Origin of the sequence: Shewanella halifaxensis HAW-EB4, assembly GCF_000019185.1 — a bacterium.
Lineage (GTDB): Bacteria > Pseudomonadota > Gammaproteobacteria > Enterobacterales > Shewanellaceae > Shewanella > Shewanella halifaxensis.
In genome coordinates this window covers 288357-519042 of record NC_010334.1, presented here as the reverse complement: position 1 = coordinate 519042, position 230686 = coordinate 288357, and the positions used below count along the sequence as shown (strand labels likewise).

At 46.0% G+C, this 230686-nt stretch carries 206 protein-coding genes and 2 pseudogenes (2 of these 208 only partly in view); 122 read left to right on the top strand and 86 right to left on the bottom strand.

The window, feature by feature from the left end:
* The 4 genes from leuD to leuA form a co-directional block, all read right to left on the bottom strand.
* Positions 1 to 503 carry the 5' portion of a 3-isopropylmalate dehydratase small subunit gene (gene leuD, locus SHAL_RS02225; protein ID WP_012275570.1) on the bottom strand. It extends 103 nt beyond the left edge of the window, so 503 of the gene's 606 nt are visible here — the first part of the coding sequence; the start codon lies at positions 501 to 503; the stop codon falls past the left edge of the window.
* A 9-nt stretch (positions 504 to 512) separates the two neighbouring features.
* Entirely contained in the window at positions 513 to 1913 is a 1401-nt protein-coding gene (gene leuC / locus SHAL_RS02220; protein ID WP_012275569.1) for a 3-isopropylmalate dehydratase large subunit, read from the bottom strand.
* A gap of 2 nt (positions 1914 to 1915) precedes the next feature.
* The gene (leuB, locus tag SHAL_RS02215; protein WP_012275568.1) at positions 1916 to 3010 is read right to left on the bottom strand and encodes a 3-isopropylmalate dehydrogenase; all 1095 of its coding nucleotides are present in this window, start codon (positions 3008 to 3010) and stop codon (positions 1916 to 1918) included.
* 78 nt (positions 3011 to 3088) lie between these two features.
* Entirely contained in the window at positions 3089 to 4660 is a 1572-nt protein-coding gene (leuA, locus tag SHAL_RS02210) for a 2-isopropylmalate synthase (protein ID WP_012275567.1), read from the bottom strand.
* Between the two features lie 587 nt (positions 4661 to 5247).
* Here leuA and SHAL_RS02205 point away from each other — a divergent pair.
* Positions 5248 to 7029, top strand: a complete 1782-nt coding sequence (locus SHAL_RS02205) for a nucleotidyl cyclase domain-containing protein (RefSeq protein WP_012275566.1) — start codon at positions 5248 to 5250, stop codon at positions 7027 to 7029.
* 304 nt (positions 7030 to 7333) lie between these two features.
* On the opposite strand, the gene recQ is transcribed toward SHAL_RS02205, so the two are convergent.
* Entirely contained in the window at positions 7334 to 9157 is a 1824-nt protein-coding gene (recQ, locus tag SHAL_RS02200) for a DNA helicase RecQ (RefSeq protein ID WP_012275565.1), read from the bottom strand.
* A 161-nt stretch (positions 9158 to 9318) separates the two neighbouring features.
* Between recQ and SHAL_RS02195 the strand changes: the two genes are divergently transcribed.
* Positions 9319 to 9783 carry a thioesterase family protein gene (locus SHAL_RS02195; protein WP_012275564.1) on the top strand — a complete coding sequence of 155 codons (465 nt, stop codon included), beginning with the start codon at positions 9319 to 9321 and terminating at the stop codon, positions 9781 to 9783.
* A gap of 165 nt (positions 9784 to 9948) precedes the next feature.
* Complete coding sequence (gene rarD, locus SHAL_RS02190) at positions 9949 to 10836, top strand: EamA family transporter RarD (protein WP_012275563.1); 888 nt, start codon at positions 9949 to 9951, stop codon at positions 10834 to 10836.
* 48 nt (positions 10837 to 10884) lie between these two features.
* Here rarD and SHAL_RS02185 read toward each other — a convergent pair whose 3' ends face one another.
* The 5 genes from SHAL_RS02185 to radC all read right to left on the bottom strand — a co-directional run bounded on the left by SHAL_RS02185 (position 10885) and on the right by radC (position 14504).
* Complete coding sequence (locus SHAL_RS02185; protein WP_012275562.1) at positions 10885 to 11391, bottom strand: PH domain-containing protein; 507 nt, start codon at positions 11389 to 11391, stop codon at positions 10885 to 10887.
* 93 nt (positions 11392 to 11484) lie between these two features.
* A complete protein-coding gene (gene argA, locus SHAL_RS02180; protein ID WP_012275561.1) occupies positions 11485 to 12807 on the bottom strand; it encodes an amino-acid N-acetyltransferase in 1323 nt (440 codons plus the stop codon).
* 474 nt (positions 12808 to 13281) lie between these two features.
* A complete protein-coding gene (gene rpmG, locus SHAL_RS02175; RefSeq protein ID WP_012275560.1) occupies positions 13282 to 13455 on the bottom strand; it encodes a 50S ribosomal protein L33 in 174 nt (57 codons plus the stop codon).
* Positions 13456 to 13461: 6 nt separating this feature from the next.
* Entirely contained in the window at positions 13462 to 13698 is a 237-nt protein-coding gene (gene rpmB, locus SHAL_RS02170) for a 50S ribosomal protein L28 (RefSeq protein WP_012275559.1), read from the bottom strand.
* Between the two features lie 128 nt (positions 13699 to 13826).
* Positions 13827 to 14504: a RadC family protein gene (radC, locus tag SHAL_RS02165; protein WP_012275558.1), complete on the bottom strand. Its 678-nt coding sequence runs from the start codon at positions 14502 to 14504 to the stop codon at positions 13827 to 13829.
* 148 nt (positions 14505 to 14652) lie between these two features.
* Between radC and coaBC the strand changes: the two genes are divergently transcribed.
* The 5 genes from coaBC to folE all read left to right on the top strand — a co-directional run bounded on the left by coaBC (position 14653) and on the right by folE (position 19992).
* Entirely contained in the window at positions 14653 to 15846 is a 1194-nt protein-coding gene (gene coaBC / locus SHAL_RS02160) for a bifunctional phosphopantothenoylcysteine decarboxylase/phosphopantothenate--cysteine ligase CoaBC (RefSeq protein ID WP_012275557.1), read from the top strand.
* On the top strand, positions 15846 to 16304 hold the full coding sequence (dut, locus tag SHAL_RS02155; protein ID WP_012275556.1) for a dUTP diphosphatase: 459 nt from the start codon (positions 15846 to 15848) through the stop codon (positions 16302 to 16304). Before coaBC ends, dut begins: the two co-directional genes overlap by 1 nt.
* A gap of 100 nt (positions 16305 to 16404) precedes the next feature.
* Positions 16405 to 16998: a nucleoid occlusion factor SlmA gene (gene slmA, locus SHAL_RS02150; protein ID WP_012275555.1), complete on the top strand. Its 594-nt coding sequence runs from the start codon at positions 16405 to 16407 to the stop codon at positions 16996 to 16998.
* Between the two features lie 133 nt (positions 16999 to 17131).
* Entirely contained in the window at positions 17132 to 19096 is a 1965-nt protein-coding gene (locus tag SHAL_RS02145; RefSeq protein ID WP_012275554.1) for an alpha/beta hydrolase family protein, read from the top strand.
* A 236-nt stretch (positions 19097 to 19332) separates the two neighbouring features.
* The gene (gene folE, locus SHAL_RS02140) at positions 19333 to 19992 is read left to right on the top strand and encodes a GTP cyclohydrolase I FolE (RefSeq protein WP_012275553.1); all 660 of its coding nucleotides are present in this window, start codon (positions 19333 to 19335) and stop codon (positions 19990 to 19992) included.
* Between the two features lie 326 nt (positions 19993 to 20318).
* Here folE and pyrE read toward each other — a convergent pair whose 3' ends face one another.
* Together pyrE and rph are read right to left on the bottom strand one after the other, a co-directional pair.
* Positions 20319 to 20960 carry an orotate phosphoribosyltransferase gene (gene pyrE / locus SHAL_RS02135; RefSeq protein WP_012157035.1) on the bottom strand — a complete coding sequence of 214 codons (642 nt, stop codon included), beginning with the start codon at positions 20958 to 20960 and terminating at the stop codon, positions 20319 to 20321.
* A gap of 119 nt (positions 20961 to 21079) precedes the next feature.
* On the bottom strand, positions 21080 to 21793 hold the full coding sequence (gene rph / locus SHAL_RS02130; protein WP_012275552.1) for a ribonuclease PH: 714 nt from the start codon (positions 21791 to 21793) through the stop codon (positions 21080 to 21082).
* 273 nt (positions 21794 to 22066) lie between these two features.
* On the opposite strand from rph, the gene SHAL_RS02125 reads away from it, so the two are divergent.
* The 7 genes from SHAL_RS02125 (at position 22067) to SHAL_RS02095 (ending at position 32911) form a co-directional block, all read left to right on the top strand.
* Positions 22067 to 22930 (top strand): YicC/YloC family endoribonuclease, encoded by an 864-nt coding sequence (locus tag SHAL_RS02125; RefSeq protein WP_012275551.1) that lies wholly within the window; start codon positions 22067 to 22069, stop codon positions 22928 to 22930.
* Between the two features lie 476 nt (positions 22931 to 23406).
* The gene (locus SHAL_RS02120; RefSeq protein WP_012275550.1) at positions 23407 to 23655 is read left to right on the top strand and encodes a helix-turn-helix domain-containing protein; all 249 of its coding nucleotides are present in this window, start codon (positions 23407 to 23409) and stop codon (positions 23653 to 23655) included.
* On the top strand, positions 23642 to 24949 hold the full coding sequence (locus tag SHAL_RS02115) for a HipA domain-containing protein (RefSeq protein WP_012275549.1): 1308 nt from the start codon (positions 23642 to 23644) through the stop codon (positions 24947 to 24949). The genes SHAL_RS02120 and SHAL_RS02115 overlap by 14 nt, the downstream gene beginning before the upstream one ends.
* A 363-nt stretch (positions 24950 to 25312) precedes the next feature.
* Complete coding sequence (locus SHAL_RS02110) at positions 25313 to 28513, top strand: DUF3427 domain-containing protein (protein ID WP_041415798.1); 3201 nt, start codon at positions 25313 to 25315, stop codon at positions 28511 to 28513.
* 459 nt (positions 28514 to 28972) lie between these two features.
* Positions 28973 to 29812 (top strand): 5'-methylthioadenosine/S-adenosylhomocysteine nucleosidase, encoded by an 840-nt coding sequence (locus SHAL_RS02105; protein ID WP_012275547.1) that lies wholly within the window; start codon positions 28973 to 28975, stop codon positions 29810 to 29812.
* A gap of 251 nt (positions 29813 to 30063) precedes the next feature.
* On the top strand, positions 30064 to 31332 hold the full coding sequence (locus tag SHAL_RS02100; RefSeq protein WP_012275546.1) for a NupC/NupG family nucleoside CNT transporter: 1269 nt from the start codon (positions 30064 to 30066) through the stop codon (positions 31330 to 31332).
* Between the two features lie 292 nt (positions 31333 to 31624).
* Positions 31625 to 32911: an ammonium transporter gene (locus SHAL_RS02095; RefSeq protein ID WP_012275545.1), complete on the top strand. Its 1287-nt coding sequence runs from the start codon at positions 31625 to 31627 to the stop codon at positions 32909 to 32911.
* A gap of 96 nt (positions 32912 to 33007) precedes the next feature.
* On the opposite strand, the gene SHAL_RS02090 is transcribed toward SHAL_RS02095, so the two are convergent.
* From SHAL_RS02090 to SHAL_RS02075, 4 genes are all read right to left on the bottom strand, one after another.
* Positions 33008 to 33643: a GntR family transcriptional regulator gene (locus SHAL_RS02090; protein ID WP_041416212.1), complete on the bottom strand. Its 636-nt coding sequence runs from the start codon at positions 33641 to 33643 to the stop codon at positions 33008 to 33010.
* A gap of 101 nt (positions 33644 to 33744) precedes the next feature.
* Positions 33745 to 34647, bottom strand: a complete 903-nt coding sequence (locus tag SHAL_RS02085; RefSeq protein ID WP_012275543.1) for a LysR family transcriptional regulator — start codon at positions 34645 to 34647, stop codon at positions 33745 to 33747.
* Between the two features lie 85 nt (positions 34648 to 34732).
* Positions 34733 to 35914 (bottom strand): UxaA family hydrolase, encoded by a 1182-nt coding sequence (locus SHAL_RS02080; RefSeq protein WP_012275542.1) that lies wholly within the window; start codon positions 35912 to 35914, stop codon positions 34733 to 34735.
* Positions 35911 to 36246 carry an SAF domain-containing protein gene (locus tag SHAL_RS02075; protein ID WP_012275541.1) on the bottom strand — a complete coding sequence of 112 codons (336 nt, stop codon included), beginning with the start codon at positions 36244 to 36246 and terminating at the stop codon, positions 35911 to 35913. The genes SHAL_RS02080 and SHAL_RS02075 overlap by 4 nt, the downstream gene beginning before the upstream one ends.
* 522 nt (positions 36247 to 36768) lie before the next feature.
* Between SHAL_RS02075 and SHAL_RS02070 the strand changes: the two genes are divergently transcribed.
* The 10 genes from SHAL_RS02070 to SHAL_RS02025 all read left to right on the top strand — a co-directional run bounded on the left by SHAL_RS02070 (position 36769) and on the right by SHAL_RS02025 (position 49558).
* Entirely contained in the window at positions 36769 to 38361 is a 1593-nt protein-coding gene (locus SHAL_RS02070) for a BCCT family transporter (protein ID WP_012275540.1), read from the top strand.
* 3 nt (positions 38362 to 38364) lie between these two features.
* On the top strand, positions 38365 to 39486 hold the full coding sequence (locus SHAL_RS02065) for a mandelate racemase/muconate lactonizing enzyme family protein (protein ID WP_012275539.1): 1122 nt from the start codon (positions 38365 to 38367) through the stop codon (positions 39484 to 39486).
* Positions 39487 to 39766: 280 nt separating this feature from the next.
* On the top strand, positions 39767 to 41548 hold the full coding sequence (locus SHAL_RS02060) for a sensor histidine kinase (protein ID WP_012275538.1): 1782 nt from the start codon (positions 39767 to 39769) through the stop codon (positions 41546 to 41548).
* Positions 41535 to 42203: a response regulator transcription factor gene (locus tag SHAL_RS02055; RefSeq protein WP_041415797.1), complete on the top strand. Its 669-nt coding sequence runs from the start codon at positions 41535 to 41537 to the stop codon at positions 42201 to 42203. The genes SHAL_RS02060 and SHAL_RS02055 overlap by 14 nt, the downstream gene beginning before the upstream one ends.
* Positions 42204 to 42354: 151 nt before the next feature.
* Complete coding sequence (locus SHAL_RS02050) at positions 42355 to 42978, top strand: DMSO/selenate family reductase complex B subunit (protein WP_012275536.1); 624 nt, start codon at positions 42355 to 42357, stop codon at positions 42976 to 42978.
* Positions 42979 to 42980: 2 nt separating this feature from the next.
* Entirely contained in the window at positions 42981 to 43820 is an 840-nt protein-coding gene (locus SHAL_RS02045) for a dimethyl sulfoxide reductase anchor subunit family protein (protein ID WP_012275535.1), read from the top strand.
* Between the two features lie 30 nt (positions 43821 to 43850).
* The gene (locus tag SHAL_RS02040; RefSeq protein WP_012275534.1) at positions 43851 to 46274 is read left to right on the top strand and encodes a DMSO/selenate family reductase complex A subunit; all 2424 of its coding nucleotides are present in this window, start codon (positions 43851 to 43853) and stop codon (positions 46272 to 46274) included.
* Positions 46275 to 46350: 76 nt separating this feature from the next.
* A complete protein-coding gene (locus SHAL_RS02035) occupies positions 46351 to 47013 on the top strand; it encodes a TorD/DmsD family molecular chaperone (RefSeq protein ID WP_041415796.1) in 663 nt (220 codons plus the stop codon).
* Positions 47014 to 47276: 263 nt separating this feature from the next.
* On the top strand, positions 47277 to 47945 hold the full coding sequence (locus SHAL_RS02030; protein ID WP_012275532.1) for an ERCC4 domain-containing protein: 669 nt from the start codon (positions 47277 to 47279) through the stop codon (positions 47943 to 47945).
* Positions 47946 to 48103: 158 nt separating this feature from the next.
* Entirely contained in the window at positions 48104 to 49558 is a 1455-nt protein-coding gene (locus SHAL_RS02025) for a permease (protein WP_012275531.1), read from the top strand.
* A gap of 160 nt (positions 49559 to 49718) precedes the next feature.
* Here the strand turns inward: SHAL_RS02025 and SHAL_RS02020 are convergent, their stop codons facing one another.
* The 3 genes from SHAL_RS02020 to SHAL_RS02010 form a co-directional block, all read right to left on the bottom strand.
* Positions 49719 to 50153 carry a hypothetical protein gene (locus SHAL_RS02020; RefSeq protein ID WP_012275530.1) on the bottom strand — a complete coding sequence of 145 codons (435 nt, stop codon included), beginning with the start codon at positions 50151 to 50153 and terminating at the stop codon, positions 49719 to 49721.
* A gap of 37 nt (positions 50154 to 50190) precedes the next feature.
* Positions 50191 to 51633 (bottom strand): pyridoxal phosphate-dependent decarboxylase family protein, encoded by a 1443-nt coding sequence (locus SHAL_RS02015; protein WP_012275529.1) that lies wholly within the window; start codon positions 51631 to 51633, stop codon positions 50191 to 50193.
* A gap of 214 nt (positions 51634 to 51847) precedes the next feature.
* Complete coding sequence (locus SHAL_RS02010) at positions 51848 to 53116, bottom strand: metal-dependent hydrolase family protein (RefSeq protein ID WP_012275528.1); 1269 nt, start codon at positions 53114 to 53116, stop codon at positions 51848 to 51850.
* A gap of 194 nt (positions 53117 to 53310) precedes the next feature.
* Here SHAL_RS02010 and SHAL_RS02005 point away from each other — a divergent pair, with 194 nt between their 5' ends.
* Positions 53311 to 54009: an SOS response-associated peptidase family protein gene (locus tag SHAL_RS02005; protein WP_012275527.1), complete on the top strand. Its 699-nt coding sequence runs from the start codon at positions 53311 to 53313 to the stop codon at positions 54007 to 54009.
* Positions 54010 to 54096: 87 nt separating this feature from the next.
* Here the strand turns inward: SHAL_RS02005 and SHAL_RS02000 are convergent, their stop codons facing one another.
* The 4 genes from SHAL_RS02000 to SHAL_RS01985 form a co-directional block, all read right to left on the bottom strand.
* Complete coding sequence (locus tag SHAL_RS02000; protein WP_012275526.1) at positions 54097 to 55383, bottom strand: acetyl-CoA hydrolase/transferase family protein; 1287 nt, start codon at positions 55381 to 55383, stop codon at positions 54097 to 54099.
* A gap of 460 nt (positions 55384 to 55843) precedes the next feature.
* Positions 55844 to 56914 carry a phosphotransferase enzyme family protein gene (locus SHAL_RS01995; RefSeq protein WP_012275525.1) on the bottom strand — a complete coding sequence of 357 codons (1071 nt, stop codon included), beginning with the start codon at positions 56912 to 56914 and terminating at the stop codon, positions 55844 to 55846.
* A gap of 91 nt (positions 56915 to 57005) precedes the next feature.
* On the bottom strand, positions 57006 to 57911 hold the full coding sequence (locus SHAL_RS01990) for a nucleotidyltransferase family protein (RefSeq protein ID WP_012275524.1): 906 nt from the start codon (positions 57909 to 57911) through the stop codon (positions 57006 to 57008).
* Between the two features lie 143 nt (positions 57912 to 58054).
* Complete coding sequence (locus tag SHAL_RS01985) at positions 58055 to 59185, bottom strand: hypothetical protein (protein ID WP_012275523.1); 1131 nt, start codon at positions 59183 to 59185, stop codon at positions 58055 to 58057.
* A 337-nt stretch (positions 59186 to 59522) separates the two neighbouring features.
* Here SHAL_RS01985 and gmk point away from each other — a divergent pair, with 337 nt between their 5' ends.
* The 30 genes from gmk (at position 59523) to SHAL_RS01845 (ending at position 88636) form a co-directional block, all read left to right on the top strand.
* Positions 59523 to 60146: a guanylate kinase gene (gmk, locus tag SHAL_RS01980; protein WP_041416209.1), complete on the top strand. Its 624-nt coding sequence runs from the start codon at positions 59523 to 59525 to the stop codon at positions 60144 to 60146.
* Positions 60147 to 60207: 61 nt separating this feature from the next.
* Entirely contained in the window at positions 60208 to 60489 is a 282-nt protein-coding gene (gene rpoZ / locus SHAL_RS01975; RefSeq protein ID WP_012275521.1) for a DNA-directed RNA polymerase subunit omega, read from the top strand.
* A 13-nt stretch (positions 60490 to 60502) separates the two neighbouring features.
* Positions 60503 to 62608 (top strand): bifunctional GTP diphosphokinase/guanosine-3',5'-bis pyrophosphate 3'-pyrophosphohydrolase, encoded by a 2106-nt coding sequence (spoT, locus tag SHAL_RS01970; protein WP_012275520.1) that lies wholly within the window; start codon positions 60503 to 60505, stop codon positions 62606 to 62608.
* A 30-nt stretch (positions 62609 to 62638) separates the two neighbouring features.
* A complete protein-coding gene (ridA, locus tag SHAL_RS01965; RefSeq protein ID WP_012275519.1) occupies positions 62639 to 63022 on the top strand; it encodes a deaminase RidA in 384 nt (127 codons plus the stop codon).
* 75 nt (positions 63023 to 63097) lie between these two features.
* Positions 63098 to 63784 carry a tRNA (guanosine(18)-2'-O)-methyltransferase TrmH gene (gene trmH / locus SHAL_RS01960; protein WP_012275518.1) on the top strand — a complete coding sequence of 229 codons (687 nt, stop codon included), beginning with the start codon at positions 63098 to 63100 and terminating at the stop codon, positions 63782 to 63784.
* 263 nt (positions 63785 to 64047) lie between these two features.
* Positions 64048 to 65703 (top strand): AMP-binding protein, encoded by a 1656-nt coding sequence (locus tag SHAL_RS01955; protein ID WP_012275517.1) that lies wholly within the window; start codon positions 64048 to 64050, stop codon positions 65701 to 65703.
* 178 nt (positions 65704 to 65881) lie between these two features.
* Positions 65882 to 66808, top strand: coding sequence for a calcium/sodium antiporter (locus tag SHAL_RS01950; protein WP_012275516.1), 927 nt, complete (start codon positions 65882 to 65884; stop codon positions 66806 to 66808).
* A 157-nt stretch (positions 66809 to 66965) separates the two neighbouring features.
* Positions 66966 to 69041: an ATP-dependent DNA helicase RecG gene (gene recG, locus SHAL_RS01945; protein WP_041415795.1), complete on the top strand. Its 2076-nt coding sequence runs from the start codon at positions 66966 to 66968 to the stop codon at positions 69039 to 69041.
* Between the two features lie 143 nt (positions 69042 to 69184).
* The gene (locus tag SHAL_RS01940; protein WP_012275514.1) at positions 69185 to 70051 is read left to right on the top strand and encodes a DUF3014 domain-containing protein; all 867 of its coding nucleotides are present in this window, start codon (positions 69185 to 69187) and stop codon (positions 70049 to 70051) included.
* Positions 70052 to 70309: 258 nt separating this feature from the next.
* Complete coding sequence (locus SHAL_RS01935) at positions 70310 to 71047, top strand: beta-ketoacyl synthase chain length factor (protein ID WP_012275513.1); 738 nt, start codon at positions 70310 to 70312, stop codon at positions 71045 to 71047.
* Positions 71040 to 71858: a lysophospholipid acyltransferase family protein gene (locus tag SHAL_RS01930; RefSeq protein WP_012275512.1), complete on the top strand. Its 819-nt coding sequence runs from the start codon at positions 71040 to 71042 to the stop codon at positions 71856 to 71858. The genes SHAL_RS01935 and SHAL_RS01930 overlap by 8 nt, the downstream gene beginning before the upstream one ends.
* A complete protein-coding gene (locus tag SHAL_RS01925) occupies positions 71855 to 72109 on the top strand; it encodes a phosphopantetheine-binding protein (RefSeq protein ID WP_012275511.1) in 255 nt (84 codons plus the stop codon). Before SHAL_RS01930 ends, SHAL_RS01925 begins: the two co-directional genes overlap by 4 nt.
* Before the next feature lie 9 nt (positions 72110 to 72118).
* On the top strand, positions 72119 to 72367 hold the full coding sequence (locus SHAL_RS01920; RefSeq protein ID WP_012275510.1) for an acyl carrier protein: 249 nt from the start codon (positions 72119 to 72121) through the stop codon (positions 72365 to 72367).
* Complete coding sequence (locus tag SHAL_RS01915; protein WP_012275509.1) at positions 72367 to 72915, top strand: COG4648 family protein; 549 nt, start codon at positions 72367 to 72369, stop codon at positions 72913 to 72915. Before SHAL_RS01920 ends, SHAL_RS01915 begins: the two co-directional genes overlap by 1 nt.
* The gene (locus SHAL_RS01910; RefSeq protein ID WP_012275508.1) at positions 72912 to 74291 is read left to right on the top strand and encodes an AMP-binding protein; all 1380 of its coding nucleotides are present in this window, start codon (positions 72912 to 72914) and stop codon (positions 74289 to 74291) included. The genes SHAL_RS01915 and SHAL_RS01910 overlap by 4 nt, the downstream gene beginning before the upstream one ends.
* The gene (locus tag SHAL_RS01905) at positions 74288 to 74674 is read left to right on the top strand and encodes an ApeI family dehydratase (RefSeq protein WP_012275507.1); all 387 of its coding nucleotides are present in this window, start codon (positions 74288 to 74290) and stop codon (positions 74672 to 74674) included. The genes SHAL_RS01910 and SHAL_RS01905 overlap by 4 nt, the downstream gene beginning before the upstream one ends.
* Positions 74674 to 76404: a glycosyltransferase family 2 protein gene (locus SHAL_RS01900; protein ID WP_012275506.1), complete on the top strand. Its 1731-nt coding sequence runs from the start codon at positions 74674 to 74676 to the stop codon at positions 76402 to 76404. Before SHAL_RS01905 ends, SHAL_RS01900 begins: the two co-directional genes overlap by 1 nt.
* Positions 76401 to 77963 carry an HAL/PAL/TAL family ammonia-lyase gene (locus tag SHAL_RS01895; protein ID WP_012275505.1) on the top strand — a complete coding sequence of 521 codons (1563 nt, stop codon included), beginning with the start codon at positions 76401 to 76403 and terminating at the stop codon, positions 77961 to 77963. Before SHAL_RS01900 ends, SHAL_RS01895 begins: the two co-directional genes overlap by 4 nt.
* The gene (locus tag SHAL_RS23545) at positions 77963 to 78097 is read left to right on the top strand and encodes a hypothetical protein (protein WP_263053410.1); all 135 of its coding nucleotides are present in this window, start codon (positions 77963 to 77965) and stop codon (positions 78095 to 78097) included. The genes SHAL_RS01895 and SHAL_RS23545 overlap by 1 nt, the downstream gene beginning before the upstream one ends.
* A complete protein-coding gene (locus tag SHAL_RS22990; RefSeq protein ID WP_398364052.1) occupies positions 78094 to 78225 on the top strand; it encodes a hypothetical protein in 132 nt (43 codons plus the stop codon). The genes SHAL_RS23545 and SHAL_RS22990 overlap by 4 nt, the downstream gene beginning before the upstream one ends.
* On the top strand, positions 78225 to 78671 hold the full coding sequence (locus SHAL_RS01890; protein WP_012275504.1) for an acyl-CoA thioesterase: 447 nt from the start codon (positions 78225 to 78227) through the stop codon (positions 78669 to 78671). Before SHAL_RS22990 ends, SHAL_RS01890 begins: the two co-directional genes overlap by 1 nt.
* Positions 78668 to 79435 (top strand): outer membrane lipoprotein carrier protein LolA, encoded by a 768-nt coding sequence (locus SHAL_RS01885; RefSeq protein WP_012275503.1) that lies wholly within the window; start codon positions 78668 to 78670, stop codon positions 79433 to 79435. The genes SHAL_RS01890 and SHAL_RS01885 overlap by 4 nt, the downstream gene beginning before the upstream one ends.
* A gap of 5 nt (positions 79436 to 79440) precedes the next feature.
* Complete coding sequence (locus SHAL_RS01880) at positions 79441 to 81876, top strand: MMPL family transporter (RefSeq protein WP_012275502.1); 2436 nt, start codon at positions 79441 to 79443, stop codon at positions 81874 to 81876.
* Entirely contained in the window at positions 81863 to 83170 is a 1308-nt protein-coding gene (locus tag SHAL_RS01875) for an NAD(P)/FAD-dependent oxidoreductase (protein ID WP_012275501.1), read from the top strand. Before SHAL_RS01880 ends, SHAL_RS01875 begins: the two co-directional genes overlap by 14 nt.
* Complete coding sequence (locus SHAL_RS01870) at positions 83158 to 83820, top strand: DUF3261 domain-containing protein (RefSeq protein WP_012275500.1); 663 nt, start codon at positions 83158 to 83160, stop codon at positions 83818 to 83820. The genes SHAL_RS01875 and SHAL_RS01870 overlap by 13 nt, the downstream gene beginning before the upstream one ends.
* A 22-nt stretch (positions 83821 to 83842) precedes the next feature.
* Positions 83843 to 85141 carry a beta-ketoacyl-[acyl-carrier-protein] synthase family protein gene (locus SHAL_RS01865; RefSeq protein WP_012275499.1) on the top strand — a complete coding sequence of 433 codons (1299 nt, stop codon included), beginning with the start codon at positions 83843 to 83845 and terminating at the stop codon, positions 85139 to 85141.
* Positions 85134 to 85655 (top strand): hotdog family protein, encoded by a 522-nt coding sequence (locus SHAL_RS01860; protein WP_049763864.1) that lies wholly within the window; start codon positions 85134 to 85136, stop codon positions 85653 to 85655. The genes SHAL_RS01865 and SHAL_RS01860 overlap by 8 nt, the downstream gene beginning before the upstream one ends.
* Before the next feature lie 109 nt (positions 85656 to 85764).
* Entirely contained in the window at positions 85765 to 86490 is a 726-nt protein-coding gene (locus SHAL_RS01855) for a 3-ketoacyl-ACP reductase FabG2 (protein ID WP_012275497.1), read from the top strand.
* Complete coding sequence (locus tag SHAL_RS01850) at positions 86487 to 87734, top strand: beta-ketoacyl-ACP synthase (protein ID WP_012275496.1); 1248 nt, start codon at positions 86487 to 86489, stop codon at positions 87732 to 87734. Before SHAL_RS01855 ends, SHAL_RS01850 begins: the two co-directional genes overlap by 4 nt.
* Before the next feature lie 566 nt (positions 87735 to 88300).
* Positions 88301 to 88636 carry a rhodanese-like domain-containing protein gene (locus SHAL_RS01845; protein WP_012275495.1) on the top strand — a complete coding sequence of 112 codons (336 nt, stop codon included), beginning with the start codon at positions 88301 to 88303 and terminating at the stop codon, positions 88634 to 88636.
* Between the two features lie 17 nt (positions 88637 to 88653).
* On the opposite strand, the pseudogene SHAL_RS01840 reads toward SHAL_RS01845, so the two are convergent.
* The 5 genes and pseudogenes from SHAL_RS01840 to SHAL_RS01820 form a co-directional block, all read right to left on the bottom strand.
* Positions 88654 to 89111, bottom strand: a pseudogene (locus tag SHAL_RS01840) (thioesterase domain-containing protein).
* A 39-nt stretch (positions 89112 to 89150) separates the two neighbouring features.
* Positions 89151 to 89588 carry a D-aminoacyl-tRNA deacylase gene (gene dtd / locus SHAL_RS01835; protein WP_012275494.1) on the bottom strand — a complete coding sequence of 146 codons (438 nt, stop codon included), beginning with the start codon at positions 89586 to 89588 and terminating at the stop codon, positions 89151 to 89153.
* A gap of 592 nt (positions 89589 to 90180) precedes the next feature.
* Positions 90181 to 90762 carry a M14 family metallopeptidase gene (locus SHAL_RS01830; protein WP_012275493.1) on the bottom strand — a complete coding sequence of 194 codons (582 nt, stop codon included), beginning with the start codon at positions 90760 to 90762 and terminating at the stop codon, positions 90181 to 90183.
* Positions 90763 to 90782: 20 nt separating this feature from the next.
* Entirely contained in the window at positions 90783 to 91715 is a 933-nt protein-coding gene (locus SHAL_RS01825; protein ID WP_012275492.1) for an alpha/beta fold hydrolase, read from the bottom strand.
* 5 nt (positions 91716 to 91720) lie between these two features.
* On the bottom strand, positions 91721 to 92716 hold the full coding sequence (locus SHAL_RS01820) for a virulence factor BrkB family protein (RefSeq protein ID WP_041415794.1): 996 nt from the start codon (positions 92714 to 92716) through the stop codon (positions 91721 to 91723).
* Between the two features lie 121 nt (positions 92717 to 92837).
* Here SHAL_RS01820 and SHAL_RS01815 point away from each other — a divergent pair, with 121 nt between their 5' ends.
* From SHAL_RS01815 to SHAL_RS01805, 3 genes are all read left to right on the top strand, one after another.
* Positions 92838 to 93062 carry a hypothetical protein gene (locus SHAL_RS01815; protein ID WP_012275490.1) on the top strand — a complete coding sequence of 75 codons (225 nt, stop codon included), beginning with the start codon at positions 92838 to 92840 and terminating at the stop codon, positions 93060 to 93062.
* A 31-nt stretch (positions 93063 to 93093) separates the two neighbouring features.
* Positions 93094 to 93741, top strand: a complete 648-nt coding sequence (locus SHAL_RS01810) for a DUF2959 domain-containing protein (protein ID WP_012275489.1) — start codon at positions 93094 to 93096, stop codon at positions 93739 to 93741.
* A gap of 182 nt (positions 93742 to 93923) precedes the next feature.
* Entirely contained in the window at positions 93924 to 95138 is a 1215-nt protein-coding gene (locus SHAL_RS01805) for a 4Fe-4S binding protein (RefSeq protein WP_012275488.1), read from the top strand.
* A 391-nt stretch (positions 95139 to 95529) separates the two neighbouring features.
* Here SHAL_RS01805 and pdxY read toward each other — a convergent pair whose 3' ends face one another.
* From pdxY to typA, 3 genes are all read right to left on the bottom strand, one after another.
* Entirely contained in the window at positions 95530 to 96393 is an 864-nt protein-coding gene (gene pdxY, locus SHAL_RS01800) for a pyridoxal kinase PdxY (RefSeq protein WP_012275487.1), read from the bottom strand.
* Positions 96394 to 96673: 280 nt separating this feature from the next.
* Complete coding sequence (locus tag SHAL_RS01795; protein WP_012275486.1) at positions 96674 to 98125, bottom strand: disulfide bond formation protein B; 1452 nt, start codon at positions 98123 to 98125, stop codon at positions 96674 to 96676.
* 654 nt (positions 98126 to 98779) lie between these two features.
* Entirely contained in the window at positions 98780 to 100591 is a 1812-nt protein-coding gene (typA, locus tag SHAL_RS01790; protein ID WP_012275485.1) for a translational GTPase TypA, read from the bottom strand.
* 702 nt (positions 100592 to 101293) lie between these two features.
* On the opposite strand from typA, the gene glnA reads away from it, so the two are divergent.
* The 4 genes from glnA (at position 101294) to SHAL_RS01770 (ending at position 105121) form a co-directional block, all read left to right on the top strand.
* Entirely contained in the window at positions 101294 to 102703 is a 1410-nt protein-coding gene (gene glnA, locus SHAL_RS01785; RefSeq protein WP_012275484.1) for a glutamate--ammonia ligase, read from the top strand.
* A 205-nt stretch (positions 102704 to 102908) separates the two neighbouring features.
* Positions 102909 to 104114: a dicarboxylate/amino acid:cation symporter gene (locus SHAL_RS01780; protein WP_041415792.1), complete on the top strand. Its 1206-nt coding sequence runs from the start codon at positions 102909 to 102911 to the stop codon at positions 104112 to 104114.
* A 222-nt stretch (positions 104115 to 104336) separates the two neighbouring features.
* Entirely contained in the window at positions 104337 to 104765 is a 429-nt protein-coding gene (locus SHAL_RS01775; RefSeq protein WP_012275482.1) for a hypothetical protein, read from the top strand.
* 41 nt (positions 104766 to 104806) lie between these two features.
* A complete protein-coding gene (locus SHAL_RS01770; protein ID WP_012275481.1) occupies positions 104807 to 105121 on the top strand; it encodes a helix-turn-helix domain-containing protein in 315 nt (104 codons plus the stop codon).
* 67 nt (positions 105122 to 105188) lie between these two features.
* On the opposite strand, the gene SHAL_RS01765 is transcribed toward SHAL_RS01770, so the two are convergent.
* Positions 105189 to 106199 carry a WD40/YVTN/BNR-like repeat-containing protein gene (locus SHAL_RS01765; RefSeq protein ID WP_012275480.1) on the bottom strand — a complete coding sequence of 337 codons (1011 nt, stop codon included), beginning with the start codon at positions 106197 to 106199 and terminating at the stop codon, positions 105189 to 105191.
* Positions 106200 to 106447: 248 nt separating this feature from the next.
* Here SHAL_RS01765 and SHAL_RS01760 point away from each other — a divergent pair, with 248 nt between their 5' ends.
* On the top strand, positions 106448 to 106753 hold the full coding sequence (locus SHAL_RS01760) for a hypothetical protein (protein WP_012275479.1): 306 nt from the start codon (positions 106448 to 106450) through the stop codon (positions 106751 to 106753).
* A 161-nt stretch (positions 106754 to 106914) separates the two neighbouring features.
* Here the strand turns inward: SHAL_RS01760 and SHAL_RS22980 are convergent.
* A pseudogene (locus tag SHAL_RS22980) lies at positions 106915 to 106977 on the bottom strand (hypothetical protein); the annotation flags it as partial.
* Positions 106978 to 107116: 139 nt separating this feature from the next.
* Between SHAL_RS22980 and SHAL_RS01755 the strand changes: the two are divergent.
* From SHAL_RS01755 to SHAL_RS01745, 3 genes are all read left to right on the top strand, one after another.
* Positions 107117 to 107569: an Lrp/AsnC family transcriptional regulator gene (locus tag SHAL_RS01755; protein ID WP_012275478.1), complete on the top strand. Its 453-nt coding sequence runs from the start codon at positions 107117 to 107119 to the stop codon at positions 107567 to 107569.
* A 146-nt stretch (positions 107570 to 107715) separates the two neighbouring features.
* Positions 107716 to 108873 carry an iron-containing alcohol dehydrogenase gene (locus SHAL_RS01750; RefSeq protein ID WP_012275477.1) on the top strand — a complete coding sequence of 386 codons (1158 nt, stop codon included), beginning with the start codon at positions 107716 to 107718 and terminating at the stop codon, positions 108871 to 108873.
* Between the two features lie 111 nt (positions 108874 to 108984).
* A complete protein-coding gene (locus tag SHAL_RS01745) occupies positions 108985 to 109662 on the top strand; it encodes a type 1 glutamine amidotransferase domain-containing protein (RefSeq protein ID WP_012275476.1) in 678 nt (225 codons plus the stop codon).
* A 186-nt stretch (positions 109663 to 109848) separates the two neighbouring features.
* Here SHAL_RS01745 and SHAL_RS01740 read toward each other — a convergent pair whose 3' ends face one another.
* Entirely contained in the window at positions 109849 to 110499 is a 651-nt protein-coding gene (locus tag SHAL_RS01740) for an MliC family protein (RefSeq protein WP_012275475.1), read from the bottom strand.
* Positions 110500 to 110729: 230 nt separating this feature from the next.
* On the opposite strand from SHAL_RS01740, the gene SHAL_RS01735 reads away from it, so the two are divergent.
* The 3 genes from SHAL_RS01735 to glnG all read left to right on the top strand — a co-directional run bounded on the left by SHAL_RS01735 (position 110730) and on the right by glnG (position 113895).
* On the top strand, positions 110730 to 111278 hold the full coding sequence (locus SHAL_RS01735; protein ID WP_012275474.1) for a DUF4124 domain-containing protein: 549 nt from the start codon (positions 110730 to 110732) through the stop codon (positions 111276 to 111278).
* Positions 111279 to 111427: 149 nt separating this feature from the next.
* A complete protein-coding gene (gene glnL / locus SHAL_RS01730; RefSeq protein WP_012275473.1) occupies positions 111428 to 112468 on the top strand; it encodes a nitrogen regulation protein NR(II) in 1041 nt (346 codons plus the stop codon).
* Positions 112469 to 112485: 17 nt separating this feature from the next.
* Positions 112486 to 113895 (top strand): nitrogen regulation protein NR(I), encoded by a 1410-nt coding sequence (glnG, locus tag SHAL_RS01725; RefSeq protein ID WP_012275472.1) that lies wholly within the window; start codon positions 112486 to 112488, stop codon positions 113893 to 113895.
* A 114-nt stretch (positions 113896 to 114009) separates the two neighbouring features.
* On the opposite strand, the gene fieF is transcribed toward glnG, so the two are convergent.
* Entirely contained in the window at positions 114010 to 114879 is an 870-nt protein-coding gene (fieF, locus tag SHAL_RS01720; RefSeq protein WP_012275471.1) for a cation efflux pump FieF, read from the bottom strand.
* 149 nt (positions 114880 to 115028) lie between these two features.
* Entirely contained in the window at positions 115029 to 115511 is a 483-nt protein-coding gene (locus SHAL_RS01715) for a Spy/CpxP family protein refolding chaperone (protein WP_012275470.1), read from the bottom strand.
* A gap of 228 nt (positions 115512 to 115739) precedes the next feature.
* On the opposite strand from SHAL_RS01715, the gene SHAL_RS01710 reads away from it, so the two are divergent.
* Positions 115740 to 116423: a response regulator gene (locus tag SHAL_RS01710; RefSeq protein ID WP_012275469.1), complete on the top strand. Its 684-nt coding sequence runs from the start codon at positions 115740 to 115742 to the stop codon at positions 116421 to 116423.
* Entirely contained in the window at positions 116424 to 117794 is a 1371-nt protein-coding gene (locus SHAL_RS01705) for an ATP-binding protein (protein WP_012275468.1), read from the top strand.
* Positions 117795 to 117808: 14 nt separating this feature from the next.
* Here the strand turns inward: SHAL_RS01705 and SHAL_RS01700 are convergent, their stop codons facing one another.
* Positions 117809 to 118456: a TetR/AcrR family transcriptional regulator gene (locus tag SHAL_RS01700; protein WP_012275467.1), complete on the bottom strand. Its 648-nt coding sequence runs from the start codon at positions 118454 to 118456 to the stop codon at positions 117809 to 117811.
* Positions 118457 to 118577: 121 nt separating this feature from the next.
* On the opposite strand from SHAL_RS01700, the gene SHAL_RS01695 reads away from it, so the two are divergent.
* Positions 118578 to 119465 carry a LysR family transcriptional regulator gene (locus tag SHAL_RS01695; protein ID WP_012275466.1) on the top strand — a complete coding sequence of 296 codons (888 nt, stop codon included), beginning with the start codon at positions 118578 to 118580 and terminating at the stop codon, positions 119463 to 119465.
* Between the two features lie 138 nt (positions 119466 to 119603).
* On the opposite strand, the gene SHAL_RS01690 is transcribed toward SHAL_RS01695, so the two are convergent.
* From SHAL_RS01690 to ardA, 4 genes are all read right to left on the bottom strand, one after another.
* On the bottom strand, positions 119604 to 120713 hold the full coding sequence (locus SHAL_RS01690; RefSeq protein ID WP_012275465.1) for a hypothetical protein: 1110 nt from the start codon (positions 120711 to 120713) through the stop codon (positions 119604 to 119606).
* Positions 120714 to 120929: 216 nt separating this feature from the next.
* Entirely contained in the window at positions 120930 to 122174 is a 1245-nt protein-coding gene (gene dddY, locus SHAL_RS01685) for a dimethylsulfoniopropionate lyase DddY (RefSeq protein WP_012275464.1), read from the bottom strand.
* Between the two features lie 262 nt (positions 122175 to 122436).
* The gene (ardB, locus tag SHAL_RS01680; protein WP_012275463.1) at positions 122437 to 122790 is read right to left on the bottom strand and encodes an acrylate reductase cytochrome subunit ArdB; all 354 of its coding nucleotides are present in this window, start codon (positions 122788 to 122790) and stop codon (positions 122437 to 122439) included.
* Between the two features lie 28 nt (positions 122791 to 122818).
* On the bottom strand, positions 122819 to 124339 hold the full coding sequence (ardA, locus tag SHAL_RS01675) for an acrylate reductase flavoprotein subunit ArdA (RefSeq protein WP_012275462.1): 1521 nt from the start codon (positions 124337 to 124339) through the stop codon (positions 122819 to 122821).
* 496 nt (positions 124340 to 124835) lie between these two features.
* Here ardA and SHAL_RS01670 point away from each other — a divergent pair, with 496 nt between their 5' ends.
* A complete protein-coding gene (locus tag SHAL_RS01670) occupies positions 124836 to 125768 on the top strand; it encodes a LysR family transcriptional regulator (RefSeq protein WP_012275461.1) in 933 nt (310 codons plus the stop codon).
* Positions 125769 to 126177: 409 nt separating this feature from the next.
* Here SHAL_RS01670 and acuI read toward each other — a convergent pair whose 3' ends face one another.
* Positions 126178 to 127158 carry an acrylyl-CoA reductase (NADPH) gene (acuI, locus tag SHAL_RS01665; protein WP_012275460.1) on the bottom strand — a complete coding sequence of 327 codons (981 nt, stop codon included), beginning with the start codon at positions 127156 to 127158 and terminating at the stop codon, positions 126178 to 126180.
* Positions 127159 to 127454: 296 nt separating this feature from the next.
* On the opposite strand from acuI, the gene exaC reads away from it, so the two are divergent.
* The 3 genes from exaC (at position 127455) to SHAL_RS01650 (ending at position 131702) form a co-directional block, all read left to right on the top strand.
* Positions 127455 to 128975 carry an acetaldehyde dehydrogenase ExaC gene (gene exaC, locus SHAL_RS01660; RefSeq protein WP_012275459.1) on the top strand — a complete coding sequence of 507 codons (1521 nt, stop codon included), beginning with the start codon at positions 127455 to 127457 and terminating at the stop codon, positions 128973 to 128975.
* Positions 128976 to 129228: 253 nt separating this feature from the next.
* The gene (locus tag SHAL_RS01655) at positions 129229 to 130752 is read left to right on the top strand and encodes a YjjI family glycine radical enzyme (RefSeq protein ID WP_012275458.1); all 1524 of its coding nucleotides are present in this window, start codon (positions 129229 to 129231) and stop codon (positions 130750 to 130752) included.
* A gap of 56 nt (positions 130753 to 130808) precedes the next feature.
* Entirely contained in the window at positions 130809 to 131702 is an 894-nt protein-coding gene (locus SHAL_RS01650) for a YjjW family glycine radical enzyme activase (RefSeq protein ID WP_012275457.1), read from the top strand.
* Positions 131703 to 132122: 420 nt separating this feature from the next.
* On the opposite strand, the gene SHAL_RS01645 is transcribed toward SHAL_RS01650, so the two are convergent.
* The 5 genes from SHAL_RS01645 to SHAL_RS01620 all read right to left on the bottom strand — a co-directional run bounded on the left by SHAL_RS01645 (position 132123) and on the right by SHAL_RS01620 (position 136955).
* Positions 132123 to 132371, bottom strand: coding sequence for a hypothetical protein (locus SHAL_RS01645; protein ID WP_012275456.1), 249 nt, complete (start codon positions 132369 to 132371; stop codon positions 132123 to 132125).
* 1516 nt (positions 132372 to 133887) lie between these two features.
* Positions 133888 to 134232 carry a hypothetical protein gene (locus SHAL_RS01635; RefSeq protein WP_012275455.1) on the bottom strand — a complete coding sequence of 115 codons (345 nt, stop codon included), beginning with the start codon at positions 134230 to 134232 and terminating at the stop codon, positions 133888 to 133890.
* 103 nt (positions 134233 to 134335) lie between these two features.
* Positions 134336 to 134557, bottom strand: a complete 222-nt coding sequence (locus tag SHAL_RS01630) for a hypothetical protein (protein WP_041415790.1) — start codon at positions 134555 to 134557, stop codon at positions 134336 to 134338.
* A gap of 88 nt (positions 134558 to 134645) precedes the next feature.
* Positions 134646 to 135419: a hypothetical protein gene (locus SHAL_RS01625; protein WP_012275454.1), complete on the bottom strand. Its 774-nt coding sequence runs from the start codon at positions 135417 to 135419 to the stop codon at positions 134646 to 134648.
* Positions 135420 to 136022: 603 nt separating this feature from the next.
* Positions 136023 to 136955: a LysR family transcriptional regulator gene (locus SHAL_RS01620; RefSeq protein WP_012275453.1), complete on the bottom strand. Its 933-nt coding sequence runs from the start codon at positions 136953 to 136955 to the stop codon at positions 136023 to 136025.
* A 215-nt stretch (positions 136956 to 137170) separates the two neighbouring features.
* Between SHAL_RS01620 and trmL the strand changes: the two genes are divergently transcribed.
* Entirely contained in the window at positions 137171 to 137632 is a 462-nt protein-coding gene (gene trmL, locus SHAL_RS01615; RefSeq protein WP_012275452.1) for a tRNA (uridine(34)/cytosine(34)/5-carboxymethylaminomethyluridine(34)-2'-O)-methyltransferase TrmL, read from the top strand.
* A gap of 136 nt (positions 137633 to 137768) precedes the next feature.
* On the opposite strand, the gene SHAL_RS01610 is transcribed toward trmL, so the two are convergent.
* Both SHAL_RS01610 and SHAL_RS01605 read right to left on the bottom strand, forming a co-directional pair.
* Complete coding sequence (locus SHAL_RS01610) at positions 137769 to 139166, bottom strand: M16 family metallopeptidase (RefSeq protein WP_398364906.1); 1398 nt, start codon at positions 139164 to 139166, stop codon at positions 137769 to 137771.
* A 65-nt stretch (positions 139167 to 139231) separates the two neighbouring features.
* Positions 139232 to 140563: a M16 family metallopeptidase gene (locus tag SHAL_RS01605; RefSeq protein ID WP_012275450.1), complete on the bottom strand. Its 1332-nt coding sequence runs from the start codon at positions 140561 to 140563 to the stop codon at positions 139232 to 139234.
* Between the two features lie 289 nt (positions 140564 to 140852).
* Here SHAL_RS01605 and SHAL_RS01600 point away from each other — a divergent pair, with 289 nt between their 5' ends.
* On the top strand, positions 140853 to 141521 hold the full coding sequence (locus tag SHAL_RS01600; protein ID WP_012275449.1) for a PilZ domain-containing protein: 669 nt from the start codon (positions 140853 to 140855) through the stop codon (positions 141519 to 141521).
* Positions 141522 to 141594: 73 nt separating this feature from the next.
* Here the strand turns inward: SHAL_RS01600 and SHAL_RS01595 are convergent, their stop codons facing one another.
* The 3 genes from SHAL_RS01595 to SHAL_RS01585 form a co-directional block, all read right to left on the bottom strand.
* Positions 141595 to 142566, bottom strand: coding sequence for a hypothetical protein (locus SHAL_RS01595; protein WP_012275448.1), 972 nt, complete (start codon positions 142564 to 142566; stop codon positions 141595 to 141597).
* An 87-nt stretch (positions 142567 to 142653) separates the two neighbouring features.
* Positions 142654 to 143289 carry a class I SAM-dependent methyltransferase gene (locus SHAL_RS01590; RefSeq protein ID WP_012275447.1) on the bottom strand — a complete coding sequence of 212 codons (636 nt, stop codon included), beginning with the start codon at positions 143287 to 143289 and terminating at the stop codon, positions 142654 to 142656.
* A 15-nt stretch (positions 143290 to 143304) separates the two neighbouring features.
* A complete protein-coding gene (locus SHAL_RS01585) occupies positions 143305 to 143697 on the bottom strand; it encodes a hypothetical protein (protein WP_012275446.1) in 393 nt (130 codons plus the stop codon).
* 369 nt (positions 143698 to 144066) lie between these two features.
* Here SHAL_RS01585 and SHAL_RS01580 point away from each other — a divergent pair, with 369 nt between their 5' ends.
* Positions 144067 to 146214, top strand: coding sequence for a putative bifunctional diguanylate cyclase/phosphodiesterase (locus SHAL_RS01580; RefSeq protein WP_012275445.1), 2148 nt, complete (start codon positions 144067 to 144069; stop codon positions 146212 to 146214).
* A 254-nt stretch (positions 146215 to 146468) separates the two neighbouring features.
* Here SHAL_RS01580 and SHAL_RS01575 read toward each other — a convergent pair whose 3' ends face one another.
* Together SHAL_RS01575 and SHAL_RS01570 are read right to left on the bottom strand one after the other, a co-directional pair.
* Positions 146469 to 147062 (bottom strand): tRNA-uridine aminocarboxypropyltransferase, encoded by a 594-nt coding sequence (locus tag SHAL_RS01575; protein WP_012275444.1) that lies wholly within the window; start codon positions 147060 to 147062, stop codon positions 146469 to 146471.
* A 169-nt stretch (positions 147063 to 147231) separates the two neighbouring features.
* Entirely contained in the window at positions 147232 to 148434 is a 1203-nt protein-coding gene (locus SHAL_RS01570) for a multidrug effflux MFS transporter (RefSeq protein WP_012275443.1), read from the bottom strand.
* A 100-nt stretch (positions 148435 to 148534) separates the two neighbouring features.
* Here SHAL_RS01570 and SHAL_RS01565 point away from each other — a divergent pair, with 100 nt between their 5' ends.
* Positions 148535 to 149503 (top strand): LysR substrate-binding domain-containing protein, encoded by a 969-nt coding sequence (locus tag SHAL_RS01565; protein ID WP_012275442.1) that lies wholly within the window; start codon positions 148535 to 148537, stop codon positions 149501 to 149503.
* 157 nt (positions 149504 to 149660) lie between these two features.
* Entirely contained in the window at positions 149661 to 149993 is a 333-nt protein-coding gene (locus SHAL_RS01560) for a hypothetical protein (RefSeq protein ID WP_012275441.1), read from the top strand.
* Positions 149994 to 150017: 24 nt separating this feature from the next.
* On the opposite strand, the gene SHAL_RS01555 is transcribed toward SHAL_RS01560, so the two are convergent.
* The 3 genes from SHAL_RS01555 to SHAL_RS01545 form a co-directional block, all read right to left on the bottom strand.
* Complete coding sequence (locus SHAL_RS01555; protein ID WP_012275440.1) at positions 150018 to 151295, bottom strand: hypothetical protein; 1278 nt, start codon at positions 151293 to 151295, stop codon at positions 150018 to 150020.
* Between the two features lie 145 nt (positions 151296 to 151440).
* The gene (locus SHAL_RS01550) at positions 151441 to 152865 is read right to left on the bottom strand and encodes a DUF4145 domain-containing protein (RefSeq protein WP_012275439.1); all 1425 of its coding nucleotides are present in this window, start codon (positions 152863 to 152865) and stop codon (positions 151441 to 151443) included.
* Positions 152866 to 152988: 123 nt separating this feature from the next.
* Positions 152989 to 153735 carry a hypothetical protein gene (locus tag SHAL_RS01545; RefSeq protein WP_012275438.1) on the bottom strand — a complete coding sequence of 249 codons (747 nt, stop codon included), beginning with the start codon at positions 153733 to 153735 and terminating at the stop codon, positions 152989 to 152991.
* Between the two features lie 183 nt (positions 153736 to 153918).
* Between SHAL_RS01545 and SHAL_RS01540 the strand changes: the two genes are divergently transcribed.
* Positions 153919 to 154437 carry a DUF2780 domain-containing protein gene (locus tag SHAL_RS01540; RefSeq protein ID WP_012275437.1) on the top strand — a complete coding sequence of 173 codons (519 nt, stop codon included), beginning with the start codon at positions 153919 to 153921 and terminating at the stop codon, positions 154435 to 154437.
* A gap of 101 nt (positions 154438 to 154538) precedes the next feature.
* Positions 154539 to 155000, top strand: coding sequence for a tellurite resistance TerB family protein (locus tag SHAL_RS01535; protein ID WP_012275436.1), 462 nt, complete (start codon positions 154539 to 154541; stop codon positions 154998 to 155000).
* 252 nt (positions 155001 to 155252) lie between these two features.
* Here the strand turns inward: SHAL_RS01535 and SHAL_RS01530 are convergent, their stop codons facing one another.
* From SHAL_RS01530 to SHAL_RS01510, 5 genes are all read right to left on the bottom strand, one after another.
* Positions 155253 to 155543, bottom strand: a complete 291-nt coding sequence (locus SHAL_RS01530; RefSeq protein WP_012275435.1) for a cytochrome c3 family protein — start codon at positions 155541 to 155543, stop codon at positions 155253 to 155255.
* Between the two features lie 21 nt (positions 155544 to 155564).
* Positions 155565 to 156506 carry a cytochrome c nitrite reductase subunit NrfD gene (nrfD, locus tag SHAL_RS01525; protein ID WP_012275434.1) on the bottom strand — a complete coding sequence of 314 codons (942 nt, stop codon included), beginning with the start codon at positions 156504 to 156506 and terminating at the stop codon, positions 155565 to 155567.
* A complete protein-coding gene (locus tag SHAL_RS01520; RefSeq protein ID WP_012275433.1) occupies positions 156503 to 157186 on the bottom strand; it encodes a 4Fe-4S dicluster domain-containing protein in 684 nt (227 codons plus the stop codon). Before SHAL_RS01520 ends, nrfD begins: the two co-directional genes overlap by 4 nt.
* A 13-nt stretch (positions 157187 to 157199) precedes the next feature.
* Complete coding sequence (locus SHAL_RS01515; protein ID WP_012275432.1) at positions 157200 to 157670, bottom strand: multiheme c-type cytochrome; 471 nt, start codon at positions 157668 to 157670, stop codon at positions 157200 to 157202.
* An 83-nt stretch (positions 157671 to 157753) separates the two neighbouring features.
* On the bottom strand, positions 157754 to 158245 hold the full coding sequence (locus SHAL_RS01510; RefSeq protein ID WP_012275431.1) for a DUF2726 domain-containing protein: 492 nt from the start codon (positions 158243 to 158245) through the stop codon (positions 157754 to 157756).
* Positions 158246 to 158801: 556 nt separating this feature from the next.
* Here SHAL_RS01510 and SHAL_RS01505 point away from each other — a divergent pair.
* Positions 158802 to 159767 carry a LysR family transcriptional regulator gene (locus SHAL_RS01505; RefSeq protein ID WP_012275430.1) on the top strand — a complete coding sequence of 322 codons (966 nt, stop codon included), beginning with the start codon at positions 158802 to 158804 and terminating at the stop codon, positions 159765 to 159767.
* Between the two features lie 67 nt (positions 159768 to 159834).
* On the opposite strand, the gene SHAL_RS01500 is transcribed toward SHAL_RS01505, so the two are convergent.
* Positions 159835 to 160806 (bottom strand): LysR family transcriptional regulator, encoded by a 972-nt coding sequence (locus tag SHAL_RS01500; protein WP_012275429.1) that lies wholly within the window; start codon positions 160804 to 160806, stop codon positions 159835 to 159837.
* A gap of 245 nt (positions 160807 to 161051) precedes the next feature.
* On the opposite strand from SHAL_RS01500, the gene menD reads away from it, so the two are divergent.
* The 4 genes from menD (at position 161052) to menE (ending at position 166347) form a co-directional block, all read left to right on the top strand.
* Positions 161052 to 162761, top strand: coding sequence for a 2-succinyl-5-enolpyruvyl-6-hydroxy-3-cyclohexene-1-carboxylic-acid synthase (menD, locus tag SHAL_RS01495; RefSeq protein WP_012275428.1), 1710 nt, complete (start codon positions 161052 to 161054; stop codon positions 162759 to 162761).
* The gene (gene menH, locus SHAL_RS01490; RefSeq protein ID WP_012275427.1) at positions 162761 to 163612 is read left to right on the top strand and encodes a 2-succinyl-6-hydroxy-2,4-cyclohexadiene-1-carboxylate synthase; all 852 of its coding nucleotides are present in this window, start codon (positions 162761 to 162763) and stop codon (positions 163610 to 163612) included. Before menD ends, menH begins: the two co-directional genes overlap by 1 nt.
* 18 nt (positions 163613 to 163630) lie before the next feature.
* Positions 163631 to 164692 carry an o-succinylbenzoate synthase gene (gene menC / locus SHAL_RS01485; protein WP_012275426.1) on the top strand — a complete coding sequence of 354 codons (1062 nt, stop codon included), beginning with the start codon at positions 163631 to 163633 and terminating at the stop codon, positions 164690 to 164692.
* 134 nt (positions 164693 to 164826) lie between these two features.
* A complete protein-coding gene (gene menE, locus SHAL_RS01480; protein WP_150102045.1) occupies positions 164827 to 166347 on the top strand; it encodes an o-succinylbenzoate--CoA ligase in 1521 nt (506 codons plus the stop codon).
* Positions 166348 to 167341: 994 nt separating this feature from the next.
* Here the strand turns inward: menE and SHAL_RS01475 are convergent.
* Together SHAL_RS01475 and SHAL_RS01470 are read right to left on the bottom strand one after the other, a co-directional pair.
* The gene (locus tag SHAL_RS01475; protein WP_012275424.1) at positions 167342 to 167818 is read right to left on the bottom strand and encodes a serine protease external chaperone; all 477 of its coding nucleotides are present in this window, start codon (positions 167816 to 167818) and stop codon (positions 167342 to 167344) included.
* A 3-nt stretch (positions 167819 to 167821) separates the two neighbouring features.
* Positions 167822 to 169612 carry a S8 family peptidase gene (locus SHAL_RS01470; protein WP_041415789.1) on the bottom strand — a complete coding sequence of 597 codons (1791 nt, stop codon included), beginning with the start codon at positions 169610 to 169612 and terminating at the stop codon, positions 167822 to 167824.
* A gap of 380 nt (positions 169613 to 169992) precedes the next feature.
* Here SHAL_RS01470 and SHAL_RS01465 point away from each other — a divergent pair, with 380 nt between their 5' ends.
* On the top strand, positions 169993 to 170352 hold the full coding sequence (locus SHAL_RS01465; protein WP_012275422.1) for a nuclear transport factor 2 family protein: 360 nt from the start codon (positions 169993 to 169995) through the stop codon (positions 170350 to 170352).
* Positions 170353 to 171288: 936 nt separating this feature from the next.
* On the opposite strand, the gene rpoH is transcribed toward SHAL_RS01465, so the two are convergent.
* The 4 genes from rpoH to ftsY form a co-directional block, all read right to left on the bottom strand.
* Positions 171289 to 172146: an RNA polymerase sigma factor RpoH gene (gene rpoH / locus SHAL_RS01460; RefSeq protein WP_012275421.1), complete on the bottom strand. Its 858-nt coding sequence runs from the start codon at positions 172144 to 172146 to the stop codon at positions 171289 to 171291.
* A gap of 225 nt (positions 172147 to 172371) precedes the next feature.
* Positions 172372 to 173337: a permease-like cell division protein FtsX gene (gene ftsX, locus SHAL_RS01455; protein WP_012275420.1), complete on the bottom strand. Its 966-nt coding sequence runs from the start codon at positions 173335 to 173337 to the stop codon at positions 172372 to 172374.
* Entirely contained in the window at positions 173337 to 174038 is a 702-nt protein-coding gene (gene ftsE, locus SHAL_RS01450; RefSeq protein WP_012275419.1) for a cell division ATP-binding protein FtsE, read from the bottom strand. The genes ftsX and ftsE overlap by 1 nt, the downstream gene beginning before the upstream one ends.
* A gap of 71 nt (positions 174039 to 174109) precedes the next feature.
* Entirely contained in the window at positions 174110 to 175903 is a 1794-nt protein-coding gene (gene ftsY, locus SHAL_RS01445) for a signal recognition particle-docking protein FtsY (RefSeq protein WP_012275418.1), read from the bottom strand.
* Positions 175904 to 176128: 225 nt separating this feature from the next.
* Here ftsY and rsmD point away from each other — a divergent pair, with 225 nt between their 5' ends.
* Positions 176129 to 176749, top strand: a complete 621-nt coding sequence (gene rsmD / locus SHAL_RS01440; RefSeq protein ID WP_012275417.1) for a 16S rRNA (guanine(966)-N(2))-methyltransferase RsmD — start codon at positions 176129 to 176131, stop codon at positions 176747 to 176749.
* Positions 176750 to 177034: a DUF1145 domain-containing protein gene (locus SHAL_RS01435; RefSeq protein WP_012275416.1), complete on the top strand. Its 285-nt coding sequence runs from the start codon at positions 176750 to 176752 to the stop codon at positions 177032 to 177034. It abuts the gene before it with no gap.
* A gap of 433 nt (positions 177035 to 177467) precedes the next feature.
* On the opposite strand, the gene SHAL_RS01430 is transcribed toward SHAL_RS01435, so the two are convergent.
* A complete protein-coding gene (locus SHAL_RS01430; protein WP_012275415.1) occupies positions 177468 to 178031 on the bottom strand; it encodes a NapC/NirT family cytochrome c in 564 nt (187 codons plus the stop codon).
* Between the two features lie 391 nt (positions 178032 to 178422).
* Here SHAL_RS01430 and SHAL_RS01425 point away from each other — a divergent pair, with 391 nt between their 5' ends.
* The 6 genes from SHAL_RS01425 to SHAL_RS01405 all read left to right on the top strand — a co-directional run bounded on the left by SHAL_RS01425 (position 178423) and on the right by SHAL_RS01405 (position 185715).
* A complete protein-coding gene (locus tag SHAL_RS01425) occupies positions 178423 to 178857 on the top strand; it encodes a hypothetical protein (protein ID WP_012275414.1) in 435 nt (144 codons plus the stop codon).
* A 287-nt stretch (positions 178858 to 179144) separates the two neighbouring features.
* Positions 179145 to 179564, top strand: coding sequence for a DUF2057 family protein (locus tag SHAL_RS01420; protein WP_012275413.1), 420 nt, complete (start codon positions 179145 to 179147; stop codon positions 179562 to 179564).
* Positions 179565 to 179681: 117 nt separating this feature from the next.
* Entirely contained in the window at positions 179682 to 180098 is a 417-nt protein-coding gene (locus tag SHAL_RS22470) for a hypothetical protein (RefSeq protein WP_012275412.1), read from the top strand.
* A 145-nt stretch (positions 180099 to 180243) separates the two neighbouring features.
* Complete coding sequence (locus SHAL_RS01415; protein ID WP_012275411.1) at positions 180244 to 180858, top strand: heavy metal-binding domain-containing protein; 615 nt, start codon at positions 180244 to 180246, stop codon at positions 180856 to 180858.
* A 24-nt stretch (positions 180859 to 180882) separates the two neighbouring features.
* A complete protein-coding gene (locus SHAL_RS01410) occupies positions 180883 to 182565 on the top strand; it encodes an efflux RND transporter periplasmic adaptor subunit (protein ID WP_012275410.1) in 1683 nt (560 codons plus the stop codon).
* A 12-nt stretch (positions 182566 to 182577) separates the two neighbouring features.
* Entirely contained in the window at positions 182578 to 185715 is a 3138-nt protein-coding gene (locus SHAL_RS01405) for an efflux RND transporter permease subunit (protein ID WP_012275409.1), read from the top strand.
* A 73-nt stretch (positions 185716 to 185788) separates the two neighbouring features.
* Here the strand turns inward: SHAL_RS01405 and SHAL_RS01400 are convergent, their stop codons facing one another.
* Positions 185789 to 186571: a VOC family protein gene (locus SHAL_RS01400; RefSeq protein WP_012275408.1), complete on the bottom strand. Its 783-nt coding sequence runs from the start codon at positions 186569 to 186571 to the stop codon at positions 185789 to 185791.
* Between the two features lie 165 nt (positions 186572 to 186736).
* Between SHAL_RS01400 and SHAL_RS01395 the strand changes: the two genes are divergently transcribed.
* Complete coding sequence (locus SHAL_RS01395; protein WP_012275407.1) at positions 186737 to 187915, top strand: GGDEF domain-containing protein; 1179 nt, start codon at positions 186737 to 186739, stop codon at positions 187913 to 187915.
* Positions 187916 to 187999: 84 nt separating this feature from the next.
* Here the strand turns inward: SHAL_RS01395 and SHAL_RS01390 are convergent, their stop codons facing one another.
* Both SHAL_RS01390 and SHAL_RS01385 read right to left on the bottom strand, forming a co-directional pair.
* Positions 188000 to 189223 carry an HlyD family secretion protein gene (locus tag SHAL_RS01390; RefSeq protein WP_012275406.1) on the bottom strand — a complete coding sequence of 408 codons (1224 nt, stop codon included), beginning with the start codon at positions 189221 to 189223 and terminating at the stop codon, positions 188000 to 188002.
* The gene (locus SHAL_RS01385; RefSeq protein ID WP_012275405.1) at positions 189216 to 189563 is read right to left on the bottom strand and encodes an MFS transporter; all 348 of its coding nucleotides are present in this window, start codon (positions 189561 to 189563) and stop codon (positions 189216 to 189218) included. Before SHAL_RS01385 ends, SHAL_RS01390 begins: the two co-directional genes overlap by 8 nt.
* A 137-nt stretch (positions 189564 to 189700) precedes the next feature.
* On the opposite strand from SHAL_RS01385, the gene SHAL_RS01380 reads away from it, so the two are divergent.
* Complete coding sequence (locus SHAL_RS01380) at positions 189701 to 190729, top strand: AraC family transcriptional regulator (protein ID WP_041415788.1); 1029 nt, start codon at positions 189701 to 189703, stop codon at positions 190727 to 190729.
* A 33-nt stretch (positions 190730 to 190762) separates the two neighbouring features.
* Here the strand turns inward: SHAL_RS01380 and mtr are convergent, their stop codons facing one another.
* From mtr to SHAL_RS01345, 7 genes are all read right to left on the bottom strand, one after another.
* Entirely contained in the window at positions 190763 to 192019 is a 1257-nt protein-coding gene (mtr, locus tag SHAL_RS01375) for a tryptophan permease (RefSeq protein ID WP_012275403.1), read from the bottom strand.
* Positions 192019 to 194442, bottom strand: a complete 2424-nt coding sequence (gene plsB / locus SHAL_RS01370; RefSeq protein ID WP_012275402.1) for a glycerol-3-phosphate 1-O-acyltransferase PlsB — start codon at positions 194440 to 194442, stop codon at positions 192019 to 192021. Before plsB ends, mtr begins: the two co-directional genes overlap by 1 nt.
* A gap of 259 nt (positions 194443 to 194701) precedes the next feature.
* Positions 194702 to 195913 (bottom strand): hypothetical protein, encoded by a 1212-nt coding sequence (locus SHAL_RS01365; RefSeq protein WP_041415787.1) that lies wholly within the window; start codon positions 195911 to 195913, stop codon positions 194702 to 194704.
* A 99-nt stretch (positions 195914 to 196012) separates the two neighbouring features.
* Positions 196013 to 196696, bottom strand: coding sequence for an ABC transporter ATP-binding protein (locus SHAL_RS01360; protein ID WP_012275400.1), 684 nt, complete (start codon positions 196694 to 196696; stop codon positions 196013 to 196015).
* A gap of 33 nt (positions 196697 to 196729) precedes the next feature.
* Positions 196730 to 197965 carry an ABC transporter permease gene (locus SHAL_RS01355; protein ID WP_041415786.1) on the bottom strand — a complete coding sequence of 412 codons (1236 nt, stop codon included), beginning with the start codon at positions 197963 to 197965 and terminating at the stop codon, positions 196730 to 196732.
* A 1-nt stretch (position 197966) separates the two neighbouring features.
* Complete coding sequence (locus SHAL_RS01350) at positions 197967 to 199205, bottom strand: ABC transporter permease (protein WP_012275398.1); 1239 nt, start codon at positions 199203 to 199205, stop codon at positions 197967 to 197969.
* Complete coding sequence (locus SHAL_RS01345) at positions 199205 to 200119, bottom strand: outer membrane lipoprotein-sorting protein (protein WP_012275397.1); 915 nt, start codon at positions 200117 to 200119, stop codon at positions 199205 to 199207. The genes SHAL_RS01350 and SHAL_RS01345 overlap by 1 nt, the downstream gene beginning before the upstream one ends.
* A 733-nt stretch (positions 200120 to 200852) precedes the next feature.
* On the opposite strand from SHAL_RS01345, the gene SHAL_RS01340 reads away from it, so the two are divergent.
* From SHAL_RS01340 to SHAL_RS01290, 12 genes are all read left to right on the top strand, one after another.
* Entirely contained in the window at positions 200853 to 201827 is a 975-nt protein-coding gene (locus tag SHAL_RS01340) for an autoinducer 2 ABC transporter substrate-binding protein (protein ID WP_012275396.1), read from the top strand.
* A 141-nt stretch (positions 201828 to 201968) separates the two neighbouring features.
* Positions 201969 to 203480 (top strand): sugar ABC transporter ATP-binding protein, encoded by a 1512-nt coding sequence (locus SHAL_RS01335; RefSeq protein ID WP_012275395.1) that lies wholly within the window; start codon positions 201969 to 201971, stop codon positions 203478 to 203480.
* Positions 203473 to 204471 (top strand): ABC transporter permease, encoded by a 999-nt coding sequence (locus SHAL_RS01330; protein WP_012275394.1) that lies wholly within the window; start codon positions 203473 to 203475, stop codon positions 204469 to 204471. Before SHAL_RS01335 ends, SHAL_RS01330 begins: the two co-directional genes overlap by 8 nt.
* Before the next feature lie 11 nt (positions 204472 to 204482).
* The gene (locus SHAL_RS01325; protein ID WP_223296231.1) at positions 204483 to 205430 is read left to right on the top strand and encodes an ABC transporter permease; all 948 of its coding nucleotides are present in this window, start codon (positions 204483 to 204485) and stop codon (positions 205428 to 205430) included.
* 8 nt (positions 205431 to 205438) lie between these two features.
* Positions 205439 to 207073 carry an FGGY-family carbohydrate kinase gene (locus SHAL_RS01320; protein WP_012275392.1) on the top strand — a complete coding sequence of 545 codons (1635 nt, stop codon included), beginning with the start codon at positions 205439 to 205441 and terminating at the stop codon, positions 207071 to 207073.
* Between the two features lie 626 nt (positions 207074 to 207699).
* The gene (gene lexA, locus SHAL_RS01315; protein WP_012275391.1) at positions 207700 to 208320 is read left to right on the top strand and encodes a transcriptional repressor LexA; all 621 of its coding nucleotides are present in this window, start codon (positions 207700 to 207702) and stop codon (positions 208318 to 208320) included.
* Positions 208317 to 208853, top strand: a complete 537-nt coding sequence (locus SHAL_RS01310; protein ID WP_012275390.1) for a cell division inhibitor SulA — start codon at positions 208317 to 208319, stop codon at positions 208851 to 208853. Before lexA ends, SHAL_RS01310 begins: the two co-directional genes overlap by 4 nt.
* Before the next feature lie 477 nt (positions 208854 to 209330).
* Positions 209331 to 210917 (top strand): cytochrome c oxidase subunit II, encoded by a 1587-nt coding sequence (gene coxB, locus SHAL_RS01305; RefSeq protein ID WP_012275389.1) that lies wholly within the window; start codon positions 209331 to 209333, stop codon positions 210915 to 210917.
* A 9-nt stretch (positions 210918 to 210926) separates the two neighbouring features.
* The gene (gene ctaD / locus SHAL_RS01300) at positions 210927 to 212531 is read left to right on the top strand and encodes a cytochrome c oxidase subunit I (RefSeq protein ID WP_012275388.1); all 1605 of its coding nucleotides are present in this window, start codon (positions 210927 to 210929) and stop codon (positions 212529 to 212531) included.
* Positions 212532 to 212533: 2 nt separating this feature from the next.
* Positions 212534 to 213118, top strand: coding sequence for a cytochrome c oxidase assembly protein (locus SHAL_RS01295; RefSeq protein WP_012275387.1), 585 nt, complete (start codon positions 212534 to 212536; stop codon positions 213116 to 213118).
* Complete coding sequence (locus tag SHAL_RS23540; protein WP_263053409.1) at positions 213115 to 213240, top strand: hypothetical protein; 126 nt, start codon at positions 213115 to 213117, stop codon at positions 213238 to 213240. The genes SHAL_RS01295 and SHAL_RS23540 overlap by 4 nt, the downstream gene beginning before the upstream one ends.
* Complete coding sequence (locus SHAL_RS01290; RefSeq protein WP_012275386.1) at positions 213230 to 214111, top strand: cytochrome c oxidase subunit 3; 882 nt, start codon at positions 213230 to 213232, stop codon at positions 214109 to 214111. The genes SHAL_RS23540 and SHAL_RS01290 overlap by 11 nt, the downstream gene beginning before the upstream one ends.
* A gap of 39 nt (positions 214112 to 214150) precedes the next feature.
* On the opposite strand, the gene SHAL_RS01285 is transcribed toward SHAL_RS01290, so the two are convergent.
* Entirely contained in the window at positions 214151 to 214369 is a 219-nt protein-coding gene (locus tag SHAL_RS01285; protein WP_041415785.1) for a DUF2909 family protein, read from the bottom strand.
* On the opposite strand from SHAL_RS01285, the gene SHAL_RS01280 reads away from it, so the two are divergent.
* The 5 genes from SHAL_RS01280 to SHAL_RS01260 all read left to right on the top strand — a co-directional run bounded on the left by SHAL_RS01280 (position 214368) and on the right by SHAL_RS01260 (position 218413).
* Complete coding sequence (locus SHAL_RS01280; RefSeq protein ID WP_041415784.1) at positions 214368 to 215105, top strand: SURF1 family protein; 738 nt, start codon at positions 214368 to 214370, stop codon at positions 215103 to 215105. The two genes, SHAL_RS01285 and SHAL_RS01280, sit on opposite strands and share 2 nt — an antisense overlap.
* Positions 215106 to 215232: 127 nt before the next feature.
* Positions 215233 to 215778 carry a redox-active disulfide-containing membrane protein gene (locus SHAL_RS01275; protein ID WP_012275384.1) on the top strand — a complete coding sequence of 182 codons (546 nt, stop codon included), beginning with the start codon at positions 215233 to 215235 and terminating at the stop codon, positions 215776 to 215778.
* A gap of 13 nt (positions 215779 to 215791) precedes the next feature.
* Positions 215792 to 216775, top strand: coding sequence for a COX15/CtaA family protein (locus SHAL_RS01270; RefSeq protein ID WP_012275383.1), 984 nt, complete (start codon positions 215792 to 215794; stop codon positions 216773 to 216775).
* Between the two features lie 13 nt (positions 216776 to 216788).
* Positions 216789 to 217694, top strand: coding sequence for a heme o synthase (gene cyoE / locus SHAL_RS01265; RefSeq protein ID WP_012275382.1), 906 nt, complete (start codon positions 216789 to 216791; stop codon positions 217692 to 217694).
* An 89-nt stretch (positions 217695 to 217783) separates the two neighbouring features.
* On the top strand, positions 217784 to 218413 hold the full coding sequence (locus SHAL_RS01260; protein ID WP_012275381.1) for an SCO family protein: 630 nt from the start codon (positions 217784 to 217786) through the stop codon (positions 218411 to 218413).
* Between the two features lie 214 nt (positions 218414 to 218627).
* On the opposite strand, the gene SHAL_RS01255 is transcribed toward SHAL_RS01260, so the two are convergent.
* Positions 218628 to 219674, bottom strand: a complete 1047-nt coding sequence (locus tag SHAL_RS01255; protein ID WP_012275380.1) for a polysaccharide deacetylase family protein — start codon at positions 219672 to 219674, stop codon at positions 218628 to 218630.
* Between the two features lie 18 nt (positions 219675 to 219692).
* On the opposite strand from SHAL_RS01255, the gene SHAL_RS01250 reads away from it, so the two are divergent.
* Positions 219693 to 221024, top strand: a complete 1332-nt coding sequence (locus tag SHAL_RS01250; protein WP_012275379.1) for an MATE family efflux transporter — start codon at positions 219693 to 219695, stop codon at positions 221022 to 221024.
* 90 nt (positions 221025 to 221114) lie between these two features.
* On the opposite strand, the gene nfuA is transcribed toward SHAL_RS01250, so the two are convergent.
* Positions 221115 to 221693: a Fe-S biogenesis protein NfuA gene (gene nfuA / locus SHAL_RS01245; RefSeq protein ID WP_012275378.1), complete on the bottom strand. Its 579-nt coding sequence runs from the start codon at positions 221691 to 221693 to the stop codon at positions 221115 to 221117.
* 210 nt (positions 221694 to 221903) lie between these two features.
* Here nfuA and SHAL_RS01240 point away from each other — a divergent pair, with 210 nt between their 5' ends.
* Entirely contained in the window at positions 221904 to 224444 is a 2541-nt protein-coding gene (locus tag SHAL_RS01240; RefSeq protein WP_012275377.1) for a M14 family zinc carboxypeptidase, read from the top strand.
* Positions 224445 to 224474: 30 nt separating this feature from the next.
* Here SHAL_RS01240 and SHAL_RS01235 read toward each other — a convergent pair whose 3' ends face one another.
* A complete protein-coding gene (locus tag SHAL_RS01235; protein ID WP_049763863.1) occupies positions 224475 to 225185 on the bottom strand; it encodes an amidophosphoribosyltransferase in 711 nt (236 codons plus the stop codon).
* A 105-nt stretch (positions 225186 to 225290) separates the two neighbouring features.
* Between SHAL_RS01235 and bioH the strand changes: the two genes are divergently transcribed.
* The gene (bioH, locus tag SHAL_RS01230; protein WP_012275375.1) at positions 225291 to 226061 is read left to right on the top strand and encodes a pimeloyl-ACP methyl ester esterase BioH; all 771 of its coding nucleotides are present in this window, start codon (positions 225291 to 225293) and stop codon (positions 226059 to 226061) included.
* 98 nt (positions 226062 to 226159) lie between these two features.
* Positions 226160 to 226654: a hypothetical protein gene (locus SHAL_RS01225; protein WP_012275374.1), complete on the top strand. Its 495-nt coding sequence runs from the start codon at positions 226160 to 226162 to the stop codon at positions 226652 to 226654.
* Between the two features lie 49 nt (positions 226655 to 226703).
* Here SHAL_RS01225 and SHAL_RS01220 read toward each other — a convergent pair whose 3' ends face one another.
* Complete coding sequence (locus tag SHAL_RS01220; RefSeq protein WP_012275373.1) at positions 226704 to 229061, bottom strand: Tex family protein; 2358 nt, start codon at positions 229059 to 229061, stop codon at positions 226704 to 226706.
* 164 nt (positions 229062 to 229225) lie between these two features.
* A complete protein-coding gene (gene greB, locus SHAL_RS01215) occupies positions 229226 to 229705 on the bottom strand; it encodes a transcription elongation factor GreB (protein ID WP_012275372.1) in 480 nt (159 codons plus the stop codon).
* 351 nt (positions 229706 to 230056) lie between these two features.
* Here greB and ompR point away from each other — a divergent pair, with 351 nt between their 5' ends.
* Positions 230057 to 230686, top strand: the 5' portion of a protein-coding gene (gene ompR / locus SHAL_RS01210) for an osmolarity response regulator transcription factor OmpR (protein WP_012275371.1). The gene runs 96 nt beyond the window's last position; the window shows 630 of its 726 coding nt (coding positions 1-630); it begins with the start codon at positions 230057 to 230059; its stop codon lies beyond the right edge, outside the window.

Here is a 230686-nt window from a genome sequence, read left to right as displayed (position 1 = left end):
GCCGACTGAGCAATTTCAAAATGGAATAAAGCGCCTGATGGACTCGTCACAGTCAATGCTTGTAGATCAACATCGATCTCAGCCCCTTCTTTAGCCTCAACCTCAGCCATAAGCTGTTTAACTTCGGCATCGGTTAACCTGACAGGCAACAAACCATTGTTGATTGAGTTGCCATAAAAGATATCGGCAAAACTAGGCGCAATAATCACCTTAAAACCAAAATCAGCCAATGCCCATGGCGCGTGTTCTCGGCTTGAACCACAGCCAAAATTTTCCTGCGACACCAGAATAGACGCCCCCTTATATCGAGGCTGATTCAGATTAAAATCTGGGTTTGGCTTATCGCCAGCCTCATCGAGATAACGCCAATCATGAAATAAGTGAACACCAAAGCCGTCTCGGGTCACCTTAGACAAAAATTGTTTAGGGATAATCTGGTCGGTATCGACGTTTGCACTATCTAAGATAACCGCAAGCCCTGTATGTGAAATAAATGGTTGCATGCTGCTCTCCTAGTATGGTTTACGAATATCAACAAAATGGCCTGCAACGGCTGCAGCTGCCGCCATGGCAGGGCTCACTAAGTGAGTACGGCTACCACGCCCTTGTCGACCTTCAAAATTACGATTACTGGTCGACGCGCAGCGATCGCCCACCTCTAACTTGTCATCGTTCATTGCCAAACACATAGAGCATCCCGGTAAGCGCCACTCAAAGCCCGCTTCCAAAAAGATCTTATCTAAACCCTCTGCTTCTGCTTGCTCTTTCACTAGGCCCGACCCGGGTACCACGATAGCTTTAACCCCGTCAGCAACCTTGCGGCCTTTGGCATGCACCGCTGCAGCGCGCAGATCTTCAATGCGAGAATTAGTACATGAACCGATAAACACCTTGTTAATACTGACATCTGTCATCAAGGTGCCTGCGGTTAAATCAACGTACTGTAAGGCATTTTCAATACTGGTACGCACGGTAGGATTGGTGGCATCTAACGGGTTAGGCACAAGCTGATCAATCGCAACCACTTGGCCAGGGTTAGTCCCCCAGGTTAATTGCGGGGCAATATCTTTAGCTTCAATCACAACAGTGGCATCAAATACTGCATCGGCATCAGTCTTTAACTGACTCCATGCTTCAACCGCCTGCTCCCAACTTGCTCCTTTAGGTGCAAACTCGCGACCCTCTAAGTACTCAGCAGTAGTGGTATCGGGTGCGATCATGCCCGCTTTAGCGCCCATTTCGATGGCCATATTACAAACCGTCATCCGCCCCTCCATCGACAAGGCTTCAATCGCCTCACCACAGAACTCGACCACGTAGCCTGTACCGCCGTCCATACCAATTTTACCAATAATCGCCAGCACGATATCTTTAGCCGTAATACCATCAGCCACTTTGCCACGCACCTCAATTTTCATCGTCTTAGCTTTAAGCTGACGCAAAGTCTGCGTTGCCATCACATGCTCAACTTCCGAGGTGCCAATACCAAAGGCAAGCGCACCAAAAGCGCCATGGGTTGCGGTGTGGGAGTCACCACAGACAATCACAGTGCCCGGTAGAGTAATACCTAACTCCGGCCCCATCACATGCACAATACCCTGGTTTTTATGGTGGATATCATAAAGACGCACGCCAAACTCTTTACAGTTTCGCTCAAGCGTTTCAACTTGCGTTCGCGCCATTGGGCTTAACGCATCTAAACTTGCACTTGTAGTTGAAGTATTGTGATCCATGGTGGCGAAGGTTTTTTCTGGCGCACGTAACTTGCGGCCCGCCACTTTTAAGCCACTAAAGGCTTGTGGAGACGTCACCTCATGCACTAAATGCCTATCTACATAGATGATTGGCGCCTCACCTTCGCCAGCAAACACAATATGGTTATCCCATACCTTTTCATACAATGTCTTCGCCATGGTTACACTCCTTCTCGCACAAGCTTGGCAATATAGTCACCCATCTCACTGGTTGATTTTGCATTATGGCGCTCTTCAATTGCGAGTAGCTCACCCGTTAGATAACCATCGCTCAAGGCTTTACCGACTGCATTCTCTATTACTGTCGCCGCCTCTTCCTGCTTGAGGCTATGACGTAGTAATAGCGCTGCAGAAAGGATTTGCGCCACAGGGTTAGCAATGCCTTGACCGGCAATATCAGGCGCACTACCACCCGCAGGCTCATATAAACCAAAGCCTGCGCTATTCATACTGATAGAAGAAAGCAAACCCATAGAGCCTGTTAGCATGGCAATTTCATCTGAGATGATGTCGCCGAAAAGGTTAGAGCACAGCATGACATCAAATTCATCTGGACGACGTAGTAACTGCATCGTCGCGTTATCGATATAGATATGCTCGAGCTCGACATCTGGAAAGTCTTTAGCAACCTCTTCAACCACTTCTCGCCATAAAACTGAACAAGCGAGTACATTGGCTTTATCGACTGAAGTGACTTTTTTACGGCGACCTTGCGCAGTCTCGAAGGCGATTTTTGCGATACGTCTGATCTCTTTGCGGCTATAGCGCATAGTATCGAACGCTTCTTCATTCTCACCTTCTCCTATGCGACCTTTTGGCTTACCAAAGTAAATACCACTGGTTAGCTCACGCACACAAAGCACATCGAAACCACGAGAAGAGATGTCGCTGCGTAGTGGTGACATATGCTCAAGACCCGCATGTAGCTTTGCCGGGCGCATATTACAAAACAACTCAAAGTGACCACGAAGAGGAAGTAGTGCACCGCGCTCAGGTTGATCGTTAGGCGCAAGGTGCTCCCACTTCGGGCCGCCAACAGAGCCAAATAAAATCGCATCGGCCGCTTCACACCCTTTAAGCGTGGCATCAGGTAGCGGGCAACCATGATTATCGATAGCCGCGCCACCCACATCGTACTCGGTATATTCAATAGACAGTGCAAAACGCTCTTCTGTTGCCTTTAGCACTTTGCGCGCTTCAACCATCACTTCTGGCCCTATGCCATCTCCCGCCAGTACTGCAATCTGATAACTCATACGTCAGCTAACTCCTGTAATTTGCTCTTTAATTTAATTTTCAATTTATAAGTATTGGGTGACATTAAATGGGCAAGCTTATACGCTGCCGAACTCTTGTTTATTCTGTTGGATACGCTGTTTGCAATCAGCCACTTTATCGGCGCGCCATGTCAAGTTCATCACATGGATTAAGGCCTTGGCAGAGGCTTCAACCACATCAGTTGCTAAGCCCACACCATGGAAGTTTTGCTCGCGATACTTGGCGGTAATATCCACTTGGCCTAACGCATTGTGACCTTCGCCTTTTGCACTTAACTGGTAACTGGTGATGTTGGTTTTACAGCCACTAGCACGGGCAACCGCCTTATACGCCGCATCGACAGGACCGTTACCCGTTGCGGCTTCGGTAATCGTCTCACCATTAACCGCCACTTTTACCGTGGCTGTTGCGCTGCCTTCGGTTGAGTCTGAATGCACAACCAATTGCTGCAGTTCAAAATGATCATCGTCTTCAGCCTGCGCCTCCATAAAGGCCAATGCTTCTAAGTCATAATCAAACACTTGACCCTTTTTATCTGCTAGAGCTAAAAACTCTTCATACAAAACATCCATATCGTAATCTTGCTCACCATAGCCAAGCTCACTCATACGATGCTTGATAACGTGGCGGCCTGAGCGTGAGGTCATGTTTAAGTTATTACGGTTAAGGCCAATACTCTCAGGCGTCATAATCTCATAGGTATTTTGCGCTTTTAGCATGCCGTCTTGATGAATACCCGATGAGTGAGTAAAGGCATTCGCCCCCACTATCGCCTTGTTTGCTTGCACTGGCATATTACAAAGCTGGCTCACTAAGCTTGAAGTGCGGTGGATCTCTTTAGCGTTGATCCCCGTCTCTAGGCCTAACTCACCTTTGCGGGTCGACAAGATCATGGCGATCTCTTCTAGCGAGCAGTTACCCGCGCGCTCACCAATGCCGTTTACGGTACATTCAATTTGGCGAGCACCGTGCTGCACTGCGGTAATAGAGTTTGCGACTGACAAGCCTAAGTCATCATGGCAATGCACCGAGATCACCGCTTGATCAATATTGGGGACGCGGTTAAACAAGGTTTGAATAATGCCGCCAAATTCGCTTGGCACCGTATAACCAACAGTGTCAGGAATATTAATGGTGCGCGCTCCAGCCTTAATGGCCTCTTCCACCATACGGCACAAATTATCGATAGGGGTACGACCGGCATCTTCACAAGAGAACTCCACATCATCGGTAAATCGGCGCGCGTACTTAACCGCTCCTACCGCCATATCGAGCACTTGATCGAATGAGCGCTTTAACTTGTTTTCAACATGAATGGTCGATGTCGAGATAAACGTATGAATACGGAACTGTTCCGCTACCGACAAAGCCTGAGCCGCGGCGTCGATATCACTTTCTAACGCCCTCGACAATGCACATACGCGGCTATTCTTAATCGTTTTTGCAATGGTTTGCACCGACTCAAAATCACCTGGTGAAGAGACTGGGAACCCCACCTCCATCACATCAACACCTAAACGCTCCAACGCCAGTGCAATCTGAAGCTTTTCTTTAACCGTTAAACTTGCTGCTAATGCTTGCTCACCATCGCGTAAGGTGGTGTCAAATATAATCACTCGGTTAGACATCTATCTTCTCCATTGAACATCATTGTTCGGTTATGCGTTCTCGTAGCTATTTGGCGTTTAATACCGATTGCTATAAATACAAAAAACCCCGCGTTATTAGCGGGGTTTATTAATGCAGGCTTATTTTCAAGCGTATAGCACTAAGTCCTCCGCGCAGAGTCTGCGAGAATGAGAATAAGGAGTCCTAGTAATACACGGTTATATTTCATCACTTTTTTCAGCCTAATCTGTTTTGCCACAACTTTTTATTTATCGTGATTTCTATTCACAATAATTGGATAAATATTCCCAACGCAATAGCTAGGATGGTTAATTTTTAACGTGCATCAGCATCGGTGTCAACCACAAATTCGCTTACTTCAGTTATTTTCAGGCTAATTATCGCTCAAAAAAGCGATATAAAGAGCGCAAATCAGCGCAAAAACATCCAAACCCGCCTTTTTATCGCAAAAAAGCATACATATGATCAACCTGTCGCAATATTCTCGCGCCATCAGCTTTTTTATGCATATTTTATTTAAATTCGCTATAATGCGGGTCTTATTCGAAGGAAAGTGGATAAGGGTTACCCTTAGGAGCGTTTTAAAATGGATTTTCGTATCATAGTCCTCAGCTTTTCGCTGTGGCTTTCACCTGCGTATTCATTAACCTTAGAACAACTCGAGCAACTTAATACCTCTGTCTTTCAGTATCCGAGCAAGGCATTAAATAACATCCACGATATAGAACAACAGCTTCACGCCTATTTAGATCCCAAAGTTTTACAGCTTCGAATGAGCGCATTTAAGTGTGAAACCTATCTACAGCTTGGTGAGAATGCAGCCGCTATCAACTTGGCTCGATTTAACGATGCTAAAGCCAAACGGTTAAAGCTAGAGCAAGCTCGACCTTACTTTCTCAACTGCATGGCGCAAGCCTACGTTAACTACGGTAATTACCAGCAAGCCCTACCGTTAATTCACTCTTCAATCACCCTGTCTCGTCGCTTAGAACAACCTCAAGCCTTGATTAATGGGCTATGGCTCAGAAGTCAGCTAGATGCCAAGGTTCAGCATAACGACACGGCGATCGAAGACTTACGCCTAGCGCTAGATCTTTACCCGCAAGTTGAACAGCAAAATGAACAGTGGCTGCTTACCCCAATCGCATACCTAAATGTCTCTATGGCTAAATTACTGATGGGGGAAAATGAACAAAAAGAAGCCAATGGCTTTCTAGATAAGGCGCTTAAAGATGAGGGCTCGGCAGGAAAAATAGCACTTAATTTGTCAATTGATGCCGCTAATCTAGCCCTATCGAATAATCACCCTAAGCTAAGGGATCATTATGTACAGATAGCACGAAGCAAACTTCCCGAGCTCGGCAGCCCTTTTGAATTGGCCGAAGCCTATAAGCAAATAGCTTTTATTGACTTTAGCAGCGGTAAATACAGTAGTGCAGAGCAACTGCTCCACTTAAGCATTAACACCTTTAAAAAAGAATCTAACGCTAGCGCAACCATCAGCGCCTTGCACCTGTTAGCCCAAGTGAAGTTAGCCCAAGGTCAAGAGAGCTTAGGCCTAGAGCAGATGACTGAAGCCATAGTGATTGCGGATCAAAAAAACCGCTATACAGATCTTAAACTTTGCTACGCCGTACTGGCTAAATACTTTGCCGAGAAGGGGAGTTTCGCTTTAGCCTATGATTACCAACTAAAGCAATTTCAGGCCGCTGAAAATGAAGCTCTTTTCATCCAAAACATCTGGTTATCTCATTTAAAATCAGACTTAAGCCGTCAACAGCAGGCATCAGAAGAGCTACAAAGTAGCGACGCCGTCGTCATGCCCAGGCAGCTAATTCCAAATTCATTCTTGCCGATTATTTTTGTTCTATTCAGCTTAGCTATCTTTATCACTTGGTATCACAGGCAAACGCCGAAAACATCGCCAGAAACTAAAGAGCCTATTCAGATAAAACCTAACGCAACAGGTAAGCAAAAACTGGAAGATATGCTTAGCGTTAGTAAACATGCACATTACCCACTGTCATTATTAGTACTAGATCCAAGTGGGGTTTTGAGTAGCGACATTGCGGTTATGATAGAGCAACTAAAGACCAAACTGAGAGAGCAAGATCTGTTATTTTTGCAATCAGAGCAGCAACTATTAATCATGTTACCGCATACTTCAGAGGATGCGGCGATCAATGTCATCGAGCAGCTATCGGGCATAGTGGCGGTGTGGCAAAATGACAGCAAGGTCAGCATCGGCCTTGCCAGTATGCAGCAGTTTGATAATTTACAATCTATGGTAAAGCGCGCCAATGTTAGTCAACTGAGGCGACTAAAACCTGTCAGTAAGCGTTTCTCAGTAACAACCGCCAATGAGTAATTAAGAACTGCAAGGCCGTTATTTCAAGCAAGGCGACTAAAACCTATCAATAAGCGTTTCTCAGTAACAACCGCCAATGAGTAATTAAGAACTGCAAAACAGTTATTTCAAGCAAGGCGACTAAAACCTATCAATAAGCGTTTCTCAGTAACAACCGCCAATGAGTAATTAAGAACCGTAAGACAGTTATTTCAAGCAAGGCGACTAAAACCGGTCAGCATGCGTCTCTCAGTAACAAGTGCCAATGAGTAATTAAGAACCGTAAGGCCGTTATTTCAAGTAATGACAGACTAAGAACGATCGATTAACCTTCTGCGAGGTAGTCCGCTATTTCATCAAGAAACTCACCACCAAAGCGTTCTAACTTGCGTTCACCTACGCCGTTTACAGCCAACATCTCGCCAGGACTGGTTGGTAGTATTGCAGCCATTTCAGCCAAAGTTGCATCATTAAACACTAAGTATGGCGGCACATCTAACTCCTCTGCCAGCGTGCGACGCAACAACTTAAGTCTTGCGAACAACTTACGATCGTAATTAAGCGGCGCACGTGAATTATTACTGCGGCGCTTAGTGGTTTGAATGACGATTCTTGGCTCAGCAAGCAGTAACTCAACTTCACCTTTTAGTACTGCACGTGCAGATGGGTTAAGCGTCACCGAAGAACCTCGGGTAATGTCCTGATTGGCAAGCCCTAGATGGATCAACTGTCTTATCACGCTGAGCCAATGCTCGTGGCTCTTCTCTTTACCAATGCCCCAGGTAGATAACTTGTCATGCCCACGCTCAATCACGCTCGCCGACTTTGACCCACGTAGCACTTCGATAAGGTGGTTAATGCCAAAACGTTGCCCAATCCGGTAGATGCAAGACAGCACTTTTTGTGCATCTTGAATACCGTTGTATTTTTTAGGCGGGTCGAGGCAAATATCGCAGTTACCACACGCCTTTAGCGCAGGTTCATCGAAATAATGTAATAACACTTGGCGACGGCAAGTCTGCGCCTCGGCAAAAGCAGCCATAGTATTGAGCTTGTGAAACTCAACTTGTTGCTGCGGCCCAGGCTCTGACTGCTCGATTAAGTGCCGCACTCGACCGATATCGGCAGGGTCAAATAGCATCAGAGCTTCAGAATCTAAGCCATCTCGCCCAGCACGACCAGTTTCTTGGTAGTAAGCCTCTACGCTCTTAGGGATATCGTAATGCACCACGTAGCGCACGTTTGACTTGTTGATCCCCATACCAAATGCCACGGTTGCCACCACAATATCGAGCTGGTCTTTTAAAAATCGGTCTTGAACATCAGCTCGCTCTTCTTGAGTTTTACCCGCATGGTAAGCTTCGGCTTGATGCCCCTGCAGACGCAAGCGCTCTGCGACCTCATCGACTCGACGTCGACTGCTACAGTACACAATGCCACTAGTCCCGTTTTGCGCATCGACAAACTGACGCAACTGATTCGCTGCATTGAGCTTTTCAGCTACGGTATAGCGAATATTGGGTCGATCAAAACTGGTCAGTAAAGAGTGCGGCGTAATGGTTAAACGCTCACAAATGTCGGCTCGGGTCGCTTTATCGGCCGTCGCCGTCAGTGCCATGATAGGGACTTGGGGAAATTGCTGGCGTAAGCGGCCTAATGCGGCATATTCGGGCCTAAAGTCATGACCCCACTGCGAGATACAGTGCGCCTCGTCAATCGCAAACAAAGAGACATTAAGCTCATGTAGCCTATCGATAAAACTTGCTTGTAGTAGACGCTCCGGCGATACATACAGCAACTTTAGCTCGCCATAGCGCATCTTTTGTAAGACTTGTAGACTCTCCTCTCTTGGCAGAGATGAGTTTAAGTAGGCCGCTGAGACGCCGGTTTGGATAAGGCTGTCGACCTGATCTTTCATTAATGAGATCAGCGGAGATACCACCACAGTCAAACCGGGCATGATTAATGCTGGCAATTGATAACACAGGCTTTTACCGCCACCCGTTGGCATGATCACTAGGCAATCTTGTCCCGCGCAGATCTGTTCAATTACCTCTCGCTGCCCCTCTCTAAAAGTACGATAACCAAATACCGACTGAAGGGTGGAAGATAACTGATCGACTGAATTATCGAGCGCGGCCTGATCCATAGTGAACCTGTGTTAAAAATAGGGTCGACTATTCTAAATGAGCGTGAGGCTATTGTCTCTCTCGATTGTCGTTACTGAATAAATTTTGAGCTTGCATCCTCCTATCCATTAGCGATAGATTAAATACTCTAATAGGATTACTTATGACATAGGGACGCTAAATGAGTCAGCAAATTCAGCAAGAAACATTACGTAGAGTCGCCGAAATTTTTGACCAACACGTGCCCTTTCACAACCTGCTGGGCATGGATATCAAGCGCTATGATATGGACGGCGTAGAAATTCAAGTGACCATGAAACCTGAACTAATAGGCAATATCCATCAGCAGATCCTTCATGGTGGAGTAACGGCAACGGTTCTCGATGTGGTCGGTGGTCTCACGGCTTTTTCTGGATTAGTCGCTAGCCGGGATGATTGGAGCCAAGAAGAGCTGGAAAACCGCATCAAAACACTCGGCACCATCGACCTTAGAATTGACTATTTGCGTCCGGGTCGTGGCGAAATATTTACAGGCACGGGCACAGTGATCCGCGCAGGTAATCGAGTTTCGGTATCACGAATGGAGCTTCATAACGAAAAAGGCGACCATATCGCTTTTGGAACAGGAACTTACATGGTTGGCTAAGTTTTGATAATAAGCGACTAGCGATTTTATCAGAAGTGGCAGCTAAGCTTTCCTAACTGTCACATTCAAACAACAGCGGGCCATTTCAATAAAGTCGTTCACTGCTTGAGTCTATTGCTTAGCAAGACTACAATCTGCGGCTACTTCCCTATTTAATACATTCCAATGCAAGAAACTGAATACCGTAAAGGCATAATCTATGCAATTTGCGCCTATACCCTTTGGGGATTTGCAGCGCTTTATTTCAAGCTGCTCGACAAGGTACCCGCAGCAGAGATCTTATTACACCGAGTACTTTGGTCATTTGTCTTTGTTACTATTTTAATCGCACTTTTCGGTGGTTTTGCCCGACTGCGCAACCTGCTTAAACAACCCAAGCAGCTCGCTGTACTGTGTGTAACTTCGGTATTGATTGCAGGTAACTGGCTACTATTTATCTGGGCGGTCAATAACGACCACATGCTCGATGCAAGTTTAGGCTATTTCATAAATCCGCTGGTGAATGTCAGTCTAGCCATGATATTTCTAGGTGAGCGCCTACGTAAACTGCAATGGGCGGCAGTTGCACTCGCAGCAACAGGTGTAATGATCCAGCTGATCTCATTTGGTTCAATTCCATTAGTGTCGCTAGGCTTAGCCTGTTCATTTGCTTTCTATGGCTTGCTACGTAAAAAAGTCAATGTCGACGCCAAGACAGGCTTACTAGTAGAAACCGCTATTTTGATGCCAATCGCGCTTATTTACCTGGTTACCAATATGGGAGATTCATTAACCCATCTGCTCACTAACGATTTGAATTTAAATCTACTCTTAGTTGCAGCGGGTATCGTAACGACCATTCCTTTACTGTGCTTTGCCTCCGCAGCCGTTAGGATCCCATTTTCAATGCTAGGTTTCTTTCAATATATAGGCCCAAGCATTATGTTTGTGCTGGCTATCGCCTTGTTCAACGAGCCTTTCGATGCGGAAAAAGGCATTACCTTCGCATTCATCTGGGCGGCACTGCTCCTGTTTACGGTAGATATGTTCTATAAACGAAAACCTAAGCTATAACGCCTAACAAAAAAAGCGAACCTTATTCTGGTTCGCTTTTTTTTTTGGCTATCGACTCAATAACCTATCCGGCTCTTGTAGACTCAATATGATCCGGTATCCACGGAGCGTTGGGATCATCACCAGATTTTGTTCTTCGCTCATTGCGACAAAGGCTTTTTGTTTATTGGACAATTTAAACCAACCTAATTGATAACCCGCCATACCGACACCATTGTGACGAGACTCGAGTTTTAAATCGGGATCCCGCTGCCAATCTAGACGCTGGATCTCTTTTATCTTCACCTCGGCAAGCGGCAGGGTGATCGCGTAAAATGGCACATCAAGGGTTAACGTGTCATCGCCAATAATCAACTTAGAATCATCTGCCTTATAGAACACCCAACTAAACGCAAACAGCGTGAGCAGGAGTAACCCAAAACTGATGATTTTACTGATCTCGGGTAGCGTACTGAAATAGATAAAAGTCAACAATCCGACTAAAATCGCTAGCAAAGCAATGAAGCTCCAGTAACCCCCTGACGTGAGTGGTGCCAGTGCATAAACCTGAGGCATGGGCGCTCCTAATTAGCTATGGTGTTCAGATTTTTAGATGACAATAACTTTTGTCATCCTTTAAGCCTTTCTTCCATATGACTCAAATACCAATCAGTATAAGTCTAGCGCTAAAATCTTCGATTTGCGTTGATAGTTATACAGCTGCTTTTTCTTCTCTGGCAACGCTTCAACTTCAACCATATTAAACCCATGCTCTAAGAACCAATGGATACTGCGGGTCGTTAAGGCAAACAAACGCGAATAGCCTCTCACTCTTGCCTGACCAATAATATTTTGTAGTAGCAAGCTGCCTCTATCGGCATCGCGGTAGTCGGGATGCACCACTAAACAGGCAAACTCACCCGCATTATCCTCCTCAAATGGATAAAACGCCGCGCAGCCGATCACTAGGCTGTCGCGCTCAATTAACATAAACTGCTCTATCTCCACCTCTAGCTGCTCACGTGAGCGCCGCACTAAGATCCCTTTCTGCTCCAGTGGGCGGATAAGATCTAATATGCCGCCGATATCACTGATCGTTGCTCTACGTAGACGCTCGGCGCTTTCGGTTACAATCTGCGTGCCGATACCATCGCGGGAGAAGAGCTCTTGCAACAGTGCACCATCATCGAGATAACTCACAAAGTGACAGCGACTGACCCCATTGCGACAAGCATCGATGCTGGCCTCCAAGAAAGCCTTGGTGCCAACACACAATGGAGAGACCTCGGGAAACTCATTTAAGATCTTTTGCGCTTCGGTGGGCATCAACTCAGCGACAACCTGACCATAGTTATCTAAAATACCTTTCTCGGCGCTAAAGCCTATCATCTTGTCTGCTTTGAGTTTTATTGCAATCTGGGTGGCAACCTCTTCTGCAGTTAGATTAAAGCTCTCCCCCGTCACAGAGGCTGCTACAGGGCCAAGTAATACGATACCACCACTGTCGAGCTGACGCTTCAGCCCCAGGCTGTCAATACGACGCACCTTACCGCTGAGACAATAATCGACACCATCCTCGACCCCTAATGGCTGAGCAATGACAAAGTTACCGCTGACCACGTTGATCTGTGCGCCCTGCATTGGCGTGTTACTTAGACTCATCGATAGGCGCGCGGTGATATCGAGGTGCAAAGCACCTACCACTTGTTTAATGACCTTAAGCGCGTCTTCTTCCGTGACTCTCACACCATTGTAATATTCGGCAGCCAAACTGCGCTCGGCCAACGCTTCATCTATCTGCGGCCTAGCGCCATGAACAAGGACTATCTTAATCCCAAGGCTGTGCAGTAGCGCAATATCATTGATGATGGCGCGAAACTGTTGCTGTGCGATAGCCTCGCCACCCAACATAACGACGAAGGTTTTGCCCCTATGGGCATTCACATAGGAAGCGGAATGACGAAATCCATCAACAAGTTCTGTGGTACGCACGTTAACATCACCTTTAAAATAGATAGGAAAGATATCCGAAGCTTCATATTTGATAATTAGCTCAGTTATACCCAAAGATAATAGTGCATTTAAATTCATTTAAAAAGCATTTATTATCACGCGTTATTTTATTGTAGCGATGATGCTTTATGTCGACAGGTTCGCATGACATTCAATCGTTTTTTATATAAACCCCAGAAAAACCTATATTTAAATAGGCACCTCATACAGCAAAGCTATTAATTAGCGACGAGTCCACCTGACTAAGTGCCTACGACTGCACGGTATAACAACACCGGCATTAGTGAATGGTTACGCAATTTGAATGCCGAAAGACATTAAAAACTGATTGAAAGCGACTTTGATAAGATCTTTGAGTAAGAAATATGGGGGGATTGAAGCGATGTCAGTAAATTTTAGGCAAAAAAAAGCCCCTATAAATAGAGGCTTTTTCCAAGATGCTTAAACAAGTAATTACTTGATTTTAGCTTCTTTGTACATAACGTGCTGACGAACAACTGGATCAAATTTCTTGATTTCCATTTTTTCAGGCATGTTACGCTTGTTTTTTTCAGTCGTGTAGAAGTGACCAGTGTTAGCGCTAGAAACTAGCTTGATCTTCTCACGATTACCTTTAGCTTTAGCCATGGTTTATTATACCTTCTCGCCGCGGGCACGAAGTTCAGCAATAACAACTTCAATACCTTTCTTGTCGATGATACGCATACCTTTAGTAGATATACGTAGCTGTACGAAACGCTTTTCGTTTTCTAACCAGAAACGGTGGTTCTGTAGGTTAGGTAAAAAACGACGACGCGTTGCGTTCTTCGCGTGCGAACGGTTGTTACCAACCATTGGTCGCTTGCCAGTTACTTGGCATACTCTTGACATGTCAATCTTCTCCAAAACAATATATTTAACGCTCGAGCATTAATGCACCTCGAACACGGCCGTCGCCTGAGGCACACAACAGAGGGCGCATTTTATACAGGATCTAAAATAAAAGATCAAGGGATAGATTAATCTATCCATCCCCGTTCAGCAAAAGAAACGATCTCTCGATCGCCTACAACCATATGGTCCAACAAGGAAACATCGATAGTTTGTAAGGCTTGTTTCAATCGCTCAGTAATTCGTCTATCGGCTGTACTTGGTTCTGCAATCCCTGAGGGGTGATTGTGACACACGATCACAGCCGCAGCCTTTTTTTCAAGCACTAAACTTACCACTTCACGTGGATAAACTGATGCTGAATTGATTGTACCCCTAAATAATTCAACGAATTGAATCACTCTATGTTGACTATCTAACAATAAAATAGCGAACACTTCGTAAGCACGATCAGACAATTGTCTCATTAAATAGTCCCGAGTTAAATCAGGATCAGATAAAATTTTTCCTCTTTGTAGATTTTCTTGCGAAATTCGCGTGCCTAACTCCACTGCAGCCTGCATTTGCGCGAACTTAACAGGGCCTATCCCATCGAGGCGACAAACTTGTGTCTGAGACGCTGCCAGAAGGCCTCTAAGGCCACCAAACTCATTAATCATAGTTCTAGCTAGCTCCACAGCACTTAAGCCTTTTAAACCCACTCTAAGCAAGACAGCCAATAATTCAGCATCCGATAGCTGCTTCACCCCTTGATTTAATAATTTTTCTCGTGGACCTTCGCCAACGGGCCAGTCTTTTATCGCCATAACAACCTCCTTGTTGATTTTATCTTCGAGTATGGTCTAGATTTTCTGAAGTTGTTCATCACCATTTTATGGTTTGTGATATCTTAGGCCCAACCTCTGCAGCGTGATAAAATGTTTATCGCCGAAGTGATGACGAAAAGAGTTAAGTATGGGTCTCAATAACAAAAAAGTGCTACTGGGTATTGGCGGCGGCATTGCCGCATATAAATCAGCTGATCTGGTACGTAAGTTAAAAGAACGCGGCGCCGATGTCCGAGTTGTTATGAGTCAAAGTGCGCAGGAATTTATTACCCCGCTAACTTTGCAAGCGCTGTCCGGTTATCCGGTGGCAACCGATCTGCTTGATCCTACAGCCGAAGCCTCTATGGGGCATATCGAGTTGGCACGTTGGGCAGACTTAGTCATTATAGCTCCTGCGACAGCAAATCTTATCGCGCGTATTAATGCGGGTATGGCCGATGAGTTGATCACAACCACCTGCTTAGCTACCGAAGCGCCTGTAGTGCTTTGTCCAGCCATGAACCAACAGATGTATCGCAATGGCGCGACTCAAGCCAACTTAAAGCAAGTGGCCGAGCGAGGCATTCACATCTGGGGGCCTGAATCTGGCTCTCAAGCTTGCGGAGAAGTCGGTCCAGGCAGAATGCTTGAGCCGGTAGCAATTGCAGATAAAGCGGTTAATTTTTTTGGCCCTAAGCTACTGCAAGGCATGTCACTACTGCTTACAGCAGGTCCGACTCGAGAAGCAATCGACCCGGTGCGTTACATCTCCAACCACAGCTCAGGCAAGATGGGCTTTGCACTGGCTAAAGCCGCCGCAGAGATGGGCGCCGAGGTGACGCTAGTTGCAGGTCCCGTCAATCTAGCGACCCCTAACGGCGTGACTCGCATCAATGTTGAGTCGGCTCAAGAGATGCTGGACGCGGTGATGCCGCAGGTTGAGAAGCACCAAATATTTATCGGCTGCGCCGCCGTTGCCGATTACCGCATCGCAGACGTGGCTGAGAGTAAAATAAAGAAATCGGCTGAACAGATGCAACTTGCGCTAGTGCGAAATCCTGATATCTTAGCCAGCGTTGCCAGCCATGCTAACCGACCTTTTACCGTCGGATTTGCAGCTGAAACCAACGATGTAGAGCAATATGCACGCGGAAAACTGACGCGTAAGAAGCTCGATATGATTGCCGCTAATGACGTATCAAATAGCGCCATTGGCTTTAACAGTGACTCCAATGCACTCAGCGTATTTTGGAGTGATGGTAGCACCGATTTACCCGCTGTGAATAAAGACACTTTAGCCAAGCAATTGCTTACTCTAATAGCGAACAAAATAAAAAACTGATGAAAACACCAATCGAATTAAAGATTTTAGACTCACGCATCGGCACTGAATTTCCACTCCCAGCTTACGCAACACCAGGCAGTGCAGGAATGGATCTTCGCGCCATCACCGATACCCAACTGGTTATACAGCCGGGTGAAACGGTACTTATCCCAACAGGGATTGCCATTCACGTAGCAGACCCAAGCCTTGCGGCGATTATTTTACCTCGCTCAGGCCTTGGTCATAAGCACGGTATCGTTCTGGGCAACTTGGTTGGTCTTATCGACTCAGATTATCAAGGGCCGTTAATGGTCTCTTGCTGGAACCGTGGCAGTGAGCCTTTTACAATTGAAATTGGTGACAGACTCGCTCAGCTGGTATTTGTACCCGTTGTACAGGCAGAATTTAAACTTGTAGACGAGTTTAATCAGTCTGATCGCGGCACAGGTGGATTTGGTCACTCAGGAACCAAATAGTCGATTTCAGCGAACTTAGCTTAAATCAATTTAAATGGATAGCATGGAGCAATGTTTCCTTGCCGTCTCGCTCAGTAGTAATCGAGTGAAGGACAGATAAATGGCTGCAAGCCCGAAGATAAACCGTCGAGAGCATATCCTCCAATGCTTAGCGACTATGCTAGAAACAAGCCCTGGACAAAGGATCACCACCGCTAAATTAGCCGCAGAAGTTGGCGTATCAGAAGCAGCACTTTATCGCCACTTTCCAAGTAAAGCGCGCATGTTTGAAGGACTGATTGAGTTCATCGAAGAGTCACTTCTCTCACGCATCAACCTGATCATGGATGAAGAAAAAGACACCATGAAACGTTGTCAGCAACTGCTGCAGTTACTGCTGGTATTTGCCGAACGTAACCCGGGGATCTCGCGCGTATTAAACGGTGATGCACTACTGGGTGAAAACGAGCGTCTGCGTAGCCGAATTAGCCAGTTATTTGCAAAAATAGAAACCCATTTAAAGCAAATTTTGCGTGAGAAAAGTTTACGTGAAGGCAAAGGCTTTAACCTCGATGAGGCGGTGCTTGCTAACTTACTGCTTGCCGTTGCCGAAGGCCGAATCGCACAATTTGTGCGTAGCGAGTTTAAACTCAAGCCGACAAAGCACTTTAATGAGCAGTGGACATTTATTCAGCAACAACTGCTTCAAAGCTAATTATTCTATAAAAATGGCAGCAGACCATACATGCTGCCATTTCCTCCTACGACTATTGTTTCCCCCCGCCTTTTAGTTTACTTTCTCTGTAGAAAACACATAAAAATAACATTTGTTTCCACAAGGAAGTTGTATGAAACTCATCAAAACTATTGGCTTAGCTTGCCTAGCTTGGCTAAGTTGTCACGCGTCAGCAAACACCGATGACGCCGCTAATCTGTTCAGCCGTTCGGCGGAGTTCTCGCAAGTCAAAATCTCCCCCGGCGGAGACTACCTAAGTGCCATCACCAAGAAAGACGGCAAAAACATGCTGCTTATCTTAAATGCCTCGGACAAAAATCCCGTTCACGCAGTGTTTTTTGAAAGTAATGCTCAAGTGGGTCATTACGAATGGGTCAACGATGAACGCGTGGTATTACAGAAAGAATACCTCAAAGGCTGGAGCGATCACCCTCTCTATTATGGCGAGTTAATGGCGGTCAATGCAGACGGTTCCAAAGCAATTTATCTATTTGGTTACCAAGGGGGTGAACAACAAGTTGGCTCAAACATTAAAAAAAATACGCCTATTCGCGCCACCGCCTATATCCTAGACCCAATGCCCGAAGATGAGCGCTATATGCTGGTTCAGGCACTCCCTTGGGGGAGTGGTGGCAGCAACATGGCGGAAAATACTCAGCAAGTGTATCGCGTCGACGTTTATAAGGGCAGACGCAAGAAAGTCGCAAGCTCTCCAATCCCTTATTCAAGCTTCTTAACCGACCATGATGGTGACGTGCGTTTTGTCAGTGGTACCCGGGACTTCGTAAATTCCAAGTTATATTACCGAGACGATGGCAGCTGGATAGACACCGATAAGCTTAATCTTGGCTTAGATGGCATAAAACCCATTGCCTTTAGCGATGACAAAGACAGCCTATATGTCACCGCCAGCGAAGCGGGCAAGCCTGCTGGCGTGTACCTAGTTAATATCAAAACCGGCGATAAAAAGCTCGTCAGCCAAGATAAAGTGGTCGATCCCAGTAACGTCTGGATTAATGCGACCACCAAGAAACTCTATGCCGTCGAATATGAAAACGGTTACCCAACTTACGAGTTTGTCGATTCAAAAGACCCTTCGGCGAAATATATCAAGCAACTTTTAGCATCTCTTCCAGGGCATCAGATCCACTTAGTCAGCCAAACAACCGATGCCGATAAAATCATTATTAAAGCCTTCAATGATCGCAACCCTGGCGACTATTACCTGTTTAATACCAAAGCTAAAAAACTTGAATATTTGGTGTCGAAAAAGAAATGGATCGATTCTAATAAAATGGCTGAGATCAAACCGATCCACTTTACCAGCAGAGATGGCGTAGAAATACATGGCTACATTACCTTACCTCAAGGAGTTGAAGCCAAAAACCTACCACTGGTTGTAAACCCTCATGGTGGACCACATGGCCCAAGAGACTGGTGGGGTTTTGATCCACAAAACCAAATGATTGCCAGCCAAGGTGCAGCGGTTCTACAAATCAATTTCCGCGGTTCTGGCGGTTACGGCAACGGGTTTGAAAATGCAGGCCACCAAAAGTGGGGCACAAACATTCAGTACGACATTATTGATGCCACCAAATATGTTATCGAGCAAGGCATGGTAGATAAAGATCGTATCTGCATCGTTGGAGGAAGTTTTGGCGGCTACTCGGCAATTCAGAGCTCCGCGATAGAACCCGACTTGTTTAAATGTGCTATTGGTTTCGCCGGAGTTTATGATCTACAGCTCATGTTCGACGAGGGTGATGTTCAAGGCCGCCGTGCAGGTAAGCGCTACCTAAAAGAGGTGCTGGGTGAAGATCAAAACCTATTAAAGTCTATGTCACCGACCCACAATGTCGATAAGCTCAAGGCCAACATCATGCTAGTACATGGCGGAGAGGACGAACGAGCGCCTATCGAGCAGTTCGAAGCCCTTGAAGATGCCCTAAAAAAGCAGAAGTACCCCTTTAAAAAGCTGGTCATGGATGATGAAGGCCACGGCTTCTATGATGATGCCCACAGGGCTAAATACTACAATGAGATGCTTGGCTTCTTAAAAGAAAACTTGAATCTATAGACACGCTGCAATTCAAAAAGCCGATAAGAATTATCGGCTTTTTTGTCTTTCTATAGCAGATTTATGGTATATATTTAAATCAAATAGCGGTATCCTCCGGTCCTCTCTAAATACAATGCGAATAGTTACCAGTCTAATTTTTCATTTTTTATGAGATAACTCAGTCTCTCCACGAGACTTACAGCCTAGTACGAAGGGTACGAAAATCACCACTCAATGTTTTGGTGGAGGAACTTATGACATCAAAAAACGCAATCCTCAGTGAATCCGCTCAGATAGTAAAATCTGCCTTAATTGAGCGCGGCCTCGAGACCCCGATGTTGCCGAGCGAGCTAACAGCTGAAGAACGTAAAGACAAGATTGAACAGCATATGCGTGAAATCTTGACCCTAATGTCACTGGATTTGAGCGATGATAGCCTAGCCGATACCCCACGCCGTGTCGCCAAGATGTATGTCGATGAAATTTTCTCTGGCCTAGACTACGCCAATTTTCCCAAGATCACCGTTATCGAAAACAAGATGGGCTTCGATGAGATGGTCAAGGTTAACGGCATTAACCTAACCAGTACCTGTGAGCATCACTTAGTCACTATCGATGGTCTCGCTACCGTGGCCTACTTACCACGCAAGAACATCATCGGTCTGTCTAAGATTAACCGCATCGTGCGTTTCTTTGCCCAGCGACCACAAGTGCAGGAGCGTCTGACTCAGCAGGTTCTAGTGGCGCTACAGGCGCTATTAGGCACTAAAGATGTGGCAGTTAAGATGGATGCGGTGCACTACTGCGTAAAATCTCGCGGCGTGATGGACTCGACCAGCTCGACCACCACCACAGCACTGGGCGGCATCTTTAAGTCTAATCCAGCGACACGGGCTGAATTTCTTAGTAATTAAGTTTAAAAGAAGGTTCTAGGTTTAAAAGAAGGTCCTAGGACGCTTCGCTTCGAGGACGGCCTTCGGCCTGCTAGGAAAAGCAGAAACCAAAAACAAAAACGCTCCGTCATAAACGCAGCGTTTTTTCGTTTTCGGCGAAGCAATCAAAGATTCTAATAGCAAGCTCCTAGAACCTTTTTTGAACCTAACACTTTCTTTAAGTAGGTTGGGCTTTAGCCCATCAGCATTAATGACAAAATCAAAATAACTGACGGCATAAATGCCGACCTACAAGGTTAAGGTGCTTTACCTAGAACCTAGAACCTAGGACCTAGGACCTAAAAACCTTAAATCCCGTACTGATCGCGGTATGCGCTAACAGATGCAAGCTGCGCTTCCATACCTGACTTTTCAGACAAGTAGTTAATCAAGTCTTCAAGCTTGATGATTGAAACGATGTCACAACCAAAGTCACGTTCAACTTCTTGAATCGCAGAAAGCTCGCCCTTGCCCTTCTCTTGGCGATCAAGTGCAATCAACACACCAGCCAGTGATGCCTTATGTGCTGCAATGATCTCCATAGACTCACGAATAGCCGTGCCCGCAGTGATCACATCATCGACTAGCATTACGCGGCCTTGAAGCTCGCTACCCACTAAGCTGCCACCTTCGCCGTGATCTTTCTTCTCTTTGCGGTTAAAGCAGTAAGGCATATCGATATCATGGTGATCACACAGGGCGACCGCAGTCGTAGTAGCAATTGGAATGCCTTTGTAGGCAGGGCCAAATAGCAAGTCATACTCAATACCAGAGTCAACCAAGGCTGCAGCATAGAAACGACCTAGACGCGCCAAATCACGACCCGTGTTAAACAGGCCCGCGTTAAAGAAATAAGGGCTAGTGCGGCCTGACTTTAACGTAAATTCGCCAAATCGAAGTACCTGACGTTCTAGGGCAAATTCAATAAACTCACGTTGATAGGCTTTCACAATCTCTCCTTAAAAATGTAGGGGTAATACGCTATGTATTATTTAGTAGCATTTAGTATTAGTTGATTTTTTTTACTTACAAAAAGGACCCCGTAGGGCCCTAATAACAAAAACGATGATTAGCTTAACGAAGCTTTCTGGATATCAACGATCTCGCGAATACCGTGCTTAGCCAATTCTAGAAGGCTCAATAGCTCTTCGTGGCTGAACGGCTCACCTTCTGCAGTACCCTGGATCTCGATAATCTTACCGGTCTCAGTCATTACCACGTTCATGTCAGTTTCAGCAGCGCTGTCTTCGATATATTCTAAATCGCAGATTGGCTCGCCCTTATAGATACCAACACTTACCGCAGCAATAAGGAACTTAAGTGGGTTAGTCTTCAAGATGCCTTTACCACGAGCCCAGTTAAGCGCGTCAACGAGCGCAACACATGCACCAGTGATAGCAGCGGTACGTGTACCACCGTCAGCCTGAATCACATCACAGTCGATAACAATGGTGTTTTCGCCTAGAAGCTTCATGTCTACCGCAGCACGTAGTGAGCGGCCAATTAGACGTTGAATTTCTTGAGTACGACCAGACTGCTTACCGCGAGCAGCTTCACGCTGCATACGGCTATGCGTTGAACGTGGCAACATACCATATTCAGCAGTTACCCAACCTTGGCCTTGGCCTTTAAGGAAACGCGGTACGCCTTCTTCAAAACTAGCTGTACACAGTACTTTGGTGTCACCAAATTCTACTAAAACCGAACCTTCGGCATGAGCAGTAAACTGGCGAGTAATAGTCACAGGGCGAGACTGTGCTGGAGTTCTGTTGCTTGGGCGCATGATGAATTCCTGTATTTAAGGGCATTGGGGTAATTTGGCTGCATATTATAGGGACATGTTAGCCACTATGCTATCTGAATCATAAAACAGCGCCTCAAAAACCTAAGCACTATCACCATTGTCTAAGGCTCATACTGACTACTGACGAAAATGCTCTACAACAGCTAATCTCATCGACTTTGCATGAGCAAAATTACCACTAAAGCCTGCATCTTCAATTTATTTGGGTATATAATCACAACTCACTTAGACGAACTACACTGGAAATCATCCATGATCCAAAGCATGACAGCCTACGCTCGCATCGAGCACAAAGCAGATTGGGGCACCGCCTCTTGGGAAATCCGTTCAGTTAACCAGCGCTACCTAGAAACCTACCTGCGTCTGCCAGAACATTTCCGCAGCTTGGAGCCTGTTCTTAGAGATCGTCTACGTAAACGCCTAAACCGCGGTAAAATCGAAGTTAACCTACGCTATGACTTAAACGAAAAAAATGACAGCGAACTACAGCTAAACCAAGATCTAGCTAAGCAGATCATCAATGCCGCTAACTGGGTTAAAAACGAAGCTGGCCAAGGCGAGCTAAACGTGGTTGACGTATTACGCTGGCCAGGTGTGATGTCAGGCTCAGAGCAAGACATGGATGCACTAGGTAAAGAGTTGTTAGTCGCATTTGATGCGGCAATCGATCAGTTTATCGAAGCTCGAGGCCGTGAAGGCGATGCCATCAACACCATGCTACAAACTCGTCTTGATCAAATCGTTGAGCAAGTCGGCATTGTACGTGGCCACATGCCAACCGTTATGCAATGGCAGCGTGACAAGCTAACGAACCGTTTAGCGGAAATTACCGGTGAACTAGACCCTGCTCGTATGGAGCAAGAGATGGTACTGCTAGCGCAGAAGATGGATGTTGCCGAAGAGATGGACCGTCTCGATGCACATGTAGCTGAAACTCGCCGCATTCTTAAGAAAGGTGGCGCACAAGGTCGCCGTCTAGACTTTATGATGCAAGAGTTTAACCGTGAGTCAAACACCCTAGCGTCTAAGTCTATCAGTGCCGAAGTCACTTCTGCAGCGGTAGAGCTTAAAGTGCTTATCGAGCAGATGCGTGAACAAATTCAGAACGTAGAATAAGCTTTCTGCGTTTATAGAAGTCGCTGTAAAAGACAAATAGTAAAAGATACAAAGCCCAGCTAAATGCTGGGCTTTTTGTTTGCCCTTTTGGAGCATTGAGCTCTTTGACGAGAAAGTTAACCGCTAATTACTCAGCCATCTGTCGCTTTGCTCTACCCTTTAAACCATCCAAAATGAATCCCTTATATGTACAGGTAAATCACCCGGCAACTGAACTTTTATCTGGTAAGCCCCTAATTTATTAGACACTTAATTGTTTCTCAAAGTACTGGTTTTCAAACTGTGCATCAATAAGTGTACCTTGCTACCCTTTTAAAGTTCGCAACCGTACACTTTCGCTAAATGTGTACGATCATGCACTTTTAGGTAAAAACAGCTGCCACCTGCGCTAATAGTGTAGGTTGTTACACTTTCAGCTTGATTCATGATATACAAAGCACTAAAGTAACCATAAGTACACTTTTAATGGCGGCACCATGGTCACTCAACTCGATCCAAGCACCTTAGGCAAACTAATCAAAGACCGCCGAAAGGCCGCTAACATGACTCAGGAAGTCGCCGCATCATTCTGTGGTGTTACCAAGAAGACCTTAATCAGAGTGGAAAAAGGTGAAGATGTATACTTTTCAACTATCGTCAAAATCCTCAGTGGCCTTGGTATAAAGCTGACCGTCGATACACCTAATAGCAAAAACAACTTAGGGGGCAGCAATGAGTGGTTCTAACTTTCACGCCCTAGAGATGCACTTTAGAGGCATGATTATTGGGTCGATTGGTTTTGACATAGACACTGAACAATTTTCTATCGAATACACTAAAGCTTGGCAGGAAAATGGTTTTCCTATTTCACCAAAGCTCCCACTTAATGGACAAGCTAGCAGTTCGCAAATCTCTATTTACCTCACTAATCTACTACCCGAAAATAAAGGCCTTGATCACCTTATTGAAGCCCTAGGTATTGCCAAAAGTAATACATTTGGTTTGATCAAAGGCATTGGGTTCGATACCTCTGGTGCAATATTGTATCTGCCTGAAAACACCAAACCACCAGTAACGTCTTTTACCCCGATTAGCAAAGAAGACCTTATCAAGCGAATCGAAGACCCAGAACATTGGCCGATGGAAATCTGGGACGGAAAACCACGTCTTTCCGTTGCAGGGGTTCAATCAAAAATAAACCTATTCCACACCGACACAGAATACGGATTTGGTGAAGGTCAGCTCTGTTCAACTCATATCATTAAATTTGAAAAAAACAGTCAGCAGTACCTCGTACTCAACGAATTTATTACCATGACACTTGCCGGGCTCATTGGTATACAGGTAGCCAAAGTAGAGATAATGCCAATAGGGAAATACAAAGCGTTATCCGTCACTCGCTTCGATCGCATGTACGATCCTGAGCGCCATATTGTCATGCGTCGTCATCAGATCGATGCATGTCAAGCTCTGGGCTTTTCCGTCGCAAGAAAGTATGAACGACATCTTGGTAGTGGTCGTGACGTACGAGATATTCGTGAAGGAGTAAGCCTAGAAAAGCTGTTTAGTATCGCAGAGTACTGTGCTAACCCTGCAAAAGCCAAGTTTGACATGCTTCGTTGGACAATCTTTAATTTACTCGTTTGCAATGCGGACTCACATGGCAAAAACTATTCATTCTATGTCACTGCTAATGGGCTTGAACCGACCCCATGGTACGATCTTGTCAACGTGCAGATGTACCCTGATTTTGATCAAGAGCTTGCTATGGCTATTGGAGGTGAGTTCGAGGCTGACAAGATCCACGCCTACCAATTAATGACATTTGCTGAAGAATGCGGAATTAAGCAAAACATACTTGAATTAACCCTCAAACAACTGGCGAAAGCAATTATCGCTAATCTGGATAAAGCGGCAAAACAAGCTGGGGAGCTTACGGATGCAGAATCCAAGTATGTTGGAACGTACAAAGCAACCATTCAAGCACGATGTGAATACTACCTGGCTCAGGTTGAAGAAATGAAGCACATTGAGCTATAGCGAAGTAACAACGCTAATATCGATACCATGTAACAGGACATTCAACCCTTCAAATTGATTCTATTAAACATAGAAGTAGCTTATGGGGGGAATCAAATCTCTTAAGATTTATTAACGCAAGTCATGAAATGAAGCAGGTGATCCTTCACAGATAAACCAAGTGGAGAGTATATCGGTAGGTAAAATGAAAACTTGCTTCAGAAGCCAAGCAATAAAATATAAGAGAGCCCAGCTAAATGCTGGGCTTTTTGTTGCCTGAAAATAAGTATTTCAGGCTCTGAGAATAAGTTTTAATGCCCCTACTTATTTCTATTAATCAATTCGGTTACTCTTAGCTAACTTTAAATGATAAAAGCATTTTTCATGAACCAAACCGGCATATACGAGCAACTGATAACTCAATTGGTCGAACAAAAATTAGATCGCAAAGCTTTCTATGTTGGCGAACGTTCGTTAGAAAATGGTGAAGCAGCTTCTTGGCTATCACGCTTTTTGACTCGAATAATCGAAATAGCAATAGACTCTGTTCCTAATGGCAATGATCGAGTTTTCGAGCAAATCAGTTTAGCCAACAAAGTCATCGAATGGCTTAGTTCTAATATTGGCGATAGTGAGCTGATTACTGAAAACTTAATTGATACTCAAGGAAAGATTCTGACAGCATTGCTCGACAAGCAGAATCCAATCTCATCAGATTTACCAAAGTACATTGATGGCATCATGCCACTAACAGGCCTCACTCAAAGCGAGCTATTTTGTGGCAGTAATGTTGGAGTTTCCCTTGAAACTGAAATAAAGCGTGAAATTCAGTCCTCCGATAAAATCTATTGGCTGTTATCATTTATCAAATGGGCCGGTATCAGAATCTTTAAAAAGGAACTAGAGGAATTTACTCGCAGCGGTAAGCAGTTAAAAGTTATCACTACCTCCTATATGGGAGCGACTGACGCTAAAGCCGTTGAGTTTTTAGCATCTCTACCAAACACACAAGTGAAGCTAAGCTACAACACCAATAGAGAACGCTTACACGCAAAATCCTATTTGTTCATGCGTAATTCGAGCTTCCACACTGGTTATATAGGTTCATCCAACCTGTCACACTCAGCTTTAACCAGTGGCCTAGAGTGGAACTTAAAGATCACCTCACAAGAGATCCCACATATTATTGAAAAATCTCTCAGTACATTTGAAACGTATTGGGAGTCACCTGATTTTGAGTATTTTGATGGTAAGACTCAAAGCAAAGAGCGATTAATCAGTGCATTACAATATGCGAAAGGAACATACGACTCAGCTGAACCTAGCTTTTACTTTGACATTAAACCTCATTCCCATCAGCGAGCTATTTTAGACAAACTAAAAGTAGAGCGTGAGCTACATAGCAGATATAGAAACCTTGTTGTCGCAGCAACAGGCACAGGCAAAACCATCATTTCAGCGTTTGATTTCGCAGAATTTTATGCAGCGAATCCTGAAGCTAAGTTTTTATTTTTGGCTCATCGAGAGGAAATCTTAAAACAAGCAAGAAGTGCCTATCGCGGCGTTTTAAAAAGTAACCAGTTTGGTGAGTTACTCGTAGGTCAAAATAAACCACAAAAGTTTAATCAGTTGTTCGCATCAATCCAAAGCTTAAACAATCAGCTAGCGACCATTCAATTAACCGAAGATTACTTTGACTACATTGTTATCGATGAAGTCCATCACATTGCAGCAAGCAGTTACCGCCCAGTTCTGCAACACTTTAAACCACAAATCTTAGTCGGTTTAACTGCCACACCGGAGCGCCATGATGGAGCCGATATTCTAAAAGACTTTTGTAATGTCATTGCAGCTGAAATCCGGTTACCAGAAGCAATTAATCAGCGCCACTTATCACCGTTCCAATACTTCGCTGTTGATGATGACACCGATCTCACAAAGATTTCATGGGCAAAAGGCCGTTATGATATAGCTGAACTGACTAAGCTCTACACTTACAATGACCAAAGGGTCTTGCGAATACTGCAAAGCTTAGAAGAAATAGTCACAGACATATCACAGATGCGCGCATTGGCGTTTTGCGTAAGTAAAGATCACGCTAACTTCATAGCGCAAAAATTCAATTTAAAAAATATTCCGTGCGGCGTGCTAACTAGTGATAATTCAAAAGAACGGGAGATTCTGCAGCAACGTTTAAAATCAAAAGAAATTAATGTGTTGTTTGTTGTTGATATATTCAACGAAGGTGTCGATATACCAGAGCTGGATACATTACTGTTTTTAAGACCAACAGAAAGCCTGACCGTATTCCTTCAACAGCTAGGGCGTGGGTTAAGGCTAACTAAAGATAAAGAGTGCTGCACCGTCATTGATTTCGTTGGTAACTCTCGTCCTGAGTATGATTTTTCTCATAAGTTTAGAGCGCTTATTGGTAAAACAAACCAATCGATCTCAAAAGAAGTAAAACAAGGATTTCCGCATTTACCTTTAGGATGCCGGATTGAGCTCCAAGAAAAAACTCAGCAAATGATCTTAAGAAACATCTCACTGGCGACCTTAAACAAAAACAGGCTGCTTAACTTAATTTCAAATTACCCTCACGTAACGGATTTGCCTCTCACGTTAAGTAACTTTCTACATATCTACCCTGATTTATCTTTGGAGGATATCTATAAAGTAAAAGTTGGCAAGTTTGGCGGATGGCAAGCACTGGTTGCCACAAGTCATGGAGAGGAGATAAAGCAATCTGAACAAGATGTTTATGCCGCTTACTATCGCGCAATCAACAATCGTTTACTGAGTTGTACTTCTATCTCATATTTGCTGTTCATCAAAGGCTTATGTGAAAGTAACTTCTCACTGCCGAATCATGCTTGTGATGAGTCTGTAGCTGAAAAACACAATCAGCTTTTCTCACTTATGTGCCATTACGACTTTTGGGATAAAACAGGTAAGCAGGCTGGTTTTAACACGCTTGAGAACAGTTTGTGTGCGCTCAAACATAATCAACTGCAATACGAGCTTAGTGATGTTATTTCGCTTCTTATCGAACGCTTAGCGACACAAGAATTTAGTATGCCAGCCGCTGGCAATGCAGTAGTGGATAACTCGCCATTGAAGATGCATGTGCGTTACCCAAAAGAGCACATATTAGTCGCATTTGGTGATAGTACATTTGATAGGAAATCATCGAGCAGAGAAGGTGTGTTAAATATTGCAGAGGCTAATACTGAACTGCTATTTGTTACCTTAGATAAATGCGAAAAGCAGTTTTCAGCAACGACGATGTACCATGACTACGCGATTAGCCCGACGCTATTTCATTGGCAAACTCAAAATAGTGCCAAGCCAACCTCTGGTAGAGGGCAGGGCTATATAACGCAGAAAGAAAACAACAAGACATTCATCTTATTTGTTAGAGAGCAGGCTAAAGATGAATACGGGAAAACCATGGGATTTGTCAATTTTGGCCCTGTGGACTTTGTTAAGTATGAAGGCTCTCAACCAATGAATATTACATGGAAGCTAAAACAACCGATGCCAGCATATATGTGGCATGACGCAGCTAAGTTAGCTGTTGGCTGACAGATAGCTTTGCTAAGCAAAGCCACCAGCCTATTCCCAATGCTAAAATGAGTGGCCCTTGCTCAAAGTAGAAGTGCGCCACTCGCTCATCTGAGCAAACACAATTTCACCTTAGTCGAGCCAGTCTTTTACCTAACTCTCATCCAACTCAAGCCCCACTTTTCTCACTCTCCAACCTCAACTCAGCTGCAATCAAGCCCTACTGAATAGCGTGTTTTCTTAAACACTGTTTTCTAATTTAAAATCATTGAAAAACCTAACACGCTCAACAAATAAACACCTTCTGAAATATGCTTACAAAACAAGTAATAACAACACTTAAAAATTAGCGGCCCCAGCCAATAACTGTACGATTTTCAAGCCACCGAAACGGCAACAAGTATTTTACTTTTCATTTCGTTGTTTTGGCACATGCCGGATTGCTAATATCCGCGCACTTTCCATTTGAAGTTATTTGTCATGCCAACTTGCGAGCAGCTATTAACTGAAAAGTTAAACTCTGAACACTTAAACCCTGAACAGTTACACAATGAAAAGTTACCCTCAAAAATGCTAAATCCTATCTTAGTTCAAGGCGCGATGGACGTTGAAGTCGAGACTCTTGTTGCCGCCCTTAGCGATGTAAAACAAAAGACATTTGGTGCGTGGACTTTCTGGCAAGGTCTATTAGATGGCTACCCAGTTGTAGTGTCACGTACCGAGATTGGTTTGGCTAACGCCGCCGCATCTACAACACTGGGCATTGCGCACTACCAGCCAAAAGTTATCATCAATCAGGGCACCTCTGGTGGCCACGATCCAAAGCTATTTCGCTCTGACATCGTGATTGGTGCAACCAGCTTTAACATGGGCGCTTACAAAATTGAGTTCGTAGAAAAAGGCCAAGGCATACACCCAACCACTTGGCAGAACTTCGATATGCCAATGTACCTACGTGAAAACGGCGTTGTGGTTGAGCACAATCACTTTAAAGCCGACCCAGCGCTAGTTGAAATCGCCCTTTCGCAAGCAAGTAGCTACACCCACGGAAAAGTAGTAGTGGGTAGAATTGGTAGCTGTGACGAATGGAACCGTGAAGTTGACCGTATTAACTGGTTCCACGAGACCATGGGCACCTCAGTTGAAGAGATGGAAACCTCTGCGGCTGCGCAAGTTGCCGAAGCTTACAAACTCCCTTTTGTGAGTATTCGCGTACTGTCTAATACCGACCAACATAAGCAAGACTTTGAGCCGCAAACGGCGATTGATTGTCAGGTTTATGTGCTTGATGTCATTAAGGCATTAATTAAGACCTTTTAAAGCCAGTTTTAACTCTGGTTTTAGCTCTGGTTTTACTAGCCGTTTTACAAAGCACCTAAGCGACAGGATGAGTGACGGGAATAACAATCGTATTCCCGCCCGCTTTCGCTCGCTTTTAAAACGCTAATTTAACGCCTAACCGCTTTAAAGATTGCTTTAACCATTGATTTAAACATCGGGGGGAGAACATTAGCCTCCCCGTTACTTCAACTTATTTAAGTTATTAACTTATTTAGTAATAGACAAAATAAATGCAAATTTTAATCAGTATTGTTGGCATCATCACCCTACTTGCAGTGGCTTTTCTGGCGTCTGAAAACCGTAAAGCCATTAACTACCGCACGGTTGGTTTGGCGTTTTTACTGCAACTTGTTATGGGTGCGTTTGTCATCTATTCATCGTTCGGCCAAGCCGTTATTTTTAATATGGCTGAAGCGGTTTCGACCGTGATTGGTTACAGCAACGAAGGCATGTCGTTTATGTTTGGCGGCCTTGTTAGCGATAAAATGTATGAACTGTTTGGCCCAGGCGGCTTCGTTATCGCCTTTAAAGTTCTGCCCATCATCGTGTTTTTCTCGGCAATTTCGGCGATTCTGTATTACCTAGGCATTATGCAATGGGTGGTTCGCATCGTCGGTGGCGCACTGCAAAAAATCCTTAATACCAGCAAAGCGGAATCTATGTCTGCCAGTGCCAATATTTTCTTAGGTGTGACTGAAGCGCCACTGCTAATTAAACCTTATATTCCTAAGATGAGCCGTGCTGAGCTGTTTGCGGTTATGTGTGGTGGTTTAGCCTCGATTGCTGGCACCATGCTAGCGGGTTATGCCCAGTTAGGCATTAAGATGGAATATCTGCTCGCAGCCTCGTTTATGGCGGCTCCCGGCGGTTTACTGTTTGCTAAGCTATTGATCCCGCAAACAGAGAAAGTAAACGACCAAGACCTAACGGTTGTAGAAGAGAATCCACCAGCGAATATTATTGACGCTGCTACAACAGGCACCATGAATGGCCTATCGTTAGCCATGGCTGTGGGCGCGATGCTGTTTGCCTTTGTCAGCTTAGTGGCGCTAATGAATGGCATGCTAGGTGGCATTGGCAACTGGTTTGGTTTTGAAGGCTTAAGCTTACAGCTGATTTTAGGTTATCTGTTTGCGCCTATTGCATGGCTAATGGGTATTGCTTGGGATGAAGCGCTATTAGCGGGTTCGTTCATCGGCCAGAAGATTGTTATCAATGAGTTCTTTGCTTATATCAACTTAGCGCCATACCTAAGCGGTGATGCGATTGTTGAGGCAACAGGCATGCCTATGTCTGAGCGCACACAAGTGATTCTATCGTTTGCACTTTGCGGCTTTGCTAACTTAGGTACGGTGGCGATTGCGATTGCGGGTATTGGTGGCTTAGTGCCAGAACGCCGCTCTGAAATTGCATCACTGGGCTTAAAAGCACTACTTGCAGGTGTACTATCAAACCTTATGGCGGCAACGATTGCCGGCTTGTTTATGAGTCTCGCTTAATCAGTATATTGTCAGTGATGACTTAAAGCACAGGCCCATGCTGACACTTAGAATGTCACATGGGCCTTTTGTTAACCTCAACTACTTGCCGCCTAACAGCCTGCCTACCGACTTAATTACTTCTTAGCTCACCTAGCCCTCCCGTATCAATGAATTAACCGGCACACAAACTATCGACCCCACGGTGTTTCCCGCAAAAACTTCAGCAGCGAACAATCCAGTAGCTAAACTTAAATCACACTGGCTCTGCAGTATGTAGCCTTAATCTATCCATTTTATTTAAGGATGCTTAATGAGTATTTTAAATACTGGTGATACTGCATTTATGCTTTTGTGCACCGCGCTTGTGCTGTTAATGACTCCGGGGCTTGCCCTGTTTTATGGGGGATTAGTACGCGAACGTAATATGCTAACTATTATGTTGCAGAATTTTATCTGTATGGGTGTTATCGCAATTATTTGGGTTTTTGGCGGGTTTAGCCTAGCCTTTGGCGATGATATTGCTGGCGTTATTGGTTCACTCAGCCAATATTTTGGAATGTATCATATTGGCGCCGTTCCCAATGAGCATTATGCATCGAGTATTCCTTTCATCATCTTTTTTGCCTACCAAATGATGTTCGCTATTATCACTCCAGCGCTAATGACTGGTGCATTTGCCGGGCGATTGCAGTTTCCAGCCTATTTAAAATTCATCATCCTTTGGTCTCTGCTGGTTTATATTCCTGTGGCACATTGGATGTGGGGCGGAGGCTTTTTAAGCACTATTGGGGCTGTAGATTTTGCAGGGGGCATTGTAGTACACACCACAGCGGGTATGTCTGCCTTAGCGGCAGCCGTTTACGTTGGTAAACGAAGGAGTACCCGCCTTGGCGAAACCGAGTCCGCAGCGAGCTTACCCTTAGTGGCTATTGGCGCAGGGTTACTCTGGTTTGGTTGGTTTGGGTTCAACTCAGGCGGCGCATACGCTGCCAATCAATTAGCCGCATATGCCTTTACTAACACCACTCTTGCTGGTTCGACCGCAATGTTAATGTGGATGTTTTGGGAGTGGCGCGAAAACGGCCGCCCCTCTTTTTCAGGCACCTTGGTAGGCGCGGTAGCGGGGTTAGCAACAATTACTCCTGCAGCGGGATACGTAGAGCCCGCTTCAGCTATTTTTATTGGCCTAATCGGCGCTACAGCTTGCTATTTTGCCAAAGCGATTCAAAAAAAACTGGGAGTCGACGATGCGCTTGAAGTTTGGCGAGCTCATGGTGTCGGTGGCATATTAGGCTCATTACTCGTCGGGCTACTCGCAAGCGATGCTATAGATGAAGTTCAAGCGGGGGCATCTCAGTTTTTAATTCAACTTGTTGCCGTTGTTGTTGTCGCGATCTACTCGTGGTTTATCACAACTCTCATCCTAAAAATTATCGACAGGAATGGTAGCCTTAAGGTGCCTGATGACATTCAAGAAAGTGGGCTGGACTATGCTGAATTAGGCTCTAATGCGTACTCCCGAGATGACGCTAAACCAGTGAGCCAAGCCACACAAACAAAACAGCAGGAGCGTCCCGAAGATAAGCACACAAAGTAAATACCTACATATAGCACCACGTTGCTAAACGTGGTGCGACTAAAAACGACTATAGCGCTAAATTGAAGCAGACAAGGTTACTCTATCTGCTTGTAACTAATCAGCGCTACGCGTCATCGGTGTGATATTGGCCCTTGCTTGCTGGGCTGCAGTTTCAGCGTCGCCGGCACAGATGGCTTGCACCAATGCTTGATGGCTAGAAGCACTATCAGACAGGTCATAATCTTGATGGGTAAGCGCAATGTAGGCCTGCAACGGATATAAAATCTGCTTATATTGGCTTTGCATGCGCTCACTGCCACACATTTCAATTATCATCTGGTGTAGTTGCCAATCCATTTCGCTAATGCGGCGGGTGTCACCACTGTGTTGTAAACACAGCAATTGGTACTCTTGAAAAAAATCGGCTAAAAGCGCTTTATCATCACAGCTTGCCCACTTTGCGGCCATTGCAGCCGCTTCGCTCTCTAGGGCTACCCGCAAATGGTATAGCTCCCACAGATCCTGCTGATTAATCTCAACCACTTGCCAGCCTGAATAAGGCTTTTGGATCACTAAGCCTTCGTTCACTAACGAGTTCAGGGCCATACGCACTGTGCTGCGCGATAGCTCTAGCTGCTTGGCTAACGCACTTTCCACCAGCTTTTCGCCTAACTTGATGTGACCTTCCAAAATATGGGTTCGCAGATAACGGACGGCTTGAGACTCCAAACTTTCTTTAGTGATTTTCATATCGTTTACTGATGGCTCAAATAGTTGATGCATATGATGTTAATAGATTAACAAGCAAGGTAACGTCTTACATAATGACTATAACACTAGCCTCGTAGCATCTAAGTCAGCATGGCTTCTCTGACAAATTGCATAAAGCTAGTGGCTTGTGGCGATAACGACTTATTCTTACGGGTTAAAATATAATATGCGCGCTGATGGCGCACCTTTAACTCTGGAAACGGCATCACCAAACTCCCATCGGCTAACTGCTCCTGGATCTGCTGATAAGCACATACGGCAACGCCTAAGCCACTCATGGCTAGCGACATCACCACTTGGCTTTCACTGGCGTAATGGCACTTTTGCAGCTCTAGTTTTGCGACAGGATAATAATTAAGCCAATACTTCCAATCGAAGTTGTCTCGGTCATGGATAATGTTGGCATTGGCTAAGTCTGCTGGCACAGTTAAAGGTTTGCGTTTTAGGTACTCAGGAGAGCAAACAGGCACATAATCCAAGCTGCACAAAAACTGCGAGTCAAAACCTTCCCACTCACCGTCGCCCCACTTTATCGCCAACTCAGTTTGTGGTAAAAAATCGAAATGATTGGTAGTGAGCATCTGCCCGACCAATAGCTTAGGGTATTTAGCCAAAAACTTGGGTAATAATTTGCTAATCACTTGGCGGCTAAACACTGGCTCCATCTCAATATGTAGCGTGTAATGCTCGGCATCATGATGAAAGCCATCAACGACACCCATTAACTCTTGAATCGGTTGATTGATCTGTAACAGTAATCGCTGACCATCTTCGGTCAGTTGAATTTGACGCCCACCACGATAGAACAGCTTGGTACGCAGCACAGCTTCAAGCTTAGCCACTTGTTGACTGATGGCGGATTGAGTCAGACATAGCTCACGGCTGGCCTCGGTAAAACTTTGTTTATCAGCTACCGCTTTGAATGCCATAAACCAAGATAACTGCGGTAAGCGGGCACTTGGACTAACTTGAGTTGTATTCATAACATCCTGCGATAATAAGCCCCGGCTACAACTATGTGTAGCAAGGGCATTGCATTATTAATGACTAAATCTAATGGTTAAACATTTAGCAGCCGGGCTTAAAGCGCAGCAAAGTCTCTAAGCGTTGGTCTTTCTGGTACAAGCTGCAGTAGCTATAACCAATCTCTTCAATGTTAGTCTGCCCGCCTTGAGCAACAGTGCCAACTTTGGCAACGATACGCTCAGCGACACTTTCCACGCCTTCTTCGGCTCGCATAATACCAGAAGCGTCGATATCAATATCCTCATTTAGCAGATATTGGTTACCACTGATACGAATAACAGGAACGATTGGGTTATTAAAGCCTGCCCCGCCCGTGGTCCATAGAATCAGATGCGCGCCCAGTGAGGCAAAATGCATACCGGCACTACCACATAGATGAGTGGCTTCCGATAGGTAGAAACCTGCAGCCTTGGGCTTTTCATGTACCAGATGATTTATCTGCAATACATCTTGAATGGGACGAGTGCCAGTTTTACTCAGCGCACCAAAAGACTTTTCCTCTAGTGTGGTTAAGCCACCAACACTATTACCAATGCTCATGGTTTCCACTTCTGCGCCATCTACGTGCCAGCGCGCTTCTTCTTCATGAATTAAGCGCTCTAGTTTGTCAGCAACCTCTGGCGATACCGCGCGCTGACGTAAAATAGTTTCACAGCCGACTAATTCAATCAATTCACCGGCAATCGCGGTTGCGCCAAGATCGACTAACTTATCGACTGCGCGGCCAACGCTTGGATTAGAGGCGATGCCTGAGCTGGTATCTGAACCGCCACATTTCACCCCTATCACTAGCTTAGAAATGGGCGTTTCAATTCGAGGCGCGGCTTGTGCAACTTGCTGTAGCTCTTGCGCCAACGCCTTACCTTGGGTAATGGTTGCGCGCGTACCTTGTTGCTTCATACACACCAGTGAAAAAGCAGGACGACCGCTAACGCGGATAGGCGCAGCTACAATTTCAGGATCAATACTGCCACAACCCATTGCTAACACGAGTACCCCGGCCACGTTCGGGTTATTGCCCGTATGTACCATGGTGTTGATCATCTCTTCGTTACCACCATACATACAGGTGTTGTAGTTGGTCACTACGATTCCATTATCAATACTGTCGGCAATAGCACGGGCGATGCCGTCACAACACTCATCCACCGCCATAATCAATACATGGTTACGAATACCCACACTGCCATCTGCACGGCCAAAACCAATAAAGCTACTCATCATGCTTGCTCAATCCGCATCTGTTTAATAATTTCTTCAATGATATTGTCTGGAATATCTAAGCGTTGGCTGCGCACATTTTGCACATGGGCTAATTCACCACGAGGGATGGCCATAATCGCAACGCCTACTGGGTAACCCGCTTTAGTAATAAGCTGCTGGTCGGCGATATCGGTTAATGCCACCTTATTACCAAAAGTAATGCCTTGAAGGCAGGTCACCACATCAATGACTTGGTTATTGGTTGAGATAATTTCTATCTCATCGCCTTTAACAGCATCAACAAGTAGCGTGGCTACATTGTCGACAGGATCGAGTTGAATTGCTTTTTTCATACGAGTTAAAAACAGGATTGTAGGACAATCCGACAATATAGTCAGTTTTTCTGCTGAGTTAAAGCAGAATTTGACGCCATAGTGACGCCAATTTGAGTGTTTTTTATGAAATGTGATGTAACGTCCATTTTGCGATGTATCTCGTTTGCTAATAGCAATGCGGGCTTAGCTAGTTAGCAGCTCAAGTTTTTAGTCAAACTACCACCAGCAAACCATGACTTTTGCATCAAAGCGGCAAAGCCATCCACACAATGAGTCACCAAAGAAAACATGCTAGCAACAGTCATTACACTGCTCCTACTTGACCTCAGTAAAGACTACATTTACCTAGGCGATTCAGCAGTCACAGTAACAAAAGCGTATATGTGACCCAGTTCTTACTATTACATTTAGTAATGACTAAATAAGCTTTTATTGTTGTCACTCAGCGCCTACTTCGCTCAAAATCCGCCCGAATAAAATTCCCCGGTGTGGCTTACACTCAACCGTAAGCCGCATTACTACTTTTGTAAGGATGTAGTTGTGACTGATATAACAACGACCCCCGTGACAGACGAAACTGTTACTCAGCAATCCCCAGTTCAAAATGATAAAGTTCAAAACGACAAACTGCTGATCTCAGTGAGTTTGGCTGTTGTATTTGCTGTTGTAATGATGCTGATCTTTAACCCAGATCAAGTACAAGCTGCTGGTAAAACCGCCTTTGCTGCATTAACCAATACATTTGGTTCTTTCATCCAGCTGTTTGCCTTTGCATCTGTGTGCACCATGTTGTACATCGCAGTAAGCCGTTACGGCACCATTAAGCTGGGCGAAGGCCAACCTGAATACAGCAACATGAGCTGGTTGTTCATGTTTATCTGTGCCGGTTTAGGTTCAGCCACTATGTACTGGGCGTTCATGGAGTGGGCTTACTACTACAACGGTATTGGTCTAAACATTGAAGGACAGAGCAACGAAGCGCTGCGTACTAGCTTGTCTTACGTGATGTTCCACTGGGGTATTACGCCTTGGGCTATCTACGGTCTAGCGTCTATCACTATGGCGTACCACTTCCACGTTAACCGTGCTAAAGGTCTTAACCTGTCATCGCTAATGGTATCTATCCTTGGCATGAAAGAAGACAGCACTGCTAGCCGTGTTATGGGTCGCTCTTTGGATCTTATTTTCCTATTCGCGACATTTGGCGGTCTAATCCTAACGACAACAGTTACCGTAAACACAGTTTCTACTGGTTTCGCTGAACTGTTCGGCATGGAAAATACCTTCGCAATTAAGGCTATCCTGCTAGCACTGATCACCCTAACCTTTACCCTAAGCTCTTACATCGGTATTGCTGAAGGTCTGCAAAAAATCGCTCATGCCGCTTGTGGTATGTGCTTTGTGTTTGCTGTGTTTGTACTAGTATTGGGTGACACAGGCTTTATCGTTGATTTCTTTGTGAACTCTTTGGGTCTGACCCTGAGCAACTTCGTTGAGATGAGCCTGTTCACTGACGCGACAAATGATGGCACCTTCAACAAAGATTGGACTGTGTTCTACTGGTTATACTGGTTCACCTACACGCCAGCGGTAGCGATTTTCGTAACCCGTATCTCTAAGGGTCGTACTATCCGTCAAGTCGTATTGGGTCTTATCGCAGGTGGCTGTGGTGGTTGTTGGTTCTTCTTCGGCGCCCTAACTGGCTACTCAGTTGACGCAATGGTAGACGGCGTGGTGAATGCCCCAGCTCTACTAAACAGCGCTACTGGTGACATCGCAGTGGCCCAGTTAATTGCTAACCTGCCATTCGGTACCATCTTGTCAGTATTCTACTTCGTACTAATGATGCTGTTCCTAGCTTCTCACTTAGATGCGACTGCGTTCACCGTAGCGGCGGTAAGTACTAAGAACCTTAAGCAAGGTCAAGATCCGACTCGTGAACTACGCGTGTTCTGGTGTGTGATGCTAAGTCTACTACCGCTAGCGATGCTGTATATCAATGCATCACTAGATACCTTGAAAACAGCGGTAACCCTAACTGCGGCTCCGTTCGTAGTGGTACTGATGCTGTGTATGTACGGCCTAAAGAAATTCCTGTCAAACCACAAGTTTGATGACTGTTCTGAGAAATAAATCATGCTAAAAATTACCGATATTGAAGTGATCCACCTGCGCGTACCTGCAATGGATGCCGATTGTGAGTGGGGCGAAGACGCCGTTATCGTTAAGGTGCATACCGATAAAGGTATCGTGGGTATTGGCGAAGCTGACTCTAGCCCGCTAGTGGTACAAGCTTGTATTGAAGCACCACAAACTAACTTCTACTGTAACGGCCTTAAGCGTCTGTTGATCGGTGAAAATGCACTGGAAATTGAACGTCTGTGGAACAAGATGTACTGGGGTTCTAACTACATGGGCCGTCGCGGCGCTGGCATCCATGCCATCAGCGCTATCGACATAGCTCTATGGGATATCGCAGGTCAGTTCTACGGCGTGCCAGTACACACGCTACTGGGTGGTAAATACCGCGAAAAGATCCGTTGTTACGGTACCTTCATCCCGGCTGATAAGCCTGAAGACAACGTGGCGATTGTGCAGGGTTTGAAAGACCAAGGCTTCACCAGCATTAAGTTTGGTGGCGGCGTGATGGGCGATGACCCAGACACTGACTACGCGATTGTTAAAGCGGTGCGCGAAGCGGCAGGTCCAGAGATGGAAGTGCAGATCGACTTAGCGTCTAAGTGGCACACTTGTGGTCATTCAGCCATGATGGCGAAACGTCTAGAAGAGTTTAACCTGAACTGGATTGAAGAGCCTGTATTGGCAGATAGCCTGATCAGCTATGAAAAGCTGTCTCGCCAAGTGTCGCAAAAGATTGCAGGCGGTGAATCTCTGACGACGCGTTACGAGTTCCAAGAGTTCATCACTAAGTCTAACGCCGACATCGTTCAGCCAGACATCACCCGTTGTGGTGGTATCACTGAAATGAAGAAGATCTACGACATCGCACAGATGAATGGTACTCAGCTGATCCCTCACGGCTTCAGCACAGGCATTCTGTTGCATGCTTCGGTGCACTTCTTAGCGGCTTGCGAACAAGGCACGCTGATGGAGTTCTCTCAGAGCAGCAGCCCACTATTCACTAGCTTAGTGAAGAACCAACTACAGTTCGACAACGGCTTTGTCGCCGTATCTGACGCACCCGGTTTAGGTATCGAGCTAGACGAAGAGTTGATTGCAAAGTACCGTGTGAATTAATAGCGACTGATTTACCCGCTAAACAACAATGCCAGTAAGTTAAGCTTACTGGCATTTTTTATTGCTGAAACTGTTTTTTCTAAGATAGCCTTGATTAAAATTATATCAATTTTAATCTCTATAACTAAAAGGCAAACTTTTAAGAAATAACATACAAGCGTTATTCCTACTGAATTTAGTACAAAACTCACTAAGGGGTCACTGCAATCGTTATCGACTTTAGTAATACTAACGACTCTCTATACTTAGCTAATACGAACTCTGCTTAGGGTGCTCTGTAATGCGATTTTTATACTTAGCCAGCCTTCTTCTCTGTTTACTTGTGCCAATAAAAACGCTGCAAAGCCAGCCCATCGCTCAAACGCAGACAGCTAAAACCGATCAGATCGTGGCTGTGGGGGTATTTGCGGATCGGGGACTAGATGAAGCTGTGCAACGCTGGCAGCCGACCATAGATTGGTTAAGTCAACATATTGAAGGGTATCAGTTTAAGTTAATCCCTCTGTCACTTTCTCAACTTCAAAATGAGCTGAGTCAGCAAAAGCTACAATTCATTATCATCAACCCATCTGAGAGTATCCGCATTGCTCGTAGACAGTCACTTTCCTGGTTAGCAACCCTATTAAGCCCCCTTAATGGTGGGACCTCAATTGCTACAGGTTCAGTAATATGGGTCAAGTCTGACAGCCCTTACCAAAATTTACATCAACTCGCAGGACAAAAAATTGGTACCGCCAGTCCTCAGGCCTTTGGCGGCTATATGGCAATGCAGCGGGAGCTTCAACGACTTGGGCGCGACAGTGACCTTCTAATCAACACAAAAGTCATTGGTTACCCCCATGAATCTGTGGTTGCAGAGCTGCAAGAAGGTGATATCGCAGCGGCTATTTTACCGGTTTGCTTAGTTGAATCTATGATACGTAAGGGGCAAATCTCTCCCAATGAACTTAGACCAATTAATGATATGACTCCTTCAGGCTTCGAGTGCCGAGTCTCTACTCGTTTATATCCAAACTGGGGCTTTGCCATGACAGGTAGTGCCGATCGCACCTTAGCACGAGAGATCCTGCAATCTTTACTCGCGATCCCAAAAAACTCAAATACGGCACAAGCGGCGCAATCCCTTGGTTGGACCGTACCAGAGAGTCAGATTGAGCTGGATAATCTATTTAATGATCTGGGAGTTCACCCTCTACAGCAGCCCTGGTGGCAACTTTTGTGGAGCTGGGTACAAACCCACTATTACCTGATTATCTTGATGCTTATTGTGGCGACATTTTTACCTATCCAGCATCTAATCTTAACGCTTCGCTATCGCCGTAACAGTCGAAAACTCGGCTTGGCCCAAGCAAACCTGCAACAGGCACAACGACGTGCATTAGTCGATAAAATGGGTTCCAGCTTAGCCCATGAACTCAACCAGCCTTTGTCAGCAATTCGCCTCTATACTGAAGGTGAGCTATCTCGTCGTCAAAAAGGCAGTAGCCAAACTGATATTGATCAGCTGCTCGGAAAAATTCGCCGTCAGGTTATTCGAGTCGATGAGGTCGTTAGCCGCTTCCGCCAGCTACTACATAAGCAAGCAGTACAAAAATCTCAGCTAGATATTGCATTACTCCTGCGTGATACCGTCAGTTTAGTTGAGCTTTATGCACATACCCACAAGGTTGAAATAACCTTTCACCCTACTCATGATGAAATGATGTTTTTTGGTGATAGAGCAGGATTAGAGCAGCTACTGGTCAACTTACTGACTAATGCGATAGATGCATCGGCATCATCGAGTAAAAAGCAGGTATGGGTCACTTTAACCTTAGCCAGTAGCCGTATTAAAATAAGCATACAAGATACTGGACAGGGGCTCGAGAGGCCCATAGCTGAGTTGCTAACCCCTTTTGTTACCACTAAAAAAGAGGGCGTGGGACTCGGATTAAGCATCTGTAAAGAGGTGGCTGAATCTCATCTTGGGCACCTATCATTTAACAATCTAGATAATGGCGGCTGCTGCGTGAGCATCGAGTTTCCAATACCAAATATAAGAGATGATAATGACAAACACTAACCTTTATCTAGTTGACGACGATGAGTCTGTATTAGACGCACTAGACTTTGCCCTGCAGGGAGAGGGCTATCAGCCTCTGTCATTTAACTCTGCCGAAGCTTTTTGGCTGTGGGCAAAACAGCATGCCGATAAAATGAACGAAGGCGGTTGCTTGATCTTAGACTCTCGGATGCCAGGTATGAGCGGTCAGGAACTTCAGTACCAGCTTAGCCAAACAGACTGTTCACTAGGGATTGTATTTCTTACCGGCCATGGAGATGTCCCTATGGCGGTTGATGCCCTTAAGCTTGGAGCCGTAGACTTTCTGCAAAAACCGATTGAAATTACCAAGCTTCTTAAGGCCGTATCACAGGCGTTCGATGCATCTACATCCTCCAAAGAGTTGAAATCTGCCATTCGCTGCTATGAAGAGTTAACGCTACGTGAGCGAGATATACTGCAACTACTCGCCCAGGGTAAAACAAATCAGCAGCTGGCCGAGCTGTTATTTATCTCAGCGCGAACTGTTGAGGTACACAGATCAAATATGTTGAAGCATTTACAGATGGACTCACTTGCTAAGATGGTACGCCTCTATACTCTAGTAGAGCCGTACTTAAGCAGTATAGCCCCACCTCCTTTACGAATTCGTCGTAAAACAAAGCACAATGATTAATTTATTGCTCTGTGCCCTGCATCACTCAAGTTCACAGCAAAATATAGAGAGCAGCTCACAACCACACTAACTATGTGGAAATCCCTTATAGAAGCCTATCTGACCATTACCTAGTATTCGACTAAATTACTCCCCAACTTTGGTCGTCAGTATGAAACTAGAATACGGATTTTATGTCGATAGCAGTAAGTGTACCGGCTGCAAAACTTGTCAGGTTGCCTGCAAAGATAAAAATGAGTTACCGATTGGTGTTAACTATCGCCGCGTATATGAATACGCAGGTGGGGAGTGGCTCAAGGGTCTTGATGACACATGGCAACAAAATGTATTTGCCTACTACCTATCAATCAGCTGTAACCACTGTGCAGAGCCTGCCTGCACCAAAGCTTGCCCCACTGGTGCCATGCATAAACGGTCACAAGATGGCTTAGTTGTTGTCGATACCGATGTCTGTATTGGTTGCCGCTATTGCGAGATGGCCTGCCCCTATGGCGCGCCACAATACAATCCAGAAAAAAAACATATGACTAAGTGCGATGGCTGCTATGAGTTGTTAGCCCAGAATAAGAAACCAATCTGTGTCTCATCTTGCCCTCTGCGGGCATTAGATTTCGGCCCTATAGATGAACTTAGAGCGAAATATGGCGAGTTTGCTGATATTGCTCCACTGCCAGACTCTTCTCTAACAAAGCCTTCACTGGTGATAAAACCTAACCGTCACGCTAAACCTACAGGTGATAAGAGTGGTGCGCTTTGTAATAAGGCGGAGCTTTAATCATGCATGAAATCCCATTAGTGATCTTTACTGTGCTTGCCCAAGCGGTAGCTGGTAGCTTTATCCTGCTATGTGCCCTGCGTCTAGCATACCCTCAGCAGCTTGGTGGCAACAGCCAACTATTGCAGCGATGTTTTCTATGCCTTTGGTCTATATTTGCCATTGCTGGTTTAGCCGCGACTACCCACCTAGGCCAACCGCTTAGAGCCGCCAATGTACTCTTTGGCCTCGCTCACCTCTCTCCCATGAGTGTTGAAATAATCATGGTATCGATTTTTGGTGCTCTCGGAACAGGCTCAAGTTTACTACTATGGCGCAAGGCGGATAGCCGCTTAGTGAATATCTTACTATTGACCGCCGCTCTAGCCGCTATCGGTCAACTATTTGCCATCGCCAACGTCTACAGCTTGCCGACAGTCTATCTGTGGAGCAACCACTGGACGCCAATCAACTTGGTCTTTAGCGGGCTGATCACGGGATCCATGTTAACGAGTCTTTTACTCAATACATGTCAAATACAGCCCGTAAAAACACCATTAAAGCTAAGTGCACTCAAGCCTATCTTGGCCATTATATTCCTACTAACACTCGTATTAAGCACCGCTTACGCCATGCAGTTAACCGAGCAACTGCATAAGCTAGGAGCATCACTACCCGTGTGGCTACAGCTACTACAAATAGGCCGCATATCCCTACTCGCTATCGGCTTTATCAGCTGTCTAGTCATCAAGTTAAACACCTACAAATCCACGCCGTTGTTACTGGCAACCCTTACTGTGTTAACCGCTGAAATACTTGGGCGGATATTATTTTACGAACTCGGTTTACTCCAGCAGCTCTAGCTCTGCTTTTAGGTTATAGGAACTTTCATTATGTTTAATAAGCAAAAAAATACCTTAAGCACCGAGTCACAGGGTGTATCTCGTCGTGGCTTTCTTAAATTAGGTGCCTCTCTTGGTGTAAGTGCTTTCATTTCGACTCAACCACTAAACGCTATCGCTGCCATGGTGATCGATAAGCATGTGGGTGAAGTTGCCAAGTGGCATAACTGTTGGGCTCACTGTCACTCAAGCTGCCTACTTAAAATCATTACCCAAGATGGCCAGATAAAACGCATCGAAACCGATGATCAGGGCGATGATGTTTTTGGCCGTCATCAAGTCAGAGCTTGCTTACGAGGGCGTTCGCTGCATAAACGCACTTTCTCACCAGACAGACTCAAGTACCCAATGAAACGAGTCGGTAAGCGCGGTGAGGGTAAGTTCAAGCGCATCAGCTGGGATGAAGCCTTAACTGAAGTTCACAGCCAGATGAGTAAGATCATCACTGAACATGGTAACCAAGCTATTTTCAGCCGTGTCGGTTATGGCAAACCCCACGGTCCGTATCACTATGTACCTAGATTTTTAAACCAGATTGGCGGCTTCTTATCGCCATCGGGTAACTACAGTAGCCATCAAATTGATACTGCATCGCTATACACCTATGGTGATAAGTCTTATACCATCGGCAGCGCGCCAACCGAAATCGCTCACTCAGATCTGGTGGTTTACTTCGGTAATAACCCAGCCAATACACGAATGAGTGGTGGCAGTGATACCTATCATTATCAAGAGAGTAAAAGCCAAAGCTCTGCCCGTACGATTATTATCGACCCGCAATACACTGATACCGCCTGTGGTCGTGAAGATCTTTGGCTGGCGATCCGCCCCGGTACCGATGCAGCCTTAGTAGAAGCCGTAGCTTGGGTATTAATTAACGAAAAATATGTCGATGAAGCGTTTTTAAAGAGTCATTGCTATGGGTATGATGCCGAGCCAGGTGATGTTAGTAAAGGGATCCCATCACTGGATCAATCTTTAAGTTACAAAGCCTACATCTTAGGTAAGGGCGCTGACGGTATCGAAAAAACGCCTGAATATACCGCTGCAATCTGCGGGATCCCTAAAGAGCAGATCTATCAGATGGCACGCTCACTCGGCCAAGCCAAGGCACCCTTTATCGCTCAGGGCTGGGGGCCACAACGCCACGCAGCAGGTGAACAAACGGCTCGCGCAATCTATATGCTCCCAATCCTTTTAGGACAACTTGGATTGCCCGGTACCAATAATGGTGGCTCAGACTTCCTGTTCCATAAAACTGATATCATGCAGATGCCTACTGGAGCTAACCCAGTTAAGGCTAAGGTCCCTTGTTTCAAATGGCTAGAAGCCGTTGAGCGGGGCCATGAGATGACAGAGTTTACTGATGGGATTACAGGTGCAGATAAGCTCACCAGTGACGTTAAGTGCGTCTTTATGTATCAGGGAAACTGGCTGCTAAACCAACACTCAGACTGCAATGCCACGGCGAAGATCCTTGCCGATGAAAGCAAATTAGAGTTCATCTTCGTGATGGACAACCATATGACAGCAAGTGCCAAATATGCCGACATTCTGCTACCCGATATAACTTGGTTAGAGAACTCACGCATAGTAGCTTTCTCGACTCACCTCACCAAGACTGAGCATGTGCTCGATCCTATGTATGAGTGTCGCCACCCTTATGAAGTATTTGCCGATTTAGCCGATAAATTTGGCATTCGCCAGCAGTTTACCCAAGGTCGAAGCTGGGATGACTGGCAACGTCATCTTTATGAACAAAGCCGTCTCAATCACCCGCAATTTCCACCATTTGAGGTGTTAGATAAACACAAAACGATTCGGATCCCATTCGATCCTAATGAAGAGAGATACACCCTAAAAGAGTTCCGAGAGGATCCTCTTACTAATCCATTAAAAACTGAATCTGGAAAAATTCAGATTTATAGCCATAAGCTGGCAAAATTTGCGGCGACTTGGACCTTACCTGTTGGTGATAAGATTTCGCCACTCCCCGAATACACGCCAACTTGGGAAAGCTATGCTGACAAAAAGCAGCTTGTAGAACATCCACTACAGCTTATTGGTTTTAAATCTAAGGGACGTCCCCACTCTACCTTCCATAATGTACCTTGGTTAAGGGAAGTAATTGAAGACGCCTTGATGATGAACCCTATTGACGCTAAAGATCGACAGCTAAAGCAAGGCCAATTGGTGCATGTGTATAACAACCGAGGAACGATTCGTATCCCAGTTAGGATCACCCCCAGAATTATGCCCGGCGTTGTCGCCATGGGTGAAGGTGCCTGGTACAGCCCAAATGAGCTTGGCGTAGATGTTGGCGGTTGTATCAACACCCTAACCAACTTGCGACCGACTGCACTGGCAAAGGCTAACCCCCAAGGCACCAACCTAGTTGAAGTCTGCGGTATCTAGAGTAATAAATTGCAGTGTCACGAATATGTTGGCACTGCATTCATTGAACGAAGAAAGTAATTGTGGAAAACACACCATGAGCAGTGAACAACTCATTAATCATAAAGATGAAATACAAGCTATCGATGATGACTTGATACTAGCGAGCCTTAACTTACTGTATCGATTTTTTTACTTTGAGCCGGAAGATTCTCTATTACTCAAGGTTGAGGAGAGTCATATCTTGCACTTCTGGCAGGCAGAGATGGGGATATCGACACTGGAGACTGAAATATTTCTGTCACAAGCATCGGCTTTAGAGCAGTTGCAGTCTGATCACCTTAGCCTGTTTGTGGGGATAGGCATGCCTAAAGCCATGCCTTGGGGATCGGTTTATCTCAGTGAGGATAACCTACTACTGCAAAAATCCACCTATGCACTAGCCGGATTTCTTGAAGATAAGCATTTAAGGTTTCAACTCGATGAAAAGCAACCTCTCGATCATATCGGCCTATGCCTATCTGCTTTGGCCAGCTTACTTGAGCGTCATATCAGAGCTAAAGATGCTAGCAGCGAAAGGTGTGTGTGTGAGTTTTTATGCGTGCACATACTCCCTTGGAGCTTCCGCTTTACTGAGCTACTTACGAAAAATGCCGAAACAGCGCTATACCGACTTTTAGGTAAAATAACGCTACACACCCTCACTCAGCTGCAAGCGAAATGGCAGTTAACCCCAGTCCAAAGACAGCTGTATTATTAACTCGAATAAGTTAGCAAATGATCCGTAGCTTTATAATAGACCCGATTATTTATAGCGAGTTAGCTAAGTTAACCGTGGCACTCAACCAAAGCGGATCCTGTATTAACTAATGCTGTAATAAATCTTCCCCTTAAAAGTCTAGTGTCTGGAGTTTATACCTGTAAGTTCGCTTAATGGCATTTTGCTTCGCAAAAAATATCCCCTATCGTTACAATCACTAAACTAGACTTAATCCTAGTCAATGGATTGATTAAGTATTCAGGATGAATAAACCACCAATTGAGATAGTTTATGACGATAGAGAACGTGCGGAGATATTGATTAAGCAACTATCAAAACAAACGGATCTTCGTTTAGTCAGAAAACGACTAAACTTGGGAGATTATCAGATAAACGAATGGCTTATTGAAAGAAAAACACTCTCAGATTTCGTTATTTCACTTTGTGATGGCAGACTATTTTCACAGGTATCAAGGCTATCAAAAAGCCCTAATAATACAGCACTGCTTATTGAGGGTTCATCGCGAGATATCGCCGCTTATGGTATTACTCGAGAGGCTGTAATGGGTGCGCTATGCTCTATTGCTATCAACTTCAACATGCCTATCTTACGCAGTTTATCTCAGGCAGAGTCGGCTAAAATCCTCTACTTCTGTGCCACTCAATTAAATAGCTGGGAAACAGGAGTCATCTCCAACGGCAGAAAACCTAAACGTCACAAAAACCGACAACTCTTCATACTCCAAAGTCTTCCTCAAGTTGGTCCAAAACTGGCTAAACGTTTATTAATACATTTCGAGAGTATTGAAGCGGTCTTCACTGCCCCTGAAGAGGAACTGTTAAAGGTAGAGGGGATCGGGCAAGAGAAGGCTAGAGGGATACGAGGAATATTAACGTCAACGAACAAAAGAGGCCACAACCAACCCGATTAAGCAGTATTGCCTACATAAGGCAAACACATACAACATACTCGCAACAAAATAATCACCAGCTGATACAGATATAGGAGGCGAGCACAATGCTATGTTTGATATAGTAAAATGCACATCAATAGCAGTTCTTGCTAATGTAATATACGAAGGTTTTGATTATGGAACACAGTCTCAGTGATCTCGTTATTCATTTATTCTCTACGTTTGGAAATATGGTTTGGCAAATATACTGGCCTCTGGTATTTGGCCTGATATTATCATCTTGGATACGTAATATTATACCGGTATCCAGTGTGGTTAAGCACCTAGGTAAAACCAGCCTGACCAGCTTAGCCTTAACGACCGTTCTCGGTATGGTGTCATCTTCATGCTCCTATGCCGCCGCTTCACTTTCTCATACCTTACTGGAAAAAAAATCAACAGTAGCCAATGCGATGGCTTTTTTAGTTTCCAGCACCAACTTAATTTTAGAGATGTTTATTGTATTAGTGGCCTTAATGGGCTGGACCTTTTTATGGGGAGAGATACTCGGCGGACTGATATTAATTGTTACCGTTGGCTTTCTATTTCATCGCTTCTACCCTAAAGATGTTGAACAAGAACTACGTCAACATTTCAATGCTAGTCAACAAGCTACTGCCAACACCGCCATGGATATGTCCAAAATGAAAGAAGGAAGCCGCGGTGCCGACATGGATATGTCCAAAATGAAAGAAGGTAGCTGCGGTGCTGACATGGATATGTCCAAAATGAAAGAAAGTAGCCGCGGTGCTGACATGGATATGTCCAAAATGAAAGAAGGTAGCTGCGGTGCTGACATGGATATGTCCAAAATGAAAGAAGGTAGCTGCGGTGCTGACATGGATATGTCCAAAATGAAAGAAGGTAGCTGCGGTGCTGACATGGATATGTCCAAAATGAAAGAAGGTAGCTGCGGTGCTGACATGGATATGTCGAATATGAAGGAAGGTGGTTCCGGCGCCAATATGTCAGCTCCAGAACCGGTAGCGGGCTTTATGGCAAAAGTATCTAAGTCGGCCGGATTTTTTCACATGGATATTGCCATGATTGGCAAAGAGATCTTAATTGGCGTAGTCATCTCCTCCATTCTTATCGCTATTGTGCCACTCGATGGCTGGCGCAGCCTATTTATCAGCAACGATGTAGGTTTACCAATCTGGCTACACTCAGTGATCGATGTTCTTATTGGTATTTTTGTCGCGATGCTTGCTTATGTGTGCTCAGTGGGTAACCTGATTTTAGCCGCAGCATTGTGGCACGGCGGGATCTCGTTTGGCGGGGTCATAGGTTTCATCTTGTCGGATGTATTAACAATCCCGATGATCCGCGTTTATACAAAGTACTATGGCGTTCGTCCTACCAAATGGATCGTGGGTTTACTATTTATCGCCATCTTTTTCACTGCTCTTTGTATCGATGCCATCTTCAATGGCTTCGGATGGATAATAGCCAGTGGCGGCGAACGTACTATTAATCAAGCAGGCTTAGGCTGGAACTTCACCAGCATAATGAACCTGATCTTTATCCCACTCTCTATTTGGTATTACTATTTAGGCAAAAAAGCCAATGCTAACATGCATATGAGCATGTAACCGTTAGCCTTTATTAACGATAAATCTTGGAGCGAATGTTTCTACTTAGGCAATAAGCCCATAGATGCTTCAAAGGATAACTTAACCAAAAACCGGCCTGCTACTCGTTAGTAACAGGCCGGTTTTCAATGATGACGAGGTCACTACACCTAGGTCTTAGCTATGCAACTTGCAGCTCATTCGTGTCACTTAGCGCAGCATAGATTTTTGAAACCATAAATTCAGATATTAAGATAACAAATACAACGGCAAAGAAAGCGACGACACCATTGAACGGCCCGCTAAATGAGACCTTTTCGCCAAACATCACATTTATCGCTTCAAGGATCATAAACTTGCTACCCACCAAGATAATGTAGGTGCTAATGCCTCGATATACTTTTGCGGCCCTGCCCGGTTTAGCCTTAAAAAAGGCGGCCACTTTATGCTCGGTTTTAATCGACAGCTTAAGTAGCGTCAACAAAAGCAGTGCTGCAACAAGTGAAACGCTAAAAGACTCAATATTGACCCACTGCCAATACTCATTAAAGAAATTGAGCACAGTTAAATAAACCAATACGGCTAGGCTATAACCTACAAATCGTTGCTGAGTCATACTTCCTCCACTCTCTTTGCTCGTTGAATTCATAACGTTAAACCGACTTAGGCAGTAACGCTTTTTCGATGTTAAACGCTTCAATGATCTTGTTTGCTGAAATATCAATATCCTCTATCGAGGTATGATAATTCAGCACTGAAAACAGCATGGTCTTTAGGCCTTTGTAGCCTGATGTTGATGGATAAAGATATCCCTCTTGCTGCAGTCTATGCACAACTCTTGCTGTTAGCTCGTTGCGATATTCCACATCACCGATGCCAAATTGCGCAGAGAATCGATTCGACACCACATCATTAAGAATGGTCACGCCGTCCACTTCTCTCAAAATATCAGCCATGCGTTTGGCCAAGGCGCAGCAGTTATCTAAATGATTGACGATGCCTTGCTTACCCAGCGACTTAAACGCGGCGTAGACAGGCAGACCACGGGCGCGTCTCGATGCGGCAATACCAAAGTTAATCGCGTTACGATCCGGTTTATCCATGGCATCATTTAGGTAATCGCCCATGTTGCCGCCGCCCACCGCCGTGGTGATTTTGGCAGGATCTTTCACTATCACCATGCCGCAGTCATAAGGCATGTTGAACCACTTATGGCCGTCAGTGTCGATAGAGTCGGCTCGCTCAATGCCTTTCAACAGATGCTTTTGCTTATCACTCGCTGCCGCCCACAGACCTATCGCGCCGTCCACATGCAACCAAGCGTTACCATGCTTGGCAACCGCGTCAGCTATCTCGTCGAAAGGATCGAAAGCCCCTGAGTCGATACAACCCGCTTGGGCACAAACCAATGTTGGCCCGCTTATATCGGCTAACACCCGCGTAAGCTCCTCAGGAATAAGACGAAGATTATCGTCTGTTGGCACTTTAACGATGGTTTCAATCCCCAAACCTATCATTGAAAGCGCGCGCTTAATGGTTGAGTGAATTTGGTCACTCACGACCACATTCACTTGCGGCGCGCCATATAGACCTTTAGTAGCCACATCCCAGCCTGCATTTTCTAGCAGAGAATTACGCGCAGTAATTAACGAGGTATAGATCGCCTCTTGAGCGCCTGAAGTAAAGCCCACCGCAGAACCTTTGGTTAAGCCAAGCAGCTCTACCATCCATTCTGCTGCAGCTTCTTCGGCTACCGCCATTGCAGGGCTAGACACGTAGTACGGCACATTTTGATCCCATGCACTAACTAACCAGTCTGCTGCTAATGCCGCAGGAAAAGTACCGCCGATGGCATAGCCAAAAAATCGTGGACCACCCGACGCGACTAAACCAGCATCGAGCGCATATGCCATTTCATCGATAACCTGTTCTGCTGCTACCCCTTGTTGTGGTAATTCTCCTGCAATCAAATCTCGCAACTGTGCAGAGGTGATATCTTTGGCAACAGGGCGCTCATCTAGCGACTCAAGGTAAGAGACCGCATGATCTAAAGAACGCTCTAGTGAACCGCGGTAATCTTTAAAATGATGTGACATAGTTAATACTCTTCAAGTAGGAATGTCCGTCTAATATACCAGCGATATTTTTATAAAATGGCCATTTGGTGACAGTCAAAACAAAAGGTCATCACTGGCAAGAAGTGCCATATCGCAGATAGCAAAACGGCGCCTAGTTGTGTGAACTAAGCGCCGTTATTAGGCCGTTAAGTTGCGATAGCAGTCGCGATTACAGCAGCGATTACAATAGCGATTACAGCGTGTTTTTGTAGATGACGCCGTCTTTCATAATCACCTTTTGCTTATTGGTATCGGCAACGCAGGCAACCCCTTCAAGCGGATTACCCTCAATAATCAGCAGGTCAGCATAAGCGCCTTCAACCACTTTACCTAAACACCCCTCCTGATACGGGTGCTGATAGGTCGACATTTCAAATAAGCGTCCGCAGTTTGAGGTCGCCATACGTAAAGCGGTTATCGTGTCAAAGGTCTGCTCAATCGCACCTAGCTCATTAAGCTGAGTGGCGTGTACGCTGGCTTCACCGACGCAGTCGGTACCAAATGCGATATTGTCGATCTGATATTTCTTAATCAGTTCGGCAGATTTGAGCATCGCCTTACCTACCCGCTCAGTTTTGCGATAGGTCTCTTCGTTAGGTAGCGGGATCTTACGCTCTGCAATCAGTGATGAGGTAAAGTAGGATGGGATCACCCAAATGCCTTTGTCTTTAATGGTTTGGGCAATGTCATCATCCATAATGGTGGCATGTTCAAACGACATCACTCCCGCCTCTGCGGCTCGGCGCATTGCGTCGGCGGTATGGATATGCGCCGCAACATAAGTGCCGTAATCCGTTGCTGCCTCGACGGCCGCTTTCATCTCATCGAGGGTAAACTGCAGCGTATCGAGTGGGTCAAAGGTAGATGATGCGCCGCCACCGGCCATGATCTTAATTTGCGATGCGCCCATAAACAGTTGCTCGCGCACCGCTTTTAATACTTCTGATCTGCCGTCTGCGACCTTCATTGCGCCAAGCTTCATCATAGGCGAGTCTTCATGTTTGCCGATCCGCTCCTGCGCCTGATTTTGACGGTAATCGGAATGGCCGCTGGTTTGAGAAACCGCTGCCATTGATGGCAGAATGCGTGGCCCCTTGGCGTAACCTTTGTCGATACTATTTTTAAGGCCGAGGGTGTTACCAGCAACATCACGAATGGTGGTAAATCCACGCATCAACATCTCTTCCGAAATACGCGCTGAGCGAATCGCCACCTCTTCACGGGTCATGGTGTCGATCACATTAAAAGGGGCCGACAAGGTAATATGAACGTGTGCGTCCATTAGACCCGGCATCACGGTGCCACCTTTAGCGTCAATCACTTCATCGGCAATCGACAAATCGATGTCATCTTGGCGACTAATTTTACTGATCAGGTTATCTTCAATCAGCACTGCAACATTCTCTATGAGTTGATTGTCTGTGCCGTTAAAAACATTGGCGTTGATAATGAGTTTTTTCATCGTTGATTCCTCGGTAGCATTGCTTCACTAAAATGATGTCATCTAACTGATAAACAAATCTTACCAACAGCCTCCTCAATTAAATGGCCATTTAGTGACACAAGAATTAACAATGGGTCCCTATTTTTATCTAGCTATACTCAGCTCAAAATCATTCATATACTCAATACAAGTTCTGTTTACGGTGATGCGCTATGTGTGGTCGACTCAATATTATTGATGACATGTTTGTACAAACATTGATGGATGATTTGCGGATTAGCAATCAGCAAGAGATGCTGTTTGGTCGCTTTAAAATGCCGACCAATGACATCAGTATTGTGCGTGAGATTGATGGTGAGCGCCGCTTGCAAACCGCCACCTGGTGGTTACTGCTTGAAACTTGCTATGAAGGCTTTAAACCCAGCCGTTACACCTCATTTAACACTCGATTCGATAAGTTAAATACCCCCAATAGCGCAGGTTTTCAGCCATTTAGAGAGAGTCGTTGTTTAGTGATTGCCAGTGGCTTTGGTGAAACTGAGAAAAGAGGTAAAGATACTTATTATCACGACTTTATTGCCGAGAACTCAGCGATAGCTTTTGGCGGGTTATTTAGAGACTGGCAGCACCCCAAAACCGGCGAAGTGACCACATCCTGTTCCATCATCACCAATCCGCCACACCCAGACCTACTTCCGTATCACAGCAAAGCCAGCCCGATGATCTTGCCGCAAAATGATGAAGTGATCGATGCGTGGTTAAACCCCGCTAACCAACAAGTTGAGATGTTTGATGACTTACTCAAGCCTGCTCTTAGGCATGACTTTATGGTGCAGCAAATAAATAAGCCGAGTCAGCATCAACCCATTGGTCAAGCTACCCGGCTTATTCCTAACGATTACCTTGTGTAAGCTGTAACTAAACACTGAATTGAGATAAGCGTTCGGTATCAGATAACAGCATGCCTAACTCACCTCAGCAACAAAACAGTTAAGTGATTACACCGTTAAGCCCCACATATCAAAAGTCTCTCGGCATAGCAGCTCTCTAAAGTCTGGGTGAGCGATATCGATCAGTGCCCGCGCGCGCTCACGCAGGGACTTGCCTCGCAGATTGGCAATACCAAACTCCGTCACTATATAGTGCACATGAGCGCGTGTGGTCACCACTCCAGCGCCTGGAGACAAGACGGTGGCGATTCGCGATACCGAGCCCCTAGCAGCAGTGCTGGGTAATGCTATCACTGAGCGACCCCCTTCTGATAGCCCAGCTCCGCGAATAAAGTCCATCTGCCCTCCCACTCCAGAGTAAATACGCGTGCCCAGAGAATCTGCACAGATTTGCCCTGAAATATCCACCTGCAGCGCTGAGTTAATGGCCATTACATTGGGGTTTTTACGAATGATAGCGGTGTCATTAACCTGTTCAATATCCATAAAGATCACCGAAGGGTTATCGTCAACAAAGTCATATAGCCGCTGGCTTCCGAGGGCAAATCCGGTGACCGTTTTGCCTGGATGCACTTTTTTAAAGCGATTAGTGATCACCCCGAGTTCGACTAAGTTAAGCACACCATCGGAGAATAATTCGGTATGTACGCCAAGATCTTTATGCTCAGTTAAACATGAGAGTACGGCATCAGGAATTGCCCCAATTCCCATCTGCAGACAATCTCCATCACGCACTAACTGGGCTACATTTTTACCGATAGCTAAACTCGTTTGATCGCTCGCGGCTAATGGGTGCTGCGGCAGTGGCATGCTCTGCTCATAAACAGCAGTAAATTTACTGTAATGGATAAAGCCATCGCCGTGGGTTCTCGGCATCTGTGGGTTGATATGAGCAATAATCTTTCCCGCCATTTGACAGGCTGCTAAGGTTGCTTCAACCGAAATGCCTAATGAACAGATCCCATGCTTATCGGGAGGAGAGACTTGAATAATTGCGGTATCAATTGGCTGCTCACCCGAACGAAATAGCTTAGGTACTTCAGAGAGAAAAATAGGCACATAATCGGCATCACCCTGCTGCAATAGCAAACGTGTTGGCAAACCACCAAAGAAACACCGGTGTCGTAGGTGCCCCTTAAGCTTTTCATCACTTAACGACTCAGCACATTCGGTATGTAACTGTAATAGAGTGAGATCTTTTTTGGTTAAAGCATGCTCAGCGAGGGCATTGAGTAATAGGGTCGGAGTCGCTCCCATTGAGTGAGTCCATAACGTCTCACCACTCTCAATTAAAGATACAGCCTCTAGAGCACTGCCACAGATAATTGGCGCCATAATGATACCTAATATAATTAATCTGTTCGCAGTGTATGAGGTTACGTCTTGCTTTAACAGTGCTTAAACACTCAGTTAACTTAAATTTGATCTCATACCAATTACATTAAATATTTAATCAATTCAGAAGCGCTCAAGCTTTTCAATTCAAGGCGCATGGACGACAGAATGGTTATTCCCTTATGAGTCAATGCAAAGCAGAAGTGGAATGCTTGAGCGCTTCCCACAGGGTGGGTTTCAAAGCACTGCATGCTTCGTCGGAAACTCTTGATATAGAATAACTATTAGCTTCAAGTTTCCAGCTTGCCTTCAGCGCTTTGAATTCTCACTGAATGAACAGATACTTAATGCAATTGGTATTACCAAGATAAAAATCGAATTCGTTCGCCCAAAAGCAGCCTGAGTCGATCACTTTATTAATACTGATGAGGATAAAAAGGGGAACAACTCCCCTCATTATTTAAGACTGCAAAAACTTGCAGAGCACTTCTTGTTGGCTCAATAAGCTTTGATACAGGGTAAACTGATTGGCTGCGCGCTCTAGGTTATGGCCCGCATGATGAATTTGAAAATACACATCACCATTTAAATGATCGGTTAAGAATCTCACCCCAATCATCAAACACATCACTCTAGCGCCTAACCACAAGCTTTTACGCTCTTGCTCCGATAACACAGCGCCTAACTCACTCAAGTAACCACTGCAGATAGCGCCAAAGATAGACTCTCTCACTAGCACCTTATCTAGCGCGGTCGAGTCTTCCTCTTCTGGGCTATAGAAAGTTCGCACCATATCGCCAAAGTCATACATCAGATAGCCTTTCATACAGGTATCTAAGTCAATAATCGCAAGACTCGTCATATCACGCTTATCAAACAACATGTTATTGATCTTGGTGTCGTTATGGCAAATTCGGCGTGGCAGCTTACCCTCTACCTCGGCTAACTCTTGTAAAAGTTCGCTTTGCGACATCACAAAGTCAACCCACAGCTTACACTCTACAAGACGTCCATGGCTATCTGCTTCCACGGCTTGAGCAAGTAGCTCAATACGCCCTGGCAGATGATGAAAATTAGGGATCACATCCTCTAATAGTTCGGCGTCAAGCTCAGTTAAGGCACAAGAGAAGTGTCCAAACGCTTTCGCTGCCATTTCAGCATCGGCTTCACTACCCACCACGTCGATACTATGGCTAAACGGTAGATAATTAATGGCGCGCCAGAACCCTTGCTCGCCAAGATCGACAAATAGCTCATCGCTGGCAGTAAGCTCAGGTGAAACCACTTGTAATTGGTACTCACCCGCTGCGGCTTTCATTTGTAGGTGCTGGCTGATTTTATCGGCATTGTTCACCAATGCCGACGGCGTCTTGAAAACATCTGTATTAATTTTTTGCAGTACAAATTCGTTATCATTGCCACGCACCAAAAAAGTATGGTTAATATGGCCGTTGCCCAATGGGGACACTTTGGCACTTGCTGCATCAATACCAAAATGGGACAAAATATTTTGTCTTATAAAATCGATCACCCAACACTCCAGTTATTCTTTTAGATCTCTTTTGCTATCTGGGCTCTTCTCCAGACTTTCCGTGCAAATTGATTATTAAATTAGCTTCGAACTAATTACTGCAAAGAGTTTGCTGCAATTTCTGCCTAACCCATTGCACATCTTCAGGGTAAGTCACGCCGTACCAAGATTCCTTGGCGACACTGACGTTTACCACCTTGTTAGCCTGAGCATCTGACGGGGCATCGAGTCGAGCTTGTACCACTGTAGGCAAGTAACACTCGGCTTTTGGATGATGACCATTGTGTTCAAGGAAGTGACTAAACTGTTGTTCAATCACCTCGAAGATATCTGGTTTGAAGCCCCAGCAAGTCATCGAAACCACGGCATCGTCGGCAATGGTTAAACGCTCTCCATCTAACGTACCAGTTAAACCCGATGGTTCACAGCGAATATCAAGCCACTCGGCCACATCGATAAGCTTACCGGCTTCAACTTGGCATAAACCCCGGTTAACGCCACCATTATCAGACAGGGTTAAGCCTATTGGATAAGCCACCATCATCCAGTCGTCATTAGCCGTTGATAATCCCTCGCTAAGCAAGCTAAAAGCGCTGTCGCCATAAAAATCGTCGGCATTGATCACTGCCATAGGGCCAACAACATGATTTCTCGCGCTCCAAAGCGCATGGGCTGTGCCCCAAGGTTTTTGTCGCTGACTCGCATCGGCAAATTCGCGCGCAGACGCTGGTAAATCATCTAACGACTGAACGCAGTACTGGCAGCTGAAATCGTCACTAAACTTACCCGCTAAGGCTTCATCTAGCATGCTGGCTAATTCTGAACGAATGACTAAGACCGCACGAGAAAAGCCCGCTTTATAGGCGCTCTGTATCGATAGCTCCAACATGGTTTCACCATTTGGGCCTAGCTGCGCTAACTGCTTGTCGCCACCAAAACGGCTGCCTAAACCCGCGGCAAGGATCACTAAGGTTAAATCCTGCTTGTTATTACCCATTACTCTCTCTCAAACAATGACACTCCCTCAGACAGTTGCGGCTTCGCATCACGATAAGGCGAAGCAGTTTAATGAGTCTATAGGCTAATATCCAGCGCTAATCGATGCTAATCAGCTCTACAATTCCACGCTTGGATTCAGGGTTATAAATAAGTGCGAAAAGCGGCGACCTTGCCCAATGCCGCCTGACTGCCCTTCAAGCTAAAGTTATATCCGCAAAGGCTGACATTTCCTCGCCTCGCCATGTCGACAATAATCGCCTCGGTATCCAGAGGTGAGAATCGGGCTTCGGTGCCAGTATCCGCAAGCAGATCAACCATCAGCGGACGATATTCGGTGCCATTATTAAAACGCATCAGCGAACAGGTTTTATCGCCTTTGGCCGTGGCCAAAGACCAGAGGTTAACTGGCGACCCCGTTTCGCCCAGCCAGCGCATGATCAACACATCATCTTCGAGGGCTAAGCTAAAGCCATCAGGCATCGATGTCGAAATACGGTTAACCGGTACGAGCTCTAAAGTCTCATTAACGACTTTAGAGTCACTGTCGCTAGCAGTTTCAATGTCAGCCTCAGATGCCGGGATTAACGACAAAAGACTCACCATCAACATCACACCCACTACAGAGCCAGCTGCAATAAAGACTATCTTTTTGTTTGTTAGCAATAGACTTTGTAGCTGTGCCATATTCAATGCTGCTTGCTTTTTGCCTCTACGAGAATGCTGTTGATACTCTCTAGCAGCCTCGGGAGCTTGCTGCTCTTCAGCACGGGGATAGGTCTCGTCAGTACTGTTAATAGCCATACTTTCAGCGACCTCCTCGCCGCCTAAAGTCGGCTCGACTCGCACTCGAAAGTTTGCCATTCGGCCGGAGCCTTTGCTGCTACTCATATCCACCGGCCCCGCATAGCCTTGTACATAATCAACTCTTGAGGCGGCAGGCAACACAGCCAAATAACCTATAGCTAAGCCTGCGATGACGAGAAGCGTCAACAACAGCATCATACTGTGGACATGTACTAAAGTGATCAGTGCCAGCCAAAACGGTACTAAGGTTAACAAGGCTAACTGTGGCGGCTTAGCGCAATCACGCAATCTGCGCAGACTAGTAAATGCCAGCACTGGGGTGAGTAATAGCCCGACAAAGTACAAGGCTAAAGAAGGGCTAAAAATCACAACAGCCAGCAATAAAGTAAAATAAATCAAACCACTAATTGTCGCGAAACGCTGACCACTATCTAAACCATTGACACAAAAAAACGACTTAACCTGCATATTGGTACCGACCTTAACAATATTCTTTAATTCGGCTGCTCCAAAATTGTTCAGTAGCAGCGCACCCTATTTCTATGCCCAGGCGAAAGCATAAAACGTAATGAAGTAGCCTACCCAATTTAGCCATCAATGTCAGTGTTTTCGGGCAGTTTTGTCACTTAGAACCGATAATAAATGCTTAAACTCAGCAAGAATAGAATGTCAATTAGCATACTAATTCACACAACTGCGACTAGCGTAAATATCACCCTAGGCTGTATAATGGCTCGCTTAATCTTTTACTCGACCTATTTGAGCTAACATGGCTCTAATAGTGCAATCATCGGATATGCAGCTCATGACCGCTCGTGGAAACCTATTTATCGTCTCGGCGCCAAGTGGCGCAGGTAAATCATCGCTTATTTCAGCCTTGTTACGAGACCAGCCTTTAGATATGCAAGTTTCAGTTTCGCATACCACAAGACAACCACGTCCTGGCGAAGAGAACGGTCAACACTATCATTTCGTTAATCAAGATGAGTTCAAGGGCTTAATTACCGATGGCGCTTTTTTTGAGTGGGCTGAAGTATTTGGAAACTATTATGGTACCTCTCGTGTCACGATTGAGCAGACTCTAGAGCAAGGTATTGATGTATTTCTCGATATCGACTGGCAAGGTGCTCAACAAGTTAAGCAACTTATGCCTGAATCTATTGGTATTTTCATTCTACCACCGTCAAAAACTGAGCTAGAACGCCGTCTAACAGGCCGCGGACAAGATAGCGAAGAAGTGATTGCAGGCCGCATGGCGCAAGCGGTTTCAGAGATGTCGCACTACAATGAATATGACTTCGTTTTAGTAAATGACGACTTCGACAAGGCATTGGCCGATCTTTTAGCGATCATTCGCAGTCAAAGATTAACCTCTGCTAGCCAAATTCATACACAAAATGATATGATTAAAGATCTGTTGGCAGGCTAACTGTCTTCATGTACAATTTTGCGTCATTTTTTCAATCGATTAAACACTGGAGTTTCCAAACATGGCTCGCGTAACTGTAGAAGATGCCGTAAACCAAATCGGCAACCGTTTTGATATGATTCTGGTTGCAGCGCGTCGTGCTCGCCAAATCGCTGTGCAGGGTAAAGACCCTATGGTTGAAGAAGAGAACGACAAACCAACGGTTATCGCCCTGCGCGAAATCGAACTAGGTTTAGTCACAGCTGATACTTTGGATGCCGATGAGCGCCAAACAGTTCGTGAACGTGAAGCAGCTGAAATCGCTGCTGTTGCTGCCATCGCTGAAGGCCGTAACGCAATATAAGGAGTAGAGTCACTTGTATCTGTTTGAAGGTCTCAAGGAGTCTGCATCAGGTTATTTAGAACCTGAACAGGTAGAATTACTCAAGCAGGCCTATCAGGTGGCGCGCAATGCCCATGAAGGTCAGATGCGCACGAGTGGCGAACCTTATATTACCCATCCGGTTGCGGTCGCCCGCATCCTGGCCGATATGCGTCTCGATCATGAGACGCTTATGGCCGCACTCTTGCACGACACTATCGAAGACACCCCGGTAACTAAAGAAGAACTGGCTGAGCTATTTAGCGAGTCAATTGCTGAACTGGTTGAAGGCGTCTCCAAGCTCGATAAACTCAAATTTCGCGATAAGAAAGAAGCCCAAGCTGAAAACTTCCGCAAAATGATGATGGCGATGACCCAAGATATTCGAGTCATCTTGATTAAGCTTGCCGATAGAACCCACAATATGCGCACCTTAGGTGCTCTACGGCCCGATAAGCGCCGTCGCATCGCCCGAGAAACCCTCGAAATTTACGCTCCAATCGCCAACCGTCTTGGTATTCATAATATTAAGATTGAGTTAGAAGATTTAGGCTTCCAAGCCTATTATCCAATGCGATATCGCGTACTCAAAGAGGTGGTGAAAGCCGCTCGTGGTAATCGTAAAGAACTTATTCAAAGTATCGAAGCTGCAATCCATACTCGACTCGAAGACACTGGCCTTGAAGGCGCTGTAAAAGGTCGTGAAAAACATCTTTATTCCATCTATAACAAGATGCGCAATAAAGAGCTGCAGTTCCAAGAAGTCATGGATATCTATGCCTTTAGGGTCATCGTTGACTCTATCGATACTTGCTATCGCGTTATGGGTGCCATGCATGGCCTTTATAAGCCTCACCCTGGTCGCTTCAAAGATTATATCGCTATCCCTAAAGCCAACGGTTATCAGTCACTGCACACTTCACTTTTTGGCCCTCACGGCGTGCCGGTTGAGATCCAAATTCGTACCGAAGATATGGACCAGATGGCAGATAAAGGGGTCGCGGCTCATTGGCTATACAAGAAAGGCAGCTCGGCAGAGCAAGGCACCACCACTCAAGTGCGTGCCCGTAAATGGATGCAAAGCTTGCTTGAACTGCAGCAAAGCGCCAGCACCTCTTTTGAATTTGTTGAAAACTTTAAGACTGAGCTTTTCCCTGAAGAGATCTATGTCTTTACCCCTGAAGGCCGTATTTTAGAGCTTCCTGTGGGAGCAACCCCGGTCGATTTTGCTTACGAAGTTCACACCGATGTAGGTAATACCTGTGTTGGCGCCAAAGTGAACCGTCAAGCCTACCCATTAAGTCAGCCATTGATCTCAGGCCAAACCGTCGAGATCATTATCGCTAACGGCGCACGCCCGAATGCAGCTTGGCTTAACTTTGTGGTGACGGGTAAAGCACGAGCTAAAATCCGTCAGCTACTGAAGAGTTTAAAAGAGGACGACGCTATTTTGCTTGGTAAGCGTCTGCTCAATCATGCGCTGGGAGAAGCTAAGCTTGATAGCTTGTCGGCAGAACAGATTGATAAAGTCGTTAAAGATACCAAGCATGATTCACTCGACTCTTTGCTTGCCGACATTGGCTTAGGCAATGCTATGAGCATCGTTATTGCTCAGCGACTTCTTGGCGATCAAATTGCTCCTGAAGAGTCAAAAGAAAACCATACCATGTCAATACGCGGCGCCGAAGGTATGCTAGTGACCTTCGCAAATTGCTGTCGCCCAATTCCGGGTGATGCGGTTATCGCCCACGTCAGCCCTGGCAAAGGCCTAGTGGTACACATGGAAAGCTGCGCTAACATTCGTGGCTACCAAGGTGAGCCTGACAAGTACATTCCAGTACAGTGGGATAGTGCCGAAGGCGTTGAGTATCAAGCTAACTTGCGCGTAGAAATAGTTAACCACCAAGGTGCACTCGCAAAAATCACCTCGATTATTGCTTCTGCTGGCTCAAATATTCATAACTTAACCACAGAAGAGCGTGATGGGCGTGTTTTCCTCATCAACTTGCGGATCTCTGTGCGTGACCGTATTCATTTAGCTAACGTGATGCGTCGAATTAGGGTACTTCCTGAAGTGTTACGTACATCTCGAAACCGTTAATTATTTCAATACGCAGATAGAGGAAAGATCATGGCAGAAAAGATCATCATCGCAACCGATAAAGCGCCACAAGCAATTGGCACATACTCTCAAGCAGTAAAAGTCGGTAGCACGGTTTATTTGTCAGGCCAGATCCCACTCAACCCTGAGACAATGCAGATAGTTAGCGATGAATTTGAAGCGCAGGTTGTGCAAGTATTTAACAACCTAATTGCGGTTTGTGAAGCCGCTGGCGGTTCACTAAGTGATATCGTTAAGCTAAACATCTTTATGACCGATCTGAGTAACTTTGCCACGGTAAACGAAATCATGGGCCGCTACTTTGATCAGCCTTACCCTGCACGTGCCGCTATCGGTGTTAAGCAACTACCGAAAGACGCACTTGTTGAAATGGATGGAGTCATGGAGATCTAATCTTCCACTCCTCTACCAAATGGGTGCTACGGCGCCCTTTTATTGTTAAAACGTCTTACTAATTAGAAGTCCATCATGAGTCCTGAACGTTTCGCCCGTATCAACCAGATGCTTGATAACCGCCAACCCGATCTCACCGTATGTCTAGATACCGTGCATAAAGGCAATAACATTGCCGCCGTGCTGCGTACCGCTGATGCGGCGGGCATACATGAAGTCCACGCGGTTTGGTCTGAACTAGAAATGCGCGTATCGGGCAATACGGCCTCAGGTAGCCAACAATGGGTAAAGACGCGCGTGCACCAGAGCATGCAACAAGCCGTCGATGAGTTTCGTGGCAAAGAGATGCAAATTTTGGCTACCACCTTTTCTGATACCGCAGTCGATTTTAGAGAGATTGATTACACTCGACCGACCGCGATTATTTTGGGTAACGAGCGCGACGGTGTCAGCCCTGCAGGCATCGCGGCAGCCGATCAACATATCATTATCCCGATGATAGGCATGGTGCAATCACTTAACGTCTCGGTTGCCGCGGCGCTGATTATGTATGAAGCCCAACGCCAACGTACAGCTGCGGGCATGTACGGTACACGTAAGCTTGATGATGCCTATTGTCAAATAAAGCTGTTTGAGGAAGGCCACCCAATTTATGCCAAGGCCTGCCGTCGTAAGAAACTACCTTACCCAGCCATAGATGAAGCAGGCCAAATCGTTGCCGATGAAGATTGGTGGCAAAAAATGCGTGCGCCTTTAGACTAAGCGTAAAGCCCATCAAAAAATACCAGCAGCCCTGCTGGTATTTTTTTATCTCTAACAACGAAATCACCCAGCATATTAAAATTACCGCCTACGCCCTCTCCCCCTCAACAAACAACAAAATTGTAACACCCGTTTGAAAAAGTTTGTCTTAGATCACATTTTTCGCCATAATCATTAATTATACAGCTTATTAAACGAACGATTAAAACAAGAATAGATAACTAGGCTGAACTGAAATTAACTACTATCAATATGGAAATGCGATGGAATCTTCTATGAAAACCCCAATTGAGATGCTTGAACATTGGGTTGAAAAACAAGGTGATCAAGTTTACCTAAAGCAACCTATTGACGGCCAGTATAAAACCTTTACTTGGCGCGATGTGCAAACCAAGATGCAGCAGATTGCAGGCGCACTGAGACATCTAGGCCTTAACCCTGGTGATAAGATTGCCGTGCTGTCTAAAAACTGTGCAGAGTGGTTTATTACCGATCTCGCCCTGATGCACGGTGGTTATATTAGTGTGCCTATCTACCCTACCGCCAATGCTGACACCATTCGCTACACCTTAGAACACAGTGAATCTAAGGCGATTTTTATCGGTAAGCTAGATTATTGGGCCGACCAAGAAGCAGGCGTCGGCGGTGATATCCTGCGTATCGCCATGCCTTACGACACGATGCCGTCTCAGTACCACTGGGACAAAATGCTAACCTTAGGTCAACCACTAATCGATGCCCCTCTACCGACTGCCGAGCAGGTGATGACCATCATCTACACTTCAGGCTCAACCGGTAGGCCTAAAGGGGCTATTCAAAATTTTGCCAGCTATGTCTGGACCTGCACCGCCGTAGTGCGCGACCTTAAAACTGGTGTTGAAGATAGATTGCTTTCTTATCTTCCACTGGCACACATTACCGAGCGTGTGGCGATTGAAGGTTCATCCTTCTACTCAGGTAGCAGCGTCGCCTTTGTAGAGAGCCTAGATAGCTTCGTTGCCGATGTACAGCGCGCAAGACCAACGGTGTTCTTCTCGGTGCCACGCCTGTGGAGCCTATTCCAAAAGAACATTATCGACAAGATTGGCTACAGCAAACTCAACTTTTTGCTTAAAGTGCCGATCATTAGTGGCATAGTAAAACGTAAAATCCATCAAGGTTTAGGCTTAGAGCATTGCCACCTGCTTGGTTCTGGCTCTGCACCAATCCCACCATCGCTCGTTGAGTGGTACCACAAGATAGGGCTCGATATCAGCGAAGCCTGGGGCATGACAGAAAACTGTGCCTACTCAATTATCAACTATCCGTTTGATCCCCGTAAAATTGGCTCGGTTGGTCGCGCGATAGAAGGCTGTGAAGCCAAGTGTTCGGATGTTGGTGAACTGCTAGTTAAGAGCCCAGGCTTGATGCAAGGCTATTACAAGCAGGAAGAAGAGAGCGCTAAGTGCTTCGATAAAGAGGGTTTCTTTCACACTGGTGACTTATGCACTATCGATGATGAAGGCAATGTCAGCATTACTGGCCGTGTTAAAGACAACTTCAAAACATCGAAAGGTAAGTATGTGGCTCCAGTGCCTATTGAGCGCAAACTAGCACAAGATCCTCACATCGAGATGCTCTGTGTTATCGGCTCAGGTTTACCGCACCCTATCGCCTTAGTTCAGCTCTCTGAAGGTGCCGCGGTTCAACCAAGAGAAGAGGTAAGGCTTTCTCTCAAAAACACCATAGATTCGGTCAATCCACACCTTGAATCCCATGAGACTGTCGATGCTATTGTTATCGTCACTGAAGCTTGGGATGTCGAGAATGACGTGTTAACACCGACCCTGAAAATTAAACGCCATGTACTGGAGAAGAAGTTTAGCGACAAGGTCGATGGCATCCGTGGTGGCAAGGTCTGTTGGGAAGATGAAATCTAGCAATTACTAGCGATTTCCCCCATAAACGGTACACTTTTCAGTGTGCCGTTTTTTATTTAGAGCAAAAATCACCCAATTAACTAAATTTAATGGTGGATGAACAGTTTTTGATTGCGCAATTTTTGAAAAAAACTATTCTTGCCATCCTTTCAAAGAAATCCAATTTATAGAGTTGATCATGTTTATTTTATTGTCGATACTCGGCGGTTTTTTAATTCTGACTGTAGGTGCTGAAGCCTTAGTTAGAGGTGCAAGCCAAATAGCACTGAGATTGGGGCTTACGCCTCTGCTCATCGGCCTGACTATTGTTGCCTTTGGTACCAGTGCACCAGAGCTTGCTGTTAGTGTTAAGTCTGCGATTGCCGGTAATAGCGGTATCGCTTTGGGTAACGTGATTGGCTCAAACATCGCTAATATTGGCCTTATTTTAGGTATCACTGCACTTATTCGCCCAATTAAGATTGAGTCACAAATGGTACGCCGCGATATTCCTATCATGATTGCTGCGTCACTACTGTTTTGGAGCCTATTACTCGATGGTGGCTTGAGCTTCTGGGATGGTGCGATTCTATCTGCGTTGCTTGTCGCTTACTTAACCTTCAGCTACTTAACCGCAGAAAAACAAACTGACGACGATATTGAAGATGCTCAGCAAAACCCAATGCTATCAGTATTGTTTATTGTTATCGGTATTAGCATGCTTGTGGGCGGTGGTATTTTATTCGTTGACGGCGCAGTCGCTATGGCAAAATCATTCGGCATTAGCGAAGTGATTATCGGTTTAACGATTGTTGCGATTGGTACCAGCATGCCAGAGCTTGTCACCTCGATTGTGGCAGCGCTTAAAGGCCAGAGTGATATTGCAATTGGTAACGTTGTTGGCTCAAATATCTTCAACGTACTCGGTATTCTAGGTGTAACAGCGCTAATTCACCCGATTATTGGCAGTGAAATTAGCAACCTAGATTGGGCTGCTATGATTGCCCTAGCGGTGTTATTGCTACCTTTTGCTTACACCGGCCTGCGCATTGGACGCCGTGAAGCGAGTTTATTGATTGCAGGCTATGTAGCCTATATCGGCTATATCGTTTCACAAGCCGTTTAATTAGCGACGCCCCAGAAATTGCTTAAATGAATAGGCCTAACGTGCAAATTATACGTTAGGCCTTTTTTGTTTTATATACACTGTTATCATCAGATTTGCGTAAACCGATATCTCTGATAATATATGTATAAATTTACAGTGTTTGAGTGCTAACCGTTTGCAAAGACTCGATCTTGTTCCTATAACAGATCTTAAGGGCGTCGCCAACAAGATGGCCGAGAGATTAGCCAAGCTGAGTATAACAACAGTGCAAGACCTGTTGTTTCATCTGCCGCTTCGCTATGAGGATCGCACTCAAGTCTACCCAATTGCCTCGCTTTACCCGGGCAGTTACGGCACCATCGAAGCCGTTATTCAATCAAGCCAGATTATTCAAGGCCGTAAGCGCATGCTGACCTGCACGGTGCGCGATGATACTGGCAGCTTAACTCTGCGCTTTTTTAATTTCTCTGTCGCGCAGCGCAACGGCCTAGAGATAGGTATGACCATTCGTGCCTATGGTGAAATTCGCCGCGGTAAGCATTTTGCAGAGATCATTCATCCAGAATACAAGTTGATCTCCCCTGGTGAAGATCTGCAGCTGAGCGACACATTGACGCCGGTTTACCCCACGACCGAGGGCCTAAAACAAGCAAGCTGGATTAAGCTCACCGAGCAAGCACTTGCCATGTTAGACAATGGCGGCTTACAAGAATTACTGCCGCCAAACCTGCAGCCAAATAACTTGGATTTAAAGCAAGCGTTGCAAATCCTGCATCGACCTAATAATCAGGTGTCGCTATTTGAGCTGGAGCAAGGCACTCATCCGGCGCAGCAACGCCTGATTCAAGAAGAGTTACTGGCCCACAACTTGAGTATGTTACGCCTACGTCAGCGTAGTAACCGCGACAAAGCAGTCAGCATGCATGCCACGGGGCAGTTACTCAATCCGTTTTTAGCCTCGCTCCCCTTTAAACCTACTGGGGCGCAGCAACGAGTGGTTGCAGATATAACCCAAGATTTAGCTAAGCACGAGCCGATGATGCGCCTAGTACAAGGTGATGTGGGTTCAGGTAAGACCTTGATTGCAGCCCTTGCGGCACTGCAAGCGATAGAAAGCGGTTACCAAGTGGCCATGATGGCGCCAACCGAGCTATTGGCCGAGCAACACGCGCTAAACTTTAGCAGCTGGTTTGAACCATTAGGCCTTAAAGTCGGCTGGCTTGCAGGTAAGTTAAAAGGTAAGGCCAGAGCCCAGTCGTTAGCCGATATTGAATCAGGCGATGCCCACATTGTCATAGGTACCCATGCTATTTTCCAAGAGCAAGTGGTGTTCAACAAGCTGGCACTGATTATTATCGATGAGCAGCATAGGTTTGGCGTACATCAACGCTTAGGTCTGCGAGAAAAAGGCATCAGCCAAGGCTTTCATCCTCACCAGTTAATTATGACCGCGACTCCCATTCCGCGCACGCTCGCCATGACGGCCTATGCCGATCTCGATACCTCGATTATCGATGAACTTCCACCGGGAAGAACGCCGGTTACCACAGTTGCAATTTCCGAGCAGCGTCGAGATGAGGTGATCGATCGAGTCAGACAAGCCGCCATTAACGACAAGCGCCAAACTTACTGGGTATGCACCTTAATCGAAGAGTCTGAAGTACTCGAATGCCAAGCTGCAGAAGACACGGCAGAAGAACTTAAACGCGTTCTGCCCGAGTTAAAGGTTGGCTTAGTTCATGGTCGTATGAAGCCTGCGGAGAAGCAGCAGATCATGGCCGACTTTAAAGCAGGTGAGCTAAATCTATTAGTTGCCACTACAGTGATTGAGGTCGGTGTTGATGTGCCCAATGCCAGTTTGATGATCATCGAAAACCCCGAACGTTTAGGCTTAGCACAGCTGCATCAGCTTAGAGGCCGCGTTGGCCGTGGCGCAGTGGCCAGCCACTGCGTGCTGCTATACAAGCCGCCGCTATCTGCAACAGCCACCAAGAGGCTCGGCGTACTCAGGCAGAGTAATGACGGCTTTGTGATTGCTCAGCAAGACTTGGAGATCCGTGGACCAGGTGAAGTATTAGGCACCAAACAGACTGGCATCGCCGATATGAAGATTGCCGACCTGATGCGCGATGAAGCCCTTATTCCTCATGTGCAGAAACTGGCTGCACATGTTATGCAGCAGGCACCTACGAGTGTCGATGCCATTATTGAGCGCTGGCTTGGCGATAGAGAGCAATTCGTACAAGCGTAAAGTGCTAATTTTGCCGCTTTTTGAAATTAAATATTCTTAATAGAGCTTCTGCCTATAGACAATCTGCTCGATTTTTGCAGAATGGATTGAAGCTATACTTTATATAATTTGTCGTATCACTGCGCGATAGCGGAGGAGTTAAAATGCAACTCAGTCAAGAAGATAGAATTTCCCCTCAGGAAAAGAGTTCAGGCACCAATGGTCTGGCGATTTTGGCTATAGTTGCTGTTGTGGCGCTATCTGCTGGCGGCTACTACTATCTCAGTGGTAATGAAAAAGTCGAAGAGCTGCAAGTGATTGCGCCAATAGTGATCCCAGACCCAATACCTGAACAACCTCTTGAGACTGAAGCGGTTCCAGAGCCAGAGGTGATTGTAGAAGCCGAGTCGGTGCAGCTACCAGAAGTCGATCCTGTTCCACAAGTTGAGCCATTACCTGCACTGGCCGATAGTGATGAATTCGTTCACCAGAAAGTCACTAACGTAGCCGACGGTATGGCGATTGAGCCACTATTGATTGAAGATAATCTTGTGCGTCAATTTGTGGTGTTTGTCGATAATCTGGCTCAGGGTGAACTTGCTCGAAAAGTCAGCCCACTTAAGGCACCAAACAATAGTTTCACCGTATCGGAGATCGCCAACAAGACCTACATCAATCCAGATAGCTACCATAGATATGATCTCTATGCAGACTTCTTGGCCAGCCTAAATGATGAAGAGTTAGCGAAAACATACAAGGAGCTGACTCCATTATTGAGCGAAGCATTTGTCGAGCTCGGCTATAACGACATCTCATTCAATGAGCGTATGCAGCAGGCGATCGAGGTGATGTTAGATGCACCGATTATCGAGCAACCGATCGAGCTAGATGGCGTGAGTGTGAACTACCAGTTTGTCGATCCAAAACTGGAAGCACTACCGAATGCACAGAAGTTAATGGTTCGCATGGGACCTGAAAACTCACGCAAAGTAAAATCTGCACTGCGTCGACTACAGAAGCATCTAAACTAGCTACTCAATCGAGTGAGTTCGTCCCTCGAGAGCCCTGAATTAACAGGGCTCCCTCGCAAATCCAACATTTTCTCACCGATAGCTCACCTTCGAGCGACATCTGTATCGAAAGAGCTTATTAAGCTCATCATTTATGATGTAGAATAGCCGCTCTAAATGACGTTATATTTGACCACTAGCAGACGTATTTGCATGAGTCGGTCAGAAGTATCTTTTTATTAGTCAAGGTGATACGAAAGGATTTTCGGATTTGAGGCGATGCATTTGAAGTTTAGCATTCTTTCATGGGGCGCATGGTCGCCACAATGCCAACAAGCCAGTGATTGGTTAAATTGGCCAACAATCGCCTCAGACGATTCTGCGCAGCAATCGGCTGTGCCCAAACTGACTCATGTACCTGCTATGCAACGCAGAAGACTCAGTAAACTCACCAAAATTATTCTTGAAGCCGTCTCTCAGAGCGCTCCACCTGAGCAGTGCCGCAGTATTTTTGCCTCGCAACACGGCGAAATTAACCGTACGATCGGCTTACTTAACGATATTGTTGCCGAGTCACCGCTATCGCCTACCGGCTTTAGCCAGTCGGTGCACAATACTGCCAGCGGCATTTTCAGTATTTTAACGGGTAATCAAGCATCTTCCACCTCGATCGCTGCGGGGAAAAACACATTTAGCCAAGGGTTTATCGAAGCCTTTGGTCAACTACACGCTGACCCGGCCCCCTTGCTATTGGTCTATGCAGATGAACCCGTGCCTCAGGTTTACCGTCAATTTTCAGCAGACCCTAAATGGCCTATCGCTGGCGCTTTTATGCTTGCTCCCGAAAATTGCTCACAAGCGGCTCTCGCGACGCTGAGTTTAACCGCAGATACCCGCGAGCATAAAAATGATCATGAACAGCTTAGCCTTGAGCAACTTATCTCCAGCCTTGCCACTAAGCAGAATGCCTCTGGTTATTTGGCTGGTTGGCACTGGGAGCTAACCTGCAGTGACTAAGCCCGTCACCTATAAGCAGCCGCTAGCGCCCAAATTAACAGGCTTAGCTTACATTCCACGCTGGCTTGGCGGCACCGCCTGCTACATGGCTTTTGCTCTTGGCGGATTGCTGAGTTCGCTCACCATACTGCCGATCCTCAGGTTCTGGCCAGGCAGCCCGCAGCAACGCATCGAGCGTGTACAGCGCGCCGTGCACCTCATGTTCAAGGGCTTCGTCAAAATGCTCACTTGGGCTGGCGTGATTAACCTCAGCCATGGAGACTTAAGCCGTCTTCGCGATGCTAGAGGCGTAATCGTCACGGCGAACCACCCCACCTTGGTCGATGTCGTCGTGCTAATTAGCTTGATGCCAAACGCAGGTTGCATCGTCAAGCAAGGCCTATGGCGCAACCCCTTTTTACGGGGCGTAGTCTCTTGCGCGGGTTACATTCCTAACCGCGGCGCCGAGCTACTCCTAGAAGACTGCAAATCAGTGCTTGAGCGTGGCACTAATGTAATTATTTTCCCCGAAGGAACGCGCACCGTCATAGGTGAAAAAATTAACCCTTTTGCCCGCGGGGCAGCCAACATAACGCTTAGAACTCATAGCGATCTATTGCCAGTGTTTCTAAAAACCAATACTGTTGGACTCAGTAAGCAGCAGGCTTGGTATCAAGTACCGAGGCGAACAATTGGTATGCATATCGAAATAGGCGAAACACTGCCCTATTTACGTTATGATGCGAATGCGGGCGGCGATGCAAAAATGGCACGGCAAATGACTCGTGACCTTGAAAACTATTATAAACAACAATTAGATAGATACTTATGAGCCTAGATAACGAAGTAAAACAACTGATCATCGACTGTCTCGACCTTGAAGACGTTAGCATTGAAGATATCGACTCACAGGCGCCGCTATTTGGGGAAGGTCTTGGACTCGACTCTATCGATGCATTAGAGCTTGGCCTTGCCATCAAGAAGCAATTTGATGTGAAGATTGAAGCAAACTCAGATACGACAAAACAGCATTTCTATAGCGTTGCTAGCTTAGTCAGTTTCATTGAGTCACAGCGAGTCTAGGGGGGAATTATGCAAAGTCGTGAACAGATCCTAGAGATGCTGACTCAGATCCTCGTCGAAGAATTTGAAGTTGATGCCGAAGAGATCACCCCAGAAGCTTCTCTATACGAAGAGCTCGATCTTGACAGCATCGATGCCGTCGATTTGGTGATTAAGCTGCAGCAGATGACAGGCAAGAAGATTAAGCCTGAAGAGTTTAAAGCGGTTAGAACCGTTAATGACGTCGTCTCGGCTATCGAAGGCTTAGTCAAAGAGTAATGCGGCTCTTCCTGCAAATAGTGACGACCCTTGTGGTAATAGGCTACCCACTGGCGGTCTATTTTGGTCTGCACTATTTGCCCGCTGGCAGCATAGCACTCGCCTTGTGCGCCATTTTAGTCCTACGACTTGTGCTGCAACAGCAGAAAGTAAAGGCGCTCATGCTGCCGATCCTTGTGGGTATAGGTTTGACGGCTGGCAGTTTTATTGCCAAAGAAAATCACTGGTTACTGTTTTATCCTGTGGTGATAAACCTCACCATGTTGACACTTTTTGGCTATTCACTAAAACGTGGTCCCAGCATGATAGAGAGATTTGCAAGGTTAAAGGAGCCCGAGCTGCCTGATGAGGCCATCGGCTACCTCAAGAAAGTAACCTTGATTTGGTGCGGCTTATTTATCTTTAACGGCGCAATGGCGCTTTATACCGCACTCTATACCAGTATCGAAACATGGACGCTTTATAACGGGCTGATCGCCTATCTGCTTATCGGGTCGCTACTGGGTGGCGAATGGTTATACAGAACATTTTGGTTGAAAAAGTCATGACGGAACTACTTAAATCTTGGCTATGCCAAGGCCCAGCTGCACAGCAGCTAATTAGCTTCAATCATCACGATATCGTGACGGGTTCAGCGTTTACCGCCCAAGTCGCGCAGCTGCAACAACAACTCACTGACTCAGACTCCCAGCGCTGGCTGCTATGTTGCGATAGCAGCGATCTGTTTGCCGTTGGACTGTGTGCGGGTTTACTTGCTGGTAAACAGATTATCCTGCCAGCGAATACTCAAGCGGGTACCTTAAGTGAACTCACTCACGAGTATGATGGCGTACTCGCCAACATGCCCATCTGTGAAGGCAAAGCGTTTTTACGTCTCGATAAAGATCTCAACCCACCCACCAGTGACTGGCCGCAAACAGACAAGTGGGGCGAACTCGTCCTGTTTACCTCAGGTAGCAGCGGTAAACCTAAACGAGTGGTTAAATCTATCGATCAGCTCGATGCCGAAGTCAGCGTGCTAGAGCAGACTTTTGCCCAGCACCTGCCGCACTGTAGCGTCATCTCCACCGTATCTCACCAGCATATTTACGGTCTACTATTTAAGATCCTCTGGCCTCTGGCTGCGAGCCGCCCATTCTTAAGCGATCTGGTCGAATACCCAGAGACCTTAAACTACTACGCGAACCTGTTTCCAAATCTGTGTTTGATCAGTAGTCCGGCGCAGCTGTCTCGGTTACCCGATGCCCTAGATAACGAGCGTCAACTGCGCGCACCAAGCCTGGTATTTAGCTCTGGCGGGCCGTTAAGTTTTGATGCATCCAAAGGCGTGGCGAACTGTTATGGCCAAGCACCGATTGAAGTATTTGGCAGTACCGAAACGGGTGGCATCGCTTATCGTCGTCAGCAGCAGCCTAACGCCGACTGGCAAGCTTTTGCACCAATTGAGATCCAGCAAGACCCACGCGATGGCGCACTACTGCTGAAATCGCCCTACCTGCCAGATAACCAATGGCTAAAGTGCGATGACAAGATTGACCTGCATGCCGATGGTAAATTTACCCTTCAAGGCCGCTTAGACCGAATTATCAAAGTCGAAGAGAAGCGCCTGTCGCTGGTGCAGATGGAGTCCCTATTAGAGAGCCATCCCTATGTGGCCAAAGCCGCGCTGCTGATGCTTGAGCAGCCTAAAGTGCAGCTCGGTGCTGCCATTGAGCTTTCAGAACAGGGGTTAGAACAACTCGAAGCAAACGGCAAGTTAGCCCTCAATAACCAATTAAAAAATCACCTATTATCACAGTTTGAGCGGGTCACCCTACCAAGACGCTGGCGCTATGTAGAGCAGCTGCCACTGGATCAGCAGGGTAAGCGCGTTCAATCTTGCATGTTAGCCCTATTCGATATCGATAAGTTTAAGAGCAAATGATTAAATCTAAATTGCCCACCATCATCAGTTGCAGCAAGGCTCAAGACTCTGTGACTTGGCGGCTCGATATTGCTGCCGATCTCGACTATTTCAATGGCCACTTTCCAGAGCAGCCAGTACTGCCCGGCGTGACTCAGCTCGATTGGGCAATAAAGCTCGGCTGTGAACATTTCGGTTATCCCATCGATGTCGCAACCTTAGAGGTTCTTAAGTTTCAGCAACTTATGCTGCCAGGCTCTCAAGTCGACCTCAACGTTAGCCACAATGCGGCCAAGGCTAAACTGACCTTTGCCTACAGCGATGGCGATAAGCGCTTTGCGTCGGGACGCATCGCCCTCAATAGCGAAGCTGCGCCATTCACCAACAGCACGGATAGCCACTAATGCGTCTGGCCCTCGTTATTCCCAACTACAATCACCGCGGCGCTATTGAGCAGACATTAGAGCGCCTCGCGGCCTTCGAGCTCCCCTGCTATCTCATCAACGATGGCAGTGACGATGACACCCGCTTTCTACTCATCGAGCTGGCTGAGAAATATGATTGGGTGACGCTCATTCACCACCCATTTAATCGCGGCAAAGGTGCGGCTGTGATGACGGGGCTACGCACCGCCTACCGCGATGGCTTTACCCATGCATTGCAGGTCGATGCCGATGGTCAGCACGATTTAAACGATATTCCGGCGATGATCGCCCGCGCAGAATCAGCGCCTGAAGTGCTGATCTCTGGACTGCCACAGTATGACGAATCCGTGCCTAAAGGTCGCTTATATGGCCGCTATATCACCCACTTCTGGGTGTGGATAGAGACCTTAAGTTTCGATATTCAAGACTCCATGTGTGGCTTTCGGATTTATCCACTGGCGGCAACAGAGAAGCTATTTTTAAGCCACGCCTTGGGCGAGCGCATGGACTTTGATATTGAAGTGTTGGTGCGCCTATATTGGCAAGGCGTGCCAGTTATTCATCTGCCAACACGGGTGATCTACCCCGAAGATGGGGTAAGCCATTTTCAAGGCCTCAAAGACAATGTGCGCATCTCACTGATGCACAGCAAGCTCTTCTTTGGCATGTTATTGCGCCAGCCCAAAAAACTGTGGCACAAGCTCACCAGACCCAGTCAAAACAAGCACTGGTCAAGCATGCGTGAGCGTGGCAGTTACTGGGGGATTAAGCTGTTAGCCCAAAGCTACCGTTTAGGCGGGCACTGGCTGTGCCGCGCGATCATGTATCCAGTGATCTGCTATTTCTTTATCACCGGAACGACGGCACGCGCCGCATCGAAACAGTTTTTAACCCATGTTAAGCTCAAGCAACCCAATCACCCACAGCTAGGTGAGCCACTCAGTTGGCGCGATAGTCTGAAGCACTTTTTCGCCTTCGGTAACGCGGCGCTCGATAGGATCGATGCTTGGTGCGATCGCATCAAACTTGAAGAGGTGGATTTTCCTAACCGCGAGATGCTCGCCAGCGAACTTGCTGCAGGTAATGGCGCCGTATTACTGGTTTCACACCTAGGCAATTTAGAGCTGTGCCGCGCCATCTCAATCCACCAGCGCCAAGTCAAGGTCAACGTCATGGTGCTGACGCAAAATGCCGAGAACTTTAACAGGGTGCTCAAGCAGCTCAACCCCGACAGCTCGCTGAACCTTATTCAGGTGACCGAGCTCGGCCCGAGCACCTCGATGCTACTACAGCAAAAGATTGAAGCGGGTGAACTGGTGGTGATTGCCGGAGACAGAACCTCGTCTCAAACGGCTGGACGGGTGATCTATCAAGAGTTTCTTGGTGAACAGGCCGCATTCCCACAGGGACCGTTCATTCTAGCAGGGCTGCTCGACTGCCCGGTTTATACCATGTTCTGCCTGCGCCAAAATGGTCGATACCATGTTCATCTTGAGCACTTCGCCGATACCTTAAAAGGCCCTAGAGCTGGGCGCGCCGAGAGGCTCGAGCAAGCCGTAAACGAATTTAGTAGTCGCTTGGAGCACTTTGCTCTGAGTGAGCCACTGCAATGGTTTAATTTTTATGATTTCTGGCGCAAGGATGAAGAGTTCCAACGTGCCGATGCGCAAAGCAGTGATTGCAGCAGTAAAGGACAAGCAAGCAAATGACCCAACACAATACCTATAATCTTAGCCAGCAAACCGTTGAATTTGGCTATAACAGCCTATCGCTTGAAGATGTGGTGGCTATCGCCAAAGGCGCGACAGCCAAGCTAAATCAGACTGGAGAGTATCGAGCCTATATCCAAAAAGGCGCCCAGTTTATCGATAGCTTACTTAAAGAAGAGGGCGTGGTTTACGGCGTTACCACAGGTTATGGCGACTCTTGCACTGTGACTGTTGGCTTAGATTTAGTCCATGAGCTACCTCTGCACCTAACCCGTTTTCACGGCTGTGGCATGGGAGAAATTTTATCACCGATGCAGGCCCGCGCCGTAATGGCATGCCGACTCAGCTCACTCGCCGTAGGTAAATCTGGCGTGAGTTACGAGCTACTCGCGCGTATCGAAACCCTACTCAACCTCAACATCACCCCAGTGATCCCTGAAGAGGGCTCGGTCGGTGCCAGCGGTGACTTAACGCCACTGTCTTACCTAGCAGCAGTATTGATCGGCGAGCGCGATGTCATCTATCAAGGTGAGCGATGCCCAACCGGCGACGTATATAAAGAACTTAATATCGTACCCCTTAAGCTACGTCCGAAAGAGGGCTTAGCACTGATGAACGGCACCGCAGTAATGACGGCTCTGGCCTGCTTGGCTTTCGATCGCGCCCAATATATGGCGCGCCTTGCCAGCCGCATTACCGCCATGGCTTCATTAACCCTCAAAGGTAACTCGAATCACTTCGATGAGATCCTATTTGCCGCCAAGCCACACCCGGGGCAAAACCAGATCGCAGCGTGGATCCGTGAAGACCTCAATCATCATATCCATCCACGCAACTCAGACAGACTGCAGGACAGATATTCTATCCGCTGCGCCCCCCATGTGATTGGTGTGCTGCAAGATGCACTACCGTTTATGCGCCAGTTTATTGAGACTGAGCTTAACAGCGCCAACGATAACCCGATTGTCGATGGTGAAGGCGAGCATATCTTGCACGGCGGCCACTTTTACGGTGGTCACATCGCCTTTGTCATGGACGCAATGAAAAATGCGGTAGCCAATATTGCCGATCTTATCGATCGTCAGATGGCGCTGGTGATGGATCAGAAGTTCAATAACGGCCTACCCGCTAACCTTTCCGGTGCTCAAGGCAAGCGTAAGGCGATTAACCACGGCTTTAAAGCGGTGCAGATTGGCGTATCGGCTTGGACGGCTGAAGCCCTTAAGAACACTATGCCAGCGAGCGTGTTTTCGCGCTCTACCGAGTGTCACAACCAAGATAAGGTAAGTATGGGTACCATCTCTGCACGCGACTGCATGCGCGTACTACAGCTAACCGAGCAAGTGGCCGCAGCGGCGCTTCTAGCCATGTCGCAAGGCATTCGCCTGCGTATCGCACAGGAGGAGCTGGTGCCGAGTTCGATTACCCCATCGCTGGGTAAAACCTTGGCCCAAGTCGAAGCAGACTTCGAACTATTGACCGAAGACAGACCGCTAGAGCAGACCCTACGCTCAACGGTGGATAAGATCCAAAATGGCTACTGGGAAGTGTGCAGCTAATGAAGGGCATTCTACATACTGAACTGGAAGTAGAGATCCCTTTTCACGATGTCGATTCTATGGGCAATAACTGTTGGCATGACTTACCTGTGCCAAAAGTTGAGCTGACTTCCGAACTAGGAGCCTGCCAATGAAAGGTATCTTATTCGCAGAACTGGTAGTAGAGATCCCATTCCATGACGTCGATTCTATGGGCTATGACAGATGGCATGGTAACTCTTTACCTGTTACTCATCTGAATATCACACGGAGAGTCAGCTAATGAAGGGCATTCTACATACTGAACTGGAAGTAGAAATTCCATTCCATGACGTCGATTCTATGGGGATCACCTGGCATGGCAACTACCTACGCTACTTTGAGCTGGTGCGCTGTAAGCTGCTGGATAAAATTGGCTACGGTTACCGCGCCATGCAGGACTCAGGGTTTAGCTGGCCGATTGTCGACGTGCAGATAAAATACGTGCAGTCGAGCACCTTCGAGCAGACTATTATCGTCAAGGCGACTCTGGTCGAATGGGAAAACCGCCTCAAGATAAACTATCAGGTGGTCGATGCCCAAACCGGTAAACGTATCACTAAGGGTCACACCATTCAGGCGGCGGTCGATATGCAAACCCAAGAGCTTTGCTTTGTGACGCCTGCGGTTTTCCAGCAGAAGATAGCCCATCTACTGCCTCAGCTATCCAGTAGTGAGCAAAGCGAATGAAACGCCTCTTTCCCCTAACACAGGCTCGAGCACTCGCCCTAACACAAGCCCTACTGCTGTCGGTACTGATCAGCAGTTACGCACAGGCTGACACAAACGCCGATTACTCGGAGCTATTTCAGCATGAGGCGAGCAGTGCAGAGCTAACAAAGCTAACGACTCAGCTATCGCCAAGTGCGCAGGCTAAAGGGGATTTCAGCCAATATCGCTACCTCAAGGTGCTTAAAAAGCCGTTAGTCAGCCAAGGTGAGTTTATCTTTGCAAAAGATCTCGGCGTAATTTGGCAGCAGAATATGCCTTTTTCCAGCACGCTGATCTTAAAGGATAAGCAGCTTATCCAGATAGATAGCCAAGGCAATATCAACATCAATAACGCCGAGCAAGCTGGCAGTGGCAATCAGATCAGTGACGTGATGCCAAAGCTGTTAAACGCCCTGTTAAGCGGTGATATTCAGCAGCTAGAGCAGCACTTTTCACTCAGTCTGCTGCTAGAGCCTAATACCGAAGGCCAAGCGCCTCAGCAGTGGCAACTGGGGCTAAAACCCACAGACCCATTGCTAGAGAAAGCGATGCCGCAGATGGTACTGGCTGGCAATGAGCAGATCCAAACTCTGGTGCTGTTTAGCCGTAACGGCGATCGCAGCCGCATCGAATTTTCGGCCATCGATGAAAGCCCATTAACGGCAGCGGACAAGCAGCGCTTTAGCCCCGCTTCGTTATCAGATCCATCGGTTAATAACGCCCCCAATATCGAGGGCAAATAGCCATAATGAAGCCGAGCTTGAATCAATTTCTAAGCCATAAGACCGCCAAGTTAAGACTACTCATTTGGCTAACCCTAATCGCTATTACCTTAGCGACAGGTCTTGTGTTGTGGCAAGGCGGCGCTCGGGTACAAAGCGATATTCTCGCCATGCTCCCCAAGGTGAGTGAGAGCCCGATGACCCAGCGAGCGATGGCGCAGGTCGAACAGCAGTTAGCGAACCGAATTTACTTAGGCTTCATTAGCGATAACGAGCAGTCGGCAATTGATGCGGCCAAGACCGCAATGGCTAAGCTTAAACAGCCCTCGAAAGACGGGACTCAAGTAAGTCATCGGGAAAGTGCCTTTATCGATATTAGCAGCGCGGATATGGCGCAGGCCGAAGCGCTAAACCGTTATTACTTTAATCATAGATTTCAGCTACTCACCGATGAGCAGCAGCAACTGCTTGAGCGGGGACAGTGGCAGCAACTCACGCAAGCCACCCTCGAAAAGCTCTATAACGCCTTTAGTTATGCTAACAGCGACTTGCTGAGTCATGATCCACTGCTGCTCTACCCTGACAATCTGATCGCACTGGCGCCATCGCAGCAGCTTAGCGTTAAGCAGGGAGTACTGCTCAAGACTATCGCCCCAAAAGTGCTAAACCAGAGTCCCCAATTTGCCGCCATTGTAATGGCTAAAGGCCGTGATAGCGCCTTTAACCCTAACGCACAACAGCTACAACTATCAGCACTGACAGCGGCATTCGATGCGGTAAAGCAGCAAGACAGCGATATTGAAATCATCAAGGCAGGCGCATTATTTCATGCAACGGCGGCAACCGATAACGCCAAGAAAGAGGTCTCGACTATCGGCCTTATCTCACTGCTGGGTGTTATCGCCTTAGTCTGGTTCGCGTTTCGCTCCTTTAGGCCGCTGACTATCGCCTTGGTTACCGTCAGCAGCAGCTTCCTATTTGCAGTGGTAACAACAACGGCAGTATTTGGAGAGCTACACCTACTGACGCTGGTATTTGGAACTAGCCTTATCGGGATCTCGATTGACTACTGTTTTCATTACTACTGTGAGCGCTTAAATCACCCGAGTCATAGTAGCGACCGGGTTATTCAACAGATTTTTATCGCAATATCACTGGCGCTACTGACCAGCGTTATCGCCTACAGTGCCATAGGCCTCGCCCCCTTCCCAGGGATGCAGCAGGTCGCGATATTCTGCGCCTCAGGCTTAGTCGGTGCCTACTTAACTTTGCTACTGGCCTACCCAACTCTTGCCGCCAGACCACTGCGAGATGGGAATCGGGCCCTAGATTACGCCAGTCGCTACCAAGGTTTTATGCTTAGCCTAATGCCAACAGTGCCTCGTAAGCGCCTACTGCTTGCGGTTGGAACCTGCATGTTTATCATCATAGGTTTTACCCAGCTGACCGCTAATGACGATATCCGCCAGCTACAGCATACACCTGCAGATATTCAAGCCGAGGAAGATGAGCTGCGCACCCTGCTCAGTGGCGGCACCGACAATCAATTTCTACTGGTAACGGCTGATAGCGAACAGCAAGTCACCGATGAGCTCGCTCAACTGGAGCCGCTCCTCAAGCAAGCGAAGCAAGATAACTTAATAGGTAACCATCTAAGCCTAAGCCGCTTTCTGCCAAGTCAGTCAGCGCAGGAGCGCCACTACCAACTACAGGGGCAGATCTATCGAGAGTACTTAGATGAGATCCTTGCCCGCTTAGGCTTAGATCCCAGCATTAAAGGCGCGCTTGTAGAGCAATACCAAGCGGCAAAGGGGAACTTCATCACTGCCGATAACTTGTTAAATCATGCTGCGGGCGAAAGTTTTAAGCCGTTATGGTTATCGCCACAGGAGGGTGAGACAGGTTACGGCGCTATCGTGCTGCTTGGCGGGATCACACAGTTAGAGGCGCTGACTCAACACTTTGATGCCCTGCCTCATGTTGAGTTGGTTGATAAAGTCGGTGATATCTCAACAGTCATGGGCCACTATCGGCAGATTACCTTAGGATTGTTAGCACTAGCGCTACTTATCGCCGGGATCATCTTCACCTTTAGATTTGGCGTGAGACTCGCAGCTGTGGTCGTCGCAGTTCCAGCCCTGTCGGCCCTACTGACTTTAGCCTGCTTAGGCGTCAGCAATAATCCACTAACCCTATTTCATGCACTGGCACTGATCTTAGTCTTCGGCATCGGCATCGACTACAGCCTATTTTTTGCCGAGTCGAAGCAGCAGACTCGCGGGGTGATGATGGCAGTGTTTATGTCAGCCATGTCGACCCTATTGGCCTTTGGCTTACTAGCCTTCAGCCAAACACCAGCAATTAATGCGTTCGGCCTAACCCTATTGCTGGGTATTGGTTTTACCTTCTTGCTCTCCCCTTTTATCCAAATTTTTACAAGGAAGTCTAATGATGTCGACTGATCAAGCTGTTCAGGATGAATTGGAACGATACCCAACCGAAGCGGTCGATATTGCCATTATTGGCGCGGGACCATCGGGTAGTATTGCCGCTAGCTTGCTACACGCTCAAGGTAAGAAAGTATTAGTGTTAGAGAAACAGCATTTTCCGCGCTTCTCTATCGGTGAGAGCCTGCTGCCTTGCTGCATGCAAGTTATCGATGAAGCCAATATGCTTGAAGCGGTCAATCAAGCAGGATTCCAGTTTAAAAACGGCGCCGCTTTTCGCCACCAAGATAAATACACCAGCTTCGATTTTACCGATAAGTTCACCCAAGGCCCCGGCACGACCTTTCAGGTAGAGCGCGCTAATTTCGATAAACTGCTAGCCGATGAAGCTGTCAGTCAAGGTGTGGAGATCCGTTACGGTCACACGGTCGAGTCGATAGATTTAAGCGCCGAGCCAAGCCTTAGTGTGAGCAACGGTAAGGGCCAGACCCAAACCATCAATGCCAAGTTTGTGCTCGATGCCAGTGGCTTTGGCCGTGTGCTACCAAGACTGTTGGACTTAGAAAAGCCGTCTACCTTACCGACTCGTAGCGCCGTGTTTAACCATATTCACGACAACATCTCAGACCCTAACTTTGACCGCAATAAGATTTTGATCAGTGTCCATCCCGATAACCAAGATATCTGGTATTGGCTCATTCCTTTCAGCGATGGCCGCTGCTCGGTCGGCGTTGTGGGAGAGCCTGAACAACTCAGCTCTCTAAGCGGTTACGCAAGTAATGGCTTTAGCGATGAGATCGGCAATAGTGACTTAGATAAAATTCTTAAGACCATGATTAACCAAGAGCCGGGATTAAGAGCGTTACTCGCAGATGCAGAGCTGATTAATGAATCGGGCCTACTCAAAGGCTACTCGGCCAATGTGAAGACACTAGCAACCGATAAGTTTGCCCTGCTGGGTAATGCTGGCGAGTTTCTCGATCCGGTATTTTCATCGGGGGTAACCATAGCGATGCAGTCAGCCTCCATGGCGGCAAAAACAGTAATAAGACAGCTCGATGGAGAGCGGGTCGATTGGCAGCAGGACTATGCAGAGCCATTGATGAAAGGGGTCGATACTTTCAGAACCTATGTCGAAGCTTGGTACGATTACAGCTTCCAAGAAGCGATCTTCTTCGATAAGCCCGATCCGAAAATCAAGCAGATGATCTGCTCAATTCTTGCTGGATATGCTTGGGATGACAACAATCCTTTCGTTAGCGAATCGAAGCGCCGACTCAATATGGTTGTAGAGCTATGTCGAAGTTAAGTAGAAGATTAGCCTTTGTGGGCCTTTGCCTATTAATCACAGCCTGTAGCCAGACCCTGCAGCGTCAAACCTGTGTCGAATTGGCAGCAGATGTGAGCTACTGCTTAGCACCTGTCACTCAACAAGTCTTGGGGGCTAAGCTCATCGATGATAGCCTTTTGGAAGTAAGCCAAACAGCAGTCAGTGCCACTCAAAAGGTCAGCATCCAGACTCAAGATAGCCAACACGAGCTGCTAAGTCAGTTAGAGCTTGAGCCGCAGCAGTTAACTCTAGTTGGTCTAGCCCCACTCGGACAGGCGCTGTTTACCCTTACCTATGATGGTAACACCTTGATCAGTGAGCAGAGTCAGCTACTCGGCGATCAATTTAAGGCAGAATACCTGCTAGCGATTATGCAGCTTATCTATTGGCCCGATGCGAGCGTCAACCCGCACTTACAAGGCGCCAAGATGCAGAGCTATGACTGCGATAGCGCTTTGTGTCGCGGGCTATTCTTTGCTAACAATAAGGCTAAAAATGGGACGATTGACTCAGCAGCTGACAACCAACCGATAATAGCCATACGCTATAGCAGTTTAGACAAGTGGCAAGCTCATGTTAGCCTAAGTATTGATGCTGCAAACTTTAAGCTGGCCATCAGCCCGTTATAAACCTGATTTAGTGGAAATTTAAGTGAACTCAACAACACAAATCGCGATAACCCATCTAGGTTTATGCTGCCCTCTAGGTCAGTCACCGCAAGCTGTGCTCGACAATCTAGTCCAAGCCAGTATCGCAGGCATGCAGTGGCGTGACGATCTGCTATTTGAACACCCTGTACTAGTTGGCCAAGTCGATGTAGAGCTGCCTGTGATCCCATCAGCCTTAAAGCGGTTTGATACCCGTAATAACCAGCTTACTCTGTTGATTGCTCGGCAGATAGAGCAAGCCGTTGAGCAAGCTAAGGCACGCTACGGATGTGAACGAATCGGTATTATTATCGGTACCAGTACCTCAGGCATTGCCACCGGCGAAGCTGCGCTTAGTGAGCATGAAACTCATGGCGAGTTTCCAAAAGAGTATGATTATGCCAAGCAAGAACTTGGGGATACGAGCCAGTTTTTGCAAGCCTACTTTGAGTTAACAGGCCCTTGCTATACCGTATCGACAGCTTGCTCCTCTAGCGCCAAGGTCTTTGCCAGCGCCAAGCGCCTTATCGATGCCGAGATCTGCGATATGGTGATTGTCGGTGGTATCGATACCCTGTGTAAGCTCACCCTTAACGGCTTTTACTCGCTCGAATCCATATCTAGCGGCCATTGCCAACCCTTTAGCGCTAATCGTGATGGTATCAATATCGGCGAAGGTGGCGCCCTCTTTCTTTTAGAGAAAGTTACACTAGAGAAGCTTGCTCCTGAAAAAACAGCGAAAGATGGTGAGGAGAAAGTGATAATTCTCAGTGGCATTGGCGAGTCTAGCGATGCCCACCATATCTCAGCACCGCATCCAGAAGGCAGAGGCGCAGTCAATGCGATGCAAGCCGCCCTTACCATGGCAAATCTTAAGCCTGAGCAGATCGATTACCTCAACCTGCATGGCACTGCGACACCTAAAAATGACGCCATGGAGAGCCGCGCTGTACATCAAGTCTTTAGCAATAACTTGCCTGCCGCGAGTTCAACCAAACCACTCACGGGCCATACTTTAGGCGCTGCGGGTGCGATAGAAGCAGCGTTTTGCTATCTACTGCTCAGTGATTACAATACTCACCAGCAATTGCCACCGCAGGTGTGGGATGGGAAGCAAGATCCTAATGACCCAAGCCTGCCGCTAGTCGCAAAAGGGCAACAGGCCAGTATTAATCACGTAATGAGTAACTCTTTTGCCTTTGGTGGCAGTAATGCTAGCCTGATCTTGAGCCGTAACAGCTCAAGTCGCGAAGCGCTAAAAAATATAGACAATGACTCAACAGAGACAAACCAAGATGCTTGATGTAACTCCGTGTGATGCAAACAAGTGTGATGTGACTAAGTTCGATGTCACTAGGCTTGCCGAGCAAGAGGTGGAAAAGTTTATTCCCCATCGCCAGCCGATGATCTTAATCAGCCAGCTACTGCACTATAGCCATGATAGCTTGCTGACTCAGACAGATATTTCGGCCTCAAGCGCCTATTTCGATGCCAACCTCAATGGCGTGCCCAACTATGTCGGCATCGAGTATATGGCACAAAGCATCGCGGCACTGGCAGGCGTAGAAGCCCATCTACGCGATGACATTATTCGAGTGGGATTCTTGCTGGGAAGCCGTAAGCTGAAGATGCATATCCCACAATTTGAGCTTGGACAAAGCTATCAAACCCGAGTGACTCGCCTCTACCAAGAGGAGTCAGGTTTAGCGGTATTTGACTGCCAAATTTTACATAACCAAGAGGTCGTGGCCGAAGCCAATGTGAATGTGTTCCAGCCACAAGATGCCTTAGCCTACATTGCCGAGTCGACTCAGTAATTTATCGATAAAAATACCAAGGTGCTGCGTACCCACTCAGTCATAATTCGCCTCACAAAGGCAACCACAAACAACAGACTAACTAGGGCGCTACGCAGGGAGTAACAGTATGACAAAAAGAGTATTAATTACCGGTTCAAGCCGCGGCATAGGCAAAGCTATCGCCCTAAAACTTGCCGCCTCAGGCCATGACATTGCGATGCATTTTCATAGCAATCAAACCGCCGCCGATGCCACCAAGGCGGAGCTTGAGCAGTTAGAGATTAAGGTCAGCTGTCTGCAGTTTGATATCGCCGATAGAGCCGCAGTCAAGCAAGCGATTGAGCAAGATATCGAGCAACACGGCGCCTATTACGGCGTGGTGCTCAATGCCGGGATCAATGCCGATACCGCGTTTCCGGCGATGACAGAATCTGAGTGGGATAGCGTGGTGCACACCAACCTAGATGGTTTCTATAACGTTATCCACCCAACCGTTATGCCTATGGTACAGGGTCGTCAAGGCGGACGTATCATCACCCTTGCTTCGGTATCGGGCATCGCAGGCAATCGCGGTCAAGTTAACTACAGTGCCTCTAAGGCGGGAATTATTGGCGCAACTAAGGCGCTCTCCTTAGAGCTCGCTAAGCGTAAGATCACCGTAAACTGCATCGCCCCTGGGCTTATCGAAACCGACATGGTCAGCGATATCCCCAAAGAGATGGTCAACAACCTAGTGCCGATGCGCCGCATGGGTAAACCCTCAGAGATTGCAGGCCTAGCAAACTACTTGATGTCAGATGACGCCGCCTATATCACCCGCCAAGTGATCTCGGTGAATGGAGGCATGATATGAGCCAAGCAACTTTTCCTCGCCGCGTCGTGATCACTGGCGTTGGCGGTATTTCAGCCCTCGGCCATGATTGGCCAACGATTGCTGACAGCTTGAAAGCGCAGAAAAACTGCGTGGTGCGTATGGACGAATGGGACAGGTTTGCCGATCTGCATACCCGTTTAGCCGCCCCTATTACTGACTTTGAAGTGCCAAGCCACTACAAACGTAAAAAGATCCGCTCCATGGGGCGGGTGTCGATTATGGCGACCCGTGCCAGCGAGCTTGCACTGATTGATGCTAACTTGCTTGATGATCCTGTGGTGACATCGGGTGCCATGGGTATCGCTTACGGTTCATCCACGGGCAGTACCGATCCTATCGTCGCATTCGGTGACATGCTTAAAGATGGCGATATGTCGGGTGTTACCGCCACCAGCTATATCCGCATGATGGCACACACCACGGCGGTTAACGTTGGGGTTTTCTTTGGCCTCAAAGGCCGAGTGCATACCACCAGCAGCGCCTGTACCTCAGGCAGCCAAGGCATAGGTTATGCCTATGAAGCCATTAAGTATGGCCAGCAAGACTTAATGCTGGCCGGCGGCGGCGAAGAGCTGTGCCCAACCGAAGCCGTGGTCTTCGATACCTTATTTGCCACCAGCACCAAAAATGACACGCCAACCGAGACGCCGCGTCCCTTTGATAAGAGCCGTGATGGCCTAGTGATTGGCGAAGGCGCCTGCACGCTAGTGCTAGAAGAGCTGGAACATGCCAAGGCTCGCGGCGCCAAGATCTATGCCGAAATAGTTGGCTTTGGTACCAATGCCGACGGCCTGCATGTGACGCAACCCAATAGTGAAACCATGGAAACTGCGATTCGCTTAGCCCTGAAAGATGCCGCCATCGACGCCGATAAGATTGGTTATGTGAATGCCCACGGCACCGCGACCGATCGCGGCGATATCGCCGAGACACAGGCCACGCATGCGGTGTTTGGTGCTAAGCAGCCAATCTCATCACTCAAGAGCTACACCGGCCACACACTGGGGGCTTGCGGGGCATTAGAGGCTTGGGTGAGCATAGAGATGATGAACGAGGGCTGGTTTGCCCCGACACTGAATCTGACAGAGGTTGATCCTGAGTGCGGCGAGCTGGATTACATCAAAGATAAGATCCGTCAGCTTGAAACCGATTATGTGATGAGTAATAACTTTGCCTTCGGCGGAATTAACACCTCGCTGATCTTTAAGCGGTTTAAGAGCTAGGTTCTAGGTTCTAGGAAAAGCAGGTCCTAGGAAAAGCAAAGACGAACGGCCTACGGCCTTACGGACGTGACTACGTCACTTACGGAACGCTGCGCTTACGGAAAAGATGGGACAGACCGAAAAAGCTAAGAAGCGGCAAAGATGGTGCTTTTGGCTTTTGCTGTTTCTAGCAGGGCGCAGCCCGTCCTCGAAGCGAAGCTCTCTAGAACCTAAATCCTTCTTTTAAAGCTAAGACGGAAAGTTAAACATCTTTGTAGGTCGGCATTTATGCCGTCATGTCGGTTAAAGAAAACAAAACAGCGCTAAACCTAACTGCAAGATGCAGTACGCACTAAATTCTAAGTAAAAAATAAACTAAGGCCTCCTAAAATGGAGGTCTTTTTTATAGCTGATTTTCATTGCTAGTTTTCATGTTCTAGCCATAAATGATTTACATACTAAATCAGCATTAGAAAAAACTTATTGAAATTAATCTAATTAAAGGTTTAAATGTCTGCACAAGTTTTGTTCAGCTAGCTTCAAACAAAACCTAACAAAATCAATCAGCATAATAAATAGAGGTGGATATGTTAAACACTCAAATATCAAAGTTATCGACCAAGCCTGCTAGTAGTCAATGCTGGCAGTTGATAGAAGAAGGTGCGACCGTGATTGATGTGCGCTCACCGCAAGAGTTTGCCAGTGGTCACCTGCCGCAAGCGATCAATGTGCCGTTAGACAACTTAAATAAGTTAGATACTTGGCTGCACAAAGTGGAGAACCGTCAGCAAGTGTTTGTACTTTATTGCGGCGCAGGTATCCGCGCGCAAAAGGGCTGCGATATCTTAACGGCTAACGGCTTAGAGTGCGTGATCAATGGCGGCGCATTAAAAGATCTGCTTGGCTGTCAGCCAAAGCGCTAATACTGTTCGGGATAAACTTACCTCCCCTTGCTGACATAAAGGCCTGAAAAGCAGGCACACAGCTTGTCGTTACAATACAACTCGACCTCTAGCCGTACCTTTACGCGACGGCCTAAGGCTAGTTTTGATAGATCGCAGTCAGGCCAACTCACTTTGGCAATAGGCTGACTGTCGATGGGGGCGATATAACGCACATTGGCATCGGCCAACACAATATCGCCCTCTTGCCCTCTTGCCCTGCCAATTTTTGTTGCAGCCATAACATCCCCCAACCCGTTAAGGTCATTAGGGTGTAAATACTGCCGGCAAACATGGTGTGGTGCAGATTGATATTGGGTGCTAGCGGAGCAGAGACTTCGAAAGTCTCACCATCAAATGCCAACGGTGCTATCTGCATAAACTCACTAACAGGTATGGTTTGATGCCAAGTCTGCTGCAGTTGCTTTAGCAAGGATTGATGGTTTGAGTCTGTCACAGGCTTATCCAAAATAATCCGCTGCTCACCATAAAAGCCCTAGACTTGCAGGTTAAAGGTCACTGGACCGTCGTTAACCAAAGAGACTTTCATGTCTGCGGCAAATTGACCGGTTTGGGTGTTAACCCCTTTGGATTTGCAAAAATCGATAAAAGCTTCATAGAGTTCGCGCGCTTGTTCCGGCGTACCCGCACCTGAAAAACTCGGACGCAACCCTCGCCCCGTATCTGCGGCTAAAGTAAATTGTGATACCACTAACAGACTGCCACCCGCTTGTTCAAGATTAAGGTTCATCTTGCCATTCTCATCGGAGAACACCCGGTAGCTCATCACCTTGGTAGCCAACTTTTGCATCTTCTCAATGTTATCCTCGCGCTCAACACCGAGTAACACCAATAGGCCTCTATCTATCTCACCGATAGTCGCGCCATCAACGACAACTTTTGCTTCACTCACACGTTGAATTAGGGCAATCACGTACAACACTCTCCGATAAAAAATTAATAACTTAAATGAAAAAGCGAAGACGAACGCTTCGCTTTAAAACAAGGCACTAGGTTCTAGGACGCTTCGCTCCGAGGACGGGCTACGCCCTGCTAGGAACAGCAAAAGCCAAAAGCACCACCTTTGCCATTTCTTAGCTTTTCCGGCTTTTCCCATCTTTCCGTAAGCGCAGCGTTCCGTAAGTGACCTAGTCACGTCCGTAAGGCCGTAGGCCGTTTGTCTTGTTCCGTCTTAACCTTTCCTAGGACCTTCTTAGCTTTTCGACTTTCTGTAGGTCGGCATTTATGCCGACAAATCCTATAAAAGACCAGAATTGATGGGCTAAAGCCCAACCTACAGCAGAGAACATGCTTTTCCGTAAGTGACGTAGTCACGTCCGTAAGGCCGTAAGGCCGTAAGGCCGTAAGGCCGTAAGGCCGTAAGGCCGTAAGGCCGTAAGGCCGTAAGGCCGTAAGGCCGTAAGGCCGTAAGGCCGTAAGGCCGTAAGGCCGTAGGCCGTTCGTCTATTATCGTCTCAGCCTTTCCTAGCACCTAGAACCTTTATCAGCTTTTCCTAGAACCTTCTTTAAATAGACTGAATATTCTGCATCACAGGAATAGGCTTAATCACGTCTTCAGCGCCTTCTGGCAATGACTCACCAACCTGACGCAAACCTTCATCTATCCAAAGGATAAAGCGACGTAGCTCTTCCATGGTGATGGTGTCGACAAATGTTGCTGCGCCTTGCACCTGAATCACCGCGCCTTGGTCACGAATAACAAACTTGGCAAAATTTAGCTTTTGGTTCAAGGTGCCGATCATCAATAGCATCTCTTTGCTACCCACATACTTAGGATGAATGGCATAGAAGCGATTCATCATGATGCGATCGATACCATCAGGATTGATACTAGGCTGCAGAATAAATTGGCTATTATCAAAATTGACCGCCACACCATTTGGGCCTGCGCGAGATGCCAAATAACTCTTATTCAACAGTGCTTCTAGCAGCTTAGTGGTGGCTTCTTCGTTAGACAAACCACCTAAATCCACACTGTCAGGCGCTTTGACTGCGACTTCTGCCTCTGCGGTTTTTTCTGTTGAAGTACAAGCCGTTAGGCTCATAGTTAAGCCCATAGTTAAGCCTACAAGGATCAGTTTTTTCATAGCGTCTATAATTTCCTTTTTTATTGTTTAGCCATTTCCCGTATGGCGTTCATTACCGCTTTCGCCATCTTAACATCGGCCAAAGCATGATACCCACCTTTAATCTCCGTCACCTCGATCAGTTGACTTGCCCTGCCCTTAAAGAAATTCTGCAATACCTTAAAAGGACACACCCAGTCCATCTCTCCTTGAAGTACATAGGTCTGGCTCTGAATCAAAGGCAATTGAACGATGAGCTTTTCAAATGCACCAAAGTAATCATTAGCTACATAATAAAGCTCAATGCTTGCTAGAGACTGACTGAAGGGCGCATTTATCTCACTGACCATAAAGCCTGGATAGGCTAAAGCCATCTCCCAACTGATCCAGCGCTCTGTAGCAGAGTGACGAACGTCTTGGCACTCATCTTCTAATCTGGAACGATAACTTGTGAGTAAAGTTGTTAACTGTTGAGGGTCTACACCATCAGCAAAGGCCCTATATTCATCTTTGAACAAACGGGCGGCGCCGCTATTACAGTAGAGCCATTCGATGCCCGCGGGGTTAGGAATAAATAAGCCCCACAGTACTTGCGAGATCACCCGGCTTGGATAGTAAGCCGAATACAGTAGCGCCAAGGTTGCGCCAAATGAGCCTCCAGCCAGCATCCATTGAGAGATATTAAGCCAGCAGCGCACTCGCTCGATATCGTCCAGTAAACTGGAGAGGTTATTATGTTTGAGTTCTCCGCGAGGGCGAGAGCGTCCAGCACCACGCTGATCAAGTAAAATAACCTGATAAACAGACAGATCGAATAGCTTTAACTCTTCAGTACTACAACCTGCGCCGGGCCCGCCATGCAGATACAACAGCGGGATCCCATCGGGATTACCATACTGCGCCACATACAGCTGATGCGTATCGCCGACATCCAGCCAGACTCGACGAAAGGCTTTGGGCTGCGCAATAGGCACTCGCCCTACTTATCCCTATCGGCAGACTCGGCCTGCTTATCAGGAGCTGGCTCGCGCGTTTGTTCACTCGTTTGCTCGATTTGGCTAACCTGTTTTGAATCTTGCGCCAACTCTTCAGCCTCATCCTCGGCTAATACTTTTTCCCGGATCAGCTGACACTCATGCAGGTACTCCGGTAATCCGGCGGTGATTTCCGCCCCCACCAGCACGATCACCCAAGACACATAAACCCACACAAATAAAATGGGTATTGTCGCTAGGGCGCCGTAGATCGCCTCGTAGCTCGGGAACTGAGTCACGTAGTATGCGAAACCCTTCTTGCCCAATTCAAACAACATGGCAGCGACCAGTGCACCTAGTAATGCATGTAAGAATTTCACCTTCTTAATTGGTACAACCATATACAAGAGTAGGAAGGCCGCGACAGAAAACAGCATAGGCAGGCGCTCAATCAGTATTGGTACCACCCCTGAGAGCTCTGAAGTATTGAACACCTTTAACGACACTATGTAAGATGTTGCAACTAAACTTGCCCCCACCAGCACGGGCCCTAAGGTCAACACCATCCAGTACATGGAAAACGACACCGCCGCCTGACGCTTCTCTTTAGTGCGCCAGATACTGTTTAGTGCCTTATCGATAGCCGAGATCAGCATCAATGCCACCACCACTAAGGCGGCGATACCCACGCTGGTGCCCTTAGAGGCATTGGCGACAAACTCATTAATGTAGATCTGCACCGTATCACCAGCGGCTGGTAGAAAATTGTTGTAAACGAACGCTTCTAACTTTTCCCGAATGCCTGAAAAAACTGGGAACGCCGACAACATAGAAAACATCACCGCCACTATCGGCACCAGTGATAACAGGGTGACATAGGCTAAGTGTCCAGCCTTGATATTGACTTGGTCCTCTTTAAAACGACTGAGTAGATGTAAGAAAAATGCCCAAATACTCAGTAAAAAAGAACGAACCTGATTTATCACAATCTTATTTTTCACTTGTTACTCTTGATTCTGTTAAAGTTGGTCTTAATCTATTAGACGATAAATGATCTGCGAATCACTATCTTGGTACAATAAAGCTTATAACCTTCTCTTTACAAGCATAAGGATTGAATTCATGTCTCAACAAGGTTCTTCAGGCAATGTTATTGCCGCAATCGCGAGCTTTTTCTTCGCTGGATTAGGCCAACTCGTTCAGGGGCGCATACTCGCTGCCATTCTCTTTTGTTTAACCACCTATGCAGCATACGGTATTGCTTCATTCACATTAGGCATATTTTTAATTATCGCAATACCTTTACACATTTGGTGCATTGTTGACGCAGCTAGATACCGCTCGTAGTCACTCACCGAATTTTCAGGGATAAAAGAAGATGAAAAAACTAATCACCACAACGATTCTTGGCACTAGCCTGCTACTGGGTGGCTGCCAGAGTGCTTATTACGGTGCCATGGAGAAAGTCGGTTATCACAAGCGCGATATCATGGTTGACCGTGTCGAAGATGCTAAAGAATCTCAAGAGGAGGCGCAGGAGCAGTTCAGCTCGGCGCTTGAAGAGATGCAGGCACTGCTTAACCACGATGGTGGTGATTTAGAAAGTGCCTATAACAAGGCCAAAGACGAATATGAGTCGGCACAAGACGCGGCCGATGATGTCACTAATCGTATCGACAAGGTAGAAGATGTTGCCGAAGCGCTATTTGACGAGTGGCAAACCGAGATCGGTGAGATCAGCAAAGCCAGTCTACGTCGTAACAGCGAAAGCAAGCTAAGAGAAACTGAGCGTTCATACACTCAATTGGTTAAGAGTATGCGCCGCGCCGAGAGCAAGATGGAACCAGTACTCGTCGCAATGAAAGATAATATGCTGTATTTAAAGCATAACCTTAATGCCCAAGCCATTGGCGCCATTAAAGGCGAGTTTGCTAGCCTACAGACTGATATCTCTGGTCTAATTAAAGAGATGAACAAGTCGATTAATGAATCGAACAAGTTTATTGCCTCGCTCGAAGGTAAATAAGTAATGACTAAAGTTTGGTTCCTAGGTATGAACTCTTAGGAACCAAACTTGTGAGCTAGTGCGATATTTTCAACGCTCAAATCTTAATTTTTAGATCTCGTCCACAAGCTAACAACCCCTTCAGAACCAATTCTCAAAAAAAGTTTCACACTAGTATCAATAACAATTGAACAGATACTCATATGAGCTTTATCGAATCCTTAACCCTTGCCCTAGCACTAACCTACAGCGTTAGTCTTATCTATTGGAGTGGCAAGAAATGGGGGGCACTGATTACAGGCCTATTAATTACAGGAGCCATTATCTCCAGTCTTTATTGGCCGTTAATCGCCGCACTAGCCATTGCAGTCGTTATCATAGGCTTAGTCTACAAATTCCAACCAAAGGTCGCTCAAGGCGATATGAGGGCCAATAACCTACGAGATGGTGTTCAGCATCTTCTGGCACTTTCAATGCTATTGGTTGGCGTACAATTTGCTGTTAATGCTGCGTTATTAAAATCAGGGATCACTCCGTGGTTAATGCGCCCCGATGTGGGCGATGCCTTCTTGCCGATTGCTGGCGGCATCGAGATCAAGGCGATTTTAAGTTTAGGGATCTGGGATCAAAACCACCCTGCTGCAGCGGTCATGCTAACCGTGGTATTACTAACAGGCCTGCTGTGTAAGCGCGCCTTCTGCGGCTGGGCCTGCCCACTGGGCTTGGCAGGAGAATATCTCTATAAACTCAGAAAACGTTTTATTAAGCAGGAGCTATTGCCACCGGCTTGGATAGACTGGCCACTGCGGATGATAAAATACCTGCTATTACTGGCCTTGCTGTACATCATCGTCGGCATGCCAACCATGAGTATTCCCGGCTACCTGAACAGTAATTACCACAAGATTGCCGATCTCAAGATGGCACTGTTTTTTATCACTCCAGGGCTCGTGACCTTAATCTGTTTCGGCTTTATTCTTGGGCTTGCAGCTTGGCGTCGCCAAGGGTTTTGTCGCTACATCTGCCCTTATGGTGCGCTTTTAGGGCTACTGAGCTTTCTTAGTCCATTCAAGATCCGTCGTAATACCAAGCACTGCTTGATTGAGACTAAAGGCATGAGTTGCGACAAGTGCAGCCGTGCCTGCCCAGCTAATATCAAGGTGCATAACCAAATCAACATTCGCTCAGATGAGTGCCAAGCCTGTATGCGTTGTATATCGGCTTGTCCTAAGAAAGAAGCGCTACAGTTTAGTACTCGCAACGGTTGGAAGCTTTCAGCACGAGGCTTAACGGTTATGCTACTAACCATCATGTTCCTGCTACCGCTTATCGCTTATCTAGCAGGCTTCTGGCACAGCGAAACGCCCGTTGAGGCGCGGATGTATTTGATTCAACATCTAGATAGGATTGGGCATTGATAGAAGGTCCTAGGTCCTAGGAAAAGCAGGCTCTAGGAAAGGCTAAGACAGTACAAGACGAACGGCCTGCGGCCTTACGGAACGCTGCGCTTACGGAAAAGATGGGGTAAAGCAGGGAAAGGCTGAGACGGTTTAAAGATGGTGAAAGCAAAGACGGAAAAGCGGGAAGCTAAGAAAGAGTACTGGTGATGCTTTTTTCTTTTGCTGTTCCTAGTAGGGCTTTAGCCCGCCCTCGAAGCGCAGCGTCCTAGGATCTAGGCCCTTCTTTTAAAGCAAAGACGACTAAAGACTAGCGCAGCGCTTACGGTAATGGCTAAGAAAAGAGCCTGCTCCCTGAATGGAGTAGGCTCATTAAATTCCGCCTCTTAACTCTTATACTAATGAGCTTGAGTTAGTTTACTCGCTTGGCGTGCGCCTTAATTACCGGCGATGCAATGGCATCCTGCGCGCCAATTAATTGTAGCTCATAAGCGCCTTGGTTAAAGGTCTCTAGCAGTACAGCATCCACTGAGGCATTAGTGCGCTCAAATGCTTCAACTGGGCTAAAACCAGCTTGCAGATTAGCCAACATCAAGCCACTGATTAAGTCACCGACGCCCACAGGTTGCTTTTCAAATTCATATAAAGGACGAGAGATTAAGTAACTGCCAGCCTTGGTCACCAGCAACATCTCAAACTGCTCTTGGCAAGTGGCGGCCTTAGCAAGGTGCTTCACGACTACCATCTCAAGCCCTTTTTCTAGCAAGCATTCACACGCATTTATCACCTCGTCCAGATTATGCAACTCTCTATCTGTGAGCGTTTCCAGCTCTAACAGGTTAGGCGCGATAATATCGGCTTCAGCCAAAGCTTGAGTTTTTAGGAACTCTTGCACGCCCGGCGCAACGATGCAGCCCTTCTCTGGGTGGCCCATCACAGGATCGCAGAAGTAAATCGCATTAGGATTGAGGGCTTTCATCTTTTTCACGGCTGCGACAATTTCACCACCTTGCTCTGCACTGCCAAGATAGCCACTGAGAATGGCATCACAGGTTTGCAGTTTACCGATATTGTCTAACCCTTGTACCAACTCGGTGATCTGACCCGCAGGCATGACAGTTCCCGTCCATCCTTGTGCATACTGAGTATGGTTAGAGAACTGCACCGTGTTAATTGGCCACACCTCCATACCGAGACGACGCATTGGGAATACGGCGCTACTGTTTCCTGCGCAGCCAAATACCACATGGGATTGAATGGATAAGATCCGCTTCATGGTTACAACCTTTAATTTTATTAGCGATTTAATAGAGGGTGCTCTACAGCTGCTTGTTTACAGCTACTCGAGGTTTTCACGGATTATACCAATTAGTCTCATACCAATCAGTATAAATTAGTATTGCCAAACTTAATCAGCCTGTGAGTGATTGCACTAGGATTTATGTGATTCACAGTAAATCGTTATCGGTATGAGTAAGGACTTGCCTGAAACAATGCAAAAAGCCCTTAACCATAGATTAAGGGCTTCACTCTCACTCTAAATAAGCAGTAAATAATTACTGCTGAACTTGGTAGAAGTTAACGCGGTTATTACCTTCTGTTGCATCTAATACTGCAAACTCACCATTCACAACTGTCATCGCTTGTGGGTTAGTCAGACCCGCAATATCGCTAGCCGCAACAACGGTATTTGAAGCCAAATCCATGGTTAACATTTGCTGACCAGAATGGCTAAGTAAGTAAGCTTTATCGTCTGCCACGCTAATACCGGTTATATTCGGGTAAGCCTGAGCGTCGATGCTAATAATAGCTTCGCTATTTAGCTCGTAGTCTTTACCGCTTAAACGTGAAACCACAAAGTTATTACGCTTAAGATCTGGCAAAGTCACCATTAAGTACTCTTGAGTGTTCGCATCCCAACCAACGTTAGCAACGTAGTTGTACTTAGCACGCACTGTCGCAAAGCGGCTGCGCTTAAGTTCACGAACGCCATCGGTTCCTTCGACGAATCGACCGTAAGTATCATCAAACTTCACGCTAGGGTCGTACTCAACGCGTACAAAACTCTTATGATCTGCTGTCACCAACACCGAGGTTTCGCCATCAAACGTCACACCGGCTAGGTTTGATATTTCAGCAGAGAATGCTGCATCAATTTGCACCTTAGCCAAAATTTCAGTCAGTTCTGCATTTAAGAAATAAACCCAGTTATTACTGGTAACCACTGCAAATAACTGGCTTTGTGGGTTATAGCTAATACCTGTCGCTAGACCGAAGATCTCCGCCGGCAAAGTAACACTATCAAGCGCAGTTAATTCGCCGTTAGCCGTCACTTTAGTCGCATCATTCTTTGTCATAGCCGCAAAGTCAGGCTTCTCGATTGAGTAAGCACCACGGGCTGATAACTTTGACAATGTAGGCCAGTTAGCCGTTGACCAAATTGTTTTCTCTGAATCAAATGTCATACGAACAGGGTCGCTTTGACCAATATATGGGAATGGTCCTGTTTGCGTGAATGCTTGCACAATGTTGAAGCCAATAATCACTAAGAACACATTTACAGTGATCTTGTTCAATAGGCTCCATTCACTGCTATCGCTCTTCTCAACTAGCTTATCGCCTTGTAGCAGCATTAATACGCCAGCAAACAATAAGATAATCGCAAAGACCACAATCACCCACACATAAGTGTGTACGCCAAAAATAGCCGGGCCAAAGCCTTGGCCAATATCACGCAGAATATGTGCCGAACTATGACGGTAGCCCGCCCATAAGCCGTATACAGCGGTAATAATCAGTGCACCAATATACTTTGGCTTTAAGCCGTAACGCATGATAAAAATCGCAATTAGCGATACCAGCACCATTGCTGTACGCTCTTGCCAGCAAAGAATACACGGGGTATCACCCATTCCAAAACCTAAGATGATACAGGCAATACCCACAGGCAAAGCTATAAGTGCCAATGCCGCCAGCGACACAATTCTGTTTAACGTTAATTCATTCATCTTCGTGTTCTCACAAGTTACCGGCAGGAACTAGCATGCCCCAAGTCGCCATCAACCAAATCCCCATGCTCATTAAAATGCTTAGAGCTAAAAAAATGTGCGCCATTCTTTGTTTATGTGGCTTAAAAGCCACCAAGAAACATGTAATAAAAATTAGGCAAAAAAGTAGAAATTCCACAACTTTCTCCAATAGAGTTAACTAGAACTCAATTCAAAAATGCGCTTAGCAAGCCAAATAGCGGCTCAAAATTGTCTGCAGCATTCGCTGCAATGCTTTGTAAATTGGCAATGCAAGTTACTAAAGCTGCAACTAAATTACGGCAAATCTGCTAGAAAAAATGTGTCGTAACCGTCATACCTCCAAATGAGTATTAGCGCATTCTTATTTTTGCTATCTGGATTCATTTATCGCTAAATTAGTGAGCGCTAGCGCTTGAGGCGAACTGATAAGCTAGTGGAGATTCACACTCTAAAGCGAGTTGTGAGCCTAGCCTAAAAGCATTGATTATTGAGGGGGCAACTGCAAAATAGCGGGGTAGAGTGAGCAACAGCACTAAAATACAAAACTACAGACAACAAAAAGGCCCTGAACATTTGCATGCTCAGGGCCTTTTTAATACTTAACCCATTAAGGGTTGAAGCTAAACGCGGTCATTACTTACGGTTATGACGCTTACGTTCGTTTTCAGTCAAGAAACGCTTACGAACACGGATGTTCAGTGGCGTTACTTCTACTAATTCGTCATCATCGATGAACTCAAGCGCTTGCTCTAGTGTCATTTCGATATGCGGAGTTAGTACCTGAGCTTCGTCAGTACCAGATGCACGCATGTTAGTTAGCTGCTTACCTTTCAAACAGTTAACTGTTAGGTCGTTAGCACGTGCATGAAGACCAACTACTTGACCTTCGTATACTTCTGATGCGTGAGTAATAAACAGACGACCACGCTCTTGTAGACCGAATAGTGCGAATGTTAGTGCTTTACCAGTAGCGTTAGAGATCAATACACCACGTGCACGTTGACCAATATCACCACCTTTCAATGGACCGTAGTGGTCGAATGAATGGTAAATTAGACCAGTACCAGAAGTCGCTGTCATGAATTCAGTTTGGAAACCGATTAGACCACGGCTAGGGATAACGAAGTCGATACGTACACGACCCTTACCATCTAACTGCATGTCCTTCATGTCACCCTTACGGATACCAAGCTTCTCGATCACGGCACCTTGATGTTGCTCTTCAACGTCAACAGTTAGTGTTTCGAACGGCTCACACATCTCGCCATCGATCTCTTTTACGATAACTTCTGGACGAGATACAGCTAGCTCATAACCTTCACGACGCATGTTTTCAATCAAGATTGAAAGGTGAAGTTCACCACGGCCTGATACGCGGAAACGATCTGGGCTGTCAGTTTCTTCAACGCGTAGTGCTACGTTGTGTACTAGTTCTTGCTGTAAACGCTCAAGAATATTACGTGAAGTAACATACTTACCTTCTTTACCAGCGAACGGAGAAGTGTTCACCTGGAAAGTCATGGTTAGTGTTGGTTCATCAACAGACAATGGAGGCAATGCTTCTACGTTAGTAGTTGCACAAACAGTGTCAGAAATTAGCAATTGGCCAAGACCAGTAATCGCAACGATGTCGCCTGCTGTTGCATCAGCAACTTCGTGACGCTCAAGACCCATGTAACCTAATACTTGGCCTACTTTACCGTTACGCTTCTTGCCGTCTGCGCCAATAATGGTCACTTGCTGGTTAGTTTTAACACTACCACGCTTGATGCGGCCAATACCGATAACACCCACGTATGAGTTGTAGTCGATTTGCGAAATTTGCATCTGGAAATCACCTTCAGCATCAGCATCTGGTGAAGAAACTTTTTCAACGATCGTTTCGAATAGCGGCGTCATATCAGCGCTAGTTTCGTCTGGATCTAGTGTTGCAAAACCGTTTAGCGCAGAAGCATAAACGATTGGGAAATCTAGTTGCTCATCAGTCGCACCTAGGTTGTCGAACAAGTCAAATACTTGGTCAATAACCCAATCTGGACGTGCGCCTGGACGGTCAATCTTGTTAATAACAACGATTGGCTTTAGGCCTTGAGCGAAAGCTTTCTTAGTCACGAAGCGAGTCTGTGGCATTGGACCATCTACTGCGTCAACTAGTAGTAATACTGAGTCAACCATAGATAGAACACGCTCTACCTCACCACCGAAATCGGCGTGACCAGGAGTATCAACGATGTTGATACGGTAATCGTTCCACTTGATGGCAGTGTTCTTGGCCAGAATCGTGATACCACGTTCCTTTTCAAGATCATTTGAATCCATCACCCGCTCAGTGGCTTCTCCTCGAGACTCAAGGGTTCCTGACTGCGCCAGCAACTTATCAACCAAGGTAGTCTTACCATGGTCAACGTGTGCAATAATGGCGATGTTACGTAAATTCTCTAACACGGCTAAACCTCTTACCATCGGTATAAAATATAGGGGGGGTTACTGACAACAACTAAAACCAATCTAGTATAGTAGTTGCAATAAAAAGCGTGACATTCTACTCTAGCTCGACGTTATCTCACAGGATTATTTTTAACCAATCGTTAAAAATAACTCTTTCGCATTGCTTTTTTTCGCTCTAACGTCCGCTTTTTATACACTTTTTTATACTTTACCCACACTAGACTAATCGTGTCAGCCAGCTTAAACCTCCTCGCTATATCCAACACTTTGGCTGTTTTAGGCGACGATTTCAGATCTATAAGTAGCTAAAACACGCTCAATAATCCTGCGGTTAAATGACTGTCTTTAATCCCAATAACACTTATTGAAAATCCAATGTTATTTCCTTGACTTATCCCCTATAAAATTGGTCATAGCTTAGTTATTCTGTGTACCGATTTTAAACGAGATGCCAATTAAGTATCTGCAAGACAAATGGCAACTGCACTGTTATAGCGCGCACCACATTGATCCATTGGTCGCACCAAAATAGTGCGACAAAGAAGTTACCAACAAAGCCAAGAAACGACTAACTCATAATATTCAACAAGTTAAAGAGTTGGCACGAGTCTCGCTATATGAAGACCATAATCGCATTAAGCGCTAAATATTAAAGATAAAACAAAGGGACGACCCTTTACCCTACTCGGAGACTTTAGAATGTCAGCAGAATCAGTTTTACAACAACTAAAAGAGTTAGAAGTTAAGTTTGTTGATTTACGTTTTACCGATACGATAGGTAAAGAGCAGCACGTTACAATCCCAACTCACCAAGTTGATGCTGACTTTTTTGAAGACGGTAAAATGTTTGACGGTTCTTCAATCTCAGGTTGGAAAGGCATTAACGAATCAGACATGGTATTGATGCCTGATCCAGCAAGCTTTGTTCTTGACCCTTTTACCGCTGAAACGACTGCAAACATTCGTTGTGACATCCTAAACCCTGGCACAATGACAGGTTATAACCGTGACCCACGTTCAATTGCAAAGAAAGCTGAAGATTACCTACGTTCAACAGGTATTGCCGATACAGTATTGGTTGGTCCAGAGCCAGAATTCTTCCTATTTGACGATGTCAAGTTCGGCGCTGACATGTCGGGTTGTTTCTACAAGGTTGACGCTGAAGAAGCGGCTTGGAACTCAGGTACCAGCTATGAAAATGGCAACAAGGGTCACCGTCCAGGCGTTAAAGGCGGTTACTTCCCAGTAGCACCAGTAGATTCATCACAAGATATCCGTAGTGCTATGTGTTTAGTACTAGAAGAGATGGGCCAAGTTGTTGAAGCACACCACCATGAAGTTGCTACAGCGGGCCAGAACGAAATCGCAACACGTTTCAATACACTAACACTGAAGGCCGACGAAGTTCAGGTACTTAAGTATGTTGTACATAACGTTGCTCACGCTTACAACAAGACTGCGACATTCATGCCTAAACCAATCGTTGGTGACAACGGTAGCGGTATGCACGTGCATCAGTCTCTTGCAAAAGACGGCGTGAACTTATTCGCTGGTGACAAGTATGGCGGATTGAGCGAAACAGCACTATTTTACATCGGTGGTGTTATTAAGCATGCTCGCGCAATCAACGCATTTGCTAACCCATCGACAAACTCATATAAGCGCCTTGTACCACACTTCGAAGCGCCAGTTATGCTTGCTTACTCAGCAGCTAACCGCTCTGCTTCTATCCGTATCCCAGTGGTACCAAGTGCAAAAGGTCGTCGTATCGAAATCCGTTTTGGTGACCCAGTAGCAAACCCATACTTAGCATTCTCTGCAATGCTAATGGCGGGCCTTGACGGCATCCAAAACAAGATCCACCCAGGTGAGGCAATGGACAAAGATCTATATGATCTTCCAGCAGAAGAAGCGGCTGAAATCCCAACAGTTGCCACTTCACTAGAAAATGCACTTGAGTGTCTAGACGCTGACCGTGAGTTCTTGACTCGTGGCGACGTATTCACTAACGACTTTATCGATTCTTACATCACACTTAAGTCTGCAGACGTTGAGCGTATCAACCAAACTACTCACCCAGTTGAATTCGAGCTTTACTACAGCTTGTAATTATCTGAGATGACTCGCTAACCGCTAGAGTGGTTAGCCTTACAGCCCTAAACAGCAATGTTTGGGGCTTTTTTTTTACCTTGTTCGCCTGTCTATCTACTGTTGACCTATAGTTTATCTATCCCTATTCGCTTTCGTCTGCGAAAAAGCTAATACCAACCAGTATAAGCCTTCTATGGGTATAGCTCACAAATGGAATGACTTTATGTGGCAAAAAATTAAGCCCTATCGCTCCTCTATTATCTTACTTTCGGCTTTGATGCTAGGAGGACTGATTGGGATCCTCTTTCCAGTGTTTGCCCTTAAGCTAAAGCCCTTGGGCCAGATATTTCTAAACTTACTGTTTATGATTATCGTGCCATTAGTGGCGATTAGCGTCACCTCCTCTATCGCCCGTATGACAGACTTAAAAAAACTCGGTGTGATCCTAGTGACCATTTTCATGGTCTCTATTGTTATGGCGATTATCCCAACAATAGGAATTATCGGCCTCGCTTCTATTTACGACCCAGCACAAGGGGTAACCCTAGATCTGCATCAACAAGTGAGCACTGGCTCTGGAAGCATGGATTTTGTTAACCTGCTGACCACCAACGACTTTGTTGGTTTGCTGTCTAAGTCCAACATTCTGGCACTGATTATCATGTCAGTTATTTCAGGCATTGCTATTGGGCAGTCAGGAAAGGATGGCGAGAAGGTCTCGGCCATGCTCGATAGCTTAAATACCGTGATCATGAAAATCGTCTCTATTTTAATGATCGTTGCACCAGTGGGACTCGGCGCCTACTTTGCATCGACGATGGCCAGCCAAGATACCGAACTCTTGAGTACATTTGCCCGTGCTATCGGCCTGTTTTTTATCGCTGCCGCACTCTACTACACCCTTGGTAGCACGCTATACGCCTGGTTAGGCGGTGGCATTAATGGCATTAAGCAATTTTGGCGCAACGCCATTGAGCCATCAGCGACGGCATTAGGAACAAGCTCCTCCCTTGCATCACTACCTGTCAATATTCGCGCCGCTAATAAGATGGGCATTAGAGAGGAGATTGCCGATATCTGTCTGCCCTTACTGGTAAACCTAAACAAGGGCGGCGCAGCCATGACCACGGCCCTTAAAATTGTGTTTATCTACTCGATTCTCGGATTGGATTTTACTGCAGATATCTTTGCGCTAACGGTACTGATTTCTGTCCTCTCAGCCTTTGTGATTGGCGGCGTGCCAGGCGGGGCTTTTCTTGGCGAGATATTTATCGTCACCACGTTAGGCTTACCGATAGAGGTGATCCCCATCTTAGTGATTATTGGTGCGGTTACCGACGCCCCAGCAACGGTGATCAACGTGATCCACGACCTCAACGCGACCCAAATAATCGAACGGATTAACGGTAAGCGTTATGCAAGAAGCTGAGGCTATAGTGACAAACGCCAAAACCTTAGCGAACTAACGACCTCCTTTACCATTGATAGCATATTAAGCAAAAGCATCTTAATTACAATCAATTAGGCATATGACACTTTAAGTGTCATATGCCTTTTTTACGCCTGTCACATTCATGACGCCGTCACCGAACAAAATTTATGCTGAACTTGCTCTCGTCAAATTCAACTGTCAACATAGCAAGGAGCAAATATGGAACAATCAATCACTCGACACAAAATGGACACAACAATGGACACGGTCACGATTGCAAATGGATATTGGTACTACTTCAACGATGAAGAGGTACGTATAACCGCCCACGGTTCAGGTTTTACTGGTAAAGAAACTATTTATGTCAATGATGAACTGATCACCGAAAAGCGTAACCTTGGGATGAAAAGCGCTCACGAATTTTGTTATTTGGGCAATGACTACCAAGTGACTTTTGAAGTCAGTAGCTTGCTCACTGCAACCGTTGTATGCACCCTATATAAAAATGGCAAGTATATGGCGACCGAAACTAAAGCGTATCTCAACATGGACAGTAAGTCAGCGCTCAAGCGCATATTCATGTTCTTTGTCGCCGGTATGGTTTTTGGCGGCTTAGCTGCTTGGCTAGTACACCAGTTTACTGGTTAGGCAAATGCTAAATAAAACTAAGGGAGCTAGCGGAGTCGAACATGGAGATTAATGCGATAACAGTAAAAGAATTGCGCCAATCTAAGGGCTGGACTCAACAGCACTTAGCGGATGCCTGTGCTATTAGTTTACGTACAGTTCAGCGAGTAGAGAAAGAGGGCAGTGCCTCTAACGAAACCCTATTGGGATTATGTGCCGTCTTTGAAGTGGAACAGAAACAATTGCAGGTGATCCCAAAGCCCACTCATGCTCAGATGCAAAAAGTATCTCTATACAGTCAGTGGTTGCTATTCGCCTTAGCGACCTTGATTGGTGGCTGCGTGGGTGCTCTTATTATGTATCTTATTTTGGGCTAGCCCCCCAACAAAAGCCCATCGATTATAGGACAAAATGCTTATTTGGGCTTTTGCTAATCAGGAGCGACTATTCAAAAGTATACACGGCGACTCGACCACCATGGCCCCCTGCCACCAAAGTATTACCGTCAATCGCTAGGGTGAAGAAGCCCTGAGCCTGACCATTGATTAGCAGTGGTTGCCAGCTATAACCGTGGTCACGGGAAATATCACTCGAAAGTTTGCCTGTGGCAATACAGGTTTCTTCATAGCACACCATGGCCGTGCGTAGGCCAGGTGTCGTACCCGGCGCTTTATGCCATACATAGCCCCTTCTATAGACCATATTCGCATCATACTTATCCCGTTGCTGATAATCCCCGCCCACCACAAATAGATCACCTAAATGATTAAATGCTAGCGCATAGCCACCTGCGGTTTGAGTATCATCATAGAGAGAGATTGGACGCCGACGCCAATGTTGCCCCGAGTCGGCGCTGCTGTAGGCAGAGCTGCTATAGCCGCCGGTGGTAAACCAAGCCCGCCCCCTTTTGCCAACGATTAATGTATTACCGCTGGCGGCAAAAGCGACCTCTTTATCGAGCATTTCTGGTAACTCCCCTTTGGCGATACGCTGCCATGTTTTGCCACCATCTGCAGTGCGTAAGATAACGTAACAACCACCAACGGGATCGCCCAGCAACAAACCATTATTGCGATCCCAAAAAGCGATTGAATTAAAGAAGCCCAGTTCATCGGGATTATCGAACAGCAACTGCCAACTCAATCCTTGGTTCTGCGTTATATACAGCTTAGAGAGTCCCCCCTGACCCGCCCCCATAACAATTGCCGTGTTAGCATCGAACACTTCAATATCGCGAAAATCAGTCAAAGGCTGATCTTTAACCGATACATCTAACCAGCTGTTACCGCTGTCTTTGGAGATATAGACGCGGTTATCAGTCCCCGTTACCCAAGCGACTCCCTCGAGTACGGCGCTACCTCTAAATGAAGAACCGGGAGCTAGGCTTTGAATATTCCATTCCATCGCCGAAACGCCAAAACAACAAAAACTGATTAACAGCATGAATATCTTCATTAATTTCCCTAAAATGAATGACAGCTCAATGTGGTTACTATCGAATAAACCTCGTCGTTAAGCAAGCCCTTCATCCCCCCTTATCCTTTAGAGAAGCATTCCATTAATCTAGCACGCTAAATTAGCAATTCATGAATAAAACAAGATTAAACAACAACTTAATAACAAATAGTTCTGGACACTATCTAAACTATATACTAAATTAAAAGTGTGACGCAGATCACCATTTTAGTAATAAGGAACCTACTATGAGAAAAAAAGCAACTCGAGTCGCACTGCTAAGCGCAGGACTACTACTTTCAACGACAAGTCTTGCAGCTATGAGTCCGATTACAGAATGTAATGATTGCTCCAGCCAAGCAGCACAAGAAACGGCAAAAGCGCAGCAAAGCGATAGTGTTTATGTAGTAGATTTTGTTAATCGCACCGCGCAAAAATTTGTCACAGATGACAAGGGTACGACATTACTGGCCAAGTTATCAGTGGGTGAATTAAATCATCTCAATCAAGAATTCAATCACCGTAAGGTATATTTAAGAGCGGTAACACCTTAAGTTAAAAGTGATATCTCAGGCCTTAAATTAAGGCCTGTTTTTTATCTTGCTATATGACTTTCATTACTTATCTTCTTTTACGATCGACATCTGCTTTTACTATCGACATTTGCGAATATCTAGGCTCATTAGCGCCCTCTAAAGGTAGGCTCAACTGCGCATCAACGGCAAGCAGCCATATACAAGCCTACGTCCCCAATCAAATCCAATGCGTGATCAAAGCCTTCATCTTAGATTACTGATGCAGTATCCAATCAGCGTAAACCCGTAAATTTTCTCTAATAACTTCCATTTAAGATTGGAATCCCCTATAAAATAGCTAATTGATACTGACTTTCACCATAAAAATAAAAAGGTTGTCCCATGGATGTTAAGGACCGCAATATTCTCGCCATATTACAACGCCAAGGCCGTATCGCGATCTCAGAGCTCGCTGCCAAGTTAAATATGTCCGATACTCCCTGCCTTCGCCGAGTGAGAAAGCTGGAACAAAGTGGCATAATCCGTGGTTATGCGGCGCAAATTGACCCAAAAGATGTGGGGTTCAACGTAGTGGTGTACGCCTTTGTACGCCTCAAAGAAAACTCAGATCAACATGCGATACTTTTCGAAGACAGCATGGAAAATCTTGAACAAGTAATGGAGTGCTCAGTGGTCACCGGAGCTCACGATTACCTCCTAAAAATCGTCGCCAGTGACCTGCTAAGCTATGAAAGCTTCGTGAAAAAGTCGCTTGGGAGTCTAAACTGTATCGCAGGGATCGAATCGACCGTAGTGTTAAAACAGAACTTCTCACGTAGTACATTGCCGCTGTAGCGGCATTCAAGCCTCAAAAAATAACAGGGTTGAACCAAGCACGCTAACTCAATGTTAGCGAGCGCAATAAGCCACTAGATCATTGGCCTACTAAGCTTTAAGTATTAATATCACTCGACGCACTGAGCTCGACTATAGGAACGATTATGTACAGCTTCGATTATTACAACCCAACCCACATCTGCTTTGGTGAAGGCAAAATTGCCGAGCTAGATAACTTAGTCCCACAAGATGCAAAAGTTCTAGTCCTATTTGGCGGTAATAGCGCCAGAAGTACAGGTACACTCGATGAGGTTAAAGCTGCACTTAAGCAGCGTGAGGTTGTTGAGTTTGGTGGTATCGAGGCTAACCCAACCTACGAAACATTAATGCAAGCGGTCGATGTGGTAAAACAGCAAAATATCGACTTCCTGTTGGCCGTTGGTGGTGGCTCGGTTATCGATGGCACTAAGTTTGTCGCTGCTGCCGCACTATTTGAAGCTGAGCCATGGGACATACTTTTAAGTTGGGGCGAAAAAGTCACTCAGGCTATGCCATTCGGTACGGTACTAACCTTGCCAGCCACTGGCTCAGAGATGAATAGTGCCAGCGTTGTCACTCGTAAAGAGTACCAATCAAAGCTGTCTTTCATGAGCAATCACGTCTTTCCAAAATTCTCAGTATTAGACCCAAGCAAAACCTTCACACTGCCTGAGCGCCAAGTGGCTAACGGGGTTGTCGATGCCTTTATTCACATCACAGAGCAATACCTTAACTACCCAGTTAATGCGCCAGTACAAGACAGATTCGCCGAAGGCTTGCTGCAAACCCTTATCGAATTAGGCCCAAAAGCATTAAGCCAACCTAAAGACTTTGATGTGCGCGCTAACCTGATGTGGGTAGCAACCATGGCCCTGAGTGGCGTGATAGGCAAAGGTGTGCCACACGACTGGGCAACACATATGATTAGCCATGAGATCACCGTCCTTTACGGAATTGACCATGCGCGTACTATCGCGATGATTCTACCTGGCATGCTCGATGTTCGCCGTGACGCTAAGCAAGAGAAGTTACTGCAATATGCCGATCGCGTTTGGGGCATTAACCAAGGCAGCAATGATGAAATCATCGATGCGGCTATCAGTAAAACCCGTGAGTTCTTCGAAACGATGGGCATTAAAACTCGCCTTTCAGACTACGACTTAGATAGTAGCAGTATCGATGAGATCATCAATAAACTTGAAGGCCACGGCATGACGGCACTGGGCGAAAATCAAGATGTTGATCTGGCTATGAGCCGCAAGATTTTAGAACGTAACTTATAACCCCTAATAACCACACAGATACAAGCGTAAAAGAGACCTCAGCTAATTGGCAGGCATCACGTAACAAGGATGCCGCTAATTGGCAAACCAACAGATAAAAAGGACGACAAAATGAAGATATTGATGGTACTCACCTCACACGACAAACTTGGCGACACAGGCTTAAAAACAGGCTTCTGGCTCGAAGAATTTGCCAGTCCTTTTTATCGCTTTAAAGACAGTGGCTTTACTATCACCTTAGCCTCTCCTGCTGGCGGTCAACCACCACTAGACCCGAGTAGTGAACAGCCGGGCTTTCAAACGGCGGCGACCGATAGATTCAATCAAGATGAACAAGCCAAGCAGCAACTGGCTACAACAAAAGTGCTAGCAGAGATAAACCAAGCTGATTACGACGCCGTTTTCTATCCCGGCGGCCATGGTCCGTTATGGGATCTCACCAACGATGCCCATTCTATCGCATTAATCGAAGCCTTCTACCAAGCTAAAAAGCCTGTTGGACTAGTGTGTCACGCGCCGGGGGCACTTAAAAATGTCAAAGCCGCTGACGGCTCACCTTTAGTCGCTGGCAAGCAAGTAACAGGCTTTACTAACGGCGAAGAGGCTGCAGTGCAGCTCACCGAAATCGTGCCTTTCTTAGTGGAAGATATGATGCTGGCAAATGGCGCCTTATATAACAAGGGAGACGACTGGGCTAGCCACCTTGCCGTTGATGGCAACTTAATCACGGGGCAAAACCCGGCATCTTCTGAAGCGGTAGCTGATGAGATCATCAAGCAGCTGAAGTAGAAATATGGCGGCTTATACTAAGCTGTTGAACCAATCGCTAATAATATTCGATATAGAGCAGCAATACGATAAAAGCCAGCAGCTAGGTTAAGCCCAAGACGACAGCAAACAAAAAGCAGCCGACAAGCTGCTTTTTTTGTTTGCTAATCGCGATTATAAGCTTGCTAGTTCAACCTAGAACCCCGTTTACTTATGTAATTTACACCGATAGCTGTCATCAAAGAACTGCACGCTTGCTTCGCCTTGATGCTCCCAAAACTCAAAGTTACGTCCTTGATATTTTGCGCCGCTGCCACTGCGCACATTGGTTGCCTGCAGTTGCTGTTCACCCATTTTCTCACTCGAAAAGGTAAATACCGCCGTTACTGGGTCTAATTGGGTATAAAAAACAGCGGTTATCTGTGGATGATGACCACAATCAAATACCACGGCTGGCGGCACCTCCAATAAGCCGCCTTGGATCTGCAACTCGATAATCCGCCCCTTATAGTTTTGCAGTGTACACTCACGCACATCTTGCGCCTTCCAGCAGTCATTACGGCCTTTAATCCAACCTCTCTGCGTCGCCTTAGGTTGCTCTGACGCTGGGATATTAACGACAGCCGCTTTATAAATCTGCTCCATCAGTCTATCGAGCTGCGCAAGTTCAGCGTCATGACAGATGAGTGTTTCAACCTGCCCCTGAGCCTTAGCGCAATCAAAAGTTGGAGCAACATGCATATCGCTAACGGGTACAACGAGCTCGCTGTCAGCTTGCGTTGGTTTTATTTGAGTTGCCACCGTCGAACTACAAGCAGCCAACAGAACTAAGCAGCCCAGTAAAATAGTTTTTTGCATCTCTTATCCTTTACTTACTCTCTGCAGCTAGCGTCTCTCTAACCGCACTCAAATTGATCTAACTCTACAATAGTTAATATTCTAACCAAGCTAATTTACCCTATCACTATAGATAGCAAGTTTCTGTATTGGCCATAATTTTCTTCGGACTTCACAACAAAGTTCATGATTTTTTATGGAAAAACAGCTACTCTTTCAGAGATTACAACCCTGTAACAAAGGACGTCACGATGCGTGTAGGCTTAGCTTTACTACTGTTATTAGTTGCCACCTTAGCTCATGCAACTGTTTATAAATGGGTCGATGAAGAGGGTAAGGTTCACTTCTCTGACGAACCGGTAAAGAATGCCGAAGTGGTCGAGTTAAAAGAAAACACTCAAAACAACATCAAACTCCCCGAAGTAACTGTCATTCCCAGCTATCTAAAAGCACCTGAGGCTGCTCAGCCTAGTTACAAGATGAGTATTGCATCCCCAAGTGAACAAGAGTCCATTCGTAGCAATGATGGCAACATCACTATTATCACCAATATCACTCCGAAAATCGCAGATGCACATCAATTTGCGCTGTACATGGATGGCAATCAAATAGGCAATAAACAAACTATAGGTATATTTAAGCTAAGCAATATTGATCGTGGTGAACACCGCTTTGTCGTTAAGGTATTGGATCAGAACGGCAAAAGAATTGCATCGACTCCTGTAAGAACGATTTTTCTTCATCGGACGTCGATTAATGCGCCTACTCGTATTAAACCTCAACCTAGAGTCAACGAGTAAAAGCCTTTTAATATAGAAGCTTAGGATTATATTGATTTAGTCTACATTCCGATGAAGTCTAGTTGCAGGCTGCACCACTTTGGTGCACCATAGTGGTGCGATCAACTGAAATGCCCAAACTGGTGCATCTGCATAATTCGGAGTAGCTGATGGATACAAGTTTATTGCTCAATCATTTAGTAACGGCTGTGCTCGTTATCAATGAAGAGCTTGAGTTACTCTACGTTAATGCGGCCGCAGAGCAATTGCTCGGTGTTGGCAGTAACCGCCTGAGCGAACACCCCTTACCCGAGCACTATCAATTACTCGGCGTTGACCCTCAGGTACTAAAACTGGCTATTTTCGAAGGCCAAGGCTTGAGTATTAATACCGTGCCCTTAGTCACTCTCGATGCTCAACACCATACTGTCGACGTCACGCTGACGCCTCTTGAGCAAGAGAAGTACCTTGCTCTGATTGAGTTACGTCAGGTCGATCAGCAGCGCCGGATCCACCAACAGTTAACCCAAGATGCTCAGCAACAGGCGGCGCAATATTTAGTGCGCAACCTCGCCCATGAGATCAAGAATCCATTAGGTGGATTACGCGGCGCAGCTCAGCTGTTGTCCCGAGAGCTAAAAGAACCTGAACTTCACGAGTTTACCGATCTTATTATTGAGCAGGCCGATAGGTTGCGTAACTTAGTCGATCGCTTACTCGGCCCGCAGAGGCCGACTCAACATAGCCTGTACAATATCCACGAAGTGATCCAAAAAGTTGTCCAGCTAGTGAATGTTACCCTGCCAAGCAATATTGAACTCACTCAAGATTATGACCCCTCGATCCCTGATATTGAGATGGATCCAGACCAGCTGCAGCAAGCTATTCTCAATATTGTACAAAACGCGATACAAGCCTTAGAGCCTAAGGGTGGCAATATTCGCCTTAAGACCCGTACCCAACATCAAATAACCATAGGTACCAAGCGCCACAAGTTAGTGCTTATGCTATCTATCATCGATGATGGACCGGGCATTCAGCCCGAACTAATGGACACCCTATTTTATCCCATGGTGACAGGACGAGAACAAGGCTCAGGCCTTGGACTATCAATCGCCCATAACTTTGCCCGCTTGCATGGCGGCCGCATCGATTGCGACTCAACCGTCGGTCACACTGAATTTACCATCACCTTACCCATCAATAGTTAATAAGAGGAAGACCTAGAATGACTGAACAAGTATGGATCCTCGACGACGATAGCTCGATACGCTGGGTATTAGAAAAAGCGCTGCAAAGTGCTAAATTTAGCTGCGCTAGCTTTGCCGCTGCCGAGTCTCTTTGGCAAGCCTTGGAGATGACGCAGCCTCAAGTCATTGTCTCTGACATACGTATGCCCGGTACCGACGGTTTGACTCTCTTAGAGCGTCTGCAAAATCATTATCCGCATATTCCGGTTATTATCATGACGGCACATTCCGATCTCGACAGCGCTGTGAGCGCCTATCAGGCCGGAGCCTTTGAATATTTACCCAAGCCTTTCGATATCGACGAAGCCATCTCGCTAGTTGACCGTGCTCTCACCCATGCAAAAGAGCAGAGCTCGAGTATCACCGTTGAAGAGCCGCTAGTCGCCACACCAGAGATCATAGGTGAAGCCCCTGCGATGCAGGAGGTATTTAGAGCCATTGGTCGCCTTTCCCGCTCCTCGATTAGCGTATTAATCAATGGTCAATCGGGTACGGGTAAGGAACTCGTCGCTAGCGCGCTGCATAAACATAGTCCACGCAAGGGTAAGCCATTTATTGCGATAAACATGGCGGCGATCCCTAAAGATCTGATTGAGTCAGAGCTATTTGGCCATGAGAAAGGCGCCTTTACCGGTGCTGGCAGCGTCCGCCAGGGGCGCTTCGAGCAAGCCAACGGCGGCACCCTATTCTTGGATGAAATTGGCGATATGCCTCTGGACGTTCAGACTCGATTACTGCGAGTACTAGCCGATGGTCAATTTTATCGCGTGGGTGGCCACTCACCAGTACAAGTGGATGTGCGCATTATCGCCGCAACCCATCAAGACCTTGAACAACTCGTGTATCAGGGGGGATTTCGTGAAGATCTATTCCATCGCTTAAACGTCATTCGCGTGCATCTGCCGCCGCTGTCTCAGCGTCGAGAGGATATTCCTCAGCTCGCACGTCACTTCCTGATGATCGCCGCCAAAGAGATCGCCGTAGAGCCTAAAGTGCTGACTAAAGAGGCCGCGACTAAGCTATCGCAACTACCGTGGCCAGGTAACGTTCGTCAGCTTGAAAACACCTGCCGCTGGCTAACGGTAATGGCCTCGGGTCAGGAGATCTTGCCACTCGACCTACCACCAGAGCTATTACAAGAGCCTAAACTCAATAACGCACAAACGAGTGACAGTGATGACTGGCAAGGCGCGTTGAAGCTATTCATCGATCAGCGCCTCAGCGATGGCGATAGCGATCTGCTCACCGAAGTGCAGCCAGCTTTCGAGCGCATCTTACTGCAAACCGCCCTTAAGCATACCAATGGTCATAAGCAAGAAGCGGCAAAACGCCTAGGTTGGGGGCGCAACACCTTAACCCGAAAATTGAAAGAGCTAGAGATGGATTAGCAGCTCCCTCAATACGGCTTGCAGTAAAGAATCCACCTTCTGAAGTAGATGCTTTAGGGCTGAAAACAAAAAAGGAGATCAACAGGATCTCCTTTTTTGATTATAAGCCAGTCACTACACCGGATCTTGGTGAATAATCACCTCAGAGTCGACAAACTCCTGTCGCACCCTCTCGGATGTCTCCACGGCAATTTTATGTGCTTGCAGCAGACTCAAATCACCGTCTAACTCAAGATGAAACTGGATAAACATGGTCTTACCCGACTCGCGTGTACGTAAGTCGTGGATCCCTTTCACCTGCGGATCACGCTTAGCAATTTCAGTGATTTTACCGCGCGTCTCATCATCTAACTCTCGGTCGAGTAAAGACTGCACTGAGCGATAAGCTAAGCCAACCGCCTGTTGACCAATGAATAATGCAATTAACAGCGCAAATAAACCATCGGCCCACAACCAGCCGTACTGCGCCAAAACTAGTGCCAGCAGTACTGCGGCATTGAGAAATAGATCCGATTTATAGTGCAGCGCATCGGCTTCTATCACGGTACTCGATGTTGCCGCTAATGCACGCTTTTGCAGCATAACCAATGCAAGTGTCAACACGATAGCAATAATGGATACCACCACACCTAAGGTAGCATGCTGCACCTCAACCGGATTGATCAGACGCTCACCACCATGAAGCAATAACAAGAAAGCGGAACCAAGAATAAAGGCCGATTGCGCCAATGCCGCTAGCGGCTCCGCCTTACCGTGACCGTAGCGATGATCCTGATCGGCTGGCACGATGGCGTAACGAATCGCGATAAAATTCACAATAGACGCGAGAGTATCGGCAAAGGAGTCCGTTAACGAGGCGAGCATACTGGCAGAGCCGGAATACATCCACGCCGCAAACTTGATAGTGATAAGGGTTAAAGCTGTCGCAACGGCTGCGCGGCTGGCCAGCTTAACCCAGAAGTCATATTGGGAAGTGTCAGTCATAAAATCTGTTTACTTGTACAGTAAGGGAAACACAGATCTTAAGTTTATAACAAACGAGAGAGAAAAACTGATGATTTCCTTCAAGTTAAAACCAATTGACCCAATAGATAAAAGCTATTGGGTCGATTAGCCTTCAAAGCGAAAGCTGATTACCTTTTATGATGCTTAGCAAAGCGCTGCTTAAATTTCTCTTGCTGCTCAGGGGTCAGCAACTGATACGCTTGGTTTTGTAGCTTAATAATACCCACAGCCTTTTGCTGACGAGCTTCTTGCTTAGCCACTAGTGCCTGTTTCACTTCAGCTTCGTTAAAGTTAGGTGACGTAATAAAACCTAACATCTGCTGTTTTTGTGCAGCCCGCGCTTCTTTAGACGGACGGTTTTGTTTCATCTCGTCACGATGAGCACTAAATAGCGCTTTCATCTCAGTCTTCTGCTCATCGCTTAGATCTAAACCGTGAAACATCTTACGCAGATCGTGATGACTGCCACATCCACCTTTCATCTGATGATGACCTTGCTTACCATCACGTGAACCATGGTAGTCATTAGCGGCGCTAACACCCGCTGTTAATAATACTGTGCTGGCCACTATGGCAAGCAAACCTGCTTTTAAATTATTCTTTTTCATCATGGTAGCCTCTATTAAATTTACTTAGCCCCGCTAAGCTTGATTTGACGCTTACCAGTTTAGACTACTCAACGTAAGCTAGGGTTTAGGTAGCGTAAAACACTGTAAAGCAGTTTAAATTAAGTTAGGTACCACCAATGACTGTGGATCTTTACTTAGCATTACACTCCTAAACTGCAATTGACATCAAAAAGGGTATACTCACAGTAAGAGTACATTAGAAGGGTAATTATGAGCCGTATATTGTTGATAGATGATGACTTAGGTCTATCTGAGCTGCTTGCACAGCTGCTAGAGCTTGAAGGCTTTGAGCTAACACTGGCCCATGATGGTCAGTCGGGACTCGATCTTGCTATCGAGCAACAATTCGATCTTATCTTGCTCGATGTGATGCTGCCTAAGCTCAATGGTTTTGAAGTGTTACGTGCACTCCGTAGCAAGAAACAAACACCGGTACTAATGCTGACAGCCCGTGGCGATGAAATCGATCGCGTCGTGGGGTTAGAGATTGGCGCCGATGATTACCTACCTAAGCCTTTTAATGATAGAGAACTGGTGGCGCGTATTCGTGCCATTATCCGTCGCACACATAGCCAAGCAAACGAAACACCGCTATCGACACGTCAGTACGGTGATATAAATTTAGATCCTGCCCGTCAAGAAGTGCACTGCCAAGATCAGCTCATCATCCTCACTGGCACCGAGTTTAGCTTACTGTTTGAGCTGGTCAAAAGTGCCGGAGAGCTTGCAAGCAAAGAAGTATTAAGCGAAAAGGTGCTGGGTAAAAAACTGATGCCCTTCGATCGCAGCTTAGACATGCACCTTTCTAATTTACGCAAGAAAATGCCTGAACGCGATGACGGCCGCCCACGAGTAAAGACGATTCGTGGCAAAGGCTACATCTGGTTACCCTAAATGCAGCTGAGAAAAAATCCCAACAATATATTCGTTAAACTGCTACTGGGCTTCTGGCTCTGTAGCTCGCTGATTATTACCCTGGTAGGCTTACTTCCTCTGCTGCAGCAAAATCACGATCAATCTGAACTGCCACCCCAGCTTAAACATCTGCTTGAAACAGTATCGCAAAAAATTATCAATAATCCCCAAGTGTTAAATAACGATAAAATGAAGCGCTGGGATCGGTTTAAGGAGTTTAACGGTCGACCGATACGGATTTACCTGGTCGATGAGAATGCTAACGTACTCAATACTCACAAACCCTCTCGGACATTGCGTCGCTTTATGTTGATCGCCGATGAAGCTGGCAAACCGATAAAACAACAGTTTAGAAATGAACTCATGTTTGGTCCCTATAGCTTCCACGTTGAAGGTAAAGAGTACAGCTTGTATGGCCGTATTCCAGAGCATCATTCACGGCCCTGGTTCTTCTTTTTTAGCGATAATAAGATCTTAACCCTCAGTATCGCAATTTTACTATCAGGCCTCTTATGTGGCTTATTTGCTTGGCATTTAGGTAAGCCGTTGCGCTCACTTAAACGCAGCGCCGACGCACTCGCCGGTGGTGATTTAAGTAGCCGAGTCGATATGGCAACCGCCCTGCGAAACGATGAAATTGGCCAGCTAGCCCAAGCCTTTAATAGTATGGCTGACTCGGTAGAAGATATGGTCAATAGCCAACAAAGACTGATCAGCGATATCTCTCATGAGCTACGAACGCCACTGACAAGACTGAAACTGTCTTTGGCACTCAGTCGTAAAAAGGGTCAAGAAACAGCTGAAACTGAACGTATTGAGTATGAAGCCGACCAACTTGAGCAGATGATTGCCGAGCTGTTAGAGCTGTCTAGAGTCAAGCTCAATGCTAACGAGACCAAGCGCAACCTCGAGCTTTCCGAAACCTTAAGCCAAGTCTTAGACGATGCCGATTTCGAGGCTCAGCAGCAACAAAAACAGCTGCATATCGACATTGATGAATCGATTGTTGCACCGCTATATCCACGACCTTTATGCCGCGCAGTTGAAAACTTGCTTCGCAATGCGATCCGCTATGCCAACAGCCAAGTCTCAATTCAAGCCATAGCCACTGCAAGCAATATACAAATTGAGATTATTGATGATGGCCCAGGGATCGCCGACGAGACCGACTTAGAGGCGATTTTCGAACCTTTCTACCGCCCACAATCGGCACGAGATAGAGAGTCCGGCGGCTGGGGCTTAGGTCTCGCGATAGCCAGAGCCGCAATTCAGGCCCATCAAGGCAAGATAACGGCTGAAAATAATCAACATAGTGGTTTAAAAATCACCATCAACTTGCCTATCCAATAAATACCATCACTCAACTACGCGGCGTTTGCCGCGGGTTCGAGTCTGGCAAGCCAGTGTGCGTAATCTGCCTGCTTAGGAATACGTTTATCTGAATGCCCCATCAACTGTGCTAAGGCATAGCTAAATTGATAGTACAGACTCGCGTCGGTATATTGCTTACCGGCATCATCACAGTTAATCAGTGCGCCACGCAGGTAGTTGGCAACAAGTTCGGCGCGGTTAAAACCTTCAACCACACCTATAGCTTTAATCAAATCATTATTCCATCGAACATATTCACCATAAACCTGCTCGAATGTCTCGCGATTATCATCGGTCACTTGTGCTAATAATTCAGAATTTGGCATCACGCGTGAGATAATAAAACGATCGTATAACAGATCATCACGCAGCCCCCAGCAATGGTGCATCAAGAAACGAGTTAAATAGTCTTGATATAAATCGTCGTCAATCGCAGCTCTCTCAAGACGTTTTCTGTAATGCGCCGTTGCCACAGCCACCACTAAATCGGCTTCCGTTGGAAAATGATTGTAGATGGTTCCCTTAGAGATCTGACTCGCCTCAACTAGGTGAGAACGACGTAGATCAAAGCTTTTATGCCCCCGCAAACAACGCTCGGCGATATCCGTTAAGTAGCTTTCTCGCTGCTGCCAGTTACTCATGTCGACCTCTTCACAAATCTAACAATCAATATTATTTAAGTTCACATTCATAAGGTAGCAGCCTAGTCCCATCACGGGTATTGAGTAATACTGATAGCATCATGAATAAACTCAATAGCCCATGTTAAAAATTGAACTATTAGAAAGCTTTATTGCGGTAGTTGAATGCGGAAACCTGTCAAAGGCTGCGGAGAAACTTTGCCGAACTCAATCTACGATAAGCTTGCAGATCAAGAAGTTAGAAGAGAGCGTTGGCAAACCTTTGTTACTTAGAGATAACAAAGGCGTCACAATGACAGATGCAGGAAAGACGCTACTCAACTATGCCTATAAGATGCTACAGCTCAGTTCACAAGCTATTGATGAGCTAAAAGATTGTCAAAATCGTGAAGTCATACGCCTTGGGGTACCGACTGACTATATCAATCGTTATTTAGGTAGCTTCTTATTAGAGTTTATTCGCGAATTTACCTGTATCGAATTAGTCATCGATACCGATGTCAGTGGCAACCTCTACAAACGGCTACATAACGGCGAATTTGATGTGATTGTCGCGACACACTGGCAAACGCCAGCGGCAGGTCATGGCGAATTACTGTTTGAACGACGTTTTCATTGGGTGGCAGCCAAAGGTGGCAGCGCCCATAAACGCGAAACTGTACCTATGGCGCTGTATCCAGAGAATTGCCCGATCCGTGCTCAGGTTTTTGCCAATCACCAGATCTCGATGCGCCCGATGAGTGTATTACTATCGACGCCATCGCCAACGGCCATGTGTATGGCGGTGGAAAATGACTTAGTGATCGCGCCAATTGCCGAGTTTCGTATTAACGATAAGATGCAGATCATCGATCCTATCGAGCACAACATTCCGCCACTGCCCAGCTTTAATGAGTCGCTCTATATCAACCCAGAGACTCAAACGGCAGCGACTAACCAGTTAATCAATTTGATCAAGGCTAACGTGCAAGGACTAGGTGAAGTTAATAAAGCACAAATGCTTGGCTAATTGCGTTAATAAAAGAGGCTAAGCTAGAAAACAAGCCTCCATAAAAACGCGTGATTGAAACTAAAAAAGCCAACCTTTTAGGTTGGCATTTCTTTTAGCAATAGTAGCTAAATACCGCGCTCTATCGCCCTCTATAACTTAAAAATAATAAGCAAAGTTGATGTTAAAGCGGTGATCCCAATCATCATCGGTTTGCACTAAACCTAAGCTGTTACCACCAAGCCACAGCACATTTTTCGCCATGTAATGATCGACGTAAATAAATAGTGGTCCATAGGCAATAGAAACACCGGTTGTATTCAAAATTGAATCATCAAACTCTTCTACATCTGGCTGCACCATGCTGAAATCATTGTACACCGTAAGCGAGCCCCAAGAAGTGGCGATGTTTTTAGAAAGGTTAGCAGTGTAAATATTACCTTTACTTGCCACCTCATAAAAACCACCTAGCATGCCCATACCAATCTTATCTGGATCAATCTTGCCATCATCATATTGGTCAAAGTCATACGCCAGATACTGGGCTTGCAAACCCCAACCGGCATAGTTCATATCTAGGTGCAGTGCATAATTGAACGTATCGCCGTTTTCACCATATTCAGAGTTATACAGCTGACCATATTCAACAGAAGCTCCCACTATCGTAGTTAACTCACCATTGGTTAATGTGAAGCTTTGACGGCCAGCTAACGTATTGGTTTCTTCATTGTTATAACTGGTATCGCCAACAGTACCCTTGGCTACCGTACCGGCAAAATCACGGTGATCAGTACCGCCATAGATTGCATTTTTAATAAAGGCGAATTCAGATAAAGAGATACCATTTTCATACTGCGCACTCACACCCACGCCGTAATCATCTTCAAAGCCCATGTAATAATTTAAGCTGTACCACCAGTTGTGAGAAGCATAGCCTTTATTACCAAAAGGTTTGCTGATTGCACCACCATTAATCGTTAGATCTTCATTAACATCCCAGAATGCATAACCATATTTTAAATGATCGTAACCGTCATAGAATCGATATTCAGCTTTCACGCCAATATCATTCCACTTATCGGCAAAGGTAATGGACACTAAGTTAAAATCGAAATCACCGCCTTTATCTTTAGAAGACTCGGAATAATCGCTATAGCTGTAATTAGCTCTAACAGAACCACCAATATTTAAATCATCTGCAACTGCTGGAGCAGCAAAAACTGGAAGCAATATACTTGCTACTGCTAAATTAATAATAGACTTTTTCATAACCACCCTTCATTTAATATTAGAGGGGTTCAGCAAAATCTAAATATCATAAAAATCAATTCATGGATTCAATATCCATTGTCATACTTTAATAATTAAGATATCTAAATTCTAACCCCATTTTTATAATTTATATTTTTATTAATATGCTGAAATCAATGTTTTCCTTGGTAAGGGCGCCAAAGGGAGCTCTAGGCGCCCACACCTAACGATGAATTACCATTTAACTTTGGTTAAATCACACTGAATAACTTCACCACGCTTAGCGGGTGTACCAGGGTTTGCAGCAGACTCACACAATAATGTTGTGCCATAGTCATTGCGCTTGTCATTGGCGTTACTGCGAGCCCAAACAGACACAATCGCACGCTCTTCTGGCTTAGTTTCACAGCTGCCATCAACATCGAATGCATGGATGGTATTTTGATGAAAATAGATCAGCGAGTCTTGTTCTGCACTGCCAGATAACCACATGGTTTGCGAGTTATGTTGGCCTTCATCAAACTGGACACGGCGCATGGTGTCGTCTTCTTTTACCGTCTTAACTAACGGTGAATCTTCACGTACTGCAATGGTCTTGAACTGATTAGTACAAGCAGGCACGCGCATGTTGTAGTACATTTCAGAAATTGCATGGTTGTGGAACGGGTATAGCGTATCAACCGATTGCACCGTCATGCCTACTTCAGCGCCAACCTTTTCGCCATTGATTTCATCAATGCGTAATAGGCCCCAGTGACCAAAGATTTCAGCGTAAGCATAACCACCACGAATATTGTCGAAGTTCTTATCGTTGCGCTTGCCTTCTTCAGCATACATAGGGAACCAACCTGCAGCCGCCCATAGGTTTGGCAAAGAGTTAGCGCTGATGTCATATGGGAATACTGCTGGCATTTTTACTTCATCGCCAGTCACCATCTTGTAGAAATTATTAGTGAAGTTTTCGCCATGTTTTTTAACTTGTTTGTCAGTAACTTTGTTATCGAAAAACTCTTCGAAAGTCGTGCGCTTGAAATGCTGTGCAACTGGAGAGTTTTCAGTAAGTTCTCCACCTGGGTTATAAATCCAACTCACATCTTCACGGGCGCCAAAACATTTTTTGGCTTCATCTGCGTTATTGATAACTTGGTAGATATTCTTAACCATCAGTTTCATATCGCGGCGATCCATCACACACATGTGCTGACCACCTTCAGTGGAGTCAACCATTGCCATATCAGAGTTTAGGCAGCCACTGTTTTGATCATTAGTTAATGCTTCTGCATAGGCTCGTAAATAAGTCAGTGTTTCATCCCACAAAATATCAATATATTTTTGATCTTGTGCATTGTAATTAGGCGACTCACCTAAACATTGAAATTGCGCATCATTAATATCTTTTTTATCTAGGAAGTCAGGAAGCTCAGCAGCAACTAACCCATTTGATAATAGTAAACTGCCTAACAGCATTGTGTACTTCATATTTCATCACCCTATATTTAATTATTATGAAACTATTTGTTAATTTAAATGATATAGATGGAACTAATTCCAAAAATCTACTTATGCGAAACTTCTGCGCCTAATTAGCTACCAATGTCACATTTGTAAATAAAATAATTCTCAAATTCGATATTCTTTTGTACAAAAAAAAGACCACAAATGTGGTCTTTTAAAATTGCAGGATTTTATAAAGTAATAGTAAGAGATGAAGTTACCAATTACCTTTCAATAAACTAAAAGTTTACTCTTTATGCTTGTCATACTTAAAAGTATGACAGTTACTACATAGTGGCTTCTTAGTGTCGTGCTCACTATGACATTCTTGGCAAGGTAACTCTTTACCATAATGTAAGTTGTCATGTGGATTCTGCCACTTATCCTCTTCACTACGTGCCGTTTGCTCAGCTAAATCATCAACATCATGGCACTGCAAGCAAGCTTGATCTGATGGAAACTGCTTGATGCCATTGTCATGACACGTCTTACAATCCTTACCAATCACTTCTTTATGGTGGTCGCGGATCTCCACAGCTTGGGCTGATAGGCTTAGAAAGCAACCAAAGGTTAGCGCTAATACCGCTTTTAAATTAATCATCACTCATTCCTCTTATTATCTGGCAAATTTAGGCTTTCATCATGCTGCGTGCAGCAGTCATACCCATCACCATGCATTCAGGAATTGAGCAACTACCCAAACGGCTCACACCATGAATACCACCACACACTTCGCCCGCTGCATATAGACCTGGAATCGCCTGGCCCGTAAAGCTGTCTTTCACTTCAGCATTAGTGTTGATCTGTACACCACCTTGGCAGTAGTGCACTTTTGGCCATAAGCGAACTACGGTAAATGGTGCTTCGATATACTTGTCTTTGGCTTCGGTCATGTTCTTGCCAAACTGAGGGTCATTTTGAGCCTTAACGTACTCGTTGTACTCAGCAATTTGTGCTTTTAGCGGTGCTAATGGCACATCAAAGTGTTTAGCTAACGCCTCAACTGAGTCAAACTTCCAACCTACGTTGTACTTGATCACTTTCTTGGTATTCGGATGCTTCTTAGAATCCTTGTAGCTAGTGATCAAAATTGGAGGTAGGGCATTTCCTTGTGCGTCGCGACAGTTCAACTCAGCATCGGCGCGAGTCTTACGGTCAGCAATTTCATTCATGAAACGCTTACCGGTTAAACGGTCAATCGCCACTGAATGCGGGAAATTGTAGATTGAGTAATTAGACACGTAACCAAAACCACCTTCATCAGGTGATGCCCAGGGACCTGATTGAATATGTGCAAGATGCACTGGAATTGCCCCTAGACGGAACATTTCGTACATACCTTCACCCGTAGCGCCTGGTGCGTTAGTACAGCCCACTTCAGCGGTAAGAGTTGGGTCTTGCGCCATACGTAAGTTAACGTTTTGCGCGAAACCGCCGGTAGCCATAATCACACCGCGCTTAGCACGGATATTAATGACTTCACCTGGTTGGTCTTCACCGAAGTGATAGTTTTGACGCATTTTAACGCCAACCACTTCACCCTTATCACCCACTAAGAAACCTTCGAACTTAGCGCGGTTATGAGTATGAACGCCTAATTTACGACACTCTTGTAGCAATGGCTGAGTAATACCCGCGCCACAGCTCACTGTAGTTTGGTAGGTACGTGCAACTGAGTGGCCACCTAACTGCTGTAGATATGGGTGATATTCAGAACCCGCATCTAATGTCATCTGCAGTGCTTCTACAGCGTGCTCAGCAACATGGCGAAGTAGTGCTTCGTCGGCAATACCGCGACCCGCGGCTAGCTGATCGGCAACCATAGTGTCGACTGAATCCTTAACGCCTTCAGTCTTTTGCATTGGTGTGTCTGGAGCCGCAAACAGGCCACCATTGATTGCTGAGTTGCCACCAAAATATGACATTTTCTCATAAATATGAACATCTTTTGCGCCTTTACGCGTAGCTTCAATCGCCGCCGCTAATCCCGCAAAACCCGAACCGATAATTAGAACTTCAACTTGTTGGTCCCATTTAACGCCATCCGCTTTCTCAGAAATGGCGAGTGCTGGTGCAGCCATTGCGACACCTGCTGCCGCTCCCATTCCTTTAATGAAATTACGGCGTCCTAGCAGATTGTTATTACTCATCTGTCATCACCCTATTAGTTTTATTAGACGCAACAATCATAGGGCTGGAATCAGTTCCAAAACGGGAGTTACATAAGGATTCATTTAAAACAATAAAATAACATTCACAAACTCCAAGCTAGATCCAATGTTTGAGCTTTTTACTACTTTAGAAGTGTTTTGGAACCTGTTCCAAACGCTGATAGATAGCAAACTATCAAGTTTCAACATCAATACAGCTCTGACTTAACACTGTTTTATTTGATTTATTCGATTAGCCAGATAGCGCAAACCAGGTGACATACAACACCTATATTCGGCACAGGCCTCAAAAGTTAATTCATTGTAAAATTTAGACTATTTAATAACCTCAGCACAAAGTATCCTTGCTAAAAGTAACGTGCAGCGTTATTGGATAATATTTTCGGCTTACAGACTTCTATGCCATCATTACGTCTGTAGGTTTTAATAACGATTTACACTGTCATCACCCTGAGGTTGGCAAGCAAAGGACATTATGGAATTAGAAGAGATCTACCGCCAAGATCTAAGCCTGTTGATCGCGCTACAGATCTTGGTCGAAGAGCGCAGCGTCACTCAAGCGGCTAAGCGTTTACACCTAAGCCAATCGGCCACCAGCCGTATTCTTGCACGCCTTAGGGAGATGCTCGATGATCCGCTATTTTCTCGTGTTGGTCAGCAGCTAGTACCGACCTCGTTCGCACTTGAGTGCTACCAGCAGTTGCGCCAACCTACTGGACAGTTGATTGAACTGTTAACCCCTAAAGCCTTTGTGCCCGAAGAGTGTCAGCAACAGTTTTCTATCGCCGTAACCGATTATGCTATGCAGGCGTTGGTGCCCTTCATTTTGCCTCATATTTACCAAAAGGCGCCGCAGATCAGATTAGAGATTGTGCCAGTACAGCAGAAAGAGTTACAGGCGCAGCTCAGTGTAAAAGGTGCCGATATGGCCATCTGCCGCGCCATTGGTCAAACCGGAAACCTGCAGCATAGCTTTCTGGGTAAAGTCGGTGTCAGTTGTTTACTGTCCCCTAACCACCCACTCGCGGATAGCGATATCAGCTTAGAGGATTACCTGCACTACCCTCATGCGACCATTGCGATTAGTGATGGGGTAAAGGCGCTGCTCGATGATGCCATAAGCCAATATCCGCCGCGCACCGAGTTATTAAGAACGCCGCACTTAGATACTGCGCTGGCACTGCAATCGATAAACCCGCTGATTATTACCCTGCCAGAGGGCATGGCCGCCATTGCTGCCGAGCGTCATTGTCTTAGAGTCAAACCCCTGCCATTTAAGCTGCAAAGCTTAGATTACAATCTATTTTGGCATTCACGCTGTGAGCAAGATAAGGCGCAAAAATGGTTACGAAATGAGATTATAGAGGCCACTCAAAGCCTGCTAACACAGACACCACAAAACCTGTAACGAATTAGGTTTCCCTGGGCGGACTTAATAAACAAGGTACTAGATCCTAGGACGCTGCGCTGCGAGGACGGACTGAATAAACAAGGTACTAGGCCCTAGGACGCTGCGCTGCGAGGACGGGCTGCGCCCTACTAGGAAAAGCAAAGGCAAAAAGATATATATCAATAAGATATCGATGGTACTGCAGATTGGAATCAAGGATGAAGGACTCGCGCCTGATGGGCTAAAGCCCAACCTACAATAAAATACGAGTTAGCTTTACCCCGGCTTTTCCGTAAGCGCAGCGTTCCGTACGTTCGTCTTAGCTTTCCCTAGGACCTAGAACCTTTCTTAGCCTTTCCTAGGACCTAGATCCTTTCTTAGCCTTTCCTAAAACCTAGAACCTTTCTTAGCCTTTCCTAGCCCCTGCTTATAGCTGTACTAACACGCGGCCTGTTACTTGGCCTTTGATGATGCGCTGTGCAAATTCAGGTACTTGCTCTAGGGCGATGGTCTCGCAAGCATCTTCAAAGTAGCTAGCAGGTAGCAAATTAAGTACTTGCTCCCACGCTGCTTGACGCTTCTCAAATGGGCAAGCAACCGAGTCAATGCCTAGAAGATTCACGCCGCGTAGAATAAATGGCATCACCGTTGTTGGCAGTGCAAAACCGCCCGCTAAACCACAGATAGCAGCCGCGCCGCCGTAGTTCATTTGTGCCAATGCAGTAGCGAGTACCTTATTACCTACAGTATCAACCACGCCAGCCCAGCGCTGCTTCTCTAGCGGACGTGAGTCCACTTCAAGCTCGCTGCGATCGATAACTTCGCTGGCACCAAGCTTAGTTAGTAGAGCACCGTTTTGCAGGGCGCGGCCTGAGCTTGCCACCACGCGATAACCTAACTGCGCTAGCAAGGTCACGGCAACAGAGCCCACGCCACCACTGGCACCCGTTACTAATACGTCGCCATCTTCAGGCTTAATACCCGCTTGTTGTAGCGCCTGTACGCATAACATCGCCGTCAAACCTGCGGTACCAATCTGCATCGCTTTAGCGGCGTCACAGTTAGTTGGCATCGGCACTAACCAATCGGCTTTAACACGCGCTCTTTCGGCTAGACCACCCCAGTGGTTTTCACCTACGCCCCAACCGGTAAGAATAACCTTATCGCCGACTTTATAACGCTCATCGCTTGACTCAAGCACGGTACCGGCAAAATCGATACCCGGCACCATAGGGAAGTTACGAATGATCCTACCGACGCCAGTAACCGCTAAACCGTCTTTGTAGTTTAGCGATGAACACGCCACATCCACCAACACCTCACCCTCTGGTAGATCTGTCTCTGAAATTTGACAAACATTAGCGTGAGTAAGCTTTTCTTCTTGGGTCAAAACAAGTGCGTTAAACATGACTAGTTCCTATTTAAACTGATGGGAGAAGCATAGGCTATAAACCTCTATGAATGAAGTGCATATTTTGCATAGAAACAATGCGCGGTATTCATGACCTATGTTTGTAGGGAGAGTTTATAGCTAGAGCTCATAGCTAAAGTTCATAGCTAAAGTTTTATCACAGCCGATGCTGAATATAACCTCAAAGCTGACAAACAACCCAGCATTAATCTACTCGACTTTCCTCCTATCTACTCAGCATCACATTATCAGCTACACTGAGTTGTCGCTCAAAAAACTTACAAGGAATAGTTATGATCTATAGCAAGCCAGGAACCGCCGATGCCCTCATTAACTTCAAACCTCAATACCAAAATTTCATTGGTGGTGAATGGGTTAAACCTGTTAATGACCTTTACTTTGACAACACTTCCCCCGTCGATGGCCAGGTCTTTTGCCAAGTGCCACGCTCAGGCTCCGTTGATATTGAACTGGCACTCGATGCTGCCCATGAGGCTAAAGACAGTTGGGGCAAAACCTCTGTCACCGAACGCGCAAACATCTTGCTGCGCATTGCAGATCGCATCGAGCAAAATATCGAGCCACTGGCTATCGCCGAGACTTGGGACAACGGTAAAGCGGTACGGGAAACCTTAGTCGCCGACCTGCCGCTAGTGGTGGATCATTTTCGCTACTTTGCAGGCTGTATTCGCGCCCAAGAAGGCAGCGCTGCCGATATCGATGCCAATACCGTGAGCTATCACTTTCCAGAGCCTCTAGGCGTGGTCGGTCAGATCATCCCATGGAACTTCCCACTATTGATGGCCGCGTGGAAGATTGCTCCAGCACTGGCCGCTGGTAACTGCATCGTGCTAAAACCTGCCGAGCAGACGCCCGCCTCTATTTTAGTGCTACTCGAGCTTATTGAAGATCTACTACCAAAAGGCGTGCTTAACGTAGTTAACGGCTTTGGTACCGAAGCCGGTCAGGCGCTCGCCACCAGCAGCCGAATCAACAAGCTTGCATTTACAGGCTCGACCCAAGTCGGTCAGCATATTTTAAAGTGCGCCGCCGAGTCGTTAATCCCGTCGACGGTAGAGCTAGGTGGTAAATCGCCTAATATCTATTTTGCCGATGTGATGGATCATGAAGATGAATACCTCGATAAGGCGGTAGAAGGCATGCTACTGGCCTTCTTTAATCAAGGTGAAGTCTGTACCTGCCCATCACGAGCGCTTATTCACGAGTCAATTTATGACAAGTTCATCGCTAAGGTTATCCAGCGCGCTAAGACTATTAAGCAGAGCAACCCACTCGATACCGACACCCAAGTGGGCGCACAGGCCTCACAGGAGCAGTTCGATAAGATATTAAGTTATCTGGACATAGGTAAAGATGAGGGCGCAGAGGTGCTGATTGGCGGCAACATTTGCAAACTTGAAGGTGAGCAAAGCCAAGGCTTTTATATTACGCCGACTATCTTAAAGGGCACTAACGACATGCGCATCTTCCAAGAGGAGATCTTCGGCCCGGTGATCTCGGTAACCACCTTTAAGGATGAAGCCGAGGCCTTAGCGATCGCTAACGATACCGAATACGGTCTAGGCGCTGGCGTATGGACTCGCGACATGAATACCGCCCAGCGCATGGGGCGTGGCATTCAAGCGGGTCGAGTGTGGATAAACTGCTATCACGCCTACCCAGCTCATGCCGCCTTTGGTGGCTATAAGAAATCCGGCATTGGCCGTGAAACTCACAAGATGATGCTAGACCACTATCAAAACACTAAGAACCTACTGATCAGCTACGATGCTAACCCTCTGGGCTTCTTCTAACACAACCCCCTGGCTAACGGCCTAATAACTCTAGTGCCAGTGCAGGCTAGCTATTTCCATCGCTAGTCTGCAATTTCCCCCCTAGCGAAACCACATAGCCAAACCGCATCGCTAATCTGCTCACTTTCATCTAAGGTGAGATCTCCCTATTCGAATTTCCAAACTGGAAATCACTGTTTAGCAGTTTTTCACTATAAGAATTTAGCCATCGCGCCGTAAACTAGCTCCATAATATATTAGTGGATATTGCATCATGACCTTGCAGCATAGAATCACTCAGATAACCCGTGACCCTAACCTTTCGCCAAAGCAAAAATCTAACTTCTTAGCCCTAGAAGCAGAAGCGAGTCTGCCCTATATGGCGCTGTCTGATGCGGTGACCGAGGCGAAAGAGAGCGGTATTATCTGTGATATGTTTGAAGGTAATGCGCCATTTAAGCCAAGATATGTACTGCCTGATTACGCTAAGTTTCTGCAAAATGGTTCTGAGTATCTAGAGCTAAGCCCGGTGCAAGACTTAGATGAAGCGCTAAATGCACTGACTATCATCTATCACCACGTGCCATCGGTCACCAATATTCCAGTCTACCTAGGTCAACTCGACGATATTCTACTGCCTTTCTGCCAAGGCCTAGATCCTGAGACTATCTACCGTAAACTCAAGCTATTCTGGATCATGCTAGACCGTACCCTGCCAGATGCCTTTATGCATGTGAATATTGGTCCGACTGACAATATTGTTTGCCGTACCATTTTACGTGTCGATGCCGAGCTTAAGCAGATAGCACCGAACCTGACCTTTATGTATGACCCACAGATCACCCCTGATGAGCTATTACAAATCGCCGCCAGCAATATTTGTGAATGCAGCAAGCCACATATCGCCAACTACCCGCTGCATGCCAATAGCTTCGATGAAAAAGGCTTTGGTATCGTCAGCTGTTATAACTCGCTACCACTTGCGGGCGGTGCTAATACCTTAGTCCGCATCAACCTAAAAGAGGTGGCATTAAAAGCCAGCAGTGTAGACGACTTCTTTAACCAAGTGCTGCCACACTATTGCCAGCTAACCTATGAGTTAATCGAGGCACGCGCTAAGTTTTTGCATGAAGAGTCTAACTTCTTCAACAGCTTCTTAGTTAAAGAGGGGCTAATTGAAGAGTCGCGTTTCGCGCCTATGTTTGGCATCTACGGCATGGCAGAGGCGGTTAATATTTTGCTGGGCACGCCTAGCAACCACTATGGACATAATGCGGCGGCCAATGAGCTGGGGCACAAGATCTCTAAGGCACTCGATGCGATAGTGAAATCGACACCAGTGAAGTATGGCTACCATGGCCTAGCGCTACTGCACTCACAAGGCGGTATGAATGTCGATAAGGATGTGACACCTGGCGTGCGTATCCCTTACGGCACCGAGCCAAATCCGATTGTTCACATTCAAGCCCTCGCCGAGCATCACCAGTATTACACCTCAGGTATTAGCGATATTCTCACTATAGATGAGACCGTTAAAGCGAATCCACTGGCGATGATGCAGCTGTGCAAAGGCGCACTGAGTCTAGGTTTCCGCGAATTTTCCGCCAACGTGGCTTCAAACGATTTGATCCGCGTGACAGGCTATATGATTAAGCTGTCAGATATCGCTAGCTTTAAGCAAGCAGGCTCACGCACCAACACCACTTGGTTAGGCGCAGAAGCCGCGGTCAACACTAAGATCTTAGAGCGTCAGCCACGGGTCATTGCTCATGAGCAATCACCTACACACGCTAAATAGCCGTCAAATAACCTATTAGACTGATCGAGTAGAGAAAGTAAGGATTAAGATAAAAGATGGTCAGAGTCGCCACGGTTAACCAGATTATTCCCTTCTCTTGTGTCGATGGTCCAGGCAGTCGCTTGGTCATCTTCCTGCAAGGGTGTAATTTTAACTGCAAAAATTGTCACAACCCGCACACCATAGATATGTGTGACAGTTGCGGCGACTGTGTGGCTACCTGCCCTGTGGGCGCGCTAAGTCTTTCACTATCTGAAGTAACTGAAGCCGTAATAACAAAACCAAGAGTCCTGTGGGACAGTGACAAATGCACCCAGTGCGATACTTGCTTATCGACTTGTCCTAAGCAATCTAGTCCTAAGACTCGCCAATACAGTGTGCCGCAGATGCTGGAATTGATCCGCAGCCAAGTGCACTTTATCAACGGCATCACCGTCAGCGGCGGTGAAGCCACCTTGCAACTGCCGTTTATCATAGAGCTGTTTCAAGCGATAAAAGCCAGCCCAGATTTGAAACATCTAAGCTGCATGATCGACAGTAATGGCTATTTATCTGAAAGCGGCTGGGAACAGGTGATGCCCTACCTAGATGGCGCAATGATCGATCTTAAATCCTGGCAACAACACACCCACCACTACATCACAGGCCGTGATAACCACCGGGTATTTATTAGTTTAAAGTTACTCGCCGCAGAGGGAAAGTTATACGAAATACGCCTACTGTATATTCCGAGAGTAAGTGATTTTGACAATGAGATTAACGCCGTTGCAGGCTATTTAAGCCAGCTACCCGCAAGCGTAAGAGTCAAACTCAACGCCTTCCAACACCACGGGGTAACAGGCGAAGCCCGCCAATGGGGCACTTGCAGTGAGCAGCAGATGCAGCAGTTAGCCGCACAGTTGTCGCAGCGTGGAGTGCGTAACTTGGTGTTACCCAATGTTTATTTGTAGGCGTTCTTGCCAACCGAATGGGGGCGCTTTGTGGTAAAGCGGTGAACCTTTCTCTTACCATTTCACAGGTAGTATTTGCTGTATCTTCCAGCATCAGTGGTTCCAATTTTTGAAACTGTTACACAGTTAAAGCTAAAGCATGAGAACCTTTAGATTCTTCATCACTTGAATCTTCAAACCAACTTCATACATTTATGGTTCCAATGGCTTGCAGCCGGCGTATCTGCAGACACTTCTTAGGCACGCTTTACGTCATCCCTGACCGCTCTGCGAAAACATCCATGTTTTCGAAGGCCTAAGCCGCATCTACACTGGGTTGGAAAAGCGGAGTAATTTAGCTTTAGAGTTCTATTCATTAGGAAGAGAGCCATTAAACTTTAATTAAGCCTTATCGACTAATTGAAACTATGTTTTATCACTTTAGCGACTTGAGTTGGATTGGCTTAATAAAGAAGCTGCCAACATTTTTGTATCTTTGTCATATTTTGAGCTTTTCAAAATTGCTGAAAGTTCAGATTCCATCTTCTTCCCAGTCTGCTTCGTTGTACGAGATTGAGCCAATACACTTCCAGACAAATGCTTTTTTATTTTTGAAGAATTAGCATCAGAAAGAAATTTTGCAGCTGTAGAAGCTAATTGTTTAGTTGTTCGTTTTGAATTTTTAGCCATGTAAACCTCATTAGATTATTGATTACGAATACTTTACCTTGCAACAACATAAGAGTATTACGAATAAACCATTAGATCAACTGGTAAGACCACCTTAAGGCAAAAAATGTGGTAGCCGCAGATTGATTGGCAAATAATCAGCTATACCGGCGTCTATATAGAACACCCATTTCCCCATCGGAGTTGCCGAAGGCATTGAAGAACTCTTGTAAACATTAGTCGCGTGAGCGAGGCATGGATGCAGAGGTAGCCTTAGGTGAGCCATGGACGGCGAATATGAGGCGATAGCGATTTTCGCAAAGGACTGAGGATCAACAACTTCGTTAGGGGCGGCTCGGGCTCTTTATGAAAGAAATGGCCAAGAGGCAGTTACTGTTGACCCCTTCTTGGCCGTGTGTGAGCTGGAAGCTCACGACCTTTATCAAGCGAAGTTTGATAGCTTAAGCTCAAGTGCAACTTGATTAAATTGGTATTCCAATCCGAAATTTTAAACAAAAAAAAGCATCCCGCTGGGATGCTTTTTTATTTTACTGCCTAACATAGAACTAAATTTGTTAGGCTTATCAAAGTTACCCGAGGGTAACTCAATGGGTATCCGATAATGTACGCAAGATTCGGATTGAAAAGTAGTTCGGTCGAAGCTTCTAAGTAGCAATGCCTCAGCACTGTCGACTCCGGCTCAGCCTGCGTAGCGGGCTAATGTCGGACTCCCAGTTGATTGAGTCTTCGCTCTATCGATGAAAACCTCGACCAAAACTGCTATAACCAACACTAGCAAAAAAATGTGACGCACGTCAAATTTTTATTATTTAATACTTAAATACTGTTAAGGCGGAGCTTCTAAAAAGTTAACTCTACTGGTTGACGCTAAAGTTACCGATAGAAAAGCTATTCACCACAAAGATCACTGAGGACATGAAGAAAGGCAGCAGATAAAACCGTTTGAGATAATGACTTCCGTTTGTTCAAAAAAGCGCAACACTTACAAAAAGAAGTTTGCGATTACGAATGACACAATAAAAATAACAACGACAGGGAACCAAGACTTTAACGGATTTTCAAGGTCTATACCGCACACAGGACAATGTTCAGAACGAAAATCCGCACTATTGATACGAGTATATTTAACCACTGGCGACAAGACTTCAGATTGACACTTACGACACTTCATAATTGTATTACTAAATAGGCAGCTTAATACTCGCATTAGACGATAACGGGTTTACTGACTAACGCACACCAAGTAAAGAGTATCAAATGTCACAACAGTTTACCTAAAAGCGCAGACGCTTCTGAGGCACGCAGCAAGTACGTCCATGTATGCTCGACGGTGGCATCCATGCCACCAACGCCCTCAGTCGCATCCACACTTTTGTGTTTATCTATCAATTTGTATTTTGGTAGTTGAGTAAATTTTGGATCAAAATGAGCTAAACCTATATCCAGCCCAACACAACTCATATTACGCTAAATATGTTGGATTTTTAGACAACACTTCTGTACAAAGATGCTCTGATTACTCTATTAATACACTCTTCATAAAAGTCTTTTTTGCGAACAACATTTTCTCTACCAATTCAGTTTGAAGAACTTCTCCAGTTTTAACATTGACTAGGGTTGGCGAAAGAGAGCACAAACAATTTTTAGGATTATCATTCTTACTGTAGAACAATCTAGCTTCTTCTGTTGTATATACAACGCCATGACGTTCAGCATGACCAGTTCTTGATGTAGGAGCCAAAGCACTGAACCAAAGGACTCCCATTTTCCAGTCAGAGTCATCATAAATATCTTTATTTAAAGCATCTATACTATCTAATGCTCCAAGCCTCATTCTCATGAGGTCATCATCATTACTCATTTTAATGCCTTACTATTTACTATTATTTTAAACTTAATACTCTCAATTTTTTTTAAATACATATTTAAGGCTATGGCCAAGCGCACGCTGATACTAGCGGCCTTTAATCGTCATATAGAGTAGTAATGCCTGAGGTGTATATCTCTAGATCTAGCATTTCTTGGAGTTCTCTTTTTAATTTTAAAATTCTGAGTGTATTTTGTGATATATCTCTGCTATTTATTGAACATAAACACTCAACTTCTAGTTTTTCAATCTCATTTTTTATGAAATACTGCTCTAAAACAATTAATTCCATGGTTCTACCACATTGTTTTCTTTTCACGGATATAGACTCCTAATCGAATAATCGTTAAGAAATATCTCATTAATTTCCGTGGTAATCAGACATCAAAATCGGATCATTTTCTATCTTAGAAGTGAATATAAATTATTTCTTGAGGATCAAACTTATGACTTCTTAGCCTTTTACCGTTTAACTTTGCTGATTCATATTCGACTAATTGTAAGCCTAAAACAATTTTAGCTAAATCCAATGCCTCTGGGAGCCATGAGGGATCATGAATAGCAGGCTTAACACCATAACAAAGCTGTCCCGTATCCGTAGCCCAACCTTTTAACTTAAAACTTTCAACTAATCCCCATGTTAGGTGTAAAACAGGCCTAGACTGCCTAAAAGTTCTTTTTAGATTCTCAATCCTCGTTTCTGAATCAGATACTTTAGATTGCTGACTTTCGTATGCCGTAGAAATCTCCCCAAGCACTTGCTCAAACGTTAGGTTTGCATCATCAGAGAGCGCGCTATCATAGGCTCTAAAAACATGATAGGAGTGGAATCTATCTATGAGCTTCTTCGTACCTCCCCCATCTTTTTTTGTACCTCCTGTAATTGCACGATCAATATCTCTCCAAATCATATCCTTACTCAATCCAAGCCGCTGAGCTAGCATCGTTTTATCAGCCTTTCTTATTCCTCTTGTTTTACAGCTTTCTTTAAGCAAGGCTGAAAGCATAGCATCTTTAAAGTTAGACCTTTTTTCATCACTTCTTATCGATGGGTACGCCACTAGAGCTAAATAATCAGCCGAACCAAAAATGTTATTAGGAATCCGACAACTTTTTCGAAAAATCCCTGCATGTTGATACTTATCTACGAGAGATAAACCTAACTCAACTATTTCATCCATACTTTAACCATCTCTGTTTAAAAGAAAGTTGTTACCAGCCATATACCATCAATAACATAATAAGCTCCTTACCTGTAATCAAGACTTTGAAGCTTGATACTTCTCTTTAAATAAGTATGAGAATGGCAAGCCTGATAAAAAAGGAGGGGAAGTTAAGCGAAATCGCCTACAAGATGATGAATATCCTCATACTCCACAAAACTCACAGGAAACACCAATCCCCATCGAAGTTGCCGATGTTATTGAAGGCAATCGCGTGAGCGAGGCAGGATGCCGAGATAGCCTTAGGTGAGCCATGGTCTTTCTCGTGCATCCATGCACTTCAAGACATTCAGACTTCCTGTCTATCAGATGGCGAATATGAGGCGATAGCGATTTTCGAAAATGACGGAGGCTCGTATCTAATGCATGTAACTTCGTCGGGGCGTCATGGTGGATGCAAGGAGGATAAGGACGAGCAGTCCTCCTTGCCCGGGTGTGGGATGGCATCCCACGACGTTGTCAGGCGAAGCCTGATGCATTACCAATGTGGTAAAACCACGTTTATCAAACGAAGTTTGATTCGCCCTCAAACCCAATGAACCAATAAACTTTTGGTGAAGTTTATTGAAACTCCATTTGGGTAAACTCAACCAACTGTTGATACAACCACCGCAAAGCGGGGTCATTCATACTCTGCTTATGCCACACCAAACTATAGGCCACCTCGCCATAGTCTAAGGGCAATGCCTTAGTCACCAAACCTTGGGCCTGAAGCGCCGTTTCAGCCCAACGCCGCGAACAAGTAAACAGCAGATCACTGTGATAGCACAGTAACGCCGCACTACCAAAGTCGGCCACTGAAATCGGCACAGCGCGATTGCGTGCCCGCTGGGCTAACTGCATCTCAAAAAAGGGCGTATTGAGGTCTGCATCGCTAATACCTATGTGGCTGAAACTCAGGTAATCCTCGATAGAGATCTGCGCCTGAGTCGCCAATGGATGCGCAGGCTTCATCAGACACACCATCTCGTCATTAATTAAGGTTTCCCATACCAGTTCATGCAGGGAGATCGGTGGCTGACTTCTATCATGGGGCAGCAGGATAAAATCCAAACTGCCTTTGACTAGCCCCTCAAAACCCACACTGTCTTTAGCGAAAATATCTAAACGAATATTGGGCGCGAGCGTCAGTACGTGAGCCATAAATTTTACCGCTAACAGCTCAAAGGTACTCTCGCGCATCGCCAATGAGAAACGCCCCTCATAGTCTGCAGGGTTAAACGCCTCCTTGGTCATCAACTGATTCATATCATTGATTATTTGATGCACGCTTGGGCCTAGTCTGCGGGCTAGCGGTGTGGCCACCAGCTTATTGCCGTGGCGGTAGAACAGCTCATCGTCCAGACTGAGCCTAAGTTGACTCAAGGTCTTACTGACCGATGATGGACTCAAACATAAACGCTCGGCACTGGCGGTGACGCTCAGGGTGTCGAGCATCACATGCAGAGTGATCAGATGCTTCATGCTGATCCGAGAGAGTTTTGCGAGATCCATCAGTTTGCCTTTTAGAGAGCGTTTTATTTATAAACTAGATTCATAAACTGGAATATAGACGTAAATATCGGTGCGGTATATTGCTAAACCCTATATTCACGAGCGGCATCGCATATCGCTAATCACGCATCGCCAGCGTGCGCCACCAACATCCGTTTTCCGTGTTCGATTTTTTGCCGTATAATCTCGGCTCACCAATTTTTAGGCAGGCCAGCATGTTCCATATCGCGCTTTACGAACCCGAAATCGCCCCGAATACCGGCAATATTATCCGCTTAATTGCTAACAACGGCTGTAAACTGCATTTGATTGAGCCTTTAGGTTTCGATTTAGAAGATAAAAAGCTGCGTCGTGCGGGTTTAGATTATGCCGATCTTGCCAATGTGACCCACCATAAAAACTTCGAGGCTTTCCTTGAGGCGATGGATGGCAAGCGCATCATGGCCTGCACCACTAAAGGTAGCCGTCCACACTCTGAGCTGACCTTTAAGCAAGACGATGTGTTGCTATTTGGCCCTGAAAGCCGCGGCCTACCCGCCGATATTATCGATTCTATCCCGACCGAGCAGCGTCTACGCATCCCTATGATGTCGACTAGCCGCAGCTTAAACCTGTCGAATGCGGTAGCGATTATCAGCTACGAAGCTTGGCGTCAGTTAGATTACGCTGGTATGTAACGCCCGATTCGAGCATAAAGCCAAAAGCTACCCATCCTTGGGCTTGTTTCTGACATAAATGTTCCAGACATAAAAAAGCCGCGATAGTCGCGGCTTGTTGCTGTGTATATTTAAGCATTTACAGCTCTAACTGAGCTTAGCCACCAAAACCGACTTCGGTGATATCAACCTGCTTAACCTTGCCATACTCTTTGGCAATCGGCGCTATCTTAGCGGCGTTACCTATGATGACAAACTGTAGGTTTTCTTTCGGGAAGTAAGTATCGATGAGTCGCTTAGATTCCTCTAGCGTTAAACCGTCTACCTTGGCCTGAAACTCATTGATAAAGGCATCATCGAAACCATACAGGTACATATCAGACATCAAACCTGCTAACTGACCACTGGTTTCATACTTTGGCGGAAACTGCCCCTTTACATAGGCTTTAGCTGAGTCTAAGGTCGCTTGATCTAGGCCCTGCTCCCACAGTCTTGCATAGGTTTTTAAAGCTAGATCGATAGTTTCCTTGGTGGTCGCCGTCTTAGTGAAGGTGCTGATCTTAAAGGTGCCAGAGGCTGAGTAAGGCACAAAGCCTGAACGAGCGCCATAGGTTAGACCGGCATTGACCCTTAACTCGTCATTTAGCCATGAGGTAAAGCGGCCACCTAAGATGGTATTGACCACAGTGAGCCCAACAAAGTCTGGATTATCTCGGCTAATGCCCATACCGCCAATCAAGAAGGTGGTCTCGATAGCATCTCCCTTATCCACCAGTAACACATCGGCTTCATCCAGCTTAGGCAAACCTTTTGACAAGTCGATTCGCGTGACTGGCTCAGAGTCTTGCCAGCTGGCAAACAAGGTTTCTAGTTTGGCCTGCATCTGTGCCGGTTCAAAGTCACCCACCACGCTAATAGCCGTATTCGATGGCTGATAGTAGCTCTTATGGAAGGCTCGCAGTTGCGGAATTGTCAGCTCGGCTAGCGAGTCGCTGTTACCCGAGGTGGCATTGCCGTAGGGATGATCGCTAAAAACCAGCTTGTCGAAGTAACGGCTGATCACCGCTCGCGGGCTCTCTTTCGATTGCGATAAGCCTGCAATTTCTCGCTGACGTAACTTATCAAACTCTTTGCCATCAAAGTCTGGTGAAACCAGCATATCCTTAATCAATGGCAGTATCTTATCGGCATCTTTCGCCATAAAATCGCTACTAATATAACTGCCCTCTTTTCCAGCGCCGCTGCTTAGGCTAGCCCCTAAGAAATCCACCTCTTGCTCTATCTCAAGCTTACTCTTACCCCCCGCGCCCAGCATCAGACCTGCGGCGGTCATCTCGGCTACACCAGCGGTGGTGTCGTTAACCGCACCTGCACGGACGATAGCATCTAGCGTGATCAACGGCACTTCACGCTGGGGCATCATATACACGGTTAAACCGTTAGAGAGGGTCACCTGTTGATAGGCGGGTACGCTAAAGCTGCCGGTATCGACAGTCTTGTTGCTCTCGGCGGTAGCAGCACAACCAGATAAGGCCAGCGTACCCGCAACGGCCATCGCCGTGAGTAGCCTCTTAGATTGCAGCAAAGTAGTCGAGGCGATTAGGGTTGAATTACACTTTTTCATTGGTCAGCCTCCTCGGTTGCAGCCAGTACGGCAACGGTACGGTTTGCACGTTTCAGGTAAGTTTGCGCAACACGCTGAATATCTTCAGGCGTCACCTTGTTGTAGGCTTCTGGGGCATTAAACAGCTTGTCGTAACTACCGAAAAACAGCTCATAGGTGCCTATGGTATTAGCCTTGCCATTGATCGTTTCCATGGCGCGATAAAAGCCCATTAGCTTGATATTTTTTACCTTTTCAAGCTCTTCGGCCGTGACACCGTCACGGGCAACGCGGTTAATTTCGCTGATCATCGCATCTTCCAACTCGGGAGCCGTCACACCAGGATTGGCCACGCCCATCACGTAGAATAGGTTAGGATCAAATGACATCGGCATATAGGTATCAACTTCGATGGCCACCTGCTTGTCGACTAAGCCTTGATACATGCGAGAGCTGTTACCCGTGGCCAAGATAGATGACAGCAGATCCAGTGCATAGTAGTCGGCATTTGAGGTCGCCGGAATGTGGTAACCTAGCATCACATTGGGGGTACTTACCGAGGGTTTCTGAACGAAGACGCGGCGCTCACCTTTTTGTAGCGGCTCTACGGTTTTTACCTCTCTTGGTGGCGTTTGTGCAGGGATTGGTGCAAAGTATTTATCGGCTAACTTTTTCACTTCAGCCAGTTTCACATCGCCGGCAATGACCACGACCGCGTTATTCGGTGCGTAATAGGTTTTGTGATATTGAGTCAGGTCCTCAAGGGTCCAAGCGGCAATATCCGACTCATGGCCGATAACCGACCAGCTATAAGGGTGTGCTCTAAAGGCCGCGCCTTTTAGCTCCTCCTGCAACACGCGCCAGTTAGAGTTTTCAAGTCCAGTTAGACGCTCCGATGCCACCACACCGCGCTCACTCTCAACCATCTGCTCGTTAATATCGAGACTCTCGATACGGTCAGCTTCCAAGTCAAAAATGGTCTCTAGCGCATTAGCGGGGAACCAGTCTGTGTATACGGTAAGGTTCTCAGTGGTGTAGGCGTTGTTCGCCCCGCCCGCCGCTTCCATAGTGCGGTCGAACATCTTAGGCCCATATTTTTTAGAGCCGTTAAACATCATATGCTCGAAGAAGTGCGAGATCCCAGTGATCCCCGGTACCTCATTGCGTGAACCCACCTTCCAAAAAAGGTACATATTGGCGTTTGGTATTGAACTATCTTCCAGTACCATGATCTTCATGCCGTTGTCCAAAGTGAAACTTTGAACATCTTTGGCCTGTGTTGCTTGTACCATTGGTGCTGCTAATAGCATACCAATAGACAATAACAATGCCTTAGTGTAGCGCTTCATTATTCGCTCCTTGTTTAAGCACCCTTGCCATCTCTAATCTATTCCAGTCAGAGCATGGCGAATTGTATATCCCGCTTGTGGTTGCAAACTGGTGATATTTGCTAGACATCACATTGACCACAATAAAATCAGTTAACATCAGAAAGCAATTCGTGATGGAAATCAAATTAACCGAGCTAAACATTTGTAACGTCAAGTTAACCTGACACAAGAGTAGTTGCATGCTACTTTAAATTACGTTTACATATAATTTCGCTTCAGAACCTGTTTCATTGACCAAGGGATGCTTATGTCATCGGAAAAGGATTTCAACACGTTAGATAATCTCACCTGCAATACCGAGGTGCATCTACAACTGCTCACGCCGACAAAAACCATACGCCTACGCAGTCGCTTAATCGGGGTGGATCCCGGGCGTGCGGTGATCTTAGCCCATGGCAATGATAAGAGCTGGCGAGGCACAAGTGCGTTTATCACCGACAGACAGAGCGTGATAATTAGAGTCGTAAGTAGCGATGAGCAAGATGCAAGTATCTTAGCGTTTAGAAGTAATATTCACCAAGTCATCTCTGTGCTGGGGCGCTGGATCGTTATCAATTATCCGAAAGAGTTACAAACGCTTTCCCTGAGGCAGCATTCACGAATTCCAATCAATATCAAGGCTAGCCTAACAGCGATAGAATCGACTGAAGCCCTCTCGACAGGGTATCTAAAGGATATCTCAATTAAGGGAGGCGCCTTTGTCAGCGAGGCTAGCGGCAACTTTAATGTCGATAGCCAGTATCGACTTAAGATGGACTTAGACGGCGAGGAAGAGAGTATCGCTATTACCATAAAAAACCAGCAAGAGCTCGATCCCTCTTCAAGGCTCGCTCAATATGGGTTTACTCTCGACGCCGATATAGAAGAAAGCGAGAAGGTCGTGCAAAAAGCTATCTTGCACTACCTAAACCAATAATTCATAACTTTGAAGACCAGACGACTAAACCTCGGCATCAAGCTAGGCGTTAGTCTCTATGCTAGAACATAAATTACTGAGCCAAAAATACCTTCTCAATCTTGTGAAGCAATTTTGGCGATTTAAGCTCTGTTTCCCCCGTCATCAACAAGGAAAAATTTTCAGCGATAATCTCTTCCGGATGAATAATATAGTTAGTATTACGGCCTATCTGCTTAAAGAAACCTTTAAACTCTGACACCTTTACGATCTGCGCATTATCAGGGTCGTAGCTAAGAATATTAGCTTGCTCATCATGACCGACGATAACAAACTTAAACTCTAGGTAATCGAAAAACTCACCGCCTTTCTCAAGGCTATATTGCTTATCTGCTGAATACAGAATTGGCACAACCCAAACCCATTTATCATCATGACTAACCTTAATGGCAAAATCATTTATCGGCGCATCTGGGTTTGTAATTTTTTGCTTGGCAAACGATGTAGGAAACGAAATTTCGCCGACGGGATAGTAGCCGATCGCTTGATAAAGCTGCTGCTTCACCTCTGGATTAAACCGAGAAAAGACGTGCAATAACTCATGGGCGATCAAACTAGGGAGCCTTGGCTCACTGGCAAGCTGTTTCTGCTGCAAGATGATAGCTTGCCCCCGAGTATAAGCGGCGCCTCCCTCCTCCAGCCCAGTGGTTTTAATAAACTCTATCGGCGTAGGTAGCCCAACTTTTAATGCGCTTAGCTTAGGTTGAAGCTGATTAAACGCCTGAGTCACGGCAGCACGCTCTTGGGGGGTCCAGTCTAAGGTCTGTTCAGCAACAAAGGCTAAGTACTCGCTCTTAGTGGGACTATCTTCACGCTTCATCCGTGAAGCCATATCAAATTGACTGATGCCGCGCACGAAGTCATCTTCTTGAGTTAATACTTTGGCGGCATCGACTCTATTTAAAAATGCGATCGAGTCACTCGTCGCTGCCAGCGCAACGCTCGATAGCGTAACGCTCAAACAGAGCCAGAGCGAGTAGATAAATGTCCATCTTGTTATTCTCATGTCGTTCATTCCTTTGTCTATATTTATCGCAAACACTTGCACATCAGCCTGTCCCATTAAGGCTTGCTTACTTAAGATTGAGTCAACTTAAGATTTGGTAAACAACACCACATCATTACCCAGCACTTCAAGCGTCCAACCGTAGTGCTTCGCTATCCACTCAAACGTCGCCGTTGAGTAAAAACGGATATGAGTCGGATCGCCTTTATAATGCCACCTGCTGAAAGCCTCAAGATCGCCGGCACGCTTAGTCATAATCACCAGTAAGCCGCTCGGTTTTAACAGGCTATCTAATGTCGCTAATAAGGATTTAGCATCTGCAACATGCTCAATCACTTCAGTGATAGTGACAAAGTCATATTGCTTCTGCAGTTTTTGAGGATCGTTACAATAATAAAGGTCATAGTTATCAACCTTAATGCCCTTTTCTGCAGCCATCACGCTAATCGTGGGGCCTGGGCCGCAACCAAAGTCTAAGCCCTCAGCATCTTGAGTGACTCGCTCAAGAACAGGATCTAGCGCCCTTGATAAAAATTTACGGTAGCCGAGATCATCAGGATTATTTTGATGCTGATCGTAAACGGCTTTTTCATCCGCTGTATTGAGCAAGAAGGATTCAGGCACACTGACCAGCAAGCAATTATCGCAGCGCTGATACTCTCTAAACTTATCTTGATGGAAAGCCTGTAAATCAGGCTGTTGACACAAGGGACAAATACTCACTGGATATTCCTAACTCTACTTATTTCGTAATAATTCACTATTAAAAGGTTTGGGGATTTTGCGTTCGCTGCTCGCCGCCTCTCGAGCTTCTCGTAAGTACTTCTCTTGGAGCGTTCCCCGTTGCTTAAATTGCTTCTGTGCTTTTTCCTTTTGCTCCCCCTCCCAATCACCAGACTCTTGTCTTTCAAGCACTTTAGTTTCACGCTCCTCCCTGCTCTTGGCTGCGTCACGGGCTTTTTGAAGTTGCTCCTGTTCGACTCGATACTTAGTTTTTTCCGCTTGCTCCGACAAAGAGTGCCCGCTGTTTATTGTGGGTTCTGCTTCGACAGCCTCCACATTTAAGCTTACAAACATAATGACGATTATCGCTAAGCTTTGGCTAGTTAATATTATTTTTTGAATGGCCACTTTTATTCCTTTCCTAAGAAGCGCTTCTATAAATGACCTATTCTAACCAATTCATTCACATTGACATCACCTTTTATCCAATCCTTGAGGGTATTCTGCTCTAACTAGAAAATTAAGCTTAAGTTCAGTACGTTAAGAATATACCCCCTACAACTTCTTAAAATTATTTCAAGGTTATTCATGAGCATTTGTACATTTTTTTAGCGTAAATGTTCTATAGATTCAATTTTGTTACATCTTAATTGTGCAAAGCGTCAAATAAAGGTATTTTTGACGCTAAACCGACTAAGCTATATCAAAACAATTATTTTAATCGCTGAAGTAAGAGTCATTTACGTATAAAAATGTCATGCCAAAAGGGAAGAGTGTATGAGTGTGTTAATCTGGTCTAAGTTGTACCCGCGTGTATCTTCTTCTGATCCAGCACTATCTGAACAACTCTCGCTCTGGCAACATGAATCAGAATCGACAGCTCTAGCTATAATGCAGGGACATCACTTTCTTGCTGCCAGTCCTGCAGCTCTCAGTTATTTTGAAAGCCTAGAGCAGAATTTTATTCACGCAACCCCCTTCGACTTCTCTCCCCGCTTGCAATCATCGGGTAGAAACAGCGTAGAGTATGGTCTGCAGATGATAAAGAAGGCGGCTAAGGGTGAGGTTGTCTCATTCAATTGGCTGCATATGAGCCAGCAAGGCAAAGAGCTGCCTACAGTTGTGACCCTTCATCCGGCGCAACTTGACGACAGCCGAGTAATACTGGTTTCGTTCAGACCTATAGATAGGCGTAAACGTAGTCGGATGAGTATTAGTAATGGCTTTGAAAAACTGCCAAAAGAGCTAATGTCGATAACCTTAGAAGACAGCGCCGAAGCCGTTTATATCACTAATGAAGACAATCTAATATTGGCCGTCAATAAGGCGATGTGCCGGATCTGCGGTTATAGCGCAGAGCACTTGTTAGGTAAAACGCCACAGAACCTTAAGCTCGAATTACAACTAGAAGATCAAGCCCACGATACTCCCCTAAAAGGCAGAGGAAGCTGGCAAGGGGAAGTCTGGAAATGCCGCTCTGATGGTTCAACCTTCCCAGCATGGCAAAGCTGCCGCCGGATCTACGCAGATAATACGGTTTTTTTCGTCAACTTATTCAGTGACATTAGTGAGAAAAAAACGCTTGAAGCCAAACTGACTCAGCAGGCCATGTATGACAAGCTGACGGGTCTACCCAATCGTTTTCATCTGATCCAAATCCTCAGTAAAGCGATAAACAATATCAAACGCTCTCCCGAAATGATTGGGGCCTTGATGTTCTTAGATCTCAACGGCTTTAAGAATGTTAATGACAGCTTTGGCCACTCAACTGGTGATAAAGTCCTGCAGCTTGTTGCGGCTCGTCTCGAAGCGTGCTGTATCGAAAATGCCGAAATCGCCCGTCTCGGTGGCGATGAGTTCACCTTAGTATTGCCTGAGTGCCATAATAGGCAAGAGATAGAAACATTTTCTGAACTGATTTTGTCTCTATTTGAGGCACCATTCGAAATTAACGGCCAGAAATTCTATCTCGGTACCAGTATCGGGATCTCACTCTTTCCCCAACAAAGTGACGATCCCAATCAGCTGTTAAGCATGGCCGATACCGCTATGTATTCAGCGAAGAGGAGCCCCAACCATGTTCGTTTTTATAACGCGACTATTCGTGAGGCCGCCGAGAAGAAACTGCACACCTTAAATGACCTACGCCATGCCCAAGGGCTTGGACAGTTTAGCTTGGCCTATCAAAGTATTGTCGATTTAGAGTCTAATGACATCGTAGCGGTTGAAGCGTTATTACGCTGGACTCAAAGCCATGGCGAGATCATTGAAGCACAAGACTTCATTCCACTGCTCGAAGAGGCTGGCCTGATGGTCAATGTTGGCCAATGGGCATTAGAGCAAGCCTGCACGCAGATGCTGAAGTGGCATCAAGAGTTCGACTCCAGCCTTAAGATCAGCGTCAACATTTCAAGATCACAGCTCGAACACCCAGACTTTATTCCTATGCTTAAAGGACTACTCACACGAACTCAGCTCCCCGCTAACGCATTAATTATTGAGATCACCGAACGTACTTTTATACGTCGGCCTAAATTAATGACAAAAGTCTTAGTTCAGCTAAAAGAGATGAATGTCGCTATCGCAATAGATGACTTTGGTGCAGAGTTATCCTCTCTAGCTCGACTCAGTAGCTTGCCTATCGATAGCCTAAAAATTGATGCAGGCTTTGCCCAACGCGTAGACAACAAGCAAGGTCAAAAGCTCTGCAAAGCAATTATGCAGTTAGCGCAAACTCTAGAGATTGATTTTGTTGTCGAGGGAGTCGAGACTCAAGCTCAAAGAGACCTGTTATTAAGCTTAGGAAAGGGTATGGGCCAGGGTTATTTCTTCGATAGACCCGTGATAGCCGAGAGCTTTACCCTTGAGCTACTTAGTCCAATTTATGCTACACCGCAGACCCGTTATCGGGTGTTAGGAAGGTAGCTACGCCAGCACTCTGAATAAGTTATTCAGTGTCGCCCCCTGCAAAAGCTGTTGCCGGCGTAGCCCCCATCATCACCATAAGATGATGGACTCATTAAACCTTATTCGTCAATAAATTAGCGTGATATCAATAGGGTTTTTTCAAGGTAAAAGCGATATAAATCACAAAAGCTTACATCAATTTTTTACCTAAACTCCACTGAGTTTCTTTAGCTTCAAACATTGAATATAAAAACAACTATCAATAATAGATGTTATCGATATCGAGCCCGCACATCGGCAGGCATTGAAGCTAATCTTTGCTCAACCATAGCACTTAACGCATTAGTTAAAGGTGCAACATCTTGCTCTTCATCGATCGCCTTAAGCATCATTGCCGCAGCTTCTAACGTAGACAAACTATCACTACGGCTCGCCTTACGTATGGTGTAATTTGAAGCCGAATCCAGATCCAGATGTAATGCAGGGTAATCCTGTAGCCAAGGGTTAAGCTGCAACAGCTTGTAGGCCTTACGCCATGTGCCATCTAATAAGAGAAGGATCACCTCCTCTTCAACCTTAGTCTCATTGGCCGATATGCTGTTCTCTGATGGGTAAACTAAGTAGACAGGTTTTTCGGATGCAGCCAATTGTTGACGCAGCGCAGCAAAATCATCGGCAGTTTCACCCACCACGACTCGAGTTTCTGCAATAACCAGCTCTAGCAGGCGCACACTATTCTTCGCATGCCCAACTTCACTTGGATCCTGCAAAATAATCAGTTCAGATTTGACCTGCATGGTTTCAATACTGGCACACAGACAGGCATTTTGCGGATAGTGACAGTTGGGACAAGTTGGACGGGACACGAGACCTCAGAGTAATTGTTTAGCGTAGCCTGCAAATTGTAGCTGAGTGTTGCTACAAATTACACGATAACTCGACATTACAATCGCAATAAATTTAGTGTAAAAAAAGCCCGCATAGGTGGTTAATCTATCCAGGCTTAGGGTGAATCAATATGGGGCAAGCAAACCTTTAATAAGCGTGCTGCTCTTGATGCCAGTGATCAAACTTTGGCATCGCCATCATAGCGAGTAACGCTATGGTTCCTGTGCCCATCAAAAGCGCTACTGCATATGGGGCAGGTAGACTCGTTTGCTGCACAAGTGCCGTCAGCAATGAGGCGCCACTCATCTGAATGAATCCAAGCATTGCCGTTGCTGTACCCGCTCTTTCACCAAAGGCTGATAACGCCATGCTGGTTGCAGGGCCAAGTAATAGGGCAAAACCGATACATAGCAGCATCATAGGTAGCATATAACTATAGGCTGCCATCAAGCCTGTTTGCGGCCCAACTAGCTGCACAACGACCTGAGTCACCGCCGATACCAGCATCAATACCAAGGCCAAAATAACGGTTGGTCGGTTGCCTAACTTCTTAATCACTAAGGGCGCGGTAAAACAGGCAATGATATTTACCACGGCATTTAAACCAAACAGACCACTGAAAGTGAGCTCCGACACACCTAGGTGTCCGATAAGCCAGACTGGCGCGTAAGAGACATAACAAAGAATCGCTGCCATACCCGCCATACAAGAGATGGCGTAAAACAGGAAGTGCGGCTCGGTGATCACAGGCTTATAACGTGCCCAGCGATATAGCGGGCCATCACTCACGGTATTTTGTGGACGAGTTTCAGGTAAACGCAGGCTCACCAAAGCCAAAATAACTAGGCCATACAGCGCCATAAAGATGAAGTTAGATCGCCAACCAAACTGCAGTGCTAACATGCCGCCTAGCGTCGGTGCTAAGGCCGGAATAATACAGATCATGCCGTTTAGATAGCTGTAGTAGCGTGCGCCCTCTTTCGGGGAGAAGCAGTCTCTAACGGCACTAAATACCACTATCGAGGTTGAACACGCCGCTAGGCCCTGCATCACTCGGGCGATTTGCAGCCAGTGAAACTCTACCGCAATAGCAGCTAATACACTGCTAATCATATAAAAAATGATACCGCCAATGGCAACGGGGCGGCGACCATAACGATCAGCAAGAGGGCCAATTAATAACTGGCCTGTACCCATGGCGAACAGGAAAAGCACCAGTGTCGATTGGATCTCACTGGCAGACACCGAAAACTCAGCCGCCATGACAGGCATGGAGGGAAGGTAAATATCGATAGCCAATGGGCTTAGGATCACCATTGGTAATAAAATAGGTAGCAAACTGCGACGCATGATCTTTCTCAGAATAAGGAAAACAGCGCTATAGTAATCAAACTATGGTATGAACAGAAATGATATTATTTCCATAACGAATTTCCATTGAGGAATATCTTTGAAACTTGAAAACCTTGCGCGTATCGATCTAAACCTATTGGTTATCTTACAAGTGTTATTAGAAGAGCAGAGCGTCACTCGTGCGGCCAACCGCCTGCATGTCAGTCAGTCGGCCCTGAGCAAGAGTTTAAACCGTTTAAGAGAAACCCTAGGGGATCCTCTTTTCTTGCGCACCGCTCACGGGCTTAAGCCGACCGCTCATGCTGTACAGTTGGGCAAAATCCTGCCACAGAGCTTGCTGAGCTTGTATCAACTGACACTGCCACCCAGCTTTACGCCCGGTAACAGCACGCGTCAGTTTTCATTTGCCATGGTAGAGAGCGCCTACGAAACATTGATCCCTTATTTTATTGGCACTCTGCTCAATCGAGCACCCAACCTTAAGCTAGATAGCTTTGTCTGGAGCGAAAACTCGATTCAGGCGATTCAACAGGGACAGATTGATTTCGGTATTGCTGGGCGTGATCTACACCCACAATCGGCCTTTCAAGTAAACCGATTACCCGAAGGCATCGCTCACCAAACCCTATTTACCGATCATCAGGTGTGCTTAGTGCGCCAGAAGCACCCTATGCTCTCGACGATAGCTGCAGGCCATTGGGATCTGAGTGTTTATTTAGAGATGTCCCATGTACAGGTGCGCTGTGAAGGCAATGATTGGTGGGCGTTGGACTATCATCTGGCCGAATTAGGCCATCACCGCCGTCTGAGCACTATCGTGCCCGATTTCTATGGCGCCGCCAGTGTTTGCGCCCATAGCGATCTGATCTTTACCCTACCAGCCAGCTTTGCCCAACATGCTAAGAAGCTTTACCCTTTAGTTGAATTGCCTCTACCAATTGAGTTCATCCCACAGGCTTACGTCCTGCTGTGGCATGAGCGTAACGCCGACGAACCGGGGCATAGATGGGTAAAAGAGATCATCTGCGAGAGCGTGGCCAAGGCTCTTTCTAGCAACAAAAGTTAATACCGCCGATTAAGATGAAGCTTTATTAACGTGATCTCCGTTTAAATATTCGGCAAGATAATATTCAACAGTTAGCCTTGACGAACAAAAGACCAAGCCATTCAGTCTTCATTCATCTTCTTCGTGTAAGCTAACATTAAGATATTTTGGAGAACATATGATTTATAGCCAATTTCAACACAATCCGATGCAGAATCGATTTTCTGGCACTCGCGGTTGGTTAGCTTTCGTTATCGGTTTAGCTTTTATGACGCTAGCGCTAGTCGCACTGCCGTTTTTATTACTATTTGGCGCCATTACTTTTGTCGCACTGAGTCTGTTTGGCCGAGTCTTCCTAAAGCGTCAACTCGCTCGCTTTCAAAAACAGCAAGCGACTCAAGAGTTTCACTGCCAAGGCGAAGAGTTTCAAGAGGCTATTTATAAAGAAGTACCGACCTCAGCACCACGCCAAGGCCGCACTTTTGAACACAACCCAAATGAGCCCGTTTAACTAAGCTGACCAATAAGCTAGTCGTTAAACAAGCATATCCGATGCGTTTAGAGGCCTAGATAATATGCTCTCGAAACGCGTCCATTTCTCTACTGTCGTCTCAGCCTTAGCCTCCACCCAAGCAGCAACGGCATCTTCGCCTACGCTATAGTTAATCACATATGAGCGATTACGTTCAAAAAACTGCACTCGCTGTTTAGCACGTGATTGTGGATATAGAGCGCCATCAATTAACATCTTTTGCGCCATTTCGGCATCAACCAGCTTGTCAGTTAAACACTGGCTAACATAATTTTCATAGTAGCCAAGTTTCTTTACCAGCTTTAATATCTGATGGAACAAAGCCAAATCACCCTCCAGTCCAGCAAGAGGCATTAATACGTCACGCTCAAAATCCACCACCTCGTCATCAGACATAATCAAACTCAAGGCATAGTTTGCGCTACCCTCTGAAAGGTAAGAGATCGGGCTATATAGCGGATAGATGGCATATTCTAGCCATTGCTTAGCCTTCACCAACTTCTGCTCTTGTAAGACATTAAATACATGGTGCCCCGGATACCCTTCATGGGACGCCAGCTCTAAGTAGCGCTCGATACCTAAGGGTTGGTCTTGATTTAACTGAATTAAGCTGTGGGAGTCACCCTTATACCAGTTATATGCCGTCCACACTTTGTCGTTCACATATTCAATTTCAAAACTTTCGTTTTCAGGCAAGTGCATATGCATACTGGTGAGTTTTCTGGCGATATCAACCGATGCAGTAAACACCTCTGCCGCCTTGTCTTTTGGGACAATAAATTGAGACTTAAATTGGTTATAACGATTGGTAAGTGAGCCCTCTCCCGGTAATAACGCTTCGATATCAGCCAGTACTTGTTGATGCTCTAGTAATGAGTAGGGAGTTAAATGGCAGTCGTATAAAGCCACCGCCTCTTCATTGAAACTGTACTCTTTACCCTGCAGGAGAGCTAAATATGCACCAATCGACAGCCACTGTGTTTGAAGAAATTGATGACGCTCGACTAACTCGGGTTCGCTGAGCCGTACCGCCATAGCCTCTATTAGCTCACTCCCCTGTAGATATTGACTCTGAAGATCGGCGAGCGGTTGCCAATAGGTCTCTTTTTGCCACTCTTCAGGCCCATAGTAAGCATCGACATAGTAGCAATCGTGCTGTCCAACGGCTAAAACGAGCTTAATGTAGCGCTCTGCAAACTGATTAAGGGCTTGCTGTTGTGCTTCAAACGGTAAAAATTTAGCACAGCCTTGCTCGACTTGTTCAGTATCAAAGTGTGGCAAAAAAGACTCCTAGCAGGTAGATGAGAGTCAAACTTACATCATTTGCATACATTATACAATGTGTGGCAGGTGAGAAAAGTTGGTTAGCGAGTCAAACTTAACTGCCTAACCCACTTACTAACTTATCAGCATAACCACATAGTTATTATGAGATTTGCGGCTCACTGAGCAGCTCAGCAGCCTTGTTTAATGATAGCCGCTCTTGAGGCGATTCAGTCATCTCCAGCACAGTATCGACTTGTAGAGCCAGTGACTCCCAAAGGGGTAAAATAACATCCAATTCAGTTTGGTTAGCCCTCTCTCGCGCCATTTTAAGCAGCGCGGCAGCAGAAACCACATCAATATGCCCCAAAATGCCATCGGCAAGGGCGATACTCAACTCAATCATTGCCGGGACACTGTGGCCGTACTTAATCACTTCACGTAAGTAAGACTCTGCCTGGGAGAGATCTTGTCCTAATGCATTATCATCATGCAACATGGTTTGTGCGCACGACAACATAGCATCGTTCTGCCCCTGCTCGGCGGCCTCGGCCATCCAATAGGCACTCTTAATCGCGTCCTGTTTGCAGCCTTCACCACGAGCTAGCATCAAGGCTAAATGGTACTGTGCCTGAGGGAACCCAGCCTGTGCGGCGCGATTAATATACTTATAAGCCGCTGGTAAGTTATCTTGCTGATAATAAAGCACCCCAAGATTTGCCATAGCCTCTGACTGCTCAAGCTTAGCGGCCTGACTCAAAAACTTTTCAGCCTGATTAAGCTCGACACTAAATTGTTCACTGCCAACCAAATAGAAATAGCCTAATAGCGCCATCGCATTTGCAATACCAGCATCGGCAGCCTTGGCAATCGCCAGCTCCCCGGCGATCACATTAGTCTCTCCACTGTAGCCGTGGATCAAAGCCACCCCATGTTCATACAAGGCGTTTAAGTTTTTCGTTGAGGCTTGCTCGAACCAGTAGCTAGCTTGTTTCAGTGAAGCGGTCGAGCGATCTTCAACCGCATCATCACCGCTATCTTGTAATGCTAGCTCCTGCTCACGTTGCATCAGCGCTCGTGTTTTCAGAGACATACCAACCAAATACTGAGACTCAGGATCTCGCTCCATCACCGCACGATAGCAGAGATCTCGGCCCGCCAGCGAATCAAACTCTTCGAAGTAATAGTCGGGTTTGTCTTGCTTGGTCACGGTCACAAACAGCGATTCAACCAAAGACAAAAGGTGTTTGATCGAACGCTCACTTAACTGTTGCAACTGCTCTGGGGTAAGGTGATATTTTTCAGGATGGGCACCACGGTTTCCATCGCCTCTAAGCTTATGCAGTGCACGGGTAGTTTTAACATCGATGAGTCGACGTTGATTTAACTGCTCGATACGGTCATACAAATTGGGGCTTTCAAACTGTACCTTCTTCGGCTCAGCAAGTAGACTGGTTAGCTTATGACTGAAGCTACGAACATGCAGCAAAGCTTGTGTGGGAACATCTTTTACATAGCTTTTAGCCTTGCGATAATCCGCGCCTAACTCAGCTGAAAACAGATTCACGAATTCAATATCGTTTAACAAGACGTTTACCCCTAACCACAACCTAAAAAGTATCGCTATTTAAGCGAGTCGCAATTTTAAACTAACAGGCTAGCCTTACAGCACTTTACTCAAAGCAAATCGCTGCAAGGCCAAATACAATTCTTATTTGCTGCTCTCGTCATCTTGAACAATGTTGCCAGGTGTTTCTGGTGTAGGACGCGATACCATATATAAACGGAAGAGTGCAACGTTCACGAATAGGCCAAAAAACGCCACAATGACTTCACCAATAAGCTGTACTGGCATGCCACCTAACTGAGTGATTTGCACCAATAGGCCACCCAATAGTGACAGCGGAATATAAAGCAATAACACCACGATAGTTTTGAGGGCGATAGGACCACTAAAACTAAAGCTACGTTTAATCGCTTCCATTGGTGTAAGCCTTTCAACTACAACCATAAAGTTGACGAATGCCAAACGAGCAAATAGATAGATACTTCCCACCAGACCAATAATGCCCAACGTCGGATTAACTGCCATAAGAATAAAGACAGGCGCAAGGACCGCAAGACCCGAAAACACACCCGCTAACAGCAGTGCAGGAACAAAATTCAAAGCCGTCTTTAAGATCATTGCGTTACTAGGGCTGTGACCTTGAGAGCGGATCTCTAGAAACAGGGTTAGCGCGGCAATCAAGAACGAAAACACCAGCAACAACACCATCATGGCGACCATGTGGCTTGTGCCAAATTGTGGGTTTTCAAGATCGGCAGCACTAATTTCTAAACTTAGCCATAGTTGTATACCAACTTGTACAAATAAAATTGGTACAAACAAAAACGCTAACTGACTAATATTGTTTCGAAAAAAATTAAAAGCTTGAGTCAAAATTGCTGACAATGGCATAGGGTTTTCCAAAAGATAAAATTCAATAACATGAGTTAAAGCTAAGGATACCCAAGTTTATAAATTAATGCACAATTGAAATCACCAATTCCTTGCTCCATAGAAACAAAAAATGCAAACAAATTGTCAAAAGCGCTAGAATGGTCAATGATTGAGTGATTAAACGACACAAGGATAGCCGCGATGAAATTAATAACTGCAACTCTGTTTACCATGACAGCCCTTTTGAGCATGCCAACAAATGCAGGAATTTTAGATCAGCTAGCCCAAGCGACTGAACCCGCTAAAGTGCAAACCCAGCAGGCTCAATCAAATGACTTAGTTGGTGCGGTCATGTCTCAGCTGGGTCTTAGCCAAACACAAGCAGAAGGTGGATTAGGCAGCATACTGTCACTGGCGCAAAGCACTCTAGGCAGCAGTGACTTTAGTTCAATATCTGATTCGATCCCTGGTATAGACGGGCTCTTAAGCGCAGCACCAGAGCTCGATAGCGATTCAGGCATGTCAGGACTTCTCTCAAAAGCAGGCGATTTGGGGCAGTCTCTACAAGGTGGCGCCATGGTTTATGACGCCTTTGAAAAGCTAGGTATTTCAAAAGAGTTGGCAGCGCCTATGGTCGATATCGTTAAGAGTTATTTAGACACTAACGGCAGCGCCGGCACATCAAACCTATTAATGAAAGGCCTTAATTCCATTTTATAGCTCCCTCTTTTGCCCTTCTCGGCTAGCAACTCCTGGCTGAGAGGGAACTCTCTGCCATAATTAGGCTCTAATATCCATCAGTACAAGGTTAAGGAGCCGATATGATCGCTAAGCTCAAACAGTTTTTCGCTAATCCACACACTCAACTCTCAGATGAGGAGCGTGCGGAGCATTTAAAGCTTGCTGCCGCTAGCTTATTACTAGAGGTGGTGATGGCAGATGAAACCATGTCGGAACAAGAAGCAAAGTTACTGCCGAGCTTATTGACGACAACTCTAAACTTAGCCAGCGACGATGTGCATGGCTTAGTCCATGATGCTAAAACATCACAGCAAAATTCCATCTCGCTATACGAGTTTACCCAAGCGGTTAATGACAATTTTGACATTGACCAAAAGCAGCAGCTTATCCTCGCCATGTGGCGTTTAGCCTATGCCGATGGCCATCTATGTCAATATGAAGACCAAATCATTCGCCGCACAGCAGAACTGCTGTATTTACGTCATAGCGAACTTATTCAGATGCGAAATATTGCCATGGAGCAGCAAGCCAATCCCTCTTAGGCTTGTCTCATTTCTAGATTGGTTCTAGCTTTACAACATTGCCAGTAGCACTTTAGCTTTACAGTAATGCCAGTAATTCACACACAGTTAAAGCAAAGAAGCCACCTTAGTTTAAGGTGGCAAACCCATTTGGAGGTTGGGTACTTAGTGATTAACCACTAAGTTGCTAAATAAGGCATCCTGCCCAGAAGCGTCCCTGCGAAGCATGGAGTAGTTTTTTACGACTCTTTTGCTTAATTTCTTATATGAAGATTAGTGACAGCTTGCACAACTATCGTTAGCCGAAGCCTCCCCGTGCACAACATGGCAATCACTACAAGTGATGATACCGTCATGCTGCTGATGCATTTCACCATCAAGGTCTTTCAATGAACCATGACAGCTCACACAGGTTTCATTCTCATATGCCATATCCGCCGATGGCGCACCATCTTGATGACATGACTCACAACCTGCCATCTCAGTATGCGAATCAGCAACTGAAGTCGCCATTGCAGCACCAGAAAAGCTCAATAAAACTGTTAACCCTAAAACTTTAAGCATATCCAAACCCTCAGTAAATAATTAAGCAACCGTCATTTGGCCGGTATAAAGAATGAAATTACGCAGTAACAGCACGCCGATTAAACTGCAGCTAGCTGTAATAGCCACATAAGAGAACTTGCGCTTAGAAGATGCTTTCATAAATAGGTTAAAGGCCAGTGGCATACTCAAACCAACAACAACGATACCCGCCCAGAAAATCCAGCCCCAGAAGCCCTCTCCAATTGCAGTAAATGCTGCCACTTGGCTCTGCCCTCCGGTTAAAATCAAGCCGGCAAAGAAGGTGAAGATCAGCACAATTTCCACCAAAATCATCGGGATCTCAATATTGTGGATAAAGTGCACTTCCTTACCATCAGGATTACCTTTGAGCAATACGCCGCCAAGTAGAGTGCCCGCCGCTCCCGATGAAAGACCAGAGACTAAAAACAGCAAAGGCAATACCGGATTATTTAGCATTGGATAGGTCGTTAATGCCGATAATAGGAAGCCGGTATACGCACCTAACGACAAGGCAAGCATCACCAAGAAGCCAGTAATGGTTGCTTCATGCTTAGCGATTGCATTAAATAACTTCTCAACAACTGGCCAGCGACCGCTACACCAGGAAAGCGCAGGCTCTTTAAAGACACAAGCTAACCAAGCGAACAGGGCTACCTGATAGACCATCAGTACAGCGACACCAACGGACATCACAGAAGTTGGGTTGTAGAAGAGTAGGATTTTCCAAAAATCAAACGGCTTAGTTAAATCGATAACTAAAATGCCAAGGCCTGCAAATACAGCCAACGGTGCTATAAGACATGCGGCCTGAACAAAGCCCGATTTATAGGCATCACGTCCCAATTTAAAGTGTTTTAGCAATACTGCGAAACAGATTGCTCCAGCGGATACACCCGCTAGAAATAGGTAGATGGCAATCGGCCAATGCCAAATTAGGCTGTCAAAATGAAATGGACTCATAACTTTATCTCCCCGCTTTGTGACGCGATACGGAACACCTTAGGTCTAGTCCCGAGATCGGTTTTGCTGCGGTAGCTAGGGGTTGATTTAAGCACTTGTACGACTTGAGATTGTGGATCGGTAATATCACCAAAAGTTAACGCTTTAGTTGGACAGGCAGTAACACAAGCAGGCAACTGGCCCTCTTTAAGGCGAGTTTCCTTACAGAAATCGCATTTATCAGCCGCTTTAGTCACAGGATTAATGAAGCGGATTTGATACGGACAAGCCGCAATGCAATATTGGCAACCGACACACTTCCATTCATCGACACTTACGATGCCTGTTTTTGGATCTTTATAGGCAGCCCCTGTTGGGCATACCTTTACACAAGGCGTATCATCACAATGTTGACATGATTTACGCGTAAAACGAAAATGCTGATTTGGATACTCACCAAATGGACCTTCACGCTCGATCTCTAATCGACTTACACCTTCTGGAACTTGGTTGACTTCACGACAAGCAATAGAGCAAGCATCACAACCGATACACTTGGTTTCATCATGTACTAAGGCATAGTTGCAAGCGGGTTCAACGTCACCACTTGTCGTGCTTCTTGCCATTGCGATGGTAAAACCGGAAGCCCCAACCGCAGCAGCGCAGGCACCTTTTAAAAACAATCTTCTTGAGTTAGACATATAGTTCCCCTAATTACTTGGCCACGTGGCAACTGCTACACAGTTCACTACGCTCTTTTGCAGATACGCCTAGCACAGGATCTGTGTTGGGATGTAAAAGATGGCAGCTAGCACAATTCACCTTATTAGAGTGAGCGTCATGGCTCCAATCACGCTCAGCTAATACGCTATGGTCATGACACTTCAAACAACTTTGAGTTTGCGCATTTGCATCTGAGGTCGGCTTATTACTAAAGCCGATTAAATTAGATGCCTTTCTTGGATGTCCCTCTTTTTCTCCATGGCAATCCTGACAACGGATATCCAAGGCGTCATTGGCGTGTACGCCATGCATTATTCCATTGCGCTTGTGGCACATAATGCATTGTTTATTTTTGTTAATTTCAAATTCTGCAGCAATGGCCTTGATCGGTGCAGTCGAAGCGGCAACTACAAGTAAAATGCTAATTAGCACGGAAGCTAAATATTTAAATAGGCTGGACATGGGGTGTCCTCACATTACTAAGTGATAAATAAAGAGGGTTGGGGATTGAGGTGTTGCAACTGATGTTGCAACACCTATTGACATTATGCGACTAACGAGCTTTTGATCAGGTTTGCATCGCAGTCATTCTTGGCTAAGTGAAGTACTTTCACACCCATTTTGGCTAGTGTATCGTCGATGAATCTGTTGTTCTCTTCAGAGTTATGCTGCGGGTCTGTAATAACGAGTTTTACGGCTGAAGACTCACTATCCACTAATACATAATCAAGATGGCAACCCTGCAGGTAGCTATGAGCATCTTGCTCTTTTTCATTCTTATCAACGTCACAAAGGCTATCTAATGTTGTGCCGTATAGCACATTGTATTTACCCACAACCAAGTCGTTTAATTTATTGATAAAGCTGACAGATTGATCTCCCAACGAGTTTGGCTTCAATTTGATATTTGATGCTACAAATTCAGTTGATTTAAAGAATTTTATACATGTCATTGCAAATGTTGCCAATACAAATGGCACCACAAGGAACAATACAAAGTACATGAAAGCATAACTTAACATTACAGATGCACTCATAACGACCTCCAAACTTACATTTTAATTATTAATAGTTTTTTTTAACGCCCAATCAGTATTGTTATTAAAGCAGCCCCAAACATTGATACAAATCAATTATTGAAACTGATACGTTTTATTAATCTTTAAAGTTAAAAGCACATCTAATTAGCTAAATGAGAAATTTGCAAATTCAAAAAAGGAATGTCTAAAATGCGAAATTAAACTTTTTGCAAGAAAAGAACTATTAAATATCAAAAACAAAAAAAACATATAAAAAAATATAAAAACAAGCCATAAAAAGTCCCCCATCATCTTGCTGCACAATTTTAACTATTTAAGAACAGACGCTACAATTGAAAGCCGGATCCAATATACCTCTACAAAAAAACAATCGAGCTAAAACCTGTACACCGATAGAGATATGCTTAATCTATATTTCTGGAATTTGGCATATAAATAACTATACAAGCAATAAAAAACTTTATTTAAAAATCAGCAAAATAAAATTAGTATAAAAAATTCAAATTGGTTATTATCGAATTCAACATTTAACTTTCATTAACAGGTATTTAATATGAGAGATATAAGTTTTAGTGACTTGGATTTATTAAGCATTAATATACTAGTTAATCTTTATGAGCATAAATCTGCTACTTTTGTCTCTCATAAATTGAATGTTCCTGCACCAAAGATAAGTCGCTGTCTTAAACACGCAAGGGAAGTTTTTGGTAATGAACTTTTCATTCGTAAAAAGCACGGCTTAGTACCCAATGAATTTGCAGCTAAAGTCTACCCTATTGCGAAAGAGATCATTGAGTGCTCTAAAAATTTACAGAAGCTAAATGGTATACATGAACTAAGCCCGACTCATCATTTCGAAATTGTGGCTCCCGATCTAATCTCATATCCGTTTCCTAAAGTACTGCTTAACGCCATCAAGAATGCGGGTAAAGAGGTGAGCTTCAACATTGCCCCTTGGACTAAGAGTTCAATCAACGACATTATCAATGGCGAGGTCGATCTCGGCTTATGTTGTAGTAAGATGCTAGATAGCATTAAAGATACCGATGACTCGCTTAATGCCATACCACTGAAGAAGTTAAACAAAGTCTTCTTGGTTTGCCATCATGAGCATCCAATCTTAAAAGAAGAGATCACCTTAGAATCCATTGCAGGATATCCATTTATTAATAGTAACATGGGCCAATCAGAACTGGAGCAGAGTCCTTTCCAAGAATTTTGTCAATCACAGCAAATTAAGCTCATCACTGAGATGAACTTAACCGGGTTAACCGGGCTATTTGAATACCTGCGTTCTAGCCAAGGTATCGCATTGTTACCTTACAGCTCTATATTCACAATGATTAATAACACTCCAGATCTGCATGCTTGCCGCTTATCTGACGTAGAATCTGAACGCCTATATATGCATGTGAAAGAACCATACCTTTATTTGGTTTATAGCGACAGCAACAAAGACCCAAACTTACGCTGGCTCTCTTCAGAGGTAAAAGAGTTAGTGGAGCTATTGTTACATTAACGAATAGCCTGCCGACTAAAATAAAAAAGAGTGCCTAAGCACTCTTTTTTATAGCTAATAATGTAAACTAATTTGCCATACTCTGCTGCTCATACTGCTCTTGAGCAAGCGCCAGACTTTGCTGCAATAGCTTAGATAGCGCCGTTGAAAAGTCATTATCATGGGATTGATGATACTGCAGGTAATAACTGTAGCTGGCAAAGTCTCCATTTGGAAACAGTACCTTCTCATAAAAATCTGTCACATCAATATAATCGATATCGCTGCGACTATTGAAATAGAGGTAAGAAAAAATAGACGCTGTCCAACAGATATCATCGGTCTTAGCCACATGATTAAGCGCCATCGCTAAACTTGTTGTTTTGAAGCTCATCTTAATATCTAAGGAATGATCTTTTGTATAGCGTTCAAACCAGTGCTCTATCAAGCCCACCTTAGCGTAATTGATAAATACCAACTTATTCTCAAGCAAACGACTCAAGCTAACCTCTTTATCAAAAAAAGGATGAGCTTTTCTAGCTGCTAAAAAGTAATTTTTGACATCACCAATTTTAAAATTTCTCACTGACTCAGATTGTGTTGAGTTAACGGTTATCGCATAGTCAATTTTACCTTGGGCCAATAGCTCTTGAACATTATCGCTCCAAGCTTGGATGCTTACCGAAATTTCTAGCCCTTGGCGCTGACAGACTTCAGAAATCGAATCAACCAAGAATCCGGCCAAATGCTCCTGAGCGGCAATAATTAATTGATTTTTTTCTGGAAGCTGAGCTGTCACATCGGCCATCTGCTCGTAGGCTTGAACAATAGACTTGGCAATAGGATATAGCTTGTCCGCCATGATATTCGGCTCGACACCATATTGACGCCTAACAAACAGCTCATCATGAATGACTTCTCGCATATTGCTCAGCGCACGACTCACCTTTGGCTGTGTCGTATCAAGTTTCTGGGCTACAACAGAACCATTTTTAAACTCGACTAAACCAATAAAGACCTTAAGAGTAAAATAATCTAGCTTAGAAAGTTCCTTACGCATCAAATCCTTTGCCCAGCAGCATGCTTTATAATTATTGTATACAAACTATAACACTGAATAGTATAGGATTTTGTTATACCAATCACATATATACCTAATTATAGGTACAGACCATTAAGTGACTGACTGATGCCAATCAGTACTACTGACAAACAAAGCGCTTCATAAAGAAAACATAAGAGCGATCATACTCCTTTAGGCTAAAGCAAGTTAAACTAAGGCTATCAATAAGATGGTACTTATCTATGCAAACCGAACATACAGCTGAACTGAACCTGCTTTGGGGAACGTTAATCTTAGAAGAACTGGCCCGTCTTGGTGTCAAACACGTCTGTATGGCGCCAGGTTCCCGCTCCACTCCATTAACTCTGGCAGCGGCAAAACAGTCGAAGCTTAGCCAACATATTCATTTTGATGAAAGAGGCCTGGGCTTTATGGCACTCGGCTTAGCTAAAGCGAGCCAAGCTCCAGTTGCGATTATTACCACTTCAGGGACGGCAGTAGCCAACCTTTACCCTGCGATTATTGAAGCTTGGCTCACTCACGTTCCTTTAATCGTGTTATCTGGCGATAGACCACCAGAGCTCATCGACTGTGGTGCTAACCAAGCCATTATTCAGCCTGCTATTTTCGCTCAGTATGCCAAACAGCTCAATTTGCCAACCCCCGACTTGAACATAGCGCCCCAAGCACTACTGAGCCTGTTAGATGACGCTGTGTGTAATCAATCACAACCCGTGCATATCAACTGCATGTACCGTGAGCCTCTATATCCAAATGAGCCTAGTGTCGACTTTTCACGTTATTTAGCGCCCATTGCAAAGTGGCAGCAACAAACTAAGCCTTATAGCCAGTTCGCCACAATGAATTCAGGTCAGATGCCGACATCCGATGCCCTCGCACGTTTTGTTCACGGTAAAGGGGTGATTGTTGCGGCAACACTAGCGCCTGAGCAGCAGAGCGAAGAGCTTATTGTGCTTGCACAAAAGCTTGGCTGGCCCATTGTCACCGATGCTCAGTCACAGCTCAGACAGCACGGCGGCGCAATCGGTAATATCGATCAATTGCTGCAGCAGCCAAAATCTAAGGCGTTATTAGCCCAAGCAGAAAAAGTGCTTGTGTTTGGCGGACGTATTCTGTCAAAACGCTTGATTAGTTATCTCAATGATCAAGATTGGAAAGATTACTGGCAAGTGCTCCCGCAGCAACAGCGACTTGACCCAAGCAATAAACCTAAACAGGTTTGGATTGCTCCGGCGCATCAGTTTGCTGCACTAGCATGGCCAAGATCATCACAGGCCAATTGGGCACTAAACTTAGTACAGTTTAACGATGAGCTAGAAACCCTCTATCAGCAGCAAATTGATCATGCTGAATTTGGTGAAGCGCAAGCCATTCGCGCTATTGCTAAGCGCCAGACCAATGAGCAACAGCTGTTTATCGGTAATAGTTTGCCAATAAGACTGTATGATATGTTTGCGCCAATCACTACCTCTAGCGCCAATGTATTTACTAATCGCGGCGCATCGGGCATCGATGGCTTACTGGCAACGGCATGTGGCGTTGCCATAGCGGGGGCGAAACCAACGACACTGATCATTGGTGATATCTCGGCTTTACATGATCTTAATTCGTTGGCGATTGCACGCACGGTAACCAGCCCTTTCGTGATCGTTATCCTCAACAACGATGGCGGTAATATCTTTAATTTGCTGCCCGTGCCGAATGAACAACTGAGAAGCGACTACTACCGCTTGTCACACGGACTCGAATTTGGCTTCGGCGCGGCGATGTTTGGCCTAGCCTACAATCAGGTTGACTCGTTAAGCGACTTTATTGAGTCCTATGAGTACGCCATGACCTACTCGGGTCCCTCTGTCATTGAGGTCACGGTTGCGCAGAACCAAGCCAGTGAGCAGATAGCTCAGATATCAAGCTGGGTAAAACAGAGCTAATGCTGAGCTATCGCTGCAGAGGTCAAATAGGATCACCAGCCGTGGTACTGCTACACGGCTTTTTAGGCAGCAAAGAGGATTGGAATGAAATCATCGAGCAGTTAGCCGATGATTTCTTCTGCATCAGCATCGATCTTCCCGGCCACGGCGGTCATTGTAGTCATAACAGCCATGGCGATACCACACAGGCCAGCGGTAACAATCAGCTCGATTTCACGAGCCAGAGTCTCGAGTTACCGACGCCGGGGTTTAACCGCTGCGCCGAGCTTATTCACACCACGCTCGAACAACTTAATATCAGTCAATATCACTTAGTGGGTTATTCACTTGGTGGCCGTATCGCGCTGCATTTAGCGCGTCTCTACCCACAGGCATTGCTAAGCCTTTGCCTAGAGTCGTGTCATCCTGGATTGCAAAATCAAGCCGATAGAGTCGCTCGTAAAGCCAATGACTTAGCTTGGGCGAGTAAACTAGAGACCCTATCTATCAGGGATTTTTTAAGCCTTTGGTATCAGCAAGCGGTATTTAGCGACTTAACCGAAGCGGAGCGGGCAAAGCTTATCGACAAACGCGCCGATAACCGCCCTTTGCAGCTACTAAATTGCTACCTCGCAACCTCCTTAGCCGAGCAGCAAGACCTTTGGGATACCCCGAGCTGCCTACCTGTTGACTGCCACTTTATTGCCGGTCATCAAGACCATAAATTTATGGCGTTAGCCAAACGCTGGCAGCAGCAACAGCCACTATCACTACACTGCATCGAAGCCAGTGGCCATAACGTACATCTGGCAGCTCCCGAGGCTTTTGCAGAGCAACTCAAAACCATTTTTGCATCGAACTCTAACTTCTAACTAGACAGTGAGCACTCCATGACCGCGACTCTACAGCAAGCAAAGCCATTAACCTTAGCTAGGTTAGGTCTGTATCAGTTTGCTATCGATTTAGATAAGCCGCTGCCTGTAGGCAAGCAACGCATAGAACAGCGCCGTGGACTCGTGCTGGTAGCACAGACCCAAGAGCGACAAGAATGGGTAGAGATCTCGCCGCTTTGTGGTGTCGATAACCAAGGTGAAACGATTTCAGGCTTTAGCCAAGAGACGCTCGAGGGGGTGAGCCAGCAGCTACTGAATTTACTGCCAGAACTACAGCAGCAGCCTATCGATTGTTTATTAACGCTTGCCGAGCAGAGCAAGCTGCCGTCATTAGCCTATGGTTTGAGCCTAATGCATGCCAAGCTAATGGGTAAGCTCGACGGACACACATTAACTGCGCGCACAGTGCCACTTATCTATCGCCAAGCTGATGAGTCTCTTAGCCTTGTGGCTAACAGAGTTAGCGCGCTGCCTGAGACCATACTTTCAGTCAAAGTGAAAGTGGCTCAAGACTCATTAAAGGATGAGCTGCAGCTAATCCATCATATCTTAGCGATTCGCCCTAAGCTCAAGCTGCGCCTAGACGCTAACCGTGGCTTTAGCCTAGAGCAGGCTATCGAGTTTGCCGCCTGTGTGCCACTCGACAGCATCGAGTACATCGAAGAACCTTGTCAAAATCCTCAAGACAACCGTGCTTTCTATCAAGCCATTAAGATGCCTTGGGCGCTGGATGAGTCACTCAACAGTCCAGATTATCAATTTTCAATGCAGTCAGGGCTAAGCGCACTCATCATCAAGCCAACCCTGTTAGGCAGCCTCGAAAAACTACAGCAGCTGATTGATACCGCAGCAGAGCATGGCGTACGCACTGTTTTGAGTTCAAGTTTAGAGGCAAGCTTAGGTATTGAGGCCATAAGCCGACTGGCACAGATCTTCACACCCGACGAAACTCCCGGTATAGATACACTCGGCGCCTTTAGCCAAGATCTGCTGGTGAGTTCAGGTAAAGAGTACTGCCTAAAGCTTGAAGAGTTAACGCCGCTACTCGAACTAAGCTAGATTAGGCTAGGTTTGGTTAGATTAGGCTAGGTTTGGTTAGATTAGACTAGATGTGGCTAACATAAGACTAGAGTCGTAATAGCCTAGGTGGCGATACCCTAATCAGTCAGATAACTTCAATAATGGATCTCTGCATGCAAACTAAAACGCTCTCCCCCATCCATCGAGTCGCACTGCGCAGCAGCACGAGCGTTGCCTATCGATTGATGGGGCAAAGTGTTAGCTACGGCGCTCTCAGCCAAAGTGCTATCGCTTTGGCCGAGCAGTTATCAGCCATGGGCCTAAAACGCGGAGACCGCTTGGCTTGTATCGCGCATAACTGTCCGCAGCTATTGCAGCTGTACTGGGCCTGTGTCGACAGCGGTATCATCTTTTGCCCCATCTCGCCGCGCTTTACCGCTAATCAAGTGGTTGAGTTGATGCAGAGCCATAATTATCACCACTACTGGCTAGAAGCCTCACAACAATCTGACTCCAGCCTTATTGATACGCTCAACCGTCAGCCACAGCTAAAAGCTATCTCACTAGTCTTTAATCCGAGTTTGCAAGCGCAGCAAACAAGCGAGAAAGCGCAACTAACAAGCGAGAAAGCGCAACTAACAGTCGAGCCAGCGCCAGTACTTGAGCCACACATCGCCGTCAACGCCATTCTCACCTCCGGCAGCAGCGGCACACCCAAAGCGGCGGCCCATAGCCTAGCAAACCATATCGCCAGCGCCGCAGGCTCGAGTGAGTTAATAAAGTTAGCAGCTGAAGATAGCTGGTTACTGTCACTGCCGCTGTTTCATATCGGCGGACTCGCCATTTTAAACCGCTGTGCCCTCGCTGGCGCCTGTGTAGTATTTGAAGACAAGAGTCTATCGCTGGCAGAGCAGCTAACCCGAGATAGAGTCACTCATCTGTCCTTGGTAAGCGCCCAGTTACAGCAACTGCTCAATATAAATGGCGATAGCGAAAACAATGCCAAAAGCGACTGCTTAAGCCAAGTCAAAGCCATGTTACTGGGCGGCGGCGCAATCTCAGCCGACCTGCTAACCGAATTAGCTAAGCGCAATATCAAGGCCTACACCAGCTATGGCATGACAGAGATGGGATCGCAGATCACCACAGGCATCGCCTGCACTGATGGCTCAAGCGGCAAGCTGTTATCGGGACGCGAGTTGAAGATTATCGAGAGTGAAATATGGGTAAAAGGTGACTGTCTGTTTCTTGGCTATTTAACCGCAGAGGGTTTTAATCAGCCCATTGATAAAGACGGCTGGTTCTACACCAAAGATTTAGGCCACTTTGATGATAACGGCAATCTATGCATCGACGGTCGAGCCGATAACATGTTCATCAGCGGCGGCGAGAACATCCAACCAGAAGAGATAGAAGCCGCATTAAAGTTGCACCCGTTAATCAGCGATGCCATCGTTTTCCCCATCATTGATGCCAAGTTTGGCAATCTGCCAGCGGCCATTCTAAAACTGGTGAGTGGTACCAGTAATGACCAAGAGCAGTTGCCCTCGGAAGCCGAGTTAACTGCATTTCTAGCGAGCAAAATCGCCCGTTTCAAGCGACCAAGGCGTTATTACCCTTGGCCAGAGGTTAGCAGTGCTGGGATTAAGGTTATCCGCAAACAAGTGATTGCAGCAGTTAATCTCGCGAAATAGTGAGTTGAATTTCAGTCAACTTTTGACGCTTCAATCAAGCTCTGCTTAATAAAGATCGTAAAGTGTCATTCCTCTGCAGAGAGGAAACCTCGGGCTACAGTGGTTCCAATGGCCTGCGGCCGGCGTACTCTCTGACACTTGTTACACATAGCCTAACTCCAACAATCACAGCTGCTTAACTGTTTCTATTTCAGTATCTAATGTCGTCATTAGTCACGGCCTCCATCAGATGCAGCTAATTGCCTGCAGCAGGCATATGTGTAGACACTTCTTAGGCACGTTACAAGTACTTCCCTGTAAGCTCTACGATGGCAAACAACATCCCTTTTTAAAAGCCAGTTCGGTGTCCCTACCTCTCGTTCGAGAGCTTGATAACTTCGTTATCTCTCACCATGCCATCAAAGGCCTAAGCCGCATCTACACCGGGTTAGAAAAGCACTATCACCTAAGCTTCTAATCTCGCCTTTTATAGACATGCAAAACTAACAATCGTCACCTAACTCACAGGAAACACCAATTCCCCATCGAAGTTGCCGAAGTACGCAGATGGCTCTTTATCTAAAATAGTGCCGTGGAACCATCATGGATGATGGTTCAGGCTCGGGGGGACATGGATGTCCCATCTGAGCCGTTAGGCAATTTTTATTGGAGTATGAGGCTCGTATCTAATGCATGTAACTTCGTCGGGGCGTCATGGTGGATGCAAGGAGGATAAGGACGAGCAGTCCTCCTTGCCCGGGTGTGGGATGGAATCCTACGACGTTGGTCAGGCGCAGCCTGATGCATTACCCATGCGGGGCGAAGCACCACGACCTTTATCAAGCGAAGCTTGATTGCTAACACTTGTTAGACGCAGTCTAACTTAAAGCTCAGGTGCAGCCTGATATAACTGACATTTAACAAGTCGAGCAGAAGATCGGGAAATAAAAATGCTCGCACTGTAAAAACAATACGAGCATTGGCGTTCGTTAAACTCTAACAACGATGAGAGGAATTACTCAGGTGCCATCTCATTGGTGATTTGTTCTAAATTCACCATTGATACTCTCGCATCATTTGACAGGATATCGAGTAAAGCTGACAGCTCCATATCTTGAGGTGCTTTAAGTATGGCAAGCTTACCCTTGGTAAACTCGACTCCAAGCCCATGGCTTTTTGCGATAGCCTCTATATCTGCTTCATTTTTAAGTGATAGAAAGAACTTGCCATTTAAGGTTGCTACTTTTGAAACTTGGCCGCCTTTAATCATGTCACCTGCAAATAATTCAACGGGCCCAAAGGCACGTTGCATCATAGCAGGCCCACCTTTAGCCTCATCTTTAACGACTTTTTGGAACTTTTCACCCTGCAGATACACAGTGCCAATAGTGGAGTAGTCTTGTGTTACCACAATAGGTAACTCTTTCGTCACTGACGCGAAGGCTTGACTGGAGATGGCGAAGATTGCCATTAACATTATTGTTTTTTTCATTGTTTAGTCCTCCTCGTGACCAATAAAGCGTACTGACCAATTCTGTATAATACCTGGGCTAACATTGTTAGCTTGAGTGACATTTTCTACTGGATACCAAATAAACTCACCATCACCTTCACCACCGGTATCAACCACTTTCAAGGTCCAATCTCCTTCAGCCTCTTCACCATAGAAATGCGTTGAAGATAACAGCTTATTCACGTAAGCATCACCACCAAAAGCTTGACCGTACATACCATTTCTTGGGGTCATTAACACACTACGGGTACCTTCAGGAGAGATAAGTTCAATCGCTAAATCCGTCACTCTTGGATGATCTATGGTCACTAAGACTTCAACGCCCTCAATAACAAAATCATCTAAATCAATTTCCAGAGAAGCTGTTCCGCCGTTTGGATCGACGTCTGGCACTTCTACATTGACAGCTTTAGCATGCCATTGACTCACTAACTGAGGCGGTAGCTTGATATCTTCTAAATCGTCTTCAGACTCATGCCTTACAAGCTGAACCGCCTTGCTAACATTAGGACGGCCTAAACCGTAAAACAGGTGATAATCAAAACCTGCATCATTTTTCTGCCAACCATCAATTGCAGGGTATTCAACTAGATTTCCGTTAATATCAGTAAAGGTTAACGTTACCCCTTTATTGTTAGGATCGGTCTTTTTAGCCGTTAGCGCTAATACATGCTTTGCATCACGAGTCGTTAACTGAGGGTTAGCTGACATAACAGCCGCGATCGCCCCCACCATACTCGGTGCAGCAGATGATGTACCATTCATCACACTGGTATAATTACAATTAGGGTCATCAGCAGTCCCCCCATGAAGACCGTTTTTACCTAAACCAGTGCTATCATTAAAACCACTATCACAGCCCATCAGATCGGTCGTCACCATAGCAGGCGTCTCAGAACCATACTCTCCCCCTGTAGCCGCCATAAATACGTTGGCACCCACAGTCGAGTAGCTAGAGCGTTCACCATTTGCGTTAATGGCACTCACCGTTGTGCTCCAGTGAGTCGCTTTACTATTGGTCATATTACTATTTTGCATAGGTAGACCATGGTTACTCGCTTCAACATCGAAGTAATCGGCGGGTAAAAAATAATATCCTGCGTACCCATAATAGTTATAAGAGTTACCAGCAGAAGATACAAATGCAGCGCCGCGACCATTATTGCTATTACTGGCGACATCCTCCATCACTGCATTTTCGATAGCCAGTTGGGGATCGTTTTCAAGATCAAATTGAGGAATGAATAACGCTTGTGAACCATAGCTTTGATTAAATAGTTCGGTATTTTCAGTTCCCTCTCCATACCCGTGAGAAAGCAACCAAGAGTTCATGCTCTGTTCGAAAAGAAAATTGAAACCATTAATACCCGCTTTCGGAGCAATGCCTCTAACGCCCTCCCCGTTAAACCCTACCGCAGCAATAATCCCCCCGACAGCAGTACCATGGCCGTGTGTATCTTCTGGATAATCACTGCCTGTGATCAAATCCATAGAGCCCGGTACAACATTGTCGGCCAAGTCGATATGATCAATCTGCAGACCCGTGTCTACAACAGAAATTTGAACCCCCTGCCCAAGGGCCCCCTTTTTATGCGCTTGTTTGGTTTTTAAATCATTGCCAGCCTTGCCCCCATTTTCTGAGAAGGCGGCTTGGCCGGTATTTTTCAAATGCCATTGGTGTTTATACAGGGGGTCGGATTCTCCTGCATAACTGACTGTAGATAGCATCAGCGGCAAAAGCGCCAAGCTACACTTAGATAATTTAAGCGTCATATTGTTTCCTTTCATTTTTATTAGTTATCCCTAGCCACCATCGAACGTTAATAAAACGTTAAATCAAGGGCGGATTTAACAAAATACACACAATTTATTTTTTTTCAATTTGTATCACTATCAGAAGAGCAGGATAAGCAGTTAAAAGGAGGCGAAACCGTAAATAAATTGATACAAGCCTTAAGCTAAAGAGCGAGATGATTTTATGCTTAACAAAAATACCGACATCTACGGTTTTATCTTTTCTGCTACGCGGCGGCTTAGTTAAGCTAACTAGTGGGTATCTCCTATAATTAAACTGTTCAAAAAAACCACACACACCTAAGAGTAAATCGTTCGATGGCTCCAAGAGCGAATAATCAATTATGAGGATAAGAGCAATGAGTTTAGCTGATACCGTACAGAGAGGTTGGGAAGCCGTAGCTGCTGGAGATTTTGACAAGCTAGTCGCTGATTATGTCGAGGAGATGGTCTTCATCATGCCGGGGCAAACAGATATTTTAGAGGGACGAACTGCGTTCCGCTCAGCCTTGGACAGTCTTGGGGATCTCCTCCCACTAGGTTTTGAAATAACAGACCTGCGCCAAATTGAAGGTGACAATGAAGTCGTCTCGATTGTTGCTTGGAAGTCTGAGAAAGTCTCTGGCTCTCAATTTTCAGTATTATTTAAGTTTGTTGACGGAAAAATTTATGAGGAAAGATGGTTTGTAGATACTGAGCAATGGAAGGCTGCTTTGTGATCTCACAAAAAACATAAGTGGTGTAATTCAGGCTCTCAAAGGATGACATGTCACTTTTTATGGTGATGGTTTCAATGACCTATAATCAGCGCTGCACACGGATGTGCGAATGTCGTGATCGCATGGTCAATACTGTTCCCTACATCACAATGACATTCCCCATAGCCCTATGGGTCAGATGTGAAAGAGCGATCGTATATGCAGGCACTTCCGTGACACGCTGCGACACTTTATAAAAGAAAGGGCCCTGTCAGCTCTACAATGGCAAACAACATCCCTTTTTAAAAGCCAGTTAGGTGTCCCTACCTCTCGTTCGAGAGCTTGATAACTTCGTTATCTCTCACCATGCCATCAAAGGCCTAAGCTGTATCTACACTGAGTTAGAAAGGCACAATCACTAGGTTTCAGTGTTCATCACAGAAAAGCACAAGTCTACCAGTCGCTAATCAACTCACAGAAAACACCAATTCCCCATCGAAGTTGCCGAAGTACGTTGAAGAAATAACCGTGATGCCCACACGGATGTGGTCATAGCTTTCGCGGGGCAGGATGCCCCATCGGAAGCGTTAGGTTATTTCGAATAAGTACGAGGGAGACAACTTCGTCTGGGGGCTGAGGGTTCGCTAAGGGGGACAAGCGCTTTCCCCCTTGGCTTGGGTGTGGGCGAAGCGCCACGACGTTAGTTGTTAGACGCAGTCTAACTTAGAGATCAGGCGTAGCCTGATATGTGGCTTGGCCACGACTTTTATCAAACGAAGTTTGATTGATACAGAATTACCTACATGCCTAGGTAAACTCTAGGCATAAATGTTTCAGACATAAAGCTAAAAGCTGCCCATCCATGGGCTTTTGGCATAAATGTTCCAGACATAAAAAAACCTGCTTGGGTAAGCAGGTTTCAATTATCGCTAAAACTAGTGAAGCGGCTTAGTGGAGTTAAACCTCCATACACCCTTTCAGCTTACTCATCGCATTCTTTTCCAACTGTCGAATACGTTCAGCAGACACTTGATAGGTCGATGCTAAATCTTGCAATGTGGTCTTATCTTCATCTAACCAGCGCGCCTTAAGGATATGTTGGCTACGCTCATCAAGAGTCTTGATGGCCGATAGCAAACGCGCTTGATTATTCTGTTCCCAGTTGTCACTTTCAACTTGAGAAGCTAAGTCTGATGAATGATCTTCAAGATAATGCATAGGTGCATAATCATGCTCGTCATCATTGTCGCTAGCAAGATCAAATGCTGGATCTTGCGCTGCCATACGTGATTCCATCTCGGTCACATCGGCTTTCGACACCCCTAAACTGTCGGCCACCATTCCCACTTCACTATCGCTAAACCAACCTAAGCGCTTTTTAGCTTTACGAAGATTGAAGAATAACTTGCGCTGCGCTTTGGTGGTGGCAACTTTTACGATGCGCCAGTTTTTAAGCACATACTCATGAATTTCAGCTTTAATCCAATGCACGGCAAACGATACCAAGCGCACGCCCACATCAGGGTCGAAACGCTTAACCGCTTTCATCAGGCCGATATTACCTTCTTGAATTAAGTCAGCTTGCGGTAAACCATAACCAGAATAACCCTTTGCAACATGCACTACGAAACGCAGGTGCGACATAATCAACTGTTTCGCAGCCTGTAGGTCACCGGTCTCCTGTAGACGCTTCGCTAGCTCATATTCTGTATCGGCTTCCAACATCGGAATGTTGTGTGCTGAATGAACATAAGACTCGAGGCTTCCACTACTCTGAGGAACCATCAGTGCCATTGTTTGCGTTTGAACTGTCATTTACGCTCCTACTACTTTCTTACAAAAGGTCTAGCTAAAAATCTACTTGCGGATCCACTCATTGCTGAAATGGACTGTGAACTATCGACTAATTGACAAAATATGTCAACCATCCGCTTTATCTAATATGAGTCAATACTCATTATAGCCGGATAGAATCTTACACCGAGTCATTAGCAACGCAAATGAAAAAAAGTTCATCTTTTAAGCGTTGTTCACTAATACTTAAGACGGCTCTATCGCTCTCAAATGCTGACGTACAGAAAGATAGGAGCCTAACCAGCCTAAAAACGAAGCTAGCAGGACTAACTGCCCTAACTCTCCAAAGGTAAGAGACTCCAGATGCAGTGTACTACCATATAAGCCTAATAATTCCACTAGTGCAGAGTCCAAATACCAAACTAATAAGTTAATGATCACCCAGGCTAAGATCCCCCCAATAACCCCATACCAGATCCCGGTATAAAGAAAAGGGCGCTGAATAAAGGCTTCTGTGGCACCAACCAGTTTCATGACTTCAATTTCGCTGCGACGGTTCATTATCGCTAAACGTATGGTATTGCCTATCACCAGTACCACTGCTAATACGAGTAACGCTGCAATTGCGAGCACTGTTCGCTCCAATAACTTAACCACCGCCTGCAGACGCTCTAGCCACTCAATATCTAATCGACCAAAACTCACCTCAGGCTCTTGCTCAAGCTTACGCAGTAACTCTCTCGCTCCTGCTGGGCTTGAATATTTAAGGCTTGGCGTCACCATAACTACCGCAGGTAGAGGATTAGAGTCCAGATAGGAGAGTGCCTCACCAAAACCCGATAACCGCTGAAACTCTTCTAGTGCCTGATCACGATCGATATAGTTCACGTCACTGACTTCTGGGTAGACCTTAAGGCGGGTGATCAAGCTTTGGATCACCGTCTCGCTGCGGCCTTCATCGATAAACAGCGATATCTCCGCAGCGCTATTCCAAGATTCGGTAATGGTCTCTGCGTTTTTAACTAATACCTGCAAAGCGGCGGGTAAACTTAAGCTAACACCAAGTACTGCCATCGTCATAATGGATGAAATGGGGTTACGCCATAACTCACCAAGGCTAGCCATAGCATGTTGAATATGGCGGATAAAGAACATCACAATTCTGCCAGAAAATGGCAGTTTGCTTCGATTAAGCTGAGGTTGCTGACTCATTATTTATCCTCAGCTCTGCCAAAGTGATCGTGAGCATTTAGCTCTTCTGCACCTAACACCCGCCCTTGCTTGAGCGTGAGCGTACGGTATTTCATCCGTGCAATTAAACCGAGATCATGGGTTGCGATAAGTACTGTAGTACCTGCATCGTTGAAGGTTTCAAACAAGCGCAGGATATCCATCGATAACTTAGGATCTAGGTTACCCGTTGGTTCATCGGCAAGTAGCAGTGGCGGCTTGTTCACAATCGCGCGAGCAATACCCACACGTTGCTGCTCGCCACCAGACAACATAACTGGGTTATGGCGCTCTTTGCCATACAAGCCCACCATATCGAGGGCACCAGCAACACGCTTACGAATTTCACCAATAGAGAAGCCTTCAATAATCAAAGGCAAAGCGACGTTATCGAACACGCTCTTGTTCATCAATAGATGGTGGTTTTGGAAAATCATACCGATATCACGACGCAGATAAGGCACCTGCGAGCGAGTCACCTTGGCGATATCATGGCCATTAATAGAAACCCGACCGCCGTTAGCCCTTTCGATAACGGTGATCAGCTTGAGCAGCGTACTCTTACCTGCGCCAGAGTGGCCAGTTAAAAAGGCCATCTCACCACGCTTTAGATGGAAACTCACATCCGACAGGGCTTTTTGCCCGCCGGGATAGACTTTACTTACCTGCTCAAATCGAATCATTAATTAGATTTCTTGTTAGTTGGCGATATCGCATCGAGTATGCTGCTTAGATTATCTTCTTTAAGCTAACGCTATTTAGCGTCTTTGTCGTCTTTTGTCTGACTAAACAAGGCTTCAATAAAGTCTTTAGCATCGAAGGTTCGTAGATCGTCGATCTGCTCACCCACACCAATATGGCGAATTGGAATGCCAAACTTATCGGCGATAGCAAAGATAACCCCACCTTTTGCGGTGCCGTCTAGCTTACTGATAGTAATACCAGTTACGCCAACAGCCTCTTGGAACAGCTGCGCCTGACTAATCGCGTTCTGACCCGTGCTCGCATCTAAGGTTAGCATCACCTCATGTGGCGCTGTTTCATCTTGTTTCTTCATCACTCGAACGACTTTCTTCAGTTCGTCCATCAAGTGCGCCTTGTTCTGCAAACGACCCGCGGTGTCGGCGATCAACACATCGACCTTACGAGCACGAGCGGCTTGCAGTGCGTCAAACAACACCGATGCACTGTCGGCACCGGTATGCTGGGCGATAACAGGAATGTTATTACGCTGACCCCAAACTTGTAACTGCTCGACGGCAGCTGCACGGAATGTGTCACCCGCCGCTAACATCACAGACTTACCTTGTGCCTGATACTGCTTAGCAAGCTTACCTATGGTGGTGGTTTTACCTACGCCATTGACGCCAACCATTAAGATCACAAATGGGCCATCGGCATTTTCTGGCACTAATGGCACAGAAACCGGTTCTAGCGTCTTTTGCATCTCCTCACGCAGTAACTCATATAGCGCTTCGCCATCTTTTAGCTGCTTACGGCTAGCCTGCTCGGTTAAATTCTTAATCAAGCGCGTAGTCGTTTCCACGCCCACATCGGCAATCAATAACTGTTCTTCTAACTCTTCGAACAGATCGTCATCGATCTTCTTACCACTAAACAAACCAATAAAGCCGCTACCGATACTCTCACTGGTACGCTTAAGGCCGCGCTTAAGACGAGCAAATAGACCCTCTTTAACCGGCTTAGCCTGTGGTTCTGGTTGCTGCTCCTCTGCCGCTTCTAGTTGTGCGGCTTGGTCTGCAGCTTCAGCTTCAATACGCTCAGCTTCAATACGCTCGGCTTCAATGCGCTCGGCTTCAATGCGTTCTGCTTCAATGCGTGCAGCTTCAATGCGTGCAGCTTCAATGCGTGCAGCTTCAATGCGTTCAGCTTCAATGCGTGCTGCTTCAATGCGTGTAGCTTCAATTCTTTGGGCTTCAGCTTGTTCAGCTGCGATACGTGCTGATTCAGCCTGCTCGGCCACCACTCTTTCAGACTCAATACGCGCAGCTTCAATGCGTTCTGCTTCAATGCGTGCAGCTTCCGCTTGAGACGCTTGCTCAGTCGCAACTCTTTGAGCCTCAGCCTGCTCGGCTATCACTCTTTCAGACTCAAGACGCGCAGCTTCAATTCTTTGGCCTTCAGCTTGCTCTGCTGCCTCTCTTTCAGATTCAAGACGCTCAGCTTCGATTCTTTGAGTTTCTGCTTGAGCCGCCAGCTCTGCTGCTAAACGAGCCTGTTCAGCTGCCGTCTCTTCTGCAACTCTTTGGGCTTCAGCCTGCTCTGCCGCATGGCGCTCAGCTTCTACACGTTCCGATTCAATACGCTCGGCTTCAGCCTGCTCCACAGCTAGGCGTGCTTCTTCTGCAAGCCTTTCCGTTTCGGCCTGCTCGGCAGCGAGACGCTCAGCTTCAGCTCTTTCAAGTTCAAGCTTTTCAGCTTCTTCTAATTCAAGCTTTTCAGCTTCTAATTTCGCCGCTTCTACAGCCTGCGCTTCTTCGTTAGATTTATCCTTGCGGAACCAGGAAAAAAAACCTTTCTTTGCCATGTGTTATACCGGTGCTCAAATAGCTGTACATAAATGCATTAGGGTGGAGGACGTTATATCAAAAACCAGCTCAAATTACGCTGATAAAAACAGCGAAAACGCCATTCTGACGGATTCTAACGACTGCTTTTTACCTTTTAGCTGTGCTTTGATATAAAATAACGACCTAAATTCAGACGCCATAGTCTACCACTTTCTTTCATTAGGCAAAATCACGAGGACACCATGGTCAAAAAAAGACCTTCTAGCGGTCAAGTTAGGATTATTTCAGGCCAGTGGCGCTCTCGAAAGCTGCCCATTCACGACCTTGAAGGGCTGCGCCCAACCACAGACCGTGTCAGAGAGACTCTGTTCAACTGGGTTGCCAATGACATTCGCGGTGCTCGCGTACTCGACTGCTTTGCCGGTAGCGGAGCGTTAAGTCTTGAGTCACTGTCACGATATGCCAGTTACGCCAAGATATTTGAGCTACAAGTCCAAGCCGCTAAGCAGTTGGTAGCTAACTTAGCCACGCTAAAGTGCGATAACGCCGATGTGATCAAGGGTGACAGCCTAGCTCTGCTGGCTAATAAGCCCAGCGAAGGCTTCGATCTGGTCTTTATCGACCCACCTTTTAGAAAGTCACTAGCCGAGAAAAGCATTAGCCTTATCGATCAGCACCAATGGCTTAACGACGATGCGCTTATCTACGTAGAAACCGAGAGTGAAATCGCGATGCTAACCGTGCCAGGGAGCTGGAGTTTGCTTAAAGAGAAAAAGGCTGGCCAAGTGATCTACCGTTTATATCAATATTCAGCCGAGTCTGCGCTCGATGAAACGACATGTGACACCGAGGAAACCAATTAAATGAAAGCTATGCTAGTTCTAGGTAAAATTGTTACCGCATTCGCTTGGTTAATGATGCTATATAATTTAGTTTCGCCTTTTGCAGGCAATATTGCGGTGATCCTCAACATCCTGTTTGCAATGACTATTTTTATGCACTGCTTTCAGACGCTTATCTTCCACACTATGTTTAAGCCCCTGCTGCCACTGAAAAAATCAGATTACCTGCAGGTATTCCTTTTCGGCGTATTCAGCCTACTGCAATATCGCAAGCAGGTAATGGATAAGCAGGTTCAAAACGGTTAAAGACCGGACAAGCCAAGACAGTACTAAAACGAAAAAGCAAAGACGAGCGCTTCGCTTACGAAAAAGCTGCAATGACACCAGATTGCAGCTTTTTTAGGGACTAGATCCTAGGACGCTTCGCTGCGAGGACGGGCTACGCCCTGCTAGGAAAAGAAAAAGCCTTACGGGCTAAAGCCCGACCTACTGAAAAATATGCTTTTCCGTCTTAGCTTTTCCTAGGACCTAGAACCTTTCTTCGCCTTTCCTAGCGCCTTGCTTTTCCTTCTTAGCTTTACCCGGCTTTCACCGTCTCAGCCCTATCCGGCTTTTATCATCCCAGCCTTATCCGACTTTCATCGCCTTAATTTAAAAACAAAAAAGCCCCAATTAAGGGGCTTTTCACGATTAACCTGCAGACTTAACGGTCTGGACTAATTCTAAAGGAGCTTGCGTATTATCCCTTAGGATAAACGTGAGCAACACCTTTGTGACAGTCTACACAAGTCTTACGCTTGTCTTCAGCTTTCTTGAAGTTGTTAGCGTGCATTCTCTTCGCCATCTTCTTCATAGACTCAGGCTGGTTCTCGTAGATACGAGTGTGGCAGTGTCTACAGTTAGCAGAGTCATTACCTTTGAAATACTTAAGCGCTAGATCGGCTTGCTCTTTACGGTTTGCATCCAACCACTCTTGAGTGTTGAAACCGTCGATAGTTAAGTAGCCGTATAGATCTTTAGATACAACGATCTTCTTAATTAGGTATTTAACTGGGTTGTGTGGAAGGTGACAATCTTGACATTGTACCGTAACACCAAAGCTATTACCGCCATGAGGTGAAGCTAGCACTTCATCTTTCAATGAGTGGTTGCTGTGACAGCTCATACAGAACTCATCTGTACTCGTAGCGTGTAAAGTTTGCTGTGTAGCAAAGTAGCCAACAACACCGACAACGATACCGACAACTAGTAATGCCAGAATCGAATATTTTGCGCTAGGTTTAAATAGTGCTCGCCAGTTCATCACTCTTCTCCAAGTATTTAATTTTTATATCGATGTAAGTTAACTTCATCTCTATTTATGTCACGCAGTATAAACTAAATCCTACTCATTGTTCTGGAACTAAAAGTGCAAAATGAGACATGGCTCTAACTCTCATTTTTGAGTTGGGACCGGCTTATATTACATGCATCATTACTAAAGCTACGTTAAGGCCTTGATTATAACAAGATTAACAACCTATCAACTTGATACATGTGTGGTTTAAATTATTTTCTTTGAAATTCTTTTAGATGTAAAAGTGAAGCGGCACACACACTTAAAATCAAAAAAATTCTAAATTTTTGAAACTTTTTCACTAAAAGAGAGGTCTTTTAAATTACATCAACTTTGTGACACAACTTTAAGGTTAGGCATGCGTAAGCAAATAGCATATTTAGCATTTTTCATCGTACTGGTTGGACAGTTTATTCTGTCTCCAGCGATGGCTATGCCTAAATATTTGCATGCCAGCTCTCATACTTACCAACATATCGAGTCACAATCCTCGCTCGTATCCACTCCCCCCTTGATAACTGAAAGCAATACGCTCTCCGATATCGCCGACTCACAGATGAACTGCGCATCAAAAGTACTAAACTTGACCTTGGTTAACATCGATTGTGACGCCCTATGTGAGATGCTAGGCGCCAGTGACTGCGTCTCCAGCTGCGTCTCGGCTCCCGGCATTGTGGAGCAAGAGCAATTACCGCTTACCGCTCAAAGTTCAATCGCCAGTCTACAAACGATTTTTTGGTCTTTGCAGACCGCTGAACTCTCCTCGGTCAACCCTCCTCCCATCAGCCTTTAAGCTTCATCTCAACTCAAATTTAGTACTTAGTCTTGGATATGAGTTTGAACTCAATAATAACATAAGTACTTAACTTTACATACATATTGCGCCCTATAGTTTCACATATCATTTGATAGTGGCCAGTAGCGAACTGTCTCACATCATTTTGACGCTAAAGCGGTAATGACTTTTCACATAGCTCAGCAGAGCCTAAAGAAATTACCTCTCTGCATCGTTTGCAGAGGCACTCAATAGCCAAAGAGATATTCGCATTAATAACCATTTAATTTTATTTGGAGTTTATTATGAAAAAGTTTATCAGCGTAATCGCATTATCATTATTTAGCTTTACCTCTTCTGCCGCTTCGGTGTCCTTTCCTGAGTCGATTGAAGTATTAGCCGTTAACGGATTAAGCAAGGTTAATAGCCAGTACTTGCAGCTCGATGAGGGACAAAACTTGATTGAGCTACAGTATCGAGATCTATTTGAAAGCAATGCAGAAGATTCGAACTGGGTGAGATCAGAACCGCTTTACCTCTATATTGACCTCGAAACAGCCGCTAACTATAAGGCGTTCACACCGAGCATCTTGTCTGAAGAGGATGCTTACCAATTTATCGATAACCCTACCATTAAGCTTAACGATGGTATGGGTAGCGAGAAACAGGTTAGCCTTATGACCCATGGACAACTGATGACAAAATTACTACTGTCAAAACAGTAATATATTAGTCAAATTATTTATAGGTTTGGCACATTGAGCAGATGAATTTGTGAAGTTTATCAATGTGCCGTTTAATTCCTATGGTAGACTAAATACTGCTTATTATTTGGAAACATCATGCTTAGCATAATCCGTCGTCATACATTACTAGCCTTTACGCTACTCGCTTTGTTGAGTCAGTTAGTGCTATCTAATGGATCGCTGATGGTACCCAGTGCTTTGGCTGATGAAATGACAATGATGAGCATGCAAGACGGAACTGGATGTCATCAAGTTCAAATGGCGGAAGACACTCATTGCTGCGATTCTGACGAGCAAATGCAAATGCTTCCCGGCGACTCTAAGCATTGCTGCAACGGCAACGGATCATGCCAGAGTGACTGCAACCATTGCTTGGTTATTTCAGTAACAGGTACCCTGTTTAGCGTATCACCTTGGTCAGGGTTCAACGCTTCCGAAATTGCAATGGCCACTCCAATGCCTCATTTCCACTCTATTTCATTGCCACAAGATTTAAGACCTCCAATAGCTTAAACAGAGACTCACCGTCTCGTTGCGACTATCTGTTCGCAAATAAAAAACCGTTATTAATCTTAATCAGCAATTATTTTAGCCGTTAATTGTTCTGTTGCTTATGCTAAGCACAGGCATTCGGCCATCTATACGATGGAGTTGAGTTATGAAAACCCTTATAAGTTTAGCCTTATCTGCCCTGTTATTTCTGTCTTGGACGGGTACAGCAACAGCAAATGAGCACCATAATGGTGCCCATAAAAGCCAGCATGCTGTACAAAGCCAAGATTATGCTTGCCCTATGCACCCTGAAGTAACTGGCGTTAAAGGTGATTCTTGCCCTAAATGCGGCATGGACTTAGAAGCAGCTAAAACTGCGACTAAAGGCCACGCTAAAAACTGTGATTCTTGCCCCAATAAAGAGTCGTGCCCTAATAAAGCTAACAAGCACCACCAACATATGAGCAAGCATACCCATGCATGCCCTATGAACCCGGCTATTACTGGCAAAGCAGGCGAGAGCTGCCCTAAGTGCGGCATGGACCTAGAACCTATCGCAAAAACCGATAACGCTAAAAACTGTGACTCTTGCCCTAACAAAGAGTCGTGCCCTAATAAAGCTAACAAGCACCACAAGCATATGAGCAAGCATACCCATGCATGCCCAATGAACCCAGCTATTACAGGTCAAGCAGGCGATAGCTGCCCTAAATGTGGTATGGACTTAGAACCTATCGCGACAGGCGATAAAGCGACTAAATCTGATCACATGCATCACTAATATTTAGGGTGGAGATAAGGCATTATGAGTTTTTTTATATCAAAAAAAATGCGACAAACTACAGTTTGTGCACTGAGTTTAGTGATGGCATCTACCCCGCTAATGGGGTTCAGCCAAACAACTGAAACAACTAACAGTAAACAGGCTCAAGCTCACCAGCATGAATCAAGTCAACATGAGTCTGAGTACTACTGCCCCATGCACCCTGAGGTGACCAGCCATGAGCCCGGTCGCTGTCCAGAATGTAAGATGTTCCTCGTGAAAGACGAAGCTAATAGTAGTACTTCTGAAGCAGCCGCTATAGTCGAAAACTACTACTGCCCCATGCACCCTGAAGTGACCAGTCATGAGCCCGGTCGCTGTCCAGAATGTAAGATGTTCCTCGTAAAAGAGGAAGAAGAGGAAACTCTCCCTGATGAGCATGTTGGTCATAACCACGCTGATAAACAACACAAGAACTCTCAACAGCAGACCAATAAAACTGCAGCTGATAAGATCTTAAGTAAGCCCAAGCCTACTCTTATACCTGCTGCACAGAGTAACGGTGACGGCAACATCAAGTATGTTTGCCCGATGCACCCTCATGTTGTCTCTGATGTACCTGGCACCTGTCCAATATGCGGCATGGATCTGGAAAAAGTCACTATCGGTGGTGTCGGCGAAGAGGTTGTCGTCGGTGTTTCTGGCGGAATGCAGCAAGCGCTCGGCATGCGCAGTGAAGAGGTTACACAAGGCACCCTATGGAAGCTGGTCAAAACTATCGGCACGGTAGAGTACAACGAGAATGCCATAGGTCACAGCCACACACGCGTTAACGGTTGGATAGAAACCTTAAAGGTGCATAACGTCGGCCAGCGAGTAAAGAAGGGGCAATTACTTTATGAGCTTTATTCACCAGAGCTCATCAATGCTCAAGACGATTACATGCAAGCGATGGACTACCTTAAGCAAGATAAAGATCGCGGCCAAGCGTTGCTTCGCAAGGCGCGTTTACGCCTTGAGTTATTAGGGGTTAGCTCTGACACGATTAAACAGTTGGAACGCACTGGAAAAACCATTTATCGCGTGCCATTTTATGCAGAGCAAGACGGTTTTATCAGTAAATTAACTGTGCGTCATGGCATGTATGTACAACCTGGCGATACCCTATTTGAGATTGTTGACTTAAGCAGTGTCTGGGTCATCGCCGATGTGTTTGAGAATGAGCAGAGCTGGCTAGAGCAAGGTCGCCCTGTGGAGGTGACTTCTGCCGCTCAAGGGCTTTTCGATATCGAGTCAAGCATTGACTATATCTATCCAGAACTGGATCCCGTATCGCGCGCAATGCGAGTCAGGATCAAGCTAGACAATCCCGATAAGCTTCTCAAGCCCGGCACCTTAGTCGATGTAAAACTGTTCGGAGGTCCGAAGCAGGAAGTGCTATCGATTCCAACTGAAGCGCTGATCCTCACTGGCCGCGAAAATCGTGTCGTAGTACAACGTGACGATAACCGCTTTGCTTCTGTTCCGGTCAAAGTGGGTATGATTGCCCAAGGTAAGGCTGAAATTATTGAAGGCCTTCAGGTCGGCGATAAAGTGATTGTCTCTGGTCAGTTCTTACTGGATTCAGAAGCCAGTATTCAAGGTAGCTTACAGCGCTTAAGTGGCAGTAACAGTGGCAGTAACAGCAATAGCAGCGCAGCTAGCGATCCACACGCAAACCATTAATCGGAGGCAGTCATGTTAGAAAGAATTATCAGCGCCTCGATTAAACAGCGGGCGATGGTGTTAGTACTTACTGCGGTGATTGCCTTAATCGGTTATCAAGCGATGCGCATAACACCACTGGATGCACTACCAGACTTGTCTGATGTGCAGGTTATCGTAAAAACATCTTACCCGGGGCAAGCGCCGCAGCTCGTTGAAGATCAGATCACCTACCCATTATCGACAGCTATGCTGGCGGTACCGGGCGCGAAAACGGTTCGCGGCTTCTCTATGTTTGGAGACTCCTATGTCTATATCATTTTTGAAGATGGTACCGACATCTATTGGGCGCGATCTCGAGTATTAGAGTATCTGTCACAGACTCAAGGACAGCTGCCCGATAACGTTACGCCAACTTTAGGGCCCGATGCTTCGGGTGTCGGCTGGGTGTTTCAATACGCCTTAGTCGACCGTAAAGGACAGCACGACTTAGCTCAGCTGCGCTCTTTACAAGACTGGTTTTTAAAACTAGAGCTACAGAGTGTGGCTGGCGTATCTGAAGTGGCCACCATTGGCGGCATGGAGCAGTCCTATCAGATCATCGTCGACCCACATAAATTAGCCCTATATCAAATTGATCTGATGACGGTAAAAAATGCCTTAGATAACTCCAATAGCTCTACTGGCGGCTCCGTTATCGAAATGGCTGAAGCCGAATACATGATCACCTCGTCAGGCTATCGCCAAACCTTGGCCGATTTTGAGGAGATCCCACTAGGAATAGTGTCTGAATCAGGTACCCCTGTACTGATGAAAGATGTGGCGCAGTTGCGTACGGGCCCTGCAGCCCGTCGCGGCATTGCCGAACTTAACGGTGAAGGCGAAGTCGTGGGTGGCATTGTTGTCATGCGTTATGGCGAAAACGCCCTCGCAACCATCAATAATGTTAAAGACAAGCTCAAAGAGGTTGAAAATGGCCTACCCGATGGGGTTGAGTTAGTGATCACTTACGATCGCTCTGAACTCATTCTCAACTCGGTAGATAACCTCACTCATAAAGTGCTGGAAGAGATGCTTGTGGTCGGGGTGATCTGCCTAATCTTCTTGCTGCATGCCCGCTCGACATTAGTTGCGATCATCTCACTGCCAATATCGATTCTAATCAGCTTTATCGTGATGAATATAATTGGGGTAAACGCTAATATCATGAGTCTAGGCGGTATTGCCATCGCCATTGGTGCCGTTGTGGATGCTGCCATTGTGATGGTCGAAAACACCCATAAACACCTAGAGCACTACCGAGAACAGCATGATGGCGCCACACCTACGGGTGAAGCGCATTGGGAGTTGGTGCGCAAGGCCTCGGTAGAGGTTGGGCCAGCGCTGTTTTTCAGCTTGCTGATTATCACTCTAAGCTTCGTACCCGTGTTTGCCTTAGAAGCGCAAGAGGGGCGCCTGTTCCATCCACTAGCCTATACCAAAACCTTTGCCATGGCGGCGAGTGCGATATTGGCGATCACCTTAATTCCAGTATTAATGGGCTATTTCGTTCGCGGTAAGATCCCCGATGAGCGTAAAAACCCGATTAGCCGGTTTTTAATTGCGATATACGAACCCACACTTCGTCTAGTATTACGCTTTCCAAAAACAACCATTTTGCTAGCGATGCTCACCTTAGCAAGCGCCGTATATCCGATGACAAACATTGGTAGCGAGTTTATGCCTGAGCTTGAAGAGGGTGATCTGCTCTATATGCCAACGACACTCCCAAGTGTCAGTGCTGGTAAAGCGGCGGAAATCTTGCAGCAAACCGACAGACTGATAAAAACCATCCCAGAAGTTAAACGGGTATTTGGTAAGGTCGGTCGCGCTATGACCGCAACGGATCCAGCGCCATTAACCATGTTAGAGACCACTATCATGCTTAACCCGAGAGATACTTGGCGTGAAGGCATGACACTGGAAGGCATTATCGCCGAACTGCAAAAAACCGTAAAAGTGCCGGGGATGACCAATGCTTGGGTGCAGCCGATCAAGACCCGTATCGATATGCTTTCAACGGGTGTCAGAACCCCTGTAGGCATCAAAATATCTGGGGCTGATATCGAGGAGCTACAACGCATTGGTACCGAGATAGAAGCGGTTGTCAGTAAGTTACCCGGAACGACATCAGCATTTGCCCAACGAACCAGTGGTGGCCGCTATATAGATATTGAGCCCAACCTAAAAAATGCCGCCCGTTACGGAATGACGCTCAAAGACATTCAAGACGTGGTGCAGATGGCGATTGGCGGCATGCAGGTAGGAAAATCGATTCAAGGCCAAGAGCGCTATCCTATCAATATCCGCTACCCAAGGGAGTTACGCGATAGTATTGAAAAGCTCGAAGACCTGCCTGTACTCACTAAGACAGGAAAATACCTGCCTTTGGGTAATCTTGCTAGCATCACTATTAGTGACGGCGCACCAATGCTTGCCAGCGAAAATGGCCGCTTAATTAGCTGGGTATTTGTCGATCTGAAAGATATCTCTATCGGCGAGTACATCACTACCGCAAGAGCAGCACTAGATGAGCAGATCGCCTTGCCACCGCGTTACAGCTATAGCTTTGCAGGGCAATATGAGTATATGCAGCGCGTAGAAGCCAAGATGCAGCTGGTTGTACCGTTAATGCTAGCGGTCATTTTCATGTTATTGATGATGACATTTAGCTCATTTATTCAGGCTTCGGTGATCATGCTAAGCCTACCCTTCTCACTCGTGGGTAGCGCTTGGTTACTGTACTTTTTAAACTTCGACTTCTCCGTAGCGGTATCGGTGGGGATGATCGCGCTTGCCGGTGTTGCCGCCGAGTTTGGCGTAGTCATGCAAGTTTATTTGAACAACAGTATTAGGGACCGAAAGCTCGCAGGGCTATATAACAAGCGCAGCGACTTAAGCGAAGCGCTTATTCACGGCGCGGTTATGCGTATTCGTCCTAAAGCCATGACGGTAGCCACCATCTTCTTTGGCTTATTACCTATCATGTGGGGCAGTGGTACGGGTAATGAAGTGATGCAAAAGATTGCCGCGCCTATGGTCGGTGGCATGGTCACCGCACCGCTGCTGTCGCTGTTTGTGATCCCAGCGATCTACCTGCTGATCTATGGCAGATCCTTAAACAGGGAGTAGCTCTAGCGCGTCATAATGTCACAAATAGATAGGGTAGCAATATTGCTACCCTATTGCGCTTCTGGCGTTGCGTCTAATTTCCCATTCGTAGCTCTATAACCGAAAACAAACCACCATCGGGATCGTTTATCACCGCAAAGCGACCCACGTTGGGAATATCTGTTGGAGGCACACACACTGTGCCACCAAGTTGCTCCACTTGCACAGCTTTGTCATCGCAGCTCTCAACCGTAAAGTACAGCATCCAATGCGCCGGCATGTCGCCCCACTCTTCTGTCATCACCAACATACCACCGACATCCTGAGCACCGACTTGCCACTCGGTGTAGTCCATACCTTGCATATTTGTCGCTCTTGAGCCCCAGCTAAGCACATGCGGATAAAACTTTTTAGCCAGCTCAGGATCGCGACAAGCAAGCTCTACCCAGCACAAGGTGTTAGGCTCTGCCGCACGCTTAGCACCGATATGGTTTTTAGCTTGCCACAGAGCAAACCTTGCACCTTCGGGATCTTGAATGATTGCCATACGCCCAGCCTCACCCACATCATGCGGCCCAATAATCAAGGTTCCCCCCGCCCCTGCGACATCGACTAGGGTGGAGTCGAGATTTTCAACCGCAAAGTATACCGTCCATTGTGTCGTATCACCGTTAGCCACCATCTCTTCGGGCAACTGGTACATTGCACCTATATCATCACCATCGATAGCAAGCATGCTATAGGTGCCTTGTGGAACGGGCATATCGATAATTTCCCAGCCAAATAGAGCGCTATAAAACGACTTACAACTATTGATATCCAAACAGGCTAACTCGACCCAACAGGGCTGGCCTTGAAAATACTGGTCAACGTTCATTACTTCTATCCTTTTTAACTCAACCCTTTGAGTTAAGACCGATATAGCCAGCCTGTCCAACTATCAACGATGACCTAGCATTAATTTCATGGGGGAGGACAACAAAGCTCGGCTATTGATAATGAGCTATAATCTAGATCTAGCCGTTATCAAGGAGGATTGGGAGTGCCAGTATTAGAGCGAAGCCTACGTTATCTCTTTGCCCCAATTGTTCTTACGTTCATTGGTATCGCCGCGCTCCAGCAGCTAACGGCAACATGGCAGGAGTGGCTACCGAGTTTTCACGAACTCCCCTACTACTTGCTAGCGCTTTCTACACTGCTGGCTCTGCAATTTAACTGTGGCCGCATTAGCTACCTCTCGCTATTGTTGCTGCTTTATTACTATCTTAGGCAAGTCGCTCCGCTTGCTGCATTAGACCAGGATCAAGTCTTTCTTGCTGGTACCCTAATCATCACCTTTTTTGCTATCAGCAAGGATAGAAGTCCATTTTCTATCCATTTTTTTAAGGTATTACTTGGGATCTCCCTTTGCTTTGCGCTAGCCTTTGTCTGGAAGGCCAGTGCCTCTGGACTAGCATCATTTAACATTACTCAATTACCCAGTATGCTTAACTTGGTTGCCTCCCTGTATATTCCCGTCGGGATCTCATGCATAGTGATTAGCATCTATACTGTTTTGCACGCATCCGGAACTAACTCAACTATTGCGCTGACACAGTTTATCTGGCTATTTCATCACTACCTTCCCAAAGAAATGCCACTTGCCATCTTGCTATCGATGCTGGCAACTGCGTACTTATTCTCTATGCTTTTCGCGCTCTATGATCTCGCCTATAAAGATGAGTTAACCGGACTATCCTCCCGACGCGCCTTAAATACCATGGCGTTATCACTCAATAACCATTACAGCCTCGCCATGATTGATATCGATCATTTCAAAAAATTTAACGACACCTATGGCCACGATGTGGGTGATCAAGTACTGCGCTTAGTGGCAAAAAAACTCAGTAAAGTAAAAGGCGGTGGACAAGTCTTTCGCTACGGCGGTGAGGAATTTACCATTGTGTTTGAAAATAAAAATATTGAACGAGTGCTACCTCACCTAGAGGAATTAAGGCATAAAATCAGTCACTACGATATTGTACTACGCGAGCAGGGGCGAAAAAGTAGGAGTAAATTAGATAGGAACAGCAAGCATAAGGCGAACCAGGCGCTAAATATCACCATTTCAATTGGTGTCGCCGAACAGCATGGTGAGACCACATTTGAAAAAACATTAAAACGCGCTGATGAGGCGTTATACAAAGCTAAGAATAACGGTCGAAACTGTGTTTTTGCCTAAGCTAAAAACAAGCAAACTGAATAAGAGATTAGATTAAGATAACCCAAAGCTTTATAGGCTTGGGGTTATCTTAGTGAGACTAGATTAGATGGAGTAGAAGTAGTAGATTTGCGACTTCATTCTGATCACGATACCGCGGATCACATCTAAGAATGCTAAGAACTCAATCGGTTTGGTACCGGAGATCCAGGCAAGGCCAACCGAGCCCACAGGAATATCGTAATCACCCGTTTCAGTCAGTTTTAGCCTGACAAAATGGTGCTTATTATTGATATTCTGCCCAGTGGTTTGTCTAACATTATCATCTAAAGCCACCAAACGCCCTTGCGCCTCTCCCGTGGCTTCAACTATGCCTTCGACTTCGGCGCTAAATACCTTTCCAGGATAAACCGCGGAGGCAAATTCAGCGAGTTGACCCACTTTAACATTACGAATAGCCTGATGGTTTACCCGCATCAACACATACTTTTCATTGGTGTACATCTGCATACGTGGGGCGACGCCTATATACTGCCCCTCACGCATAATAAAATTAGTCACATAACCATCGGCAGGAGCATAGATCTTAGTGTTATCCAAGTTCCACTGCGCCTGAGCCACATTCTCATGCTCGCTATCCAGATCAGACTGACGGCTCTGCACTGCAAGATGTGATTTCTCAATATTAAGCAGCGCGGTATGCTCTGCCATCTGCGCTTTTTCAATTTGGGTTGAGTAGGTCTGTACCTGCGCCATAGCAAGGTCTACCGCTGTTTGTTGCTCATCGAGCTGACTCTTCGTTATCGTATCTGGTACCACACGATTCTGCTCGATATAACGCGCCAAGTTTTTTTGTTTCCACGCCAGATCTTTAGTGGCTGCATTGAGCTGATTCTTGGTAATACTCACATCGGCAATGGCCACCTCGTGTTGCTTTAATGCCAACTTTACATCTTCAGCCGCCAGAGAAAGCCCTACATTGGCACTTTCTTTTGCGACTAACGCTTTATTTAAAGCGATTTGATAAGGCTCAGCGTCTAGGTCATAAACTAGCTGACCCGCCTCTACTTTCTGATTCGGCTGAACGTAGATGTTGTCGACAGCCCCTCGAATCTGACTATTAGCAGGACGCAACTGAATGTGCGGTGATTGCACCAAAGAGCCGCCAGAGAGATCCATCGGGGTATAGTTGAGTAAACCCACCCAGACAAACATTAACCAACCTGTTCCACCTAAGTAAGCAAAAGCCTTACTGTAGGTGTTCCATGGCATACCGACTAAGCGCAGTAGATAAATAAACAGTGCCCATACCGCTAACCCCTCAAGCATTCGTTTGCTCCTCTTTGACTGTTACATCTGTTTGCTCTGTAGCGGGTTCATTTTCGCGCCACACATCTCTAATTCGGCGCAGGGCCTTTTCACCATCGACAAATGCAACTATTACCGCAATAACCCATACCCAGTGCCAAATAAAACCTATCCAAGTCAGCGCAGTAATCAAACCTATTTGGTGATGCTGTTCCTTGTGTGCTTTATTAATTGGCATGTCGTGAATTTTCCAAAATCCAAATGCAGCAGCCGCAACCGTAAGCACCATAACCACTGCAGCAACACTATGCAGCGCGGTATCAACTCCAGAATCAACAAATGGCATGCTGAACAAGCTCATAGATAAAAACCTCAAAAAAGTGTTTTGGCTGCGCAGTTTGCCTTTTATTTTCATCACCACAAGATGAAGTACACTTATGTATCAATTATCGATACTTTATGATTCAATTGAGTCACTATCGGTTGCGGATATTCACTATGTTGCTCAATACTGCCTTTATTCGATCTTGCTATATTTCACCGGTATTAGAGGGGGTTGAGGCTCATTATGGGGTAACGCCTGCAGATTTAGGCATCCCTGCCTTACTACTGCAAGATAGGATGACGTTGATCCCTTTCACTGAAGTGTCTAAGTGGTTTGAACAGATTGAGTTGCTAACTGGTGAAGCCGATTTCATGGTGAAAATTCAGCAGCACCTGACTTTACAAGGGTTAGAGGTTCCCGGGAATTGGTTTTTGCGAGCACCAGATTTAGCCATATCCTTTAGGCGTATCAACCATGGCGTGTGTTGTTTTCAGTCGGGGGCTTGTTACTATGCTCAGCAGTCGGGGAAGATTTTAAAGTGGTGTTACAGCAATCCATTCGTCAAGGATAAAGCACGAGCTCATGACTCTTTGCGGGTTGCTTTTACCCTGTTTAATGCCATCAAAAACTACGTTGGCGATAGCTATAGCCCGCGTAAAGTGCGTCTTAGCGGCCCACCGATCCAACAACAAGAAACAGAACAGCTCTTTGGCTGCCCTGTTTCTTGGAACGCCCCACAAACTGAGATCTGGTTAGGCATTGATCAACTACTGATGTCTACTGATGACTACTGCTATATGCCTGAGCCTGTTACAGCGTCAATTCCGCTATCTCAGCTTGAGAAGTATTTAAATATGCCTCAACCTACCGACACCCCAAAAGTGCTTTACGAAATGGTCAATTACTCACGTTATTACGGCTTGCCAAATGTAGATACCGTCGCAGCGCTGTTTAATATCTCTCGACAACAACTGCAAAGGCGACTGCAAAAGTTAGGCTTCACTTTTACCTATCTATCTGGCTATATTCTGTGTAATCAAGCGATAAGATATATGTTGGAAGGGATGGATATTGCAGAGATTGCCAGTCGACTAGGTTACGCTAATACCCACAGCTTTAGCCGCTCATTCGCCCGTTTTCGCCGCCAAACGCCGACTCAGTATTTAAGTCAACTCAAGCTAGAAAACAAAAAGCCTCTTTAAAGAGGCTTTTTTTGATTGACTCGCAGGTAACGTTTAACCGTATAGCGGCAACATACCTGCCATCGCCAACAGGTGACATGCTGCAGTAATAACGCCAAATAGGATCACGATAACAATCACCGCGTTGCCACCAGGCACTTTATAGCTAGCGCTATCTGGATACATAACCCTGACTTTATAGGCCATCATAGCAGGTACAATTGCTGCCCAAATGGTGGCAGCCAGAGCAGCAAAACCGATAGCGACGAGAAAGCCATCCGGAAACAAAAGACCCAACACTGTTGGAGGTAGAAAGGTCACCGCTGCGGTCTTAAATCGGCCAGAACGTGACTCATCAAAGCCAAATAGATCCGCCAGATAATCAAACAGACCTAAGGTGACCCCTAAGAAAGATGACGCTACGGCAAGGTTGGCAAACAGGGTTAGCATGGTCGTTAGCCAATCACTAGTCATCACGCCGGACAAGGCATTCACTAGCACGCCCATGTTACCGCCCTGCTCTATGATGCCAATGAAATCCGTTCTAGAGATATTTCCCATGGTTGCAACAAGCCAGCAGATATAGATAACCAGTGCGATACCAGTACCGATCACTATGGCTTTGATGATGGTGCGGTGATCTTTACCGTAATATTTAACTAGGCTGGGTACATTACCATGGTAGCCAAAACTCACTAGGCCAAAAGGCAGTGCAGCCAACATATAGGGCAGATACTTGTTCTCACCATCAGGGCTAAACAGCTTCACCGACTCGACATCGAGTAACAGATTACCCACGGCGAGGAAGAAGGTGATAAGCATGCCACCGAGCATGATGGTGGTGATCCTATCGACCGCCTTGGTGCTAATAAATACGATAAAGGCCAGACCAAGGGCGAAAATAAGACCGGCGATCCCCTGAGGTAATTCGATCCCCGCAGACGCTAAGTTATAGTTAACAATCGATCCACCGCCACTGATATAAGCATAGGCAAGAATGTAGAGTACAAATGCGATAGACAGGCCGTTTACTATCCGCCAAAAGTTACCTAAGGTGGTACGAGTCAGAGTATCGAAACTGTCGCCAGGCTTAAAATGTAGATTGGTTTCGAGCAGCAACAGGCCTGAAACCAACATGCAAAACCACACACCCGCCATCATCAATAGCGAGTAACCGAACCACATACCAGCACCAACGACAGGCAAAGAAAACATACCCGCGCCGACAGCCGTGCCCGCGATGATCATTGCTCCGCCCAGCAGAGACTTGCCGCTGGTCTCATGACCCGCGGCATTCATATGATTAGCCATTAAGCGATGTGCTCCGCGTGAACACTATCGACAATGGTCTGCTTCACTGATGAACGTAACAACAAGTTCGCTCTTTCTTTAATACGTTTGATATCGCTACACCCTTGATTATCAGTTAGGTAACCTAACTCTTTTAATTTGACACTCAGCGTAGCGTATAGCTTCTTGTCATAAAACTCTGGTGCTGTAATACCGTGAAGTGCGCCTAATCTTTGTGCCAGGCGGTGGCTGTCTTTCTCAAGCTCAGAGCGCTCCATATTTGGCTTAACTTCAAGTAAGTTAAACAAAATTGCATAACGCTGCATGGTTTCGCTGATAGTGCCTGACAAGAGTAACAACTGGTTGATACTGCTATCAACAACCTCAAAATGATCGCATTCAACAACTAGCCCTTGAGCCACTAAGATATCGAGGATCTGGTTTGCATACTGACTTGGATCTTCAATCCCCATAAATAGCTCAGCTTCAAGCAGTGGGTAGAAGTCATTTACAATACTAATAACGTCGTTACGGCCACAGTTCTCTTTACGCAGCAAACAGGCGGCGATTAAAGACGGTAGAACCATAAGGTGAATGATGTTGTTGCGATAATAAGTCATGGTGATCGCAATACTTTGATCGATTGAGATGATATCGCCTAGCGGATCACTTTCAATCTGCAGCTTTTTCAGCTCTAAACCTTGAGACACCAAGTCATGACCCGTTCCATCAGGCACAGAGGTATAGTCAGTATATGGTCGCTCTTTGAGCAAGGTTAAATACAGATCTAGCTGCTTCTCTAACTGAGAGCGCTCCAACGCATTTTGCTCAGAAGCCAGCAACACCATACTGGTTAACGTCACCGAGCTTACCGCCGCAGCATCGTTAATATTGGTCATCACTTGGTTTGCCAAGGTATTAACGACAGGTGTTAACCAAGTTGGTTTTTGATCGGGATCTTTAGCAATATCATCACGCCAGCTAGGCACTTGCTCATTCAAGAAATTATGCAAGGTAATTGGCTCGCCGAAGTTCACATAACCTTGACCAAAGTTACCTAACTTACGGATAGCACCAAAAATCTGCCAAACTGATTCTTTCTTTTTCTTCTTACCGCTGAGCTCTTTATGATAAGTTGCCACTTCCATTACATGGTCATAGCCTAAATACACAGGCACTAAGGTGACTGGACGCTCTACCCCACGCAGCACACTGTTTAATGTCATCGCAAGCATGCCCGTTTTAGGTGCAAGCAAGCGACCAGTACGTGAACGACCACCTTCAGTGAAATACTCTACCGAATAACCCTTAGTAAATAACTGATCGAGATATTCACGGAACACTGCGGTGTAAAGCTTATTACCACCGAAACTACGGCGAATGAAGAAGGCACCACCACGGCGGAACGCTGGGCCTGCAGGCCAGAAGTTAAGGTTAATACCTGCAGCAATATGCGGCGGAACCATACCTTGATAATAGAGAATATAAGACAGCAGTAAGTAGTCCATATGACTACGATGACACGGTACATAAACAATCTCATGACCATCGTGGTGCAACTGTCTAACCTGCTCAGCACCTTTAATATTGATGCCTTTATAAAGCTTATTCCAAAGCCACGTTAAGAAGCGCTCGGCAATACGCACTAAGCTATCTGAGTAGTCTGCAGCGACTTCATCTAGATACTCCATCGCCTTAGCACGCGCTTCGGATTCAGAGATCTTCTTGCTTGCCGCTTCCTCTTTAATCGCTTTGGTAATCGAATCTGATTTTAGCAGCGCATGAAATAAGGCCTGACGTTTAGGCAGCTGTGGCCCCGTCATCACTTTACGCTGACGTTCGAAATGAGCTCGTGCTACGCGAGCCAGTTTTTGCGCGATACGTTTGTCAGTACCATGTTCATCAGCCATATAACGTAGTGAGACTGCATTAGAAAACTGGACAAAGTTATGACGCCCTAAGAAAAGGATCATCAAGCACTTGCGTAGCCAAGTCGGATTTTGGCGCTCGAGTACCGCAGCGCGCATAGTATCGTCTTCTTTACCAGGCGTACGTCCCCAATAAAGACTAACAGGTACTAATTGAATATCTAATTCAAGATTTTGCTTATGTACGCTAAGCAGTCTCTTGAAATAATCTATGTATTGCTCTCCGCCTTCACGCTGGCCAAAAAGAGGCTTACTCCCCTCTAGACAAACCACTCTTGGCGCCCTAATACCATTGACCTCAAGCTCCTCGTAAGGGCTTGGTAAACCAAGTTTTTCCGTCATCTCACTAAGCGCAGCAATGTCACTGACAGATTCAGTTTTCATTACATACACGAGTGGCTTACTTGGATCTAAATTGAGATCGTCGAATGGATCGTGGGGCACCACGACAGTGTGAACTAATTTACGCTGCAGCCAACGTAAAGATTTGAACCAAAGAGAGTCTTGTTTGGACATGATTTATATGCAATGTTAGTCGCTTCTAATAAGGCGCTAGAATACCAGATATTGAAACAGTTTGCGCGATTCTCTTGTTACCGCACTCTATCCTGTTTGTATATTTATAGAACAAAGACTTAGAGTGAAGATATGCTAGAACTCATTAATAATACAGGATTAAATCTCGTTCATTCCCTCTTAATCTAAGCTCACATCTAGAGCTAAATAAAATCAAACTTAACTTATCTCAAGCTATCCTGATTAGTAAGCTGCGACGTTAAAAATACCAAGCGAGTTGCGCATATAGTAATAACTCGAAGCTAAAGTACTGACCGTCACTAAACTTTAGCCCACCATATTCGGTACCATTCGCCCCAATAGGCACGGTTAGCGCCGTGGTTAAGCGAAGCTCATCACTCAAACTGTTCTGACTAAGCACCTGATACAGCGCCGAATTATCCGATGCATTATAAAAAAGGTTTTGCGATACCGACCAAAGTGGCGTCATCTCGATATAAAGGCTACCGGTAAGATAGTGCCGCGCTAGGTTATACAGTTCACCCCGCTCTATCTTTGCCACCAGCTCAGGATGTTGTAACAAGGACTCGGGACTATAGTCTCCATCGCTAATGCCGAGGCCGTTATAGAAATATTCTAAGGTTCCGCTCATATTGCGCTCGAAGCCAACCCAGGAGTAACCCCAGTTACTCACCAGAGAGAGATAATTTGTCTCACCCCAGGTAGCGACCAGATCCGTTGCCCAAATAGCTCCGCCAACACTGATTATGCTAGAGACGCCTGCGACAGTATTGTCATAATGCTCGGCCAGCAATAGGTCATACTCATATATATAATCAATAAATCCATGATATTTAAGCGCTAGAGTGGCGACATCGGCGGTGATATCTGAATCACCGTCTCGGCGAATAACATAGGCTGCCTGTAGATCGCTGCCATCTTGCAGAAGGTGCTGACCATACACCATGTCATCGCCGGTTTTATACTCCTTGTCGAGGGAGGCGGGGTCAAACGGATTAACGAAATCCATCGGATTAAAAAATTGACCATTGCCCCAAGTGATCGCCTGCCGGCCAAACTTAACGACATTGTTATCCGTCTGATAGCCGACAATGGCTCTATCTAAGCGCTGAAGCATCACAAAGTCTCGATGCTCCGAGAGTGTATTGGTAAGATTAAACAGTCGCAGCTCATCGTCAATCACCGAGCTTAACCCCAAATAACCATTCATCAATGGCGTCGCTTGAAAGCGATGTTCTCCATATCCAGCCAGCAGTTGATAATCGACTTCGACTAGCCAGCCCGATTGCCAGCGACTGCCTAAGTGATAACGAAGCTGCGCGGTTTGATTAACTTGATGCTGACCATAACGTGCTTGGTAAACACTCGAGTCTGAAAATGCATAGCCATCATATTCATACTTAAGATGGCCGTGATGCTGCAATTCAGCAGCCGCTAGAGAAAGAGGCAAACTGCAGAGTCCAACAAGATAGGCTAGGCAATTGCTCTTACGCCTTAGCAAAAATCTATCGATTAGCTTACTGCAACATCCTTTCCCCATCGTTCTACCTCAACTCGTTGAATCAGTGACTATTTTACCGTCAACCATATAGATATGACGCCGACAATAATCAAACACCTGCGCATCATGGGTGGCGATTAAAAAAGTAATGCCATGTTGGCGATTAAGCTGGGTAAACAGCTCCAATAACTGCGCCGATGTTTTGCTATCTAAGTTGGCGGTCGGTTCATCGGCTAAGATCAACACGGGTTTTGAGGCGATGGCGCGAGCTACGGCCACCCGCTGCTGCTGACCACCGGAAAGCTGCGCTGGTCTTCTCGTCTCCAGCCCCGTTAACCCCACTTCGCCCAAGATCTCTTGGCTACGCTTTTTACGCTCAGATGCAGATACCCCCTGCAACTGCATAACAAACTCGATATTTTCTTGGACGGTTAAAACAGGAATTAGGTTATAGGATTGAAAAACAAAGCCTATTCGCTGCAAACGTACATCGGCGCGCTGTGACTTTGTCAGCCCGGTGATCTCAACATCCCCCACATAGACAATGCCGCTATCGGGCTCATCTAAGCCGCCTATCGCATTGAGCAATGTGGTTTTGCCTGAGCCCGATGGACCAGACAACACCGTCATCTCTCCCTGCTTAATCGTGAGTGAGACATGATCTAAGCCATAGATTGTCTGATCACCCTGCAGGAATGTTTTGACCAGTTGCTTACAAACTATGTTACTCATTGATTACCTTCTTATATATTCCACCTAGCCAACCTAAGCTGCGGTATTAATGGATTCTATAGGATTAGAACGTGCCGCCTTAATCGCTGGCCATAAACTGGTGATAACTCCCAGCACCATAACGATAATATTGGCAGCAATAACATCTTGGCTATAGACCACGGGGTATAGCGTGGTATCCATACCAGCCATTGCCAATCCATCAGCGATAGAGGATAGATCGACCCCTGCCGATAAAGCATTGGTGGTGAGCAGTGCCAGCGTATCGCCGAAGATCAATCCGCTGATAAGCAGCAAAACAGCCTCTATCACAATCATCAAAATGACCGCCTTAGACTGTAATCCCAGCGCTAAAATCAAACCTATCTCTTGCTGGCGTTCAAATATCGACATCAGTAGGGTGTTGGCTAAGCCAAAACCGAGTACACAAAAGACAATCACGATAAAGATAATAATGTAGCTATTCATCAAATCTGATATTGCCGCAAGATAGCCATTGAGTTGCCGCCAAGTCGCAACGTCATAGCTATCATCAACAGCGGATTCAAGACTCGAGACCACCTGCTCTAATGGCTGATTGGTATCGGTAAACACTGCGATTTCGGTCACCATTCCCGGCATGTTTAACAGTTTTTGAATAAAGCCTTTACCGGTATAGATAGTCGCTAACTCTTCCTGCTCTGTTGGTTTATGATAGATCCCAACAACACGAACCCCAGATTCGGCGATCTCATTGTCTACATCCTGCAATGTGATAACGACTCGTTTATTCAGAGCCGTCTTTAGGCGAGTCGCCATTTTTTGGCCAATGATAATGCCGTTATCCTCACCATCCTTAAGCATTCTCCCGGCCACCAGCTCGAGTTCATTAACGGTAAAAGGCTCTTGCTGCGGCGCAATGGCAATTAACTGCGAACCTAATGTCACTCGCTCGCTGCCAATCATCACTGGAGAGCGAACCCTCGAAGCCCACTGAGTAATCCACGACTGATGAAGTTGCTGCAGCAACGCGCCTGCAGGCTCAGGAATATGATTCATGACATTCTGATCATTGAGAAAATCACGCTGATGAAGCTGGATCTCTCCCGGCAGATTATTTAGCGAAGTCTGGTTCATGCCATCGACCATGCCACGTAGAAATGCCGAAACCACTATCATCGACCAAACCCCAAAGCTGACCGCTAACAACAGAATTAGGGTACGCCTACCGTTGCGCCATAGGTTACGCCACGCTAAAACAAATAGAACAGGATTAAAAATGTGCCCCATATTACTTACTCTGCATCGCACTAATAGGCTCGAGGCCTAAGGTTTTAAACGCTGGATAGATAGAGATCAGCACCGAACCGACACAAACCACCACCGGGCCAATCAGCACTGAAAGTGGCGATAACAGAGGATATATTCTATCGCCAATACCAAACTGTGCCCCAATATCCCCCATGCCCGGTAGCGCGATACCAACTAGGCTAAAGTAACCCGCAACAACACCGCCAAATAGGGCTCCGAGCAACATGCCAATGATGCCCATCATTAGCGTTTCAATTAATACCTGTGTAAATAGTCGACTCGGTTTAGTACCTATCGCCAGCATGATGCCAAACTCTTTAGTACGTTCCAGCACGGCCATAAGCTGGGTATTCATCACGCCTAAGATCACCAGTAATACCAGCACCGCATACATGATGACGGCACTGGATAGATCCGCTTCGATCCCCTGCTTGATCCCCGGATTAAGTTGCTGCCAATCATGAATCGTTAACTTAGCCTCGGCGCTCGAAAGCTGTAAAAGGCTTTGCAACTGCTGTTGGTAAAAACTCACCTGTGACATGGAGGGTGCGTTGATACTCAACAAAGACACTTGATTGGGCATCTCAAATAGCCGCTGAAAAGTGGCTAAAGAGACTTGCGAAGTTGTACGATCGAGCTCATTAATTCCGCTGTTGAAGATCCCGACTATCGATAATACTCCTGCGGCAAATCCCCCCTCCATGGTTGAGCCCATCACCGTGAGTTCATCACCAACCGTGACCTGTAAATTTTTAGCAAGACGCTCCCCTAGAACGACTAGGTTATTATCGCCAGCTTCTAAATAGCGACCGATAATGATCTGCTGTGGAATGCTCGAAGCAAGGCGCTCCTTATCAGGAGCGACACCGTTAACTAGCATGCCAACACTGCGCTGTTCACTAGCGGCCAATAAAAAGCCGCGACTACGGGGGATCACTATCAGCTCAGGAAACTGCAGCTCTAACCTTGCGACTAAATCACTACTATCGAGAATGCGTAAACGCAGTTCAGGCTCATCCAAGTAACCCTGCTGATTAATCTGCAGTTGGCTGGAAAAGATCCGCAGGGTATTTTCGATCATCATCGGATAGGTACCGGCTTGAAGAGTGATCATAAACACCAAAAGGCTATTACAGAAAATCATCGCCCCAAGGGTTAGCCAGGTACGACGCTTATGCTGCCAAAGGCTGCGCCAAGCCAATAGAATTTGGCCATTCATCAGCGAGGATTTCTAAGGTTAGAAAGAGTGAACATATAGCTGGGCAGGATAATATCGAAGTGGACATTTTGATTACGGATCTCAGTCCACTCTTCGACCTTCTCAACCTGAGACATACGACAACGCATCGCAACGCTTCGTTTACCAACGGGCTCAATATCATCGCACTCCATGGCTTTCACCAGCTGGTTATCTTGATCCCAGAACTCCTGACGTAGCATCACCCAGTCATCCCGAAGCACGGTGACCTGCTTACCCCACACCACAGGCGCAGACTCATGGGGAATAGACTCGATGGTGTATACCCTATGTCCATCAAGCTCTTCAGTCGCAATTAAACGATGTGAATAGTCATCGAGAAGCTCCGTGGTACGGCTAACATCTTTATTGGAAAAGTCACTGCCCATCCAACTTTGACTCATCATCGATGATGGCACTTTTATCACCCGATTAATTTTCGGCGAATAACTCCACATCTGTTTGTCATCGATAAGAAAGGCATTACCCGCATCGACCTTGGGGTCTGTGACCCTGACTAATGATTGCTTATCCCCCTGAGTCCAGCCCTGTACCGTCATCGAGCGCTCCCAGTCGGGACGGTGGATCACCATGGTTAACAGACTCGAAGAGGTCAGCCCACGCCAATTATCCATCGCTTTTTGGATCATCTCTTGTGCAGACTCATGGTTAGCGAGTTGATTAGAGGGTTGATTAGAGAGCAGGCTAGAAAGTGGAGTGGACTGAGGATTAGAAAATTGAATCGATTGCTGAGTAGCGCTTGTGGCAGGATTAATCTTATCGGAGGCAAGAACGGTTGCAGTCAGAGCTGCCGACAACATCACGGCATTAACCAGCTCCAGTGGAACCGACCTCAGACGATTTAAAGCAGGATAATTGCTAGCTAATCGAGCCATGATGTCGCTCTCGTAAAACGATTTGCGTTAATAATAGCCTAGTTTAAAAAACCGTATTTTTTATTGATCTTACATAAATACGAAAGTTGGCTAAAGTCTGTACTCGTAAGGTGGTTAAGGGCTTTGAAAATGCGCGGATTCATAGCGTTAACTTTGCCGAGGCGATATAAAATTTGCCGAGGCGATATAAAAGAGTGGCGACTCAGAAATAGTTAATCAATGACGGGTTAGCGAGTATTGCTTTAGATTGTCGTGCTCAATTATGTCAAAAGCTGTATTTGTGTTGTTAAATGACGTTTTTCTGAATCAACTTATTATCTAAGACCTATGTTTTGGTTGCGATTGAGGCGGGTTACCTTAATCATGATTGGCTGGCTTACTGAAATTAAATGGCTATTTGTGACCCTGGTTTGATTTTTGATATCTATTTTTCATGCCATTAGCTAAACCAGCATCCGCTAATGAAATGACAATACTAAGTGTTACTATTGTGGCAATTACCTGTTGCTAAATTAGAGTGATTAACGGCGAGAAAGCGTTGTTTTATTTCATCAGTTATCGCTGACAACTTAATTCGCGGCTTAAATTTTCACGGTTTTAACAGTAATGTGCATAGGTCACGTTATTCACCTCTCTAACGGACTTATCCACCTCCTAACTTTATATTGTCGCCAAATTGCAGGGCAAGTCATTGCCTGCGCACCCTAGCTACATTTTCATAAGGTGAATCAAGGTGAAAAAAGTCTTCTTCAAAGTTGCGGCTGTTTCTCTAGCTCTGTTATCTGCTAGTGTTTACGCTAAAGATTATGAAATCGTCAACGTGGTTAAAGTTTCTGGTATTCCTTGGTTCAACCAGATGGATAAAGGGGTCGAACAGGCCGCGGCCGATTTAGGGGTCAATGCCCGTCAAGTAGGGCCTGCTACGCCAGATCCTGCTCAGCAGGTGAAGATGATTGAAGATCTTATCGCTAAGGGCGTCGATGCCATCACCGTTGTGCCAAATGATGTGACCGTGCTTGAGCCAGTATTTAAGAAGGCGCGCGACAAGGGCATTATCGTACTGACCCATGAGTCACCTGAAAATCATAATGCCGACTGGAATATCGAGATGTTAGATAACCTTGCTTATGCCAAAGCCACCATGGATGAGATGGCAAAACTTATGGATAGCAAGGGCGGTTATGTGGTTTTTGTGGGCTCGTTGACTGTGCCGCTACATAATAACTGGGCCAATCTGGCCATCGATTATCAAAAGAATACTTATCCTGATATGTATGAAGTCACCAGCCGTATGCCTGTGGCTGAAAGTGTCGATGCCTCTTATGGCGCGACCAACGATCTGATGAAGGCTCATCCAGATATGAAAGGAATCATCTCTTACGGTTCATTAGGTTTGATTGGTGCTGGTGAAGCGATTAAGAAAAAACGCGCCAAAAATAAGATAGATACCGTTGGTATCATCATGCCAAGTCAGGCAGCACAATACCTTATGCGCGGTGAGATTGATAAGGGCTTCTTATGGAACCCTGCCGATGCGGGTTATGCCATGGTTGCCGTCGCTAAGATGATGCTTGATGGCAAGTCGGTCGAAGCGGGTGTTGAGTTTGATAATCTGGGTAAGGCCGAGATCAACACTCAGACACGAGTGATTAAGTTCAATAAGATCCTTGAAGTCGATAAGTCTAACGCCCGTAGCCTAGGTTTCTAGGAGCTTAGGCTTCTAATTAGATTATCTACCTTAGATAACAGCTTATAGCGGGTTGCCAATACTTCATAGGCAACCCGCTTCAATGTTTAAAGCCACGCTTCTCGTCATTTTTGTCAGGCAAATTAACTCTCTGGTATACGCATGTCCAAGCAAGCCTTTATTACCCTCAAGGGTGTGTCGAAACATTTCGGCTCAGTCAAAGCTCTCAGTGATATTAACCTCAGCTTTAACCGCGGCGAAGTTCATTGCCTAGCAGGTAAAAATGGCTGTGGGAAAAGCACCCTATTTAAAGTGATTTCTGGTGTACATGCCCCTGAGGCTGGCAGTGAAATTACTATCGATGGTAAGCACTATAGCCGCCTCACGCCGCAGCAATCTATCGAGCATGGGGTACAGGTTATCTACCAGGATTTGTCGCTATTCCCTAACCTGAGCGTGGCAGAAAATATTGCCATTCAGGACCATATTCATTGGTATAAGGGGCTAGTCAGTCGCGCGCGTATTCGCACTATTGCTCAAAAAGCCATGGATAGTGTCGGTGTGAGTTTACCTCTAGATACCCGCGTTGAGCAGTTATCTATCGCCCAGCGTCAGTTAGTGGCAATTTGCCGCGCGATGGCCGCCGATGCCAAGCTGGTGATTATGGATGAGCCCACTGCATCCTTGACTCGCACCGAGGTTAATCAACTTATTAAGGTGGTAGCAGACCTTAAGTCGCGCAACATTACCGTGGTGTTTGTCAGTCATAAACTCGATGAAGTGATGGAAATTTCCGATCGCATCACAGTGATCCGTGATGGTTGCACCGTAGGTACCTATAACGCAGCGGACGTCGACAGCGATGAGCTGGCTTTTTTAATGACAGGCCAACGCTTCGAATTTACCCCCATTGGCAATTTTGAGCCTAAAGCTGATGACAGCGACATTAGGCTCTCGACCTGTAAGCTCACTAAGGCGGGTCAGTTTTATGATATCGACCTCACAGTGCGCAGTGGTGAGATAGTCTCCATTACTGGTCTTTTAGGGGCGGGGCGCAGTGAGTTATGCATGGCCTTGTTCGGCATGACTGTTCCCGATAATGGCGTGATTAAGCTTGCTGGTGAGTCGGTACGATTTAAATCTAATCGTGATGCGATTGCTCAAGGCATAGGTTATGTCACCGAAGACAGAATGACCACAGGTTTGGTGATGAATCAAAGCATCAGTGATAACACTATCGCGACCGTTTTACCTAAATTGTCGCGCCAAGGGTTGGCTAAAGGTTTATTGGATCACTCCAAGGCCAAAGCCTTAGTCAGTAAGCTGATAAGCTCCTTGTCTATCAAGGTATCTGACCCGCAGTTACCAGTAAGCAGCCTCTCAGGTGGTAATGCCCAGCGCATTGCTATCGCTAAGTGGGTGGCAGCCGAGCCGCAGGTGCTTATCTTGGACGCGCCGACTGTGGGGGTCGACATTGCCAATAAGGAGAGCATCTACCAGATTGCGAAAGATCTCGCCGCCAAGGGGATTGCCATCATTATGGTCAGCGATGAAATACCTGAAGTCTTTTATAACAGCCACCGAGTTATCGTGATGAAAGAGGGCCGTTTTACCCATGAGTTTTCACCCTCATCTTGTACTCAGCAGCAGATAATGGAGGCCGTTAATGCTTAGTCTGCACAAAGATTCTTTCTACTCCCTGTTTAAGCAGCATGAGTTTTATTTAAGCTTATTAATCGCCTTGTTGATCCTAGGTTTATCTGTGGCCACAGAAGACTTTATGACACTGGGCAATATCTTCGATATGACGGTCAGCTCGGCAATTCTTGGCATCATGGCCTGTGGCCTGTTTGTGGTATTAATTGCTGGCGGTATCGATATCTCTTTCCCTGCCATCGCCGCCATTGGGCAATACCTTATGGCCACTTTTGTGCTTGCAAACGGCGGTAATTTTGCCATCGCTTTTGCCATAGCAGCACTGACGGGTATCGCCCTAGGCATGGTCAATGCGGTGTTGGTATATAAACTAAAAGCTCCAGCGATTATCATCACCATCGCCATGCTCAACGTCTATTTTGGTCTACTTATCTATTTCAGTAATGGTGAGTGGCTATACGGCTTTCCCGATTGGTTTATGGATGGCGTCGAGGTACTGCGTTTCACTGCCAGCGATGGCTATGACTATGGCCTGAACTTACCCATGATGACCCTATTGGCCGTTATCGCATTGACCTCCATATTGATGAATAAAACCCGTATCGGTCGGCAAATTTACGCCATGGGTGGCAATAGCGACGCAGCCAGCCGTATCGGTATCAATGGCTTTGGTCTTAACCTGTTTGTTTACGGTTATATGGGCGCGATGGCGGGTATTGCCGCCGTGGTGCAAACTCAAATTACTCAGTCGGTAGCGCCGAACTCGTTAATGGGCTTTGAGCTGACTGTACTCGCCGCGGTAGTTTTGGGAGGCACGAGTATGAGTGGTGGTAAAGGCACTTTACTCGGGGTCATTCTCGGTGTCGTACTGTTGGCGGTTCTCAAAAATGGTCTAACTCTACTGGGTGTGCCCTCATATTGGCATACGGTCGTCACTGGCCTGATTATTCTTATCAGCATTAGCATGACGGCGCTGAACGAAAAACAACAAGCTAAGCAGGTGGCCTGATGGACGCATTAATGAACACTTTAAAACTGCCAACGGACCGTAATATTCGTTATCTACTGATGATCTTGGCGGCCATTATGGCACTGATGGCCTTTAGTCTGGGAGGGACCTTTTTCTCACTGACTAACCTGCAGTCCATGTCATCGCAATTGCCGTTGCTGGGTATTTTTGCCTTAGCGATGGCGGTATGCATGCTGACTGGTGGTATTAATCTCTCTATTATTGCCACCACCAATGCCTGCTCTTTGGTAATGGCCAGTATCATCACCCTAGCGCCTGACAGTAGTTTGATGTTAATGGCGGCGCTGGCTGCGGGTCTTGTCACGGCGGTGATAGTCGGTCTGGCAAACGGGTTTTTAATTGCCTATATCGGCGTGTCGCCTATTTTGGCCACTTTAGGCATGATGACCTTTATCAATGGCCTAAATGTATTGGTGTCTGGTGGCAGCGTGATCTCAGGTTTTCCCGATGCGTTACTACTCTTGGGTAATGGCGATATTTTAGGCGTGCCGATGCCGCTGATATTCTTCGCTCTGTTCGCTATTGGGCTGTGGGTGATCCTTGAGCACACGCCGCTTGGACGTGCGATTTACCTGATTGGATCCAACGAAAAGGCCAGCCGTTTCTCAGGCATTAACACTCAGAAATCTCTGGTGTATGTCTATATCATCTCATCGATTTTATGTTGGCTTGCCGCCATTATTATGATGGCGAAATTCAACTCGGCTAAAGCCGGTTATGGCGAGTCCTATCTCTTGGTTGCTATCTTGGCTTCTGTGCTGGGAGGGATTAACCCAGATGGTGGATTCGGCCGCATTATCGGTATCTTCTTAGCGTTATTGGTATTACAGGCGCTGGAAAGTGGATTGAACTTACTTGGGGTGAGCAGTTATCTCACTATGGCGCTGTGGGGCGGCATTCTCATTGTTTTCATTGCCCTACAAAAGTACAAATCATAGGAGCGAATATGAGCAGTTATTTTATCGGTGTAGATGTGGGTAGCGGCAGTGCCCGCGCTGGCGTATTTGACAGCCAAGGCCGTAAGGCTGGCGAGGCCAAACGCGATATCAGTATTTTTAAACCTAAGGCGCATTTTGTTGAGCAATCTTCCGATGATATTTGGCAGTGTGTGTGTTTGGCGGTGCGTGATGCTATGTCTCAGGCCAATATTGACTCGGTTCAAGTCAAAGGTATTGGCTTTGATGCAACCTGCTCCATGGTGGTTCTGGATAAGCATGGCTTACCGTTAACCGTCAGCCCAACGGGGCGCAGTGAGCAAAATATTGTGATGTGGATGGATCATCGCGCCATTGCTCAGGCCGAGCGCATCAATGCCAGCAAACATCCTGTGCTAGCCTTTGTGGGTAACCATATCTCTCCCGAGATGCAAACACCTAAATTACTGTGGCTGAAAGAAAATATGCCTTCTACCTGGGCAAAGGCGGGTTACTTCTTCGATCTACCAGACTTTCTCACCTGGAAGGCAACCAATGAAAACAGCCGCTCTTTGTGCTCTACCGTGTGCAAGTGGACCTATCTGGGTCACGAAAGTAAATGGGATAAAGATTACTTTAACACCATAGGGTTAGGCGAACTGCTGCAAGATGACGCTCGCATTATTGGTAGCGATATTCGTCCCATGGGCGAGGCTATCGGCAATGGTCTAACGGCGCAGGCCGCAGCCGAGCTAGGACTACTGACAGGCACTAAGGTGGCGACCTCGATTATCGATGCCCATGCTGGCGGGATTGGCATATTAGGTGCGGCTGGAATGAGCGGTGAGGCGGCAGATTTTAATAAGCGATTGGCCTTGATTGGTGGTACATCGACTTGCCATATGGCGGTATCAAAGACCGCTCGCTTTATCGACGGCATCTGGGGCGCATATTATAGCGCAATGATCCCTGGTCTCTGGCTTAATGAAGGCGGCCAATCTGCAACAGGTGTGCTGATTGATCATATTATTAATGCCCATCCTTATAATGCACAGGCCGTTGAGCAAGCTAAAGCGGCTGGGATCACCATCTATCAGCTATTAAACGATCGGTTACTCAATCTTGCCGGAAGCAAGGAAGATATCGCCTTCTTGACTCGTGATCGCCATGTGCTGCCCTATTTTAATGGTAACCGCTCCCCAAGGGCCAACCCGCATTTAACCGGCACCATGACAGGCTTGAGTATGGGCGTCACCTTGGATGATATGGCGCTGCAATATTTAGCCACAGTGCAAGCCATTGCCTTGGGAACACGACATATTATCGAAGAGATGAACAAGTCAGGTTATGCCATCGACACCATCATGGCTTGTGGCGGTGGTACTAAGAATCCAGTCTTTATTCAAGAGCATGCCAATGCCACAGGGTGCGCCATGTTGCTGTCAGAAGAGAGCGAAGCCGTATTATTAGGTTCTGCTATGTTAGGCGCTGTCGCAGGGGGGGGCTTTGACTCTATTCCGGATGCGATGAATGCCATGAGCCGCATCGGTAAAACGGTGACGCCAACGGCCGATAAGAGCAAGCGCTTTTATGATGCGAAGTACCAGGTATTTCAGCAGATGTATGAGGATGATTGTCGCTACAAGGCGATGATGGCAGCGGTATAATACCAACCAGTATAAAGATTTGATCGCTCAGCGAGAGTTTAGCGGCTCTGAGGCAAGGCTGCGAGTGAAGAGCATAGTTATTCTACGTTTAAGCTCCCTCTTGTTCCTTAAGAGTCACAGCATCAGAACCGCTAAAACTCGCCTGTAAGGAGTGTTTTTGGCTGCCTACTTCTGCGTTGAATAAACTCATAAGGGAACAACCATTATGTCATCCATTCGCCTTGAATTAGTTTGCCAAAAACACTCTGAGTAAATCAACTTCTTATACTGATTGGTATAACGCGCCAATAGACATTTGAGTTATGACAATAAAAAATGGTGCCCTATGGCACCATTTTTTATATTTTGTTTAGCCACGCTTAAAATCCTAATTCCCCCCAAAATACTATTTATATTTAAAAACTGAGATTAGAAAATCACAAAGCCAAAACTAGCCATTTCAAACTAAAGGCAATGCAATACACTGATTAGTCACAGATGCCGTCAAAGATTGAGTTTCATATCGCCGGATTTATTTCATTTGAAACTGGATCCCACACTTGCAAAACAATATAACTGGTTATTACTTGCACTCGAAAAATTACTGTATATACTGACAGGTACTGTATAGAAAGACAGGGTTAACCATGAGACCACTTACACCGCGCCAAGCTGAAATTTTAGAGCTAATCAAACGTAATATTGCAGACACAGGCATGCCGCCAACCCGCGCTGAGATCGCAAGACGTTTGGGTTTTAAATCAGCCAACGCTGCTGAGGAGCATTTAAAAGCCTTAGCCAAGAAAGGCTGCATTGAAATTATGCCGGGTACGTCTCGCGGTATTAAGTTAACCCAAGAAAACACCGAAGATGCAGATTTAGGTTTACCCCTTATCGGCCAAGTTGCCGCAGGTGAACCGATTCTTGCTCAAGAACATGTAGAGCAACACTATAAAGTGGACCCAGCCATGTTCAAGCCATCAGCAGACTTCTTACTCAGAGTCCGTGGTGACAGTATGAAGAACATTGGCATACTCGAAGGTGACCTGCTAGCCGTTCATAAGATACAGCAGGCTCGCAACGGCCAAATAGTAGTCGCTCGCGTCGAAGATGATGTTACCGTCAAGCGTTTCGAGAAGAAAGGCAACAAAGTTTTCTTACATGCAGAGAACGAAGAGTATTCACCAATTGAAGTGGATCTAGCGAACCAAAGCTTAAGTATTGAAGGTTTAGCCGTTGGTGTGATCCGTAATGGAGACTGGCAATGAACAAACTGATGGGCACTAGCCCTCGCCACCCAGGACTATGGCAAGATATGCCATCGACTAGCATGGTGAGTAGCGCAGGTAATGAGATCACCACTATGGTGACGCAAACTCAAGGACGTGACGAGCTTAATCAGATTAGTGCTCAGCTTTCACAACTGAGCCAACAAGGCCGTTGGATAGTGCTTATCAGTCCGCCAAATATTGGTTACAAGCAGATGCTAGCCGCTGCAGGCGTTAGAATGGATCGTATTTTACTGGTGCATGCTAAAGATGAAGTGGAAACACTTTGGGCGATGGAAAAAGCATTAATGAGTGGAACCTCTAGTGCAGTGATCACTTGGACTAATTCATTAGATGCGCGTGATAGTCGACGCCTACAAATCGTTGCCAAAAGCGCACGAGCAGCCGGCATTATTATTGAAAATTCGATTGAAAGTGCTAATAAAAATACGAGTAGTCACTTACCAATTTGCACAATGAATATGCAGGATAAGACTTTTGCTCAAGCCGCCCTGTTCGGTGCCGTTCACTAACGGAGCTGTCAGCCCATCTTTCTAATACATTATTTCTTTGCTAAAAACCTAAGGCTCTCAATCGAGAGCTTTTTTATCGCCTATACTAAGCAAATGAATCAAAAAGTGATCTTGATCAATTTTTATTCATCAAGTAAGTTAATAAGTAATAACAACGATATACGTAATAACAACGATATTTTGTTATATCTGAGCGATTTTAGTCGTTGGTCTGGCTCCACGGTTTGAAGCCCAACTGGAAGTTTAGACTGAGATCGACCTGATATATTTCAGCCGTAAGTGCCAACGTGGTTACATCTGCAGTGAACATCACTGAAATACAATAGCCTTTGTCGCAAACCTATTTTTAGCGACTCGATAGGCAAGCCACTCGCGCACTTTGAAGTCATCGTTGCTTTTTTGGGAACTGAAGAGTTTACATAGAGCAGAGACTTACTGTGTGACTCTTCTTTGTCTTGTCGACAGAGGAGAAGTCTAGTGAAGCAATTGTTGTATTGTGTGCTGGCGTTACTATTTTCGCCCGTACTTTTTGCATCAGAAATGCCACTGAATATGACAGAGGGTGTTACGGAGATCAGTGGGCGAATTTACAGCCTTCACATGGTTATTCTGTACATCTGCTGCGCTATTGGCATCGTGGTTTTTGGCATCATGATTTACGCCATGATCAACCACCGCAAATCAAAAGGCGCTGTCGCCGCCAACTTTCATGAAAGTACTAAAGTCGAGATCCTTTGGACTGTAGTACCTTTTATTATTCTTATAGTCATGGCTATTCCTGCAACCAAAACCTTGATTGCAATGGAAGATCCGAGCAACGCCGATCTCACCATCAAGATTACTGGCTCACAGTGGAAATGGCATTACAGCTATTTCGATCAAGATATTGAGTTCTTCAGCCTATTATCGACACCTAGGGAACAGATAATAGGCGATGAAACCAAAGGCGAAAACTACCTGCTAGAGGTTGATAAACCACTGGTTCTACCTATCAACCGCAAAGTGCGCTTCTTAATGACCTCCGAAGACGTTATCCACTCTTGGTGGGTACCCGCTTTTGCAGTCAAAAAGGATGCCAATCCGGGATTTATTAATGAGGCATGGACCCGCATCGACAAGCCCGGCACCTATCGAGGTCAATGCGCCGAGCTCTGCGGTAAAGACCACGGCTTTATGCCGATTGTGGTCGAAGCAGTATCGGAAGAGGATTTCGATGCCTGGCTAATCACGCAGCAACAACAAGCGCAAAATGCTGAAGCGGCTGCCAAGGCGGCATTATCGCAAACCTTAACCATGGATGAGTTAATGACTAAAGGTGAGCAAATCTATCTTGCTCGTTGTGCAGCCTGCCACCAGCCTAATGGTGCAGGTCTACCCGGTGTATTTCCTTCTCTTATTGGCAGCCCAATTATCAAAGGGCCTGCTCAGCTTCATATCGATATCGTGTTAAATGGTAAACCGGGCACTGCCATGCAAGCATTTTTAAACCAGCTAACGGCGACTGAAATTGCAGCCGTAGTGACCTATGAGCGCAATGCTTGGGGCAATAACTCAGGTGATACCGTTCAAGCCTCTGATGTGAGCTCAGATACGACCACACCAGCGACATCCGTAGATTCAAGCCCTGCCACCCCAACCACTTTACCCGCAACCTTACCTGCAACACGACCTGAGGTTAAACAAGCTATAGCCTCAGAAACCCAAGCCGATGACCAGGTAGCTAAAGAGCTTGCAACGGCTCCATTAGGTGATTTAGCCATGAATGAACTCATTACCATGGGTGAAAAAGTCTATATGGCTAACTGTGCAGCTTGTCATCAAGCTGCTGGCACAGGTCTACCTCCTGCATTCCCATCATTAGTGGGCAGTCCTATCGTCAAAGGCCCTATAGCTGCTCACCTTGATATTGTTATCAATGGCAAACCGGGCACGGCAATGCAGTCATTTAGTGCAGTGCTGACACCACAACAGCTTGCTGCTGTGGTGACTTATGAGCGCAATGCCTGGGGTAATGACTCTGGTGATGCGGTTCAAGCTTCTGATGTTGATGGTCACGCAAAGTAAGGGATTAACATGAGCACAATTACACAAGACTCGCCAGCCGCTCACGACGATCACCATGATGACCATCATCATGGGGCGCCAAAAGGCATTATGCGCTGGTTGTTAACGACTAATCATAAAGATATCGGCACCCTCTACCTTTTGTTCAGTTTAATCATGTTTTTTGTGGGTGGCGCGATGGCCATGGTGATCCGTGCTGAACTGTTCCAGCCTGGATTACAGCTTGTCGAACCTAACTTCTTTAATCAGATGACCACGGTTCACGGTTTGGTCATGGTGTTTGGTGCGGTGATGCCCGCCTTCACAGGCCTAGCTAACTGGTTGATCCCCATGATGATAGGTGCGCCAGATATGGCTCTGCCTCGCATGAATAACTGGAGCTTCTGGATCTTACCGTTCGCATTTACCATTTTGCTCAGCTCACTCTTTATGGAAGGGGGCGGCCCCAACTTCGGTTGGACATTCTACGCACCGCTCTCAACCACTTATAGCCCAGATAGCACCGCTCTATTCGTGTTTGCCGTTCACATTATGGGAATAAGTTCGATCATGGGGGCAATTAATGTCATCGTCACCATCGTCAATTTACGAGCACCGGGTATGACCTGGATGAAACTGCCGCTATTTGTATGGACCTGGTTAATCACCGCATTCCTGCTGATCGCGGTTATGCCGGTTCTCGCTGGTACCGTGACCATGGTACTGACCGATAAATACTTTGGCACCAGCTTTTTCGATGCTGCAGGCGGCGGCGATCCTGTGATGTTTCAGCATATTTTCTGGTTCTTTGGCCACCCTGAAGTTTACATCATGATCTTACCGTCATTCGGTATCATCTCTGCCATCGTGCCCGCCTTTAGCCGTAAGCGACTATTTGGTTATTCATCGATGGTTTATGCCACAGCGAGTATCGCTATCTTGTCGTTCTTAGTTTGGGCACACCACATGTTTACTACCGGTATGCCGGTATTTGCCGAGCTGTTTTTCATGTATTGCACCATGCTAATTGCGGTGCCGACCGGTGTGAAAGTATTTAACTGGGTGGCGACCATGTGGCGAGGTTCTATCACTTTTGAAACCCCCATGCTTTTTGCGGTCGCCTTTATCATCTTATTCACCATAGGCGGTTTTTCAGGCCTTATGCTAGCCATTGCACCAGCGGATTTCCAGTATCACGATACCTACTTTGTGGTGGCCCATTTCCACTACGTACTGGTGACTGGAGCGATATTTTCCATAATGGCAGCCGCCTATTATTGGCTACCCAAATGGACTGGCCATATGTATAGCGAAACCTTAGGCCGTTGGCACTTCTGGTGTTCGGTAATTTCGGTCAACATTCTGTTTTTCCCGATGCACTTCTTAGGCTTAGCTGGCATGCCAAGACGCATTCCTGATTATGCTATCCAGTTTGCCGATGTAAACCAAATCGTATCGATTGGCGGTTTCGCCTTTGGTCTTTCACAGCTGATCTTTTTAGCCGTAGTGATTAAATGTATTCGCGGTGGTGAGAAAGCCCCAGCCAAGCCATGGGAAGGTGCCGAAGGACTAGAGTGGACGCTTCCAAGCCCAGCGCCTTACCACTCGTTTACCACCCCTCCAGAGGTGAAATAAAGATGGCAGAGATTAAGCGCTACTCCAATCGCAAACTGATCGCCGCGCTAATTATTGGCGCTGTGGGCATGTTTGGCTTTGGCTTTGCCCTTGTTCCTTTATATGACGTGCTGTGCGACACGTTAGGCATTAACGGCAAAACCCAAAGTACTGCCAGTGTGTATCAGCCCGTCGTTGTCGATAAAAGTAGAAGCATCACAGTAGAGTTTGTTTCTCAGGTGCAAAGCGATATGCCTTGGACATTCACGCCACAGGTAAACACCATGCAAGTGCATCCTGGTGAGCTTATTCGTACTCATTTTGTTGCCACGAATCTGTCGGCAACACATATTGTTGGTCAGGCTATTCCATCGGTTTCTCCCGGGCTGGGAGCAGCCTATTTTAATAAGACGGAATGCTTCTGTTTCAATCAGCAGGTTTTGCAGGCTAATGCTGCAGCCAATCTACCGCTCATCTTTTTTGTGGATCCGCAATTGCCGGATTCAATCTCGACCTTGACCCTCTCTTATACCCTCTACAACATCACGGACAAGGGCTATGTAGTCAGTGCCGCAAGTAATGCTGTGGAGCAAGGAGCTGCACAATGACAACTGAACATGAATATAGAGCTGAAAATTACTCTAGCAGTAAAAGTGTTGCTGTGACTAAAACAGTAACTAAACTGCGCCTAGAGCTGCTACAGAGCAAGGAGCAGCTAAATGACAACTGAACATAAGCATGATAATTATTATGTACCAGAGCAAAGCGCCTGGCCGATTATTGGTGCAGTAGGCCTCTTTCTAATTGCCTTTGGCGCAGGTAGCTATGTTTCTGAACTAAACAGCCAAGGTGGTTTTGGCGGTTATATCTTGCTGGCAGGTATTGCGGTCATTATTTTTATGATTTTTGGCTGGTTTAGAACCGTTATCGCCGAATCAATGGCAGGACTCTACTCCAAACAGATGGACCGCTCATTTAGGCAGGGAATGAGCTGGTTTATCTTCTCTGAAGTCATGTTCTTTGCCGCCTTTTTTGGTGCACTATTTTATGCCAGAATCATTGCGATACCTTGGCTTGGCGGCGCATCAAATAATGCCATGACCCATGAGGTGCTATGGCCAATGTTTGAAGCGGCCTGGCCTTTACTAACAACTCCAGATGGTAGTCTCACCCAAGCGATGGACTGGACAGGGCTACCGCTCTACAACACCCTAATACTTCTGACCTCTTCGATAACATTACATTTTGCTCACCTAGGGTTAGAAAAAAATAAGCGCAGCGCATTAACGGTTTGGCTAGCGATAACCATCTTACTTGGGGTTGCGTTCTTGTACCTGCAAGTTGAAGAGTATCTCCATGCCTACCAAGAGATGGGGCTGACTTTAAATTCTGGTATTTACGGTAATACTTTTTTCTTATTAACGGGCTTTCACGGCATGCACGTTACCTTAGGAACCGTATTCCTCATCGTGCTGTTTTTCAGAGTTCTCAAGGGGCACTTTACCCCCGATAAGCATTTTGCCTTTCAGGCCGGCAGTTGGTATTGGCACTTTGTTGATGTGGTTTGGCTGTGCTTATTTATCTTCGTTTATGTACTTTAACGGCCATATTTAACGAGCTGAAACTCAAGAAGTAAGCCATTAGTAAGGTCTGGAGTTAGGCGTAATGACTCCAGTCCCTAACGCCACAAACAGTAACAGCACCACTAATACAGAAAAGAGCACTCGGCGACCCAAGTATTGGCTCATTAGCACACTCTTTTCTCCTTTCACCATGATAAATAGGGCTCGAGCTAAATTAAACAGTATGAATAGCAGTAGCAGTACTAAGACCAACTTAAAGATAAACAAAGCAGACATGGCGCTTCCTCGCGTTAAGATGAATCTTGCTTGGTTGTTTGTTGTGCTTTCTACTGTGGTTGTGTTTTCTATTTTGGTCAAGTTAGGTTTTTGGCAGCTGGAAAGAGCCCAATATAAGGCTCACTGGCAGCAGCAACTGACAAATCGGCAAGCGGCTTCAGTGTTAAGTTATCGGCAACTACTCAATTTCCCCAAAGATGAACCCTTAACAGGGTTTAAACTAAAAGCCGCAGTCACTCCTATCTCGACAGATATTTTTCTGCTCGATAATCAGGTCTATAAGGGCAAAGTTGGCTACTTAGCCTTGCAAGCTGTGCAGGTCAACGAATCCGAACCTTGGTTGTTAGTCGAGCTCGGTTTTATCGCTGCGAGTATGGATCGCGCTAAGCTACCAAGCGTAACAGCTATCACTGCCCCCGCGATGCTAGAAGGGCGCGTTTACCAAAAGCAGTTGAACCCCATGAGCTCAGAGCTGATGCCCGAAGCGGGTTGGCCTAAGCGCATTCAAAATCTCAATATCCCTCAGCTGTCTGAGCAACTCAATATGCCCCTCGCGAGCGCGGTATTGCAACCGAGTAATCTCGCTAACTCATATTCTCATCCGTGGCAGCCGATCCCATTATCGTCACAGAAACATCATGGCTATGCCGTGCAGTGGTTTTCAATGGCTGGCGTATTTGCATTGCTCATGGGATATCTGCTTTTTCGTACGTTAAAACAACAGCATAATAAGTAGGAAAATTGATCTATTGCTAACTACAGTTAGACGATGTAGGTTAGAAATTAAGCTCCTAGCCGTTACGGGAAGACTTAACTCTAATCATCAAATTTGATGGATTTTAGTGACATAAAGAGGAGATGGAATGAACTCCCCCCAAAAAAACGGCAAAAAAACATTACTGCTACTATTACTGGCTTTCGCCCTACCTGTGATAGCTGCAAAGCTAGTACTCAGCTTCAACCTGTACCAAGGCGGAGTCACTAATAAGGGGCAACTGCTCGACACCGATATCAGCTATCAAAGCCTAGCTATGGTTAATCCACAGCCTCATGAATGGCAGCTGCTTTATCAACTGCCTAATCACTGTGATGCCGTCTGCAAAGACAGACTCTATATTCTGCAGCAGAGCCATGTGGCACTGGGTCGTAACCAAGACCGCGTACATACCATTATTATGATTAACGAGCACAGCGACACCGCCGCTCTCGACTCCTCTGATTTTGTAACGGCGATCCCCTCTAAAGCACTCAGCCAGCTTCTTGCTCAGCAAGAGTTAGTCATCGTCGACCCGCTAGGTAGCTTAGTGATGAGTTACCCGATAGCTGCAGATCATCAATCACAAATCATGCAAGGCAAAGCCTTAGTGGCCGATCTGCGTAAGTTACTCAAACTGTCACGGATTGGCTAAGGAGACGTTTGTTATGCAGATTAAGCCGCTATTGAAAATCACTCTGGTTTTTACTTTGTGCGTAATATTAATGGGTGCTTACACTCGCCTATCCGATGCAGGCCTTGGCTGCCCTGACTGGCCTGGCTGCTACGGCATGCTCAAAGTCCCTAGCCAAGCCCATGAACTAAACCAAGTACAACAAGCCTTTCCTGAACATACCGTTGAAGCCGATAAAGCTTGGCTTGAGATGATCCATCGTTACATTGCTGGGACATTAGGCTTATTGGTGTTACTCATTTTAGCCATCAGCCTTAAGACTAATGATGCTCCTAAGAAACTGCCAATGTTCATCGCTGCCCTTATCATCTTTCAAGCGGCTCTCGGCATGTGGACTGTGACGATGAAGCTGATGCCGATTATCGTCATGGCCCACCTACTGGGCGGATTTGCACTATTCTCACTGCTGTTATTACTGTATCTGCGCAGCAAGCCGCTTAGGATCCCTGGCGGTGATCTGCCAGCTCGTAAACTAGCAGGCTTCGCAGCCATCAGCATTGGCGTACTTCTACTGCAAATCATCTTAGGTGGCTGGACATCATCAAACTATGCCGCGCTGGCCTGCACCACCTTGCCATTTTGCGAGGGCAACTGGGTCGATAACCTCAGCTTTGCTAAAGCCTTTTCGCCGTTTCAAGGCGAACATGCCAGCTTTGAGTATGGGGTTTTAGACTATTCAGCCAGAATGACTATTCATGTCGCCCACCGCGTAGGCGCCATCATCACCACAGCGATGTTGCTGTATTTGGCTTTTAAGCTCATTCACACGGCAAAATCCACCACGATACGCAATGCCGCTTGGCTGCTAGCCGTATTGGTCGTGGTTCAAGTGATACTTGGGATCTCAAATATAGTGCTACACCTTCCCCTAGGTATCGCCGTTTCCCATAATGGCGGCGCAGCGCTATTACTACTGACATTAGTCTTTATTAATTACGCCCTATGGCGCAAAGCATAGCGAGGTTTAACTTATGCCAAAACCCATCGCACTCTCAAGAAACCCATCAACACCACTGTTTCAATGGCGTGCTTATTACGAAATGACTAAGCCTAAGGTCGTGGCACTCATGCTACTCACCGTATTAGTCGGTATGTGCTTAGCCGTACCTGGAGTCGTACCTATAGTCCCTTTAATTGCTGGCATGGCAGGAATTGGCATGATGGCAGGCTCGGCGGCGGCCTTTAATCATCTCATCGATCGTCGTATCGATGGCTTAATGGCGCGTACCTATAATCGTCCACTGCCCAAAGGGCGAGTATCGATAGCAAAAGCACTAACCTTTTCATGTAGTCTTGGGATCCTTGGCTTTGTGGTGCTGTATGTCCTAGTCAACCCACTAACAGCATGGCTCACCTTTGCGAGTTTGATAGGTTATGCCGTGGTTTATACCGCTTACTTAAAGCGTGCGACACCACAAAATATTGTAGTTGGCGGCTTAGCGGGTGCCATGCCGCCACTACTTGGCTGGACAGCGGTAACAGGCGAGTTTCACGGTAACGCGCTGCTACTCGTCATCATCATTTTTGCCTGGACGCCACCGCATTTTTGGGCGTTGGCTATTCATCGAAGAGTCGAATATGCCAAGGTCGACATCCCTATGCTGCCAGTGACTCATGGTGTCGAGTTCACCAAAACCTGTATTTTCCTCTATACCATCTTGTTAGCTATCGCTTGCTTATTGCCAGTATTAGTAGGCATGTGTGGCCCGGTTTATTTGGTGAGTTCAACACTACTCAGCGTCACTTTTATCTATAAAGCTTGGCAACTCAAGTTCCATGAAGAACCCGGCATGGCGATGAAGCTATTTAAGTTTTCAATCTATCACCTGATGCTACTGTTTATTGCTCTATTGGTTGATCATTACTTGTGGCTATAAATCTATGGTTATAAATCTATGCCTATAAAAATTATTAGTATTAGCTGTCAGGTATTGGGCGCACTTCGTCATACGCTAGGAGATAAAAGATGAGGCTCACATGGATTATTACAGCCATTTTAATGGTCGCTGCGGGGGTCTACGCCAGTATTGGGCTCAACTCACCTAAACCGTTAGCGCTGCAAACCAGCTTTGAGTATCCATCGCCGCAGCCATTAGCGCCATTTTCACTCATTGACCAACACGGTAACACATTCACTAACGCCGACTTAAACGGCAAGTGGAGCCTATTTTTCATCGGCTATACCTCTTGCCCCGATGTTTGCCCAACGACTATGGGTAAGTTAACCTCGGCGTACCCGAGTCTGGCTCAAGGTGAAGATCTACAGGTTATCTTTCTATCCGTTGACCCACAAAGAGACTCTACGAGCACATTAGAAAGTTATATTCGCTTCTTTAATCCTGAGTTCGTGGCTGTAACCGGAGAACATAAACAACTACTGCCGGTAACCCGTAGCCTAGGTTTTGTTTATGCCATGGTGGGAGAAGGTGAAGACTATCAGGTCGATCACAGTGCCTCATTTGCCCTAGTCTCGCCTAAAGGTGAGAAAGTTGCGATTATCAAGCCTAAGTCAAAGACTCCAGGACAATTGCCTCAGATCAAAAATCGCGACTTAATTCATGACGTAAACGCAATTATTGATAAATATTCGGGTTAATACCGTTCACGGAAAGGAATTGCTCAGAGAAAATGCGTTGATTTAGAAAGATAAGAATGAACCACGAAGGACACAAAGAGCACGAAGTGAGCGCTTCGTGGTTTATCGCTTTTAAAGCAAAGAACCCAGCTTATGCTGGGTTCTTAGTTTTGTATTTAAGATCTTGGCTTAACTTAACGGCATTGCCTTTGCCGGCGTTTTTTTAGCCGCTAATCTATTCAGCAATCCACTGACCATTAGATTTAGGTCGGATCCAGGGCTGTGAAAACCAGTAGTAACTACCTTTACTCTTACTCGGAGCAGTACAGTTATAACGTGAACGACCCGCTGGCAGATCTAGCTCTGCTTGAATGCTAAATTGGTTATCAGAGATCCAATTAGGCTTCTTAGCTCCCTGGCCCTGAATAAAACACATCAGCTGTGAAGCATTGATATCGCTCATATCCAAGGTCACTTTAATCTCAGGACGCCACTGACCTTGCGGCAACTGTGGATCGCTATTAGTCTGCGAAATCACCGGCATATTTAAGCTATGCAGTTTTACCTTTAAGCTGTTGAGATCGGCATACACGCCAGCAACAGGAAAACGCGGCAGTGCCGTTAATGGTGAATACGGACCTGCGGCACCAGACTGTTGGCCAAATGCCACAAAGCCATGTTTATCGAGCATATCTTCAATCTGTTGATTGTACTCCCCATAAGGATAAGCCAACATTTTTAAGTTTTGTCCGGTAGCCTTAACAATTTCCGCTTCGGTTCGTAAAATGTTTTCCTCGATACGCGCTAGCCATTGCTCGTCGGTTTCATCCGCATTTTTACGAATTAAGTGCTCGTGGCCCCAACTGTGATTGGCAATTTCTGCGCCTTCATTAGACAAGGTGATCAGCTGCTGCCAGCTCATCATTTCACCATACTCTTTTAGGATCGGCTCAACCGATACAAAAAGGGTGTAGGGGAATTTATATTGCTTTAAAATGGGGTGCGCGGTATTAGCAATGCTGCGATAACCATCATCGAAGGTGATCGCAATCGTTTTCGCTGGCAGGGCTTTTTTCGCCTTGATTGACTCCACCACTGTTGAAAGTGGTACCACATTAAAGTTGTTTTCCGCCAGGTACTGCATCTGCTCTTTGAACTGCGCAGGGGTAACACTGGTGACCGCAGGCGTACTATCAGATACATGATGATACTGTAGGATCACCGCCGCGTGAGCCGAAAAACCTGTCAGCGCAAGTAGCGCTAGCAACACGTTTTTAACCATAAATATTAGACCTCTAAAATGATTGCCTTACTGTTAAACCCACAAAAAAACCGACAACTCTTTGCCCTTGCGCTACCCATGATCCTCTCGAATATCACGGTGCCGCTGCTAGGACTCGTCGATACTGCCGTTGTTGGACATCTTAGCAACGCCTATTATTTAGGCGGCGTGGCAGTTGGGTCAACGATTATAACCTTAATTTTGTGGTTGCTAGGATTTTTACGCATGGCAACCACTGGATTAGTGGCGCAAGCCTACGGCGCAAACGACACTGAGCAACAATTTAAATTATTGGTGCAAGCCGCAAGTTTAGCACTACTATTTGGTATTGCCGCCATTGCGCTGCAACTCCCCATCCTCAACTTAGCTATGGCGATGTCAGACGCCAGTGTTGAAGTTGAACGCTATTGCCGTGAATATTTCCAAGTCAGGATCTGGTCGACTCCGTTTGCACTAATGAATTTAGTCATGCTCGGCTGGCTGCTTGGACGCCAACAACCTAAAGCTGCGATGTGGCAGCTTATTATCGCCAACCTAGTCAATATCGTGTTAGATATCGTCTTCGTTCTTGTTTTAGGCTGGGGAGTTAAAGGCGCGGCATTCGCCTCTGTCATTGCCGATATTTCAGGCTTCTTAGTGGCGCTGACTATGGTGCGCGGACAGCTCAATAAACTCGGTAATTTTAAGCTATTTAACGTGGCTAAGCAGCTAACACTGCAAAGCTACGGCAAGTTGATGGGCCTCAATACCGACATCTTCGTGCGTAGTTTATGTCTACAGCTATCGTTTGCCTTTATGACATTTTACGGCGCAGGCTTAGGTGACAATACCGTTGCCGCTAATGCCGTATTGCTTAACCTGTTACTGCTTATCTCGTATGCTCTCGACGGCATCGCCTATTATGCCGAAGCTGAAGTTGGCCGAGCCTATGGTCAGAAAAATAGTCGCTTAATGCAGGAATCAGTAACGTTAGCCTGGGCTTGGTCTGCTATCGCCGCGTTAGGCTTTACCCTGTTTTTTGCCTTGGCTGGGTCACACATTATCGCGATGCTAACCAGCATTACAGAGGTCAGAGAGGTCGCTGAGCAATACATTATCTGGGTGATATTCCTGCCTTTGCTCGCCTTTGGCTCCTACCTGTTTGATGGTGTTTATATTGGTGCTGCTCAGGGTAAGGTGATGCGTAACAGCATGATCCTATCTACCTTTGGCGTATTTTTCCCAGTATGGTACTTGCTAGAACCACAGGGTAACTTTGCACTATGGGCAGCCATGAGCTGCTTTATGTTAGCCCGTAGTGCCTCACTGTCACTGCATTACTGGTTCAAGCTCCGACTGGTATTAAACTGATTTAGGCAAAAATAGACATAAAAAACTGACATAAAAAAACGCGACTTAGACTAGAGCTAGAGTCGCGTTATTTTTAATAATACCTTGGTATTACTGGTAAGAGTGCTCACCGTGTTGGTGCTCTGTAACGTCTTTAACGCCAGTTAGCTCACTAGGGAACATCTCAAGTAGTTGCTTCTCGATACCGTCTTTTAGCGTCACATCAACCATAGAACAACCATTACAACCGCCACCAAACTGAAGTACAGCAATGCCCTCTTCAGTAATTTCAACTAGCATGATGTTACCGCCATGGCTAGCAAGCTGTGGGTTGATTTCAGACTGGATAACGTACTCGATGCGCTCTGACAATGAAGCATCATCAGACACTTTACGCATCTTAGCATTAGGTGCTTTTAGCGTTAACTGAGAACCCAACTGATCGGTAACGAAGTCGATAGTCGCTTCTTCAAGGAAAGGTGCACTTTTTTCATCAACCATTGCATTAAAGCCGTTGAATTCAAATTCAGTGTCGTCAGCCTCAACCGCATCGGGTGGACAATACGATACGCCACACTCAGCCTGCGCAGTGCCAGGGCTGATAACAAATACTCGAATGTGAGTTCCTTCAGGCTGATCTGATAACAATTTAACAAAATGCGCCTGAGCTGTTTCGGAAATGGTAATCATGAAAACATGCTCCGTCAGGGATAAACCTGAGTGTTTTAGTAAGAATTAGCCCTATAATACTCTTACTCTGCAATCCTTTATAGCCCCCTAGGCTCACAGATTGATAATAAATACCGACTAGATCACAGTTTTTTATCTTAGCCTAGAGTGGTTTTGTCAACGCTGAGCTGTTAATTTAACAACAATATTATAAATATAACGAAAAACTCCATGCTTAGAATTGGTCTTATTTTTTTGTGCGCTTTTTTGATATTGCCCTCCTTTCTTGCCGAAGCAAAAAAGACGCGCTTAACCGATAATCCCCTTTACGGCGTGACAACGACCAGTCCTGAAGCGTTTTTAGGCTACCCCCTTGGCGAGCGCTTACTGCGCCATGATCAAATTAACACTTACCTTAAAGAAATTGCTCAGCAAAACCCCAGAGTTTCCATCGAAAATACCGGCCAAAGCCATGAAGCAAGACAACAGCTTACCGCGGTGATCACCTCGCCTGAGAACCAAGCCAAACTCGATGAGATCTTAGCCGAGCGACAGCAGATCAAATATCTAGGCAAGCAAGGTGGGCCACTGATCATATGGCTAGCCTACTCGATTCATGGCGATGAAATTAGCGGGGCCCATAGCGCCATTAAACTCAGCCATATGCTGGCCACCAGCGAAGAGAAATGGGTCGTCAATCTACTCGACAAGGCCGTAGTACTGATAACGCCGAGCCAAAATCCCGACGGCTTAGATCGCTTTTCAACTTGGGCTAACGGTTATGCCGGTAAAGTGACCGTCAGCGACCCTAACCACAAAGAGCACAAGCAAGGTTGGCCAACAGGCAGAAGTAATCACTATTTAGCCGATCTGAACCGTGACTGGCTGTTCCTACGCCATCCTGAATCACAGGGGCGTGTTGCACTATTCCACCGCTGGCAACCGCATTATGTTGGCGATTTTCACGAGATGGGCCATAACTTCACTTATTTTTTCCAGCCCGGTGTTCCCGAGCGAACCCACCCGTTAACGCCCGCTGGAAATCAAAAGTTAACCGCCAAGTTAGCGGCCTATCACCAAGCCGAGCTCGATGCTAAAAAACAGAACTATTTCAGCCGTCAATTGTTCGATGATTTCTTCTACGGCAAGGGGTCTACCTACCCAGATATTAACGGCGCCATCGGCGTGCTGTTTGAGCAAGCCAGTGCCCGTGGCCAGCAGCAAGACTCTGTCAATGGAGTGCTTAGCCTTCAAGAGGCGATAGAGAATCAATACGCCACTTCAATATCGAGCCTTAAAGGGGCAATAGCCTTAAAGTCTGAACTTGAACACTACCAAGCCGAGTTTTTCAAAAATAAACATCAAAAGGCGATGAAGAAAAAGCCTCACCAAGCAGGGCTATTATTGAGTGCCAACAATGATCAGGGCCGAATCAACGCACTGACTAAGCTGCTAGATCAACATCTGATTGCGTATTACTATCTCACTAAGCCACTAACCCAAGGTGGTGTCGAGTTTGAGGTCGATAACAGTCTTTTTATCCCACATAATCAAGCGCAATCATCACTACTTAAAGCCATGTTTGATGATAGAACGGAGTTTGTCGACCCGACGTTCTATGACATTTCAACTTGGAACTTACAGCATGCTTTCGACTTAACCCTACGCCGTAACATCAAACTAGAGTTGAGCGTGCTGAGCCAAACAGCCCCCGAGTTCCAGCCCGATAGCTGGGGCGATAATACTGTCGCTCTGCTCATTGATTGGCGCCAAAGCCAAGCGGCCTCGCTACTACAACAGCTCTTAGAACAGGGCGTGATGGTAAAGTTTGCCGCCAAGCCCTTTAGTATCGCTGTTGCCGCTAAAGAGAGCGATTTTGCCGCCGGGACACTGCAAATCCCATTAAAGCAGGACAATTTATCCGCTGATGAGATCAGCCAAAAGGTAGGCAAACTCGCCCAAGAATTTAAGGTTAATATTGTGGCAGTGGACACCAGCGCTGCAACTCAGGGTATCGATCTTGGCAGCCCAGACTTTAAGGTCATCAAGCCTATCCGACCATTAATTATCAGCGGTAAAGGCACCTCAATTGCCGAAGTTGGTCAGCTTTGGTATTACTTAGATAACACCTTAGGAGTCGCCACCACCTTAGTCGATATTAATAATCTTGCTTTGGTCAAGCTGAGCGACTACAGCCACGTTCTTATGGCCGATGGCAACTATTTCACCTTAAATGAAAGGTTTGCTCGTAAGCTGGGGCAGTTCGCCTCAAACGGCGGCGTAGTGATAGCGCAAAAAGGCGCGCTAGATTGGCTCAGTAAATCGAATCTGTTAAAAACCAATTTGCGCAGCGATCGTTTTTACAAACAGCTGTTCGATGCCGATGGCTTAACCTTCGACAAAAAATCAAAATTCAAAGCTGAACAAGAAATTGGCGGTGCAATTTTGGAGTTAAAACTCGATACCAGCCATCCGATTAACTTTGGCCTAAATGACGATCGGCTTCCGGTGCTTAAAAACCAAGTCTTAGGATTTTCTCAAACGACCAACGACTTTACCGTCGCGGCAAAGTACGCTTCAGATCCGCTACTCAGCGGCTATTTAGCCCAAGAGTATCAGAGCAGCTTTAGCAACTCGCCCGCAATTATCATCGAGTCTCACAATAAGGGCGCTGTTGTGGCGATGGCTGATAACCTGCTATTTAGAAATATCTGGTTAGGCAGCCAAAAAGTCTATGCTAACGCGCTCTATTTTATTCCTGCGTTGCATTAATTTCTTATCGATATAAATGGCTGAACAAGATTAACTCAGGCCCGGTGCTTCGGCTCTTGCTAGGCACCACACTTGTACCTGAGTATGCTTACGCTGCAATAACCTCGCAATTTCATCAACCGTGGTACCGGTTGTTACCACATCATCAATCAAGGCGACTCGCTGCCAATTAAACTCAGCTGATAGCTCAAAAGCATTGTTAAGGTTCTTGCGCCGCAGTTTTCCGCTGAGTCCAGCCTGAGGTTGTGTGTCTATGGTCCTTAGCAGCAGATTGTCGACAAGGGGAATATCCAGCCGCTTTGACAGCGCATGCGCAATTAACCATGCCTGATTAAAGCCTCGCTGTTGCAGTCTTTTTCGGTGCAGTGGCACTGCTACCAACACTTGGGGCAACTCTATGAAGCCCAAGAACTCTAGGTACAAAATTCGCTGTACTAAGGCATCGACTAACACATCAATCACAGCAAATTGCGCCTGATACTTAATCTGCCCAACCCAATGCCCCATCCCTTGATGGTAACTGCAAGGTGCAATCACTTTTAATCTGGGGGAAAGCATACAGCGCCCACAAAAAGGCATCTGCAGTAATATTTTGCTGCCACAGCCTAAACAGATCTCAGTTTGATAACGGCAAGCATGTAAACACACAGTACATATTCCGTGATGCTCTGCCTCTATATGTTGATGGCACATCAAACAGCGATTGGGTAAAATAGCCGCGAGCCATCTATTCAAGAACATTATCTTAATAGGTGAAATCCTTTTCAATATTCCCCTGTTAACCAAAGACAACACGAATTAGGTAACCCCTTTTCTACGTTGCCTCGTTAAGCTATGAGGTCCTAAGTGAGCCAAATAAAGTTACATGTTGAATCTATCGGCCAAGGCCCTGACGTCGTCATGCTCCATGGTTGGGGGGTTAATAGCGCCGTATTTACTCCACTTCATAGTGAATTAAACAATTATAGGTTCCACTATGTCGATCTGCCGGGATTTGGCCATAGCCAGGCCGTTATGGGCAATATTGAACATTGGCTTGAAGCTATTATGGAACAGGTACCTGAGAAGGCTATTTGGACTGGGTGGTCACTGGGGGGGCTGGTTGCCACTCTGGCAGCAATAAAGCAGCCACAGCGTGTATCGGCCCTATGCACTATCGCGTCATCGCCTTGTTTTATGGCTCGTGAAGATTGGCCGGGGATCCCTGCCGAGGTGTTAGGCCAGTTTGCCAGCCAACTGACTCAAGATCTCGATAAAACGGTCGAGCGCTTCTTGGCGATTCAAGCCATGGGCAGCCAAACGGCTAAGGCCGATATTAAACAGTTACGTGAATTAGTACTGGCTCGTCCCAGCGCACAGCAACCAGCACTCGCTCAAGGCTTGGACATGCTTGAAAATGTCGACTTACGTTCGCAGCTATCTCAAATAGATCAACCCTGGTTGAGAGTGTGGGGACGATTAGACGGCCTAGTGCCTCGCAGAGTCATTAAGGCAATGCCACAGGTTTCTGCCAGTGAAGACATGCTGCTTACCAAAGCCTCTCACGCTCCGTTCATTAGTCATCAAGCAGAGTTTCTCGATGGTTACAAACTTTGGCTAGATAAGATAAGCAACTGAGAAATCGATACCAAGCGTTAAGGTGAGTCTGACCATGGCGCTTTATTTTTACGCTGAATTAGGTTAAGATTTAACCACACTTTTCAGCGGGAAATATTATGTTAGTGGTGACCAACTATCCCAACGTGCCGATTGCAACATCTAATGCTGCAACCGATTCTGCGCGCACGGATAGTCAGCAGCGCCCACCCATTATTCCGCCGCAACAAGCCACCAAAGGCCATGAAGAACGCGCCTTTAACCCGCAGCATGAACGTACTGCAGACCATGCACAAAACCAAGCTAAGCTTCGCGAGTCGGTGCAACAAAAGCAGCAAGGCCAATCTCAGCAGCAAGAGCAATCTGGTCAAGAAAAACAGAAACAAGCAGCCAACTTAAATTTAAAGCAGCTGCTTAGCCAGCGGGCGCCACTCAAGCGCAGCGATATTAAACTGCCTGGGCAACAGCCACCGCCAACCGATACAAGCCCAACCAACCAAGCGATGCCTAACGAGACATTACAGTTTTACCAAGCCTTTGGTGTGCGTATTGAAGCCTTTTACCATCAACGAACCGAACCCGATACTCAGCCAAACCTTTTAGAAACGGCATAAAAAAACCGACAAACTCAGTTGTCGGTTTTTTTGTGTCTCGCTTAAACGATTACTTCTTCAATTTCGCGAAGGCATCGGCAAAAGCGTTACCCATGGCAGCATTGGCTTGCTGCTTAGGCTTATGGCTCTTCTGTTGGCCGCGTTGCTGATTAGTGCCTTTATTCGCAGCGCCCTTATTCGGGCTTGCTTTGTTGTAAGTAGGACGTGGCGCACTCTTATGGGCATCGCCAGCCTTATCATCAAGACGCATACTTAGCGCAATACGGCGACGCTCGGCATCCACTTCCATCACCTTCACTTTAACGATATCGCCGGCTTTAACCACCTTATGTGGATCGTCGATAAACTTGTCGGTCATCGAAGAGATATGCACTAAGCCATCTTGATGAACGCCCACATCAACAAAGGCGCCAAAGTTGGTCACATTAGTCACCACACCTTCTAAGATCATATCTAGCTGCAGATCTTTAATCTCTTCTACGCCCTCTTTAAAGGTCGCAGTCTTAAACTCACCACGAGGATCTCGACCAGGCTTATCAAGCTCAGCCAGAATATCGGTTACCGTAGGTAGACCAAACTCGTTGGTAATGAAGTCTTTTGCTTCCAGTAACTTAATCAGTTCTGAGTTACCCACCAATTCAGCAACAGAGACAGCTTTATCCGCAGCAATAGACTCGACTAATGAGTAGGCTTCAGGGTGAACCGAAGAGCTATCGAGTGGGTTATCACCGTCGTTAATACGCAGGAAACCCGCTGCTTGCTCATAGGCTTTAGGCCCAAGGCGCGCGACTTTAAGCAGTGCTTTACGGTTGTTAAAGCGACCTTGCTCGTCACGATGAGTCACGATATTACGCGCTAAGGTTTTATTTAGACCCGCCACCTGTGCAAGCAGTGCAGCTGACGCCATATTAACGTCAACACCAACGCCGTTCACACAGTCTTCGACAACCGCTTCTAGTGAACTTGATAGCTGACTCTGACTCACATCGTGCTGATATTGGCCGACACCAATCGCTTTAGGCTCAATCTTAACAAGCTCTGCCAACGGATCTTGTAGGCGGCGTGCAATAGACACCGCGCCGCGAATAGATACATCGATATCTGGGAACTCTTCCGAGGCTAGCTCAGAGGCTGAATAGACAGATGCACCCGCTTCGCTGACCATAATTTTGGTCAATGTTGGCAAGTCAGCTTTTACTTGGCTGATTAAGTCTGCAGCTAGCTTATCGGTTTCACGCGATGCGGTGCCGTTACCAATCGCAATCAACTCAACCTTGTGCATCTTAACTAGGTTACTTAAGGTTCTTACCGACTTATCCCACTGATTTTGCGGAGCATGTGGGAAAATAGTCGTGTGCGCCACCAGCTTACCCGTGTCGTTGACAATCGCTACTTTAACGCCAGAGCGAAGACCAGGATCTAAACCTAAGGTCGCTTTAGCACCCGCTGGTGCCGCCATCAGTAGATCGCCTAAGTTACGGGCAAAAACCTTAATCGCTTCTTGTTCGGCGCTATCACGCATACGGCCAAGAAACTCGGTTTCCATCTGTAGGGCAATCTTAACTTTCCACGTCGCCGCTACCACTGTTTTTAGCCAAGCATCAACGCCAGTATCTGTAAGCCCCAGCTTAAAATGCTCAATAATGATCACTTCACAATAGCTCGCTTGCTTAGGCTCTTGATGCGGGTCGGCATTAATATTAAGGCTCAACATGCCTTCATTGCGGCCACGCAGCATCGCTAGCGCACGGTGTGATGGCACTTTGGTCAGCTTTTCAGAATGCTCGAAGTAATCTCTAAACTTTGCGCCTTCTTTCTCTTTGCCCTTAACCATAGTGCTTTCAAGTACGGCATTTTGCTCAACTTGAGTACGAATTTTTTGCAACAGCTCTGCATCTTCAGCAAAGCGCTCCATCAAGATAAAGCGTGCGCCATCGAGCACAGCCTTGGCGTCGGCAAAACCTGCGGCAGCGTTGATATATTCGCTAGCAGCCGCTTCGCAATCGACTTGGCGATTAGCTAACAGGTAATCGGCTAAAGGTTCGATGCCCGCTTCAATCGCAATAAGACCCTTAGTGCGACGCTTTGGCTTATATGGAAGGTAGAGATCTTCTAGACGCGTCTTACTATCGGCAGCAATAATCGCTGCTTTCAGCTCAGGTGTTAACTTACTCTGTGCTTCAATACTCGACAAAATTACGTTACGACGATCATTGAGATCCCGTAAATAGCCCAAACGACTAAATAGGGTACGCAGTTGAACGTCATCTAAGCCACCAGTGGCCTCTTTACGGTAACGGGCAATAAACGGCACGGTTGCGCCGTCATCGAGTAATGAAATGGTATCGATAACTTGTTGCTGACGAACATTGAGTTCCTCAGCGATGAGCTGTGCAATATTTTGCATAAATAGAGGTCGAGCCTAGTTGATAAAAGGTATTGCACCAAAGATACCACAGCGCATGGATTTGGTTAATGCAAATACTAAGACAATTATGTTATTTGCGCGGTATAAATCGCGCAGCCTACTGTTGAGGCTGCGATTTTATTCGCCGAAAATATGGAGGCGGATTATTCGAAACCTTGATAGGAGATACGATTGATATACCAAACTTGCTCACCGGTAGGTGTCTTAATTACCGCTTCGTCATCGACCTCTTTTTTCAACAAGCCACGCGCCATAGGCGAGTCGATGGAAATGTAATCTTTACGACCAAAAATCTCGTCATAACCCACAATCTTAAACTGTAATTTATTGCCATCATCGTTTTCGATTTCGACCCAAGCACCGAAGAATACCTTACCCTCTTGTGCCGGAGAGTAATCAACGACTTGTACATTTTCGAGCGTCTTACGTAAATAACGCACTCGACGGTCTATTTCACGCAGCTTCTTTTTATTGAAGGTATAGTCAGCATTTTCACTACGATCGCCTAAGCTCGCAGCCCAGCTCACAATTTTAGTGATTTCAGGTCGATGCTCACGCCAAAGGTAATTTAGTTCTTTTTGCAGTTTCTCGAAACCTTCACGGGTGACGATAGCGGTTCTCATAGGTTCTACTTTCTAAAAGGGATTAATCAAAATTGATGGACAAAAATCATAGCACAGATCCAGTCAAGCTGAGCTATGCCAGTTCAAATAGACTCACTGTAGAATTTTCCAGATAAGTCAGTGCTATTAATTTTCTTACAATTTCAAATAGACGTCGACAAAGCCATATTTTCATTGATATTCAGCATGTTAACTATAATTTACGCAAACATAGCCATCGGCATTAACCTATTAGTTAAAATGCCTGCTAGTCATTAACATATTAAAACAGCTATATTAGGATGATTCGCATTCAATATCAGCCATTTGCCTAAAGATAAGGGCTGGCCGCCGAGCAAAAGGACCACAAGCATGGGACAAGAAACCTCAAAAATTCTCGTCGTCGACGATGATATGAGACTACGCGCTTTATTAGAACGCTACTTGATGGAACAAGGTTATCAGGTACGTAGTGCTGCCAATGCCGAGCAAATGGACCGTTTATTAGAACGCGAAAACTTCCATCTACTGGTACTCGATCTTATGCTTCCTGGCGAAGATGGTCTGTCTATCTGCCGTCGCCTGCGCCAAATGGGTAACCCCATCCCTATCGTGATGCTAACAGCCAAGGGCGATGAAGTGGATAGAATTATCGGTCTAGAACTGGGTGCCGATGACTACTTACCTAAGCCGTTTAACCCACGAGAGTTGCTCGCCCGAATTAAAGCCGTTATGCGCCGCCAAACACCTGAAGTGCCTGGCGCACCAACCCTGCAGGAAGAGGAGATCACCTTTGGTGAGTACTCCCTGAATCTGGCCACCCGCGAGATGTACCACGGTGAAGAAAGTATTTCGCTAACGAGCGGTGAATTTGCGGTACTTAAAGTGCTAGTTAGTCATCCACGGGAACCTCTTTCGCGCGACAAATTAATGAATCTTGCTCGTGGCCGCGATTACTCGGCACTCGAGCGTTCGATTGACGTACAAGTTTCGCGCCTGCGT

Bases quoted from the DNA above. Each gene is read 5' to 3' on its own strand.
- SHAL_RS01905 (WP_012275507.1), top strand. From the start codon at position 74,288: ATGATTAAATCTAAATTGCCCACCATCATCAGTTGCAGCAAGGCTCAA.
- SHAL_RS01345 (WP_012275397.1), bottom strand. From the start codon at position 200,119: ATGGCTCGATTAGCTAGCAATTATCCTGCTTTAAATCGTCTGAGGTCG.
- SHAL_RS22470 (WP_012275412.1), top strand. From the start codon at position 179,682: ATGCTTAGCATAATCCGTCGTCATACATTACTAGCCTTTACGCTACTC.
- SHAL_RS01830 (WP_012275493.1), bottom strand. From the start codon at position 90,762: ATGAAAAAACTGATCCTTGTAGGCTTAACTATGGGCTTAACTATGAGC.
- SHAL_RS02065 (WP_012275539.1), top strand. From the start codon at position 38,365: ATGCTAAAAATTACCGATATTGAAGTGATCCACCTGCGCGTACCTGCA.
- SHAL_RS01415 (WP_012275411.1), top strand. From the start codon at position 180,244: ATGAAAACCCTTATAAGTTTAGCCTTATCTGCCCTGTTATTTCTGTCT.
- SHAL_RS02015 (WP_012275529.1), bottom strand. From the start codon at position 51,633: ATGTCACATCATTTTAAAGATTACCGCGGTTCACTAGAGCGTTCTTTA.
- SHAL_RS01570 (WP_012275443.1), bottom strand. From the start codon at position 148,434: ATGCGTCGCAGTTTGCTACCTATTTTATTACCAATGGTGATCCTAAGC.
- SHAL_RS01890 (WP_012275504.1), top strand. From the start codon at position 78,225: ATGAAGGGCATTCTACATACTGAACTGGAAGTAGAAATTCCATTCCAT.
- SHAL_RS01605 (WP_012275450.1), bottom strand. From the start codon at position 140,563: ATGAAGCGCTACACTAAGGCATTGTTATTGTCTATTGGTATGCTATTA.
- SHAL_RS01745 (WP_012275476.1), top strand. From the start codon at position 108,985: ATGAAGATATTGATGGTACTCACCTCACACGACAAACTTGGCGACACA.
- SHAL_RS01710 (WP_012275469.1), top strand. From the start codon at position 115,740: ATGAGCCGTATATTGTTGATAGATGATGACTTAGGTCTATCTGAGCTG.
- SHAL_RS01420 (WP_012275413.1), top strand. From the start codon at position 179,145: ATGAAAAAGTTTATCAGCGTAATCGCATTATCATTATTTAGCTTTACC.
- SHAL_RS01330 (WP_012275394.1), top strand. From the start codon at position 203,473: ATGCTTAGTCTGCACAAAGATTCTTTCTACTCCCTGTTTAAGCAGCAT.
- SHAL_RS01920 (WP_012275510.1), top strand. From the start codon at position 72,119: ATGCAAAGTCGTGAACAGATCCTAGAGATGCTGACTCAGATCCTCGTC.
- coaBC (WP_012275557.1), top strand. From the start codon at position 14,653: ATGGGTCTCAATAACAAAAAAGTGCTACTGGGTATTGGCGGCGGCATT.
- ftsE (WP_012275419.1), bottom strand. From the start codon at position 174,038: ATGATTCGATTTGAGCAGGTAAGTAAAGTCTATCCCGGCGGGCAAAAA.
- ctaD (WP_012275388.1), top strand. From the start codon at position 210,927: ATGAGCACAATTACACAAGACTCGCCAGCCGCTCACGACGATCACCAT.
- gmk (WP_041416209.1), top strand. From the start codon at position 59,523: ATGACCGCTCGTGGAAACCTATTTATCGTCTCGGCGCCAAGTGGCGCA.
- SHAL_RS02095 (WP_012275545.1), top strand. From the start codon at position 31,625: ATGAGTATTTTAAATACTGGTGATACTGCATTTATGCTTTTGTGCACC.
- SHAL_RS02040 (WP_012275534.1), top strand. From the start codon at position 43,851: ATGTTTAATAAGCAAAAAAATACCTTAAGCACCGAGTCACAGGGTGTA.
- SHAL_RS01950 (WP_012275516.1), top strand. From the start codon at position 65,882: ATGTTTATTTTATTGTCGATACTCGGCGGTTTTTTAATTCTGACTGTA.
- SHAL_RS01410 (WP_012275410.1), top strand. From the start codon at position 180,883: ATGAGTTTTTTTATATCAAAAAAAATGCGACAAACTACAGTTTGTGCA.
- SHAL_RS01505 (WP_012275430.1), top strand. From the start codon at position 158,802: ATGAGAGATATAAGTTTTAGTGACTTGGATTTATTAAGCATTAATATA.
- SHAL_RS01775 (WP_012275482.1), top strand. From the start codon at position 104,337: ATGGAACAATCAATCACTCGACACAAAATGGACACAACAATGGACACG.
- SHAL_RS01595 (WP_012275448.1), bottom strand. From the start codon at position 142,566: ATGAGAATAACAAGATGGACATTTATCTACTCGCTCTGGCTCTGTTTG.
- SHAL_RS01990 (WP_012275524.1), bottom strand. From the start codon at position 57,911: ATGGGTAATAACAAGCAGGATTTAACCTTAGTGATCCTTGCCGCGGGT.
- SHAL_RS01900 (WP_012275506.1), top strand. From the start codon at position 74,674: ATGCGTCTGGCCCTCGTTATTCCCAACTACAATCACCGCGGCGCTATT.
- SHAL_RS01400 (WP_012275408.1), bottom strand. From the start codon at position 186,571: ATGAACGTTGACCAGTATTTTCAAGGCCAGCCCTGTTGGGTCGAGTTA.
- menE (WP_150102045.1), top strand. From the start codon at position 164,827: ATGCAAACTAAAACGCTCTCCCCCATCCATCGAGTCGCACTGCGCAGC.
- rsmD (WP_012275417.1), top strand. From the start codon at position 176,129: ATGGTCAAAAAAAGACCTTCTAGCGGTCAAGTTAGGATTATTTCAGGC.
- SHAL_RS01870 (WP_012275500.1), top strand. From the start codon at position 83,158: ATGTCGAAGTTAAGTAGAAGATTAGCCTTTGTGGGCCTTTGCCTATTA.
- SHAL_RS01645 (WP_012275456.1), bottom strand. From the start codon at position 132,371: ATGGCTAAAAATTCAAAACGAACAACTAAACAATTAGCTTCTACAGCT.
- SHAL_RS02080 (WP_012275542.1), bottom strand. From the start codon at position 35,914: ATGATGAGTAGCTTTATTGGTTTTGGCCGTGCAGATGGCAGTGTGGGT.
- SHAL_RS01560 (WP_012275441.1), top strand. From the start codon at position 149,661: ATGATTTATAGCCAATTTCAACACAATCCGATGCAGAATCGATTTTCT.
- rpoZ (WP_012275521.1), top strand. From the start codon at position 60,208: ATGGCTCGCGTAACTGTAGAAGATGCCGTAAACCAAATCGGCAACCGT.
- glnA (WP_012275484.1), top strand. From the start codon at position 101,294: ATGTCAGCAGAATCAGTTTTACAACAACTAAAAGAGTTAGAAGTTAAG.
- SHAL_RS01470 (WP_041415789.1), bottom strand. From the start codon at position 169,612: ATGACGCTTAAATTATCTAAGTGTAGCTTGGCGCTTTTGCCGCTGATG.
- SHAL_RS01530 (WP_012275435.1), bottom strand. From the start codon at position 155,543: ATGCTTAAAGTTTTAGGGTTAACAGTTTTATTGAGCTTTTCTGGTGCT.
- SHAL_RS01750 (WP_012275477.1), top strand. From the start codon at position 107,716: ATGTACAGCTTCGATTATTACAACCCAACCCACATCTGCTTTGGTGAA.
- SHAL_RS01580 (WP_012275445.1), top strand. From the start codon at position 144,067: ATGAGTGTGTTAATCTGGTCTAAGTTGTACCCGCGTGTATCTTCTTCT.
- menH (WP_012275427.1), top strand. From the start codon at position 162,761: ATGCTGAGCTATCGCTGCAGAGGTCAAATAGGATCACCAGCCGTGGTA.
- SHAL_RS01295 (WP_012275387.1), top strand. From the start codon at position 212,534: ATGGCAGAGATTAAGCGCTACTCCAATCGCAAACTGATCGCCGCGCTA.
- radC (WP_012275558.1), bottom strand. From the start codon at position 14,504: ATGGCGATAAAAGACTGGCCCGTTGGCGAAGGTCCACGAGAAAAATTA.
- SHAL_RS02045 (WP_012275535.1), top strand. From the start codon at position 42,981: ATGCATGAAATCCCATTAGTGATCTTTACTGTGCTTGCCCAAGCGGTA.
- SHAL_RS01435 (WP_012275416.1), top strand. From the start codon at position 176,750: ATGAAAGCTATGCTAGTTCTAGGTAAAATTGTTACCGCATTCGCTTGG.
- trmL (WP_012275452.1), top strand. From the start codon at position 137,171: ATGTTCCATATCGCGCTTTACGAACCCGAAATCGCCCCGAATACCGGC.
- SHAL_RS01235 (WP_049763863.1), bottom strand. From the start codon at position 225,185: ATGTTCTTGAATAGATGGCTCGCGGCTATTTTACCCAATCGCTGTTTG.
- acuI (WP_012275460.1), bottom strand. From the start codon at position 127,158: ATGTTTAACGCACTTGTTTTGACCCAAGAAGAAAAGCTTACTCACGCT.
- SHAL_RS01735 (WP_012275474.1), top strand. From the start codon at position 110,730: ATGCGTGTAGGCTTAGCTTTACTACTGTTATTAGTTGCCACCTTAGCT.
- ardB (WP_012275463.1), bottom strand. From the start codon at position 122,790: ATGATTAATTTAAAAGCGGTATTAGCGCTAACCTTTGGTTGCTTTCTA.
- SHAL_RS01350 (WP_012275398.1), bottom strand. From the start codon at position 199,205: ATGAATGGCCAAATTCTATTGGCTTGGCGCAGCCTTTGGCAGCATAAG.
- SHAL_RS01430 (WP_012275415.1), bottom strand. From the start codon at position 178,031: ATGAACTGGCGAGCACTATTTAAACCTAGCGCAAAATATTCGATTCTG.
- SHAL_RS01540 (WP_012275437.1), top strand. From the start codon at position 153,919: ATGAAATTAATAACTGCAACTCTGTTTACCATGACAGCCCTTTTGAGC.
- mtr (WP_012275403.1), bottom strand. From the start codon at position 192,019: ATGGCTAATCATATGAATGCCGCGGGTCATGAGACCAGCGGCAAGTCT.
- glnG (WP_012275472.1), top strand. From the start codon at position 112,486: ATGACTGAACAAGTATGGATCCTCGACGACGATAGCTCGATACGCTGG.
- SHAL_RS02085 (WP_012275543.1), bottom strand. From the start codon at position 34,647: ATGAATACAACTCAAGTTAGTCCAAGTGCCCGCTTACCGCAGTTATCT.
- SHAL_RS01915 (WP_012275509.1), top strand. From the start codon at position 72,367: ATGCGGCTCTTCCTGCAAATAGTGACGACCCTTGTGGTAATAGGCTAC.
- SHAL_RS02185 (WP_012275562.1), bottom strand. From the start codon at position 11,391: ATGCCTCAGGTTTATGCACTGGCACCACTCACGTCAGGGGGTTACTGG.
- SHAL_RS01765 (WP_012275480.1), bottom strand. From the start codon at position 106,199: ATGAAGATATTCATGCTGTTAATCAGTTTTTGTTGTTTTGGCGTTTCG.
- SHAL_RS22990 (WP_398364052.1), top strand. From the start codon at position 78,094: ATGAAAGGTATCTTATTCGCAGAACTGGTAGTAGAGATCCCATTCCAT.
- plsB (WP_012275402.1), bottom strand. From the start codon at position 194,442: ATGTCCAAACAAGACTCTCTTTGGTTCAAATCTTTACGTTGGCTGCAG.
- SHAL_RS01850 (WP_012275496.1), top strand. From the start codon at position 86,487: ATGAGCCAAGCAACTTTTCCTCGCCGCGTCGTGATCACTGGCGTTGGC.
- SHAL_RS01625 (WP_012275454.1), bottom strand. From the start codon at position 135,419: ATGGATGAAATAGTTGAGTTAGGTTTATCTCTCGTAGATAAGTATCAA.
- SHAL_RS01860 (WP_049763864.1), top strand. From the start codon at position 85,134: ATGCTTGATGTAACTCCGTGTGATGCAAACAAGTGTGATGTGACTAAG.
- SHAL_RS01695 (WP_012275466.1), top strand. From the start codon at position 118,578: ATGTTAAAAATTGAACTATTAGAAAGCTTTATTGCGGTAGTTGAATGC.
- dddY (WP_012275464.1), bottom strand. From the start codon at position 122,174: ATGAAGTACACAATGCTGTTAGGCAGTTTACTATTATCAAATGGGTTA.
- SHAL_RS02125 (WP_012275551.1), top strand. From the start codon at position 22,067: ATGATCCAAAGCATGACAGCCTACGCTCGCATCGAGCACAAAGCAGAT.
- SHAL_RS01275 (WP_012275384.1), top strand. From the start codon at position 215,233: ATGAACTCCCCCCAAAAAAACGGCAAAAAAACATTACTGCTACTATTA.
- SHAL_RS02090 (WP_041416212.1), bottom strand. From the start codon at position 33,643: ATGAAAATCACTAAAGAAAGTTTGGAGTCTCAAGCCGTCCGTTATCTG.
- SHAL_RS01520 (WP_012275433.1), bottom strand. From the start codon at position 157,186: ATGTCTAACTCAAGAAGATTGTTTTTAAAAGGTGCCTGCGCTGCTGCG.
- lexA (WP_012275391.1), top strand. From the start codon at position 207,700: ATGAGACCACTTACACCGCGCCAAGCTGAAATTTTAGAGCTAATCAAA.
- SHAL_RS01795 (WP_012275486.1), bottom strand. From the start codon at position 98,125: ATGAATGAATTAACGTTAAACAGAATTGTGTCGCTGGCGGCATTGGCA.
- SHAL_RS01515 (WP_012275432.1), bottom strand. From the start codon at position 157,670: ATGTCCAGCCTATTTAAATATTTAGCTTCCGTGCTAATTAGCATTTTA.
- SHAL_RS01925 (WP_012275511.1), top strand. From the start codon at position 71,855: ATGAGCCTAGATAACGAAGTAAAACAACTGATCATCGACTGTCTCGAC.
- SHAL_RS01510 (WP_012275431.1), bottom strand. From the start codon at position 158,245: ATGAGTGCATCTGTAATGTTAAGTTATGCTTTCATGTACTTTGTATTG.
- SHAL_RS01310 (WP_012275390.1), top strand. From the start codon at position 208,317: ATGAACAAACTGATGGGCACTAGCCCTCGCCACCCAGGACTATGGCAA.
- trmH (WP_012275518.1), top strand. From the start codon at position 63,098: ATGAGTCCTGAACGTTTCGCCCGTATCAACCAGATGCTTGATAACCGC.
- rpoH (WP_012275421.1), bottom strand. From the start codon at position 172,146: ATGACAGTTCAAACGCAAACAATGGCACTGATGGTTCCTCAGAGTAGT.
- SHAL_RS01770 (WP_012275481.1), top strand. From the start codon at position 104,807: ATGGAGATTAATGCGATAACAGTAAAAGAATTGCGCCAATCTAAGGGC.
- SHAL_RS01885 (WP_012275503.1), top strand. From the start codon at position 78,668: ATGAAACGCCTCTTTCCCCTAACACAGGCTCGAGCACTCGCCCTAACA.
- SHAL_RS01935 (WP_012275513.1), top strand. From the start codon at position 70,310: ATGCATTTGAAGTTTAGCATTCTTTCATGGGGCGCATGGTCGCCACAA.
- SHAL_RS01705 (WP_012275468.1), top strand. From the start codon at position 116,424: ATGCAGCTGAGAAAAAATCCCAACAATATATTCGTTAAACTGCTACTG.
- leuB (WP_012275568.1), bottom strand. From the start codon at position 3,010: ATGAGTTATCAGATTGCAGTACTGGCGGGAGATGGCATAGGGCCAGAA.
- SHAL_RS01290 (WP_012275386.1), top strand. From the start codon at position 213,230: ATGACAACTGAACATAAGCATGATAATTATTATGTACCAGAGCAAAGC.
- rpmG (WP_012275560.1), bottom strand. From the start codon at position 13,455: ATGGCTAAAGCTAAAGGTAATCGTGAGAAGATCAAGCTAGTTTCTAGC.
- SHAL_RS01715 (WP_012275470.1), bottom strand. From the start codon at position 115,511: ATGATGAAAAAGAATAATTTAAAAGCAGGTTTGCTTGCCATAGTGGCC.
- SHAL_RS01650 (WP_012275457.1), top strand. From the start codon at position 130,809: ATGGTCAGAGTCGCCACGGTTAACCAGATTATTCCCTTCTCTTGTGTC.
- SHAL_RS01895 (WP_012275505.1), top strand. From the start codon at position 76,401: ATGACCCAACACAATACCTATAATCTTAGCCAGCAAACCGTTGAATTT.
- SHAL_RS02110 (WP_041415798.1), top strand. From the start codon at position 25,313: ATGAACCAAACCGGCATATACGAGCAACTGATAACTCAATTGGTCGAA.
- SHAL_RS01600 (WP_012275449.1), top strand. From the start codon at position 140,853: ATGTCATCGGAAAAGGATTTCAACACGTTAGATAATCTCACCTGCAAT.
- SHAL_RS01855 (WP_012275497.1), top strand. From the start codon at position 85,765: ATGACAAAAAGAGTATTAATTACCGGTTCAAGCCGCGGCATAGGCAAA.
- SHAL_RS01620 (WP_012275453.1), bottom strand. From the start codon at position 136,955: ATGGATCTCGCAAAACTCTCTCGGATCAGCATGAAGCATCTGATCACT.
- leuC (WP_012275569.1), bottom strand. From the start codon at position 1,913: ATGGCGAAGACATTGTATGAAAAGGTATGGGATAACCATATTGTGTTT.
- SHAL_RS02145 (WP_012275554.1), top strand. From the start codon at position 17,132: ATGAAACTCATCAAAACTATTGGCTTAGCTTGCCTAGCTTGGCTAAGT.
- SHAL_RS02060 (WP_012275538.1), top strand. From the start codon at position 39,767: ATGCGATTTTTATACTTAGCCAGCCTTCTTCTCTGTTTACTTGTGCCA.
- SHAL_RS01405 (WP_012275409.1), top strand. From the start codon at position 182,578: ATGTTAGAAAGAATTATCAGCGCCTCGATTAAACAGCGGGCGATGGTG.
- SHAL_RS01610 (WP_398364906.1), bottom strand. From the start codon at position 139,166: ATGGCCGTTGCGGGTACGCTGGCCTTATCTGGTTGTGCTGCTACCGCC.
- SHAL_RS01380 (WP_041415788.1), top strand. From the start codon at position 189,701: ATGTTGCTCAATACTGCCTTTATTCGATCTTGCTATATTTCACCGGTA.
- SHAL_RS02075 (WP_012275541.1), bottom strand. From the start codon at position 36,246: ATGAAAAAAGCAATTCAACTCGATCCTGTCGACAATGTAGCCACGCTA.
- SHAL_RS01780 (WP_041415792.1), top strand. From the start codon at position 102,909: ATGTGGCAAAAAATTAAGCCCTATCGCTCCTCTATTATCTTACTTTCG.
- SHAL_RS02195 (WP_012275564.1), top strand. From the start codon at position 9,319: ATGAGTCAGCAAATTCAGCAAGAAACATTACGTAGAGTCGCCGAAATT.
- SHAL_RS01250 (WP_012275379.1), top strand. From the start codon at position 219,693: ATGATTGCCTTACTGTTAAACCCACAAAAAAACCGACAACTCTTTGCC.
- SHAL_RS01755 (WP_012275478.1), top strand. From the start codon at position 107,117: ATGGATGTTAAGGACCGCAATATTCTCGCCATATTACAACGCCAAGGC.
- SHAL_RS02030 (WP_012275532.1), top strand. From the start codon at position 47,277: ATGAATAAACCACCAATTGAGATAGTTTATGACGATAGAGAACGTGCG.
- recQ (WP_012275565.1), bottom strand. From the start codon at position 9,157: ATGGATCAGGCCGCGCTCGATAATTCAGTCGATCAGTTATCTTCCACC.
- cyoE (WP_012275382.1), top strand. From the start codon at position 216,789: ATGCCAAAACCCATCGCACTCTCAAGAAACCCATCAACACCACTGTTT.
- SHAL_RS01475 (WP_012275424.1), bottom strand. From the start codon at position 167,818: ATGAAAAAAACAATAATGTTAATGGCAATCTTCGCCATCTCCAGTCAA.
- SHAL_RS02020 (WP_012275530.1), bottom strand. From the start codon at position 50,153: ATGACTCAGCAACGATTTGTAGGTTATAGCCTAGCCGTATTGGTTTAT.
- greB (WP_012275372.1), bottom strand. From the start codon at position 229,705: ATGAGAACCGCTATCGTCACCCGTGAAGGTTTCGAGAAACTGCAAAAA.
- pdxY (WP_012275487.1), bottom strand. From the start codon at position 96,393: ATGAAGCGGATCTTATCCATTCAATCCCATGTGGTATTTGGCTGCGCA.
- SHAL_RS01285 (WP_041415785.1), bottom strand. From the start codon at position 214,369: ATGTCTGCTTTGTTTATCTTTAAGTTGGTCTTAGTACTGCTACTGCTA.
- dut (WP_012275556.1), top strand. From the start codon at position 15,846: ATGAAAACACCAATCGAATTAAAGATTTTAGACTCACGCATCGGCACT.
- SHAL_RS01360 (WP_012275400.1), bottom strand. From the start codon at position 196,696: ATGAGTAACATAGTTTGTAAGCAACTGGTCAAAACATTCCTGCAGGGT.
- nrfD (WP_012275434.1), bottom strand. From the start codon at position 156,506: ATGAGTCCATTTCATTTTGACAGCCTAATTTGGCATTGGCCGATTGCC.
- menC (WP_012275426.1), top strand. From the start codon at position 163,631: ATGACCGCGACTCTACAGCAAGCAAAGCCATTAACCTTAGCTAGGTTA.
- SHAL_RS01880 (WP_012275502.1), top strand. From the start codon at position 79,441: ATGAAGCCGAGCTTGAATCAATTTCTAAGCCATAAGACCGCCAAGTTA.
- SHAL_RS01670 (WP_012275461.1), top strand. From the start codon at position 124,836: ATGGAATTAGAAGAGATCTACCGCCAAGATCTAAGCCTGTTGATCGCG.
- ardA (WP_012275462.1), bottom strand. From the start codon at position 124,339: ATGAGTAATAACAATCTGCTAGGACGCCGTAATTTCATTAAAGGAATG.
- SHAL_RS01985 (WP_012275523.1), bottom strand. From the start codon at position 59,185: ATGCAGGTTAAGTCGTTTTTTTGTGTCAATGGTTTAGATAGTGGTCAG.
- SHAL_RS01260 (WP_012275381.1), top strand. From the start codon at position 217,784: ATGAGGCTCACATGGATTATTACAGCCATTTTAATGGTCGCTGCGGGG.
- SHAL_RS02105 (WP_012275547.1), top strand. From the start codon at position 28,973: ATGCCAACTTGCGAGCAGCTATTAACTGAAAAGTTAAACTCTGAACAC.
- SHAL_RS01390 (WP_012275406.1), bottom strand. From the start codon at position 189,223: ATGCTTGAGGGGTTAGCGGTATGGGCACTGTTTATTTATCTACTGCGC.
- SHAL_RS01225 (WP_012275374.1), top strand. From the start codon at position 226,160: ATGTTAGTGGTGACCAACTATCCCAACGTGCCGATTGCAACATCTAAT.
- fieF (WP_012275471.1), bottom strand. From the start codon at position 114,879: ATGACTGACACTTCCCAATATGACTTCTGGGTTAAGCTGGCCAGCCGC.
- SHAL_RS02055 (WP_041415797.1), top strand. From the start codon at position 41,535: ATGACAAACACTAACCTTTATCTAGTTGACGACGATGAGTCTGTATTA.
- SHAL_RS01700 (WP_012275467.1), bottom strand. From the start codon at position 118,456: ATGAGTAACTGGCAGCAGCGAGAAAGCTACTTAACGGATATCGCCGAG.
- SHAL_RS02035 (WP_041415796.1), top strand. From the start codon at position 46,351: ATGAGCAGTGAACAACTCATTAATCATAAAGATGAAATACAAGCTATC.
- rarD (WP_012275563.1), top strand. From the start codon at position 9,949: ATGCAAGAAACTGAATACCGTAAAGGCATAATCTATGCAATTTGCGCC.
- SHAL_RS01655 (WP_012275458.1), top strand. From the start codon at position 129,229: ATGACCTTGCAGCATAGAATCACTCAGATAACCCGTGACCCTAACCTT.
- SHAL_RS01810 (WP_012275489.1), top strand. From the start codon at position 93,094: ATGAAAAAACTAATCACCACAACGATTCTTGGCACTAGCCTGCTACTG.
- SHAL_RS23545 (WP_263053410.1), top strand. From the start codon at position 77,963: ATGAAGGGCATTCTACATACTGAACTGGAAGTAGAGATCCCTTTTCAC.
- SHAL_RS01545 (WP_012275438.1), bottom strand. From the start codon at position 153,735: ATGCCATTGTCAGCAATTTTGACTCAAGCTTTTAATTTTTTTCGAAAC.
- SHAL_RS01355 (WP_041415786.1), bottom strand. From the start codon at position 197,965: ATGGGGCACATTTTTAATCCTGTTCTATTTGTTTTAGCGTGGCGTAAC.
- SHAL_RS02050 (WP_012275536.1), top strand. From the start codon at position 42,355: ATGAAACTAGAATACGGATTTTATGTCGATAGCAGTAAGTGTACCGGC.
- SHAL_RS02205 (WP_012275566.1), top strand. From the start codon at position 5,248: ATGGATTTTCGTATCATAGTCCTCAGCTTTTCGCTGTGGCTTTCACCT.
- SHAL_RS01805 (WP_012275488.1), top strand. From the start codon at position 93,924: ATGAGCTTTATCGAATCCTTAACCCTTGCCCTAGCACTAACCTACAGC.
- SHAL_RS02000 (WP_012275526.1), bottom strand. From the start codon at position 55,383: ATGGCGCCAATTATCTGTGGCAGTGCTCTAGAGGCTGTATCTTTAATT.
- SHAL_RS02100 (WP_012275546.1), top strand. From the start codon at position 30,064: ATGCAAATTTTAATCAGTATTGTTGGCATCATCACCCTACTTGCAGTG.
- SHAL_RS01955 (WP_012275517.1), top strand. From the start codon at position 64,048: ATGGAATCTTCTATGAAAACCCCAATTGAGATGCTTGAACATTGGGTT.
- SHAL_RS01910 (WP_012275508.1), top strand. From the start codon at position 72,912: ATGACGGAACTACTTAAATCTTGGCTATGCCAAGGCCCAGCTGCACAG.
- SHAL_RS23540 (WP_263053409.1), top strand. From the start codon at position 213,115: ATGACAACTGAACATGAATATAGAGCTGAAAATTACTCTAGCAGTAAA.
- folE (WP_012275553.1), top strand. From the start codon at position 19,333: ATGACATCAAAAAACGCAATCCTCAGTGAATCCGCTCAGATAGTAAAA.
- SHAL_RS01335 (WP_012275395.1), top strand. From the start codon at position 201,969: ATGTCCAAGCAAGCCTTTATTACCCTCAAGGGTGTGTCGAAACATTTC.
- SHAL_RS01255 (WP_012275380.1), bottom strand. From the start codon at position 219,674: ATGGTTAAAAACGTGTTGCTAGCGCTACTTGCGCTGACAGGTTTTTCG.
- SHAL_RS01385 (WP_012275405.1), bottom strand. From the start codon at position 189,563: ATGAGCTTGTTCAGCATGCCATTTGTTGATTCTGGAGTTGATACCGCG.
- SHAL_RS01940 (WP_012275514.1), top strand. From the start codon at position 69,185: ATGCAACTCAGTCAAGAAGATAGAATTTCCCCTCAGGAAAAGAGTTCA.
- SHAL_RS01240 (WP_012275377.1), top strand. From the start codon at position 221,904: ATGCTTAGAATTGGTCTTATTTTTTTGTGCGCTTTTTTGATATTGCCC.
- SHAL_RS02010 (WP_012275528.1), bottom strand. From the start codon at position 53,116: ATGAAAAAACTCATTATCAACGCCAATGTTTTTAACGGCACAGACAAT.
- rpmB (WP_012275559.1), bottom strand. From the start codon at position 13,698: ATGTCAAGAGTATGCCAAGTAACTGGCAAGCGACCAATGGTTGGTAAC.
- SHAL_RS01280 (WP_041415784.1), top strand. From the start codon at position 214,368: ATGGCGCTTCCTCGCGTTAAGATGAATCTTGCTTGGTTGTTTGTTGTG.
- nfuA (WP_012275378.1), bottom strand. From the start codon at position 221,693: ATGATTACCATTTCCGAAACAGCTCAGGCGCATTTTGTTAAATTGTTA.
- SHAL_RS02115 (WP_012275549.1), top strand. From the start codon at position 23,642: ATGAGTGGTTCTAACTTTCACGCCCTAGAGATGCACTTTAGAGGCATG.
- SHAL_RS01500 (WP_012275429.1), bottom strand. From the start codon at position 160,806: ATGCGTAAGGAACTTTCTAAGCTAGATTATTTTACTCTTAAGGTCTTT.
- SHAL_RS01220 (WP_012275373.1), bottom strand. From the start codon at position 229,061: ATGCAAAATATTGCACAGCTCATCGCTGAGGAACTCAATGTTCGTCAG.
- ftsY (WP_012275418.1), bottom strand. From the start codon at position 175,903: ATGGCAAAGAAAGGTTTTTTTTCCTGGTTCCGCAAGGATAAATCTAAC.
- SHAL_RS01270 (WP_012275383.1), top strand. From the start codon at position 215,792: ATGCAGATTAAGCCGCTATTGAAAATCACTCTGGTTTTTACTTTGTGC.
- exaC (WP_012275459.1), top strand. From the start codon at position 127,455: ATGATCTATAGCAAGCCAGGAACCGCCGATGCCCTCATTAACTTCAAA.
- slmA (WP_012275555.1), top strand. From the start codon at position 16,405: ATGGCTGCAAGCCCGAAGATAAACCGTCGAGAGCATATCCTCCAATGC.
- leuA (WP_012275567.1), bottom strand. From the start codon at position 4,660: ATGTCTAACCGAGTGATTATATTTGACACCACCTTACGCGATGGTGAG.
- SHAL_RS01760 (WP_012275479.1), top strand. From the start codon at position 106,448: ATGAGAAAAAAAGCAACTCGAGTCGCACTGCTAAGCGCAGGACTACTA.
- ridA (WP_012275519.1), top strand. From the start codon at position 62,639: ATGGCAGAAAAGATCATCATCGCAACCGATAAAGCGCCACAAGCAATT.
- SHAL_RS01740 (WP_012275475.1), bottom strand. From the start codon at position 110,499: ATGCAAAAAACTATTTTACTGGGCTGCTTAGTTCTGTTGGCTGCTTGT.
- SHAL_RS02005 (WP_012275527.1), top strand. From the start codon at position 53,311: ATGTGTGGTCGACTCAATATTATTGATGACATGTTTGTACAAACATTG.
- SHAL_RS02025 (WP_012275531.1), top strand. From the start codon at position 48,104: ATGGAACACAGTCTCAGTGATCTCGTTATTCATTTATTCTCTACGTTT.
- SHAL_RS01465 (WP_012275422.1), top strand. From the start codon at position 169,993: ATGAGTTTAGCTGATACCGTACAGAGAGGTTGGGAAGCCGTAGCTGCT.
- SHAL_RS01320 (WP_012275392.1), top strand. From the start codon at position 205,439: ATGAGCAGTTATTTTATCGGTGTAGATGTGGGTAGCGGCAGTGCCCGC.
- SHAL_RS01635 (WP_012275455.1), bottom strand. From the start codon at position 134,232: ATGAGTAATGATGATGACCTCATGAGAATGAGGCTTGGAGCATTAGAT.
- SHAL_RS01815 (WP_012275490.1), top strand. From the start codon at position 92,838: ATGTCTCAACAAGGTTCTTCAGGCAATGTTATTGCCGCAATCGCGAGC.
- menD (WP_012275428.1), top strand. From the start codon at position 161,052: ATGCAAACCGAACATACAGCTGAACTGAACCTGCTTTGGGGAACGTTA.
- SHAL_RS01425 (WP_012275414.1), top strand. From the start codon at position 178,423: ATGCGTAAGCAAATAGCATATTTAGCATTTTTCATCGTACTGGTTGGA.
- ftsX (WP_012275420.1), bottom strand. From the start codon at position 173,337: ATGAGTCAGCAACCTCAGCTTAATCGAAGCAAACTGCCATTTTCTGGC.
- SHAL_RS01875 (WP_012275501.1), top strand. From the start codon at position 81,863: ATGATGTCGACTGATCAAGCTGTTCAGGATGAATTGGAACGATACCCA.
- glnL (WP_012275473.1), top strand. From the start codon at position 111,428: ATGGATACAAGTTTATTGCTCAATCATTTAGTAACGGCTGTGCTCGTT.
- SHAL_RS01845 (WP_012275495.1), top strand. From the start codon at position 88,301: ATGTTAAACACTCAAATATCAAAGTTATCGACCAAGCCTGCTAGTAGT.
- SHAL_RS01325 (WP_223296231.1), top strand. From the start codon at position 204,483: ATGAACACTTTAAAACTGCCAACGGACCGTAATATTCGTTATCTACTG.
- rph (WP_012275552.1), bottom strand. From the start codon at position 21,793: ATGCGCCCAAGCAACAGAACTCCAGCACAGTCTCGCCCTGTGACTATT.
- SHAL_RS01690 (WP_012275465.1), bottom strand. From the start codon at position 120,713: ATGAAAAAGTCTATTATTAATTTAGCAGTAGCAAGTATATTGCTTCCA.
- SHAL_RS02120 (WP_012275550.1), top strand. From the start codon at position 23,407: ATGGTCACTCAACTCGATCCAAGCACCTTAGGCAAACTAATCAAAGAC.
- SHAL_RS01535 (WP_012275436.1), top strand. From the start codon at position 154,539: ATGATCGCTAAGCTCAAACAGTTTTTCGCTAATCCACACACTCAACTC.